Source organism: Ideonella sp. FW305-24 (genome assembly GCF_058788035.1).
The window spans coordinates 1-223,917 of sequence record NZ_JBYTAI010000010.1 but is presented as its reverse complement, the minus strand read 5'-3'; the positions used below and the strand labels follow the sequence as shown (position 1 = coordinate 223,917).

Genomic DNA, 223,917 nt, shown 5'->3' with positions numbered 1-223,917 from the left:
TACCCCAGCGCCACCAGCGCATACATGCTCCCCAACACCAGGCCGTTGATGAGCTGTTGTACGAATATGTCCATCGAGGGCTCCAGTTTTTCTCTGTGTGCTGCCGAACAGCCGGCCGGGCGGACAACAAGTTGCAAGAATCCCGCCATCCAGCGTGCAACAGCGAACCGGCGCTCGGGCCTGAAATGCAGGCAGATGCACCGGTTTGGCGCGCAATTGTAGGGAGCGGCATCCGGCCGACGAGCGGGGACTTCCCCCTCGCCAACTCGCTGAAAAGCGCGCTGGAAACCGCAGCCGGCCGCGGTTCGGGCCGGGTTCAGTCTTCGTTTTCTGCGGGCGGCTGGCCGCCTTCGGCCCGGCGCGCTTCTTCATTGAGCTGGCGCAGCTCGGCCAGCTTGTCGCCAATGCGCAGTTCCAGCCCACGCGGCACCGGCTGGTAGAAGACCGGCGCGTCCAGCCCGTCGGGCCAGTATGAGACGCCGGCGGCAAACGCACCCGGCTCGTCGTGCGCATAGCGGTAGTCGCGGCCATGGCCCAGGCTTTTCATCAGCTGGGTGGGCGCGTTGCGCAGGTGAGGCGGCACCGGTCGCGTGCCGTCCTGCTTGACGAAGGCCTGCACGGCCTTCCAGGCGGTGTAGACCGCGTTGGACTTGGGCGCCACTGCCAGGTAGACGACTGCCTGCGCCAGCGCCAGCTCGCCTTCGGGGGTGCCCAGGCGCTCGTAGGTTTCGGCGGCGTCCAGCGTGATGCGCAAGGCCCGCGGGTCGGCATTGCCAATGTCTTCGCTGGCCATGCGCACCATGCGGCGGATGGCGTATTTCGGGTCCACGCCGCCGTCCAGCATGCGGGCCAGCCAGTACATCGCGGCATCCGGGTCGGAGCCGCGCACGGACTTGTGCAGCGCGGAAATCGTGTCAAAAAACTGGTCGCCGCTCTTGTCGTAGCGGCGCAGTTGCTCGCCCAGCGAGCGCTCCAGGATTGACTCGTCCAACTCGGACACGGGCCCCGCTTGCTGGACAAGGTTTTCGTAGGCGTTCAGCAGGCGGCGCGCATCGCCATCCGCATAACCGATCAGGCGCTGGGCAGCGGCCGCGCTGAGCGGCGGCGCCTGCAACTCGGCCTGGGCGCGTGCGATCAGCGCCTGCATGTCCTCGCCATCCAGCGCCTTCAGCACATGCACCGTGGCGCGCGACAGCAGGGCCGAGTTGACCTCGAAGGACGGGTTCTCGGTGGTCGCGCCTATGAAGGTGAACAGCCCCGATTCGACGTGCGGCAGGAAGGCGTCCTGCTGGCCCTTGTTGAAGCGGTGCACTTCGTCCACGAAGACGATGGTGCGCTGACCGGCGCCGCGTGCGGCCTCGGCCTGGACCACGGCTTCGCGGATGTCCTTCACGCCCGCCAGCACGGCCGACAGCACGATGAAGCGCGCCCGCACCGCACCAGCCACCAGCCGCGCCAGCGTGGTCTTGCCAACGCCTGGCGGGCCCCACAGGATCATCGAATGCAGGCGGCCCTGCTCGAAGGCCACGCGCAGCGGCTTGCCCGGACCCAGCAGGTGGCGCTGGCCAATGACTTCATCCAGGTGGCGCGGGCGCAGGCGCTCGGCCAGCGGGGCGTCGCTGGCAACCGTCGGGGCGCCATCCATCCCTGCGGGTTCAGCGGGATCGGAATCAAACAAGTCTTGCCGGCTCATGAAGGCATTGTCGACCGATGGCCTGGAATTAAGGCCTTGACGGGGCATTTTTCAAGCTTTGGCCGGGACGCATGGGCGCCAATACTGATGCCCATTACGAAGCACTGATTCGCCCCATCCCGTCCATCCGCAGGAGCCACGTCCGCATGAGCAGCGCCAACACTTCCACTGAAAACCGCGTCCAGAACGCGATGGGCAGCAACACGCCGAGCGGCGTGACACGTGAATACCTGTCGTTCAAGCTGGGTGACGAGGAATACGGCATCGACATCCTGAAGGTGCAGGAAATCCGTGGCTACGAGCCGCCGACCCGCATTGCCAACGTGCCGCACTTCATCAAGGGTGTCGTGAACCTGCGTGGCGTGATCGTGCCCATCGTCGACATGCGGCTGCGCTTCGAGCTGCCGGACGTGCAGTACAACAGCTTCACCGTGGTGATCATCCTGAACATCGGCAACCGCACCGTGGGCATGGTGGTGGATTCGGTGAGCGACGTGCTGGAACTGCCTGCGGGCCAGATCAAGCCGGCACCCGACTTCAATGGCGCGATCGACGCGACCTACATCACCGGCCTGGGCACGCTGAGGAACGGCGATGTCGAGCGCATGCTGATCCTGATGGACATCGAACAGATGATGACCGCGCCCGACATGGGCCTGATGGACAGCGTCATGCATTGACGCCACGGGCCCAAGGCAACGCCGGGCCGCCCCAAGTTGCCTTGTTCCCCTCGGGGGGCGGGCTGGGCTCAGCCCAGCCCTTGGGGCGTACAAAAGACAAGAAGAACAAAAAGGCCACGGTGTCATGCCGTGGCCTTTTTGTCTTTCAAAACCGCGCGCGATGCCTCACTGCTCCGCGACGTCGGCGCCAGCCGGCACAGTGAAGCGGAAGGTCTCGGGCGGCAGCGAGGGCTCGATCTGCAGGTCGCTGAACTGCAGCATCGAGCGTTGGCCGAAGCTGTCGGCAATCTCCAGCGCGGCCAGTTGCTTGCCCTTGAAGCCGATGCGCAGCGACTGGATCGCACCGTCCTTCTGGCGCGGCGTGGCCAGCACCCAGGCCAGGCCGTCGGCATCGGGCTGGTTCTTCAGCTCGAAGTCCTTGTCCATGGTCTGGCCGGCCAGCAGTGCGGCCGGCGTGCTGCCCAGTGCGTCGCCCAGCTTGCGCACCGTCACCTGGTTCAGGTCCGGGTCATGGAACCAGACCTTCTGGCCGTCGCTGACGATGGTCTGCGCATACGGCTTTTCGTAAACGAAGCGGAAGCGGTTCGGCCGCGAGAACTCGAACTTGCCGCTGGAGTTCTTGGTCTTCTTGCCGTCGGGCGACTTGACGGTTTGCGTGAAGCTGGCGCGGCCGGCCTTGGCATCGCGCACGAAGGCGCGCAGGGCCTCGGTGGCGTCGGTCGCCTGCGCGTGGGCAGCGCCGGCCACGCCGGCAGCCGCGGCGGCCAGCAGGCTGGAGAGGAACTGGCGACGAGGCCAGGCGAGAGACGGTGGGTGGAGCTTCATTCTTCCCGCTTGGGCAACAGCAGTTCGCGGTTGCCATTGGTGGACATGGACGATACGAGCCCGGATTGCTCCATTTGTTCCAGCAATCGGGCTGCCCGGTTGTAGCCGATGCGCAAATGGCGCTGCACCAGCGAGATCGAGGCTTTGCGGTGCTGCAGCACGATGGCCACGGCCTGGTCGTACATCGGGTCGGACTCGGCGTCTCCCCCGCTGCCGCCCGCGCCGCCTTCACCGCCCTCGCCTTCCAGCACGCCGCCTTCGAGGATGCCCTCGATGTAGTTCGGCTCGCCCTGGGCCTTCAGCGCGTCCACCACACGGTGCACTTCCTCGTCGGACACGAACGCGCCGTGCACCCGCACCGGCAGTCCCGTGCCTGAGGCCATGTACAGCATGTCGCCCATGCCCAGCAGGGCTTCAGCGCCCTGCTGGTCGAGGATGGTGCGGCTGTCGATCTTGCTGGAGACCTGGAAGCTGATGCGCGTGGGGATGTTGGCCTTGATCAGGCCGGTGATGACGTCCACCGACGGCCGCTGCGTCGCCAGGATCAGGTGGATGCCGGCCGCGCGCGCCTTCTGCGCCAGGCGGGCGATCAGCTCTTCGATTTTCTTGCCGACGACCATCATCAGGTCGGCGAGTTCGTCGATCACGATGACGATGTGCGGCAGGCGCTCCAGCGGCTCGGGCTGTTCGGGCGTGAGGCTGAACGGGTTGGGCACCAGTTCGCCGCGCGCGCTCGCATCGTCGATCTTCTTGTTGTAGCCGGCCAGGTTGCGCACGCCCATCTTGCTGAGCAGCTTGTAGCGGCGCTCCATCTCGCCCACACACCAGTTCAGCGCATTGCCAGCCTGCTTCATGTCGGTGACGACCGGGCACAGCAGGTGCGGAATGCCTTCGTAGATGCTCATTTCGAGCATCTTCGGGTCGATCATGATCAGGCGCACGTCGCGCGCTTCGGCCTTGTAGAGCAGGCTGAGGATCATGCCGTTGATGCCGACCGACTTGCCCGAGCCCGTGGTGCCGGCGACCAGGCAGTGGGGCATCTTCGCCAGGTCTGCCACCACGGGCAGGCCGATGATGTCCTTGCCCAGCGCCATCGTGAGCAGCGAAGGTGCGTCGTTGTAGACCTGCGAGCCGAGGATCTCGGCCAGGCGAATGGTCTGGCGCTTGGCGTTGGGCAGCTCCAGCGCCATCAGGTTCTTGCCGGGAATCGTCTCGACCACGCGGATGGACACCAGCGACAGCGAGCGCGCCAGGTCCTTGGCCAAGCCGAGGATCTGCGAGCCCTTCACGCCAGTGGCCGGCTCGATCTCGTAGCGGGTGATGACAGGGCCAGGCTGGGCCGCGACCACGCGAACCTCGACGCCGAAGTCAGCCAGCTTCTTCTCGATCATCCGGCTGGTCATTTCCAGCGACTCGGGCGTGACCGACTCGACGCGCGCCGGCGGCTTGTCCAGCAGGTCGACCTGCGGCAGCTTGTTGTTGGCCAGCTCCTTGAACAGCGGCTTCTGGCGCTCGCGCTGCACACGCTCGGACTTGGGCACTTCCAGCACCGCCGGTTCGATCACGATGGGCATGTGCACCTGCTGCTCCTCGCGGTCTTCCTCCAGCTCGATCTCGCGCGCGCGCTGGGCCTGCTCGCCCAGGCGGATGTCTTCGGCCACCTCGCGCTGCTGGGTGCGGCGCTCACGCAGGCCGTCCACCCAACCGCCCAGGCCATCGGCCACGCGCACCCAGGAAAACTCCAGCGCCAAAGGCAGCGCAATGACCAGCAAGGCGATCCACAACACGCCCGAACCGACAAAGCCCAGCAGGTGCATGGACAAGGGGCCCAGCGTGAAACCGAGGATGCCGCCAGCATGGCCGGGCAGCCGCAACTCCCACCCGTAGACGCGTGTCCATTCGAGCGCGGTGCTGGCAAGCAGCAACAGCAACAGGCCCAGCCAGCGCACGCCGGGATGGCGACGCGGCGGCCATTCGCTTGGGTCGCTGCGCAGCGAGTCGGCCAGCGCCGCCAGCCAGGCCCGCGCACCGGCCACCACCAGCCACCAGGCCGAGAAGCCGAACAGCAGCAGCAGCACGTCGGCCAGCCAGGCGCCGGGCGCGCCCAGCCAGTTCAGCGGCGGCAGGCCTTCGCCGGAGGTAGAGAACCCGGCATCCCGCGGGTTGCGGCTGGACAGCGCCAGCGTGAAGGCCAGCCAGCCCAGGCCCCACAGGCCCAGGCGCAAGCGATTCAATGGCGAAGCCGGCGCGACGCCGGCCGGTTCGGACGCGGGCACGTTGCCCAGGGCGGTGGCGCGGCGCATCAGGCCTCCCCCCAGCAAATCGACGAGCGGATCATCCGGCTACGGTACACCAAGCCACGGCCGGGCAGCCCGTCAGGCCGCCCGCCGTTTCATTCGGGTACGCGGTTCTTCAGCACCACCGAGCCGGACTCCAGCGTCTCGATCACGCCGCGCTCTTCCAGGTCCTTCATGACCCGGCTGACCATCTCGCGCGACGCGCCGACGATCTTGGCCATGTCCTGGCGCGAGACCTTGCTGCGCACGATCTTCTCGCCGTCCACGTCTTCGGCCATGTCCAGCAGCGTGCGCGCGACGCGGCCATACACGTCCAGCAGCGCCAGCGACTCGATCTGCCGGTCCGCGCTGCGCAGCCGGGTGACCAGGCCGCGCATGATGGCGTAGGAGAGGCTGGAGTTTTCCGGCAGGCAGCGGGCGAACTCGGGCCGGCCGAGGATCAGCATGTCGCACTGGATCTCGCAGCGCACGGTGGCCGAATGCGGCTGGTTGTCGATCAGGCTCATCTCGCCGACATAGTCGCCGGCCTCAAGCACCGCAAGAATGACTTCGCGGCCTCGTGTATCGGCCGTCAGCACGCGGGCCCGGCCATTGAGCAGGATGAACAAGGCATTGCTCTTCTTGCCTTGCTCGACCACCAGTTCGCCGCGGCGATAGCGCCGCTTGACCACCCCGTCTGCGACCGCACGGGCCTGATCGTTGGTCAGCAACGAAAACAGCGGCACCCGGCGAATCAGGTCCAGGTTGGACAACATCGACATTCAATGACCCCCTCGAATGAACGCGTTTGGCAGCCCGCCGCCGGCGCACCGGCAGGGGGTTCTCTAAAATACGTCCTTACCATTCTTGCGCAATATGGCGCGTTGCGAACCCGTGACGCACCCCAGTGTTGCACGGCGGCGCATGCCGCCAGGGCAAACACCCGCTTGCGCAGCGCTTCAGAAGATCACTCATGAGCACCATCACCACCCACGCCCAGGTCCTGATTCTTGGCTCCGGCCCAGCCGGCTACTCGGCTGCGATCTACGCTGCGCGCGCCAACCTCAAGCCGCTGCTGGTCACCGGCATGGCCCAGGGCGGTCAGCTGATGACCACCACCGAGGTCGACAACTGGCCGGCCGACGTGATGGGCGTGCAAGGCCCCGAGCTGATGCAGCGCTTCCTCGAACACGCCGAGCGCTTCCAGACGCAGATCGTGTTCGACCACATCCACACCGTCGACTTCAGCGAACGGCCTTTCAAGCTCAAGGGCGACTCCGGCAACTACACCTGCGACGCGCTGGTGATCGCCACCGGCGCCTCGGCCAAGTACCTGGGCCTGGATTCGGAGAAGGCCTTCATGGGCCGCGGCGTGAGCGGCTGCGCCACTTGCGACGGCTTCTTCTACCGCAATGACGAAGTGGCCGTGGTCGGCGGCGGCAACACCGCGGTCGAGGAGGCGCTGTACCTGAGCAACATCGCCAGCACGGTGCACCTGGTGCACCGGCGCGACAAGTTCCGCGCCGAGGCCATCATGATCGACAAGCTGCACGAGAAGGTCGCGCAGGGCAAGATCAAGCTGCACCTGCACCAGACGCTGGACGAAGTGCTGGGCGACCAGAGCGGCGTGACCGGCGTGCGGCTGAAGAAGGTGGACGGCAGCGCGACGCAGGACATCGCGCTCAAGGGCTGCTTCATCGCCATCGGCCACCACCCGAACACCGACATCTTCCAGGGCCAGCTGGAGATGAAGGACGGCTACATCGTCACCAAGAGCGGCCAGAACGGCTTTGCGACCATGACCAGCGTGCCGGGCGTGTTCGCCGCCGGCGACGTGCAGGACCACGTCTACCGCCAGGCCATCACCTCGGCGGGCACCGGCTGCATGGCTGCGCTGGATGCGCAGCGTTTCCTGGAGCAGCACGACCTCTGATGTGCACAGTGCGCAGGCAAGCCTGTGCACGCACTCGAAAACAGGCTATACTCGAGGGCTTTCCTGCGCCGTGAGGCGCTGCATGAGCGTGCTTCAGCTGATGGCTGGGCGACGGGCATGCACGGGTTACCGCCACCCTTTTGGCGAGGTGAGGCCACTGCCTCCAGCCTGCAGTTCAGACTGCTGCGGGCCAGAGGCGGTCGCTGTATGACAAGTATCGGAGTGTCCTCATGGCACGCGTCTGCGAAGTCACGGGCAAGAAGCCCATGGTCGGGAACAATGTTTCCCACGCCAACAACAAAACCAAGCGCCGGTTCCTGCCGAACCTGCAATACCGTCGTTTCTGGGTCGAGAGCGAGAACCGCTGGGTTCGCCTGCGCATCAGCAATGCTGGTCTGCGCCTCATCGACAAGAAGGGCATCGACACCGTGCTGGCCGATCTGCGTGCCCGCGGTCAAGCCTAAACACTGAAGGAGCGACACCATGGCATCCAAAGGCGGACGCGAGAAGATCAAGCTGGAATCCACTGCCGGCACTGGTCACTTCTACACCACGAACAAGAACAAGAAGACCACGCCCCAAAAGCTGGAATTCATGAAGTTCGACCCCAAGGCACGCAAGCACGTGCTGTACAAGGAAATCAAGCTGAAGTAATTCAGCCTGGCACCTTGCTCGAAAAACCCGCCACTGGCGGGTTTTTTGTTGCCCGTGAAAAAGCCCGCACATGGCGGGCCTCGTGGTCGCGCAGCGCCCGAAGGCGCTCAGCAGATGGGCATCAGGCGCGGGCGGCGCGCAGTTGCATCGAGAAGTCGCGCAGCGCGGCAATGCCGCTGCTCTCGGCGCGGCGACACCAGTCCTGCAGGTCCGCCACCAGTTGCTCGGCCGAGACATTGGTGCGGGTCCAGAGCTGGCGCAGTTCTTCGCGCATCGCCACCAGCTGCTGCAGCACCGGGGCGCTGTGCAGCGCGCTGTCGACGTGCACACGCAGGTCGGTCGGGATCTTCTCGGCGTCGCGGTGCAGCCAGCGCTCCGCGATGCGCAGGTTGGTCCAGGCGGAGCCGCTGGCGCTGCCTTCGGCCTTCAGGCGGGCGACTTCGGTCGAGCAGGCGCGACGCAGTTGCTTGGCATAGTTGGCCATGACCTCGTAACGGTTGGCAATGATGGCTTCCAGCGTGTGGGCGTCGGCCGCCGGCTTGATCTCGCCCAGCTGCAGCTGCGGCGCAGTCTTGCGGACCTTGGCCAGGCCCAGCATTTCCATCGCCCGGATGTAGCCCCAGCCAATGTCGAACTCGAAAGGCTTGACCGAGAACTTGGCCGAGGTCGGGTAGGTGTGGTGGTTGTTGTGCAGCTCTTCGCCGCCAATCACGATGCCCCAGGGCGAGATGTTGGTCGACGCATCGACCGCCTCGAAGTTGCGGTAGCCCCAGTAGTGGCCCACGCCATTGACCACGCCCGCGGCCCAGATCGGGATCCAGGCCATCTGCACCGCCCAGACAGTGGCGCCCAGCGCGCCGAACAGCAGCACGTCGATGACCAGCATCAACGACACGCCCAAGGCGCTGTAGCGGGTGTAAAGGTTGCGCTCGATCCAGTCGTTCGGCGTGTTGTGGCCGAACTTGTCCATGGTTTCCTTGACCTTGGATTCGGCGCGGTAGAGCTCGGCACCGCGCTTCATCACCGTCTCGATGCCTTTGACCTGCGGGCTGTGCGGGTCTTCCTCGGTCTCGCACTTGGCGTGGTGCTTGCGGTGGATGGCCACCCATTGCTTGGTGACCATGCCGGTCGTCATCCACAGCCAGAAGCGGAAGAAATGCGACGGGATGGCATGCAGTTCCAGTGCGCGGTGCGCCTGCGCCCGGTGCAGGAAGATCGTGACCGAGGCGATGGTGATGTGCGTGAGCACCAGCGTGACCAGCACCACCTGCCAGGCGCTGAGGTCCAGCAAGCCGTTGGCAGCCCAGTCGATCAGCGCGGAAAACACGGTTTGGAAGTCAGCCATCGAAGTCTTGTCGCCCAACGAAGAATCGCGAAGAGTCGCGTGGACGCCAGACCGCATCCAGAGGATGCTGCCCGGCGAGGGTTGTGAATTGTAGGGGTCGCCCCCCTGCCGATGAAGGCAAAAACTGGGCCGGTAAACAGTCGCTTACCCCAAGATGGAGGCCTGTTGTCCGGGATCAAGCGCGCTGTGCAGAGCCCGGGCAGGCGCCCAGGTTCCCGCGGTCGATTCAGCTCTTGCGCTGCCAGGCGGCGGCAAAGAAGCCATCGGTGGCGTGGCGTTGCGGCCAGAGGCGCAGCATGCCGTCGCGATCCAGTTCCTCGCTGCGTTCGACCTGCGCAGAGGCCAGAGCGGCAGCGGCTGGCAGGGGCTCGAAGTCCGGGTGCGCGGCCGCAAAGGCCAGCGCAATGTCCTCGTTCTCGCGCTTGAGCAGGCTGCAGGTCGCATACACCAGCCGGCCACCCGGCTTGACCAGGCGCGCAGCGCTGTCCAAGATGGCCGTCTGCTTGACCGTGAGTTCCTCGATCGCCTTGGGCGACTGGCGCCACTTCAGGTCCGGGTTGCGCCGCAAGGTGCCCAGGCCCGAGCAAGGAGCATCGACCAGCACGCGGTCGATCTTGCCGGTCAGGCGCTTGATGCGGTCGTCGCGTTCATGGGCGATCTGCGCCGGATAGACGTTGGACAGGCCGCTGCGCGCCAGCCGCGGCTTCAGGCCTTCCAGCCGGTAGCCGGACACATCGAACGCATACAGCCGGCCGGTGTTGCGCATCAGCGCGCCCAGCGCCAGCGTCTTGCCGCCAGCACCCGCACAGAAGTCCACCACCATCTCGCCGCGCTTGGGCGCCACCAGGGCGGCCAGCAGCTGGCTGCCCTCGTCCTGCACCTCCACGTCGCCGCGGATGAACAGCGGCAGCTTCTGCAACGCCGGCTTGCCCTGGATGCGCAGGCCCCAAGGTGAATACGGCGTGGCCACGGCCTCGATGCCGGCTTCCTTCAACTCGGCGATCACGTCCTCGCGCTTGGCCTTTTGCGTGTTCACGCGCAGGTCCAGCGGCGCCTGTCCGCTGATGGCGGCCACCAGGGGCCAGAAGTCTTCGCCGAGTTCTGCCTTCAGCGGGTTGGCCAGCCAGTCCGGCAGGTTGTGGCGCAGCTTCTCGGGCAATGTCGCCTGGTCGATCTCGCGCACCTCGGCCAGCCATTTCTGCTCGTGCGGGCCCATGCCACCGCGCAGTTGGCCGTCGGTGCCTTGCCACGCGAGGATGGCCAGGCGGCGCTCCAGCGCGCCGCTGCCACTCTGCGCCAGATGGGCCCACAACAGGCGCTGACGCAGCACCGCGTAGGCGGTCTCGGCCAACGCATGGCGCTCGCGCTGACCCAGCTCACGGTGGTGCTTGAAGAAGTTGGAAACGACCATGTCGGCCGGCTGGTCGAGTTTCAGTGCCTGGCGCAGCAATTCGGTGGCCAGATCCAGCAGGGCATTAGGATGCATCCATGGATTATCCCAGCAGGCACACCCGCCACCGCAATACAGCCTTGTTCGCTGCCAATTGCTGCTGCTTTGCCCTTGCCTGATGCAGACCCTGAGGCACCTGAAGCACCTGAAGCACCACCTGCAGTACCGGCCGCGGTTGGCGATGGCGGCCATGCTCGGGCTGGCCGTGGCGCTGCTGACGCCCGGCGACTGGCACGTGGTGACGCGCGCACTGACCGGCTGGAACACCAGTGTCTGGTTCTACCTGAGCGCCATGACATGGCTGATGGCCAGAGCCGACCATGGCCACCTGCTGCGTTTCGCACGCGCCCAAGCCGACAGCGCGCTGGTGGTGCTCAGCGTGGTGATTGCCGCGACCTTGGCCAGCCTGGTGGCCATTGGGATGGAGCTGAGCTGGATTAAGCAGAACGGCATGGAGTTGGCCGCGCCACATGTGCTGCTGGCGGCGGGCACGGTGCTGGGCGCCTGGCTGCTGGTGCCCATGGAGTTCACGCTGAGCTACGCCGCCTGCTACCACGCCGAGAAGCCGCCCGCCGGGCTGCGGTTCCCGGAAACCGACGCCAGCTTCAGCCCCAACTACAGCGACCTGCTGTACTTCGCCTTCACCATCGCAGTGGCCGCGCAGACGGCCGACGTGACCATCACCACCCGGGCGATGCGCCGGCTGGTGCTGCTGCAGTCTGTGCTGTCGTTTGCGTTCAATACCGCCGTGCTGGCGCTCACCGTCAACATCGCCGCCAGCCTGCTCTGAGGCCGGCAGAGGTTCAGCTCAGCAACTGCGACGCGCCGTCGAGCTGCCGCACCACGCCATCCTGCACCTGCAGCTTGCCTTCGACGAACCAGCGCGCCGCCAGCGGGTAGAGCCGGTGCTCCTGCTGCAGCACACGTTCGGACAGCGTCTGCTCGTCGTCACCCGGCAGCACCGGCACCACGGCCTGCGCCACGATGGGGCCGTGGTCCAGCTCGGGCGTCACGAAATGCACCGTGGCCCCCGCCAGCTTGCAGCCCTGGGCAATCGCCCTGCGGTGCGTGTGCAGGCCGGCAAACGCCGGCAGCAGCGATGGATGCACGTTCAGCATGCGGCCGGCATAGTGGCCGACAAAGCCGCTGCTGAGGATGCGCATGAAGCCGGCCAGCAGCAAGAGGTCCGGCTGGAAACCGTCGATGACGCGCGCCAGCTCGGCGTCGAAGGCTTCGCGACCGTCGAAGCCGCGGTGGTCGACCACCGCGGTGGCAATGCCGCGCTCGGCGGCCCAGGCGATGCCACCGGCATCGGGCCGGTTGCTGACAACGGCTGCCACCTGGGCCGGCCAACCTTCAGCAGCGCAGCACTCGACAACAGCCTGCATATTGCTGCCTCGCCCGGACAGCAGGATGACGATTCGCTTCATGAGGCGCCGGAGTGTAAGCGCCCGCCCCGCTCTGCCAGAATCGAAGGCTTCCCGTCGCGCCTGAAAGCCCCCCATGCGAGCCCGCGTTGTTTCCGGCATGCGCCCCACCGGCGCACTGCACCTCGGCCACTACCATGGCGCACTGAAGAACTGGGTGCAGTTGCAGGACGCGCACGACTGCTTTTTCCTGGTCGCCGACTGGCATGCCTTGACCACCTCCAGCCAGCATGAAGATGCGCTGGAGCGCCGGGTCTACGACATGGTGATCGACTGGCTGGCCGCCGGCATCGACCCGGACCGCGCCACGCTGTTCATTCAGAGCCGGCTGCCCGAGCATGCCGAGCTGTTCACGCTGCTGGCGATGCACACGCCCATGTCCTGGCTGGAACGCACGCCTGCCTACAAGGACTGGCAGGCCCGCTGCGCCGAGCCCGGCAGCCAGCGCGAACCGGCCAGCTACGGCTTCCTCGGCTACCCGCTGCTGCAGGCGGCCGACATCCTGCTCTACCGCGGCACGCTGGTGCCGGTGGGCGAGGACCAGGCGCCTCACGTCGAGATCACCCGCGAAGTAGCGCGCCGCTTCAACCACCGCCACGGCCGCGAAGTGCTGCCCGAGCCAGCCACGCTGCTGACCGACACGCCACGCCTGCCCGGGCTGGACGGCGACAAGATGAGCAAAAGCTCGAACCACGGCGGCCACAACGCGATCGCGATGCGCGACGCCCCAGCCCAGGTCACCGACAAGCTGCGCCGCATGCCGACCGACCCTCAGCGCGTGCGCCGCGATGACCCGGGCGAGCCGGCGCGCTGCCCCGTCTGGCCGCTGCACCAGGTCTACAGCGACGACAGCACGCGCCAGGCGCTGGCCCAGGGCTGCCGCAGCGCCGGCATTGGCTGCCTGGACTGCAAGCAGCCACTGATCGACGCCATCATCCGCGAGCAGCAGCCCTGGCACGAACGCGCCGAGGCCTGGTTGTCGCAGCCCAAGCAGCTGCAATGGGTGGTGGAGCTGGGCACCGAGCGCGCCCGCACCGTTGCCCGCCAGACCTTGAAAGACGTGCGCGAAGCCATGGGCTTGGCCTACCGGTGAACCCATCCTTCTGATGAACTTCCGCCTCTCCGCACCATGGCTGATGGTGCTGTCGTCCTTCCTGTTTGCCACCATGGGCGTCTGCGTGAAGCTGGCTTCGCAGCAGTACAGCGCAGGCGAAATCGTCTTCTACCGCGGCTGCATTGGTGCGCTGTTCATCGCCGGCATCGCCCGCTGGCGCGGCGGCACGCTGCGCACCAGCGTGCCGATGATGCACACCTGGCGCAGCCTGGTCGGCGTCTCGGCGCTGGTGCTGTGGTTCTACGCCATCGGCAAGCTGCCGCTGGCCACCGCCATCACGCTGAACTACATGTCCTCGGTCTGGATGGCGCTGTTCCTGATCGGCGGCGCAGTGCTGCTGGGTGCGTCCAGGGTCGACGGCCGGCTGATCGCCACGGTGCTGGTCGGCTTCGCCGGCGTGGCGCTGGTGCTCAAGCCTTCGGTGGGCAGCGACCAGTTGATCGGCGCACTCTGCGGGCTGGTCTCCGGCATGCTGTCTGCCCTCGCCTACCTGCAGGTCACCGCGCTCGGCCGCGTCGGCGAGCCGGAATACCGGGTGGTGTTCTATTTCTCGCTCGGCGGCCTGCTGGCCGGCGGCTTGCTCGCCTTGAGCGACAGCGGCTTTCATGGCCACACGCTGACTGGCGCGCTGCTGCTGGTCGCCACCGGGCTGCTGGCCACCAGCGCGCAGATCCTGATGACACGCGCCTATGCCATCGGCCGGGTGCTGACCAATGCCAGCCTGCAGTACCTGGGCATCGCCTGGTCCTTCCTGTTTGGCGTGCTGGTGTTCCATGACCCCATCACCGGCTCGGCCCTGATGGGCATGGGCCTGATCATTGCCGCCGGCCTGGCCGCCACGCTGCTGCGCCACAAGGCCGCACCGGACGCACCCGAGCCAACCGACACCTGACCAAGGAGCACCGCACCATGAGCACCGCCGCCAAAGCCTGGGCCCCGCTGATCACCGCCGAGCAGTTGCAAGCGCTGCTGCAGCAAACGCCGCCACCGCTGCTGCTGGACTGCAGCTTCGACCTGGCGGACAGCGGTGCTGGCGAGCGCGCCTTCCTGGACCGGCACATCGCCGGCGCGCGCTACGCGCACCTGGAACGCGAACTCAGCGCACCCAAGAGCCCGGAAGGCTCGATCCGCGGCGGCCGCCACCCGCTGCCCACGCGCGAGGCCTTCGCCGAAACTGTCGCAAGCTGGGGCCTGACGCCCGAGCGCGGCGTCGTCTGCTACGACCAGCAAGGCGGCCCGTATGCCGCGCGCGCCTGGTGGATGCTGCGCTGGCTGGGCCAAGGCGCGGTGGCCGTGCTGGACGGTGGCCTGGCCGCGTGGCAGGCCGCAGGCGGCCGTGTCGAAAGTGGCGAAGCAGCGCCAGCCCCACCCGCGTCAAGCTACCCGCTGGGCGACACGACGATGCCGACCGTGCAGGCCGACACGCTGCTGCGCCAGCTCGGCCAAGTCACGGTGCTGGACGCGCGGGCCGGCGAACGCTTCCGCGGCGAGACCGAACCGCTGGACGCCGTGGCGGGCCACATCCCTGGTGCACTGAACCGCTTCTTCAAGGACAACCTGGGCCCGGATGGCCGCTTCCTGCCGGCGGCGGCGCTGCGCGCCACCTTCGAAGCCATGGGCCTGAAACCCGGGCAGGTGGTGAACCAGTGCGGCTCCGGCGTCACCGCCTGCCACAACCTGCTGGCGCTGGAACATGCCGGCCTGAACGGCTCGGCCCTCTACCCTGGCTCGTGGAGCGAGTGGTCGGCCGACCCGGCGCGGCCTGTCGCCAGGAGTTGAAACAGGCGGCACTCCGTTTGCCCCTGTTGGGCTTGAGGCAGATCAAGCCCTTGCCGCGAGGCAGGGCCACACTGTCGGCACCCGACCCACGGGTCGCCAGCTCGCCAGAAGGAGTGCAGCATGTACCAACATATCCTGGTCCCCACAGACGGTTCCGACATCACCGCCCAGGCCGTCCTGGCCGCCACCACGCTGGCCCGCACGCTGGGCGCCAAGCTGACCACCATCAGCGTCAAGGAGCCCTTCCCCTACAGCGCCATCAGCGAAATGCAGCCGGTGCCGCCGCAGGAGTTCTATGACGCGCAGGAGCGCATTGCTGCCGCCCGCGTCAAGGTCGTGACCGACGCCGCAGCCGCCGCTGGCGTGCCCTGCACCGCCTTCACCGTCGAAGCCGTGCACGCCTGGGAAGCCATCGTCGACCTGGCCAAGGACAAGGGCTGCGACCTGATCGTGATGGCCTCCCACGGCCGCCGCGGCGTCAGCGCGCTGCTGCTGGGCAGCGAGACGCAGAAGGTCTTGACGCACTGCAAGATCCCGGTGCTCGTCGTCAAATGAATTGCACCAAGGCCGCCGTTCGCGGGTAGCAGCGTCAGCCACGTGGCTCGTTGCGCCAACAGCGCAGCGGCGCCGGGCCGCCCCAAGCGGCTGCGCCAACCCGCCCGGCGGGTGGTCTTGCGTACTCGCGAGACCGGGTGCCCCATTCAATCGTGCATGAAGCTGATGGCGAATGAGACCAAGAGCAGGCCGGCGCCGATCCAGACGATCTGCGACACCAGGTCGCGCCAGGGCAGGCGCTTTTGCATCTGCGGCAGCAGGTCGGCCACGGCCACGTAGATGAAGCTGCTGGACGCTGCCACCATCAGGTACGGCATCACGCCGATCCACGCCCCCACCACGTAGTAGCCCAGCACGCCGCCCACCACGGCCGCGAGGCCGGACAGCGCGTTGTAGAACAGCGCGCGCTTGCGGCTCAGGCCGGCGTTGATCAGCACGATGGTGTCGCCGACTTCCTGCGGGATCTCGTGCAGGATGATGGCGATCGAGGTGGTCAGCCCCAGGTGCGGGTCGGCCAGGAAAGCGGCGGCAATGATCACGCCATCGCAGAAGTTGTGGATGCTGTCGCCCAGCAGCACGCTGAAGCCACCGCGGCCGGCCCGTTCGGCATCGAAGTGATGGTGGTGGTGGTGCCCGTCACCTTCGTGGTGATGGTCGTGCCGGTACAGCTCGGCCTTCTCCAGCAGGAAGAAGAACAGCAGCCCGCCCAGCAGCACCGCGAACAGCGTGTGCGGCTCGGCCTTGCCGCCCTCGAAGGCCTCCGGCATGACGTGCAGCAGCGCGGTGCCCAGCAGCACACCGGCCGACAGGCTGACCAGGTGCTTGACCAGCTTGCTCAGCACGGCAAAGGTCAGCGAAGCAGCCACGACCACCGACAGCACGCCGCCGATCAGCGTGGACATCACAATGTAGAACAGCGTCATGGGTCAGACAAAAACAAAGCCGCGCCCGGGGGGACGCGGCTGGAAGCCGGCAAGGATGCGAAGACTGCTGCGAAAGGACTCAGGCCACGCCGTGGCTGCGGAACCAGGCGCTGCAGCGCTGCCAGCCATCGTCGGCGGCAGACTTCAGGTAGCTGGCCCGGTAGTCCGCATTGAAGGCATGGCCGGCTTCGGGGTAGACCACGAACTCGGACTGTTTCGCCGCAGGGCTGCCACTGGCCAGCGCTTTTTTCATCGTATCAACCGTGTCAAGCGTGATGCCGGTGTCCTTGCCGCCGTACAGGCCCAGCACCGGCGCCTTCAGCTCGCCCACCAGGTCCACCGGGTTCTTGGGCGAGAGCGCGTTCGGCTCACCCACCAGACGGCCATACCAGGCCACGCCCGCCTTCACCGCCGGGTTGTGCGCGGCGTACAGCCAGGTGATGCGGCCGCCCCAGCAAAAGCCGGTGATGCCCAGCTTGCCAGTGTCCATGCCCTGCGTCCTGGCCCAGGCGACGGTGGCGTCCAGATCGCCCATGACCTGCGCATCCGGCACCTTGGCGACGACCTCGCTGATCAGCTTGGCGATCTCGCCGTAGCTGCCCGGGTCACCCTGGCGCACGAACAGCTCGGGCGCAATCGCGCAGTAGCCCAGCTTCGCAAAGCGCCGCGCGATGTCGGCAATGTGCTCATGCACGCCGAAGATCTCGCTGATCACCAGGATCACCGGGGCGTTGGTCTTGCCCTGCGGCACCGCGCGGTAGGCCGGCATCTTGAAGTCGCCGACCGGGATCGTCACCTCACCGACCAGCAGGCCGTCGCTCGAGGTCTTGATCACCGTCTGCGCCATGATGGGCATGGCTGCGGCGGCAAAGCCTGCTCCCAGCGCGGCGCGCACGAACTCGCGGCGCGAAGGCGGCGCGGCCGGCGGCAGCAAGGCCTGGGCATCGTCCGCCAATTGATTCACCATGGCATCCGGCGCGGTGTCCGGCAATGACGTGTGCTTCATAAGCGGCCTCCTCTCGCTGTGATCAGGATATGAGATTCTAAAAGCCAGGCCCATCTCCCGCGTCCCGCCCGGTCATCGTCCAGACGCAGTGCCGGCTTCACCAAGCCGCCAGCCACCACGGGGCACAATGCCGCCCCATGCCTCTCGCCGCGTCTTTTGCCCAACCGCCCGCCTCGGGCCCGCTCGCGTCCATCGACATGGGCTCCAACAGCTTCCGCCTGGAGATCGGGCAATTGCGCGATGGCCGTTACCGCCGGCTGCAGTATCTGAAGGAAACCGTGCGCCTGGGCGCCGGCCTGGATGCGCAGGGCCTGCTGACCGAAGAAGCCAGCGAACGTGGCCTGGCCTGCCTGCGCCGCTTCGCCGGCACCCTCTCCGGCATGCGGCCAGGCCAGGTGCGCGCAGTCGCCACGCAGACGCTGCGCGAAGCCCGCAACCGTGATGCCTTCCTGCGCCGCGCCCAGGAGGCGCTGGGCTTTCCGATCGAAGTCATCTCCGGCCGCGAAGAAGCGCGGCTGATCTATGCCGGCGTTGCCAAGCTGCAGCCTTCGCATGCCGAGCGGCTGGTGATCGACATTGGCGGGCGCTCGACCGAGATGATCCTCGGCTGCGGCCGCACGCCCAGCCGCGCCGAGTCGTTCCAGGTGGGCAGCGTCAGCCTGTCGATGCGCTATTTCGCCGACGGCCGCTTCAGCGCCGAGGCCTTCCGTGCCGCGCAGATCGCCGCTGGCGCCGAGTTCGAAGAGGCACTGCAGCCGTTTGCCCGTTCGCTGTGGAAAGAGGCGCTGGGCTCTTCGGGCACCGCGGGCGCGGTTTCGGAAGTGCTGCGGGACTGCGGCGTGACCGATGGCCGGATCACACCCGACGGCCTGCGCTGGCTGATGCAGCGCTGCATCGAAGCCGGCAGCGCCGACAAGCTGAACCTGCCAGGCATGAAGGCGGACCGCAAGCCGGTGATCGGCGGTGGGCTGGCCATCCTCTACACACTGGCCATGCATTTCCAGATTGACGCGCTGCTGCCCGCCAAGGGCGCGCTGCGCCAGGGCGTGATCGTCGACCTGCACGACAGGCTGCTGGCGCATGAACGCGCGCCCGGCGGCGATGCCCACGCGGACAGCGTGCGCGTGCTGCAAAAGCGTTTTGAAGTCGACACCGCTCAGGCCGCCCGCGTCACCGATGTGGCCACCGAGCTGTACACACAACTGGCGGCGCAGCCCGACGAACAGGCCCTGACCGCCTTGCGCCGTGCGGCCCAACTGCACGAGCTGGGCCGCATGGTCTCGCACCATGACCACCACCGCCACAGCGCCTACCTGCTGGCGCATGTGGACGCGCCAGGCTGGTCGCAAAGCGAGCAACGCCAGCTGGCCGAGCTGGTGCTGGGCCAGCGCGGCGGGCTGAAGAAGGTGGACGAGCTGATCCGCCGCGGCGATGCAGTGCTGCAACTGCTGAGCCTGCGGCTGGCGGTGATCCTGTGCCACGCCCGCGGCGGCGACGAACCGACGCCGCAATCGCTGCAGTTGCAACGCAAGGCCGACAAGGTCACGCTGCAGACCGGTGCCGAGTGGGCCAACCTGCATCCGCGCACGCTGCACCTGCTGCGTGAAGAGGCGCAGGCCTGGTCAGACCCGACGCTGCCGATCAGCCTGGTGATCGGCGCGGCCAAGCGATAACGCAGCGCCAGGGCTGCAGCGCTTCAGCCGAGGGCGGCTGAAGCCAGCGGTGCCCAGTCGGCCGGCACAAAACCGACCGTGATGCGGCCATTCGGCCACTCGACCACCGGGCGCTTCACGACGCTGGGCTCGGCCAGCATCAGCGCCTGCGCGCTGGCCGCATCCACCACCGCGGCCTGCACTTCGGGAGCCAGCTTGCGCCAGGTCGTGCCCTGGCGGTTCACCAGCGGCTGCCAGCCAACAGCAGCCTGCCAGGCCGGCACACGTTCGGCCGGCACGCCCTGCTTCTTGAAGTCGTGGAACTCGACCGCCACGCCCTGCTCGGCCAGCCAGGCGCGGGCGCGCTTGACCGTGTCGCAGTTCGGAATGCCATAGAGCTTGGTCATCGGGTTCAACCCGCCAATGTGGCCAGCAGGCCGATCACGCCCAGGCCCAGCGCGGCGAGTGCGTCACCGGCAATGAGGCCGCCGCCGAACAGCGACGAAGAGCTCATGTCCTCCGGCAGCTCGGTTTCGCCCGGCTTGGGCTTTGGCTTGGGCAGCGAATTCAGGAAGCTGGAGATCACGCCGCCAATGGCGAACCAGGCGGAGGTGTTCAGGTTCACGAAGCCACCGAAGGACCACGCATAGGGGGAAGGCAGCACCACCGCGTCCAACACGAAGTCAGTGCAGAAGCCTGGCTTGCCGGAAGCAACGAAGCGCTGGTAGCCAGCGTTGCGCTTGATCAGCTTGCGCGCGAGTTCGACCGCAAAGCCGATGCCCACGCCAACCCAGATCGCCGTGCGCTGGTAAGGCTTGTCATCCGTCAGGCTGCGCAGCACGCCGACGAACTTGTAGGTCATCGCCGCGCTCCATTCGGCCGGCTGCTCGCCGGCCTTCATCACCGTCTGGTCCAGCAGCAGCACCGGGTAGGCGGCCATGAACAGCTTGGCAAAACCCACCGCGACGACCGCACCGACGAAGATGCCCGCGACCTGGTAGCGGAACTGCAGCGTGCGGCTGGTGCCCAGGCGCGCGCCGGTCGAGCGGTCCTGCTGCATGTCGCCGGCCACGCTGACCGAGACCAGCAGCACGGTGCCGGCCATCAGGCCAATGGCCGGGTCCTTCAGGCCGATGGCGGCCATCATGACGATGGAGACGACGAAGGCCGACGAGATCGGGTTCGAGTCGCTGATGCCTTGCGAGATGCCGTTGACCATCGCGAACAGGAACACCAGCAGCACCGCGAACACGAGGTAGAAGACCGGCTGGTTCAGCACATAGTGGCCGACACCCACGGTGGCAACGGCCCAGAAGCCAACCCACATGAACATGCGCTTGCTGTCCACGCGCTTCCAGGATTCGACGGTCGCCGTCGGCGCCGCGGTCCTGCCGGTCAGGCGCTGCCAGGCCTGCCAGAAGATCAGGCTCAGGTCGATGATGGCCGCGCCCATGATGGTGCCCAGCGCGATCAGGAACATGATCTTGCGGAACGGGTCACCTTCATGCAGCCAGCCGATGGAGATGAAGTACGGCACCAGCGCCCAGCCGATGCCACCGGCGATGATGGCCGGGATGCCGATGCGCGCACCGACCAGCATGCCGGCGCCCAGCGTGGAGGTGGACAGCTCGATGGTGCCCATGAAGGCCACCTTGGCCGCGGCCACGCCGCCAGCCAGGCCGAAGCCGATGCCGCTGCCCAGCTTGGCCACCGAGCGGCGCAGCAGCACCGGGTCGGTCAGCGCGCGCAGGATGTTGGCCACCGCGAAACCCGAGGGGTAAGGCAGCTGCAGCTTGTCGACCAGGATGGGCGTGTACAGCATGCCCACGCCTGCGCCCAGCATGCCGATGCACAGCATGTACAGCATCAACTGCCAGACCGGTGGCTGCGGCATGCCCATCCACACCATGGCCTGGATCAGCACGCCCATCGCGCTCATGCCGGCGACCGAGGCGGCCGCCGTCTGGATGAAGTTGGCGCCGTGCTTGCCGTCAGAGCCGTAGCCCAGCGTGACCACCGAGCCCAGCAGGCCGGCCAGCACCTGGCCGCCGACGAAAAAGCCGAGCGAGAAATTCATGTAGGAGGCCGTGACGCCACCCAGCGGGCCCAGCACCAGGATGCCCAGTGTCAGCAGCAGTGCGTGATAGCCCCAGCTGCCTTGGCGCGGCAGCCAGTTCCAGCGCTGGCCGGAGGGCACGTCGGCCGGCCCGGCCATGGGAACAGAAGTAGAAGTGGTCATGTCAAGCTAGAAAAGATGGCGGTTCGCATCGATGCCGGTCGACGCCTGAAACCCGCAGGGATACGCGGGGCGGCAGCAACATGGCAAACAGCGGATTCTCCCCGGAAAGCACCAACAGGCACCACTGGGAGCAACGCCATGACCACGCCAGAACCGTGCCAGCGGCAGAGGCAAACGGCCAAGAAAAAAGCACCCAGGCTTTTGACCTGGGTGCTTGTTTTCAATCTTAATTTTGGTGGGCCCTGAGTGACTCGAACACTCGACCTACGGATTAAGAGTCCGCTGCTCTACCAACTGAGCTAAGAGCCCTGGGGGTCTGCGATGACAGAAGAAAAACTTGGTGGGCCCTGAGTGACTCGAACACTCGACCTACGGATTAAGAGTCCGCTGCTCTACCAACTGAGCTAAGAGCCCCAAGCGACGCCTGGCTCCCAACAAGTTGGAAAACCAGGCACCTTCTGAAATCATCTGGTGGGTTGTGCGGGATTCGAACCCACGACCAACGGATTAAAAGTCCGCTGCTCTACCGACTGAGCTAACAACCCCCGGCAGAGCCATCTATTATGGCATGCTTTTGACGGCTTGCAACGGTTTTGCACCATCAATCGCATTTTGCGCCGGCGCAGCCAGGCACAGGGCCACCAGCTCCGCCGCCGCCGCCATGCCCACGCTGGCCGTCACCATCACCGACGAGCCATACCCGGCACAGTTCAGGCTGCCATCCACCTCGCAGGCTTCGGCCGCCTCCGGCATCAGCACCGGTTCACGCGAAAACACGCAGCGCAAGCCGATGCGGCCTTGCCGCGGCGCGCCATGCTCGCGCCGCAGCCGGTTGCGCAGCGAGGCCAGCAGCGGGTCATGCGTGACGGCGGACAAGTCCTCCACTTCCAGCCGGTGCGGCTGCCGCTTGCCACCGGCCGCGCCGCTGCAGACCATGGGCACGCGTTGCGCCAGCGCCCAGACCGCCAGCATCGCCTTGGCCTTGACCTGGTCGCAGGCGTCGATCAGCCCGTCGATGGGGCCTGGCAACAGCGCCGGCCAGTTGCCAGGCTCGGCAAATTCCTCGACCTGGCGCACCCGGCAGCCGGGATGAATGTCCGCAATGCGCTCGGCCAGCGCCAGCACCTTGGCCTGGCCCACGGTGGCACCGACGGCCTGCACCTGGCGGTTGATGTTGGACTCGGCGACCTGGTCCAGGTCGATCAGCACCAACTCGGCCACGCCGCAGCGCGCCAGCGCCTCGGCGGCCCAGGAGCCGACGCCGCCCACGCCCACGATGGCCAGCCGCAGCCCGCGCAGCCGTCGGTAGCCAGCGTCGCCATACAGCCGCCTCAGGCCGCCAAAGCGCCGCTCCAGGTCGGCTTCCAGGGGATCAGTGAGCCCGCTCATCCCATGCGCTCCACGCGCCAGCTCTGGTAGTGCAAGGCAGCCCAGGCGCCAGCCACGATGGCGGCTGTCGCCAGCACGCTGCCAACCGACAAGGTGGACAGGCCGCTCAGGCCCTGCCCCACGGTGCAGCCCAGCGCCAGGATGCCGCCGGTGCCCATCAGCAGCGCGCCGACGAGGTGGTTGGCCATGTCTTCCACGCCACCGAAACTTTCCCAGCGGAAAGTGCGCGTGGCGAGCGCGACTGCAGCCGATCCCAGCACCACGCCGACCGGCATCACCACGGCCATCGTCAACACCTTGCTCGCGTCGCTGTACATCGTCAGCCAGTCCACCACCGCGGCCATCGGGTTGACAAAACTGAAGGACTCCATGCCACGGGTCGACGACGCGAGGTAGGTCGGCTCCAGCGTATCGGGGTGTTCGGCAATGAAGCCAAGGTGGCCTGAGACCCACCACATCGCAGCCACCAGCAGCCCGATGCCAAGACCCGAGACCACGGCTTCCGGCGCGCGCCCTTCCGGCTTCGACAGCACCCACAGCCACAGCAGCGCGCCAGCCGCCAGGCCCAGCACCAGACCCAGCGTCTGGCGGGTGGCGCCGAAGCTGGTGCTCAGCAGCGCCGGTAGGTCCTGGCCAACCGGCAACGTGACGGCCAGCTTGTCCAGCGTGTTGACGCGCAGCACGCCGGTGATGCCACGCAGCGCGGCGAGCGCCGCAAAAGCCATCACGAAGAACACCACCAGCGACTTCAGGTTGCCGCCGCCAATGCGGACCAGCGTCTTATTGCCGCAGCCCGAGGCCAGCACCATGCCGAAGCCGAACAGCGCGCCGCCGACCAGCGTGGACAGCCACAGCAGCCGCGGCGCGGTGTAGAGCGCACGCGCAGGGTCGATCAGGCCCAAGCCGGCCAGCAGGCCGAAGCCCATCATCGCGGTGGCAATCGCCATCACCCACATGCGGGCGCGGGTCCAGTCGCCCATGTGGAACACATCGGCCACTGCGCCCATGGTGCAGAAATGGCTGCGCTGAGCCAGCGCACCAAAGGCCACCGACAGGATGAACGTGGCCCACAGCACCTGGTGGGTCAGGGCCGGGATGTCGATTTGCTGCATGGCCGCGATTTTAGGATCCGTGCCAAACCACAACCGAAACCCAGCGACCGCCGCGGATCCGGCTCTGCCGGTCCGCCAGCGGCGCCCCCTCGAGGGGGCGCGCGTCAGCGCGTAGGGGGTGGGCTATTTCAGGGAGACGAGACGCTCCTTGGCAGCCTGAGCTGCTTCGGATTTCGGGAACTGCTTGATCAGGTCTTCCAGCGTGCGCTTGGCGGACTTGTTGTCCTTCATCTCGGCCTGGCAGTTGGCCACGGCCAGCCAGCCTTCTGGCGCGCGCACATGCTCTGGCGCACCAGCCAGGAAGGCCTTGAAGGTGACGATCGCGTCCTTGTACTGGCGCAGGCCGTATTGCGCATTGCCCAGCCAGTAGCGCGCCGAGTCGGTGTAGCCGCTGGACGGGTAGCGCTTCATCAGGCTCTGCAGACCCACAGCCGCCTTGTCGAAGTCGCCGTTGCGCAGGCTGGCCATCGCGTCGTCGTAAAGCTTCTTCTCTTCCGGATCGGCGCTGAAGTCCTTGCCATCGACCGAGACCGGCTGCGGCTCGAACTTCTTCATGCGCTCGTCCACGCCGACCTGGATGTCCTTCTGCTTACGCTGGACTTCGGACAGGTCGCGCAGCATCTGCTCTTCCTGGCCACGCATGCGCGCCATCTCGGCGCGCAGCTGCTCGTTCTGGCTGTTCAGGTCCAGCAGGCCACGCTGCAGTTGCTGGACCTGGTCGGCCAGCTCCTGCAGCCGGGTGCGGAGCATTGTTTCGGTCTGGGCCTGCTTGCTGCGCAGGTCCAGGATGGCCTTGCGGGCCTCGTCGTCATCAAACACGCCCGCATGGGCCGGCACTGCCGACAGCCACAGGCCGGACAGCGCCAGGGCGGCAGGCAGGAATTTCAGCCAGCGGGTCATGGTCTCAGCGGTCCTTCAGCTCGGCGCGGCGGTTTTTGGCCCAGGCAGCTTCGTCGCTGCCCTGCACGGCCGGACGCTCCTCACCATAACTGACCGATTCCATCTGCCCGTCGGCCACGCCCAGCAGCGCCAGCGACTTCTGCACCGCCTCGGCGCGCTTCTGGCCCAGCGCCAGGTTGTATTCGCGGCCACCGCGCTCATCGGTATGGCCTTCGATGGTCAGCTTGCGTTGCTTGCTGGCATTCAGCATCTTGGCATTGCCTTCCAGCACCGAGCGGAACTCTTCCTTGACGACAAAGCTGTCGAAGTCGAAGTACACAACCTTGCCGACGGCCGAAGCGCCCAGGTCATTCTTGTTCAGGTCCACGGTGTTGACGCCGCTCTGCGAAGTTTGCGCGGGCGGCTGGCTGTCGACCGCTTTCGGGGTGCGGGTCTCGACCGGCGTGTCGTCCAGCTTCACGCTGGAGGCGCAACCAGCGGCCAGCAGCGTGGCTGCCAGCATGGCGCCCAGGCCGGCGCGTTGAATGGGCGAAAAGGACAGGGACTGGGACATGGAAGACTCCTTGTTGTAAGTGATGCAGCTTGTGGTGCAGCGTTGGCTCGCGAAGACTGGGCTTTGTGCTCAGCGGCCGAAGGGGCCCCAGACCGGTTCGCGAATGTCTTGCCCGCTGGTGAGCAGGCGGGTCCTGATCTTGCCATCCAATGTGGAAGTCATCAGCACTTCCTGGCCACGCGTGCGGGTGGCGTAGATCAGGAAGCGGCCGTTGGGCGAGAAGCTCGGGCTTTCGTCGTCGCTGGTGTCGCTGACGGTTGTCAGGTTGCCGCTGGCCAGGTCCATGGTCATGACCTTGAAGGTGCTGCCGCCCTGGCGCTGCACAAAGGCCAGCGTCTTGCCATCAGGGCTGATGGCCGGGCTGATGTTGTAGCTGCCGTTGAAGGTCACGCGCTCGGCATTGCCGCCATTGACCGGCTGGCGGTAGATCTGCGGCGAGCCGCCGCGGTCGCTGACAAAATACAGCGCGCTGCCGTCCGGCGTGAAGGCAGGCTCGGTGTCGATGGCGCTGCTCTGCGTCACGCGGCGCGGCGTGCCGCCTTCGCGCGGCATCAGGAAGATCTGCGAGCCGCCTTCGCGCGACAGCGTCACTGCCAGCGTCTGGCCGTCCGGCGACCAGGCCGGTGCGCTGTTCGAGCCGCGGAAGTTGGCCACCTGGCGGCGCGCCCCGGTCGAGGTGTCCTGCACATACACCACCGGCTTGTGCGACTCGAACGAGACGTAGGCCAGTTCCTTGCCATTGGGCGACCAGGCTGGCGAGATGATGGGCTCGCCGCTGGTGACCGCGACCTGGCCGCCTTCGCCGTCGGCATCGGCCACGCGCAGCGCGTAGCGGCCACCGCCCTTGGTCACGTAGGCGATGCGGGTCGCGAACACGCCTTTCTCGCCGGTGAGCTTCTCGTAGATCGCATCGGCAATGCGGTGAGCCGCCAGCCGCAGGTCGGGGGCCGGCACGGCCAGGCTCTGGCCACCCAGGTCGCTGCCCTTGACCACGTCCCACAGCTTGTAGCGCACGTCGAAGCGGCCGTCGGCCAGCCGGGCGACCGAGCCGGCGACCAGTGCATCCGCGCCGCGGCCACGCAGGTCGTTGAAGGACGGGCTGCCGGTTTCGTCGTGCTGGGCCGCACCGTCAACGAAGCGGAACAGGCCGCTGCGCTCCAGGTCGGCCCGGATCACCGGCGAGATGGGCTGCGAACTGTTCTCCTCGTCGCGGAAGCGCAGCAGCGCAATCGGCAGCTGGGTCGCCCCGATGCCGGCGATCTCGACTCGAAATTGGGCCAGGGCCGGCAAAGCGGCCGTGGTTCCGAGGGCGCCTAGCGCGCCCAAAGCATTACGTCTGTTCCACATGCGTAGAGGGCTCGATTCCAAAAACGCGCAACAAGTTCCATGCCGGCGTCAATTGTGGGCTGCGGCGCATTGTAGGCAGAGCAACACCGATAATCGCCGCCGGGCTCGCTCCGGCCTCTCTCCAAAGAACATGACCCAGTCCTTCTTCCAGCGCCTGCGCCGGCTCGCACCCCATTTCAAAGGCGGCCGCGGCGCCTGGGCCATTTCCGCCTTCGCTTCGGTGCTCGTGGCATCCACCGAGCCGATGACTGCGGCCTTGATGAAGCCACTGATCGACCGCGGCTTCAAGGAAGGCTCGCTGCCGCTGTGGCAGGTGCCGGCCGTGGTGATCGGCCTGTTCGTGCTGCGCGGCGTGTCCGCCTTCGTCTCTCAGTATTCGCTCGCCTGGGCGGCCAACCGCGGCGTGCAGTCGCTGCGCACCGCCATGTTCGATCATTTGATGAAGGCCGCGCCCATCCTGTTTGGCAGCCGCAGCGCCAGCAGCCTGACCAACACCCTCGTTCATGAAGTGCAGGCTGGTGCGCAGCAGATGATGAACGGCATGAACACGATGGTGAGGGACTCGCTGACGTTGATCGGCCTGTTCGGCTACCTGATGTATCTGAACTGGCAATTGACGCTCCTGGTCTCGGTGCTGCTGCCAGCCGTGGGCTGGGTCATGCGCACCGTGGGCGGGCGGCTGCGCAAGCTCAGCAAGGCCAGCGCAGTGGCCACCGACGAGCTCGCCTACGTGGTCGAGGAAAACGTGCTGGCCTGGCGCATCGTGCGCATGCACGGCGCCGCCAAGATCGAAGCCGCGCGCTTCGAGAAGGGCAGCGCGCGCCTGCGCAGCCTGCTGCTGAAGTCGGTCGCCTCCAGCGCCAGCATCACGCCGCTGACGCAGGTGCTGGCTTCTGTGGCGATGTCGGGCGTCATCGTGGTGGCGCTCTGGCATGCGCGCTCCAGCGGCGCCTCGGTCGGCAGCTTCGTCTCGTTTGTCACCGCGATGCTGATGCTGATCACGCCGATCAAGCACCTGTCGGACGTGATGGCCCCCATCACCCGTGGCCTGACCGCCCTGGAGCGCGGGCTGGACATGATCGAGCACAGCCCGGCCGAGACCGGCGGCAGCTATCAGGTCGAGCGCAGCAGCGGCCACCTGCAACTGGACAACGTGAACCTGCGTTACCGCCCGGACCAGCCGCAGGCGCTGGACGCCGTGACGCTGGACATCCGCGCCGGCGAAACGCTGGCACTGGTCGGCCCCTCGGGCGCCGGCAAGTCCACGCTGGTGCACCTGATGCCGCGCTTCGTCGAGCCCGACAGCGGCCGCGTGATGCTGGACGGCGTGCCGCTGGTCGACTGGGACGTGGGTGCGCTGCGCCGCCAGTTCGCGCTGGTCAGCCAGGACGTGGTGCTGTTCAACGACACGGTGGCCAACAACGTGGCGCTGGGCGAAGAGACCGACGTAGAGCGCGTGCGCGAGGCGCTGCGCAGCGCCAACCTGCTGGACTTCGTGATGAGCCTGCCTCAGGGGCTGGACAGCCCCATCGGCCACAACGGCAGCCAGCTCTCCGGCGGCCAGCGCCAGCGCATGGCGATTGCCCGCGCGATCTACAAGGACGCGCCCATCCTGATCCTGGACGAAGCCACGTCGGCACTGGATGCCGAAAGCGAGCATCTGGTGCAGCAAGCGCTGGACCGGCTGATGCAGGGCCGCACCACGCTGGTCATCGCTCACCGGCTGGCCACAATCGAGCGCGCCGACCGCATCGTCGTGATGGACGGCGGCCGCGTGGTCGAACAAGGCAGCCACCAGCAGTTGCTCGCGCAAGGCGGCCTGTACGCGCGGCTGCACGGCATGCAATTCCGCAGCTGAAAGAACGACCCCCTTCACCGCATTCCATGAACGACCTGAAGCTCTCCCCCATCGTCGCCGGCGCCTGGCGCCTGTCCGAATGGCAACTCGACGTGCCGCAGCGCCTGGCCTGGATCGAGGGCTGCATCGCGCGCGGCCTGACGAGCTTCGACCATGCCGACATCTATGGCGGCTACGAGGTCGAGGCATTGTTCGGCGAGGCGCTGGCCGCAGCGCCTGGCTTGCGCGAGCGCATGCAGCTGGTCAGCAAGTGCGGCATCAAGCTGAGCACGCCGAACCGGCCCAGCCACGCGATCAAGTCCTATGACAGCTCGGCCGCGCACGTGCGCGCTTCCGTCGAAGCCTCGCTGAAGGCCTTGCAGACGGACAGGCTGGACCTGCTGCTGATCCACCGCCCTGACCTGTTGCTGAACGCCGATGAGCTCGCGCGCTGCTTCGAGCAGTTGCGCAGCGAAGGCAAGGTGCTGAACTTCGGGGTGTCCAATTTCACCGCCTCGCAGTTCGCGCTGCTGAACAGCCGCTTCCCACTGCTGACCAACCAGCTCGAATGCTCGCCGCTGCACCTGGACCCGCTGGACGACGGCAGCTTCGACCAGATGCAACAGCTGCGCCTGCGCCCGATGATCTGGTCCCCGCTGGCCGGCGGCCGCCTGTTCACAGGCACCGACGAACGCTCGCTGGCCGTGCGCGCCGTGCTGGCCGAAATGGGGGAACGCCTGGGCGGTGCCAGCGCCACCACGCTGGCCCTGGCCTGGCTGCTGCGCCTGCCCTGCCAACCCATCCCGGTGATCGGCTCACGCCGCCTGGAAGCCGCCCACGAAGCCATGGCCGCGACCAAGCTCGAACTCAGCGCCGAGGACTGGTACCGGATCTGGATGGCCGGCGCGGGACGCGAAGTGGCCTGACATCCGACGAGGGCCGCGAGCGCGGCCCTCGTGGGCAGCAAGCTACATCAGCACGATGTCGTACTGCTCCGGGTTCATCGTCGGCTCGGCGGACAGCGAAATCGGTTTCTTGATGAAGGCGGAGAGGTCGGCCAGGTGCTGGCTTTCTTCGTCCAGCAGCATCTCGACCACCGAGGCGCTGGCGAGCACGCGGAATTCCTTGGGGTCGAACTGGCGGGCTTCGCGCAGGATCTCGCGCAGGATGTCGTAGCAGACGCTGCGCGCTGTCTTGACCTGGCCGCGGCCGGTGCAGGTGGGGCATGGCTGGCACAGCATGTGGGCCAGCGATTCGCGGGTGCGCTTGCGCGTCATCTCGACCAGGCCCAGCTGCGTGAAGCCGCTGACCGTGGTCTTGGTGCGGTCGCGCCCCAGCTGCTTCCTGAATTCGCTCAGCACCGCGTTCTGGTGCTCCTCGCGCACCATGTCGATGAAGTCGACGATGATGATGCCGCCCAGGTTGCGCAGGCGCAGCTGGCGGGCAATGGCTAGTGCCGCTTCCAGGTTGGTCTTGAAGATGGTGTCGTCGAAATTGCGCGCGCCGACAAAACCGCCGGTGTTGACGTCGACGGTGGTCAGCGCCTCGGTCTGGTCGATGATCAGGTAGCCGCCGGACTTCAGGTCCACACGCCGCGCCAGCGCCTTGGCAATCTCTTCCTCGATGCCGAACAGGTCGAAGATCGGCCGCTCGCCGCGGTAGTGCTCCAGCTTGGCGGAAGAGGCCGGCGTGTAGGCCGTGCCAAAGGCTTTCAGCAGATCGAACTGCTGCTGCGAATCGATGCGGATGGCCTGCGTCTGCTCGGTTGCCAGGTCGCGCAGCACGCGTTCGGCCAGGCCCAGGTCCTGGTGCAGCAGCGAGCCGGCCGGCTGGGACACCGCGCGCTGGCGAATCAGGCCCCAGGTCTTGCGCAGGTAGGCAATGTCGTCGCCCAGCTCGCTGTCGCTGGCTTCCTCGGCATTGGTGCGGAGGATGAAGCCACCGCCACCGCCCTCTTCGGGCTTGCCAACCAGCGCCTGCATGCGCGTGCGCAACTGCTCACGCGCTTCGGGCGAGCCGATCTTCTGAGAGATGCCGATGTGGTTGTCCTGCGGCAGGAAGACCAGCATGCGACCGGCCACGCTGATCTGCGTGGACAGCCGCGCGCCCTTGGTGCCGATGGGATCCTTGATGACCTGCACCGTGAGCGTCTGGCCTTCGAAGACCTGCTTCTCGATCGGCAGCGGCGGCGCGTTGGTCCCGTCGCCGCGACCGTTGTCGCCCTTGCCGTGGTGCGGGCCGCTGCTGTGCAGGTCGGCCACGTGCAGGAAAGCGGCGCGCTCCAGGCCGATGTCGATGAAGGCGCTCTGCATGCCGGGCAGCACGCGGGCGACCTTGCCGAGGTAGACGTTGCCGACCAGGCCCCGTTCCAGCGAGCGCTCCAGGTGCAGTTCCTGCACCGCGCCGTTTTCGATGATGGCGACCCGGGTCTCTTGTGGGGACCAGTTGATCAGGATGTCGTGCATGCGTGGCGGCCGGTGGCCTGTTGGCCTGACCCTGCGGCTGCCGGCACGGCGTCGTCAGAATCGCACGCGGGCCTGGCGCAGCAGCTGGGTTGTCTCGTAAAGGGGCAAACCCATGATACCGGAGTAGCTCCCGGCGATGCGCGCGATCCAGCCGGCCAGCGAGCTCTGGATGGCATAGGCGCCGGCCTTGCCAAACGGCTCGCCACTGGCCACGTAATGGCTGAGCACTTCGAGGGGGATCTCTGCAAAGCGCACGCTGGACAGGCTGAGCGCAAAGCGGCTGCGCCGGCCGTCGTGCACACCCACGGCCGTCAACACCCGGTGGCTGCGGCCGGACAGGGCCTGCAGCGTGGCCAGCGCATGCGCCGCGTCCACCGGCTTGCCGAGGATGCGCCGGCCCAGCGCGACCGTGGTGTCAGAGCACAGCACCGGCGCCGCCGGCAGCCCACGGGCCTTCAAGCGCTCGCGCGCAGCGACCAGCTTGTTGCGTGTCACGCGCTGCACATAGTCGGCCGGTAGTTCGCCGCGCACCTCGGCCTCCAGCGCCTCGGCGTCTTCGTCCGGCGCAGGCAGCAGCAGCTCATGGCGCACGCCGAGCTGGTCCAGCAACTGGCGGCGGCGCGGGCTTTGGGAGGCGAGGTAGACAAAGGCGTGCATGGCCGGCATTCTCAGGCGACGGCGCCACTCTGCCGAGAACGCGCTGCAGCACGCACTGTCCAGCGTGCGCGCAGGAACCTCAGTGCAGGTTCGCCCACCCAGCGCGACACGCCAGAGGCCACCAACACGCTCAGCAGCAGGAAGACCGCCAGCAAGGGCAGGCGCTGGACCGGTTGCAAGGTGTCGCGCTGAAAGAACTGCAGCAGCCCGGCCAGCACCAGCACATGGAACAGGTACAGCTCGTAGCTGTGGCGGCCCAGCCAGCGCAGCGGCGTGAGCAAGCTGTCCAGCCGCCCGCGCCAACCCACGACCACCGGCTGCGGGCCTCGCGAAGCCCACAACCAGATGGCGGTGCAGCCCAGCAGCGCACTGAAGGTCCAGCCCGGATGGGCCATGAAGGACTGGCTCCACACCGCGACCATGCCTGCCACCGCCAGCCAGCGCACAGGCGCAGCCCAGCGCGCCGGCAGCCGCCAGCGCTGGCTGGCCAGCGCACACAACACGCCCGCCGCGATGGCGTCAAAGCAGGCCGGATAGGCGTAGAGGAAATCGATGTCGTTGCCTGGGTGCAGCGTGCGGTAGACCGGCCCCAGCACCAGCAAGGCAACAGCCGCCAGCGCGATCCACAGAGGCCGCTTCAGCAAGCGGCACAGCAGCGGAAACAGCAGGTAGAACGCCTCTTCGACCGACAGTGACCAGTAGACGTTCAGGCAATAGTGGAAGTAGCCCCAGCCTTCCTGCTGCATCAGCAGGTTGTGCCAGAAGCCCAGCACCGAGGCCAGCGCAATCAACCAGCGCTGCGCGGGCAGCGGCGGCCCGTGCTGGTCACTGCCGAAATACGGCAGCCCGCCGACCCAGCCCAGCAGCACGATGACTGCCAGCGCCAGCAGCAGCGGCGGCAGGATGCGGCTGGCACGCTCGACGTAGAAGCGGCGCAGGTCGATGTTCGCCAGCCCGCCATCGCGCTGCAGGACCTGGCGCGTGATCAGGAAGCCCGAGATCACGAAAAACAGCGTCACACCGTAGTTGCCGCGCAGTGTCAGCACCCCCAGCAGCGGCTTGCCGAGCAGGTCGCCCAGCGGGCTTTTCAGCAGCCCGAAGGCCAGCGTGAAGTGCAGCACCAGCACGCTGAGGATGGCCACGCCGCGCAGCGTGTCGACGCGCAGCGAACGGGAGGCATGGAACGGCAATGGCGCGGCGGCAGTGTTCAAGGCGAAGGGCAACAGCAAACGCGTCGAACACCGCGGCTCAGGCCACGCGGCTCACTCGCGGTGGTAAGGATGGCCGTTGCGCAGTGACCAGGCGCGGTAAAGCGCCTCGGCCAGGAACACGCGCACAAAGGCATGCGGCAGGGTCAGGTCGGACAGGCGCAGCGTCTCGTCGGCCGTGGCCTTCAGGGCCGGGTCCAGGCCATCGGGACCGCCAACGAAAAACACCACGTCGCGCCCATCACCCAACCAGAACTCGAAACGACGCGCGAGCTCCGCGGTGGTCAGGCGGGTGCCGCGCTCATCGAGGATGACGCGGCGGGCCCCTTTGGGGCAGGCCGCTTCCAGGCGCGAGGCCTCGGCGGCCATCAGCTGCTCGGTGCTCTTGCCACCGCGCGGCTCGGCCTTGACGGCCCTCAGCTCCAGCTTCGCATCGGCCGGGAAACGCTTGGCGAAGTCCTCGTAGGCCGCGTCAGCCCAGGCCGGCTGGCGCTGGCCGACGGCGGCAAGCACGAGGCGCATCAGGCGCTGCGGCTCAGCGCGCGGTCTTGCGCGGTGCGGCCTTCTTGGCCGGCGCCGCCTTCTTTGCGGCAGCCTTCACAGGTGCGGCCTTGGCAGGCGCAGCCTTGGCTGGCGCCCGCGTGGCACTCTTGGCAGGCAACTTGCCGGCAGTCTTGATGACGCCCTTCTTGGCGGCCACCGGCTTGACGACCAGGGTCTTGACCGGCGTGGCCTTGGCAATGGCCTTCTTGGCCGCGTCCTTGGCGGCCGTCTTCCTGGCTTCTGCCTTGGCGGCTGCAGCCTTGGCCACGGCCTTGGCGCTGGGCATGGGCTCCGGCCGTGCTTCCGGCTTGGCCAGCTTGCCGCCGCTGGTCTTGCGGGCCGGGCGGGACGTGGGCGTCGCCAGCGCTTCGGCCTTGGCCGAGGCCTTCTTCGGCTTGGCGGTCTTCACCGGCTTCGCAACCGGTTCATCGTCCTCTTCTTCCTCTTCGGAAGCCTTGACCAGCGAGACCTGGCTGCTGCCGAGCTTGATCTTGACCGGCTTGCCGCCCCAGATCTCTTCGAGGCGGTAGTAGTCGCGAATGGCGGGCTGCATGATGTGCGCCACGGCAGCACCGCAGTCCACGATGATCCATTCGCCGTTGTCTTCACCCTCGGTGCGCAGCACCTGCAGGCCTTGGCGCTTGACCGATTCGCGCACGCTGGAAGCGAGCGCCTTGGTCTGGCGGTTGCTGGTGCCCGAGGCCACGATGACACGCTCGAACAGCGGCGACAGGTGCTCGGTGTTGAAGACCACGATGTCCTGGGCCTTCACATCTTCGAGGCCATCGACGATGGCGCGTTGCAGTTTGCGGATGTCCATTCAGCGGCCGGGGGGCGCCCGGTAGAGGAGGTGTTGATCAATATAGCGCGCCACCGCCTCACCGACCAGCGGTGAAACCGGCTGCCCGGCAGCGATGCGTTCGCGGATGCCGGTGGCGCTGATGTCGGTACGGGGCAGCGGCAGCACGTTCATGGCGTGTGCCAGGCCCGACCAGGCGGCCGGCGGACTGGGGGTTCGGCCCTCGCGAGCAGCGACGGCAAATGAGACCAGGGAGCGCAATTGTGCCGCATCCCGCCAGGTGTCGAGTCTGGCGTACTGATCCTGGCCGATCACCAGCACCAGCTCGGCCTCTGGAAACTCGGCTTTCAGTTCGCGCGCCGTGTCCACCGTGTAGCTCGGCCCTTGACGCTGCAGCTCGCGCAAATCCAGTGTTTGCCGCGGCTCGTCAGCCATCAACAGCCGCACCATCGCCGCCCGGTCTTCCGCTGGCGCCAGCGCGCCAGCGGGCTTCTGCCAGGGCGCACCGGCCGGCAGCCAGCGCAACTCATCCAATTGCAGCGACTGCACCGCGACACGGGCCAGCGCCAGATGCGCAAGGTGCGGCGGGTTGAAGCTGCCGCCGAATATTCCGATCCGTGGAGCCCCTCGCCGAACGGGTACGTTCGTCGATCCCCCGAGGGGATGCGGGCCGGCTTGGGGCGGCCCGGCGCTCGGCCCGCTGCGCGTCACAGACCTTCACCTGCCCAGTCCCTCGGCCGCAGGAAGTCGCTGTAGAGCCGCGCTTCCGGCGTTCCGGCTTCAGGCGCCCAGTCGTAACGCCAATTCGCCATCGGCGGCATGGACATCAGGATGGCCTCGGTGCGGCCGCCAGACTGCAGGCCGAACAGGGTGCCGCGGTCCCACACCAGGTTGAACTCGACGTAGCGCCCGCGCCGGTAGGCCTGGAAATCGCGCTCTCGCTCGCCGTACGGCATGTCACGGCGGCGCTGCAGGATGGGCTCGTAGGCGGCGAGGAAGGCGTCGCCGACGGCGCGTGTCATCGCGAAGCTCTGCTCGAAGCCGAGCTCGTGGAAGTCGTCGAAAAAGATGCCGCCAATGCCGCGAGGCTCCTGGCGGTGTTTCAGGAAGAAGTATTCGTCGCACCACTGCTTGAAGCGCGGGTACAGCGCCTGGCCAAACGGCGCCAGTGCGTCGCGGCACGTGCGGTGGAAGTGCGCCGCGTCCTCTTCGAAGCCGTAGTACGGCGTCAGGTCCATGCCACCACCGAACCACACCACCGCCTCGCGGCCCTCGGGCTTGGCGACGAAGCAGCGCACGTTCATGTGCACCGTCGGCACATAGGGGTTGCGCGGGTGGAAGACCAGCGACACGCCCATGGCCTCGAACGGCGCACCCGCCAGTTCGGGCCGGTGCGCGCTGGCCGAAGGCGGCAGCTGCTGGCCCTGCACGTGGCTGAAGTTGCAGCCGCCACGCTCCATCAGCCGGCCACCTTCGATCAGGCGCGAAATGCCGTCGCCGGTCAAGCGGGCACCAGGCTCGCGCTGCCAAGCATCCGTCAGGAAAACCTGGCCTTCGAGCTCACCGAACCGGCCCACGATGCGGGCCTGGAGGTCCAGGAAGTAGCGGCGCAATGCCTGCGTGTCGACCAAACGATGGCTCCCGGTTCAACGCTTGATTGCGCGGTGGCCGATGTCGGTGCGCCACTGCGCGCCGTCGAAGGCGATGCCCTGCATCAGCTCGTAGGCGCGCTGCTGCGCGGTGCGGGCCGAGTCGCCCAGCGCGGTCACGCACAGCACGCGGCCGCCGGAGGTCAGGGTCTGGCCGTCCTTGGCCACCGTGCCGGCATGGAAGACCATGCCGTCTTCGGTGCCGGCGGCGTTGGCCGGCAGGCCGGTGATGGCGTCGCCCTTGCGCGGCTCGGCCGGGTAGTTGGCGGCAGCCATCACCACGCCCAGCGCGAAGCGGCGGTCCCATTGCAGCGTGACCTGGTCCAGCGTGCCATCCGTGGCATGCAGCATCACGTCGACCAGGTCGCTCTTGAGCCGCATCATGATGGGCTGGGTTTCCGGGTCGCCCATGCGGGTGTTGAACTCCAGCGTCTTGACCTGGCCGTCGGGCGAGATCATCAGCCCGGCGTAGAGGAAACCGGTGAACGGAATGCCGTCTTTCGCCATGCCGGCTATCGTCGGCAGGATGACCTCGTGCATCGCGCGGGCGTGCACATTGGGCGTCACGACCGGGGCCGGCGAATAGGCGCCCATGCCGCCGGTATTCGGGCCGGTGTCGCCATCGCCAATGCGCTTGTGGTCCTGGCTGGTGGCCAGCGGCAGCACGTGCTTGCCGTCGCACAGCACGATGAAGCTGGCCTCTTCACCCTGCAGGAATTCCTCGATCACGACCCGCGCGCCGCCGGCGTTGTGCACCACGCCCAGCGCATTGCCTTCGAGCATGAAGTCGATCGCCTCGTGGGCCTCGGCCAGCGACATGGCAACGACCACGCCCTTGCCTGCCGCCAGGCCATCGGCCTTGACGACGATGGGCGCGCCGATCTTGTCAACATAGGCATGCGCCTGGGCGGCATCGGTGAAGGTGCCGTAGGCTGCGGTGGGAATCGCATGCCGCTGCATGAAGTCCTTGGCGAAGGCCTTGGAGCTTTCGAGCTGGGCGGCGGCCTTGGTCGGGCCGAAGATGCGCAGGCCGCGGGCGCGGAAGATGTCGACCACGCCCTGGGACAGCGGCGCTTCGGGGCCTACCACCGTCAGCCCGACCTTTTCCTTCTGCGCGAAGTCGGCCAGCGCCGTGGGGTCGGTGATGGGCACGTTGGTCAGGCGCTTGTCCAGCGCGGTGCCGCCGTTGCCGGGTGCCACGAAGACATGCTGCACCTTCTGGCTTTGCGCCAGCTTCCAGGCCAAAGCGTGTTCACGGCCGCCGGAGCCGATGACGAGGATGTTCATGATGGGTGGGCCGTCTTTTCTGATTGTTTTTCTGGAATTTACTGCTCGAGTTCGGCGTTGTGATAGACCTCCTGGACATCGTCCAGGTCCTCGATCACGTCCAGCAGCTTCTGCATGCGCTCGGCATCGTCGCCGCTCAATGCGATGGTGTTTTCGGCCCGCATCGTGACCTCGGCGATCTCGGGCTTCAGGCCGGCGGCCTCCAGCGCGTTCTTGACCGCCTCGAATTCGGTCGGCGGCGTCAGCACCTCGATGGCGCCGTCGTCGTCGGTGATGACGTCATCGGCGCCGGCTTCCAGCGCCACTTCCATGACCTTGTCTTCCGACACGCCCGGCGCGAACACCAGCTGGCCGCAGTGCTTGAACTGGAAGGCCACCGAGCCTTCGGTGCCCATGTTGCCGCCGTACTTGCTGAACGCGTGGCGCACATCGGCCACGGTGCGCACGCGGTTGTCGGTCATGCAGTCGACGATGATGGCCGCGCCACCAATGCCGTAGCCCTCGTAGCGGATTTCCTCGTAGTTCACGCCTTCGAGGTTGCCCGTGGCCTTGTCGATGTTGCGCTTGACGGTGTCGACCGGCAGGTTCACCGCCTTGGCCTTTTCGACCGCCAACCGCAGACGCGGGTTGGCCGAGACATCGCCGCCGCCCAGCCGGGCCGCGACCATGATTTCACGGATGACCCGCGTCCAGGCCTTGCCCCGCTTTTCGTCCTGACGACCTTTGCGGTGTTGGATATTGGCCCATTTCGAGTGCCCAGCCATGACAGAGTTCTCCTGCGCCCGGGCACGCCAAAGCCGACCCGGGGCATTTCAAGTTTCTTGGATAGACTGAGATTTTACTTGGTGGCCTGTCGGCCGCCACGAGGAGACTTCGATGGCCGACCCTCTGCTCGTCGCGCAACACGGCGACACCCGCTGCGAACTGCTGCCCGAGCTGGCCAACCGCCACGGCCTGATCACCGGCGCCACCGGCACCGGCAAGACCATCACGCTGCAAACCCTGGCCGAGGGTTTCTCCCGCATCGGCGTGCCGGTCTTCATGGCTGACGTGAAGGGCGACCTGACCGGCATCAGCCAGGCCGGCAGCCTGAGCCCCAAGCTTGCCGCCGTGCTGAAGGAACGTGGCCTGGACGCACCGGCATCCGTCGCCTGCCCCACCACGCTGTGGGACGTGTTCGGCGAGCAGGGCCACCCGGCGCGCGCCACCATCAGCGACATGGGGCCGCTGCTGCTGGCCCGCATGCTGGCACTCAACGAGACCCAAGCCGGCGTGCTGAACCTGGTCTTCAAGATCGCCGACGACCAAGGCCTGTTGCTGCTGGACCTGAAGGACCTGCGCGCGATGCTGCAGCACGTGGGCGACAACGCCTCGCAGTTCACGACCGAATACGGCAACGTCAGCGCCGCGTCCATCGGCGCGATCCAGCGCGGCCTCCTGCAGATCGAACAGCAAGGCGGCGACCAGTTCTTCGGCGAGCCGATGCTGAACATCGCGGACTTCATGCAGACATCCGATGGCCTTGGCGTCATCAACATCCTGTCGGCCGACAAGCTGATGAACGCGCCGCGGCTGTACGCCAGCTTCCTGCTGTGGATGCTGTCCGAGTTGTTCGAGACGCTGCCCGAGGTCGGCGACCTCGAAAAACCCAAGCTGGTCTTCTTCTTCGACGAGGCCCACCTGCTGTTCAAGGACGCACCGGCGGCGCTGGTCGAGCGCATCGAGCTGGTGGTCCGCCTGGTGCGCTCCAAGGGCGTGGGCGTCTATTTCGTGACCCAGAACCCGCTGGACGTGCCCGACAGCGTGCTGGGCCAGCTCGGTAACCGGGTGCAGCACGCGCTGCGCGCCTTCACGCCGCGCGACCAGAAGGCCGTCAAGAGCGCCGCCGAAACCATGCGCGCCAACCCCGGGCTGGACATTGCAACAGCCATCACCGAACTCGGCGTGGGCGAGGCGCTGATCAGCTTCCTGGACGCCAAGGGCCGGCCCTGCGTGACCGAACGCGTGTTCGTGCTGCCACCCGGCGGCCAGATCGGCCCGATCACGCCGGCCCAGCGCCAAACGCTGCGCGAGGGCTCGCTGGTGGCGGGTGTCTACGAAACGGCGTTGGACCGGGAGTCGGCCTACGAGAAGCTGCGCGGCGGTGCCGCGGCCTCGCCAGCGCCGGGCGCCAGGCCCACAGCCACCGGCATGCCCACGCCGACTGCCGGCCAGCCCGCGCCTGGGCAAGCGCCCGCCGAGGCCCAGGGCCCTGGCTGGATGGACGGCATGAAGGAAGGCCTCAGCGACCTGCTGTTCGGCTCGACCGGCCCACGCGGCGGCCGGCACGACGGGCTGGCGCAGACCGTTGCCAAGTCCGCCGTGCGCACCATCGGCTCCAGCGTCGGCCGGGAGATCGTGCGCGGCGTGCTGGGCTCCATCCTGGGCGGCGCCACGGCCAGCCGGCGGCGTCGCTGAACCGCGTCAGAAATACAGCGCCACGACCTCGCTGATCGGGTCGCCGCTGGCACCCGCCTGCACCAGCGGGATGGCGACCACGGTGCGCAGCCCGGCCGCGTCCAGCTCGCCGGCCAGCGCCTGGCCTGCCGGCTCCGGGCTGGTGCAGACCTGGACCACGCCGGTGGACCGCGCCCGGCCAATGGCGCCCAGCGCCTGCAACGGCAGGCTTTCGGTGGGCAGACTGCCGCGTGCCTCACAAAAGCCGAAGCCGCGCTGCAGCATCAGCCCGTCGGCATCCGGCAGCCAGCCTTCGATGCGCCGCGCAATCGGCGTGGCCGGCGAAGACAACAGGCTCAACACCCAGGTGTGCGCCGGGTCCCGGCCAGCGCAAGGCAACGCCAGGCCGCTCACCAGCCCGGCATCGGCTGCGGCCTGCGCGCGCAGGAAGTGCGCAGCATCGAGCTGCTCCATGAAAACCGCCTGCTCGCGCTGCCAGGCCAGGCCGGGCAGGCCGCTGCCTCGCGGCAGGAAGGCGTCGCGAGCCAGCGCCTCCATCGCTGTGCCCGCGGTGTCGCCGCCGAAGATGCCGTCATCCAGCCTCAGGTCGGACGTGATGCGCGGATCGTTGTGCCAGAGCTCGATCGCACCGGCCTGGGCCTGGACCTCGCCGCACAACAGCACCAGCACCGAGCTGAGCGCCCCGTTCAGGAACACCGGCAGCGCCAGCGCGCAACTCAAGCCGCCGGCCCGCGCCGCGTCGATGCGGCGGAAATAGCTGCCCTCGAACTGCCGCAGCAGCAAGGGCCGGCCTTCCTCCCAGGCCCGGCCGGGCAGGCCTTCGTCCCGGCCGAAACACATCTCCCGGCTGATCCGGCCAAACGCCGGTGCGTTGTCGAACCACCCATCGGCCAACTCAAGTACACCGCCATCGACCGAGGGCACCCAGACTTCTGCGACGCGAATGAAGGTGCTCATGCAGCTGACCCAAGCAAGCTGCGCACCCGAACAGCCGCAATCGGCACTGCCAGCGCTCCGCAGCCGCATTTCGCGCCTCGCCCGGCCGCCTTCGCGCGCCATGGCGGCCAGCCGTCGCACCGCAGTTGCCGGCCTGCGCCCCCGCTGCAGAATCGCCCCATGCCCTTGCCCGATGCTTCCCCCGCAGCCCCCTCGCCCATCCCGCGCAGCTGGTTCGCCGAGTTGCTGCAAGCCTGCCGCCACGTGCACCTGAGCACACAGCTCTTCTGCGTGCTGATTGCCGGTTTCCTGACCCTGACCGGCTCGTCCTTCTGGGTGGCATTGGTGTATTCGCTGCTGATCGGCAATCTCTGCTCGATCCTGATCAACCTTGGCCGCTACGGCCTGGCACGCTGGCGGCTCTCGCTGCCCGGGCCGCATCCGCCTGCCTTGCGCGAGGGCTGGCCAGGCTGGGGCTGGATGGTGCCGCTGGTGCTGGCGGGTGGTGCAGGCGGCTACATCCTGGGCTCCCAGATCGCCGACCTGCTGACCGGCCAGCAAAGCGTGATGCCCTGGCGCGGCTCGTGGCGGGCCTGGTCGGCCGTGCTGGCGCTGTCCATGATCGCGGCCTTGGTGGGAACCTGGTTCTTCTACACCCGAGGACGGCTGGCCGCGGCCGAGGCCCAGGCGGCGCAGGTCGGCCGGCTGGCGGCCGAGACCCAGCTGCGGCTGCTGCAGAGCCAGCTGGAGCCGCACATGCTGTTCAACACGCTGGCCAACCTGCGCGCACTGATCTCGCTCGACCCGGCGCAGGCCCAGGCCATGCTGGACCGGCTGATCGACTTCCTGCGCGCCACGCTGAACGCCAGCCGCACCGATGCCCATCCGCTGTCAGCCGAGTTCGACCGCCTGGCCGACTACCTCTCGCTGATGCAGATGCGCATGGGCAGCCGGCTGCGCACCGAGCTCTCGCTGCCGCCCGAGCTGGCCACCTTGCCAGTGCCGCCGCTGCTGCTGCAGCCGCTGGTGGAAAACAGCATCAAGCACGGCCTGGAACCCCAGCGCCGCGGCGGCCTGCTTTCGGTGCAGGCGCGGAGCGAGGGCGCCACGCTGGTCCTGACCGTGCGCGACGATGGCCGTGGCCTGGCAGCTGCCCGCGCCGCCGCCGAGACCGACCCCACCGCCACGCGCGGCACCGGCTTCGGCACGGCCCAGGTGCGCGAGCGCATGGCCACGCTGTACGGCGAGCGCGGCCAGTTCGAACTCACCGAGCATCCCGATGGCGGCACGCTGGCCACGCTGCACCTCCCGCTCCCCAGTGGCAACTGAACCCTCTCCTTTTGACAAAGCTGACCATGCCCCTCACCGCCCTGATCGCCGAAGACGAACCACTGCTGGCCCAGGCCCTGGCCGCCGAGCTGGCCCGCGCCTGGCCCGCACTTCAGTTGCTGCCACCCGCCATCGATGGCGACGACGCCGTGGAGCGTGCGCTGGCCGACACACCGACGCTGCTGTTCCTGGACATCCGCATGCCAGGCCGCACCGGGCTGGAAGCGGCGCAGGCCATCGTCGAGGACTGGCCGGCCAACAAGCCGTTGCCGCTGATCGTCTTTGTCACCGCCTATGACCAGTACGCACTGCAGGCCTTCGAAGCCAGCGCGGTGGACTATGTGCTCAAGCCCGTGCAGCCGGCGCGCCTGCTCGCCACCTGCGAGCGGCTGCAGGCCCTGCTGGCGCAGCGTGAGCCGGCCGCGGCCGATGCCGCAGCCACCTCGTCCGACGAAGCGCTGCTGGCCCGGCTGCGCGGCCTGCTGGGCGGCACCGAAACGCCAGCCGCAGCGCCACTGCAGCTGATCCAGGTGGGGGTGGGCAGCAGCATCCACATGGTGCCCATCGACGAGGTCGTCTACTTCGAGGCGGCCGACAAGTACGTGCGCGTGCTGACCGCCACGCACGAGCACCTGATCCGCATGTCGCTGCGTGAACTGCTGCCGCAGCTGGACACCCAGCGCTTCTGGCAGGTGCACCGCGGCACCGTGGTGCGCGCCAGCGCGATCAGCCAGGCGCAGCGCGACGAAGCCGGCCGGCTGCATCTGCTGCTGCGCGGCCGGCCGGAGCAATTGATCGTCAGCCGCCTGTACGCGCCGCGCTTCAAGAGCATGTGAGGCCAGTCCGGCGGCAATTCACGCCCGCTGGCGACCGGCCGTCGCATGCCGCTGGACGCAGGCCTGCGGCAGCCTGAAGATCAGCCCATCGACACCCCGCCTCACCGGAGACACTCATGCGAGACCGTGACCGCGACACCACTTCCGACAACCCCGAAGACGCACTGATGCGCCAGGCCAGGCGCCGGGTGCGGCTCAAGACCGGCTTCCTGACCCACCTGCTGGTCTACGTGCTGGTCAACCTCGGGCTGTTCCTGCTGAATGCCAGCACGGGCGGCGCGCACTGGCACCAGTTCCCGTTGTTCGGCTGGGGCATCGGGCTGGCGATCCACGGCATCGTGACCTTCTTCTCACTGACCGGCGACGACTGGCGCCAGCGCATGCTGGACAACGAAGTGCGGCGGCTACGAGAACGTCAGCGCTGAAGACCGGGCGGCGCGCAGGGCGAGCGCCGCCTACAATGGCTCGCTTCTGTGGCCGCCCTGTTGCGGCTACGCGAACCCCTTGATAACAAAGCGCTTTTCATGAGCGATGCCAAGCACGCCCCGTCCGCCGAGCCCGTCAAGCCGGCGAATTTTTTGCGCGCCATCATTGAGCGTGATCTCGAGGCCGGCACCTATGCCCAGCGCCCCTTCGGCGGCCAGCCTGGCGATGCCGCCCTGCACGCTGCAGGCCAGCCCGACCCGGCCCGCGTGCGGCTGCGCTTCCCGCCCGAGCCCAACGGCTACCTGCACGTCGGCCATGCCAAGAGCATCTGCCTGAACTTCGGCCTGGCGCGGGACTACGGCGGCGTCTGCCACCTGCGATTCGACGACACCAATCCGGAGAAGGAAGAGCAGGAATACGTCGACGCCATCGAGGAGATGGTCAAGTGGCTGGGCTGGGACTGGGACGCCTTCGGCACCGCCCACCTTTACTACGCCAGCAACTACTTCGACTTCATGTACCGCGCCGCCGAGTACCTGATCTCGCAAGGCCTGGCCTACGTGGACGAGCAGAGCGCCGACCAGATGCGCGCGAACCGCGGCGACTTCACGACGCCCGGCACCAACAGCCCGTTCCGCGACCTGCCTGTCGAACACCACCTGGGCCGCTTCCGCGAGATGCGTGCCGGCCAGCACCCGGACGGCGCGATGGTGCTGCGGGCCAAGATCGACATGGCCTCGCCCAACATCAACCTGCGCGACCCGGCCCTCTACCGCATCCGCCGCGCCACGCACCACAACACCGGCGACCAGTGGTGCATCTACCCGATGTATGCCTATGCGCATCCGATCGAGGACGCACTGGAGCGCATCACGCACAGCATCTGCACGCTGGAGTTCGAGGACCAGCGCCCGTGGTACGACTGGCTGCTGGAGCGTTTGGCAGAAGGCGGCCTGCTGTCGCACCCGCTGCCCAAGCAGTACGAGTTCGGCCGGCTGAACCTCAGCTACGTCATCACCAGCAAGCGCAAGCTCAAGCAGCTGGTCGATGAAAAGCACGTCGAAGGCTGGGACGACCCGCGCATGCCCACGCTGGCCGGCATGCGCCGCCGTGGCTACACGCCGGCGTCCATCCGCAAGATGGCCGACGATTCCGGCGCCAGCAAGAGCAACATCTGGCTGGACTACTCGGTGTTGGACATTGCGCTTCGCGCCGATCTGGAAGAGCAGGCCCCGCGCGCGATGGCCGTGATCGACCCCGTGGCGCTGAAGCTGACAAACTACGCCGAAGTCTTCGGCAGCGACAGCTTCCACGAGCCCTGCCATGCCCCTGCCCACCCGCACAAGCCCGAGCTCGGCCAGCGCCAGTTCAGCCTGGGCCCGCAGCTGTGGATCGAGCGTGACGACTTCGCCGAAGTGCCGGCCAAGGGCTTCTTCCGCTTGTTCCCTGGCAACAAGGTGCGGCTGAAGTACGGCGTGATCATCGAGTGCACCGGCTGCGAGAAGGATGCCGACGGCAAGGTCACGGCCGTGACCGCCACCGTGGTCCCCGACACCAAGAGCGGCACGCCGGGCGCCGACAGCGTCAAGGTCAAGGGCACGATCACCTGGATTGGCGCGCACGAGGCCGTGGCCTGCGAGATGCGCCTGTTCGACCGCCTCTTCACCGAGGCCCAGCCGGACGCCGGCGGCCGGGATTTCCTCACCGTGCTGAACCCGAACAGCAAGCATGTGCTGCGCAGCTACCTGGAGCCTGGCCTGGCCGGCGCCAAGCCGGACGACAAGTTCCAGTTCGAGCGCCATGGCTACTTCGTCGCCGACCGCAAGGACCACCGCGCCGACGCGCCGGTGTTCAACCGCATTGCCGGCCTGAAGGACAGCTGGGCCCGCTGAAAGCGCGCCTGACGGCCTTGCGTGACCGGCCGATGCCGGTCGCGGCCATCTCCCTTTGATCCCAAGCCTTGCCGCGCCATCACCGGCGCGACCGGGCTTTGCATTGCGCCACGGCCCACGAGGTCGACGCGCCGTGCGCGCCTGCTTCCATTGCCGCCCATGTCCCGAGTTACCGCACTGCCGGCATGCACTGCTGCCGGCCAAGGCCTGCCGCTGATCACGCTGGGCAAGGCCATCGCCTCGCAGCTGATCGTCTGGCATCACCTGGCCATCTACAGCCCGATGCGCGCCGTGGTCGACCCGTTGGCGCCCGAGCTGTTCGCCTGGCTGGCCAACCCCGCGCGCATGGCCGTGCAGGTCTTCCTGGTGATGGCCGGCTTCCTCGCCGCGCGCTCGCTGCTGCCCTCGCCTGGCGCGCCTGCCAGCCTGGGCCTGCCCGAGCTGCCAGGCAAGCTGCTGCAGCGCTATCGCCGGCTGGTGCCGCCCTGCCTGGTCGCAATGCTGCTGGCCATCCTCAGCGCCGCGCTGGCCCGCAGCTTCAGCGACGACCCGCAACTGCCCGGCGCGCCCACCGCCATGCAACTGCTGGCCAATGTGCTGCTGCTGCAGGACATCCTCGGCGAGGAGGCGCTCAGCGCCGGGCTCTGGTATGTCGCCATCGACCTGCAGCTGTTTGCCATGCTGCTGGCCGTGCTGGGCCTGCGCTGCTGCATGCCAGCACGCTGGCGCGCAGCGCTGACGCTGCTGAGCGTCGCCGGGCTGGCCGCGCTGTCCTGGCTGCTGCTGAACCGCGACCCGCACTGGGACGCCTGGGCGCCCTACTTCTTTGGCGCCTACGGCGCGGGCCTGCTGGCTGCCTGGGTGCGCCAGGCACAGGCAGGCTGGGCACGCCGCTGCGCCTGGCTGGCACTGGCCGCGCTGGTCGCCATCAGCCTGTCACTGGCCTGGCGCGACCGGGTGCTGCTGGCAGGGCTTTGTGCGCTGGCGCTGGCCCTGCCGCCGGAAGGCCGCGGAGCCGGTTCCTGGCTGCGCGCGCTGCCGCAACGGCTCGCGCAACTGCCGGCGATCAGCTGGCTCGCCAGGGTGTCGTACAGCGTGTTCCTGGCGCACTACCCGGTCTGCCTGCTGGTCGGTGCGCTGGTCGCCTGGGCCTGGCCCGAGGCTTTGCTGCTGAACAGCCTGGGGCTGCTGGCCGCCTGGTCGCTGAGCCTGCTGATCGGCTGGCTGCTGCACCTGAAGGTGGAACTGCCGGCGTTGCGCAGCGGTGGCTCACGGACTGCGCCAGCCCACACGCAGGCCGAGCCCGCATGGGCCGGCGCCAGGGTCACGCGCTGAGCCGATGCGGCCCGCCGAGTCGCCCAGGCGACAACGCGTGACACAAAAAGTGACCGCACCAAAGCGTCACACAGGCGACACTCTAGGGGGTTGACACCACCCTAAGGTCTTTCCCGAGGTGGGAAACCTCGCGTGAGAGGCTTGCAACAAGCCTCTGTGCTGCGTTGCGCGCAACTTACACAATGAAGTCTGATCAACAGGAGACAGACCTCATGAAAAGAACCGTACTGTGCGCAGCAGCCCTTTGCGCCCTCGGCACCGGCGCCTGGGCCCAATCGACCGTGACCATCTACGGCATCGTGGACTCCGGCGTTCGTGTGCAAACCAATGACGGCCCGAAGGGCGCCAACAGCGGCGACGACAGCAAGTCCGTCACGCCAGGCGGCATGTCGCAAAGCCGGCTCGGCTTCAACATCGTCGAAGACCTGGGCGGCGGCATGCAAGGCCTGGTCAACATGGAGCACCGTTTCCTGGTCGACACCGGCGCCGTGGCCGCCACCGACTTCTGGCGCCAGGCCTGGGTCGGTCTGAAGACACCTTACGGCCGCATCACGCTGGGCCGCCAGTACAACGTGTTGTTCGACGTCTTCACGTCGACCTACGCCTCGTTCAAGTACTCGCCGTACATCGAAGCGTTCAAGCCCGAGATCGGCATGTCGCTGGGCGCACGCCACAACAACACGGTCAAGTACCTGGCCGAGTTCAGCGGCCTGCGCATCGGCCTGGCAGCCAGCGCGGCCGAGGGCAACACCAATGGCTCGAACTCGACCCGCCAAGGCTACCTGCGCTACGAGATGGGCCCCTTCGCAGTCGGTGGCGCCTATGAGCAATTGAAGGACACGGCCAACAACAAGGTCACGGCCGCGACCGTCGGTGGCGCCTATTCCTCTGGCCCGTGGTACGTCACCTTGGCCTGGGCACGCACCGACCCGGACGACAAGTTCAGCCGTGCAACGCTGAACGCGCTGCTGGGCAACGCCGGCACCAACGGCAATTTCGGCGTGTCCACCAACATGGACAAGCGCGACATGTGGTCGGCCGGCGTGACCTACCAGTTCACGCCGCAGTGGAACATCGGCGGCCACTACTGGAACGCCAAGCAACACTCCCGCGAAGGCACCACCGATGGCGCCGGCAAGGCCATCTTCGCCGCTGGCGTGCTGGACTACGCATTCTCCAAGCGCACCGATGCCTACCTCGAGGTGGACCACACCGAGCTGAGCGACAACCCGACCTTCACCTTTGCCAACGGCGAAACCAAGCGCCTGGGCTACATGGTCGGCCTGCGCCACCGCTTCTGATCGGGCCCGGGCCGGGTGTCGTCGCACCCGGCCTCCGATCACCTTCACAGGCTCCTTTTCAGGGGCCTTTTTTACGCCCGAACCGGACCAGCACTAAGCCTGGTCCAGTGCCTGACGCAGCGCGATCTTCAGCTCGCGCAGCGCCTTCAGCTCCGCTTCCGGCGCCGCCAGCGCGGACCACAGCATGCCCACCAGCGCCGCTGCGGTCGCGTCAATGTCGATGGCCCGTTCCTGCTGGCCCACGGCCTCCCACAGGATGTGCTCCATCGGCCCCAGCACCAGTGAGCGCATCAGCCGCAACGGCAGGTCGCTGCGCACCTCGCCGCTGGCCTGGCCGCGCGCCAGCAGTTCCATCAGCGGCGCGGTGTAGCGGCGCTGCAGCGGCAGCAGGCTGTCGGCCAGCACCTGGCCCTTGCTGCGGCCTTCGGACAGCACCAGCGCGCACAGCCCCGTGCCCTGGATCAGGAACAGCCGCAAGTGCGTGGCGACAAAGGTTTCCAGCTGCGCGCGCACCGGCCGGTCTTTCGGCAGGCCCGCCTCCATCGCGCCAATGATCTCGTCGTACCAGTCCTCGATCACCCGCAGGCACAGCTCGCGCTTGCCGCGGAAATAGGTGAAGACCGTCGCCTCGGACACGCCCAGGCGCTGCGCGATGTCGGCCGTGGTCGCGTGTTCATAGCCCTTCTCGGCGAAGACTTCGCGGCCCACGCGCAGGATGTCCCGGATGCGTTGTTCGCTTTTTGCGCTGGCCGCGTTGCGGCGCGCCAAGGGGGCTGGATTGACCATTTGTTGAGTATCACTCAAATCCTCCTTGTGCCGCAATCCAGATGCTGCTAGATTCGAACCCGATCAAACCAAATACAGGCTGCGCCACAGGACACGATTGAGCTTAGCTCAACATGGCCCGCAAAACCGCCAGCCCGCACTGCCCGCACAGGAGACAAGCCGATGTTCGAATCCACCTTCACCTTCCCGCTGGGCGATGACATTGCCGCGCTGCGCGACGCCGTGCGCCATTTCGCACAAAGCGAGATCGCGCCGCGCGCCGCGAAGATCGACCAGGACAACCTGTTCCCGGCCGATCTGTGGCGCAAGCTCGGCGAGTTGGGCGTGCACGGCCTGACAGTCTCCGAAGACTTCGGTGGCACCGGCCTGGGTTACGTGGCTCACATGGTGGCGATGGAAGAGATCAGCCGCGCCAGCGCCTCGGTCGGCCTGTCCTACGGTGCGCATTCCAATCTCTGCGTGAACCAGATCAACCGCAACGGCACGGACGCGCAGAAGCGCAAGTACCTGCCCAAGCTGATCAGCGGCGAACACACCGGTGCGCTGGCGATGAGCGAACCAGGCGCTGGCTCGGACGTGGTCAGCATGAAGCTGCGCGCCGAGAAGAAGGGCGACCGCTACCTGCTCAACGGCAGCAAGATGTGGATCACCAACGGCGGCGATGCCGACACCTTGGTCGTCTACGCAAAAACAGAGCCTGAGCTCGGCGCGCGTGGCATGACCGCCTTCCTGATCGAGAAGGGCTTCAAGGGCTTCAGCCACGGCCATCACCTGGACAAGCTGGGCATGCGAGGCTCCAACACCTTCCCGCTGTTCTTCGACAACTGCGAAGTGCCGGAAGAAAACGTGCTGGGCGGTGAAGGCAACGGCACCAAGGTGCTGATGAGCGGGCTGGACTACGAACGCGTGGTGCTTTCCGGCGGCCCGCTGGGCATCATGGCCGCCTGCCTGGACGCGGTCGTGCCCTTTGTGCACGAGCGCAAGCAGTTCGGCCAGAGCATCGGCGAATTCCAGCTGATGCAGGGCAAGCTGGCCGACATGTACTCGACCTTCCAGGCCTGCCGCGCCTATGCGTACGCCGTTGCGCAAGCGTGTGACCGTGGCGACCACAGCCGCACGCTGCGCAAGGACGCGGCCGGCGTGATCCTCTACACCGCCGAAAAGGCCACCTGGATGGCCGGCGAGGCCATCCAGGCACTGGGCGGCGTGGGCTACACCAACGAGTTCCCGGTCGGCAGGCTGTGGCGCGATGCCAAGCTGTACGAAATCGGTGCCGGCACCAGCGAAATCCGCCGCATGCTGATCGGCCGCGAACTGTTCTCGGAGACCTGCTGACAAGCCGCCAAGGAGCACCCTCATGCGACGTGATCCCTTGACCCTCAGCCAGGATGCCGGCCCGTGCACGGTGCCGCTGATCGAACAGACCCTGGGCGATTTCTTCGACGACATGGTCCGCCGGCAGCCGGCGCGGGAAGCCCTGGTCAGCCGCCACCAGGACCGCCGATTCAGTTACGTCGAACTGCAGCGCGAGGTGAACCGGCTGGCCAGTGCGCTGCTCAAGCTGGGCCTGCAGCCGGGCGACCGCGTGGGCATCTGGTCGCACAACAACGCGGAGTGGCTGCTGATGCAGCTGTCCACCGCCAAGGTGGGCCTGGTGCTGGTCAACATCAACCCAGCCTACCGCACGACCGAGCTGGCCTATGCGCTGAACAAGGTCGGCTGCCGGGCGCTGGTGACCATGGCCCGCTTCAAGACCAGCGACTACCTCGGCATGCTGCGTGAGCTGGCGCCCGAGCTGGCCGACTGCGCACCCGGCCACCTGCAGGCTGCCCGCCTGCCGGCGCTGCGCACCATCGCCTGGATCGACTCGGCCGGCGAAGGCGCGGAAGAACCCGGCCTGATGCGCTTCTCGGACCTGCTCGCGCAAGGCGATGCAGCCGACGCGCGCGTGACCGAAGTGGCCGCCACGCTCAAGTCCTCCGACCCGATCAACATCCAGTTCACCAGCGGCACCACCGGCTTTCCCAAGGGCGCCACACTGACGCACCGGAACATCCTGAACAACGGATTTTTCATCGGCGAATGCATGAAGCTGGGCCCGGACGACCGGCTGTGCATTCCCGTGCCGCTGTACCACTGCTTCGGCATGGTGCTGGGCAACCTGGCCTGCCTCACGCACGGCGCCACCATCGTCTACCCCAACGACGGCTTCGACCCCCTGGCCGTGCTGGAAACCGTGCAGGCCGAGCGCTGCACCGGGCTGCACGGCGTGCCCACCATGTTCATCGCCGAGCTGGACCACCCGCGCTTTGCCGAGTTCGACCTCTCCACGCTGCGCACCGGCATCATGGCCGGCTCACCCTGCCCCATCGAGGTGATGAAGCGCGTGGTCAGCCAGATGCACCTGGAAGAGATCACCATCGCCTACGGCATGACCGAAACCAGCCCGGTGAGCTGCCAGAGCGCCACCGACACGCCGCTGGACCGTCGAGTCAGCACCGTCGGCACGGTGCAGCCGCACCTGGAGGTGAAGATGGTGGACCCGGAGTCGGGCGCCGTGGTGGCGCCGGGGCAGACGGGCGAGCTCTGCACCCGCGGCTACTCGGTGATGCATGGCTACTGGGGCGACCCGGAGAAGACCGCCGAGGCCATCGACGCCGATGGCTGGATGCACACCGGCGACCTGGCCACCATGGATGACCAGGGCTACGTGAACATCGTCGGCCGCATCAAGGACATGGTGATCCGCGGTGGCGAAAACCTCTACCCGCGCGAAATCGAGGAGTTCCTCTACCGCCATCCGCAGGTGCTGGACGTTCAGGTGGTGGGCGTGCCGGACCTGAAGTACGGCGAGGAGTTGTGCGCCTGGGTCATTGCCAAGCCGGGCCCGCCCGGCCAGCCGCTCACCGAGCAGGCGCTGCGCGATTTCTGCAAGGGCCAGATCGCGCACCACAAGGTGCCGCGCTACATCCGCTTCGTCGACGCGTTTCCCATGACCGTGACCGGCAAGATCCAGAAGTTCAAGATCCGCGACGCGATGAAGCAGGAACTTGGGCTCAACGAAGAGAAGACCGCATGACCGTGCTGAGCACCCAACTGAACCCGCGCAGCGAAGCCTCCCGGGCCAACGCGGAGGCCATGCGCGCACTGGTGGACGACCTTCACGCCCGGCTCGCGAAGATCGCCGAAGGCGGCGGCGAGGCGGCGCGCGCCAAGCACCTCGCACGCGGCAAGCTGCTGCCGCGCGACCGCGTCGAGATGCTGCTGGACCCGGACACCGCCTTCCTCGAAATCGCGCCGATGGCGGCGTTCGAGGTCTACAAGGAAAGGGACGGCAGCGACGCTGCCCCCTGCGCCGGCGTCATCGCCGGCATCGGCCGGGTGTCAGGCATCGAATGCGTGATCGTCTGCAATGACGCCACCGTCAAAGGCGGCACCTACTATCCGCTGACGGTGAAGAAGCATTTGCGCGCGCAGGAAATTGCCGAGCAGAACCACCTGCCCTGCATCTACCTGGTGGACTCCGGCGGCGCCAACTTGCCGAACCAGGACGAGGTCTTCCCCGACCGCGACCACTTCGGCCGCATCTTCTACAACCAGGCCAACATGAGCGCACGCGGCATTCCGCAGATCGCCGTGGTCATGGGCTCATGCACCGCAGGCGGCGCCTACGTGCCGGCGATGAGCGACGAGACCGTCATCGTCAAGGAACAGGGCACCATCTTCCTCGGCGGGCCGCCGCTGGTGAAAGCGGCCACCGGCGAGGTCGTGACTGCCGAGGACCTGGGCGGCGGCGACGTGCACACCCGCCTCTCCGGCGTGGCCGACCACCTGGCGCAGGACGACACCCATGCCCTCGCCCTGGCCCGGCAGATCGTCTCGCACCTGAACCGGCCCAAGCAGGCCCATCTGGCGCACATGGCGCTGCGCGAACCGCGGCCGCCGGCCTTCCCGGCCGAGGAACTGCTGGCCGTCATCCCCACCGACACCCGCAAGCCTTTCGACGTGCGCGAGATCATCGCCCGCATCGTCGACGGCTCCGAGTTCGACGAATTCAAGGCCCGCTACGGCGCCACGCTGGTCTGCGGCTTTGCGCACATCGAAGGCATGCCGGTGGGCATCGTCGCCAACAACGGCATCCTGTTCGCCGAGAGCGCCAACAAGGGCGCGCACTTCATCGAGCTGTGCTGCCAGCGCAAGATCCCGCTGGTCTTCCTGCAGAACATCACCGGCTTCATGGTCGGCCGCAAGTACGAAAACGATGGCATTGCCCGCGCCGGCGCGAAGATGGTCACCGCCGTGGCCTGCGCCAACGTGCCGAAGTTCACCGTCATCATCGGTGGCAGTTTCGGCGCTGGCAACTACGGCATGTGCGGCCGCGCGTATTCGCCGCGCTTCCTGTGGATGTGGCCGAACGCGCGCATCTCGGTGATGGGCGGCGAGCAGGCGGCCAGCGTGCTGGCCACCGTCAAGCGGGACGGCATTGAGCTCAAGGGCGGCCAGTGGAGCGCCGACGAAGAAGCTGCGTTCAAGGACCCGATCCGCCGCCAGTACGAGGTGCAGGGCCACCCTTACTACGCCAGCGCCCGGCTGTGGGACGACGGTGTGATCGATCCGGTGGACACCCGCCGCGTGCTCGCGCTGGGCCTGTCAGCCAGCCTGAACGCGCCGATCCCGGACGCGAAGTTCGGCGTCTTCCGGATGTAAAGCCATGAGCACCCCGATCGAACTCAAGCGCCCCAGCCCTCATGTCGCCGAGGTCTGGCTGAACCGGCCGGATGTGCGCAATGCTTTCAACGACGAAGTCATCGCCGCCTTGACTGCCACCTTCCGAGGGTTGGCCCAGGACGGCGCCCTGCGCGTCGTCGTGCTGGCCGGCCACGGCAAGGCCTTTTGTGCCGGTGCGGACCTGAACTGGATGCGCGCGATGGCCGACTACAGCTGGACCCAGAACCGCGATGATGCGCAGGCGCTGGCCGACATGCTGTGGACGCTGAACCAGTGCCCCGTGCCCGTCGTCGGCCGCGTGCACGGCGACTGCTACGCCGGTGGCGTCGGCCTGGCGGCGCTGTGCGACGTGTTGGTGGCCGTGGACAGCGTGAACTTCTGCCTCAGCGAAGCCAGGCTGGGCCTGATGCCGGCAACCATCGCGCCCTACGTGATCGCCGCGATGGGCCAGCGCGCCGCACAGCGCTACTTCACCACCGCCGAGCGTTTCAGCGCCGCCGAAGCGCAGCGCATCGGCCTGGTCCATGAACTCTGCAGCGCCGAACAGCTGGACGAGCGCGTGGCCGCCATCGTGCAGGCCCTGGTCGCCAACAGCCCTGCCGCCGTGCGCAGCTGCAAGCGCCTGGTGCAGGACCTGGCCGGCCAGCCCAACACGCCGGCATTGCGCGAAGACACCGCGCGCCGCATTGCCGACATCCGCGGAAGCGACGAAGGCAAGGAAGGCGTGTCCGCCTTCCTGCAAAAACGCTCGCCGCGCTGGCTCGAAGCCTGAGCCCGCGCGCCAAGGAGACAAAAAGATGTTCAAGAAGATCCTGATCGCCAACCGAGGCGAAATTGCGTGTCGCGTGGCCAAGACGGCAAAACGCATGGGCATCCGCACGGTGGCGGTCTACTCGGACGCCGACGCGCAGGCCGCCCACGTGCTGGCCTGCGACGAAGCCGTGCACATTGGCGGCGCTGCGGCCAAGGACAGCTACCTGCAATGGCAGCGCATCCTCGAAGCCGCCAAGGCCACCGGCGCGCAGGCGGTGCACCCGGGCTACGGTTTCCTGAGCGAAAACGAAGCCTTCGCGCGCGCTTGCGCCGAGGCCGGTCTGGTCTTCATCGGCCCGCCGCCAGACGCCATTGCCGCGATGGGCAGCAAGTCTGCCGCCAAGTCGCTGATGGACAAGGCCGGCGTGCCGCTGGTGCCTGGCTACCACGGTGACAACAACGAGCCCACGTTCCTGCTGCAGCAGGCCGAGCGCATCGGCTTTCCGGTGCTGATCAAGGCCAGCGCCGGCGGCGGCGGCCGCGGCATGCGGCGGGTCGACAAAGCCGAAGACTTCATTGCCGCCCTCGCCTCCTGCCAGCGCGAAGCGCGCAGCAGCTTCGGCAACGACCATGTCTTGGTGGAGCGCTACGTCACCCGCCCTCGGCACATCGAGATCCAGGTCTTCGGCGACACGCAGGGGAATTGCGTCTACCTGTTCGAGCGCGACTGTTCGGTGCAGCGCCGCCACCAGAAGGTGCTGGAAGAAGCGCCTGCGCCGGGCATGAGTGCCGAGCGCAGAGCCCAGATGGGCGCAGCAGCGGTGGCCGCTGCGAAGGCGGTGGGCTACGTTGGCGCCGGCACCGTGGAATTCATCGCGGAAGAAGTCGACGACGGTGACTTGCGCTTCTATTTCATGGAGATGAACACCCGGCTGCAGGTCGAGCATCCGGTGACCGAAGCCATCACCGGCCATGACCTGGTGGAGTGGCAGCTGCGCGTGGCCAATGGCCAGCCGCTGCCGGCGCAGCAGAACGAACTGCGCATGCACGGCCATGCGATCGAGGCCCGCATCTGCGCCGAGAACCCGGACGCCGGCTTCCTGCCCGCGACCGGCAGTCTGGACGTGCTGCGCTGGCCGGCCCACGTGGCCTTCGAGCGCACCGCGGGCACCGATGCCACTGCGCCTGTGCGTGTGGACGCCGGCGTGCGCGAAGGCGATGCGATCAGCCCGTTCTACGACTCGATGATCGCCAAGCTCATCGTCTGGGGCGAGGACCGGCAGCAGGCGCTGGCCCGGCTGGACGCCGCGCTGCGCGACACCCACATCGTCGGCCTGGCCACCAACGTGGCCTTCCTGCGCCGTGTGGTGCAAAGCCGCGCTTTTGCCACCGCCGACCTGGACACCGCGCTGATCGAGCGTGAACGCCCCGCGCTGTTCGACCAGTCCGGCCTGCCGCTGCCGGTCGCCGCCGCCGGCGTGGCCGCACACCTTCTGGCCGAAGAAGCGGTGGCGCCGGACGCCGACCCCTGGAGCCGCCGCGACGGCTTTCGCCTGCACGGCAGCGCCCGCCGCAGGCTGGACCTGGCGACCGGAAAAACCCACCACGCCGCCACGCTGGAACGCAGCCACGACGGCGCGCTGTGGCTGGCACTGAACGGCCAGCGCCACGCGCTGCAGACCCGCGCGCTGGGCGCGGACCGCTTCGAAGTGCGGGTCGACGGCCAGCGCCATGTGCTGAGCGTCTATGCCCGCGGCGAACAGCGCGCACTGTTCGGCGAACATGCATCGCTGGAACTGCAGGAGTTCGACCCCGTTGCCCATGCCGGCCAGGAATCCGGCGGCCACGGTGGCCGGCTCAGCGCACCGATGCCGGGCAAGGTGATTTCGTTCCTGGTCAAGGCTGGCGACAGCGTGAGCGCCGGCCAGCCGCTGGCCGTGATGGAAGCGATGAAGATGGAGCACACGCTGAACGCGCCGCGCGACGGCGTCGTCGGCGAGCTGATGTTCGCGGTGGGCGACCAGGTCGGCGAAGGTGCCGAGCTGCTGACGCTGGCGGAGGCCTGAGATGAGCGCCGCCAAGCTGCCCTCTCGCGTCACGCTGGTCGAGGTCGGCCCGCGCGACGGGCTGCAGAACGAAGCCCAGCCGGTGGACACGGCCACCAAGGTCGAACTCGTCCACAGGCTCCAGGCTGCGGGCCTGAAGGAGATCGAGGTCACCAGCTTCGTCAGCCCGAAATGGGTGCCTCAAATGGCGGACGGCGCGGCGGTGATGGCCGCGGTGCAGCGCCAGCCCGGCGTGCGTTATTCGGTGCTCACGCCGAACCTGAAGGGCTGGGAAGCTGCGGCGGCCACGCAGCCGGACGAGATCGTCGTCTTCGGTGCGGCCAGCGAGGCTTTCAGCCAGAAGAACATCAACTGCAGCATTGCCGAGTCGATTGAGCGCTTTGCGCCGGTTGTCGCGGCGGCGCGCGCTGCTGGCGTGAAGGTGCGCGGGGCGATCTCGTGTGCAGTCGGCTGCCCGTATGAAGGTGATGTCGCGCCGGAGCGGGTGGAGCTGGTCGCGCGGCTGATGGCCGGCATTGGCGTGCAGCATGTGGGCGTGGCCGACACGATTGGCGTGGGCACGCCGCGCAAGGTGCAGGCGGCACTGGAGGCCGCGCTGCGGCACTTCCCGCTGGCGGAGGTGAGCGGGCATTTCCACGACACCTACGGCATGGCGCTGGCCAATGTCTACGCCAGCCTGGAACTCGGCATCACGACTTTCGATGCCAGCGTCTCCGGCTTGGGCGGCTGCCCTTATGCCAAGGGCGCAACCGGCAATGTCGCGACCGAAGACGTGGTCTACCTGCTGCACGGCCTGGGCATCGCGACGGGCATCGACCTGGACGCGCTGATCGACGCGGGCGCCTTCATCCGCGCCAGACTGGGCCAGCCGAACGGCTCGCGCGTGGCCCGCGCGCTGCTGGCCAAACGGGTGGCTGGCTGACAAGCGAGCCCATGGCTTCCGTGGCATGCTCGCTGGATGCCACCTGCCATCGTGCCTGACCTTGCCCTGCCTGCGGTGGCCCGCCCGCCGGTCCCCTCACCGCTCCCGGACACGCTGTCGCCGGCGGACCGTTACCAGGAGCTGTTCGTCGCGGTGCAGAGCAGCGCGGTGTTTGCCGACAGCAAGACCTTCGTCGACTGCGTGCCTCTGATGGAGCCGCAGGCCATCATGGCCGCCTACCGCGCGCAGCACCTGCGTGCCGGCTTCGACCTGAAGGCTTTTGTGGCCGAACATTTCGACTGCGTCGAGCCGCCTGCGCATGAGTACCAATCGCAGCCCGGCCGGGCCATAGCGGCCCACATCGAAGCCTTGTGGCCGGTGCTGACGCGTCATCCGTCCGGCCACGCTTCGCGCTCCTCGCTGCTGCAACTGCCACGGCCCTACCTCGTGCCCGGCGGCCGCTTCCGGGAGCTGTACTACTGGGACTCGTATTTCACGATGCTGGGGCTGGACGGCCCGGCCGAGGCCACGCTGCTGGGCGACATGGTGGACAACTTCGCCTACCTGATCGACACCTACGGCCACGTGCCCAACGGCACCCGCAGCTACTACCTGAGCCGCTCGCAGCCGCCGGTCTTCGCGCTGATGGTGGAACTGGCGCAGGCTCGGCTGGGCCAGCGTGTGCTGGACTACCTGCCGCGCCTGCAGCAGGAACACGCCTGGTGGATGGCCGACGCGCACGACGCGCCGGCCGGTGGCGCCCGCCGCCGCGTCGTGCGCCTGCCGGACGGCCGGCTGCTGAACCGCCACTGGGACGACCGTGACACGCCGCGCGAAGAGTCCTGGCTGGAGGACGTGACGACCGCACGTGCCAGCTCGCGCGAGCCGGCGGAGGTCTACCGCGACCTGCGCGCCGCCTGCGAATCGGGCTGGGACTTCAGCACCCGCTGGCTCAGCGAGCAGGCCCCGCCCGCCTCGCCTTCCGAGGGCTCATCGCGGCCGGCTTCCGGCGCCTGCCTGTCCACCATCTGCACGACGGACATCGTGCCGGTCGACCTGAACGCCTTCCTCTACAAGCTGGAAACCCGCATTGCCGAACTGGCCACGCTGGCCGGCGCCCGCACCACCGCGCGGGACTACCAGGAGCAGGCCAGGCTGCGCAAGGCCGCGATGAACGAGCTGATGTGGAACGACGCCCAAGGTGCGTTTTTCGATCACGACTGGCGCCGCGGCGAACAGCGCCGCAGCCTCACCGCCGCAACGGTCGTGCCGCTGTTCGTTGGCCTGGCCAGCGCCGCGCAGGCCAAGGCCATCGCCGGCACGGTTTCACAGCGCCTGTTGGCCCACGGCGGGCTGGCCACCACCGAGCACACCAGCGCCCAGCAATGGGACCAGCCCAACGGCTGGGCGCCGCTGCAATGGATGGCGGTGCGCGGCCTGGACGATCACGGCGAACACGCGCTGGCCGACACCATCGCACAGCGCTGGCTGGCCACGGTGCAGGCGGTCTATGAACGCGAGGGCCGGCTGGTCGAGAAATATGCGCTGGACCAGGACGCGCAGCACAACCCGCACGGCGGCGGCGGCGGCGAATACCCGCTGCAGGACGGTTTTGGCTGGACCAATGGCGTCACCGCCGCACTGCTGGCGCGGCAGCGGATACCGCCTGCTTAGGCGTGCCAGTTCGCCATGGCTTCGCCCAGCCTCACGGCGCCGCCGGGCTGCCAGTCCGGGTTGAACAGGAGCGGGCCAGCGGGGTACAGCAGCACCACCGTCGAGCCCAGCAGGAAGCGGCCCATCTCGGCGCCTTGCGCAAGTTCGATGGGCGGCTGGTCGGCGCCGTAGCGCCATTCGCGCAGCTCGCCGGTGCGCGGCGGGTTGACCACGCCGTGCCACACGGTGGCCATGCTGCCAACGATGGTGGCGCCGACCAGCACCAGCACGAACGGGCCATGCGCCGTGTCGAACTCGCAGACCACGCGCTCGTTGCGGGCGAACAGCCCGGGCACGCCGCGCGCGGTCGTCGGGTTGACCGAAAACAGGTCGCCCGGCACGTAGACCATGCGCACCAGCTTGCCGGCGCAGGGCATGTGGATGCGGTGGTAGTCGCGCGGGCTGAGGTAGATGGTGGCGAAGTGGCCGTTGTCGAACTTGGCGGCCAGCGCGGCATCCCCGCCAACCAAGGCGCGGGTGCTGTAGTGGTGGCCCTTGGCCTGGAAGATCTGGTCGCCCTGGATGGGGCCGAACTGGCTGATCGCACCGTCCACCGGGCAGACCTGGCCGGCCTTGGCCAGCGGGCGTGCACCCTCGCGCAGCGCGCGGGTGAAGAACTCGTTGAAGCTCTTGAAGGCGGCAGGATCGGGCTGCGCGGCCTCGGCCATGTTCACGCCGTAGCGGCGGATGAAGTCGCGGATGATGGCCGTCGTGATCGAGCCGCGCTCATGGCCGGCGACCCAGCCGGCGAACGAGGTCAGGGCCTGTTTCGGGAACAGGTACTGGGGCAGCACGCGCAGGCGGTCGGACATGGGGGAAGAGCGGGAACAGTGAAAGGCGGCGGATTGTAGGAGGGCCCGAGCACGTGGCGTGCCCGGCGTTCGGGCCGGGGTTCAGCGCGGCGGGAACAGCGCCTGCCAGCCGGCAGGGCCCAGCTTCTCCAGCGTCTCGATGTTGCGCTCATAGATGGCTTCTGCCTCGGGGAAGGCTTCCACCGCGCGGTCGATGCTGTCCTCGCGCAGCAGATGCAGCGTGGGGTACGGCGAGCGGTTGCTGAAGTTGCCCATGTCGTCGGGCGCGGTGCCTTCGAACTGGAACTGCGGGTGGAAGCTGGCCACCTGCAGTTCGCCCTCCAGGTCCTCGTCGACAAGCACGCCATCGGCCACGCCGAGGAAGTCGTTGAAGTCCAGGAAGTCCTGCAGCACCAGCGGGTGCACGATCAGCGTGGTGTCGGTGGTTTCCGCGTCGGTCGCGGCCAGGTGGCGCAGCTCGGCGCGCAGCACCTCGACCAGCGCCTCCGGCGAGTCCACCTCGCTGACGACGATGCGCACCTGCTGCTTGGCCCACACGGCCTTGGCGAACGGGCAAAGGTTCAGGCCGATGACGGCGTTCTCCAGCCAGCGCTGGGTGGCCAGCAGGACAGCGGCCGACTCGTCGGCGGAAAGCGGCAAAGAGGTGTCGGCAGCAGGCATCGGCCGATTGTCGCGCCGAGCAGGCACGGCCGCATGCTGCGATGCACAATCGAGGCTCCGCGGCGGTCCTTCGACCGTTGCCGAAACCGGGAGGGAGCGGCAGATGCGTTACGTGGTGTTCAACCAGAAGGGCGGCGTCGGCAAGTCGACCATCACCTGCAACCTGGCGGCCATCAGCGCCGCGCAAGGCCAGCGCACGCTGGTGGTGGACCTGGACCCGCAGGGCAACTCCACCCGCTACCTGCTGGGCGACGGGGCCGACGAAGCGCCACCCGGCGTGGCCGACTTCTTCGAGCAGCAGCTCAAGTTCAGCGTGCGCACCCCGGCGCTGCAGGACTTCATCAGCGCCACGCCGTTCGACAACCTGGACGTGATGGCCTCCAGCCCGGCGCTGGACGAGATGCACGGCAAGCTGGAGTCGCGCTACAAGATCTACAAGCTGCGCGACGCGCTGGCCGAACTGGGCCAGGACTATGCGCAGATCTGGATCGACACACCGCCGGCGCTGAACTTCTACACCCGCTCGGCGCTGATCGCTGCGCAGGCCTGCCTGATCCCGTTCGACTGCGACGATTTCTCGCGCCGCGCGCTCTACGCGCTGTTGGAGAACGTGCAGGAGATCCAGGCCGACCACAACAAGGAACTGGTCGTGGCCGGCATCATCGTCAACCAGTTCCAGGCCCGTGCCCGGCTGCCGCAGCAGCTGGTGCAGGAGCTGATCGACGAAGGCCTGCCGGTGCTGCAGCCCTACCTGGGCGCCAGCGTGAAGGTCAAGGAGTCGCACCAGCTGGCCCGGCCACTGATCCAGCTGGCACCTTCGCATGCGCTGACGCTGGACTTCGTCGCGCTGCATGCGGCCATCACCAAGCCTCCCGCCCCCACGCCCACCCGTAAAAGCGCCAAGGCTGCAGCGGGCTGATCGTTGTGACACGGTAACCGCGGCTGGCTAGCATGCAGGCATGAACATCGCGCTGATTGCCCACGACGGCCGCAAGGAACAGATCGTCGGCCTGGCCACCCGCCACGCCGCCTGGCTCGCCACCTGCACGCTGATGGCCACCGGCACCACCGGCAGCCGCCTGAAAAGCGAGGCCGGACTCTCCGTCGAATGCCTGCTCAGCGGCCCGCTGGGCGGCGACCTGCAGATTGGCGCCCGCCTGGCCACCGGCGGCGTGGACGGCGTGATCTTCCTGCGCGACCCGATGACCCCGCAGCCGCACGAGCCGGACATCAACGCACTGGTGCGGGCTTGCGACGTGCACAACATTCCGTGCGCGACGAATTTGGCCAGTGCTGAACTGCTGCTCCAGGCTTGGCAGTCGGGCAAAACGGCCTCGCCGCTCGCCGCCGGCTGAATCAGCTTTCGACCGCAGGCTTCGGCTTGCCCGCCAAGGCCCGCTGCAGCAGCCACAGCCGCGTGTCGAACTCCAGTTGGTGGTAGTCCGGTGCGAGGTGCTCGCAGAGGCTGTAGAAGGCCTTGTCGTGATCGGCTTCGCGCAGGTGGGCCAGTTCGTGCACGACGATCATGCGCAGGAAGTCGGCCGGGGCGTCCTTGAACAGGCTGGCGATGCGGATCTCGCGCTTGGCCTTGAGCTTGCCGCCCTGCACGCGCGAGATGCGGGTGTGCGTGCCCAGCGCCTGGCTCAGCACCTTGAGCTTGGTGTCGTAGACCACCATCGAGACGGGGCTGCTCTGGCGCATGCCGCGGGCCTTGATGTCCTGCACATAGGCGTACAGCGCGGCATCGGTGCGCACCGTGTGGGCCTCGGGGTAGCGGCTTTCGAGCACCGTGCCGAGCCGGCCCTGCTCGGCCAGCTTCAGGGCTTGGGCCTGCAGCGAGGCCGGGTAGCCGCCGAGGTATTGCGGGATCAGCGAGACGGGCGTGGACATGGCCGGATTGTCGCCGCGGGATACTTGCGGCTGTCACCCTCCACCCTCCACCCTCATTCCGCCAGCTCAGGCGAAGGAACCCGCCACCATGATCACCAAGCATGTCCTGCAACACGAAGACGTCGTCACCATCCTGAACGCCGCCCGCGCCGAGGCGCAGGCCAACAAGTGGGCCGTGACCATCGCCGTGGTCGACGACGGCGGCCACCTGCTGGGCCACTACCGCCTGGACGGTGCGCCGGCCATGTCGGCGCACATGGCCCCGGCCAAGGCCCGCACCTCGGCGCTGGGCCGCAAGGAAAGCGCAGTCTATGAAGACGTGATCAACAAGGGCCGTTTCGCCTTCCTCAGCGCGCCTGGCCTCGAAGGCATGCTCGAAGGCGGCGTGCCGGTCATCGTGCAGGGCCAGGTCATTGGCGCGGTGGGCGTCAGCGGCGTGAAGTCCAGCGAAGACGCGCAGATCGCCAAGGCCGGCATTGCCGCGCTGACGCTGCCCTGATCACCTTGATCACGCGGGGCGGCAGTCGCCGCCGAACGCGGGCCTGTCCTGCGGCGATGTAGGACTGTGCTGACAAGTGGGGCCAAGGACGACCACTACACTCGTCGGCAGATGCGCCCTGCATGCCCGCCCCTCGTCAAAACCCGCTCCCGTATGCCGCCTGCCGCCCTTGCCGACACGGTCGGCGCCACCGTGCCAAGTGGGGTGCGAACTGAAGATGTGCTGCAGGCACTGCGCCTGCGCACGGCGATCCTGCACCGCGCGCTGGACGAACGGGTGCCGATCGCAGGCAATGCGCCAAGCCTTGGCGACTACCTGCAACACCTGCTCGCGCTGCAGCCCTGGCTGAGCGCGATGCTGGCCTGGCGCGCACGGCAAGCGGTGGGGCCGGATGCCCACGCCGAACTGCAGCCTCAGCCGCAGCTCGACTGGATCGCCGAAGACCTGCGCGTCGCCGGCCCCGCGGCCTGTGCCGCCGCGGCGGCGCGTGTGCCATCGGCTCCGACCGCGCCCTGGCCGGACGAAGCCGGCGCTGCCTACCGCTGGGGCGCGGCCTACGTGCTGGAAGGCTCGTCACTGGGCGCCAGCGTGCTGTACAGGCGGCTGGCCAGCCCGCTGGCGCCGCAGCCCCTGCGTTTCCTGCAAGCCGGTGGCGGCATGCCCGGGCCGCGCTGGGCACGCTTCTGCCAGCTGATGCGCCAGGAAGTGCAAGGCCCGGCCGACATCGCCCAGGCCTGCGCTGGCGCCGCCGACGCCTTCGGCCGGCTGCTGGCGGTCTACCCCGGACCCCTCGCCACCGCAGCGGCCCTGGAGCCCGCTGCGTGAGCGAAGCGACCGCCATGCCACCCGCTCAGGCCCAGCCCGGACCGGCGCCGGTCACGCTGGACAACTGCGACCAGGAGCCGATCCACATTCCCGGTGCGGTGCAGCCGCATGGCGTGCTGTTCGCGTTCGACGCCACGGGCCGCCTGTGCTGGCGCAGCGCCAACGCCGCCGCGCTGGCCGCCAGCTTGCCGGAACTGGGCGACACGCTGCACGCCGGCCATTTCCAGGAGGCGCCGGCGGTGCACGAACTGGTCGCCGAGACGATGTCCGCCCCGCCCGGCGGACCGGCCGATCCCCCCTTCACCGCCTCGGGTGACCTGACGCTGGCCGGCCAGGTCTGGGACCTGGTGGTGCACCGCGACCCGCAAGGCGTGATCGTCGAATTCGAGCAGCGCGAACAGAGCGACGACGAGATCGCACGTTTTGCGCTGCATGCCCACCGCGGACTGGACAAGTTTCGCCGCCAGACCAGCGTGCAGGCGCTGATGGAACTGGCGGTCAAGGAGGTGCGGCAGCTGACCGGCTTCGACCGGGTGATGGCCTACCGCTTCCGCCACGACGACAGCGGCGACATCGTCGCCGAGGCCCATGCCGATGGCCTGGACAGCCTGCTGGGCCGGCGCTACCCGGCCAGCGACATCCCGGCCCAGGCGCGCCGGCTCTACCTGCTGAACACGCTGCGGCTGATCGCCGATGTGCAGAGCGAGCAGGTGCCGCTGGTCGGCCTGCCGGGCCAGGCCCCGCTGGACCTGAGCCACGCGGTGCTGCGCAGCGTCTCGCCCATCCACATCGAATACCTGCGCAACATGGGCATTGGCGCGTCGATGAGCATTTCCATCGTCGTCGAAGGCCGGCTCTGGGGCATGCTGGCCTGCCACCACATGCGCCGCCGCGTGGTGCCGTATTCGCTGCGCATGGCCTGCGACGTGCTGGCGCAGATGGTCGCCGTCGCGGTGCAGAACCTGCGCACCAGCGCCCATGCCCGCAGGGCCGACGAAGCCGCGGCGCTGCGCAGCCGCTGCACCGAGGCCGTGCTGCATGCCGACGACGTGCTGGGCGCGCTGGCCCAGGAAGCCGGCGCGCTGCGGCAGACCATGAAGGCGCATGCCGCCATCCTCGTGGCCGGTGGCAAGCTGGCGCTCAGCGGCCTGACCGACCGCGAACACGCCGCCGCGGTGATCGGCTCGCTGCCCGAGCCGGCCGAAGGCCTGCTGGTGGTGCGCCATGCGCTGGCCGACTGGCCCGAGGCGACCCAGGCCGCTGTGCAGGGCTGGTGCGGCCTGCTGGCGCTGTGCTTCGATGCGGCCAACGGCGCCTGGCTGATCCTGCTGCGCCGCGAGCAGGTCGAGACCGTGCGCTGGGGCGGCAAACCCGAGAAGAACTACGTGCCCGGCCCGTCCGGACCGCGGCTGACGCCCCGTGGCTCGTTCGCCGAATGGCGCGAAACCGTGCGCGACAGCGCTGTGCCCTGGAGCGACAGCGACTTGGCGATTGCCCGCCAGTGGCTGGACGAACTGGGCCATGCCAGCCGCACCCGCAATGCCGAGATCGAGCGCGCCAGGGCCCACCTGCTGGCCGTGCTGGGCCATGACTTGCGCGATCCACTGAACTCGATCTCGCTGGCGGCCCAGGTGCTGGAACGGGGCGAGGCGCAAGGCCATGCCAGGCTGGGCCAGCGCATCAAGGCTTCCAGCGGCCGCATGCAGCGCCTGGTCGAGCAGGTGCTGGACATGACCCGGCTGCGCGGCGGCCTGGGCCTGCAGATGACGCCGCAGCAGGTGGACCTGGTGGCGCTGCTGGACGAACTGGTCGAGGAAAAACTGGGCGCCTACCCGGACCTGCAGTTCCAGCGCCTCTACGGGCCGCCGCACTGGGTGCACGCCGACCCCGACCGCCTGGCCCAGGTGCTGGCCAACCTGCTCGGCAACGCCCGCCACCATGGCGAACCGGGCCGGCCCATCGTGCTGGAGGTCAGCGGGCCGGATGACAAGGTGCGGCTGGAAGTGCGCAATGTCGCGCCGCCCATTCCGCAAGACATCAGCGATTCGCTGTTCGACCCCTTCAAGGTTTCTTCGATGCGCAACCCCCGCAACCGCCAAGGCCTGGGCCTGGGCCTGTACATCGCGCACGAGGTGGTGCGCAGCCACGGTGGCCTGCTGCACTACGTCCATCGCGCCCCGGAGGTGGTGTTCACGATGGAGCTGCCGCGCTGGCAGGCCGCAGCCGCTTCACCACCGAACCCGGCAGGCGGTGCCGCATGAGCACCATGAGCCAGGCTCCCCAGGGCCCCGACACCCCCGAGGCGCAGCCGGCCACCGGCGGGCCGCATGTCCTCATCGTCGACGACGGGCTGGATGCCGCCGAGCTGCTCGGCGAGCTGCTGGCCTTCGAGGGCTACCAGCCTCACCTGGCCCACCTGGCAGCCGACGGCATGGCGCTGGCCCAGGCCATGCCGATGGCCGTGGCGCTGATCGACCTCAGCCTGCCGGACCAGCCCGGCAGCGAGCTGGCGCGCGAGCTGCGCGCACGGGCCACCGCTGCCCAACCGGCCCCGCTGCTGATCGCCGTCAGCGGTCATGACCGGCTGGGCCCGTATGCTGCGCAGATCGAGGCCTGCTTCGATCACTTCCTGCAAAAGCCGGTGGACATCGATGCCTTGCTGGCGCTGTTGCCGCCGCCGGGCCGGGCAGGCGAATGAGCTCGCCTGCCGGGACTTCGCAGTCCCACTGGATCGCCCAGGGCGTGCGCCACGAGCTGCTGCTGCGCCTGCTGCCTTCCATCCGGCATGACATGCTGGGGCCGGTATCGGTCGCGCGCATGGGCGTGGCGGTGCTGATCAAGCGCCTGGGCAACGACCCGCCCAACCTGGCCGGCGCGCTGGAGCGGGCCCAGGAACTGAACCAGCACATGGCACAGGTCACGCAGCAGCTGCGCGAGTTTCGCCACTGGGACCCCAGCCAGGCCGGCCGCATCGGCCTGCCTGCCGCCTTGAGCCAATGCGTCGGCTGGCTGCAGCCCGTGCTGACCCTGCAGGGCTTCGAGCTGGACCTGGCACCTGCTTCTCAAGAAGACGCCGGAGCGCCCTCGGGCGAACCGGCAGACGAATGGCAGCGGGACGAACTGATGTTCCTGATCGCCGGGCTGATCTGCCATGTGCTGGACTGCTGGGCGCCTTGCCAGCTGCAGATCGAAGCCGGTCCGGCCAGCCTGCAGCTGCGCGCTGGCGCCAGCCGGCCGGCCCCCGCAGCCGAGCACCGACACCCGCTGCCCACCTCACGTCAGATCCTGCTGCCGGCGCTGGCCGCGCTGGCCGACGCCAGCCAGGCCGTGCTGACGAGCGGCCCGGGCCGGCTCGAATTGCAGCTGGCACGCCCCGACCCGGCTTGATTCGGCCGCGCGCTGGCCGATAAGACTGGCAGTTGTCACCCGCCAGACGTGTCGCCCATGCCTTTGATAGCGTCCCCGCTTTCTGCCCGATCCCAAGCCGTTGCACTGGAGCTGGACAAGGCCCGCGCCAGCGGCCCGCTGAAAACCATCCAGATCCCGCCCTGTCCGGCCCTGCTCGGCGAGCTGCGCCTGGCGCTGTCACAGCCCGAGCCCGACCTGCAGGCCGTGGCCCGCATCGCCAGCAGCGATGTGGCCATGGCCGCGGTGTTGCTGAAAGCCGCCAACAGCCCCGCCTTCTCGACCGGCCAGCCGGTGCACACGGTCGGCCAGGCACTCTACCGGCTGGGGCTGGACCAGTCGGCCGCGCAGCTGACGGCCTTCCTGCTGCGCAGCGCGCTGCCCGTGAGGGCGCCGCAGCTGCAGCGCTTCTGGGAACGCTCCGGAAAACGCGCCAGCGCGATGGCCTTCATCGCCCGGCAGTTGCCCGGCATGTCGGAGGACCTGGCGCAAACCTATGGCCTGTTCTGCCACGTCGGCCTGCCGGTGATGCTGCAAAGCCTGCGCGGCTACGCCGGCACGATGACCGAGGCGGCAGCCCGCATCGACCGCTCCTGCATCGCCACCGAAAACGCCAACCACCGGACGGACCATGCCGTCGTCGGTGCGCTGGTGGCCCGCATCTGGCGCCTGGCGCCGGAAGTGATGGTGGCCCTGCGCCGCCACCACGACCTGGACATGCTGGGTGACCGCGAGACCGACCCCGAAGTCCACACCCTGGTCGCCGCCGGCCTGGTCGCCGAACACCTGATGCGCCGCCACGAAGCCCTGCCGCCGGACGCCGACTGGCAAGACCATCGAGGCCGGGCGATGAACTGGCTGCAGATCGACGAAGGCGACGTCGAGCACTGGGAAGACCTGCTCACAGGCGAGCTGGAAACGGCCTGAGCTTCAGCGCCGGGCGCTGCGTCGAGACGGCTGCGCCCGGCCGGCAACGGGCCGCCCCGGGGCGGCCATGCCAACCCGTTCGGCGGGTGGTGGTGACACCCCAACCCGCAACCGTATGGGTCCATCCAGGGCCGCGGCAAGTTCTTCGGCCCCTAGGCTGACCTCGCCGCAAGGCCCGCAAAGGCATGGCTCTTGCGTAGGCCGCGCCGCCGGTGAAAACCACCGGTCAAGGGAGAAGACCAATGACGAACGGACTCGACGCCGCCGCGCTGCGGCGCGGCTTGCTGCTGGCCGCCACCTGGCCCGCGTTCACCTGCTCATCGGCCAACGCGGCCGCGCCGCCGCCGGATACCCCCGCGAAGGCCGCCTACGGGGTGCCCAGCACCCTCAGCCTGGCGGCGGCCATTGCGACCGCAGCGAACAACCCGCTGTGCAGCAACGGCCGGCTTGGCCCCTACTACTGGGAGATCGGCAATGCCGAGGGCGCGCTGGTGAGCGGCTCCACCGGGCCCGGCGCCGGCACGGTGATGAGCGTCGCCTCCGGCTCCAAGTGGCTGTACGTGGCCTACGTGTTCGAGAAGCTGAGCTCCACACACCCGCTGGACCCAGAAGCCGACCTGCCCTACCTGCACTTCACCAGCGGCTACACGCGGCTGGGCAACATGGTGTCTGCCGCCTTTTGTGGCCTGGGTGAGGTGATCACCGTGGATGACTGCCTGAACGCCACGCCCGTCACCGGCCAGCAGGACCCGGCCACCGTGGGCAAGTTCGACTACGACAGCGGCCACATGCAGAAGCACGCCAGCCTGCACGGTCTGGGTGCGGTGGACGGCCCCATGCTGAGCCAGACCGTGGGCCAGGCACTGGGCGTGAGCCTGAACTACGCCCAGCCGCTGGTGGCGGCCGGCGTGCACATCAGCGCCGCGCAGTACGCCGTGTTCCTGCGCAAGCTGCTCAAGGGCGAGCTGAACCTGGCGGCCAGCCTGGGCACCCATGCCGTGTGCACCAACCCAACCGACACCACGCACGGCTGCTCGCCGGATGCCTCGCTGCCCGCGCCCATTCCTGAAAGCGAGAGCTGGCACTACGCGCTGGGCCACTGGGTGGAGGACGACCCGGTGATGGGCGACGGCGCGTTCAGCAGCCCCGGCGCGCTGGGTTTCTACCCCTGGATCGACAGCGAGAAGCGCTTCTACGGCGTCATCTCCCGCCAACGCGATGGCGACGAGCAGGGCTTTGCCTCCGGCTATGAATCGGCCCAGTGCGGACGACTGATCCGCCATGCCTTCGTCACGGGCCGCGAGCAGACCGGCACGCAGCCGGACTGAAGTGCCGCGGCGGGCGGCTGCAGGCCCAGGGCAAGGTCGTCTCGTCGAACGCACTGCCGCCGAACGGCCGACGAGCAAGCCCACCTACTTGCGGTCAGGCAGCTCGATCTTGACTTCCAGCACTTCCAGGTTGTCCTGCCGTTCCAGCAGCACCTTGATGTCTTCCGGATTGATGGAAACGTACTTGGAAATCACCGCGACCAATTCACGCTGCAACGCTGGCAGGTAGTCGGGGGTGGCGGCGCTGCGGCCGCTGCGCTCGTGCGCGAGGATGATCTGCAGGCGCTCCTTGGCCACGCTGGCCGTGGCCTTCTTCTCGCCGAGCAGGAAAGACAGAAACGACATGCCGCTCACCTCCCGCCAAACATGCGCTTGAAGAAGCCGGGCTTGGCCGCGTCGACGAAGCGCATCGGCTTGTCTTCGCCCAGGAAGCGAGCGACCACGTCCTGGTAGGCCTCGGCCACATCGGTGCCCTTCAGGTGCACGGCAGGCAGGCCCTGGTTGGACGCGTCCAGCACGCTTTCCGACTCGGGGATCACGCCGATCAGCTCGATGCGCAGGATCTCCTGGATGTCTTCCAGCGACAGCATCTGCCCGCCGACCACGCGGCTGGGGTTGTAGCGGGTGATCAGCAGGTGTTCCTTGATGGGCTCCTTGCCTTCGATCGCCCGCTTGGTCTTGCTGGCCAGCATGCCCAGGATGCGGTCCGAGTCGCGCACCGAGGAGACTTCGGGGTTGGTCACCACCAGCGCCTCGTCGGCGAAGTGCATGGCCATCAGCGCGCCGGTCTCGATGCCGGCCGGCGAGTCGCAGACGATGTACTCGAAGTCCATGTCGGACAGTTCCTTTAGCACCCGCTCGACGCCGTCCTGCGTCAGCGCGTCCTTGTCGCGCGTCTGCGAAGCAGCCAGCACGAACAGGTTGTCGCACTGCTTGTCCTTGATCAGCGCCTGGCTGAGCTTGGCCTCGTTGTGGATCACGTTGATCAGGTCGTAGACCACGCGGCGTTCGCAGCCCATGATCAGGTCCAGGTTGCGCAGGCCGACGTCGAAGTCGATCACTGCCGTCTTGTGGCCGCGCAAGGCCAGGCCAGACGCAAAGCTGGCGCTGGTGGTGGTCTTGCCCACGCCGCCCTTGCCTGAAGTCACCACCACGATCTTGCTCATCTCAAACACATCCTTTGCAGTCAACCGGCGAGCCGCCAAGGCCGGCCGGATAAACGACAGAAATCGAAAAACTCAAGGAAACGCCGGGCCGCCCCAAGTTTCCTTGACCCCCTCGGGGGGGCCTGACGCGAAGCGGCAGGTCTGGGGGCATTCATCACTCAGAACTTCAGCGGCTCGAACAACAGCTTGTCGCCGTCCAGCCGCACTTGGGAAGGCTTGCCCACCACGTCGGCCGGCAGCCCGTTTTCCAGCGTGCGCCAGGTGCCGGCAATCGACACCAGCTGCGGCTCCATCACCGCCGCGAAGATGCGCGCCGAGGTGTCGCCCTGGGCACCGGCCAGCGCACGGCCGCGCAACGGGGCGTAGACGTGGATGCTGCCGTCTGCAATCACTTCGGCACCGAAACTCACCACCGCCAGCACGATCAGGTCGCCTCCACGGGCATACACCTGCTGGCCGGACCGCAGCGGCTTGTCGATGATCAGCGTGCGGGCCGCTGCAGCAGGTGCGGCAGGCGCCGGTGCAGCAACGGTCTCGGCCGGCGTTTCAACCGCCACCTCGGCCACCGGTTCGACAACCTGCGGCAAATCTTGCGCGGGCTCGGCGCGCGCCGCCGCCTCGTCAGGCGCCTCGCTCAAGCCCGCGGCCCGGGCCGCGGCCATCTGTTCTTCGCTGCCCCCACGCGCCGCAACCGGGTTGAAGCCATGGCCACGCAACAGCGTCAGCAGCGCACCGAAGTCCAGCGGCTGGGCGGCTTCGCGCAGCGCGGAGAGGTCAATGCACAAGGGTTCCTGCTCAAACAGGCCGGGTGTCGCGCCGTAGCGCTCGGCCAGCGCCTCGCGCAAGGCTTCCAGTTCAGGCGTCTTGAGCAGCAGCGCCAGCACGCTCAGCTGCGCGCTCTTCAGGTCGAACACCGCGGTGGCGTTCGCTTTGCTCGCTTTGGATGCCTTGGAGGAAACGGCCATTGCTTGGATGGGTCGCGGGAAGGGGCGGCGGTGCCGCAGCGAAGCCCGCAGTGTACCGGCCAGCCCCCGTCGGGCCCACGAAACGCCCATCAAACGGCACGCTGGCGTGCTCGCCCAGCAGCGTGGTGGCCAGGCGTTCGGCGTTCTGCTCGGTGCGCAACGCCTGGTAGGCCAGTTCCGCCTCCGGGTAGCGCCGACGCAGGTGCTGCAGCCACTGCTTGAGCCGGCCGGCCTGGTAGCGCGGCACGATGTGGGCGCGCACGATGCCCCAGTAGGCCGCGAACAGCTGCAGCACCTCGGGCCAGCTGAGCGCGGGCGCCCGGGCGTCCTTGGCGTGATTCACGGCCTGGTCATGCAGGATGGCCAGCGCCAGCCCGGGGTCGGCCACCTGGCCACGGCCCAGCATCAGGTCGCGGCAGCCGGATTCGGCCAGGCAGCGCCTGGCATCGGCCACGCTCCAGATCTCGCCGTTGGCAATCACCGGTATGTTCACCGCTTCGCGCACCTCGCCAATGCGGGCCCAGTAGGCTGGCGGCTTGTAGCCCTGCAGTTTGGTGCGGCCATGCACCACGATCTCCATCGCCCCACCGTCGGCCAGCGCGCGGGCGCAGTCCAGCGCCCGGCTGTCGTCCTGCGTGCCCAGCCGCATCTTGGCCGAGACCACGGTGCCGGCCGGCACGGTGCGTCGCACCTCAGCAAGGATGCGGTGCAGCAGTTCGGGGTCGTCCAGCAGCGAGGCACCGCCGCCGTGGCGGTTGACGATCTTGGCCGGGCAGCCGAAGTTGAGGTCCACGCCATGCGGGCTCATGGCGACCATGCGGGCGGCGTTATCCGCCAGGCAGGCCGGGTCCGAACCGAGCAGCTGGCCGCGGACCGCAATGCCAGCCGGCGTGAAGCCACCGTTGGCGAGTTCCGGCATCACGCGCTGGTAAACCCGTTCGGGCAGCAGCATGTCGGTGATGCGGATGAACTCGCTCACGCAGCGCTGAATGCCACCGGCGCGCGTCAACACGTCGCGCAAGGTGAAGTCGAGCAAGCCCTCCATCGGGGCCAGCAGCAGGTTCATCGTCTCGTCCATCGCCTGGGCCGGCGGCGAGTGCCACCGGCAAGAGGCGAACGATACCTGCTTAAGCAGCGGTGGCCCGCGGCGGGGCCACTCGCCCGGCGTCAGTGGTACAGCGGCACGATGGCCGGCACGGCGTATTCGCGGCCGATCACCGCACGGGCGTAGAAGTAGTTCTCGCGCGCAACCTCGCTGAGTGCGTCCAGGTCCACATGCCCGGCCGCATCACAGGGAAAGGCCATCGCGCGCCCCTGGTTGAACAGCGACTGGAAGCGCAATTGGTAGATGGCGGCGGCGGGCAGGGTTGAAGCTGAGGTCTGCACTGCCGGGGTCAAGGTGATGTCCATGGGGATCTCCTTTTTGATCCCTTTCAACGCTGCGCCTCGACACTGGGAGCACAGGCAAACGGGATCGGCTTGGATTGAACTCTAGGCTTCCTGCAAACACTGCCCCATCAGCGCAATGCCGCACCGGCTGTCGGTGCGCGGCGCCGGCAGATGTAAGTGCTTGTCCGACAGGCGCGTACGACAGGCCGATGAGGCCTGTCGTGGCACGCCCCTTGCCGTCTTGCGCGCCGATGCGCCGGCAATCGTGCACGGCGCGCTTTCGTTGGGAACCACCATGTGCAAGTTTCAAGTCCGTTCCGGGGCGGGCGCAGCTGCGCTCGTCCTGTCGTTTGTGTCCCATGTCACGGCCGGCGCGGCCGCGCCGCCGCCCGGCTTTGCCGGCCCGACGGCCAACAGCCTGCTGGCCGCCAAGGCCACGGCCCAGGACAACGCGCTGTGCAGCCAGGCCTTTCTGGGACCGTTCTACTGGGAGATCGGCGATGCCTCGCAAATCCTGGCCAGCGGCCAGGTGGGCAGCGACGACAGCGTGCTGATGCGCGTGGCCTCGGCGTCGAAGTGGGTGTATGGCGCCTACGTGGTTGAAGTGCGCGGCGGCCAGGCCAGGCTGGACCCTGAAAACGACCTGCCCTTCCTGAACTTCACCAGCGGCTACAGCAACATGGGCAACATGTCTGCGGCCCAGGCCTGCGCGGCCGACCGGGTCAACACGGTGGACGACTGCATGAAGGCCGTGCCCGGCGGCAGCCAGCAGAACAGCGCCACCACGGGCAAGTTCGACTACGACAGCGGCCACCTGCAAAAACACGCCAGCCTGAACAGCATGGGCGACCTGGCCAACCCGGACCTGTCGGCAGGCGCGCTCAACACGCTGGGCGTGCCCTTCATCTACGGCGAGCCGCTGCTGGCCGGCGGCCTCTACACCAATGCCAGCACCTACCGCCAGTACCTGCAGCGGCTGCTGGCCGGCGCGCTGAAGATGAGCAATGCGCTGGGCACCCACGCGGTCTGCACCAACCCCAGCGACCTGCAGCACGGCTGCTCGCCCGCGCTGGCATTGCCCGGCCCCATCCCGTCCAACGAGAGCTGGCATTACTCGCTGGGACACTGGGTGGAAGACGACCCCGCGGTGGGCGACGGCGCCTTCAGCAGCCCCGGCTCGTTCGGCTTCTACCCCTGGATCGAAGCCGGCAAGCGCTACTACGGCATCCTCGCGCGTGACAGCGATGGCGACCAGCAAGGCTATGTCTCGGCGCAGTGCGGCCGGCTGATCCGCCATGCCTGGCTGACCGGCCGGGAGCAGAAGAGCAGCGCGCCGGACTGAGACAGACGGTCACAGGAACGGGCTCGGCGGAAGGCTGGCCTGGGGGTGGCAGCGGGTAAGCTGCACGCTCGCCGTACAGATCACCCGGAGTTTGCCTTGCCGCCTCGTTTTGCCATGGCCTGGATGGCCTTGTGTTCCGCCCTTGCCATGACTGCCTGCGGGGGTGGAGGGGGTGGCGACGTCAGCGCGCCCACGCCAGCCCCCGCCCCGGGGCCGACACCCCCTCCGCCCCCTCCCTCGCCGCCACCACCGCCACCGCCAGCACCCGCCGCGCCCACGTCCACCAGCGCCGCAGCCGCCAGCGCCACGGCGCAACACAACGCGCTGTGCAGCACCGACAGGCTGGGCCCGTATTTCTGGCAGATCGGCAATGCCGACGGCGCGATGGTCTCCGGCGAGCTGGGCGCCACCTCGAGCACGCTGATGAGCATTGCCTCGGCCTCGAAGTGGATCTACGGCGCCTACGTGGTGCAGCGCCGTGGCAGCGCCAGCGCACTGAGCGCCACGGCCGACCTGCCCTACCTGCACTTCACCAGCGGCTACACCAACCTGGGCAACCTCTCGTCTGCCTTGGCCTGCGGTGCGGACAGCATCAAGACCGTGGACGAATGCCTCAACAGCACGGCCACCAGCGGCCTGCAGGACGCCAGCACCACCGGCAAGTTCGACTACGACAGCGGCCACATGGAAAAACATGCCAGCCTGGTGGGCTTGGGCAGTTACACCGCGCAGGCGCTGGGCACCGAGGTCTCGTCGGCGCTGGGCGTCACCTTCGGCTACGGCCAGCCGCTGCTGGCCGGCGGGGTCTACACCACGGCCGACGGCTACGCCACCTTCCTGCGCGCCATCCTGAGCGGCCGGCTGAAGATGAACGGCGCGTTGGGCTACGCCTCGGTCTGCACCAACCCGCTGGACACGGCCCACGGCTGCAGCACGGCCAATGCCATCGTCGGCCCGGTGCCCACCAGCGAGAGCTGGCACTACGCCGTTGGCCACTGGGTCGAGGACGACAGCCTGGTCGGTGACGGCGCCTTCAGCAGTGCCGGCGCCTTCGGCTTCTACCCCTGGATCGACCAGAGCAAGACCTGGTACGGCGTGCTGGCACGCCAGCAGGAAGGCGAGAAGCAGGGCTACGCATCGGCGCAGTGCGGGCGCCTGATCCGCCACGCCTGGATGACCGGCGTCGAGCAGACCGGCAGCACGCCGCAATGAACCTTCCCGCCGTTCGCCACAGCCCAGCCGCCGAGCGCAATCGCGGCCCCATCGGCGAGGCCTTGCTCGGCCTGCTGCCGGCCCAGGGCCACGCGCTGGAGATCGCCTGCGGCAGCGGCCAGCACGCGGCCTGGTTCGCCGGCCTCCTGCCGGGCTGGCACTGGCAGCCCACCGATGCCGACGAAGGCAACTTCGCCTCGGTGCGCCAGTGGTGCGCAGCGCTGCCGAACGTCGCCGCGCCATTCCAGCTGGACCTGCTGACGCTGCCAGCCGACCTCGAGGATGCACCGGTGGCCGCCGCCAGCCAGGACCTGCTCTTCTGCGCCAACATGCTGCACATCTCGCCCTGGCCGGCCTGCGACGCGCTGATGCGGCTGGCCACCGCTGTGCTGCTGCCCGAAGGCCAGCTGATCGTCTATGGCCCGTTCGTCATCGAAGGCGAGCCGCTGGCACCCAGCAACGCCGCCTTCGACGAAGACCTGCGCCAGCGCGACCCGGCCTGGGGCCTGCGCCACCTGGCAGCCGTGCAACAGGTCGCGGCCAGGCATGGCCTGCAGCTGGCCCAGCGGCGCGCCATGCCGGCCAACAACCAGTTGCTGGTGTGGCAACCAGCGCCTCGGGAGCGCTGATCCGGCAGGCCGGCACGCAAGCTGCGTGGCCCAGCGGGCCTGCCGTACCCCCATCCCGCCGATGCGCCGCCCGCCCTCCCTGTTCCGACCCGCTGCCCATGGACCGCGCTGACGAAGCCCCGTCCGCAGCCGCCGAACTGCTGCCGCTGCTGTGGCGCGTCGGCGCCATCGAATTCGACGAGAGCAGCTTCGAGCTGCGCGTGCATGGCGCGCCGGTGCGCGCCGAACGCGTGCCGCTGAAGGTGCTGCAGCGCCTCTTGCGGGCCGAGGGCCAGGTCGTCAGCGCCGACGAGTTGCTGGCCAGCATCTGGCACCGCAGCCGCGACACCATCTCGCGCAACGCCGTCTCCAACGCCGTGGCCAAGCTGCGCCGCGCACTGGGCAATGAAGCCGCACAGTTGATCGGCGTGCTGCCGCAAACCGGCTACCGCCTGCTGCAGCCGGCCAGCGCCAGCCCGGTGGCCCCGCCGCCCACGCTGGCCGATGGCCTGCTGCCCGGCCGGCCGGTGCCGCACGCGCCTGGCTGGCTGCTACAGGCGGCCTTGCGGGCCGGGCAGGCCTCGGCCGTGTGGACCGCCCTGCATGCCGACGGAAGGCAGGCCGTCTTCAAGTTCGCGCTGCATGCCGACCTGCACCTGCAAGGCCTGCGCCGCGAGCTGCACATCGCCCGCGTGCTGGCCACGGCACTGGGCGAGCGCCCAGCCTTCCTGCAGCCGCTGGACGCCAACCTGACGCGCGCGCCCTACTTTGTGTGCACCGCCTACGCCGGGCCAGACCTGCTGCGCTGGGCCGCGCGCGCAGGCGGCCTGGCCAAGCTGCCACTGGCGCAGCGGCTGGCCGCGCTGGCCGCTGCAGCCGAAGCCATGGCCGCTGCCCATTCGGTCGGCGTACTGCACAAGGACCTGAAGCCAGACAACCTGCTGCTGGACGAAACACCCGGCGCCGCGCCACAGGTGCACATCATAGACTTCGGCAGCGGGCAGTTGCCCGAGCTGCCCCCGGCGCCCGGCGAGCGCGCCTCCACGCTGGCCGTGCTGCCCGAAGGCTCGGAGCGGCGCACGCTGATGTACCTCGCACCCGAGCGCCTGGTCGGCCGAGCCGCCACGGTCGCCTCAGACGTCTATGCCTTCGGCGTGATGCTCTACCAGCTGGTCGTGGCCGACTTCGACCGGCCGATCTCGCCCAGCTGGGAGGCCGACGTGACCGACCCGCTGCTGCGCGAGGACATCGGCCTGGCCACCCAGGGCGACCCGGCGCAGCGCATGGCCTCGCTGCAGGAACTGGCGCGGCGCCTGCAGTCGCTCCCGCAGCGGCAGGCGCAGCTGGCCGACCAACAACGGCGCGAGCAGGATGCACAGCGCAGCGAGCGGCTGCTGGCGGCCTCGCGCGCCCGGCGGCCGTGGGTCATCGCGGCGTCGGCGTTGTTCGTGGCCGGCACCGCAGCCAGCCTGTTCTTTGCGAGGGAAGCCGGGTTGCAGCGCGATGAAGCCGTCGCCCAGCACCTGAAGGCCCAGTCCGTCACCGACTTCATCGCAGTGGGCTTCCTGCAGGCCGCCAACCCCGCGCTGGGCGGCGACCACGACATCACGCTGCGCGATGCAATGCGCCGCGCTGGCCAGCGGCTGGACGTGGAACTCAAGGGCGCCCCGGCCACCGCAGCCGCGATGCACCAGGCCATTGGCAACAACTTCCTCGCGCTGCTGGAACTCGACGACGCCGTGCCGCATTTCCAGCGCGCGCTGGAGATCGGCCAGCAAACCCATGGCGATGGCTCCGACGCGGTGCTCAATGCCCGCTGCGACCTGGGCGGCGCGCTGCTGATGCGGGGCGACTTGGCGGCTGCGCAACCGCTGGCCGAGCAGGCCCGCGCCGCGCTGGCCTCGCCAGCCAGTGCGCTCAGCCTGGCCACGCGCTGCAAATGCCACCAGCTGCTGGGCAATGTCGCGAATTCGCAAAACCAACCCACCGCAGCCGCCGCGCAATTCAGGCAAATGGCCGAGCTGGCCGAGAAGAATCCTTCGGCCACCCCGCGGCAAAGGGGTTTGGCCAGGGCCGTCTACGGACAGTCATTGGTCACGCTGGGCCAATTGGTCGAGGGCAAAGCCATATTGCACGAAGTGGCCCAGGATTTCGAGCGGCAGTTTGGCGCGGACCAGTTCGATACCCTCAGCGCGCGCTACATGCTGGCCCAGGCCGAGGCGCGCATGGGCGAATTGGCATCGGCCCGCGCCGCGTATGTGCAAATCATCGCCATCTACCAGCGCCGCTTCGGATCGCAAAGCCCGCTGGTGCAGCACATCTCGAAAGAGCTGGCCGCACTGCCTCCCCCCAAAGACTAGGGAGACCGAGCGCCGGCAACGGCACCGCAGGCCAGCTCGTGCGCCATTGGTTGACCCGCCGTGGGCAGTTCGTGGGCACCGCTTTGGTGCCCGGACACCAACAATTCATCACACCGAGACCTCACGACGACCGCCTGGTCCGGCCCGTTGGTCATCTCCCCAAATTGAAACAGGAAACCCCATGTCCGCAGTTCGATTTTCCGCCATCGCCAATCTCGCCGCGCTCTCGGCGCTGAGCTTTTCGCTGGCCACGCCGCATGCCGCGCTGGCCGCCAAACCCAGCGAGCCGCTGATTTTCTCGGCCCACGACAACTCTGCCTTCGACACCCATGCCTTCGATGTCAACAAGGCCGGCATGGTGGTAGGTTTCTATTTCGACGCCAGCTACAAGGCCTATGGCTTCGTGCGCTCCGCCGACGGCAGCTACACCGACCTGAAGGACCCCGACGCGCCGACGGCCACCTTCCCGCGCAGCATCAACGACAAGGGCGTGGTGGTCGGCCAATCCACCATCGATGGCTGGGCCCAGGGCTGGTACTACAACATCGCCAAGGACAAGTTCAAGCCGGTGCGCGTGCCGGCCGCACGGGCGACCTTTGCCGAAAGCATCAACAACCACGGCGTGATCGCCGGCTATACCTATTTCTACCCCGACCCCACCAAGCCGACCTACTTCACCGTCTCTGGCTTCACGCTGAAGAACGGCACGTACACCCTCTACTCCGCCCCTGGCGCCATCTACACCTACATCCGCAGCATCAACGACAAGGGTGACTTTGCCGGCATGTACACCGAGGCCGGCACCTACGCCAACCACAGCTTCGTGCAGAAGGCCGACGGCAGCTTCACCATCGTCGACGCGAAGAACTCGATCAACCACGCCGCCACCATCTACGGCCTGAGCAAGAAGGGCGACAGCGTGGGCACCTGCTCCGATGCGAGCTTCAACAACTGGGGTTGCTACTACACGGCCGCCACGGGCGCAGTGAGCGAGTTCAGCGCCGGCACGCTGGGCAGCACCTCGCCCTGGTCCATCAAGTACAGCCAGGTCGTGGGCTTCGGCTATGACGCCAGCACCGGCAAGAACCGCGGCTTCGTGATCCGCAAGGCAGACGCAACGGGCCAGGACTGAGGTACTTCGACGCTTGGCCAGCGGTGGGCCACCCTGCCGGCAGCCTCGCGCTGCGGCGGCAGCGCGGCGGTCAACGGTAAAGTAGCCCATCGCTTGTCATTCGCGGCCGGCGTGCGATCTGCACGCCGGCCTTTTGTCCTAGTCGCCACCCGCCTCAACGCCCGCCTCACCCATGCGCCTCCTGACCTCCTGCAGCTTGCTGGCCACCGCAGCCCTGGTGGCCGCCTGCGCAACGCCAACCGGCCCTGCCGGCAACACCGGCGTGCTCGCGCCCAATGCCAACCTGGTCGTGCAAGGCATCCCGCCGGTGCCGATGGCGCTGGTCAACAGCGTGCAGCGCTACACCGAGTTCCGTGGCACCAGCTTCGTGGACTGGCACCCGAACCAGCGCGAGATGCTGGTGGCGCACCGGCTGGCCGGTGCCAGCGTGCCGCAGCTGTTCCGCCTCAGCGGGCCGATGGCCGACCTGGAGCCGCTGACCGAAGGCAACGAGCCGGTCACGCGCGGCAGCTACGACCCGCGCGACGGCCACTACATCGTCTTCCAGCGCAGCAGCGGCGGCAGCGAGGCCGACCAGCTCTACCGCCTGGACCTGGACACCCGCCTGGTCACGCCGATTGGCGAGCCCAACGAGCGACACGCGATCAACGTCTGGCTGCACGGCGAGGAACGCGCGCCGGGTGCCGCCTCCAAGCCGCCGGCACGGCTGGTCTCCAGCTCGGTGCCGCTGGACCGCACCGCCGAAGGCGGCAAGCGCGCCAGCGTGGACACCACGATCTGGCTGACCGACCCGCTCAAGCCCGAGGAGCGCCGCAAGCTGGCCGAGCTGCCCGGTGGCGGCTGGGAGGCGACCGCCGTCTCGCCGGACGACAGGCAGCTCGCACTGACCCGCTACATCTCCGCCAATGAGTCGGAGATCTGGCTGCTGGACATGGCCTCCGGCCAGCGCCGCCAGTTGCTGCCTGCGCCCGGCACCACCGCCGCCAAGGCCAGCTACACGCCGGCCGCCTTCCAGCCCGACGGCAAGGGCCTGATCTTCACCAGTGACCGCGACGGCGAGTTCCAGGAGCTGATGCGGCTGGACCTGGCCAGTGGCGCCGTGACGCGTGCCAGCCGCCACATCCACTGGGACGTGAGCGTCAGCAGCCAGACCGAAGACGGCACGCTGCTGGCCGTGCTGGCCAATGAAGACGGCATGGGCACGCTGCACCTGTTCGACGGCCGCACCGTGAGCGAAGTGCCGCAGCCCAAGCTGCCCGAAGGCACGGTCGCCCAGCTGCATTTCCATCCGGCCACGCGCGAGCTGGCCTTTGCAGTCAACAACTCGGCCGGCCCGGGCCAGCTCTACAGCCTGAACCCGGCCAGCGGCCAGGTGCAGCAGTGGACCCAGGCCTTTGCGCCAGAGGGCCTGGATGCCAGCAAGTTCGCGCGCCAGCAGATCGTGCGCTGGAAGAGCTTCGACGGGCTGGGAATTTCCGGCCTGATCACGCGCGCGCCCGCCGCCCGTTTCCCCGGCAAGCGGCCGGTGCTGATCGACATCCACGGCGGCCCCGAAGGCCAGTCCGAGTTCGGCTTCAACGGCCGGGCCAATTACTTCATCGATGAGCTGGGCGTGACGCTGATCCGCCCCAACGTGCGCGGCTCCAGCGGCTACGGCAAGACCTTCCTGGCGCTGGACAATGGCTTCAAGCGCGAGGACTCGGTCAAGGACATCGGCGCGCTGCTGGACTGGATCGCCACCCAGCCCGACCTGGACGCCAGCCGCGTGCTGGTCACCGGCGGCAGCTATGGCGGCTACATGAGCCTGGCGGTGGCGACGAACTACTCCGACCGCATTGCCGGCAACATCGACGTGGTCGGCATCTCGCACTTCGTGACCTTCCTGAACAACACCGAGAGCTACCGCCGCGACCTGCGCCGGGTGGAATACGGCGACGAGCGCGACCCCGCGATGAAGGCCCACCTGGAACAGATCTCGCCGTTGACGAACGCGGCGAAGATCCACAAGCCGATCTTTGTCATCCAGGGCAAGAACGACCCGCGCGTGCCCTACACCGAGGCCGAGCAGATCGTCGCCAAGGTGCGCGCCAACGGCACGCCCGTCTGGTACCTGCGCGCCGAGAACGAAGGCCACGGCTTCCGCCGCAAGGAAAACGCCGACTACCAGTTCTACGCGATGGTGCTGTTCATGCAGCAGACGCTGCTCAAGCCGCAGCCCTGAAGCGACGGCCGGCAAAGCCCACCACACGGCCACTCGGGGCCGTTTTTCCCCACCGCACGGCCCTTCGGGGCCGTTTTTCACGGCCAGCCTGCGGGTTGTCCCTCATCGCCCCGCCACGTCACGGCCGTGTCGCAAGCCCCGTCCATGCTGCCGAATGCCGCGCAGGGCTGGGGGAAAGTCCGAGCGCGGCGGGGCGCCGGCCGCGGCGATAGTGCGCTCCGATTCTTCCGCCTTCCCACCACACCGAGGAGCTCGAAGCATGGCCGGACATGGACGCACGAAACGCTGGGCGCTGGGCGCCGCCGCCTTGTTGGCGGTGATGGGCGTGGCCCATCTGGCGGGAGCCACCAACTACGCGCTGTGGGTCAACGGCCGCACCGGCGGCGGCCAGCTCGGCAACTATGCCGACTTCACCTACTGGGGCCCGGCCAGCACCGCTGCCGGCGTCAACAAGAAGTCGGTCAACTGGGATGGCTACAACCACATCTCGGACCAAAACTACCTGGTGCGCAACGCGCTGGACTGCTATTGCACCGGCAGCAACTGGTGCTACGTGGCGGCGCACAGCGCGGGCGACCTGATGATGGGCTACACGCTGGCGATGTACGGCGGTTCGACCCGCAGCGTGAAGAACGCCACGCCCGCGGCCGACGGCACCTGCAGCAACGCGGGCAGCAGCACCCAGACCGGCTGGAACATCAAATGGATCGACATTGCCGGCGGCGCGGCCGGTGGCTCCGAGCTGGCCAATGCCGGTGACTGGGCGCTCAGCGAGCCGCTGGTGTCGGACCTGAAGACTGCCACCGCGCGGGCCATGTACGACCACAACAGCACCCGCAGCAAGTGGTTCTACATGTACGCCGGCGCCAGCGGCACACTGTATTCCGCGGTGCTGCCGGGGCAGGACGACGAGGCCATTGCCTACCACTCCAGCGGCGGCGTCTCGGGGACAGGCGGGCAGTCACTGTGCAACCCCTCGGACTGGTTCTGCAACGACCTGAACCTCGGCACCACGGCCAACGAAGGCGGCAGCACCAAGTGGAGCTACCACTCGGTGAGCTTCCGCGACAACAACGAGGCCTACAACCACTACACCAACGGCAACTGGGCCGGCATCACCTCGCTGATGCGCCAGGACATGGTGACCAACGCCCAGTAAGGCCGAGCCGAGATGAATCGACGGCGCATGATCGCGGCGCTGGCGGCCACCGGGTTGCTGGGCACGGGCTGGTGGCTGGCCGCCGGCAGCGCCACGCCTGAGCCAGCGCCCACCACCGTCGCCATGGCTGCGCCCGCCGTCGCGCCGCCAGGCTCAGCGCCTGCCGCCGGCCTGGGCCCGCGCCGCGTGCGCGACCCGGCCGAGCTCGCGGCCCAGCGCGCGCTGTGGCAGCAGCGCCTGCAGCGCGCCCGCGAGGTGCGGGACGCGTATGCCGCGGCCACGCGCTATCCGCCCGAATCCCGCCCCGCCGCCGAACATGGCGACCAGTTGCACCCCGGCCGGCCGGTGCAGGAAACCATGCCCTTGCGCATGCCAGGCGCGCCGGCCAGGGACGGTTTCCAGCTGCGCACCTCGCAGGACCGCATCTACCTGCAGGGCGACGAAGCCGTGCGGCTCAGCGTGGCCGCGGTGGACGACGCCGGCCAGCCGCTGCCATTGGCCGTGACCCGCGCCATCGCCCACGAAGCAGCGCAAGGCCAGCAGCGCGCCAGCCGCTACGGGCAGGTCGACGTGAGCTTCCGTGACGACGGCCAGAACGGCGACACGCAGGCCGGCGACGGCGAGCTGACGCTGCGCTGGCAGCCCGCGACGCAAGGCTTTGCCGAGCTGGACGGGCTGATCCGCATCGAGCTGTCGCTGCAGTCCGGCGAGCAGGCGGGTTATGCGTATTTCGACGTGATCTACACGCCCGCCGCACCCGCCACCTGGCTGCCCGGCGCGCGCGAGGCGGTGCAGGACGGCTCGCTGAATTTGCTGCTCAAGCTGCAGGTGCAGCAGGCCGGCCGCTACGTGATCAGCGGCCGGGTCGACGACGCCAACGGCAAGCCGTTTGCGCTGGTGGGCTTCAACGACACGCTGGCCGCGGGCACGCGCGAACTGGCGCTGCCGGTCTTCGGCAAGCTGCTGCGCGACGGCCAGCCGGCCTTCCCGTTGACGCTGCGCGACGTGACCGGCTTCCTGCTGCACGAAGACCGTTTCCCCGACCGCGCGCTGCTGGCCGCGCGCGAAGGCAAGGTCTACACCACGCGCGCCCACGTGCTGGCCGAGTTCTCCAGTGCCGAATGGCAGAGCGAGGAACGCAGCCGTTACCTGACCGAATACGACAAGGACGTGGCCCAGGCCGAGGCTCAGCTGCGCCAGCTGAGCGAGCCGGCGACAGTGGCTGGCCCCTGAGCCAGCGACAGCGGCTCGGCCAGCACGCCATCGTCCAAACGCTGCGGGCATTCGCGCACGATCTCCACGATCAGCTCGCGCGCGACCGCCGGCGCGAAGTGCTGGCCCAGGCGCGCGGTGCGGCTGCCGCGCTGCGGGATCCACGCGGTCAGCATGTCGGCCTGCACGGCATAGAAGCCGACGTGGCTGCGGCCGTCCACGTCGGCACTGGTGGAAAACACGCGCCGCTGGGCAATCGATTCGAGGGGCAGATCAGGCTTCATCGGAGGGGCCCACAGTGGCTTTGGATGCCTGCACAACTGCAATCTCCAGACCACATCGCGCAACACCCGCTGCCAGGGCCTGACGCAGGCCGAACCGGTCTGAAACTGCGAGCTGTGCGCAATGCAGTGCGCAAGAACTTGCGCACGGTGTGAAGAAACTTGCGCGCTTGGACGGGGTGCTCAATGCGGCGTGCAGGCCGCCGCCGGCTCGCTCGCCGGCAGCACGGCCACCACGTCCACCCGCTTGTCCACCGCGCACAGCGACACATAGCCCACCGCCCCCGGCGTGGCGGCCACGAAGCGCAGCACCGCCTCTTCCGAGGCCAGCACCGGCGGCGGCAACACGCCGTGGAAGTATTGGTCGTTCCAGTAGGACTGCAGGTCCTGCGGCGTGCGCCTGAACAGCCACAGCGAGAAGTCGCGCCGCAGCGGATGCGAGGCCGGCAGGTTGATCGCGACGATGGGCGTGCGGTCGTCCCACAGCTCGCGCTTGCGGCCGTAGATGCCCAGCAGCTCGGCACGGCCCAACGCCGTGGGCGCACCCGGCAGCTTGCCGACCACGACCGCAATGCCGCCTTCGGCCGCGCGCGCCGGTGCACCGGCGAACGACAGCCAGAGCAACAGCAGCAAGGCGAGGGCAAGGCGCATGGGCACTGCGATCAAAAAGCCAGTGTCAGCGAGGACAGCAGGCCCGCAGGCTGGCCCACCACCCGCGCCGAGAGCTGCACCCACTCGATCTTGAAGGTCCAGTGGTCGACGCCCTTGTAGACCGCACCGATCAGCGTCGAGCGGCTGGACCAGCCATCCACGTCGCGCCGGTAGTACTCCTGCCGGCCGGTCAGCCACCAGCGCCCCGCCACCGGCAACGCGCCCTGCAGGAACCAGCCGCGTTCGCCGCCTTGCCCGCCCGGGCTGCGCCGATGCATGGCCTCCATGCTCAGCTCGGCACGGCCCAGCGTCCATGCGGCATCCACGCCCGCCAGCAGGAATTCGTTGCCCGGCGTCTCGCGCTCGAAGAAGCGGCTGAGCGAAACGCCCATCTTGAAGTCCGGGTTCAGCGAGGTGGACAGCCGGCCGCCAAACGCGGAGTCGAACGGATGCGTCCACGGGCTGGGCCGCCATTCGCCGCCGTTGGAGGCATAGAGCTGGTAGTCCAGCCATTGATCGGCCATGGGCAAGCTGCCAAAGGCCATCAGGCCGGTCACGCTGGTGGGGAACGCGGCCTGCGAGATCAGCGGGCGCAGCACGGTCCAGGTCTGCGGGTCGGAATGGTCCTGGTTCCAGTGGCCGATGGGCGTGAGGAACTTGCCGGCGCGCAGTGTCAGCGCGTCGGTCGCGCGGTAGTCGGCATAGACGCGCTCCAGCGCCACGTAGGCCGAGGCCGCGGCACCGTACTGCGCGCCGCTGCCGGACGGCAGCTGGGCAATGTTCTGCAGGTCGATCTCGCCGAGCAACTTCCAGTCCGCCGCAGGCTCCCACCAGGCGATGGCGCTGAGGTGGCTGAGGTTGAAGCGCGCGCGCCGGCTGAACTGGGTGTTGTTCACGTCGCCCGGGTTGTCGGGCAAATCGGTGTCGCCCAACGGCGCGAGGAACTGGCCGGTGGCGTAGCCGGACACGGTGAGGCCTGGCGCCAGCTGCCAGCCCACCGGCGGCGCATCGGGCAGCGTCTCGGGCTGCGGCTGCTCCTGCAGCAGGGCTTGCGCCAGCACGGGTGCAGGCGCTGCCAAGCCCAGCATCACCGCGAACAAAGGCGAAAAGAGGCCGATGCACAATCGCCGGCACCGCGCAGACAGACCACGTTGCGGTGCTTCAGGCGGCCTTGCCAGCGGTGGCGTGAAACTTGCGCCTGCAGCCCGTTCGTCTTGCGTGATCATGTGCTTGTCCATTGTCCGTGAGGCGCATGCCGCAACCTTCATGCCGCCTGATTTTTCTCTCCGCCCAGCCGCTGAGCTCCCGCTGTCTTGACGCTACGCCGAACTTTGCTGCTGGCCTTCCTGCTGCTGGCCTGGGTGCCCAGCGCCGCGCTGTCCTGGCTGAGCTTCAGCCGCACGCGCAGCGCGATGACGGCGCAGATCGAGCGCAGCCTCGCGGCCCAGGCCGGCACGCTGCAGACCGACATCGACACCATGCTGTTCGAGCGCTTCCAGAACGCGCTGGTGTGGAGCCGCTCGGAGCTGATGCAGGACCTGGCGCTGGGTGATGTGGACAAGCGCGTGAGCAACTACCTGGTGGGCCTGCAGCGCGGCTACGGCGAGGTCTACACCAGCCTGGACTGCCAGCGCGACGACGGCCAGGTGCTGGCCAGCGCAAGCGCCCAGCGCATCGGCCGGCAGGCTGCGCCCTTGTCACCCGAGCAGCTCTCGGTGCAGGCCCGCCTGCCAGGCGGCTTTGCACAGCTTTACCTGGCCGCACCGACAAACGATGGCCGCGCCGAACTCGTCATCGACACGCCCGTGACCCAGGCCTATGCGCAGCCCGGCGCAGCGGCCATGCAGATGCGCCTGAACTTCGATCCGCGCCAGATCGACCGCTTGCTGGACACGGCCGCTGCGGGCCGTCGCGAGATCGTCGTGGTCGACGCGCAAGGCCGCTGGGTGGCCGCCTCGGCAGGCCTGCGTGGCAGCAACTGGCCCAGCGCCGCCGGCCGCCAATGGGCGCGCCAAGCGGCCGCATCCAGCGAGGCCCAGCTGCAGTTGCCGCAAGGCGCGATGCTGGCCGGCCGCAGCCATTCGCAGGCCAGGCCCGGCTTCGCCGGCACCGGCTGGACCACATTGGTGCTGGAGCCACTGGACGCCGCGCTGCAGCCTGTCGTGGAGATGGCCTGGATCTTCGTCGGCCTGCTGCTGGCGGTGCTGCTGGCGGCCCTGCTGGCCTCAACCTGGATCGCCTCGGCCATCGCCCGGCCGATTGCGCTGCTGACCGCCCGGACACAGCGCCGCACCGCAACGCCCGATGAAGCGCCGGTGCGCTCGCGCATTGCCGAGCTGGACACGCTGGGCCGCGCCTATGCGGACATGACGCGCCAGCTAGCCAGCTCGCGCCAGGAGCTGGTGCGCACCTCGAAGATGGCGATGCTGGGCGAACTGGCCGCCGTGCTGGGCCACGAGGTGCGCACGCCGCTGGGCATCCTGCGCTCGTCGGCCCAGGTGCTCAAGCGCGACCCGCAGCTGGGCGACGAGGCACGCGAGCTGATGGGCTTCATCGACTCCGAAACCCAGCGCCTGAACACCCTGGTGACGACCCTGCTGGACACCGCCCGCCCGCGCCTGCCGCACTTCGCGCACTGCAACCTGCACGCGCTGCTGCAGCGCTGCGTGCAGATGCACGCACTGAAGCAGGCGGGCAGCGCCCAGGCCAAGGTCACACTGTCGCTGCTGGCCACGCAGGCAGAGATCGAGGCCGACGAGGAACAACTGATGCAAGCCGTGTTCAACCTGCTGAGCAACGCCGCGCAAGCCGCGGGCGCGGACGGCCAGGTGCTGCTGTCCACCGCGGACGATGGCGACGGCGTGACGCTGAGCTGCGGCGACGACGGACCCGGCATTCCCCCCGCGCTGGCCGAGCGCATCTTCGATCCCTTCGTGTCCGGCCGCGAAGGCGGCATCGGGCTGGGACTGGCCGTGGTGCGACAGGTCGTGCACGCGCATCGCGGCAGCATGGTCGTGGGCACCAGCACGCTGGGCGGCGCGGCCTTCACGCTGCGGCTGCCGCGGGTGCAGGCAGCCTTGCCGGGAGACCTCGCATGAAACACCTTCGCTCGAACACCGCGCCGCGGGCCGAGCGCCGGGCCGCTCCCAAGCCGGCCCGCATCCCCTCGGGGGATCGGATGCGGTATGCCGCGGACGAGGGGCAGACATGACACCTTCCACCGTGTTGATCGTCGACGACGAGGCGCACATGCGCCGCGTGCTGGAGATCATGCTGCGCCAGCTGGGCCACCGCGCGCTGGTCGCGGTGGATGGCAGGCAGGCACTGGAGCTGCTGGAACACGAGCATGTGGACCTGATCCTGACCGACCTGCGCATGCCGGTGCTGGACGGCATCGGCCTGCTGGAGGAAATGGCCGCGCGCCAGCTCAGCGTGCCGACCATCGTGATGACCGCGCAAGGCTCGATCGAGACGGCGGTCAAGGCGCTGAAGCTGGGCGCGCACGACTACCTGCTGCGGCCGGTGGACCTGGACGTGCTGGAGCTGGCGATGCAGCGCGTGCTGTCGCGCGAGAAGCTGCGCGTGCAGCACGACTTCCTGCGCGAACAGGCCGGCAGGCCGGTGAGTGGCTTCTTCGGCCGCAGCGCGGCCATGGCCAGCGTGTTCGAGCAGATCCGCCAGGTCGGGCCGACCCGCGCCTCGGTGCTGATCACCGGCGAAACCGGCACCGGCAAGGAAGTCGCCGCGCACGCGATCCACCAGGCCTCGGACCGGGCCGGCGAACTCTTCGTCGCGGTCAATTGCGCAGCGCTGCCAGCCGACATGGTCGAGGCCGAGCTGTTTGGCTACGAGAAGGGTTCGTTCACCGGCGCGGCCAAGGACAGGGTCGGCAAGTTCGAGCTGTCCTCGCGCGGCACGATCTTCCTCGACGAGATCACCGAGATGCCGATCGCGCTGCAGTCCAAGCTGCTGCGTGTGCTGCAGGAGGGCAGCGTGGAGCGGCTGGGCAGCAACCACAGCATGGCGCTGGACCTGCGCGTGATCGCAGCCTGCAACCGCGACCCGCGCGAGGCCATCCGCGCAGGCCGGCTGCGCGAGGATCTGTACTACCGGCTCAATGTGTTTTCGCTGGCGCTGCCTCCGCTGCGCGAACGGACCGAGGACATCGAAGGCCTGGTCGGCCACCTCGCGGCGCGCCAGGGCCGGCGCATCCGCGTGTCGCCCGAGGCGCTGGCCTGCCTGCAGGGCTACGCCTGGCCGGGCAATGTGCGTGAGCTGGACAACGTGGTCCAGCGCGCGCTGGTGCTGGGCCGCGGCGAACAGCTCGAAGTCCAACACCTGCCGGCGGACCTGACGCGACCCATTGCGGCGCTGAGCGCGCCCACGGCCGACGAGCCACTCGGCGACACGCTGGACCTGCGCAGCGCGGTCGAAGCGCTGGAGCAGCGGCTGATTGCGCGTGCGCTGCTGCAGACGCACGACAACAAGCGCCAGGCCGCTGCGAAGCTGGGCATCAGCGAACGGGCGCTCTGGTACAAGCTCGGCCGCGGCAAGTCGGTGCAAGCGGATCCAACAGACTGAGTGGACTAGGGATGGGCAGCCGGCGCGGCGTGGACATACTCGCGGCGCCTGTTGTCGCACAAAGGTCACAAAACCCTGCGGCACGACCAAGTCCACGGTGCCAGCGCATCGCCCACCCGGCGCGCGCGAGCATCGATTCCAACTCACGAGGTTCGCCATGCTCCGTTTCGTCTCCCCCGCCCTGCGCCTGACCCACCTGGCCGCCGCCCTGATGCTGGCCACGCCGCTGCTGGCCACCACCGCCCAGGCCGCGCCCGCCGCCGCCACGGCCCAATCCCAGACCTGGATCACGCTGGGCGAACAGGCCTTCGGCCTGCTGCGCAGAATTGACCCGGACGTGCGCAGCGAAGCGCAGCGCGAATGGATCATGCAGACGCCCAAGCCCGGCAGCCACAGCGCCGCACTGCAGGAAAGCCGCGAGCTGGTGCATGTGGTGCACATCGACAACGCGCTGCTGCCCGCACTGAGCGAAGCCATCCACACCGACACGCACCGCTGCGCCGGCTTCGTGGCCCATGCCTCGCGCGCCGAGGCCTTCAGCGCGCTGAACGCGCAGCAGGAAGCGCAAAGCCTGGCCCGCAAGGTCGTGGTGCCGAGCTACACCATCGACAACCAGGATCAGGTCGCGCCGATGATCACGCAGGTGCAGGACAGCCAGATCCTGTCGACCATCCAGACCCTGTCGGACTTCCAGAACCGCTACTACACCAGCACCTACGGCGTGGCGGCCTCGGACAAGATCATGGCCATGTGGAAGGCCCTGGCCGGCACCCGCAGCGACATCACGGTGGAGCAGTTCACTCACGCCAGCTTTCCGCAGAAGTCGGTCATCCTGACCATCAAGGGCACGGCCAAGCCCAAGGAAATCGTCGTGATGGGCGCCCACCTGGACTCCATCGTTTCCGGCAAGGTGACCAACGAGACCCGCGCACCCGGCGCCGATGACGACGCTTCCGGCATCGCCACGCTGACCGAAGTGCTGCGCGTGATGGTGGCCAACAACTACAAGCCGCGCCGCACGATCCAGTTCATGGGCTATGCCGCCGAAGAGGAAGGCCTGCTGGGTTCGGCTGAAATTGCCAAGGCCTACAAGCGCCAGCTGAAGAAGGTGGTGGGCGTGCTGCAACTGGACATGACCAACTACCAGGGCAGCGCCAAGGACATCTACATCTACACCGACTACACCAACGGCGCGCAGAACACCTTCCTGGCCAACCTGGCTTCGACCTACCTGCCGACGCTGACCGTGGGCTACGACAAGTGCGGCTATGGCTGCTCCGACCATGCCTCGTGGTACGGCAAGGGCTACGCCGCTTCGCTGCCGTTCGAGGCCGCGTTCACCGACGACAACCCTTACATCCACTCGGCGAACGACACGCTGGCCAACATGGGCAACCAGGCCAGCGATGCGGCAAAATTCGCCAAGCTGACGCTGGCCTTCGGGGTCGAGCTCGGCACCGATGGTCCGACCGTGAAGCCCTGATGGGTTGAGCGGGCGGTACCGTGCAGAGGCCCCCGCCGGGGGCCGCACGGCGGGCCATCGCATCACCTGGAGTGAGCCAATGTGGGTTCGTCGTGCATGCCTGGGCATGCTGGGCTGTGTGCTGGTGGCCTCGCTGGCCGTGGTCGGTCAGGCCAAGGCCGCACTGGCTCCGGGCGACAAGGCCCCGGACTTCAACGCCGACGCCGCGCTGGGCGGCCAGCCCTTCAAGTTCTCGCTTTCCGGGGCACTGAAGAAGGGCCCGGTGGTGCTGTACTTCTTTCCGAAGGCCTTCACCAGCGGCTGCACGCTGGAAGCCCATCTGTTCGCCGAGGCCACGCCGAAGTTCTCCGCGCTGGGCGCCACGGTGATCGGCATGTCACGCGATTCGCTCGAAACCCTGCAGCGCTTCTCGGTCGAAGAATGCCGCAACAGCTTTGCTGTGGCAGCCGACCCGGAGTCGCGCACCATCAAGGCCTACGGCGTGGGCCTGACGCTGCTGCCCGACGTGGCCGACCGCATCTCGTTTGCCATCAGCCCGCGCGGCCAGATCCTGGACACACTGGTCTCCGGCGACCCGGAAGAACACGTCACCGCGATGATGAAAGCCGTGCAGGCCTGGCGCGCGGCCAATCCGAACCCCTGAACCGGCTCAGGCTCTTAGACCTCGGCCGCCCGCAAGGTGATGCGGCCATCGCCCAGCTGCACCTGCTGACCGATGCGGATCTTGCAGGTCTTGCGCAATTCGGTCGCGCCGTCGACCAGCACCTGGCCGTCGGCGATCAGCTGCTTGGCATGGCCGCCACTGGTCGCCAGGCCAGTGGCCTTGAGCAAGGCGTCCAGCGTGATGTATTCGCCGCGCAGTTCGAAGTCGATGTGGGTGTTGTCCATGGGCCGCATTGTCCCTGCTTGACATCGCGGCCGACTGGCGCGACAGTCGCGCCTCACTGTTTTCCGATCCACCGACCTGCAGGAGGCTGAGCATGACGAATACCCACCGCACCCCCGCCCTGACGGCTGCCTGCTGAGCGCCGCGTCGGAATCCGGACCTCGCCTTCTTCGTCGGCCGCGCCTTGCGGCCCGCCTGATCCGCAGCCAAGCCTGCTGATCGTTTCCCTCCCCGTCTGATCCGTCGCGGCGCTCGCCGCACAGCCCGTTCACCGCCACACGCTGGCGGTGTTTCGCCGCGCCACGCCTGCTGCGCGCGGCTGTCGAGCCCCAACGGATTTCAGACACACCCATGATCGAGACCATCGATTTCGAGGCCCTGCGTCGCATCGGCCTGCAACAAGCGCTGCTGGCGCAAAGCCTTTCCCTTCCCCACGAAGCCGGTGACCGGCTGATGCGCATCACCGAGGTCCAGCGCGACCGCTTCACGCTGCACGACGGCCACCAGCCGCAACGCGCGCAACTCTGGCCCACGCTGCGCCTGGCCCTGCAGATGCAGGACGAGCAACTGGTGGTAGGCGACTGGGTCACCGTGCGCGACACGGCGCCCGGCGAAAGCTGGGTCGCCGCCCGCGTGCCGCCGCTGAACCGGCTGCTGCGCCGCGACAGCAGCGGCCGGCGCCAGGCCCTGGTCAGCAATGTGGACAGCGCGCTGCTGGTGATGACCTGCGGCCATGACTTCAACCTGCGGCGGCTGGACCGCTACCTGGCGCTGGTGCGGCTGGCCGGCGTGCAGCCGGTCGTCGTGCTGACGCAGGCCGATCTGCACCCGGACCCTGCCAGCCGGCTGCGCGCCGTGCGCCAGCACCTGGGCAGCCTCGGTGCAACCGTGCCGGTGGTCGCCGTCAATGGCCTGACCCCGGAAGCCGCCGAGCCGCTCAGGCCCTGGCTGTCGGTCGGCCAGACCCTGGTGCTGCTGGGCTCCAGCGGCGCAGGCAAGAGCACGCTGACCAATACCTTGACCGGCGACAAGGGCCAGTCCACCGGCCCCGCACGCGAAGGCGACGGCCGTGGCAGGCACACGACGACCGCACGCTCGATGCACTGGTGCACCGAAGGCGCCTGCATCATCGACACGCCGGGCCTGCGCGGCCTTCAGTTGGACGCTGGCGGCGACGAACTGGACAGCGCCTTCGACGACGTGGCCCGCCTCGCACCGAACTGCCGCTTCCGCGACTGCGAGCACCGCGACGAACCCGGCTGCGCGGTGCGCCCGATGATCGCGCCCGAGCGACTGCTCAGCTACCAGAAGCTGCAACGCGAGGCCCAGCGCCACGAGCTGACGCTGCAGGACAGGCGCGAACAGCTGGCTGTGTGGAAGGCACGAGGACGCGAGGCGAAAGTCGCGATTCGTGCCAAGCGCGGCTGATCCGAAGAAGAAGTTGCCGCCGGGCCGTCCCAAGGCAACTTGCTCCCCTCGGGGGGCGGCCCGGGCCCGGCCCGGGCCTTGGGGCAGACTTCAGAGCTTCAGTTCCAGACCCAGGCGCCAATTGAGGTAGCTCTGGGACTGGGTGGCCACGGTCTGGTCGCCGACGATGCTCTCGGTGTCATTCTCGCGCGGTGCCAGGTTGCTGGCGGTCAGCCGCAGCCGGGCGGTGGCGCTGAGCTGGTACATCGCGTAGAGATCCACCACCCGCTTGGCGTTCTGCTTGGCATATTGGTCGTCCGCCAGTCGGGTGGTGTAGCCGGGCTGCCAGTTGAAGTTGCCGCCAAGGGTCAGCGGGGTGCCAGGCAGCTTGTAGTCGCCGCCGAGGTTGAACGAGCCAGCAGCCTGCTGGTCCAGCCGGTTGTTCGGGCCAGGCACGCCTTTGACCTTGGAGTTGTACAGCGCAGCATTGGCGCGCAGGTCCACCGCGGGCGCGTCGGGCCACAGCTCGGTGAGGCGCAGCTTGCCGTCGATCTCCACGCCTTGCGTCATCGCGTCGCCGATGTTCTGCGGTTGCGAGTAGTACTGTTTGCTGCCGTCCGGGTTGAGCCGCGAGAAGTAGACTGTGCGCATCAGGTCCTGGATGTCACGCCGGAACGCGCTGAAGCTGACCATGCCGCCACCGGGCAGGTAGTACTCGTAGGCCAGGTCGATGCCGGTGGCCAGCTCGGGCTTCAGGTCCGGGTTGCCGATGCGGTCCGGGCTGGTCGGGTCGTTGTGCTTCGAATACGAGGTGCTGGCAATCAGGTTGGCCAGCGGTGGCGAGCGGTAGCTGCGCGTCAGGCTCATGCGGACCTGGTCCGGGCCCTTGGGCTCGGGCTTCCACACCGCATGCAGCAGCGGCGTCCAGACGCTGGAGCTGTTGTCGCCCACGACCGTGCCCAGCTTGTCGTCCGGCGCCTCGCTGTGCGTGCGGATGCCCTCCCAGCGCAGGCCGGCGTAGGCGGACCAATGCGGGTCGATGGTCCACTCGTCCTGGCTGTAGACGGCCGTGCGCATGCTGCGCGCCTGCAGGTTGTCGCCGGGGTCGCTGACCGGCTGGCCATCGGCGTCCAGCAGCGGGCCGCCATCTTGCAGCTGCGTGCGGTCTTGGCTCAGGTGCGCGCGGTCCAGCTCCAGGCCCGAGACGATGTTGTGGCCGTTTTCCAGCAGCAGCGAATACTTGGTGTTCAGGCTGGCACTGCGCTCGCGCGACAAGTTGCGGTCGTCGAAAGTGGCCACGCCACCGTTGCCTGCCGTGGCGTCCTCGCTGTCCTGCTCGACCCGATGGGTGTTGCTGAGGCTACGCGACATGCCCAGGCCGACGCGGGCTTCCAGCCGCCCATCGCCGATCTGCGCCTTGTACATGCTGTTCAGCCGGCCCAGCGTCAGGCTGCTGTCCGAATGGCTCCGGCTGGTCGAAAACGGCAGCTCCGGCACCGCCGTGCCGATCACCTGGCCCGTCTTGTCGCTGTCGCCCTCGGAGTGCACGATGAACGGCATCACCTGCAGCGAGTCGCCGCCATCGAGCTTCCATTGCAGCTTGCCGCCGAGGCTCACCCCGGTGCGCTGGCTGCGCGAGGTGTCGGTCTCGGTGTAGTCCTTGGTCGGGCTGGTGGTGGTGACCACCGACTTGTCGTCGGTGTCGCGCCGGTTGACGCCGACGTTGAGGTTGTAGTCCAGCCCCAGCGCTTCGAACTTGTCCTCGCGGGACCAGTTCAGCTGCGGCTGCACGCGGCCGTTCTCATAGGCCACCGAAGCCTTCAGGTCGTTCAGCTTCCGGGTGAAACCTTCGCGGGTGATGATGTTGATGGTGCCGCCAATCGCGCGGCCGCCGGTCTCGGCCGTGGGCGCGCGGATGATCTCGATGCGCTCGATCTGGTCCGGATCCAGCGAGTCCAGCGACAGGCCGCCCTGCACGCGCTCACCGTCCAGCAGGATCTGGGTGTAGCCGTTGCCCAGGCCGCGCATGCGGATCTGGCCGCCGCGGCCCGGCGTGCCGCCAATGGTCACACCCGGCAGGCGCTTGAGCAGGTCGCCCACGGTGCTGTCGCCGAACTTCTCGATCTCCTCGCGGCCGACGATGATCTTCGACGCGGTGGACCGGCGACGCTGCTCTGTGTCGCTGGTGCGCGCGCCGTTGATCTCGACTTTTTGCGTGGCACCGGCGGCGGCAGGCAGGGTCGCTTCGGCTGCAGGCGGCGTCGGCTCGGTGGGCGCGGTCTGGGCATGCAGGCCTGCAGCGGCCAGCCAGAGGCCGCAGCTCAGCGCCAGCGGCAGGCGTTTGAGGGCGAAAGGAGCACGGCTTTGATGAAGCATGGAGGGGCAACGCTGGCAAGGCCGCCCGCGCGGACGGTCGACCGGCCGCAACAACTGCGGCCACGGCCGGGTGCCAAGGCGAACGGCGAAAAGAGGAGGCTGGCGCGGGCGGCGAAGCTGGCGGCTGCGGGCAGGCCGACGCGCTGACACGGCGCAGCAGCGGCCGAACCCGACCGGCCTGCGCCCATGGCAAGGAATGGTACCTGCGGGCCGTGAAGCTTTGTAAACGCTGCGGCGGCGCAACCTGCTGTTCAGCTGGAGGCCGGTTGCGCCAGCGCAATCTGGCACCGGCCGGCGCGCTTGGCGGCATACAGCGCCGCGTCGGCCTGGCGGTAGAGGTGATCGGCATTGCAGCGGCTGTCGCTGCCAGCCACCACCAGCCCGGCCGAAAACGCGACCTCGATCGGCTGGCCGTCGGCCCCGTGCAGGCCGATCAGCCGCGTGGCCCGCAGGACGTCCTCGGCCAGGCGGCGCGCACCGGCCTCGTCAGTCGCCGGCAGGATCAGGCCGAACTCCTCGCCGCCCAGGCGGCAGAACACGTCGGACGCGCGCAGCCGCGAGCGCACGGTCTCGGCGAACAGGCGCAGCGCCTCGTCGCCGGCGCGGTGGCCGTGGTTGTCGTTGATGTGCTTGAAGTGGTCCAGGTCCATCAGCACGAAGGCGACCGGCAATTCGTCGCGCTGGCCGCGCTGCAGTTCGTGCTGCAGCAGGGCATCGGCGGTGCTTCGGTTGAAGCAGCCGGTCAGGCCGTCGTGCGTGGCCAGCACTTCCAGGCGCTGCGCGGTGCGCTCCATGCCGGCCAGCAGAAAGCCCCAGCCGGTGGTCATCAGCGTCAGGAAAGCGGCCAGGAAGGTCAGGCCCTGGCCCAGGCTGGGCTGGGTCAGGGCCTGGTAGTCGGCAGGGTGGAACCAGGCGTGCCAGGCCCGGCAGACCAGGGCCAGCACCGTCAGCGCAAAACCGGTGCCGACCATCAACAGCGAGCGCTCGGCCGCAGCCCTGTGCCGGAAGACCAGCCAGACCGCCGGCAACAGGCAGGCGGCATAGACCAGCGAGAGCACCGAAGTGCGCTGGCTGAGCGGCCAGTCCAGCATGGCCAGGATGGGCAGCGCGGCAGCCAGCCAGCCCCAGCGCAAGGCCAGCGGCAGGGGCTGCTCTGTCACGAAGACCCAGACGGCCTGGCTGAACAGCCCGGCCCCCAGGCACAGCAGCAGGTTGCCGATCAGCACGGACAGCGGCAGCGGCACCCAGGCGCGCGCGATCAGCGCAAGGAATCCACCCACCATTGCCCAGTTGCCTGCGACCCAGCAAGCCATTGCCGGTTGGTCGCGCCAGCTCGGCCTGGACAGCCCCATCTGCAGCGCGAGCAGAAGGAAGCCCAGTGTCAAGGCTGCGATCAGGGTCGGGATGTGCAGCGTCATGGCGGCTGGTGCGGACTCCGCCCCGGGGTTGCAAAAGGATGGGAACAGCCCACGGCAGGCCACAAGCGCAACACGTTGCCAGCCTGCCTCGGCACCGTGAGATTAATCACGCATTGGAGCGCAGGAAAAGGGGTGCAAAGATTCAGGGTTTACGCTAGAATCCACAGCTTCGACGACTGCAGCCGTCTGTACAAGCTCAAAAGCGCCTCAACAGCGTGGTGTGCTTGGCAGCGTGAACGCAACAAGGCAAGACCCGGCAGGCCGCCAACCACTTCACGGTGATGGGCAGCAAACGGCCGGGGCCAGGTTCGCAAGAACCGGGTATTTTCCAGCCCACCCGTTGTGTCGCGCAAAGCGATGCGCCCGTCGGATTTCGTCCATCCCCTTCGACCTCCCGGTTTTGGTGCCGCCCTTTTGGGGTGAGCGTTGTAGCAGGTCTTGCCTTTGGCCTTTGCACTTTGCGGTGCATCGGATCGTTGGCAGACGCGGTCGGTGGCGATGTTTTTATGCCCCACCGCGTGCCCAAGCTGGTTGCCAACTGTGCAACGGACGGCCGCTGAGGATCGAATCCATGACTTTTGAAACCTTGGGCCTCGACGAGGCCCTGGTGCGCGCCTTGACCGCCGCCGGCTATGAAAACCCCACCGACGTGCAATCGCGAGCCATTCCGGCCGCGCTTGCAGGCCGTGACCTGCGCGTGTGCTCCAACACCGGCAGCGGCAAGACCGCGGCCTTCGTGCTGCCGGCCCTGATGAAGGTGCTGGCCGCTCGCCAGGACCCGGCCCAGAAGCCCAAGAAGGGCGAAGTGCGCGGCCCGCGCATCCTCGTGCTGGTGCCCACCCGTGAACTGTCGATGCAGGTGGCCAAGGCCGCTTCCAGCTACGGCCGTTTCGTCAATTACCTGAGCGTGACCAGCGTGGTCGGCGGCGTGCCCTACCCGGCGCAGCTGAAGGCCCTGCGCAGCCCGCTGGACATCCTGATCGCGACCCCGGGCCGCCTGATCGACCACATCGGCAGCGGCAAGGCCGTGCTGGAAAACGTCGAGATGCTGGTGCTGGACGAAGCCGACCGCATGCTGGACATGGGCTTCATCGAAGACATCGAGCACATCGCCGAGCAGCTGCCCGCCGGCCGCCAGACCCTGATGGCCAGCGCCACCTTCGCCGGTGAAGTCGGCCGCCTGGCCCAGCGCCTGCAGAAGGATGATGTCGAGCGCATCGAGATCACCAACCACACCGAGAAGCACGAGAACATCTCGCAGGAAATCATGTGGGCCGATGACCTCGACCACAAGCATGCCCTGCTGGACCACATCCTGACCGACCGCGACGTCGACCAGGCCGTTGTCTTCACCAGCACCCAGATCGACGCCGACCGCCTGGCCGACCGCCTGAACGAAATGGGCCACTCGGTCGCCGCGCTGCACGGCGGCATGCCGCAAGGCCGCCGCAACCGCGTGCTGCAAGGCCTGCGTTCGCGCCATGTGCGCATCCTGGTCGCCACCGACGTGGCCGCCCGCGGCATCGACGTGCCGACCATCACGCACGTCATCAACTACGGCCTGCCGCTGAAGGCCGAGGACTATGTGCACCGCATCGGCCGTACGGGCCGTGCCGGCCGCTCTGGCCGTGCGATCACGCTGGCCGAGCGCCGTGACGTGTCGATGATCCGCCGCATCCAGCACTACACCACGCTGCCGATCCCGGTCGCCGTCGTGGCCGGCCTGGAACCCAGCCGCCCGGCGCCTGACATGTTCGGCCAGCGGCCGGACCGCGGCGGCATGGGCCCGCGCGGCAAGGGTGGCTTTGGCAACCGTGGCGGTGGCGGCTACCAGGGCAACAAGCCTTTCGGCGGCTTTGCCGGCCCGCGTGGCAACGACTTCGCACCGCGCGGTCCGCGCCCGGAGCGTGGCCCGTTCGACCGTCCGCAAGCTGACCGCCCGCAAGGCGAGCGCAGCTTCGGCGGCGACCGCCCGGCCTTCGCCGACCGCGGCGAGCAGCGTGGCGGTGGCTACTTCGAGCGCAAGGCAGCAAATGCCGGCGGCGACCGTGGTGGCTTCGCGCCGCGCGGTGACCGCGGTGGTTTCGGTGGCGATCGCCCGGCGTTCAGCAATGACCGTCCGAGCTTCAACAGCGAACGCCCGGCCTTCAATGGCGAGCGTCCGTCGTTCAAAAGCGAGCGCCCGGCCTTCAACAACGACCGCCCGGCCTTTGCCGACCGCGGCGAACGCGCGCCCTACGCCGGCAAGCCCGGCGCCAGCAAGCCGCGTTTTGCCAACAGCGGTGACAGCTTCGGCAAGCGTCCCCGGAAGGACGTGTAAGCCGTGCGGGGGTCCACCGTGTCCCCCGCTGCGTAGATGTGGCGGCGCAGCCGTGCCGCCACCTCCGCGTCAAATGGATTGCCGGCCTCGACAAACGCGTTGAACGCGTCGGCATCCAGCACCTCGGCCCACAGGTACACGTAGTAACCGGCGGCATACGCTGAACCGGAGAACAGATGCTGGAAGTGGGCCAGCCGGTGCCGCATGCCAATCGCCTCCGGCATGCCCAGGCGCTGCAGCGCCTCGCGCTCAAAGGCGCTCACATCCGCCGGTCCGTCCGGATCGGTCAGCGCATGGACCTCCAGGTCCACCCACGCGCTGCCCAAATAGCTCACCGTCTCCGCCCCCTGGCCCCAGTGCCGGGCTTTCTGCAGCCGCTCGACCAGCGAATGCGGGATCGGCTCGCCTGTCTGCCAGTGCCGCGCATGGCGCTGCAGCACCTCGGGCTCGCCCAGCCAGTGCTCGAACAGCTGCGAAGGCAGCTCGACAAAGTCGCGCAGCACCTGCGTGCCCGAGAGCCGGTGGTAGGTCACGTCCGACAGCAGCCCGTGCAGCCCGTGGCCGAACTCGTGGAACAGCGTGCGCGCGTCGTCGAACGACAGCAGCGTGGGCTGGCCCGGCGGCGCCTTGACGAAGTTGTTGTTGTTGACGATCAGCGGCCGGCTCACGCCGCGGTTGCGCGACTGGTAATTGAAGCCGCTCATCCACGCGCCAGAGCGCTTGGACTGGCGCGCGAAGTTGTCCTGCAGGAACAGCCCGGCGCTGCGGCCGGTGGCATCGAACATCTCGTAGACCTTGACGTCGGGGTGGTAGCCCAACACGTCAGGCCGCGGCTCGAAGCTGACGCCGAACAACCGCTGCGCGCAGTCGAACAAGGCCTCGACCATGCGCTCCAGCGAGAAGTAGGGCTTGACCTCGGCGTCGTCGATGTCGAAGCGGGCCTGACGCACCTTCTCCGACCAGTAACGCCAGTCCCAACCCATGGGCTCGTGCATCACCCCATGGCTGCGCATCATCGCGACCAGCGCCCCCCGCTCGCGCTCGGCCGCCGGCAAGGCACGTTGCCAGACCTCGTCCAGCAGACCGCGCACTGCAGACTGCTCGCCCGCCATGCTGTCCACCAGCGCGTAGTCCGCATAACTCGCGTGGCCGTGCAGCTGCGCCTGCGCGTGGCGCAGCTGCAGGATCTCGCGCACCAGCTGTCGGTTGTCGGTCTCGCCCGGCACTTCGCCGCGGCCGACCCACGCGCGCCACGCGGTTTCGCGCAGGTCGCGCCGTTCCGAGAAGGTGAGGAACGGCTCGATCAGCGAGCGGCTCAGCGTGATGACCCAGGTCTCGCCTTCCAGCCCGCGCTCGCTGGCCGCCTGGCGTGCAGCTGCGCGCACAAACGGCGGCAGGCCGGCCAATTCGGCCTCGCTGTTCAGCACCAGCTGGTAGCCGGCCTCGTCGGCCAGCACGTTCTGCGCAAAGCGGGTGCAGCGCTCGGCGAGCGACTGCATGATGGCCGCGTAGCGCGGCTGCGCCACGGCAGACAGCCGCGCGCCGGCATGCACGCAATCGGCGTGCAGGCGCTCCAGCAGGCGGCGCTGCTCGGGCAGCAGCGCCAGCGACTCGCGCTGCGCGTGCAGCTTGTCCAGCTTGGCGAACACGCCGGCATGCATCTTCACCGCGCTGTCGTGCGCAGCCAGCGGCGCGGCCATCGTGCGCTGCACCTCGCGCAGCTCGGCTGAAGTCGCCGAAGCGCTGAGGTTGGCCAGCAGCGAGCAAAGCCGGTAGAGCCAGGCGCCCGCACGGTCCAGCGCGGCAACGGTGTTGTCGAAATCTGCCGGCGCCGTGTTCGCGGCAATCGCCTCCAGCTCGGCCAGGTTTTCGCGCATCGCCTGCCGCATCGCCGGCTCGAAGTGCGCGGGCTGCACCTGCTCGAAAGGCGGCAGGCCAAACGGCCCGGTCCAGTCGGTCAACAAGGGATTGGGCGAAGCATTCATGGCGAACAGTCACTCCTTGGCAGCAAACGATGATGCCACCGGCCCAACTGGCTTCTCCGGCCATGGGCTTGTGCCGGCAGGCTTTGGCACCGAGACTCGGCGCTCTGGCCAGGAGGAACCCATGCAACAGAAACCCGCGCAGCCACCGAAGGCTCGCAAGCCATGACGGCAACCCAGACCTTGCAGGTCGGCCTGATCGGCTTCGGCTACGCCGGCCGCACGTTCCACGCGCCCTTGCTGCAGGCGACACCTGGCCTGCAACTGGCCGCGGTGGCCAGCTCTCAAGCCGAGGCGGTCAACACCGTGCTCGGGGCAGATGTGAGCGTGGTGCCGGACGCTGCTGCGCTGCTCGCGCTGCCGCTGGACCTGATCGTCATCGCGTCACCAAACGACACGCACCATCCGCTGGCGCGCGACGCGCTGATGGCCGGCAAGGCGGTGGTGATCGACAAGCCGATGGCGCTGGACCTTACCGAAGCCACCGAACTCGTGGCACTCGCAGCCCGGCAACAACGCTTGCTCAGCGTGTTCCACAACCGCCGCTGGGACGGCGACTTCCTCAGTGCCGCCGCACTGCTGCAGGACGGCCGGCTGGGCCGCGTGGTGCAGGCGGCCTTGTATTTCGACCGCTTCCGGCCCGAGGTCCGCCAGCGCTGGCGCGAATCGGCCGCGCCCGGTGGGGGACTGTGGGCCGACCTCGGGCCGCATCTGCTGGACCAGGCGCTGCAACTGTTCGGCCCGCCAGCCACATTGCAATGCGAGCTGGCCACGCTGCGCGACGGCGCCGTGGCAGACGACTGGTTCCAGGCCCGCCTGGGCTACGTAAGCGGACTGCGCGTGCTGCTTCAAGCCAGCACACTGGCGGCCCTGCCCGGCCCGCGCTTCGAGCTGCACGGCACCTTGGGCAGCCTGCGCATCTGGGGGCTGGACGGCCAGGAAGACGCGCTGAAAGCCGGCCAGCGACCGGACCCGGCTCGCCTGGCCCAATGGGGCCGCCACCCCGGCCATGCAGAGCTCGCGCTGCCGCAGGCCGGCACGCCGGCCGAACTGCAGCCGCCGCAGTCGCTGGCGCTGCAGCAGGGCGACTACACACGCTACTACGCAGGGCTGCGGGACGCCCTGCTGGGCCTGGCCGCCAACCCGGTGCCGCCGGCCGAAGCGCTGGCCGTGATGCAGCTGCTGGACCTGGGCCGCGCCAGTGCCAAGGCTGGCCACGCGCTGCCGGTCACGGGCCTGGCAATCCCGGAGTCGGCAATGCCTGCTGCCACCTAAACTGCGCCGATGCCGAACACCCCACTGGCCACCCCGGCCGAACTCGCCACCTGTTTCTACGACGCCTTTGCCCGGCGCGACGGCATTGCCATGCAGGCCTGCTACCACCCGCAGGCGCATTTCACAGACCCGGTCTTCGACCTGCACGGCGCCGAGATCGGCATGATGTGGCGCATGCTGTGCGCCAATGCACGCGACTTCCGGCTCGAATACAAGCTGCTGAGCAGCACCGAAACCGAGGCCACGGTGCAATGGGAAGCCTGGTACACCTTCAGCAGCACAGGCCGCCCGGTGCACAACATCATCACCGCGAAGATGCAGCTGCAGGAAGGCCTGCTGCTGCGCCATGTGGATGTGTTCGACTTCTGGCGCTGGAGCCGCCAGGCGCTGGGCCCCATTGGCATGCTGATGGGCTGGAGCGGCTGGCTGCAGGCCAAGGTGCGCGCCAAGGCCGCGGCCGGCCTGGCGCAGTGGGAACTCAAGCAGGCCGACGAAGCAAAGAAGGGTTGAAGTTCAGGCCGCCACGCGGAAGCGAGCGGTCACATCCGCCAGTCGCTGCGCCTGGTCCTTCAGGCTTTGCGCCGCGGCGGCGGACTCTTCGACCAGCGCTGCGTTCTGCTGGGTCATCTGGTCGAGCTGGTTGACCGAGCGGCCGATCTCGCCGATGCCGGTGCTCTGCTCGCTGGCCGCATGCGAAATCTCGCGAATGATGTGATCCACGCGCTGCACGCTGCTGACGATCTCGCCCATCGTCTCGCCCGCGTTCTGCACCAGGCGCGCGCCGGATTCGACGCTTTCGACCGACGCGCCGATCAGCGACTTGATCTCGCGCGCCGCACCCGCCGAGCGCTGCGCCAGCGAACGCACCTCGCTGGCCACCACGGCAAAGCCGCGGCCCTGCTCACCGGCCCGCGCCGCCTCCACGGCGGCATTCAGCGCCAGGATGTTGGTCTGGAAGGCGATGCCGTCGATCACGCCGATGATGTCGGCGATCTTGCGCGAACTGGCGCTGATGCTGTTCATCGTCGTCACCACCTGGCCGACCACTTCGCCACCCCGCGCGGCCACCGAAGTCGCGCTGCCCGCCAGCGCATTCGCCTGCCGGGCCGACTCGGCGCTCTGCTGCACCGTGCCGGTCAGCTGCTCCATCGCGCTGGCGGTCTGCTGCAGGTTGCTGGCGGTCTGCTCGGTGCGCTGGCTCAGGTCCAGGTTGCCGGTGGCCACCTCGCGGCTGGCGGTGCCAATCTGTTCGCTGGCCTGCTGCACTTCGCCGACCAGGCGCGCCAGCATGGCCTGCATGCCCTGCAGCTCGGTCACCAGAGCGGTGACTTCGTCCGGGCTGCGGCTGTCCCAGCGCTGCGGCGTCAGGTCGCCGTCGGCCACGCGGCGCGCCAGGGCTTGCGCCTGCTGCAGCGGCCGCAGGATGGACACGGTCAGCGCCCAGCCCAGCAGGGCTGATGCCAGCAGGCCAGCGACCACGCCCGCAAGCAGCAGCGCTTCGCCGGTGCGGGCTGAAGCCACGGCATCGGCCCGCTTCTCTTCGACCAGCGAAGCTTCGTGTTTGGCCAACTCGTCGACCGCCTTCGCATAGGCTGCCGCTGCGGGCCGCAGCTTCTGCTCAATTTCCTCGGTCGACACATGCGAGCCTTCTGCATCGCGCTTGACCAATGCGGTGCGCACGTCGCGGAACTGGTTGCCTGCGGCGTCGATCTGCTTCATCAGCGCCAGCGACTGCGCGTCATCCAGCAGCGATTCGAGGCGCTTGCGCAGCTCGGCAGAGCGCTCCGAGGTGCGCTTGCGGTCGGCGCCCACGCGGGCGGCCAGCGCCTTGTCATCGCTCACCAGCAAGGCTTCGGCGCGGAAGGAACTGATCTCGACGATGGCGTGCAGCTCGCGCGCCAGCAGTGCGCGCTCGGCCGCCACGCCGCCGAGCTCGGCGGCCACGTCCGACAGCACGCGCAGGCGCCAGGCCCCCACCGCAGAGGCCAGCGCCATCAGCAAGGTCACGCCCGCCAGGCACAGCGACAAACGGGCACGCAGCCGGAACTTCAGCAGCAAGGAAATCATGATGCGGTCGCCTGCTCGATGCCTGGGCATCGCCTCCGGCGTCAATATTGGTAGATACCCTGGCTATCGGCTCAGGCTTTCGCAACTTGAGGCTTCGGGCGGCTTGCGCAGCCCAGCGCCTACACTTCGGACCCCGCTCACGTTGGGCGGGCTGTTCCGCTGTCGCACCCCATGGCCATCAAATCCACCGTCTTCAAGGCCCAGCTGCAGATCGCTGACATGGACCGCGCGCTTTACGCCGACCATGCGATCACGCTGGCCCGCCACCCGTCCGAAAACGACGAACGCATGATGATGCGGCTGCTGGCGTTCGCCCTTTCCGTGCCGGCCGACGACTTGCGCGGCAACCTGGAATTCACCGCCGGCCTGTCCGATCCGGACGCGCCGGACCTGTGGCAGAAGGACCTGACCGGCCAGCTGGTGCAGTGGATCGAGGTCGGCCAGCCCGACGACCGGCGCCTGGCCAAGGCCTGCGGCCGCTCGGAAGTGGTCAAGCTGTGGGCCTTCGCCAGCGCCGTGCCCATCTGGTGGCAGGCGCTGGAAGGCAAGGTCGTTCGACTGCCCAACCTGGAGGTCTGGCAGGTGCCGGCCGACCAGAGCAAGGAGCTGGCCACGCTGGCCCAGCGCACCATGCAGCTGCAGGTCACGGTGCAGGAAGGCCAGATCTGGGTCGGTGACGCGAGCCGTTCCATCACGGTCGAGCCCAAGCTGCTCAAGGGCCTGCACGCCAAGCGCTGAACAGGAACCAGGAACCCCAGGCCGACGACAAGCCTCGTCCGCCCCCCCGCCGAACCAGGAAGCGGCATCGTCCTATCATGACGGTTCCGTGCCAGCGCCGATCCGGCGGCTGGTGTTGTACCGCCACAAGCGTCCCGACGATGTCCCACTTCAACCGCCGCCAGGCCCTCGCCCTGTTGGGTGCGGCCGGCACCCCACTGGCCATGGCACAAAATCCCATCTCCGCGGCCGCAGCCGCCGTCGCTCCCACCGCTGTCGCCACCGAGGACCCCTACCTCTGGCTGGAAGACGTGCTGGGCGACAAGGCGCTGAACTGGGTCCGCGAACACAACGCCGCATCGCGCAGCGTGCTCGAAGCCCAGCCTGACTTCGAGGCCACGCGCACCCGGCTGAAGGACATCCTCGACTCGCGCGACCGCATTCCGCTGGTCAGCCGCGAGGGCGAGTACCTCTACAACCTGTGGAAGGACCAGGCCCACCCGCGTGGCCTGTGGCGCCGCACCACGCTGGACAGCTACCGCCAGGCCGAGCCGCAGTGGGACGTGATCCTGGACCTGGACGCGCTGGCCAAGGCCGAGAACGAGAACTGGGTCTGGAGCCGGGCCACGCGGCTGGGCGGCAAGTCCACGCGGGCGCTGGTCGCGCTGTCGCGCGGCGGGGCGGACGCCACCGTGCTCCGCGAATTCGACCTGGCCACGCGGCGCTTCGTCGAAGGCGGCTTCACGCTGCCCGAGGCCAAGTCCGACGTCGAATGGCTGGACGAGAACACCCTTTTCGTCGGCACCGATTTCGGCCCCGGCTCCTTGACCGACTCCGGCTACCCGCGCGTGGTCAAGCTTTGGAAGCGCGGCGAGCCGCTGTCGGCCGCGCGCACGGTCTACGAGGCGCAGAAGACCGACGTCGCGGCCTCGATCTCGGTCGACCACACGCCTGGCTTCGAGCGCGTGGTCTTCGGCCGCGCGCCCGACTTCTTCACCGACGAACTGGTGCTCTGGCACGACGGCAAGAGCACGCCGATCGCCAAGCCGGCCGATGCCCAGATCTCGTTCTGGCGCGATGCGCTGCTGATCAAGCTGCGCAGCGATTGGGCCGTGGGTGGCAGCACCTGGGCCAGCGGCTCGCTGCTGATGGCCCCGGCCGAGGCCTACCTGCGCGGCGAGCGCCAGTTCACCGCACTGTTCACGCCCACCGCCACCCGCTCGCTGGAAGGCTGGTCGACCACCCGCAGCCAGGTGCTGCTGGACGTGCTGGACAACGTGGCCAACCGTGTCGTCGCCTGGCGCAAGGTGGCGAATGAAAAAGGTGGGGAATGGCAGCAGCGCGAGCTGAAGACGCCCTTCCCCGGCGCACTGCAGGTCCAGCCGCTGCACGACCCGCAGGTGGCAGACGACCCGCTGGCCGAGCACTTCTTCGTCTCGTACGTCGACTTCCTGACGCCCGACTCGCTTTACCTCGGCCGCGCCGACCAGGACCAGCTGGAGCGCATCAAGGCGCGCCCTGCGTTTTTCGACACCGCCGGCATGCGCGTCGAGCAGCGTTTTGCCAAGTCCAAGGACGGCACCAGGGTGCCCTACTTCGTGGTCTGGCCGCAGGGCGCGATTGCCAACGGCAAGAACCCCACGCTGCTCTACGGCTACGGTGGCTTCGAGGTCTCGATGCAGCCCTGGTACTCGGCCAGCTGGGGCCATGGCTGGCTGCGCAAGGGCGGCGTGCTGGTGGTGGCCAACATCCGCGGCGGCGGCGAGTTCGGCCCGGCCTGGCACCAGGCGGCCATCAAGTCGCACAAGCAGAAGAGCTACGACGACTTCATCGCCGTTGCCGAAGACCTGCTGGCCAACAACATCACGACCCGCCAGCAACTGGGCATCCAGGGCGGCAGCAACGGCGGCCTGCTGGTCGGCGCGGTGATGATGCAGCGGCCGGACCTGTTCAACGCCATGGTCTGCCAGGTGCCGCTGCTGGACATGAAGCGCTTCAACAAGCTGCTGGCCGGCGCCAGCTGGATGGGCGAATACGGCAACCCCGACGACCCGGCCGAATGGAGTTTCATCTCCAAGTACAGCCCGTACCAGAACGTGCACCAGAAGACCCACTACCCGCGGGTCTTCTTCGTCACCTCCACGCGCGACGACCGCGTCCACCCCGGGCATGCGCGCAAGATGGCGGCCCGCATGATGGCGCAGGGCCACCCGGTGCTGTACTACGAGAACATCGAAGGCGGCCACGGCGGTGCGGCCGACAACGCCCAGCTGGCCGACCGCCAGGCGCTGGAATTTGCGTATTTGTGGGCCCAGCTGGGCAGCCCGGCCAAGGCAGGCACGGGAAGCTGAACTGCCGGTGACAACCGGCGTCGGCGCCCGAACCAGGCGCCGACCCCTGGCTCAAGTCAGGCAGCTGCGGGGCCGATAGACGGACAACATGTCCGTGCCCGCCTGCCTGTCCACGCTGTTCGCCTCGCTGAAGTTCCGCCTCACGGCCATCGCCGTGCTGGTGCTGGCGCTGGGCATTGGCTTGATCACGGTGCAGCTGACCCAGCACGCCGAGCGCGACCTGCTGCAGATGCAACGCCAGCGCGAGCTGGACGGCGTGGTGCGCAGCGCCGCGGTGCTGTCGCGCCGTTGCGTGGAATTGCAGCGTGCACTGCGCGCCAGCGCCAGCCTGCTGGACGAGGCCACGCTGGCCGATCCGCAGCGGCTGGCCAGCGCCCTCCATGCCACGCCCGCACTGCGCGAGCTGTTCAGCTATGTGTTCGTGGCCGATGCCAATGGCAAGGTGCTGCTGGTTGCCGACAGCCAGGGCCTGCGCCATCCGCAGGTGTGGATCGGCGACCGCGACTATTTCCAGACCGCCATCACCCAGGCCAGGCCCGCCATCTCCGAGCCGCTGCCCGACCGCGTGCTGGGCCAGCCCGTCGTGGCGCTGGTGCATCCGTTGACCGACATCGGCAGCGGCCGGGTGCATGGCGTGATCGGCGGCGCGATGAAGCTGGCCAGCCGCGAGCTGCTGTCGGACCTGGTCGAAAGCACCAACGGCAACGCAGGCGACACCGGTGCCACCGTGATCGTCACCGATGCCAACGGCCGCATCCTCGCCCACCCCGAGCCGCGCCGCCTGCTCGGCCAGCTGCGCGAGGAGCCCGGGCTGCGCGAGGCGACGGAAGCCTGGTGGGCCAGCGGCGCACCGGTCGAGCCCAGCGGGCTCAGCCTGCCGCAAGCCGGCCAGATGGTCAGCAATGCCGGCGTGCCCGGGCCGGACTGGGTGGTCTGGCGCCTGTTGCCGGAAGAAGCCTTGCTCGCGCCGCTGCACCAGGCGCGCAGGGAAGCGCTGCAATGGGCTGGCGCCTTGGTGCTGCTGCTGGGCGCCTGCCTGCTGCTGGTGGTGGCCTGGCTGCTGCAGCCGCTGACGCTGCTGCGCCGCCGCGCGCTGCGCTTGTTCGAGCCCGGCGACCATGCGGCCGGCGACTGGCCGGCGCTGAACGGCGAGATCGGCCAGCTGAGCCAGGTGCTGCGCCAGGTCAGCACGGCGCGCGAGCAGGTCGAGCACCTGAACCGCGAGGTGCTGGTCAAGCTGCGCTCGGTGATGAACGCCTCGCCGCTGGGGATCGCGGTGAGCCGGGACGGCAAGGCCGAGATGGTGAGCGACGAGTTCTGCCGGCTGTTCGGCCGCCCGCGCGAGGCGCTGCTGGGCAGCACGCCGGAAATCGTCTTCGGCGCCGAACCGGACTGGCAGCGCGCCAGAGCCGAGTCCGAGGCGGCCTTCCGCAACGGCCAGCGCTACCAGGGCGACTGGCAGCTGCGCCGGGCCGATGGCAGCCTGTTCTGGGCCCGGCTGCACGGCCGGTTGGTCGACGAGCACCAGCTGCGCGCCGGCACCGTCTGGACGGTGTCCGACATTTCCAGCGAAGTGGCCGAGCGTGAGCAACTCGCCTGGTCCGCCAGCCACGATCTGCTGACTGGCCTGGCCAACCGCCGCGCCTTCCTGCAGCGCGCCAACCGGCTGCTGGCCGAGCGCCCGGCCAGCCTGGCCGCGGCGCTGCTGGTGATCGACCTGGACCGCTTCAAGCCGATCAACGACACGGCCGGACATGCCGCTGGCGATGCAATGCTGAAGGCGGTGGCCGCGGCCATCGGCCAGCAGGTGCGCGGCAGCGACCTGGTGGTGCGCCTGGGCGGCGACGAATTCGGCGTGCTGCTGCCCAGCTGCCCGCCCGAAGCCGCGCAACGCGTGGCCGGCCACATCCGCGAAGCGGTCGACGGCATCGTGCTGCCCTGGGGCGTGCAACAGCTGCGCGTGGGCGCCAGCCTCGGCCTGGCGATGCTGGACAGCGACACGCTGGACACCGCCGACTGGCTGCACCAGGCCGACATCGCCTGCTACGCCGACAAGGCCGAGCGCAAGCGTGAGGACCGCCAGGACCGCGAAGTCGCCGAGTTGCCGGCACCGCCGACGCTGCGCATCGTCGGCAAGGGCTGAAGCCGCTCAGCGCTTGGTCGCCTCGCCCTCGCGCTCCTGCAACAGCCGCCACATCACCTTGCCCGAACCGCTCTTGGGCAGCGTGTCGACAAACTCGACCACGCGCGGCGCCTTGTAGGCCGCCATGTGCTCGTGCGCCCAGTCGATGATGGCCTGCTCGCTGGTCGCGCCCCTGGCCTCGGCCCGCAGCACGATGATGGCCTTGACCGTCTCGCCACGGTAGGCGTCCCTGGCCGAGATCACGCAGGCCTCGGCCACCGCCGGGTGGCGGTACAGCAGCAGCTCCACCTCAGAGGGCCAGACCTTGAAGCCGCTGGCATTGATCATGCGCTTGAGCCGGTCGGTGATGAAGAAGTAGCCGTCCTCGTCGACCCGTCCCAGATCGCCGGTGCGGAAGAAGCGCTTGCCGCCCAGCTCGATGAAGGCCGCGCGTGTCGCCTCCGGGTGTTTCCAGTAGCCCTTGAAGACCATGGGCCCGTGCGTCACGATCTCGCCGACCTCGCCTTGCGGCAGCAGCGCCAGCGTGTCCGGGTCGATGACCCGCGAATCCACGCCGAAGATCGGCATGCCCAGGCATTGCAGCTTGGAGCGCTCGGGCGGGTTGCCGTGCGAAGGCGCGGCGGTTTCGGTCAGGCCGTAGCCTTCGGAGAACGTCAGGCCGTATTCCTTCAGCAGCCGCTCGGCCACCGCCTGCGGCATGGCCGCGCCGCCGCCGGAGAGATACACGAGGCTGGACAGGTCGAACTGGTGATGGTTCGGGCTGTTGAACAGGTCGATGATCATCGTCGGGATGCAGGTCCAGTGCGTGATCCTGTATTGCGAGATCAGCCTGCCGGCCAGCTCGCGGTCCCAGCGCGGCAGCAGGACCACCGTGGTGCCGCCATACACCGGTGCCAGCACGTTGTAGAGCATGCCGGTGATGTGGAACATCGGCACCACGCCCAGGCTGACCGACTCGGCACCGGCGTAGCCCCAGATGCCGCCGCCGCAGGTGTTGGACATCAGCGTGCGGTGCGTGTGCATGCAGCCCTTGGGCAGGCCGGTGGTGCCCGAGGTGTAGGGCAGCAGCGCCAGGTCGTCTGGCAAGGCGGTGGCCGGCCCGGTCGGGTGCAGGCCGGCGCCCAGCGCCTCTTCCCAGCGGTAGGCGCCGGCCGGCAGCGGCGGGTCGGCGCGCAGCCAGGCTTCGATGGCCGGCTGCGGTGCCAGCGCAGCCGGGATCTGCGCAGGCAGCATGTCCGAATAACGCGTCACCAGCAGGGTCTGCAATTGCTGCTGCGGCGGCAGCGCGGCGTTGGCCTCGGCGACGATGGCCGCGCCGTCGGCACCGCAGATCACCGCCTTGGTGTCCGGGTCGCTGATGTAGTGGCCGAACTCCTCCACCCGGTTCATCGGGTTGACCGGCACCACCACCGCGTCGCAGCGCATCACCGCGTAGAAGGCGATCACGAACTGCGGGCAGTTCTGCAGGAACAGCGCCACGCGGTCGCCCTTGCCAATGCCCTGGGCCTGCAGCCAGCCGGCCAGCGCCTCGGCCTGCTGCTTGAGCTGGCCATAGCTCAGCGCCTGGCCGAAGAACAGGTTGGCCGCCCGGTTCGGGAAGCGCGCGGCGGTCACTTCCAGGTTGAACCACAGGTTGACCTCGGGCACCACCAGCGACTTGGGCAGGCGCCGCGGCCAGTGCTTCAGGTGCGGCAACTCGGGCAGGGCCGTGGCCTGCGCCTCGGGGATGGCGATGGAATCGGCAGTCTTCATGGCGTGTCCATGCGGGAAGTCGAAGAAGCGGAAGATGCGGAAGAAGCGGTGGCGCGGTGCTGAGACCGCGCGCAGCACACGGGCTGCCGCGATCGGCCCAGCGTAGCGGCGCTGCCGCGGTGCCGCCACCGGGGTCGGCCCGTAGGACTTGTCTCAAGGGCGACAAAGCCCCGCAGCGGGTACGCTTGTTGCACACTGGATTTGGCGCACGCACCGTTGGTCCCGTCGCCACCTGGCTTGCCAGGCGTCCTGTGTTGTTGGAGACAAGCATGCCCAGAGCCGGCCCCATCCTCGCCCCGGCGGCCACCGCCGGCCCGGCCGTGAACGCCGTGCCGCTGCCTTGCGTGATCGACGTCGAGGCCTCCGGATTCGGCCGCGGCAGTTACCCGATCGAGGTCGGTTTCGTGCTGCCGGATGGCGAGTCCGTCTGCACCCTGGTGCAGCCTGCCCCGCACTGGCAACACTGGGACGGCGCAGCCGAGCACCTGCACGGCATCACCCGCGACGTGCTGGCGCGGCACGGCAAGCCGCCGCGCGAGGTCGCCGAGCTGCTCAACAGTCGGCTGCGTGGCGCCACCATCTACTGCGACAGCTGGGCCCACGACTACGCCTGGCTGGCCATCCTGTTCGACGAAGCCGGCCTCACGCCCAGCTTCAAGCTGCGCCACCTGCACGAGCTGCTGGACGACCAGGCCGCCGCGCACTGGGACGGCGCATGCGCCGAGGTGCGCAACAGCCTGCAGCTGCAGCGCCACCGAGCCTCCACCGACGCCCGCGTGCTGCAGCTGGCGCTGGCCCGGGTGCGGGAGGGGCAGGCCGCGCCCATCGTGCCACCCTCGCCAGAGGCCGCCTGACCCCAACGCTGAACCATGGCTGAGCGCCTGCCCGCTTCGGTGCGCCGCCATGCGCTGATGCTGATCGGCGTCGGCTTGATCGCCGTGCTGGCCGCGGTGGCCTGGGTGCAGTCGCGCCAGTTCGTGCTGTTCAGCGCCAGCATGCAGCGCAACGAGGACAACCGCGTCTGGCACCTGGTCGAGCTGGAAACCGAAACCCTGCTGCTGCGCGACGCACTGGAGGCCGCGGCCGCCCACCCGGACGCCGCCAGCCAGGTCTCCCTGCGCCTGCGGCACGAGCGCTTTGCCAACCAGGTGCAGTTGCTGCTCAAGCCGGCCCGCAACGGCAACGAGCCCAACGACGGTGCGCTGCCCGAGCTGCTGGGCGCCAAGCCCCAGGCCTTGCAGCGCCTGCTGAACTCGCTGGTGCGCCAGGTGGACCTGGTGCTGCAGCGCAGCGGCCCGGCCGAACCGGCGCTGCTGCACAGCCTGGCCAACGAGATGGCGCTGCTGCAAACCCCTGTGCATGCGCTGGCCGACGAGGCCAATGCCCGCAGCCATGCCCAGACGCTGTGGCGCAACAGCAGCATCCGCAGCCAGATCCACCTCGGCGTGGGCCTGACCGCGCTGCTCAGCCTGATGACGCTGGCCTTCGCCGCGGTGCTGCTGCGCCAGTGGCACGCCAGCCAGCAGCGCGGCGCCGAGCTGGAGCATCTGGCCGACAGGCTGAAAAGCGCCCGCGAGGCGGCCGACAGCGCCAACCAGGCCAAGAGCGTGTTCCTGGCCAACATGAGCCACGAGCTGCGCACGCCATTCAACGGCCTGCTGGGCATGCTCAGCCTGCTCGAAGACACCCGGCTGGACGTGGAGCAGACCCACTTCGTGCACACCGCGCGCGACTCGGCCGAGCACCTGCTGGCCATCCTGAACGACATCCTGGACCTCTCGCGCCTGGAGTCCGGCCGCATGACGCTGGACCTGCGGCCGCTGCGCCTGGGCGCGCTGCTGCGCGAGGTCGAATCCACCATGGGCCCGGCCGCACACGCCAAGGGCCTGGCGCTGGAATGCCTGGTCGACCCGCAGCTGCCGGAATGGCTGCTGGGCGACGGCACGCGCATCCGCCAGGTGCTGTTCAACCTGCTGTCGAACGCGGTCAAGTTCACCGAGCACGGTCGCATCCGGCTGATCGCCCAGCCCGCCGGCGCGCTGGACGCGCAGCAGCGCTTGCCCGTGCAACTGCAGGTGATCGACACCGGGGTGGGCATTGCGCCGGTCGTGCAGGGCCGGCTGTTCCAGCGCTTCAGCCAGGGCGACGACCGCATCTCGCGCCAGTACGGCGGCGCCGGCCTGGGGCTGGAGATCACCCGCAACCTGGCGCGGCTGATGGACGGCGAAATCCGCATGCGCAGCCAGCCCGGCCAGGGCAGCGAGTTCAGCGTGGTGCTGCCGCTGCGGCCTTGCAAGCCGCCACAGGCCGAAGGCATTGCAAGCGGCGCGCCGCCGGCCCGCGCGCTGGATGTGCTGGTCGCCGAGGACCATGCGACCAACCGCATGGTGGTCGGCACGCTGCTGTCGCGCCTGGGCCACCAGGTGCGTTTTGCGCGCAATGGCGAAGAAGCGCTGCGCGAGGCCGAGCGCCATTGCCCGGACCTGATCCTGATGGACCTGCACATGCCCGGCATGGACGGCCTGGAAGCCACCCGCCAGCTGCGCCGCCGCGCGCCGCCGCTGGGCCGGGTGCGGGTCATCGCCGTCAGTGCGGACGCCTTCGAGAACACCCGTGCCCAGGCCCTGGCCGCCGGCATGAACGGCTTCCTGAGCAAGCCCTTCCACTGGGACGCGCTGGAGCAGCTGCTGGGCCGCGTGCCCGCCTCGCGCGACGCAGCCATGGCCGAGGCTGCGCTGGCCCGCGGCGCGGCGCATGCAGACACAAGAGCCACCGACACCGCGCCTGTGACACTCCCGGACGCCGCCACTGAAGCAGCTACCGACGCAGCATCACACACGCCGCTTGCCGCAACGAAGGAAGCCCCAGTGCAGCGCCCCGCGGCCAAGGTCCGCCCCCGTCCTGGCGACATGGCCCGCCACCTGAACCTGTCCACGCTGGGCGAGCTGTGCGTGCTGCTGACGGCCGACGGCCTGCGCCCGCTGCTGCGCGACTTCTTCGCCGACAGCGGCGGCACCCTGCCCGCGCTGTGCGACGCACTGGGCGAGCAAGCGCCGGCCCGCATCCGCCAGCATGCCCACGCGATCAAGGGTGCTGCCGAACTGGTCGGCCAGGCCGGCGTTGCCGAACTGGCCCGTGAGATCGAACACCAGGCCGACGCGCTGGCCGAGCAGCCGGACCAGGCCGAGCGCATGGCCGAACGCTTGAGCGAGCGCTGGGCGCGCTGCCAGGCGCTGTGCGAGTGCCTGGGCTTTCTGTGAGTTAGACCACCACCGGCTCAATCTCCAGCCGGATGCCGAAGCGGCCGTAGACGCTCTCTTGAATGGCCCGCGCCAGCGTCTGCACCTCGGAGCCGATGGCGCCGCCGCGGTTCACCAACACCAGGGCCTGCTTCTCGTAGACCCCCGCATGGCCCACCGTCTTGCCCTTCCAGCCGCAGGCGTCGATCAGCCAGCCTGCCGCCAGCTTGAAGCCGCCGCCGTCCATCGGGTAGTGCACCACGTGCGGGTCGCGGGCGATGATGTCGCGGCACTGCTCGGCCGTGACCAGCGGGTTCTTGAAGAAGCTGCCCACGTTGCCGATCACCGCCGGGTCCGGCAGCTTGGCGCGGCGGATCGCGCAGACCCAGTCGAAGAGGGTGCGGGCATCGGGCGCGTGGTTGCCGGTCTCGGCCATCTTGCGCTCCAGGTCCAGGTAGCCCAGCACCGGCTGCCAGTGCCTGGGCAGGCGAAAGCGCACCCGGGTGATCAGGCTCTTGCCGGCCAGGGCCTGCTTGAAGATGCTGTCGCGGTAGCCGAACTTGCACTGCGAAGCGTCCAGCCGCACGCTGCGGCCGGTCACCAGGTCCACTGCGTCCAGCGAGTCGAAGCGGTCCTGCAGCTCCAGCCCGTAGGCGCCAATGTTCTGCACCGGTGCCGCGCCCACGGTGCCGGGGATCAGCGCCATGTTCTCCAGGCCCGGCAGGCCGTGGTCCAGAGTCCAGGCGACCAGGTCGTGCCAGGACTCGCCGCCGCCGGCTTCGACGATGAAGGCGTCCGCCGTTTCGCTCGCCACGCGCATGCCCTTGACCTCGACCTTCAGCACCAGCTCGGGCATGTCCCGGGTCAGGATCACGTTGCTGCCGCCGCCCAGCACGAACTTGGGCGCGCCGCCCAGGCCGGGCAGCTCCAGCAGCCGCCGCACGTCGGCGTCTGCGGTGATGCGCACCAGCCGGCCGGCCACCGCAGGCAGGCCAAAGGTGTTATAGGACTTCAGGCTCACGCCCGCTTCGATTTGCATGGCAGAATTTTCTGCTATTCCCCGTTCTCCTTTGCCCTTGCAGGCCAAACAGCGCCTGCTATTTCCGAAAGTTTCCTGCCATGCCCAGCTTTGACGTCGCCCTCGAACCCGACATGGTCAAGATCAACAACGGCGTCAGCACCGCCATCAAGGAAATCGGCACCCGCTTCGATTTCAAGGGCACCAGTGCCAGCGTCGAGCTCAAGGAGAAGGAAAAGGAGATCCACCTGGTCGGCAACAGCGACTTCCAGATCGACCAGATCAACGAGGTGCTCGTCAGCAAGCTGACCAAGCAAGGCGTGACGATCAACTTCATCGACAAGGGCGAGAAGCTGGAAAAGCTGGGCGGTGACAAGCTGCGCCGCGTCGACAAGATCAAGGACGGCATCGAGTCCGAGCTGGCCAAGAAGATCACCGGCGCGATCAAGAACAGCAAGCTCAAGGTCCAGGCCAGCATCCAGGGCAACGAAGTGCGCATCACCGGCAAGAACCGCGACGACCTGCAACAGGCCATCGCACTGCTCAAGAAAGAGTTTCCCGAGCAGCCGCTGACGCACAAGAACTTCCGGGATTGACGCTCGCAGGCCGGCCGCAGAATCCCAACGTCGTACAAATCAGAACGCACGCACGACCGGATCCTGTCGATGAAGCCGCCTTGCTGCCATTTCTGCCACAAGCCGCTGAGCGCCCAACCTGCGACCGATGGCCCCAAGGACGGCCTCGTGCAATTTGCCGACCGCGTCCCGCTGCCTCCCGGCATGGCAGGCCATCCACACGGACTTGAATGGTTCTGCGCCGCACATTTCGCCAAGGCACAGCGCCTGTCGGATCGCACCACCGAACAGGCGATGAAGGAAATGAGAAGGTAGACCGGGGCAGCAAGCAGCCACTGGCAGCAACCGGTGCCGGAGGGCAATCAGTGGACACTTCGCAGCACGGGATCGTTCATGTGCGCGAACTCGGCCTTCCGGTGCCGAACCGGGGCCTCGCCAACACGTGAAAACCCCATGGCCCGCTTGTCGCTGGGGGGACAGGATAAAGGCGAACGGTCGTGCTAAAAATCGGAGAGATCGGAGACAAGCCTCATGGACCTCAATTTCACGCCGGACGAACTGGCTTTCCGCCAGCAGATCCACGACTGGGTGGCCGAGCACCTGCCCAAGGAGATCAGCAGCAAGGTGCACCAGGCCCAGCGCCTGAGCCGCGATGACCTGCAGCGCTGGGCAAAGATCCTGGGCGCGCAGGGCTGGCTGGGCTACGGCTGGCCTAAGCAATTTGGGGGACCAGGCTGGAACGCGGTGCAGAAGCACCTGTTCGAAGAAGAGTGCGCGCTGGCCGGCGCGCCGCGCATCATCCCGTTTGGCCCGGTGATGGTGGCTCCGGTCATCATGGCCTTCGGCAGTGCCGAGCAGCAGAAGCGCTTCCTGCCAGGCATTGCCTCGGGCGAGGTCTGGTGGAGCCAGGGCTACAGCGAGCCTGGCTCGGGTTCGGACCTGGCTTCGCTGAAGACCCGCGCCGAACGGCAAGGCGACAAGTACATCGTCAACGGCCAGAAGACCTGGACCACGCTGGGCCAGTTCGGCGACTGGATCTTCTGCCTCGTGCGCACCAGTACCGAAGGCAAGCCGCAGACCGGCATCAGCTTCCTGCTGGTGGACATGAAAAGCCCCGGGGTGACCGTGCGGCCCATCATCATGCTGGACGGCGAGCACGAGGTGAACGAGGTCTTCTTCGACAACGTCGAGGTGCCGGCCGAGAACCTGATCGGCGAGGAGAACAAGGGCTGGACCTATGCCAAGCACCTGCTCGCCCACGAGCGCACCAACATCGCCGATGTGAACCGCGCCAAGCGCGAGCTGGAGCGGCTCAAGCGCATTGCCAGGTCGCAGGGCGTCTATGACGACACCCGCTTCCGCGACCAGATCGCGCTGCTGGAAATCGACATCGTGGCACTGGAGATGATGGTGCTGCGCGTGCTGTCGGCCGAAAAGAGCGGCAAGCAAAGCCTGGACGTGGCCGGCCTGCTGAAGATCCGCGGCAGCGAGATTCAGCAACGTTATGCCGAGCTGATGATGCTGGCAGGCGGCCCGCTGAGCGTGCCGTTCATCCATGAGGCCATGGAAGCCGGCTGGCAGGGCGACCAGGCGCTGGGCGGGCTGTGGCCGGGCAACGCCGGCGAATGCGCGCCGCTTTCAAGTACCTATTTCAACCTGCGCAAGACGACCATCTACGGCGGCAGCAACGAAGTGCAGCGCAACATCGTCAGCCAGACCGTGCTGGGCGCCTGAGGAAACAACATGGACTTCGATTTCTCCGACGACCAGGTCTCGCTGCGCGACGCAGTGGCCCGCTGGGTCGACAAGGGTTTTGCCTTCGAGCGCCGGCACCAGTTGGCCAAGGCTGGTGGCGCCACGCGCGCCGTCTATGCCGAGCTGGCCGAACTGGGCCTGGCCGGCCTCACCATTCCCGAGGCCCATGGCGGCCTGGGCTTCGGCCAGGTCGAGGCGATGGTGGTGATGGAAGAACTGGGCCGCGGCCTGGTCAACGCACCCATTGCCCAGGGCGCGCTGATCGCCCCGGCCCTGCTGGCCGACGCGCCCGAGGCGCTGCAGGCTGAGTGGCTGCCGAAGATGGCCAGCGCCGAAGCGTTGGTCGTGTTGGCACACCAGGAGGCCGGCGCACGCTACAAGCTGCGCCATGTCACGACCCGAGCGCAGCAGACGGCGAAGGGCTGGACGCTGGATGGCGTGAAAAGCGTGGTGCCGGCCGGCGACGAGGCCGATGCCTTCATCGTGCCAGCCCGCATTTCCGGCGACGTGGACAGCGAGGCCGGCATCGCGCTATTCCTGGTCGTGCGCGGCGCCACGGGCGTCACCGTCGAGGGCTACCCGACGCAGGACGGCGCGCGCGCCGCCGAGCTGACGCTGGCGCAAGCCCCGGCCGCGCTGGTGGTCGAGAAAGGCTACGGCGCGCTCGAACAGTCGGTGGACATCGGCATTGCCGCGCTGTGCGCCGAAGGCGTCGGCCTGATGGACAAGCTGACCGCCATCACCGTCGACTACATGAACACGCGCAAGCAGTTCGGCGTGACGCTGGCGCACTTCCAGGCGCTGCGCCACCGCATTGCCGACGTCAAGATGCAGCTCGAACTGGCCCGCTCGATGAGCTACTACGCCACGCTGAAGCTGGGCGAAGCGGCCCCGGCCCGCCGCCGCGCGCTCAGCCAGGCCAAGGTACAGCTGAACCAGTCGGCCCGCTTTGTCGGCCAGCAGTGCATCCAGCTGCACGGCGGCATTGGCGTGACCGACGAATACCTGGCCAGCCACTACTTCAAGCGGCTGACGATGATGGAGATGCAGTTTGGCGACACGCTGCATCACCTGGGCGAAGTCTCGGATCGCATGCAGGACACCGCTGGCGTCTTCGCCTGACCTGCGCACTGACCTCCGCCACAAGCCGCGTTGCCCGACGCGGCTTTTTTCATGGCTGCAGCCCTCAGGCCAGGCCAGGCCAGGCCAGGCCAGACAGTCATTGAAACATGGGATGTTCGCCAGGGTAACAACCACTACCATCGAACGCGCCCCAGGCACAGCCATGCAAGATCTCGGCATTCCGCAAGCCTTCACAGGCCGGGCGCTGGATATCAACGACGCAGGTTGGGTCGTGGGCCAGTTCACCGGCGCAGGCAAGACCGGCGGCTTCATGATCATGAGCGACGGCACCCAATTCAAGGACCTGGACGATGTGGTCACGCTGCCCAATGGCCTGCACGTCTACAGCGCCAACAAGATCACCAGCAGCGGCAAGATCCTGGTGCAGGGCTCCGACCTCAAGTACTACCTGCTGACCCCGGTCAACTGAGCTTGACCGCTTCGCTTTCGCCCGTGCCCGCGGCATCTGCCGCATCAACCCGGTGGCGGGCCTGCCCGGCCGGCAGCGCGTCACCCGCGCGCACGCGCCGCACCGGGTGCAGCGCCAGCGCGCCGATGAACAAGTCCTCGTGCGCCAGCAACTCCGGCACCGTCATCGCCGGCGGCGTGTTGCAGCACTTGCCGCAGGCGCTGCAGTGGAACGCGACGCGGGTCATCGTGGGCTCAACCGCGGATCACCAGGGGCGACGCACCGAGCCTTGGTAGCGGCTCAGCAAGAAGGCCTTGACCGGTTCGGCGTGATAGGCCGCGACCAGTTGCGCCACCCACGGTGAATCCTTGTCCTGCCGGCGCACCGCGAGCACGCCGGCATAGGGGCTGCGGGCGTCTTCCAGGCCCAGGCTGTCGCGGGCCGGCTGCAGCCCGGCGGTCATCGCGTCTTCGGCGCCGATGACCACCAGCGCCGCCCGATCCAGCGCCGCAAACAGCTTCGCGGCAGGCTGTGTCTGCAGCCGCAATGCCAGCCGGTTGACGACCACGTCAGCCAGCTTGGCGTGCAGCCCGCTGTCATCGCACAGCGTGATCACGCCGTGGTTGTGCAGCAGCAGCAAGCCTCGGCTGAGGCCGGCCTGATCGCGTGGCAGCACCAGCGTGTCGCCCTGGGCCAGCTGGCGCAGGCTGCGCAAGCGGCGCGAGTAGAGGGCCATCGGCAGCGTCAGCGTGGCGGACACGCTGGCCAGCTGAGCGCGCAGCGGGTCGGCGGCAAAGGCCACGCCGTCTTCGAAGCTGACGGCGTCCAGCGCGCCGCGTGCCAGGTCGGCATTCAGCGCGCGGCCGTGTTCGCGCACGTCCAGCTGCAGCTGCAGGCCTTGCGGGGCGAGGTCGCGCACGAGGCCCAGCACTTCGGCCTGAGGACCGGGCACGGTGCCGATGCGCAGCGGCGAGGAGGACCAGCCCGCGCCGGCCACAGCAGCCAGGCCTGCACCCAGCATCCAACGTCGCTCGAAGTTCATGGCGTGCGCAGCACAGTGCGAAAGCCGATGTGCGCTGTTGCCAGATCCGCCTCTTGCGACTCACGCGCCGAAGCCCGGTAGCGCACGCAGTAATCCGGCGCGCAGAGAAAGGAGCCACCCTTGATCACCATCGAGATCGTTGGCCCCGAGGGCCGGCCATTGGCCGACCCGCCCCCCGAGGGGGTCAAGTTGGCTTGGGACGGCCCGGCGGCAACTTGGGAAGGCGCGTGCTGAGCGCCTGCCACCGCCGCGGTGTCACCGTTCATGTGCGGCTGGTGCGGCCCGCTGTAGGCATCGCGTGTCCATTCCCAGACGTTGCCGATGGTGTCGTGCAGGCCCCAGGCGTTGGCCGGGTAGCAGCCGACCGGGGCCAGGCCTTCGTGGCCGTCCTCGTGCAGGTTCAGGATGGGGAAGCTGCCTTGCCAGTAGTTGGCGGTCGGCTTGCCCGTCACGTCGCGCGGCGCGTCGTCCAGCGTGTCGCCTTGCTGGCCGGCCTTGGCGGCGTATTCCCACTCGGCCTCGGTCGGCAGGTCACGGCCCAGCCAGCGGGCATAGGCCAAAGCGTCGGCCTGGGTCACGAAGCTGACCGGCAACGCGTCGCGGCCGGCCTGGTCGCTGCCAGGGCCGCCGGGATGGCGCCAGTCCGCACCGGCGACGAATTGCCACCAGGCCAGCGGCCGTTGCTGCAACTGCTCGGGCGTGGGCACCGAAAACACCACGCCGCCGCCCTGGCGTTCGGCCTCGGTGACATAGCCGGTCGCCGCGACAAACGTGGCGAACTGGGCCACGGTCACCTCGGTCTGATCGATCCAGAAACCGGCCATGCGCACCGGCGCAGCCGAAGCCGGCCGCTCGTCGGGGTAGCCCTTGGTGCTGCCGAACTGGAAGCGGCCCGCGGGCAGGGCCACCATGCCGGCGTGCGCGTCCTGGCGCCAGGCAGGCGGCAGGCCGGCGTAGGCCTCGCAAGCCTGTTCGCTGCCCAACAGCGGCAGCGGCACGGTGCGCGCGCTGTCCAGCGGCGCCTTGTGCGCCGCCGCCGTGTACCAGGCCAGCAGGCCCGCCATCACCAGCACCAAGCCGGCGCCAGCGCGCCTGGCGCCGGCCTGTCGCCACAACATCTGGCTGCCCTGCTCAGTAATAGCCGGCGGGGCGCAGCGGTTCCACGCCGCCAACGTTGCCCATGTAGCTGCTCCATTGCTGGATCAGCTGGTCCAGCTGCGCCGGGTTGGTGACCGAAAGGTCCTTGTTCTCGCCGCGGTCGGCGCTCAGGTCGTACAGCTCCCAGTGGCCGTCCAGCGGGCCGAACGGTGGCTCGGTCCACAAGGCCTTCCACTTGCCGTCGGCGCTGGTCAGGTAGGCGCGGCCGTAGGACTCGTCGCCGAAAGCATCGGTGCGCACCGAGGCCGTGCTCTTGCCCAGCAGCACGTCAACCAGCGACTTGCCGCTCACCGGGTAGACATAGCGGTTGTCGTAGACGACCTTGCCCTTGTTGGCGTCCACACCGGTCAGCACGTTGATCGCGGCCGGCGCGGGCGTGCTGGGCGGCGTGACACCGGCGGCGGCCAGGATGGTCGCGGTGATGTCGGTCACGTGGGTGAAGACAGTGCTGTTGGCCGCGGCCTTCTTCTGGCCAGGCAGGTGCACGATCAGCGGCGTGCCGACACCGCCTTCGCCCATGTAGCCCTTGGTCTGGCGGAACGGCGTGGCGCTGACCTCGGCCCAGCGCTGGCCGTATTGCAGGCGCTTGGCAGCGGCCAGGCCGTTGTCGGTGCCCAGCGTCGAATAGACAGGCTCGACCGCGTTGGCCTCGTCGACCGGTTTGGGGTCCAGGCTGGCCGCGTTGGCCGGGAAGCCGCCGCCGGCGTTGGTGCCGATGGGCCAGCCTTCGGCGCCGTTGTCCGACTGGAAGATGATGACGGTGTTGTCGTACTGGCCGATGTCCTTCAGGTGCTGGACCAGCAGGCCGATGTTGTGGTCGAGGTTGTCGACCATGCCGGCGTAGATTTCCATGTAGCGCGCCTGGGCCTTCTTCTCCAGGTCGCTCAGGCTGCTCCACTTCTTGTTGTAGTGGCCCTGGCCGTAGTCGGTGTAGCCGTCGGCCACGCTGTGCACCGCGCTGATGTACCTGGCGCTGGCCGTGCCGTTGTTGGCGGTGGGCGCGGAGACCGTGAGCGTCTCCGGCTCGCCGGCAAACGGCGTGAAGTCCTTGGGGATCAGGCCCAGGTCCTTCTGGCGCTGGATGCGGGCGGCACGCACTGCTTCGTAACCGGCGTCGTACTTGCCTTTGTACTTGCTGAGGTAGGGCTCGGGCACCTGCAGCGGCCAGTGCGGCGCGGTGTAGGCCGCGTAGGCGAAGAAGGGCTTGCCGTCGTCCTTGTGGGCGTCGATGTAGCCGATCAGGCGCTGGGTGTAGAAGTCCGTCGAGTAGAAGACCTCGGGCGAGCCGCCGGTGCCGCCCGGCTGCCCAGGTTGCCCGGGCTGCACATAGGCGCCGTTCTCGGTGTAGTTCTTCGAGCCGGCCGCTTCATGGCCGAAGTGGTTGTTGGCCGCGCCGCCCAGCAAGGCGTAGCTGCTCTCGAAGCCCCATTGGTCCGGCGTCTGGCCGATGGTGCCCAGGGCGACCGGCGCGTCCACATTGGCCACGTTGGAGCCCAGGTGCCACTTGCCGGCCATGTAGGTGTGATAACCCGCATCCTTCAGCAACTGCGCGACCGACAGCGCGCGGTCGTTCAGGTAGCCCTCGTAGCCGGGCAGGCCCTTGCGCTCGTCGCTGGGCGCGCCCATCGTGCCTTCGCCAACGAGGTGGTGGTCGGTGCCGGAGATCAGCATCGAGCGGGTGATCGCGCAGACGGTGCCGGTGTGGTGGTTGGTCAGCAGGCGGCCGCTGGCGGCCAGTGCGTCGAGGTTGGGCGTCTCGATCTCGCCGCCGAAGGCGTGCACGTCGGAGTAACCCAGGTCGTCGGCCATGATGAAGACGACGTTGGGCTGCTTGGGCAGGCTCAGCGTCTCGCTGTTGTCGTCATCGTCGTTGCAGCCTGGCAGGATGGCCAGTGCGCCCAGAACCCCGACCATGGCCAAGCCGATCATCGACCGGCGATGGGCTCCCCGGACTGCTTTTGACTTCCGCACTGCACTGACCCTTGGATTGTTTGTGGGAAGGCGAGTCTCGCGAGCGACATGCAGATGCGGAACGAATGAATCTGCGCAAGCAAATGCGAAGTGCGTTGATTGAATTTGGCGGCACCGGCTTGGCGATAATCGCGCCCATGTCCTTGCCCGATGCCGACTTCGACCGCTTCTTCACCGAGCACATCGTCGGCCTGCCCGTGCTGGTGGACATGGGGCGCAGCGCGTCGGTGCGCCAGGTCTCGGACCGTGGTGTGCGCATTGGCGCCCTGGGCGAAAAGGCGCGCTTGATCGGCCTGGCCGGGCGCACGCTGCTGAGCCGCGACCCGACACGCGCAGTGGCTGGCCAGCCGTTGGCGCTGCCTGGCTTGATCGCGCTGCGGCGCAAGGTCCTGGTCGCCGGGCTGGTGGCCTGGAGCTTGCTCGTTGGCGGCACGGTCGCCGGAGCCTGCATCTGGTGGATGAAAAGCTGAACAGCATGACAAGCGTCTTCCAGGAAAGCAGTTTCCCCAGCGGCCACGACAGCCTGGTCATTGACCCGGTGGCCATGAACATCATCAACCGCGTGGCCGAAGGCACGATGCTCAACGGCGAGCTGCTGTTCAAGGGCGGGCTGCTGCTGCAAGGCACGCTGCGCGGCAGCGGCGAGATCGCCGGCAAGCTGGTGATCTGGCACACCGGGCAACTGCAGGGCAAGTTCCGCGTGCTCGGCGACCTGTACGTGCTGGGCCACCTGGGCGGCGTGGCCGACGAGGCGGACGCAACCACCCAGGTCGAATGCCAGGGCACGGTGCACGTGGCCAGCACCGGCATCTGCACCGGCTCGCTCAGCGCCTCGCGGCTGCGACTCTACGACGGCGGCGTGCTGCAAGGCCCGTTCCGCACCCTCAAGCACGAACGCTCGCTGCCGGTGCTCGACACCACGGCCTGAGCGCTGCTCTTCAATTTCACCAGTACTTCCAGCATGAGCGACTCTGACTCCCTGCCGCGCATCCCGCTTGGGCCTGCGCTGCCCGACATGCGCGCGCTGCCCACGCTGAGCGCGGCCCAGGTGCTGCACCCGGCACCCGACAGCCGACCAACCGGCCAGCACTCGCTGCTGGGCGCCGACTGGGAGTTCGAGGGCCAGGCCCGCATCGCCGGCTCGTTGACGGTGGCGGGCGTCTGGCGCGGCCGGCTGGACGCCACGCCGGCGCAGGGCGAAGGCCACGTCATCATCACCGAGAGCGGCCGGCTGCAGGGCGAGTTGCAGGCGCGCAGCCTGTCGGTGCTGGGCCATGCAGACGGCCTGCTGCAGGCCAGTGGACGCGTCACGCTGCACGCCAGCGCGGTCGTCAGCGGCCAGGTGCGCTACGGTCAGCTGCAGGTCAATGGCGCGGAGCTGAATGCACGTGTCGAACGCCTGGTCGACCTGCCGTGAGCCGCTGAGCACCATCGCCCATCATGTCCAACCCGACGCCCAGCGGCGAGTCCGGCCCGCCGGCCGCGCTGCGCTCGCCCGAAGCGCTGCGCCGCGCCGCGCTGGCCCGCGCCTCGCAGCGCGCCGCGCCCATCGCACGCCGTCGCATTGCCTGGCGCTGGGCCGCATTCGTGCTGCGCCGCGCGCTGCTGTGGGGCTTCGTGCCGGCTGCGGTGCTGCTGACGCTGTGGTGGAAGAACGGGGTGCACTGGCCTTGATCGAGCAGGCCTTCCCACCTCTGGCGTGCGTTGCACGCCCCGCAGGTTTCGTTTGGACGCAGCCTCTACCAGCCCCGCGGGCACAATGCCCTTGGCCAGAATCCCCGACCTTTGCAGAAGTGAGTGAGCCATGAACGGCGCAGACCAGAATCCGAACACCGCCAGCTTCACGCCCCGCCTGGTGCCGGTGGAACCGCTGAACGCGATCTCCAGCCTGATCGCCGAAGGCGCAGTCTTCGAAGGCACCTTCAGCACCACGAAGGACCTGGGCCTGCGCATCGACGGCACGCTCAAGGGCCCCATCCAGCTGCAGCAAGGCGGCACCGTGCACATCGGCCCCACGGGCGTCGTCGAAGCCACCCAGATCGAAGCCGACCACGTGCTGATCGAGGGCATCGTGCGCGGCACTGTGATCGCCCGCAAGACCCTGGAAATCACCGGCTCCGCCACCCTGCTGGGCGACGCGATCTATGACGCCCTGCTGGACGTGCATCCCCGCGCCAAGCTGCGCGGCAAGGTCGAATACCGCGGCGAGATGGACCCGCCGGCAACGCCTTCGTATTGAGATACCTCCGGTGCGCCAGCACCGCCTTCAGCAACCTCGCCCTTCGCGGGTTGCCCGGCCACCCAACCTGAATCAGGGCTGGGGCTCGGCCAGCGCCGGGCCGCTCCCAAGCGGCCGAGCCACCCTCTCGGAGGGTGGCGCCATGTACGCATGGCGCCGGGTGCTCAACTTCTATAGTCGGCGTTGATGCTGACGTAGTCGTGCGACAGGTCGCAGGTCCAGACGGTGGTCGTCGCTGGGCCGCGCTTGAGGTCCACGCGCACCGTGATCTCACTCTGCTTCATCACACGCTGGCCGTCTTCCTCGCGGTAGGCGGTGTGGCGGCCACCCTGGGTGACGACATGAACGTCGTCGAGGAACATCTCGATCAGGCTCTGGTCCAGGTCGCCGATGCCGGCGTAGCCGACGGCCGCCAGGATGCGGCCGAGGTTGGGGTCGCTGGCGAAGAAGGCGGTCTTGACCAGCGGTGAATGGGCGATGGCGTAGGCAGCGAGCTTGCACTCGGCCTCATCGCGGCCACCATCGACCTGCACCGCGATGAACTTGGTGGCGCCTTCGCCGTCGCGCACGATGGCCTGGGCCAGCAGGCGCGAGACTTCGAACACCGCCGCCTGCAGCGCCTGCCCTTCTTCGCTGCTCAGCGAGGTGATGGCGGCGTGGCCGGCGCGCTGGGTGGCGATCAGCAGGAAGGAGTCGTTGGTCGAGGTGTCGCCGTCGATGGTCACGCGGTTGAAGGACTGGTCGGCCGCGGCCTTGACCAGCGGCTGCAGCAGCTCGGGCGCGATCACCGCGTCGGTGGCGACAAAGCCTAGCATGGTCGCCATGTTCGGGCGAATCATGCCGGCGCCCTTGGAGATGCCGGTCACGTTGACGGTCTTGCCGCCAATCGTGAGCTGGCGCGACGCGGCCTTGGGCAGCGTGTCGGTGGTCATGATGCCTTCGGCGGCGCGGCCCCAGTGGCTGGGCTGCAGGTCGGCCAGCGCAGCCGGCAGGCCGGCTTCGATGCGCTCGACCGGCAGCGTCTCCATGATCACGCCGGTGGAGAACGGCAGCACCTGTTCGGGCGCGACACCCATCAGCGTGGCCAGGCTGGCGCAGGTGCGGCGGGCGCGGGCCAGGCCGTCGGCGCCGGTGCCGGCGTTGGCATTGCCGGTGTTCACCACGATGGCGCGGATCGCACTGCCTTCCGCCAAGTCTGCCAGGTGCTCGCGGCAGACCTGCACCGGCGCGGCGCAGAAGCGGTTCTGCGTGAACACGCCGGCCACTGCCGCGCCCTCTTCCAGCCGCACGACGACCAGGTCCTTGCGATTGGCCTTGCGCACGCCGGCTTCGGCAATGCCCAGCGTGACGCCGGCCACCGGCGCCAGGTCGAGAGGGTTCGGGGCTTGCAGGTTGACTGGCATGGCAGCGCTCACGGTCGAAGAAGAAGGTCCGAAGACGACAAGGGCGCCATTGGGATGTTCCAAATGGCGCCCTGGCGGGATGCGCGAATTGTACGAACGTCGGTGTGACGTTTCGTGGCAGCGGCCCAGGGTGGCGGGGCTTGCAGCTGCCGGGTTCGGTCAGCTCTTCCTGCGGCCCTTGGGCGGGGGCGCAGGCGGTGCCGGCGGCGCGCTGGGCGCGGCGGAGAACAGGCGCGCGGCGCGGCCTTTCAGCTCCAGCAGTTCAGACGGCGTGACCGAGTATTTGCGACCGACCACGTCGACCTCGACGCGGAATTCGACTTCCTTCTTGCCGTTGGTCAGCATGCCGGAGGTGAACTCATAGTCCTCGTCCTCGCCCGGGAATCCCTCATACGGCGGATCGTTGTCCTCGCTGAGTTTCACGTCGCGGATCTCGCCGCTGGCCAGGTCGAGGACGCCGGTTGATTCGATCACCGACTCGGCCAACTCGTCGATGATCTTGATGGGAAGCTTGAGGTCCACGTGGCGCTCGAACAGAAATGAAACAGGGCCGGGATTGTATGGCGCGGGACAGGCCCGGCCACGATCCCGGCCCTCCTGGCGTCAGCTCTTCTTGGCTTGCGCCTTGAGCGCCTTGCTCACCAGCCCCTGGCCGGTCGGGTCGATCCAGGCCGCGCGCATCTTGCGGCCGCACTGCACCGAGGTGTAGTAAGGCTGCTTCTGCGGATCGGTGTTGTAGACGTTGGCCATGTCGTAGCGGGCGATCACGCCGTACCACTGCTTGCCCGCGTCCACCCAGGGATAAAAGCCGAACTTGCCGGGGCTGCTGAAGGCGCCGTCGCCAACCGTCGGGTCGTCCTCGACCCAGTGGCCCAGCGAGTAGTGCCAATGCTCGTCGCTGATGTTGTTGACGCCACCCGGACGACCGTTGTTGATCGGGCTGTAGTAGGCCGTCGGGCAATCGTCGCCGTTGGTGTGGGTGCACACCGCGTGCGAGCCCAGCGCCGGGTTCATGTAGGTGTACGAACCGTTGATCAGGTTGCGCAGGAACTGGGTGTAGCCGTTGACCGACACGCCCAGGCCGCCCGCCAGCTGCGGATTGACCCAGGTCAGGCCGCGCTTGGTGTTGGGCAGCAGCTTGGTTGCAGCGGTCAGGTCGGCGGTGGTGTCAGGGCCGTAGCCCATTGCGTCACCCAGCACCTGCATGTGGCCACCACCGTAGTAGAAATAGCCGTCATAGTTGGACGTGTAGTCGCCGTTGGTGCCACCGGCAGCACCCGGTTCGGACAGGCAGCTGTCCACCGTGGAGGCGGTCGAGCAGGCGTTGAAGTTGACGTAGCCGGCGCTCATCGTGAGGGCCTTGGCCATCACGTCGCTCACCTGGCCCTGCACCTGCTCCACCGCCATGCTGGCGAAGACCCATTTCGAGGCCGAGGCCACCGGAATGGTGGTGGTCGCATTGATGGTCTTCAGGCTGCCACCACTGCCGCCCTGGCCGCTGGCCTTGAGGCCGACGCCATCGCCAATTTCCCAATAGAAAGCCGTGAGGCTGGTGCAGGCCGGATCGGTGCTGGCCACGATCCCGGCTGCAGCAGCCCGCTCGTCCACGGTGGCCGAGTGAGCCGCTGCAACTGCGAACAGCGACAGCGTCGCAAATGCCACCAGATTCCAGCCAAAACGGCTGGCCATCAGTTTGGCCGTCAAGCCGCCATGATTGGCGGTCATCGTCGCCTGCTGCACCGCGTCGGTTTGACGCATTTCACGCGCAGGCGCGCCCATCAGACGGGCATGCCCCGCCTGGTGTCCCAACTTCGTCATTGATCAATCTCTTTCTATGCGGCCCGGTGCGAGTTTTTCGCTACCGACCCGGCATCGCCTGGGCGCTCTCGAACTTGTCCTGGCGCCCTGTCCAACGACACCCCCTGATGGCTTGGCTGCTCTACAGCTGTCCAAGACAAACATGCAGCAACCATGCCACCAGAAATGTGACAAATTGCGGCGTTCGGCCTGCCGCAAACCCTTGCGGGCGCCGCCATCGGGCGCCCATATTTGTCAGGCCAGACCGTGGCCCGGATCAGCTCCTCAGCTGCCCTTGACCCAGGCTGCGCGGATCTTGCGACCGCACTGCATGGAGGTGTTGTACGGCGCCTTTTTCGGGTCCGTGCTGTTGACATTCACGCTGTCCGTGCGTGCAAGCACACCGTACCAGGCCTTGCTTTTGTCAATCCACGGATAAAAGCCGAAACGGCCCGGGCTGCTGAAGGCACCATCGCCGACCGTGGGGTCGTCTTCCACCCAGTGGCCCAGCGAGTAGTGCCAGCGCTCGTCGCTGATGTCGTTCGGGCCACCGGGGCGGGACTGGTTGATCGGGCTGAAGATGGCCGTCGTGCAATCGCTGCCGTTGGTGTGGGTGCAGGTGGCCTGCGTGCCCAGCGACTTCGCGGTGCTGGCGTAGCTGCCGTCCAGGATCTGGCGCAGGAAGCTGGCGTAGCCGGTGGCCGTGGTGGCCAGGCCGCCCGCCAGCTGCGGGTTGATGTAGCTCATGCTGTTGGACATGCCGCGCTGCGAGCGCAAGGCGCTGGCCAGCAGGCTGTTGTTGTCCGGGCCCAGGCCGCGGGCATTGCCCAGCACCTGCATGTGGCCGCCGCCGTAGGAGAACTTGCCGTCCTGCGCGGCGATGTGGTCGCCGTTGGTGCCGCCGAAGCGGCCCGGCTCCTTCAGGCAGGACGCCACGGTGCCGGTGTTGCTGCAGCTGTCGAAATTGTTGTAGCCGCCACGCATGCTGAGCAGGGCCACGTCATTGGCCGACAGGCTGCCGGCGATCTGCTCGATCACCGTGCTGGCGAACACCCATTTCGAAGCCGAAGCCACCGGCATCAGGGTGGTCGCCGTCGGCGCCTTGTTGGTGCTGGTGACGGCGCCGCCAGTGCCGCTGGCCTGCTTGCCGGTCGCGTTGCCGATCTCCCAGTAGAACGGGGTCAGCGAGGTGCAGCTGGCATCCTTGCCGGCCACCTTGGTCGCCGCGGCCTTGCGCTGTGCCAGCGTGGGGGCAGCGGCGGTCGCCGCAGCAATCTCGCTGACACCCTCGGCCGCGGCAACCGCACCGCCGGCACTGCTGTCGACATTGCTGCCCGAGGTGCTTCCGGACGTTGCCGCCGCGGTTTCGCTGCCAGTCGAACTGTCTCCGCCTCCGCCACAGGCGGCAAGCATCAGCATCAGGGTCCACAGCGGCGTGGCGCGTAACACGGCATTCATCGGTCGATTCCTCAGGAATTGCCCCGTGTTCACAGGGCTTATCCAGCTATCGACCAATGCCGCCGCTCACTTGAGAGGCGGTCGCAAAAAACTGTGTCGTGCGGTGTCAGTCCCGATTCGGGATCGAACTGATTTCTTCTGCCGCCCCAGCCATTGGTGAACCGCGGTGATGACTACTCGCCCACGAATCCGAGTTCTCGCGCACGCTCGCGGATCAAGCGGATCACGTCACCAAAGTCCAGCGGTGCCAACTTGTTTTTCTTCAGGAACGCCTGCCATTGCACCTGCTTCGAGGCGTCGTTGGCGAACACATCGCTCAGACCGAGCGGCTGAGCACGGGGCATGGCGGTTTGCCTGCGAGCGAAGGTGGCTTCAACGGCGCGCTGCAGTTCCGCATCGTTCAAGGAGGCGTCTTGCAGCAACACCCACAGGTCGAAGAAGTCCTTCATCCGGGTGTTGATCATGCCCAGCACCGTCACGGCATGCAGCTTTTCGGACACCACCGTGGCCTTGGGGTAGGCACGCAAGGTCGGCGCAGGCACGTCGACCAGCAGGGTCGTGTAGACGACTGACTGGGCCTCGGGTGTGACCGCATCGCCAAAGCCGATGTCGATCTGCAAGGCGAGGCGCGAGCCGTCGAGCGTGGCACGGAGGTCAATGCGCACGCCCCCGTAGCCAGCTTCCTTGCGAATCTCGGTGCCGGCCACAGATGCGGGGTCGAACACGATGCCATCGTCCACCGCGATGCGGCAGATGGATCGGAAAACGCCAACGAGCGTGGGCACGTCGTCCTGGCCGAACCCCAGCAGATCAGCGTCGCGGGTCGGACGGTGCGTTTGGCCGTACCAGAGCTGGAACAGCAGCGCTCCCTTGAGCAGAAAATTGTGCGCGTGCTCGGAGATGGACAGCCGGTACAGCAGGCGTTCCAGTCCATAGCGGGTCAGGGTCAGGTTGAAGTCCTGCTTGGCTGTGAACGGGTGCTGCTTGAGCCGTGCACGGATCGACGCCGCGCGGTTGCTTGTCATGCCGTGATCGCCTCGATGTACGGTCGCATCACGTTGGCCACGCGACCACGAGCGGCATGGCGCCAAAGCTCATCCATGCTGAATCTGCGGCCACTCCACCCTTCGCGCAAGGCTTCAAGCGCCACGTCCAGACCGATCTTGTTGCGGAACCGGAAGCAGTCGACGATGGTACGGGCCACGTTGAAGACCGGCACCTCGACGCCATCGATGACCCGCCGTTCCACGCCCTCGGCCAGCGCTTCGTCGGACATGCGCACGACGCGGATGGCGGGCTGGTCCAGCCGCGGGCTCACCATGTGCAGCGGAATGGCGATCCAGACTTCAAACGGAGCCTGCGTGCCAATCTCGTGGACCCGCAACGCGGACAGCAGGCACACCACCCCCTTGGGCACGCGTGCCGCAACTTCCGCCAGCGAACGGTGCTCGCTGATTTCCTCGTCGGGGAGACCGTACAAGCCTCGGGACACGCGCTCCAGCTTGCCGGCCTTCACCAAGCGCGTCAGGGTGATCGTTGGCAGCCCCTGCTCGGTCAGATCACGCGCTCGCAGCAGGGTTCGGGCGCGCGCAAGGCGCATCACCTGCTGTTCGTGGGTGTCAGCGATGGCTGCGGAGGGCGGCTTCATCCGCGAATTCTGTTGCTTAAAAACGGTGAGAATAAATTATTACAGTATAAACGCAACACCCCAGCGCCCTGCACGCCCAATGTCTTCGAATGGACAGGGCAGGGGTTCACGCGGCCCGGCCTCATGAGGAAACGCAGCGACGCTCCAAGTTTCCTCACAAGTGCTACCGCTGCTGCGGCACCAAGTGGCCGACCGGCAGGCTGGCGGAGGCCTGCAGCGGTTGTGGCAGCTGCACGGGGGTGCTGTGCCAGATGTCGTGGGCATATTCGGCGATGGTGCGGTCGGACGAGAAATGGCCCATGCCGGCGACGTTCAGCACCGCGTGGCGGGTCCATTCGTCGGTGTTGCGGTAGAGCGCATCGACCTTGTCCTGCATGTCGACGTAGCTGCGGTAGTCCGCCAGCAGCAGGTAGTGGTCGCCCCAGTTCACGAGCGTGTCGATGATGGCTTGGTAGCGCGCGGGTTCGCCGGGGCTGAAGACGCCGCTGCGCAGCAGCTCCAGCACCGCGGCCAGCTCCGGGTCCTTCTCCACCCACTCGCGCGGCTGGTAGCCGCGGGCACGCAGGGCCGCGACCTCGGGCGTGGTGTGGCCGAAGATGAAGATGTGCTCGGGGCCGACGTGCTCGCGCATCTCGACGTTGGCGCCGTCCAGCGTGCCGATGGTCAGTGCACCGTTCAGCGCAAACTTCATGTTGCCAGTGCCCGAAGCCTCGGTGCCAGCGGTGGAGATCTGCTCGGACAGGTCGGCCGCCGGGATGATGATCTCGGCCAGGCTGACGCTGTAGTTCGGCACGAACACCACCTGCAGCTTGCCCTGGGTGCGTGGGTCGTTGTTGACCACCTCGGCCACGTCGTTGATCAGGCGGATCACCAGCTTGGCCATGTGGTACGCCGAGGCTGCCTTGCCGGCGAAGACGACCACGCGGGGCACCCACTGCGCGTCCGGCTGGGCCAGGATGCGGCGGTAGCGGGAGATGACGTGCAGCACGTTGAGCAGCTGGCGCTTGTATTCGTGGATGCGCTTGACCTGCACGTCGAACAGCGCGTCCACGTTCAGCGCCAGCCCCATCTGCTGCTGCACCAGCGCGGCCAGGCGCTGCTTGTTCTGGCGCTTCACGCGGCGGAAGGCGCCGAGGAAACCGGGCAGTTCCAGCGCGCCCTTCAGGCCTTCGAGCTGGTCCAGGTGGCGGCGCCAGCCGCGGCCGATGCGGGCGTCCAGCAGGGCCGACAGGCCGGGGTTGGCATGCGCCAGCCAGCGGCGCGGCGTGATGCCATTGGTCTTGTTGTTGAAGCGTTCCGGCCAGAGCTTGGCGAAGTCGGCAAAGATCGACTGGATCATCAGCTCCGAGTGCAGCGCCGAGACACCGTTGACCGAGTGGCTGGTGACCACCGCCAGGTAGGCCATGCGCACGCGCCGCTCGCCGCCTTCGTCGATCAGCGACAGCCGGCGCATCAGCGCGGCGTCGGCGCCGTGCTGCTCGGTGAGTTCCTGCAGGAAGCGGGCGTTGATGTCGAAGATGATGCGCAGGTGGCGCGGCAGCACGCGGCCGAACAGCTCGATCGGCCAGGTCTCCAGCGCCTCGTGCATCAGCGTGTGGTTGGTGTAGCTGAAGATGCGCCGGCACAGCGCCCAGGCCGTGTCCCAGGGCTGCAGCTGCTCGTCGATCAGCACCCGCATCAGCTCGGGGATGGCCAGCACCGGGTGGGTGTCGTTCAGGTGGATGCTGACCTTGTCGGGCAGCTTCTCGAAGCCGCTGTGGGTGCGCAGGTAGCGGTGCACCAGGTCCTGCACGCTGGCCGAGACGAAGAAGTACTCCTGGCGCAGGCGCAGCTCGCGGCCGTCGGCGGTGGAGTCGTCCGGGTACAGCACGCGCGAGACGTTTTCGCTGTGGTTCTTGGTCTCCACCGCGCCGAAGTAGTTGCCCTGGTTGAAGGCCTTCAGGTCCATCTCTTCGGTGGCCTTGGCGCTCCACAGCCGCAGCGTGTTGGTGGCGGGCGTACCGTAGCCGGGGATGATGGTGTCGTAGGCCATGGCCAGCACGTCGTCGGTGCCCACCCAGCGCACGGCCGCAGGGCCGCCGCCGGGCGCGGGGCTTTCTTCGATGCGGCCACCAAAACGCACGCGGTAGACCACCTCGGGCCGCGGGAACTCCCACGGGTTGCCATGGGTGAGCCAATAGTCCGGCGCCTCGACCTGGCGGCCACCCTGGATGGTCTGGCGGAACATGCCGTAGTCGTAGCGGATGCCGTAGCCAAAGCCCGGCACGCCCAGCGTGGCCATCGAGTCGAGGAAACAGGCGGCCAGCCGGCCCAGGCCGCCGTTGCCCAGCGCCGCGTCGGGCTCCAGCTCGAACAGCGCGTCCACGTCGCAGTCGAACTCCTTGAGCGCCTGGCGCAGCGTGGGCATCAAGTCGAGTGCCAGCACCGCGTTGCCGAAGGTGCGGCCGATCAGGAACTCCATCGAGAAGTAGTAGACGCGCTTGACGTCCTGCGCGTACTGGGCGCGCGTGGTCTGCATCCAGCGGCCGACCAAGTGGTCGCGCACCGCGTAGGCCGCGGCATGCATCCAGTCCTCGGGCCGGGCCGAGATCGGGTCCTTGCCGACCTGGTAGATCAGCTTGTTGGCAATCAGCCGCTTGAAGGCGGCCACGTCGGTGGCCAGGTGGTCGTACTGGTGCTCGAACTGGGTCAGGTCCATGGCATCCGTCGCTTTCTGTATGGGTCGGGTCGTGTTGGTTCTTGGAAGGTGGTTCAGTGGCCGAGTGCTGCGCGGTACATCGCCAGATACGCCTCTGCCGCCACGCCCCAGTCATGGCGCTGGGCCATGGCGTTGCGCTGCACCGCGCGCCAGTCGCGCGGCCGGCGGTACAGCGCCAGCGCCCTGCGCAGCGCCGTCGCCAGGCCGGCTTCGTCGAAGCTGTCGAACACCATGCCGGTCGCACTGCCGTCGTCCAGCGCCTCCAGCGAGCAATCGGTCACCGTGTCGGCCAGCCCACCGACGCGGCGCACCAAGGGCAAGGTGCCGTAGCGCAGGCCGTACAGCTGCGTCAGCCCGCAGGGTTCGAATCGGGAAGGCACCATGATCACGTCGCCGCCGGCCACCAGTTGATGGGCAAACAGCTCGTCATAGCCGATGCGCACCGCCACCGAGGCCGGCGTTTCCTCCGCGAGCCTGCGGAATGCAGCTTCCATGCCGGGGTCGCCACTGCCCAGCAGCGCAAACTGCGCGCCGCATGCCACCAGCCCGGGCACGGCCGCCTGCACCAGGTGCAGGCCCTTCTGCTCGGTGAGCCGGCTGACGACGATGAACAGCGGCGAGTCCGGCACCAGGGCCAGCCCCATCGCAGCCTGCAGCGCGGCCTTGTTCAGCGCCTTGCGGCCCAGGCGGCGCGGCTCGTAGGTGGCAGTGATGGCCGGGTCATGCGCCGGGTCCCAGACGGCCGGGTCCACGCCGTTCAGGATGCCGTGCAGCACCGCGCTGCGGGTGCGCAGCAAGCCGTCCAGCCCCATGCCCTGCTCGGGCTGCTGGATCTCGCGGGCGTAGGTCGGGCTGACGGTGCTGAGGTGGTCGGCGAAAAACAGCCCGGCCTTCATGAAGTTCAGGCCGCCGTGGAACTCCACGCCATCCACACCGAAGAACTCGGGTGGCAGGCCCAGCTCGGCGAAGTGCCGGGCGTCGAAGCTGCCCTGATAGGCCAGGTTGTGGATGGTGAAGACCGAGGCCGCGGGCGAGCCCAGCGCGCGCAGGCAGGCCGGCGCCAGGCCGGCATGCCAGTCGTGGGCATGCACCAGCTCGGGCCGCCAGTACGCGTCAGCCCCCTGCGCCAGCTCGGCCGCGGCCCAGCCCAGGCGGGCGAAACGCAGGTGGTTGTCGGCATAGGGCTGTTGGTTGCCGTCGGCATACGGGCCGCCGGCGCGCTGGTACAGCGCGGGCGATTCGATCACGTAGCCGGAGGTGTTGGCCGCCGGCAGCTGGCCATAGAGCAGGCGGGCTGCCGGCACCTGGCCGCGCGCCGGCAGCTCGGCCACCAGGGCCGGCTCGGTCAGGCCGGCCAGCACCGAGTCGAAGCCGGGCAGCAGCACCCGGGCATCGGCACCGGCGGCCTGCAGTGCCGCCGGCAGCGCGCCCGCCACATCGGCCAGCCCGCCCGTCTTGAGCAAGGGAAAAATTTCAGCGCAGACCTGCAGCACCCGCATCGATTGGATTCCTTAGAGTTTTCTGAGCATGTCGCGGGTGACCAGCACCACGCCGTTGGGGCTGCGGTAGAAGCGCTTGGCGTCCAGCTCGGCGTCTTCGCCGACCACCAGGCCCTCGGGCAGCTTGCAGCGCCGGTCGATCACCGCGTTGCGCACGCGGCAGTGGCGGTTGATCTGAACATCCGGCAGCACCACGCTGCGCGTGACCTGGCTGTAGGAGCGCAGCAGCACGTTGGAGAACAGCACCGAGTCGACCACCGTGGCGCCGGAGACGATGCAACCGCCCGAGACCAGGCTGTCCACCGCCTGGCCACGCCGGCCGTCTTCCTGGTTGTGCACGAACTTGGCTGGCGGCAGCTGCTCCTGGTAGGTCCAGATCGGCCAGTCACGGTCGTACATGTTCAGCTCGGGCGTGGTCGAAGCCAGGTCCAGGTTGGCGGCCCAGTAGGCGTCCACGGTGCCCACATCGCGCCAGTACGGACGCGAATACGGCGGGTTGGCAATGGCCGACATCGAGAATGGATGCGCCAGCGCCTGGCCCTCCGCGACCGCGCGCGGAATGAGCTCCTTGCCGAAGTCATGGCTGGAGTTCGGATCCAGCGCGTCTTCCTCCAGCAGGCGGAACAGGTAGTCGGCGCTGAAGATGTAGATGCCCATGCTGGCGAGCGATCGGCCGGGCTGGCCGGGCAGCGTGGGTGGCACGGCCGGCTTCTCGACAAAGGCGGTGACGTGGCGCTGCTCGTTGACCGCCATCACGCCAAAGCCGGTGGCCTCTTCGCAGGAGACCTCGATGCAGCCCACCGTCACGCCGCGGCCATTGGCCACGTGGTCGGCCAGCATGATGGAGTAGTCCATCTTGTAGACATGGTCCCCGGCCAGCACCACCACGTACTCGGGCGGCGTGGAGTTGCGGATGATGTCCAGGTTCTGCCAGATCGCATCGGCCGTGCCGCGGTACCAGTGCTCTTCGTTGGTCCGCTGCTGCGCCGGCAGCAGGTCGATGAATTCACCCATCTCGTTGCGCATGAAGCTCCAGCCGCGCTGCAGGTGGCGCAGCAGCGAGTGGGATTTGTACTGCGTGATCACGCCGATGCGGCGCAGCCCGGAGTTCAGGCAGTTCGACAGCGCGAAGTCGATGATGCGGAACTTGCCGCCGAAGTGCACCGCGGGCTTGGCGCGGTTGTCGGTCAGGTTCATCAGGCGGGAGCCACGCCCGCCGGCCAGCACCAGCGCAAGCGTGCGCCGGGCCAGCCAACGGCTGTTCGCACTGCGGTTCAAGTCCATCACATCAGTCTCCGTTCGTTCCATCGAAGGCCACCTGCGCGGCCGGGTTCACGAGCGGCGTCAGCGCCAACGCGGCGCTGCACCAGACCTGCACGCTTCGAGGCGGCAGCTCGCATCCTGAAAGCCCATCGGGCGCACCCGCAGCCGCTTCGGGCTTGGCCGGCTCGCCACTGGCCGTGGCGCTGTCCAGCAAGGGTCGCCAGGCGCCACCACGCGGCGGCGCCGGCAAGGCAAAGCGGCGCGGCTGGTCCATGGGGTTGAACAGCAGCAGCGTGCAGTGGCCCACGCCCGGCGGCGCCAGCAGCACGCTCAAGGCCCGTTCGCCACGGTCGTGCCAGCCGGCTTCGTCCAGCGCTGTGCCGGATGGTGTGGCCCAGGTCACGTCAGCCACGCCATCGGCGCCAGGCTGGCCACTGAGCCACTGGTCGGCATGCAGCGCAGCGTCAGCGCGGCGCAGCGCGGTGAGCCGGGCGATGAAGGCTGGCAAGGCTTGAGTCTCCGCCGGCTTGCCGGCGTCGCCCCAGTCCAGCCAGGACACGGGGTTGTCCTGGCAGTAGGCGTTGTTGTTGCCGTGCTGGGTGTGGCCGAGTTCGTCGCCCATCAGCAGCATCGGCGTGCCGCGCGAAAGCAGCAGCGTGGCCAGCAGGGCGCGCTGCAGCCGGGCACGGGTGTGCTGCACGGCGGGGTCGTCGCTGTCGCCTTCGATGCCGGCGTTCCAGCTCAGGTTGTCGCCGTGGCCGTCGCGGTTGTGTTCGCCGTTGGCTTCGTTGTGGCGCTGGTTGTAGCTCACCAGGTCGCGCAGCGTGAAGCCGTCGTGCGAGGTCACGAAGTTGACGCTGGCAGACGGCGGGCGCGGGCGGCGCGGATCGGCGGCGAAACGGTCGCTGGAGCCAGCCAGGCGGGTGGCCAGCGCGGCGCGCGTGCTGCGCTCGTGGCCGGGCTGCAGCCAGTAGGCGCGCAGGCTGTCGCGGGCCTGGTCGTTCCATTCCAGCCAGCCGGGCGGGAAGCCGCCGAGCTGGTAGCTGTGCGGCGCCAGGTCCCAGGGCTCGGCAATGTGCAGGCAGCGGCGCAGCAGCGGGTCGGCCTGCAGCGCGGCGAACAGGGCCGCGCCGCCGGCGAACCGGCCGGTGTCGTCGCGCGCCAGGATGGGCGCCAGATCGTAGCGAAAGCCGTCCACCCCGTAAGCCTGCACCCAGTGGCGCAGCGCGTCCACCACCCAGCGCAGCACCATGGGCTCGGCAAGCTTCAGCGTGTTGCCGCAGCCGGTCCAGTTCTGGTACTGGCCCGGCGCATCCGGCTCGGCGCGATACCAGTGGCGGTTGGCCAGGCCCTTGAAGCCCAGGCAAGGCCCCTGCAGGTCGGTTTCGGCGCTGTGGTTGAACACGACGTCCAGCAGCACCTCGAAGCCTTCGCTGCGCAGCTTGGCAATGGCTTCGCGCAAGGCCGGCCCGGCGGTGTGGCCGCTATCTCCTGTTTCCAGCTCGGGCGGCCCGGCATAACGCGCCTCGGGTGCCAGCAGCCCAATCGGCGTGTAGCCCCAGTGGTTGCGCAGGCCCAGCAGTTGCAGCCGGGCTTCGTCGGCACGGGCCTGCACCGGCATCAGCTGCACTGTCGTGACACCCAGGCCGCGCCAGTGGGCGATCAGCGTCGGATGGGCCAGGCCGGCGTAGCTCCCACGCTGGCCGGCCTGCAGCCCGGGGTGTAGCGCGCTGGCACCGCGCACATGGACCTCGGCAATCACGCGCTGGCCTGCGGGCGGCGGCTTCAGCGCCACCGGCTGCGCGGCCAGCTCGGGCAGCACGCGCGCCTTCAGCGCGACAGCGGCGTTGTCGTCCGGGTGCGGCCGCGAAGGGTCGGCCGGGTCGAAGTCCAGGTAGGCGGCCAGCTCGGCTTGCGTGCGGCCGCGGTAGCTGCCAACCATTTCACGCGCATACGGGTCCAGCAACAGGCGCTGCGGGTTGAATCGCAGGCCCTCTTCAGGCGCCCAGCGGCCAGCCGCGCGGTAGCCGTAGACCTGCCCGGCCCGGCCACCCGGCAGCGTGCCATGCCAGACGCCCAGCGGGCTGGGCAGCAGCGGCAGTCGCTGGGTTTCCTGCTGGCCGTTGTCGTCGAACAGGCAAAGCCAGACCTGCTCGGCCTCGGGCGCCCAGACGCCAAAGCGCAGCCCGCCGGGCACGACGCAGCCGCCCAGCGACAGCGGGTCGCCAGGCGGTAACTCAGGGACGGGCATTCGTGCCTTCGGTGGCAGCTTCCGAGGCGATGAGCGCAGAGAAGTCGACCGGCAGCGGGCCACCGACCGGGCGCAGCATCAACGTGGCCAGTGGCGGCAGCGTCAGCACCAGCGACTGTGGCTGGCCGTCCCAGGGCACGGCTTCGGCCTGCAGCGGCCCGGGCGACACGCCGCTGCCGCCGTAGGCCGCGTCATCGGTGTTCAGCAGCGATTCCCACTGGCCGCCTCGCGGCAGGCCAATGCGGTAGCCGTGGCGCACCTCGGGCGTGAAGTGGCTGACGACAACCACCGGCGGTGCATCACCGCCGGCCTTGCGCACAAAGGCCAGCACCGAGCTGGCGGCATCGTCATGGCGCAGCCACTCGAAGCCGTCGCCGGACACATCGCGCTGGTACAGCGCCGGGTGGTGGCGCAACACCAGGTTCAGGTCACGCACCAGGCGCTGCAGGCCGGCATGCGGCTCGCGCTCCAGCAGCGGCCAGTCCAGCTGGGCTTCGGCGTTCCACTCGCCCCACTGGCCGATCTCGTTGCCCATGAAGAGCAGCTTCTTGCCGGGGTGGCCCCACATGTAGCCGTAGGCCGCGCGCAGGTTGGCAAAGCGGCGCCAATCGTTGCCCGGCATCTTGCGCAGCAGCGAGCCTTTGCCGTGCACCACTTCGTCGTGCGAGAGCGGCAGCATGAAGTTTTCGCTGAAGGCATAGACCAGCGAGAAGCGCAGCTCGTCCTGGTGGAAGCTGCGGTGCACCGGGTCGCGCGCCAGGTAGCGCAGCGTGTCATTCATCCAGCCCATGTTCCACTTGTAGTGGAAGCCCAGGCCGCCGGATTCGCAGTCGTCCGACGGCGGGCGGCTGACGCCGGCAAACGAGGTGGACTCCTCGGCGATCATGATGGCCTCGGGCCGCTCGATGCCGATGGCCCGGTTCATGCGCCGCAGGAAGGAGATGGCTTCCAGGTTCTCGCGGCCGCCGTGCTGGTTCGGAATCCACTCGCCTTCCTTGCGGCTGTAGTCGCGGTAAAGCATCGAGGCCACCGCGTCCACCCGCAACCCGTCTATGCCGAAGCGCTCGATCCAGTACAGCGCGTTGCCGATCAGGAAGTTGCGCACCTCGCGGCGGCCGTAGTTGTAGATCAGCGTCTGCCAGTCGGGGTGGAAACCCTCGCGCGGGTCGGCGTGTTCGTAGAGATGGGTGCCGTCGAACTGGGCCAGGCCGTGTTCATCGGTCGGGAAATGAGCCGGCACCCAGTCGAGGATCACGCCCAGGCCGGCGGCGTGCGCGGTGTCGACAAAGTGCTTGAAGTCTTCCGGCGACCCAAAGCGCGAGGTGGGCGCAAACAGGCCGGTGGGCTGGTAGCCCCACGAGCCATCGAACGGGTGCTCCTGCACCGGCAGCAGCTCGATGTGGGTGAAGCCCATGTCGCGCACGTAGGGCACCAGCTGCGCGGCCAGTTCGCGGTAGCTCAGCCAGCGGTTGTCCGGCCCGCGGCGCCACGAGCCCAGGTGCGCTTCATAGATGCTGATGGGCGCGTCCAGCGCGTTGGCACGGCGGCGCAGCGGGCTGCTGGCCACGCCGGCAGGCAGCCGCTGCACGATGGAGGCGGTGCTGGGCCGCAGCTCGGCGCGGTTGGCGTATGGGTCGGACTTCAGGCGCAGCCGACCGTCGGCCCCCACCAGTTCGAAGCGGTACAGGTCGCCCTCGGCCACGTGCGGGATGAAGATCTCCCACACGCCGCTGGCAGGGTGCAGCCGCATCGCGTGGCGCCGACCATCCCAGCTGTTGAAGCTGCCGACCACCGAGACCCGCCGCGCCGACGGTGCCCAGACGGCGAAGCGCACCCCCCCCACACCGCCGACGTCCAGCGGATGCGCGCCCAGCGCCTCGTAAGGCCGCAGGTGCGTGCCTTCTGACAGCAGCCAGAGGTCCGTCTCGCGCAGCTGCGAGCCAAAGCGGTAGGCGTCGTCGAGCCGCGACTGGTGCGTGCCCCAGTCGATCTGCAGGCGGTAGTCGGGCGCGGTTTCGGACGCGGGCAGCACGCCGCACCACAGGTCGCTGCCGGTCACGCAGCGCAAGGGCGCAAGCAATGCGCCCTTGGGTGTCACGGCGCTGACCTGGACGGCGCCGGGCAACAGCACCCGCAGCGCCCAGCCAGGCGATGCATCGGCCAGGCGATGCGGGCCGAGCACGGCAAACGGGTCGGCCGATTCGGCGCGCTGCAGCGCGGCGACGAGGTCAGCCGAAGGGGCGCCGGGGAAAGCGCCGAGTGAGGGGCCGGGCTGGGCGCCGGGCTGGGCATCTGGCACGGGTAAAGCGGTCATGCGCGGCGGCAACAGTCCTGTGCAGAAGTGAGGGCCAATCTACCGCAATACGCGGCAACCGGGCAGGGATGTTTGGAGGGCCTCAAGCGGCAGTGACAGCAATCGCCGCGCCATGCGCCGGCAACAGCCAGCAGCGGCCGCCGGCGCAGTGCGCATCGCCTGAAGCTTCCAACAGTTCCGCAGGGGCAATGGGTGTGCCGTTGACGGGCAGCAGCATGCCAAGCTTGGCCGGCAACGGCAGGCTGACTGGCGTGTCGCCCAGATTGAAGGCCAGCACCAGCGCCGGGCCGGCACCCCGCGCGCGCTCGAACAGCAGCACCGGCTCGGCCGCGTCATGGAAGCGGATGCTGCCGTGGCGCAACCTGGCTTCGCCGCGGCGCCAGGCCAGCAGTGCGCGGGCATGGTGCAGCGGGCTGGCCGGGTCGGCCCGCTGCAGGTCCACCGAGCGCTCGCCGTGGCCCTGGCCCAGCGGCAACCAGGGCGCGGCGCCGGCATTGAAACCCGCCTGCAGCGCGTCGTGCTGCCAGGGCATGGGCGTGCGGCAGCCGTCGCGGCCCTTGAACTCGGGCCAGAAGGTCTTGCCGTAAGGGTCCTGCAGCAACTCGAACGGAATGTCCGCCTCGGGCAGGCCCAGCTCCTCGCCCTGGTAGGTGCAGACGCTGCCGCGCAGCGTGAACAGCAGGGCCTGCAGCGTGCGGGTGAGCACCGGGTCGGGTTGATTGGCGGGCGCCCAGCGCGAGGCCACGCGCGGCACGTCGTGATTGGACAGCGCCCAGCAGCCCCAGCCACCGGTGCGCGCCAGCGCCAGTTCCAGGCTTTCGACCTGCTCTCGGATCTGCTTGGCCGAGACATACGGCGTCAGCAGCGCGAAGCTGTAGGCCATGTGCAGGCGTTTGCCGGCCTCGGTGTAGTCGGCCATGATGGGCTGCGGATGGTCGTCGCCCACCTCGCCGATGCTGACCGCACCGGTGCCGTCCAGCACCTGGCGCACGCGCTGCAGGAAGGCCAGGTTCTCGGGCTGGGTCTTGTCGTGCAGATGGCGCTGCATGGCATACGGGTTGTCCGGCCGCACCGTCGTCACGCTCTGCTGTTCCTTGGCATCGGCTGGCGGGTTGTCGCGCAGCGAGCGGTCGTAGAACTGGTGGTTGCAGGCGTCGAAGCGGAAACCGTCCACGCCGCGCTCGCACCAGAAGCGCACGTCGCCCAGCAAGGCGTCCTGCACCTCGGGGTTGTGGTGGTTCAGGTCGGGCTGTGCAGTCAGGAAGCTGTGCAGGTAGTACTGGCGGCGCCGGCTGTCCCACTGCCAGGCCGGGCCGCCAAAGACGCTGAGCCAGTTGTTCGGCGGGCTGCCATCGGGCTTGGCTTCGGCCCACACGTACCAGTCGGCCTTGGGGTTGTCGCGGCTGCTGCGGCTTTCCTTGAACCAGGCGTGCTGCTCGGAGGTGTGCGAGAGCACCTGGTCGATGATGATGCGCAGGCCCAGCGCGTGGGCCTTGGCCAGCAGCGCATCGAAGTCGGCCAGCGTGCCGAAGATGGGGTCCACCTCGCGGTAGTCGGCCACGTCGTAGCCGAAGTCGGCCATGGGCGACTTGAAGAAGGGCGAGATCCAGATCGCGTCGGCCCCGAGCTCCGCCACATGTTCCAGCCGGGCGGTGATGCCGGGCAAATCGCCAATGCCGTCGTTGTTGGCATCGGCGAAACTGCGCGGGTAGATCTGGTAGATGACGGCACCGCGCCACCAGTCCGGGTCCGGCCGGCGGCCGTCTGCAGTCCGAGGGGAAAGGTCTGGGCTGATCACGGTCATGCAGTCGTTTCCTCGCATCGATTTCTCGTTTTCCCTATCTTGCCCTGAAATCGGCCCGTACCCAACCGGGCTTGCAAGCCGCTTTGCAAGACACTGGCACCGGCCTTGCAGACAACCCTCACCCGGCCGGCCTTCGCCGCCGCAGGAACACCGCATGGAACTGACGCCCCGCGAAAAAGACAAGCTGCTGATCTTCACCGCCTCGCTGCTGGCCGAACGCCGGCTGGCGCGCGGCCTGAAGCTCAACTATCCGGAAGCCGTGGCCCTGATCAGCGCCGCCATCATGGAAGGCGCCCGCGATGGCAAGACCGTCGCGCAGCTGATGAGCGAGGGCAAGACCGTGCTGACCCGCGCCCAGGTCATGGAAGGCGTGGCGGAGATGATCCCCGAGATCCAGGTCGAAGCCACTTTCCCCGACGGCACCAAGCTGGTGACCGTGCACCAACCGATTGCCTGACAGGAGCCACCATGCTGTTGCCCTCCCCGTTTTGCCGCGCCCTGAACCTGGGCGCTTCGCTGGCCCTGGCCGCCCTGCCGCTGGCCGCCGCCGCGCACCCGGGCCACACCGGTGGCCACCACGGCATCGAAGCCGCCTTCGTCGCAGCCACGCTGGTCCTGTACGGCGCCAGCGTGCTGCTGCGCCGCAAGCTGCGCCAGCGCCAGGCCTCGGCGCCAAGGTCCGCCCGATGATCCCCGGCGAACTCTTCACCGACGACGGTGACCTGCCGCTGAACCCCGGCCGCCGCACGCTGACGCTGGTCGTCGAAAACGCCAGCGACCGGCCGGTGCAGGTTGGCTCGCACTACCACTTTGCCGAAACCAACGCTGGACTGAGCTTCGACCGCGAGGCCGCGCGTGGCATGCGGCTGAACATTGCCAGCGGCACCGCGGTGCGCTTCGAGCCGGGCCAGCAGCGCACGGTCGAGCTGGTCGACCTGAGCGGCAGCCGCACCGTCTACGGCTTCCGCGGCCTGGTGCAAGGAAAACTTTGATGGCCACGATTGGAAAACGCGCCTACGCCGAAATGTTCGGCCCCACGACGGGCGACCGGCTGCGGCTGGCGGACACCGGGCTGATCCTCGAAGTTGAACAAGACTTCACGCTGAAGGCCGGTGGCTACGGCGAAGAGGTGAAGTTCGGCGGCGGCAAGACCATCCGCGACGGCATGGGCCAGAGCCAGGTGCCCAACGGCCCCGGCGCACACGAGGCGGTGGACCTGGTCATCACCAACGCGGTCATCCTGGACCACTGGGGCATCGTCAAGGCCGACATCGGCATCCGCGGCCAGCGCATTGCCGCCATCGGCAAGGCCGGCAACCCGGATGTGCAGCCGGGCGTGGACATCGTCATCGGACCGGGTACCGAGGTGATTGCCGGTGAGGGCATGATCGTCACGGCCGGCGGCATCGACAGCCACATCCACTTCATCTGCCCGCAGCAGATCGAGGAGGCCCTCTCCAGCGGCGTGACCACCATGCTGGGCGGCGGCACCGGCCCGGCCACCGGCACCTTCGCCACCACCTGCACGCCGGGACCGGAGAACCTGCGACGCATGCTGCAGGCGGCAGACGCCTTCCCGATGAACCTCGGCTTCCTCGGCAAGGGCAATGCCTCGCAGCCGGCCGCGCTGCGCCAGCAGATCGAGGCCGGTGCCATCGGCCTGAAGCTGCACGAGGACTGGGGCACCACGCCCGCGGCCATCGACTGCTGCCTGTCGGTCGCCGAAGAAACCGACACCCAGGTCTCGATCCACAGCGACACGCTGAACGAATCCGGCTTCGTCGAAGACACGATTGCCGCAACCAAGGGCCGCAGCCTCTGCGCCTTCCACACCGAAGGCGCCGGCGGCGGCCATGCGCCGGACATCCTGCGCGTGGTCGGCGAGGCCAACTTCCTGCCCAGTTCCACCAACCCGACCATGCCCTACACCGTCAACACGGTGGACGAACACGTCGACATGCTGATGGTCTGCCACCACCTGGACGCGTCCATCGCCGAGGACCTGGCCTTCGCCGAAAGCCGCATCCGCCGCGAGACGATTGCCGCCGAGGACATGCTGCACGACCTGGGCGCGATCAGCATGATGAGCTCGGACAGCCAAGCCATGGGCCGGGTCGGCGAGGTCATCATCCGCACCTGGCAGACGGCGCACAAGATGAAGGCCCAGCTCGGCAAGCTGGCCGGCGACCCGGAGCGCCACGACAACGGCCGCCTGAAGCGCTACGTGGCCAAGTACACCATCAACCCGGCATTGGCCAACGGCATTGCGCACGAAGTCGGCTCGATCGAGGTCGGCAAGTGGGCCGACCTGGTGTTCTGGCGCCCAGCGTTCTTCGGCGTCAAGCCCAGCCTGATCCTCAAGGGCGGCTTCATCGCGATGGCCGCGATGGGCGACCCCAGCGCCAGCATCCCCACGCCACAGCCGGTGCACTACCGCCCGATGTTCGGCGCCTTCGGCGGCGCGCTGGCCCGCGGCTCGCTCACCTTCGTTAGCCAGGCGGGCCTGGCCAACAGCATCGGCGACGCCTTCGGCCTGAAGAAGCAGCTCGCCGCGGTGCGCGGCTGCCGCACCGTGAGAAAGACCGACATGGTGCACAACAGCTACCTGCCGACCATGGAGATCGACGCGCAGACCTACCACGTGCGCGCCGACGGCCAGCTGCTAACCTGCGAACCGGCGACAGTGCTGCCGATGGCGCAGAGGTACTTCTTATTCTGACACTACGCATCCAGGCGTAAGTTCAGCAAGTTCCGGCAACGGCGCGGGAGCGCCGTTGCACGGATCCACGGCAGCCGGCTCACCGGCTTCGCGAGGCGCAAGAGTCGCGCCCTTCCTCAGCACGCAATGCCTCGTCACCTGTGAAGGGGACAGGCGATCGTTGTTTCCAGGGTGTGTCCCATCAGGACGATCCCTTAGCGCCGTGGGCGGCCAGCGCCTGGGACAGCGCCATCTCCTCGTAAGACCTGCCTTGAGGCACCTCAGGTCACTGACGACTTAGGGGTTTGACACATCCTTGTCGCACTCCGAGCATCCGTCCGCTCGCCAATCCGGGCGGGCATGGACGACATGGCAGCACGCGTTACCGCGCGTGAACCCATACCTGTTGGGAGCAATGATGAGTTCGATGAGTTTCAGATGGGCCCATGGTCCGTTGATGACCGCCCTGGCCGCCTCAGGCCTTTTGCTGGCCACCAGCGCAATGGCCGCGATCCCCGGCAACACGCCAACGGACGTCGCACGTGCGCTCGGCACGCTGCCATCGGTCGATGTGATCCAGGCCAGCTCTGACGGACTGCCGCTGTTCCTGCGAGGCGACCTCGGTCACGCCCCGCGGCTGGACGCGACGGACCTTGCCGCCACCCAGCAGGCCATGCGCCCCGCGCTGGTCCCGGCGCTGGCCGCCCTGCGCCTGCGCCCGGCCGAGCTGCAGCTGCGCAAGGTCAACGTGGACCCCAACGGCAACCAGCACTTGCGCTACAACCAGACCCACCGCGGCCTGGACGTGATCGGCGGTGACCTGGTCGTGCACATTGACGGCAAGGGCAAGATCTTCGCGATCAACGGCACGGCCCGCGGCGACATCGCGGCCACGCTGGGAGCCAAGAACGTCGGCGAAAGTGCAGTGCATCCCGCAATCGCGGCCGATGCGCGCTTCGCCGGCATGGCCACCACGCCACCGCACAAGGTGTTCCTGCTGACGCCCGAAGGCCGCTTCCACATGGCCTACGAGACGGTGGTGACCGGCACGCGCGGGCAGGACCCGGTGCGCGACAAGGTCTACGTCGACGTGGACAGCGGCGCCATCGTCGCGGTGCATCCGCAGATCCACTTCGCCGAGAACCGCAAGATCTACAGCGCCAACAACGGCACCAGCATCCCCGGCACGCTGAAGCGTTCCGAAGGCCAGGCGGCCACCAGCGACACCGACGTGAACGCCGCCTACGACGGCACCGGCGCCACCTACGAAGCCTACAAGGCCTTCTGGAACCGCGACTCCTACAACAATGCCGGTGCCGCGCTGATCAGCTCGGTGCACTACAGCACCAACTACTGCAATGCCTACTGGGACGGCACGCAGATGGTTTACGGCGACGGCAACTCCAGCCAAGGTTGCCTGCCGCTGGCGCGCGCCGTGGACGTGACCGGCCACGAACTGACCCACGCCGTGACCGAAAACGAGTCCGGGCTGGTTTATTCGGGTGAATCGGGCGGCCTGAACGAGGCCATGTCCGACATCTTCGGTGCCTTCACCGAGGCCTATGTCGACGGCGGCAAGACCGGCACGCTGACCGTCTCGGCCGACACCTGGAAGGTCGGCGAAGACATCCTGCCGCCTGCGTTGCGCTACATGAGCGACCCGGCGGCCGATGGCTCGTCCAAGGACTTCTGGGTCAGCGGCGTGGGCAATGTGGACGTGCATTACAGCTCGGGCATTGCCAACCTGGCGTTCTACCTGCTCTCGCAGGGTGGCACCCATCCCCGCGGCAAGTCCACGATCAACGTGACCGGCATCGGCATGGCCAAGGCCATCCGGGTCTTCTACGAAGCCAACGTCAACATCCTGACCTCCAACGCCAACTTCCTGGCAGCCGGCAACGCGACCAAACAAGCCGCGATCAACCTCGGCTTGACCGCGGCTGAGCAGGTCTCGGTGGCCGATGCCTGGAATGCCGTAGGCGTGGCGGTGACCGGTGGCACCGGCGGTGGCGGTGGTGGCGGCGGTGGCACGGACATCGTGCTGACCAACGGCACCGCGGTGACCGGCATCAGCGGAGCGGCCAGCTCGCAGGCGTTCTACAAGATCGTCGTGCCGAGTGGGCAAACCTCGCTGACCATCGCCATCTCGGGTGGCACCGGTGACGTGGACCTCTACACCAAGCTGGGCGCCCGCCCGACCCTGTCGACCTACGACTGCCGTCCGTACAAGACCGGCAACGCCGAAACCTGCACCGTGACCAACCCTGCGGCCGGCACCTACTACGTGCTGCTCAACGGGTATTCGGCCTACAGCGGCGTCTCGCTGACGGCCACTTACTCCACGACGGGTGGCGGCGGCGGTGGTGATCCGTTGCTGACCAATGGCCAGGCCATCACGATCTCCGGGGCCACCAGCAGCGCGCAATACTGGCGCATCACAGTCCCGGCCGGCAAGACGCTGACGATCACCACCTCGGGTGGCACGGGCGACGCAGACCTCTACACCCGCTTCGGGTCACGGCCGACCACCACCACGTACTCGTGCCGGCCTTACCTGAGCGGCAACAACGAGACCTGCACCACCACCAGCACCTCGGCAGGTGACTACTACATCATGGTGCGCGGCTACTCAGCCTTCTCGGGCGTCAGCCTGAAGGCCACTTACTGACGCGAGGAAAGGCAGCCGAAAGCTCGCTGCCTTCAGCCTCCGGCATCACACGGCCGCCCCCAACGGGCGGCCGTTTTCATTGGCAGCGGCCCGCGCAGGCCTCGCTTGTGCCAGCATCGGTCCTGACCTCATGCCGCCCACCGCACCCGGAGCCTCGCCATGCCCGCTGCCACCACCGCCCGCCCGCTGCACGAATCCTGGCTGTTCCGGATGGCGGCGCCTGAGCTCTCGATGCTGGAGAACCTGGCGGCCGAGGCGGACTGGCGGCCGGCGACGGTGCCGGGCACGGTGTACCAGGACCTGATTGCGCAGGGGGCGATACCGGACCCTTACTTCGGCACGCAGGAGGCCGAAGTGCAATGGGTGGCCGAGCAGGACTGGTGCTACCGCTGCGACTTCGATGTCGACGCCGCAGCGCTGGGCGCGCAGGTGGACCTGGTGCTGGAGGGGCTGGACACGTTTGCCACCGTCTACCTGAACGGACAGCGAGTGCTGATCAGCGACAACATGTTCGTGCCGGCACGCATCGACGTTCGAGGCCTGTTGACGCCCGGCTCGAACCGGCTGGGCATCTGTTTCGAATCGGCCCAGCGGCGGGGGCGCGAGCGGGAGGCAGTTCTGGGGCGGCGCAACCTGTGGAATGGTGAATCCAGCCGGCTGCATGTGCGCAAGGCCCAGTACCACTACGGCTGGGACTGGGGCCCTGTGCTGTTGACCGCCGGGCCGTGGCAGCCGGTCAAGCTCGAAACCTACGAGGCCCGGCTGCAAGAGGTGGACAGCACCGTGCACCTGACGACGGACCTCGGCCATGCGCGGGTAGACCTGCGCTGCGAATTGGCGGGAACGCAGGACGCGGCGTTGGCGTTGCACCACCGTCTCCTCGACCCGCAAGGCAAGCTCGTGGCCGAAGCTTCGGTGCCCGCCGGCACCGAGGCCAGCCTGCATGTGGACGCGCCGGAACTCTGGTGGCCCAACGGCCAGGGCGCGCAGCCGCTGTACACGCTGGTGACCACGCTGCAGGCCGGCGAGCAGGTGCTGGACACGCACAGCCGCCGGATCGGCCTGCGCAGGCTGCGGCTGTTGCAGGAACCGGTGGCCGGTGAAAAAGGCAGCTCTTTCTGCTTCGAGGTCAATGGCCGCGAGCTGTTCATGGGCGGCGCCAACTGGATACCGGACGACAACCTGCTCAACCGCATCACGCCTGAACGCTACCGGCTGCGCGTGCAGCAGGCGGCCGAGGCGAACATGAACATGCTGCGCGTGTGGGGCGGCGGCATCTACGAGGACGACGCGTTCTACGCCGCCTGCGACGAACTCGGCCTGCTGGTCTGGCAGGACTTCCTGTTCGCCTGCGGCATCTACCCGGCCAACCCCGAGTTCCTGCGCAGCGTGGAGGCCGAGGCCGCTGCCGCAGTCAAGCGCCTGCGCCACCACGCCTGCCTGGCGCTCTGGTGCGGCAACAACGAGGACTACGCGATTGCCGAGTCCATGGGGCTGTACGGCAAGGGCAAGGACATGGCCCGCTTCGAAGCCCGCGCCATCTACGAACAATTGCTGCCCGAGCTCTGCGCCCGGCTGGACCCGCAGCGCCCCTACTGGCCCGGCAGCCCCTACAGCCCCAGCGCCACCGACACGCTGACCTCCGACAACCCCACCGTGGGCGACCGCCACAGCTGGGAAATCTGGCACGGCGCGATGCTGCCGTACCAGCGCTATCACACGGTGCAGGCGCGCTTCGTCAGCGAGTTCGGCATGCAGTCGCATCCGTCGCTGGACCTGCTGCAGCAAGCCATCCCCGAAGCCGAGCAATTCCCGCTCAGCCGCACCATGGCCGCGCACAACAAAGCCGGCCTGCCGCTGCAGGATGGCCACCGGCGGCTGGCGGTGTATGTGGCCGACACGCTGAATGCCGGACCCACGCTGGCCGATGCGGTCTATGCCACCCAGTTCGTGCAGGCCGAGGCCATGCGCTACGCCTTCCAGGACTTCCGCCACCGCTGGCTGGGCGCTGGCCGGCGGGCGGTGGGCGGCGCGCTGGTCTGGCAGCTCAACGACTGCTGGCCGGTGACCAGCTGGGCCATCATCGATTCGCTTGGCACGCTGAAACCTGCATGGCATGCGATCCGCCGCGCACTGGCGCCGCTGGCCATCGCGGTCCGGCAGGTCGACGGCGAAGCTCGTTGCTGGATCTCGTCAGCGCTTGCGGCGACCCGCTGCGAAGTCCGCCTGCAATGCCATGCGCTGGCCGGGGTCAGCAGTGAAGTGCAGACGGCTGAACTCATGGCGCCATCCAACGGCAGCACCGACCTGAATTTCCCGCTGGACCTGGCCGCGCCGGCCGTCGTCGAAGCCAGCCTGTGGGTGGACGGCGAGTGCATCGCCCGCGACTGCGCCTGGCCCGAACCGTTCCGCTTCCACCCGCTGGGCGACTGCGGCTTGCAGGTGGCGCGTCACGCGGGCGGCCTGACGCTGCGCACCGAGCGCCCGACCAAAGGCATCTGGCTGACGGCGCCCGGCGTTGCTTTCTCCGACAACTTCATCGACCTGATGCCGGGCGACGTGCGCAGCATCGCCGTCACCGGCCCCGACCTGCCCATCCAGGTCACGGCACTGGACCAGACACCTTTCGAGGCCTGAGGGTTCCTGAGGCGCTCAGCCCGCGGTGGTTTTCCGGTTTCTCGACCATGGCCACCACGACCGTGATCCGGGCAGGTAGGCCTTCGAAGCACGCAGGCTCAGCTGCACCCGGGTGCCCAGGCCGACGGCGCTTTCGATGTCGAGTTGGCCGCCCAGGTGGCGGGCGCGTTCGTACAAGCCCACCAGTCCGAAGTGGCCACGGTCCCGGGCTTGCTTGGCCCAGGCGGGCAGGCCATCCGGGCTCGGGGTGAGGTCAGAAGGGGACACGTCCATGCCAATGCCATCGTCGACCACGAACAAGGCCAGCGCCTGCGGACCGTAGCGCACGGTCAATCGTATTTCGCCGGCCTGGGCGTGGCGCAAGGCGTTCTGCGCGGCCTCCAGGCCAAGCCGGAAGGCCTCCTGCCAGACAGCCGGCGCCAGCGCGCGCGCATTGCCGATGCACTCTCCGCGCACAGCGGGGCGATGGCCGGCACCGCGCATCGCAATGACGGCCGCCTGCAAGGCCTGCGACAGCTCCTCGGGCTGCTGGTGGCGGCGCAGGTCCTGCACGCGGGCACGCGTTTCGGCGACCGCCGCGTCCGCCATGTCCAGCGCCGAGACCAGCCCGCGGCGCAGCGGGTCGCTCTCGGGCAGCTGGATGCTGGCGGCCTCGATCTGCACCGTCAGCGCCATCGTGCTCTGCAGCAAGGTGTCGTGCAGCTCGCGGGCAATGCGCTCGCGCTCGGCCAGGCGCGCCTCGATGCGCTCCTGCGCGCGCCGGCTGTTCCAGGCCATGCGCCAGCGGTACAGCAGCCAGCCCAGCACCACTGCCATGGCCGTCAGCAGGGCGCGGAACCAGCCCGTCTGCGTCAGCGTGGGCTGGACCGCGAAACCCATGCCGGCCACCGCAGACTGCCAGCGCCCGCCTTCGTCCATGGCCTGCACCTCGAACCGGTATTCGCCCGGCGGCAGGTGGGTGAACACCGCCTCGCGGCGCTCGGTGGGCGCCTGCCAGCCCGGATCCAGCCCGACCAGCCGGTGGCGAAAGCGCACCCGCTCCGGCGCGCCGGGCAAAGGCGCGGTGTAGCCGATGCGAACCACCTGGCTGCCAGCTGGCAGCTGCAGGTCGGTCGAGGTCGGCCATGGCTGGTCATCCACGGAGACGCGGGTGACCCGCGCGACCGGTGCCGCAGTGGCGGCTGCGGGCCGTGCAGGGTCCACCCAATAGATGCCGGTGTTGCGGCTGAACCAGAGCCGGCCGTCCCGGCCTTCGGTGGCAGACGGCAGGCCGCGCACCGAGGGCGACGGACCGATCACGCCATCGCGCCAGTCCAGCCGCTCGACCGGCAGGCGCCACTGCGGCTCGCGCTGCCAGCGCTTCAGGTCGGACCGCCGGATGCGCAGGATGCCGGACTCGTCGTTCAGCCAGAGGTCGCCGCCTGCCGACTGCACGATGCCCGAGACCGAACGCAGCCCCTGCTCGCCCTCGACCTGCAGGCCACGGAAGCGCCCGTCCAGCAGTTGCGATGCACCGAGCTCGCCGCCCACCCACAGCTCGCCGTCCCGCGCGTGCAGGCTCAGCACGCGGCCCAGCGCCAGGCCCTGCGTGCGGTCGAAGCGCTGCTCGCCAGCCGCGTCGCGGCGAATCACCTCGCCGCTGGCCAGGCCACGCCAGAAGCCGCCACGGTCATCCAGCATTGCGGTCATCACTTCTTCGCCGCGCTCGGCCGGTCGCACCGCATCCCAGCCGGTCCCGTTCCAGCGGCGCAGCGGCGTGGCCCACCAGGCGGCCCAGATCGCGCCTTGCGCGTCTGCCGCCAGGATCTGAACCGGGTTCTTCGGCGCGATGTCGGCCGGCGCGGCCACACGCTGCATGCGGCCGTCCACCAGGTGCCAGAGATCGGGAATGCCGCCGACCCAGGCTGTACCGTCAGGTGCCCGCACCGCTGCGCCGAACATGGTCTCGCCGGGCCGGTAGTCGCCCGGCAAGGCCTCGAAAGCACCCGTGGGCCACAGCCGTGCCGGCGGCTGGCCGATCGAGCCGGTCACCACCGAACCGTCGTCCAGTGGCGCCATCACACCCACCTCCAAGCCGTGAGCCAGAGGTGCCGGCACCGCGCGCGCCGGGCGGAAGCGGTCCAGTCCCTTGGCGGTGCCCACCCACAGGTTGCCGTCACGGTCCACGAAAGAGGCCGTGACGCGGTCGCCGGACAGGCCGTCCTGCGCATCGAAATGCTCGAAGCCGGAGGCAGGATCCTCGGGCCTGGCCAGGCGCAGCATGCCGCCATCGAACAGGAACAGCCAAATGCCGCCATCACGGTCGGCGCGCAGGCCGCCACCGTGGTGGCCGATGGACCGTACCGGCAGCTGTGGCGCCGCGGCGCCATCGGCCAGCCGCAGCCGGTCGTCGCGGTCCCAGAGCCAGCGGCGGCCCTCGCGGTCGATCGACATGTCATTCACCTGATCCATGCCGACGGCACGTTCGAAACGCGACGCGCCCGGTCGGCGCAGGTCCCAGCGGCCGTTGGGCCCGTTCAGCCACAGGGTGCCGCCAGCGTCCTGCATCAGGTACTGATAAAAGTGACCGTCCAGCCCTTGCGCAGGGCCCACCTCGGACCAGCGGCCATCGGCCTGCAGTGCAAAAAGGCCCAGCGCCGTGGCCGCCCACACCTGGCCGTCGCGGTCCTGCAGCAGGTGGAAGACCGTGCCGTTTGGCAAGCCGGCTTCGGTGCCGTACCAGTGTGCGCTGGCGGACGAAGCCGCAGGTGCAGCGTCCCAGCGCAGCACGCCGCCCAGCCGGAAGCCAATCCACAGGCTGCCGTCCGGCGCCAGCATCAACGTGCTGATGTTCTGGGCATGGCCCAGGCTGCTCCCGGCGGGGAACAGGTCGATGCGCTCGAACTTCAGCCCGTCGAAACGGAACAGGCCACTGGTCGTGCCCAGCCAGAGGAAACCGTCAGGCGTCTGCGTGATGCCGACGATCTCGGTCGGCGCGCCATCGCGCGCAAACCAGGCGCTGTGCTGCAACTGGCCGAGCCGGCGGTCAGGCTCCAGCGCTGCACAGGGCGCAATCAGGCCAATGGCGAGGCAGCATGCCAGCAGGTGAGCGGCGATGCGGCTCGCGAAGCAGGTGTCGGCACCGGTACGGCAGGTTGGCAAATGGGACACGGCGGCCATTGTGGCGGCCCATCCCGCGCGCTGCCTGACACGGCCCGCAATTCAGGCACCCGCTTGGGTCAGTGCCGCACGCGGCCGTCCTCGGTCAGGATCGTCATGTCGACGAACTTCGAGCCATTGTGGCGCTGGGCCGAGAAGTTGACGAAGAAGCCGCCCAGGTCGAAGTCGTGCAGCGATTCGAGGCCGGCCACCAGGCTCTCGGCATGGATGGTGTTGCCCGCGCGGCGCAGGCCCTCGACCATTGTTCGCGCAGCGACATACCCTTCCATGCCGCTGTAGCTCGGGTCCTTGCCCGGCAGGTGGGAGGCCTTGAGCCGGTCGAGGTATTCGCCCGCCACCGGCGTGCGGGTCGAGAACGGGAAGGGCATGACCTGCGAGACGATCACGCCCTTCGCGGCCGAGCCCAACTCGTCGGCCAGTGCCTGCGTGCCGACAAACGAGAGGTTGTAGAAATTGCCGCCAAAGCCGGCCAGCCTGGCCGCGCGGATGAAGGCCGCGCAGGACTTGTAGGCGCTGATCTGGATCACGCACTCGGGCGAGCCGGCCACCACGCTCTTCACCGCGGCGGCCACGTCGGTGGAGTTGCGCTCCACCGTGCCCAGCGACACTGGCGCCAGGCCCAGCGGCTTGAGCGCCGCCTGCACGCCCTGCAGGCCGGACTGGCCGTAGCTGTCGTCCTGGTAGAACACGGCCACCCGCTTGATGCCCACTGCGGTGATCTGCTTGACGATCTCGGCGGCCTCGTCGAAGTAGGACGCCCGCACGTTGAACACGTAGCGGTTGAACGGCGTGCGCAGCGCCTCGGCGCCGGTGTAGGGCGCCACAAACGGCACTTTGGCCGCCGTGAACAAGGGCAGCGCGGCGAGCGAGGTGGGCGTGCCGACATAGCCGAACAGCGCAGTGACGCCTGCGCCGATCAGCGACCGGGTGTTGGCCGCACAGCGCTCGGGCTCGTAACCGTCGTCCATGCTGCGCAATTCGATCTTGCGCCCACCAATGCCGCCGCGCGCGTTCACCTGGTCGAACACCAGCATCGCCCCCTGCCGGAACGCCAGGCCGAGCTCGCTGGCAGGCCCGCTGAATGGGGCGGACTGTCCCAGCAGGATGGGCGCGCCATCCGCCAGCGCGGGCAGGCTGGCGGCACCGGACAGGGCGGCGAGATGGCAGAGAACGTGACGGCGATTCATGGCGTAAGGCAAGCAGGACCGGGAAAGGACGGACATCTTGACGAGGAACAGCGTGCGGCGTTCACGCGGCTTCGTCAGGCGTCATGCATCGTTAAAAATGGCCGCGAGTATTTCACGCGCCTGGTGACTGCGAAGCGACACCCCTGGCTGGGCTACCCTGCCGATCCCAGCCGAAAACCAGAAGACCTGCATGAGCGAATCCGAAGCCCTGCCCGCCCTGCCCCAGCTTCAACTGGGCCGCTACCGCCACTACAAGGGCGGCGAATACGAGGTGGTCGGCGTGGCCCGCCACAGCGAGAGCCTGGAGGCGTTCGTGGTCTACCGGCCGCTCTACAACCAGACCGGCTGGTGGGTGCGCCCGTTCGACATGTTCACCGGGGAGATCACAAGCGAGGGCCGCAGCCAGGCGCGCTTTGCGCCGGTGGACGCTGGCGCATCGGCATCCCCTCACGCCGCGCTGCGCGCCACCCTGCAGGCCCTGGAAGCCGAGCTGCATCACCCAGGCGCACGCTGCTCACCCTCGCGTCTGGAAGAACTGCTGCATGCCGACTTCCACGAAGTGGGCCGCTCCGGCCGCCCATACACCCGCGAGACGGTGCTGCAGTTCCTCGCCGGCCAGGCCCACTGGCCAGACGTGCTGGCCTGGGGCCACGCGGTCACGCCCCTGGGCCCGGACACGGCCTTGCTCACCTACCAGTCGGCCCACCGCGCAACTGGCGACACGCTGGTCAACGCCACACATCGCTCGTCCGTCTGGCGGCGCACGCAGCAGGGCTGGCAACTGCTGTATCACCAGGGAACGCCTGCAGCCGAAGGGGCTTGATACCGACTCAGGCTATAAAGCCTGCCGTTCTGCCATCACCTGCTTGTCCCACATGAGCCGTTTTGTCGTCATTGGTCACAGCCACCTGATCGCACTGGACTACGCCGCGCGCGAGCGCACCTGGCCCCAGTCCGATGAGTTCCACTTCGTCCAGCTGCGCGAACGCCAGTACCGCCACCCTTCGCTGAAGCAGCTGCCTGAACCGGAGCAGCACCGGCTGGCCGAACGCGTGACCGGCGTGGCGCTGGACCAGGTGCGCGCCGCGCTGGATCGCTGGCCGGCGGACGTGGGCGTGTTGTGCCTCTCCGGCAACGAGCCCTTTGCGCTGGGGCTCAAGGGCCATGCCAACGGCACGGCCACGCACGAAGCCAAGCTGCGCAGCCTGACCAACAACGTGCCAGCGCGCTTGCGCGAGTGGGTGGAATGCCTGCGGCCGCAATTGCCGGCCACGCTGCTGGTCTACCCGCCCATGCCACCGGTCGCCTGCGACGACCTGCAGGCTCACTTCCCGCCTGAGCGCACCGCCCGCTTTCGCGCGCTGTCGCTCGAAAGCCGGGCCTTTCGCCTGCAAGCCTGGCAACACTTCTGCAGCCTTGTGCAGGCCGAATGCGAGAAGCTGGGGCTGCATTTCGTGGCGCCGCCGGCCGACGTGTTCGAGCCCGATGGCCTGCTCGGCCCCAGCTGGTGGAGCGACGACCCCGGCCATGCCAACGAGGCCTATGGCGAGCGCATGCTGCAGCAACTCACGCAGGCCGCGCACGCACTGCCCACCGCGCCACGCCCTCACCCCTACGCCGCGCTGGAAGACCGCGCATTCTGGCGCCAGGCGGTGAGCGAGCTGCCGCCCGAAGCGGTGGACCCGGTCGACGAACCCACCTTCCGGATTGCCACGGTTGACCGCATCGCCACCGCCGGCAGCTGCTTTGCACAGCACATCGCCGCCCGCCTGCGGCGCCACGGCTTCCACTTCCTGCAGACCGAGCCACACGACCCGGCGGACGCCGCCGAGTTCTCGGCCCGCTACGGCAACGTCTACACCGCGCGCCAGCTGCTGCAGCTGTTCGAGCGCGCTCATGGCACGTTCCATCCTCAGGACAGCGCCTGGCAGCGCGCCGATGGCCGCTGGTGCGACCCCTTCCGGCCGCGCATCGAGCCCGCGGGCTACGAATCGCCCGAGGCCGTGGCGCAGGCCCGCGAGCCACACCTGCGCGCCGTGCGCGAGCTGTTCGCCACCGCGGACTTTCTGGTCTTCACGCTGGGACTCACCGAGTGCTGGCTCTCGCGCCGGGACGGCGCCGCCTACCCCGTCGCCCCCGGCACGGCAGCCGGCGTTTACGACCCCACCCTGCACCGCTTCGAGCGCTTCTCGGTGACTGAGGTACAGGCCGACATGGAACGCTTCCTCGCGCTGCTGGCCGAGGTCAACCCCCGCGTGCGGGTCATCCTCACCGTCTCGCCGGTGCCGCTGGTCGCCACCGCTTCCGGCGAGCACGTGCTGAGCGCCACGTTGCACGCCAAGGCCGTGCTGCGCGTGGCCGCGGGCGAGCTGGCCCGCCGCCATGCCCAGGTCTTCTACTTCCCGGCCTACGAGGTGGTGACCGGCCCGCATGCCCCGGCCCACTACTTCGAAGCCGACCGCCGCACCGTCTCGCCCCGCGCCGTGGACCACGTGATGCGCCTGTTCCTCAGCCGCCTCACCGACGTGGACCCAGACACCTTGGCCGAGGAAGACGCCACCGAGGCCCCGGACACTGACGCATCCCCCGCACCCACCGACGAAATCGCACGCATCCAGCGCCTGGCGGACGAAGCCTGCGACGAGCTGGTGCTGGCCCGAAAACGCTGAACCGACATTTGCCGGGAACTCGCATGCCGCCTCTTCAAGCGCAGCCGCTGAAAGTCCTCGCCTTCGACGTCTTCGGCACCGTGGTCGACTGGCACGGCGGCATCGTGCGCGAAGTCGAAGCGCTGGGCCTGGCGGTGGATGCCAATGCCTTTGCGCTGGCCTGGCGCGAGGGCTACCGGCCGGCGATGCAACGCGTGATGCGCGGTGAGCAAGGCTGGACGCGCATCGACGACCTGCACCGGCAGATCCTCGACGAAATCCTGCCCCGCTTCGGTCTCCAGGCCATGCCTGAAGAACAGCGCCATGCACTGAACTTTGCGTGGCACAGGCTGGATCCGTGGCCCGACGTGGTGGCCGGCCTGCAGCGCCTGAAGCGGCGCTTCATCCTCACCACGCTGTCGAACGGCAACCTCAGCCTGCTGGTGGACCTGGCCCGCCACGGCGGCCTGCCCTGGGACTGCGTGCTCTCCGCCGAAACCTTCCAGCGCTACAAGCCAGATCCGGCGACCTACCTGGGCGTGGCCAGACTGCTGGACGTTCAGCCCGCGCAGGTCATGCTGGTGGCGGCCCATCATGACGACCTCGCCGCCGCCCGCGCCTGCGGCCTGGGCACGGCCTACATCGAACGCCCCCTCGAATTCGGTGCGTCGCAGATCAAGGACGTGTCACCGCAGGACGGCAACGACCTTCATGCGCGCAGCTTTTTGCATCTGGCCGAGCTGCTGGGCGCCTGATGCGCGGCGACGCCGTGCTCCGCCAGGCTCTCATCGTGCGGCGGCAACAAGGCAGCGCCGACCCCAGCGGAGGCCACGTCAGCGCATGTCCTCAGTCCAGCACCACCCCCGTCTGCCGCACCAACTGGCCCCAGTCCTTCAGGTCTTGGCGGATGGTGGCGGCGAAGTCTTCCGGGGTGTTGGATTGCATCTCGTTGGTGTTCAGCTCGTTCATGCGCCGGCGGATGGCGGGATCCTGGATCAGCTGGTTCACGACCCGGTTGAGCTTGTGCACGATGGCGTCCGGCGTGCCGGCGGGAGCGAAAAGGCCGTACCAGGCATAGGTGGTGAACGGGTGGCCGGCTTCGTTCATCGTGGGCACATCCGGCATCAGCGGCAGCCGGGCCGGGCCGCTGTTGACCAGCGGGCGCAGCTTGCCCGCCTTGACGAGTTCCACCGTGGAGGTGGTGTCGGCAAATGCCGCGTTGACCTGGCCGCCCAGCAGGTCCTGCACGCAAGGTGCGGTGCCTTTGTAGGGCACATGCGTCATCTGCAGCCCGGCCTGCCTGCTGAGGCTTTCCATCGCGAGATGGCCGCCGGAGCCTGCGCCCCAGGAGCAGTAGCTGAGCTGGCCAGGCCGGGCCTTGGCATAGGCAACAAAGTCCTGCAGCGTCTTGACCGGCATGTCGCTGCGCACCAGCAGCAGGTTGCCTCCCCTGCCGATCTGCACGACGGGCACGAAGTCGCGCAAGGTGTCGTATGGCAGCTTGCGGTAGAGGCTGGGGTTGACCACCATGGCCGCAGCGTAGGCGAACAGCAGCTTGTGACCATCGGGGGGCGCATGGGCCACCGCGTCAGCGCCGAGGATGCCATTGGCGCCGGGCTTGTTCTCGACCAGCACCGGCTGCTTGAGCAGCTGCGCCAGCGCGGGTGCGAAGAGCCGGGCCACGGTGTCGGTGCCGCCTGCCGCCGCGGTGGGCACGATCAAGGTGATCTGCCGCGTGGGGTAGCTCGTGGCGGCGTCATCGGCCGGTGCGGCGTGACTGGCGGGTGCGAGCAGGCAAGGCCAGACCTGCAAAGCCAGGCGCCAGGGGGAAAAGCGGAACTTCAGGTGCATCGGGTGGGAGGGCATGGGACGCATCGCGTGCCCGCACCCTATCACCCCGCGACGATGCCCTCCTCGCGCTGCAGTGGCGGCAGCGGCGTGCGCGACTCCAGCACCGCGTCGCTGGGCAGGTAAAACCTCAGGCAGAGGTAGAAGCCATCGGCGGGCGCGGGCAGCCAGTTGGCGCGCGCGGAGGGCATGTCGAACTGGTCTTGCGGCGGCTGGTGCGAGAGTGTCAGTGTCAGGCCGCCATCGGCGTCGTACTGCAGGCCGGGCGTGCGGTCGCCAATCGCATGGCGGTGCAGCACGTTGGGCACCAGCATGCCGTCGGCGTTGCTGTAAAGCGTGAGCGACCAGAAGGCATAGACGCGTGGCAAGGTGCCTGGCTTGAAGCGCATGCGGTAGCGGTGGCTGCCGGTGAGGGGCCGGCCCTGCGAATCGTTCAGTGCCAGCGAGTAGGTGGCCTCGCGGCTCTCGAGCATGCCGATGTATTTCAAGGCGACCAGCGCGCGGAACTCATAGTCCTGCGCAAAGGTGTTGCCGATCAGCGGCATCTGCAGCCAGCCGGTCATGGTGCGACGGCCGTTCTCCAGCGTGCGCAGCCGCGTCAGCGCCTGGTCCAGCCCCTTCTGCAGCAACGCGAGCTGTTCGCCTTCCGGCACCGGCCAGCCTGGGCCCAGGCCCGCACTGGCCAATGCGGCCTTGAGCCACGCATCGTCCTCGGGCGGCGGGTCGTCACGCAGCGCGCGGTTGACCTGGGTCGCAAACAGCGTGGCGTCCAGCGCAGCGTTCGGGTCGCATTCGGGGTCGAAGGCCGTGGCCTCGCTGGGCCGGCCGGCCTCCCAGTCCGGCAGGCTGGAGAGACGGATCGCGTTCTGCAGCGCATGGGCCGCCGGCAGGTCGCGCTCGTCTTCCTCGACCAGCATCCGGCCCAGCAGCCAGACCCAGCGTGTCGGAGAGATCACATGCTCGTGGCGACCACGAAAGGCAGCCGGCACCTCGCCACGCCAGCCAGGCCCGGTGATCAGGAAGCTGCGCGCCTGGTTGCCGGTGAGGCGCTGGCCGAGGTGCGCAAACGGGTTGGTGAACATGTCCAGCAAGCCCATCACGTGGTAGCGGCCCGCCATGTCGGGCATGTCCAGCACCCAGGCGCCGTCCGCCAGGTCCAGCCAGGCGGTGGAATAGAGCGTGTCGTGATTGGGGGTGGGCACGCGGCTCTGGCCTGGCCGCATCAGCCGGCGGGCGTGCATGAAGCGATTGCACCAGCGCCGCGGTGGTGCCAGGGCTTCGCCGCCGGGCAGTCGCTGCGGCGAGGTCAGCGCGCGCATGCGGCACATCTCGTACACCGGATAGGCATAGAGCACGGCCTCTTCGGCCTGGTGCAGCAAGGCGTCGTCTGGCGTGATTTGACTTTCTTTCATGGACTGCTCTGGTTCGGACGGTGCCTAGAAGCTGTGCCGCATGCCCAAGGCCACCACCTTGGTGTCTTCGTCGCTGCCGGGTGTGATGGCCACCTGCGCCATGCTGACCGACGAGCCACCGCGGTTGTTCAGCCCCAGTGCGCGGCCGTACAGCACGGTGCGCTTGCTGAGGTAGTAGTCCGCACCCAAGGTCATCACGACCTGGCCGCGCGGGCTGTCGTGCAGTTCCCGCCGGGCGACCTCGGCCAACAAGGTGGTGGTGGTCGCAATCGTCCAGCTGGTGCCGAGCGAGGTGATGCGGGCAGCCGGCACGCCGTCCAGGTTCGAGGTGTTGCGAACGAAGTTGGCCGTCAGCTGGAACTGCTCGTTGAACTTGTACGAGGCGCTGAAGGCCTGGTACTTGGACGTGGCAGGCGTGGGCACGGGCCTGGCGGCGGAGCCTTCGCGTGCGCGCTGAAGGCCATAGCCGAGGTAGAAGGTGTCGGTGGCCCAGCCGATGCGGCCCCCGACCAAGTCCCCGCTGTGGCGGCTCTCGACCAGCGACTCGCCCGGTGCCCACGCAAGGTCCACGATCAGCGGCGACTCGGCCGGGGTGCGGTAGCGCAGCATGTTGCTGCCGCGACCCGCAAACGGGTTCAGCCGCGTCTGGCCGTCAATGGCCGAAACCAGGTTCAGCGGCGAGAACACCACGTTCAGGCCAAACGGATCGGCCCGGTAGATGCCGTAGAAGACGGGGGTGTACATGCGGCCCAGGTCGACCGAGCCCCAGCGGCCGGCGAGGCCCACATAGACCTGCCGCGTCCAGCCGAAATCAGGCCCGGGCACGGTACCCGTGCCGGTGTCGGCGTTGAAGCCACTCTCCATCAGAAAATTGGCACGCAGCCCATCCCCAAGATCTTCGGTGCCCTTGAAGTTGATGCGCGAGGCGATGTTGCCGCCATCGTCCACCCGGTACTGGGTGCGCGAGCCGGCCTTGGCCCAGGCCAGGTACTGGTCCAGCGCGCCAGACACGGTGACGCTGCCAGCCCACGCCGGTGAGGCCCAAGCAGCGCCCAGCAAGACCGCGCTGCCGAGCGACATGCGGGTCTTGAATAAGAAAGCATCGTGAGCGAGGATGCTGGCCTGATATTTCATGTTTTGGACTCCCTGCGGTGGGCAGGCCCGGGTGCCAGCTGCACCGTGCCTGTCCTTGACAACGATAGGCCGCGGCCCTCGGCCAAATCTGTCAACCGATTGACAGAATGGGGAAGATCCGCGGCAATAGAACTTCTTCACACTGCCATCGCGCCGCGCCCTTGCCTACCCCTGATGACACCCCGAGCCCGTCCACCGAAGCCGATCAAGCCGATGGCGAGACGCTGCGCGACAACAGCCTGCTGATCCAGCGCGTGCTGCGCTGGACCGAGCTGTTTTCCGAATGGCCCTATCCTCGCATTGCCAACCTGATGCAGTCGGCACGGCTGGTGCGCCATGCGCGCGGCGCGCTGGTGCTGGGGCACGACATTGCGCGGCGCGAGTTGCTGGTGCTGGTCTCGGGCATGGTGGAGATCAGCCGCACCAATGCCGACGGCCGCAAGTACCTGCACAGCTTCATGTCACCCGGCCATGTGGCCCCGCTGGTGCGGCTGCTGGACGAAACCCCCCTGGGTTTCTACAACTACACGGCGCATGAGGAGTCGCAGGTCATCCACCTGCCGGCAGACGCGGTGATCGCCGAGCTGGACGCAGAACCCAGGCTCTGGAAGGACGTCTCGCGGCTGGCGCTGCGGCGCCAGCGCGAAAGCCTGCAGAGCCTGCACCAGCAGGTGCTGGGTTCGCTGCGGGTGCGCCTGGCCGCCACGCTGGCCAGCCTGGCCGGCCAGACCGGCACACCGCTGCGCAGCGGCCAGAGTCTCAGCATCGGCCTGTCGCAAGGCGATCTGGCGACGATGCTGGGCGTCTCGCGCCAGACCATGAACAAGGAACTGCGCCAACTCGCCGACGAAGCCGTGGTCGCCGCCGTCTACAAGCGCATCATGATCCTCGATGCAGACAAACTCCGCGACATCGCCAGCAACGGCTGATCCAACAATGCCACCCGGTACCATGTCGGTTCGATCCTGTTGTGCCCCGCCCAGGGAACCGCTGCCATGCTGACCATTCGCAAACTCATTTCCCGCGGCCAGGGCCTGGCCCCTGTGTTGCTCAAGCGCGCCGCCACGGTGGAGCTGGACTGGGATGTGCGACAGAAGAGCCGCTTCGAGGCGCAGGATTCCACCGGCCGGCGGCTGGGCGTGTTCCTGGCGCGGGGCAGCGTGGTGCGCGGTGGCGACGTGCTGGTGGCCGAGGACGGCTCGCTGATTGCCGTCAAGGCCGCGCCACAGCCGGTGCTGGAAGTGCGCGCCTGCGCCGAGCACGGCAGCCCGTTCGATCTGATGCGGGCCGCCTACCACCTGGGCAACCGCCACGTGCAGCTGGCGCTGCAGACCGATCACCTGCTGCTGGAGCCTGACCACGTGCTGGCCGACATGCTGCGGCAAATGCACTTGATCGTGCGGGAAACGCAGACCGCCTTCGAGCCGGAGGCCGGCGCCTACGCGGCGGGTGGACACGCCCACGGTCATGCGCATGACGACCACGGCCCAGGCCATGATCACGGGCATGGGCATGGGCACGATCACGCGCCTGCCGCGGCCCCTGCACCCGTGCGCGGCAAGCCGATTGGCATCGCCGTCGCGGTGGCGGCGACGCCGCACGTACATGGCCCCGGTTGCGGCCACGACCACGGGCATGACCACGGCCACGATCACTGAGTCCGTGGCCGCTGCCGAAGCCCTGAGCCCGAGCGCGCTGCTGCAGCTGATGTGGCTGGCCTCGCCAGCGCTGCCGGTCGGTGGCTTCAGCTATTCGGAAGGGCTGGAAGCGGCGATTGAAAGCGGGCTGGTGCGGGACGAGGTCTCGGCTGGCGACTGGTTGCTGGACCAGCTGAAGCTGGCGCTGTCGCGTGCCGACCTGGCCGTTGCCGCCGCAGCGCACGAGGCCTGGCAGCAGCACGACCTGGTGCACGTCACCGCGCTGAACGACTGGGTGCGCCAGACCCGCGAAAGCAGCGAGATGCGGCTGCAGACCGAGCAAATGGGCCGTTCACTGCAGCTCTGGCTGCTGCAGCGCCAGCCGCAGGACCCACGCGTGGTGGCGCTCGGCAGCCTAGCCCCTGCGCCGACCTGGCCGGTGGCCTTTGCACTGGCCGTGCTGCACACGGGCGCACCGCGCCGCGAGGCGCTGCTGGCGCATGCCTTTGGCTGGGCCGAGAACATGGTGCAGGCCGCGATCAAGTCCGTGCCGCTGGGCCAGAGCGCCGGCCAGCGCATGCTGGCGCGGCTGGTGGAAGCCTTGCCGGCAGTGATAGATGCCACGCTGCAGCTGCCTGCCGAGCAGCGCCAGGCCTGCACGCCGATGCTGGCCATCCTCAGTGCACAGCACGAGGCGCAATACTCGCGGTTGTTCCGCTCCTGAGGCGCTCGCCAGGCCGCGCTGGGTAGCGCAGCGCACGCGCGAGTTCCGGCTTACGCAACAGCAACAGAGCGGCAACCTGCGGCCGCGAGCATCCGGCTCAGCACATCGCCAAGGCACCCACTGCCCGCTGTGCCCACAAGCCGGTCCACCGGCGGAGAGCCCACATGCCATCCACTGCCCCGAACATTGCCGGCGCGCACGCAGCGCATGCCGACGAAGGCCTGCAACACGACCTGCGCCTGCTGGCCGCTGCGCAGTCCCTGCCGGCGACCCTGCCACGCGAGCTGCAACGCCGCCGCGCATTGCGCTGGCTGGCCGCAGGCAGCCTGGCACCGCTGGGCTCGCTGGCCATGGTGGCCTGCGGCGGCGGTGGCGACAGCAGCAGCACGACCACCGACACCAACACGGACTCCGGCAGCAGTGGCAGCGGCACGACGACCACCACGACCGGCAGCTGCTCGGTGATCCCCGAAGAGACCGCCGGTCCCTACCCTGGCGATGGCTCGAACAGCGTCAACGGCAGCGTCGCCAACGCACTGCTGCTCAGCGGCATCGTGCGCAGCGACATCACGCCCAGCCTGGGCAGCAGCAGCGCCGTGGCCAGTGGCGTGCCGTTGACGCTGACACTGACGCTGGTCAACACCAGCAGCAGTTGCGCCTCGCTGGCAGGCTACGCCGTCTACCTCTGGCACTGCGACCAGGGCGGTGACTACTCGCTCTACGCCAGCTCGCTGACCAGTGTGAGCTACCTGCGCGGGGTGCAGGAAGCAAATGCCAGTGGCGAGGTAACCTTCACCACCATCTTCCCCGGCTGCTATTCGGGCCGCATGCCGCACATCCATTTCGAGGTCTATCCCAGCCTAGACGTGGCCACCTCGGCCACGCACAAGGTCAAGACCTCGCAGCTCAGCTTCCCGCTGGCCACGCTGAACACGGTCTACAGCGCCAGTGGCTATCAGGAAAGCGTCAGCAACCTGGCCAGCATCAGCTTTGCGACCGACAACGTCTTCAGCGACGGCACCACACTGCAGATCGCCGAGATCAGCGGCAGCAACAGCGCCGGCTACGTCGCATCGTTGACGGTGGGCATCGCGGCCTGAGGCCGGCCCGGCAGTTTCGCGCAGGCGGCGGTGCGGGCCGGCAGGTCCTCCCCCTCGCCTTTCGGCCGGCCGCCGCCTGCGCACCTCCTCGTTCTCGGGCCGCTTCGGCAGGCGCCGCGCATGTCATGATGAAGCCCTTGTTGTCTTCACCTGCATCGCCGGACCCGCACCATGACCCAGCTGCCCGCCCAACGCACCAAGACCTTGCCACCACTGCGCGTCGGCGTTGGCGGCCCGGTGGGCTCGGGCAAGACGACGCTGGTCGAAATGCTGTGCAAGACGATGCGCGACAAGTGGGACCTGGTCGTCGTCACCAACGACATCTACACCAAGGAAGACCAGCGCCTGCTCACCGTGGCCGGCGCGCTGGCACCCGAGCGCATCATGGGCGTGGAGACCGGCGGCTGCCCGCACACGGCCATCCGTGAAGACGCCTCGATCAACCTCGAAGCGGTGGACCGCATGCTGGCGCAGTTCCCGGACGCCGACATCGTCTTCATCGAGTCCGGCGGCGACAACCTGGCCGCCACCTTCAGCCCCGAGCTGAGCGACCTGACGATCTACGTGATCGACGTCGCCGCGGGCGAGAAGATCCCGCGCAAGGGCGGCCCCGGCATCACCAAGAGCGACCTGTTTGTCATCAACAAGACCGACCTCGCGCCGCATGTGGGCGCGGACCTGTCGGTGATGGAGGCCGACACCCGGCGCATGCGGCCGAACCGACCCTTCGTGATGACCAACCTGAAGACCCGCGAGGGGCTGGCAGAAGTGGTGCGCTTCATCGAAACCAAGGGCTTGCTGAGCGACTGACAACCGCTTTGCCGCCGCCGCATCACCTCTTCGCTCACGCCAGCCTTCGCGCGCCTTGGGCAAGTTCGCCATCCTCCGCACGCTGAAGTTCCGCATCACCGCGATGGTGGTGACGATTGGCGTGCTCGCTGCGCTGGGCACGGCGCAACTGGTGCTTCAGGTCACACAGGCCGACCTGCGCCAGATGCTGCTCAATGCGGAGCGCGACAACCGCGAGCGCACCGCCGCGCTGCTGGGCAGCAAGCTGAACACCTTGCGCCATGTGCTGACCCGCGTGGCCCAGCACAGCAGCAGCGTCGACTGGCGAGACAGCGGCGCGCTGGCGCAACTGCTGATGGGCGAAACCGCACTGGCCAGCCTGTTCGACGGGGCCTTTGCGGTGGCGCCAAGCGGCAGGATGCTGGCCCGCGTCGACCAGAAGGCAGGCAGCACCCAGGACCTGCCCAACGTGGGCGACCGCGACTACTTCCATGCCGCGATGCACAGCGACCAGCCGGTGGTTTCCGCACCGCTGCGCAGCCGCACGCTGAATGCGCCCCTGCTGGTCATTGCCGCCCCGGTGCTGGACGCACAGGGCCAGCACCGGGGCCTGCTGGCCGGCGGCCTGCTGCTCGAATCGAGCAGCCTGTTTGCGCAGCTCAACATCAAGGCCAGCACCGATGGCGTGATCGACCTGGTGATGGACAAGCAAGGCCGCATCCTGGCCCACCCGGACAGTGGTCGCCTGCTCGGCCTGGCGGCAGACGAGCCCGGCCTGCGCGAAGTCGTCGCCCGCTGGCAGGCGGAAGGCAGCCCGGCCGAGCCCGAGGGACGGGCCGAGTGGTCCGAGGGCTACCTGGTGGCCATGGCCGGCATTCCGCTGTCGGACTGGGTGCATGTGCGCCTGACCCCGGAGGCCTCTGCCCTGCTGCCGGTGCACGATGCACGGCGCAGCGCCTGGATTGCTGCGGCGCTGGCGGCCTTGCTGGCCGGCGGCCTGGCGGGCGCCGGCTCCTGGCGCATGGTGCGGCCCATCTCGCGGCTGCAGCGCCGTGCCGAGGCCATGCTGGTCAATGGCGACGACAGCGCCGAGCGCTGGCCGGTTGGCCATGGCGAGGTGGGCGCGATGGCCAGGGCCTTCCAGCAACTGTTGCAACAACGCGCCCAGCGCCAGCAGGAGGTCAACGAGCTGCTGCAGCAGCTCGAAGCCGTGGTCGACCATGCGGAGGTGGGCATTGCGCTGACCCGCCACGGCCGGCTGGAAGTCGTCAGCCGGCGCTTTTGCCAGATCTTCCGGGCCGAGCGCGAGCAGCTGGTGGGCCAGCGCACGCGGGTGCTGTATGCCGACGACGCAGCGCATGCCGAGCAGCGTGCGCGCATCGGCCCAGCGTTTGCGTCACACGGCAGCTTCGAAGGCGAAGTCCGGCTGCAGCGCATGGACGGCGAAGGCTTCTGGGCCCGCATGCGCGGCCGCGTGGTGCAGCCAGGCAACCGCGGTGCCGGCACGATCTGGGTCGTCGACGACGTGACCCAGGCCAGGCACCACCGCGAACAGCTGACCTGGGCTGCCAGCCACGACGCCTTGACGGGCCTCGCCAACCGCGGCGCCTTCGAAGCGGCGTTGGAGACGCTGACGCAGGAAGCCGGACACGCGCCGTTCTGCGCGCTGTTCATAGACCTGGACCGCTTCAAGCAGGTCAACGACAGCGGCGGCCATGCAGCCGGCGATGCCTTGCTGCGCGGCATTGCCCAGGTGCTGGCCGCGCCGCTGCGCCGCTCCGACCTGGCCGCCCGCCTGGGAGGCGACGAATTTGCGGTGCTGCTGCCGCATTGCCCGGTGGAACGGGCGCAGGCGATTGCCGAAACGCTGCGCGCCGACGTTGGCCGCTACGCGCTGAGCTGGGAAGGTGCAAGCCACTCGGTTGGCTGCAGCATGGGACTGGTGCTGGTCAACGGCCGGCATGTGAGTGCTGCCGAAGTCCTGCGGGACGCCGATTCAGCCTGTTACCGCGCCAAGCGAGAAGGCCGGAACAAGGTGGTGTTGGCAGGCGACTGAACGCCAGGCCAGGTCTTCAGGTCGTCTGCGCGCTTTCGTGCGGCTGGGTGGCGCAGGCAGCGTCGAAGACTTCGCGTGCGCAGTCGTGGCAGCAGCCGCAGCAGGATGCGGCGCGGGTCATGTCTTTCAGGACTTCAAAGTCGCGCACACCGTGCACCTGGACGACTTGGCGGATGTCTCGGTCGCTGACGCGGTTGCAAAGGCAGACAATCATGGGAACCTGCGAGGGACGTGAACTCGGGAATCGAAAACGCAGGCGAAGCATAACCTGAATGCAAATGCTTCTCAAATACCTGTGGTCCGGTGGGGCCAAGTCCCGTGACGCGCTGCACGCTGGCGGCTCGTTCCGGTGATGCCAATGTCGCACCCGTTGCCGCCCTTGCACCCATGAAAAAAGCCGGCGCAAGGCCGGCTTTTCCTTCGCGTGTGCGAGGCGCTCAGGATTCGTCTTCGTTCATCTGGCTTTGCAGCCAGTTCTGCTCGCCGACCTGGGCCACCAGCGCGATCTGGGTTTCCAGGTGCTCGATGTGCTCTTCGGTGTCGTCCAGGATCTCCAGCAGCACGTCGCGGGAAACATAGTCGCGCACGCTTTCGCAGTGGGCGATCGCGTCCTTCAGCAGCGGATGGGAGCCCATTTCGATCTTCAGGTCGCAGTGCAGCGTCTCGACGGCGTTTTCACCGATGAACAGCTTGCCCAGGTCCTGCAGGTTGGGCAGGCCGTCGATCATCAGGATGCGGTCGATCAGCTTGTCCGCATGCTTCATTTCCTCGATCGATTCCTTGTACTCGTGCGCCGCGATCTTCAACAAGCCCCAATGCTTGAGCATGCGGGCATGCAGGAAGTACTGGTTGATGGCGGTCAGCTCGTTCTTCAGCTGCGCATTCAGGAATTCAATGACTTTGGCGTCGCCCTTCATGGCCCGCTCCTTTGAGGTTGTTGTGTGTGAGGGGCAGCGCTCGAACCGCTGCGAATCGTGGCATTCTGCGCCGCATCACCCCATGGGCCAAATGGTTATCCATGCCCGGCCGGATGGATCGCGAATCGCTCGTATTCGGGATTTGCTACAGCCGGCTGCAGCGAACCCCGGCACAAAGACCTCGATCCCAGATCCTGCATTGATGCAAATCGATCTCATTTGCAATAATCGGCCATTGCCCGTTCGTCATCACGATCCGCGTTTGCCGCCACCATGCACAAAACCCCCCAGATCCAGGCCGAAGAACTGAAGACCAGCGGCCTGAAGGCAACCCTGCCGCGGCTGCGCATCCTGGCCGTGTTCGACCGCTCGGAGCGCCGCCACCTGAGCGCGGAAGACGTGTATCGACAGTTGCTGAACGACGGCTCGGACATTGGCCTGGCCACCGTCTACCGGGTGCTCACGCAGTTCGAGCAGGCCGGCCTGCTGCTGCGCAGCCAGTTCGACAATGACCGCGCCGTGTTCGAGCTGAACCACGGCGAGCACCATGACCACCTGGTCTGCCTGCGCTGCGGCAAGGTGGAGGAATTTTGCGATCCGGCAATCGAACAGCTGCAGCAGCGCATTGCCGCCGAGCGCGGTTTCGAGCTGCGCGAACACGCGCTGTCGCTCTATGGGCTGTGCAGCGACCCGGCCTGCCAGGCCGGTGCCTGAAGCAAGCCGCTCAGGCAGCGGCGCGCATTGACTTCGCCACCGCCAGCTTCTGCACCACGCTGCGCGCGCGTCGCTTGCGCGCCCAGATCAGCACGCCAGTGACGCTGAAAGAGGCGATCACCACACCCATCAGCGAGATCAGCACCCGCCCGGTCAGGCCGATGATGCGGCCCGAGTGCAGCGGGAACATGCTCTGCATGAAGATGTCGCCAGCGCTGCCGGTGCCGGGCACGCTGTCGCCGGCCAGCTCGCCGGTCCCGGCGTCGAAATAAAGCCAGGCGTTGCCCAGGCCGCCGTCACCGTGGTCATGGCCGGGGCGGAAAAAGCCCACGCCCCAGAGGCCGAACTCGGGCGACAGGAACACCGCGCCAGCCGGCTCGCTGAAGCCACGCCGCAGCCCTTCGGCCTGCGCCAGCGCAACGACCTGGGCGGCGCTGACCTTCGGCTCCGCTGCCGCGGTGGGCGTCGTTGGCGTGCGGCTGGCAAAGGGTGATGGCGACAGCGTCGAGAAGGCCGACACCACCGGCCGCATCACCTGCGTGTTGAGATTCATGGCCACCGAAGTGATGGCCAGCAACAGCACCAGCAGGAACAGCCACACGCCGCCGGAGCGGTGCAGGTCGAACACCAGCTTGTGCCCGCTGGCGCCCCAGCGGAACGCAAACGAGCGCTTCCACTGCGCGGCATTCGGGAACGAGATCCACAGCGCGACCAGCGAGTCCAGCACCCAGGCGATGGCGATCAGGCCCATCAGCCAGATGCCCAGCTCGATGCTGCCGGCATCGGGCAAGTGCATCGAGTAGTGCAGCTTGTAGAGAAAGGGCAGCAGGTTCTCGCGGCTCAACGACACTGCGCCCCATTCGCGCCTGCCCTGGACCTCGGCCGTCACCGGGTCCAGCGCCACCTGGTTGTAGCCAGGCTCGAAGAGCTGGCCGGTGGCCGGATCGACCCGCGGCACCACCGACACACTGAAGGTCTCTCCCGGCTCGACCGCCAGCTGGTAGTAGCTGACGCGCACCTTAGGATCCGCCGCTTCCACCGCAGCAACCAGTTCGGCCACCGGCCGGGCCTGGCCCAGCCCGCCACTGCGCGCCTCGTACAGCGCCGGGTTCAGCCAGGCGTCCAGCTCGTGGTCCCATGAAATGACGGCGCCGGTGGCCCCGGCGATGAACAGGAACAGCGCGGCTGCTAGGCCAAACCAGCGGTGCAGCCGCACCATCCAAGCTCTGATCATCGAAACGTCTCTCTGGGAAGCATCAGCAGATCCCGCACAGCACCACGCTGCCAGGACAGGCTTTAACGGACGGCGCTCGGCCCAAGTCCAGCGCCGCTGTTATGCGTCTACTTGAATGGCGTAGATTTTAATGCACCTCATTCGCATTTACAAAATGGCAGGTGATCCGATCCCAAATTCCCGCCGTTCTGACGGGCATCGTGATGCAGAAACCATGTGCCCAGCACGACTTTATGGATGCAAATAAGAATCGCTCGTATTACGATGCATTCATGCGAGCCCTTCAAACTTCCTTCACCGCCCCGGTCTCGGTGTCCGCACCGAACACGCCGGCCATCAGCGCCACACCGGCGCGCGCACCCGATGGGGCCGCCTGCCCGCGCTGGCGCAGCCAGGACTTGCTGGCCCAGGCGCAGCAGGCCGAAATCGCGCACGGCGACCAGGTCTATCGCTTGCGCCTGACGGCGCTGGGCAAGCTCATCCTCACCAAGTGAAGCGGCCGCGGGGATGCCGCCCACTGGTTCTTGTACCGCCATGACCCTTTCCGTGCTGCCGCGCAGCGAGCCCACCGGCCGCGGCCGTCCCTCCGTCCCACCAACGCCTTCGATCCGCGCCGCCGCATGGCCCGGCTTTGCGACCGACCCTCCGGCGCGGCGCTCGCGAACCGCCGCTGCCGACGCCCGGCGACAAGCAGTGCCGCTGCAGCCTTGCTGGCCGGCGCTGATGGCCGGCATCGGCGCGCTGGGCGAGGTGCAGGCGCGCACCGGCCAGGCGGCCTGCACGCTGGCCGCCAGCAGCCCTTATGGCCGGGCGCTGCTGTGCGGCGACCAGGGCCATGTTTCGGGTGGACGACTGGAGCTGCGGCTGTTCTACGCGGCATGGGCGCGCGGCTTCGCGGTGCAGGAGCACACGGCCAATGGCTTGCAGCGCAGCCTGCAGTTTTTCGACGCCCAAGGCCTGCCGCTGCACGAGGTGACGCTGGGCCCGCGCAGCCGGGTGCCCGCATTCGACGCGCTGGTGGCGCGTTTTGCCGCGCCAGCCGCTGCGCAGTTTCCGCAGCACGCAGCGAACAGCCATGCGCCGGCTGCGTGCCCCGCCACTCGCGTTGACCCACGCGCTTTTCGCGCCGGCTGGGCCTCGATGCGCGTGCCGCAGGACTTCTACGCGCTGCTGCGCCGCCATGGCCTGACCCGGCTGGCAGCGCTGCAGCTCGCATCACCCGAATTTGCCCAGCCGGTCGATGGCGGTGCCGCACATGAAGTGCTGGCCCGCGCCGCACAGACCGGCCTGCCGCTGAGCCTGTGCTGCGGCAACCCGGGTGCGGTGCAGACCTGCAGCGGCCCACTGCACCACGTGGAAGTGCAAGGCCCGTGGCTGCAGGTGAACGACGCAGGCCTGCAGTTGCAGCTGCGCGAGGACTGCATTGCCAGCGCCTGGCGGGTCCGGCTGCCGGCCAGTGAAGGGCTGGTGAGTTCACTGGAACTGTTCGATGCCGATGGCCGCACGCTGGCCATCATCGGCGGCCAGCGGGCGCCGGGCCAGGCCGAGCGCTGCGAGTGGCGCGAGTTGCTGGCCAGCGTTGCCCTCGAAGACTCGCCCTGCTGACCCGGGAGCCGCGATGCCACCCTTCCAAGCTGCCGCCACCCTGACCGGCACCAACCCCCACCCGGCCCAGGCGATGCCACCCAGCGGCTCGCGCCGCCGCCGCATCTGGGAACTGTCCGGCCATGCGCAGTGCCCGGTCATCGGCGTGTGCCTGCCGATTGCGATGGTGCGCAAGCTGGTGGACAAGCAGCTGGGCGGCAAGACCGTGGCCAGCGACTACGAGCTGCACTGCGGCGTGAATGCCGAATGCAAGCTGCGCAATGCGATGTCCGAAGCGGTGCAGAAGGAGCTGGACCGGCGCTACGCGATCTCGCTGCGCCACAGCCAGCCGCTGAAGACCACCGAGGCGCTGGCCGAGTTCTGGGCCCGGCGCTCGGCCGCTGGCGACAGCGTGGCTGGCGCGCTGTGGGCCACGCTCACGCACCCGCGCTGCGATGCGATGCTGGAAGAGCAGGTGCTGCAGGACATCCACATGCTGCAGCACCAGAACGGCGCCGCCGACCGGGCCGACCTCGCGCGGCTGCAGGCCCTGCTGGACGAAAACCAGGTGCTCTCGCGCGAGCTGGGCCAGGCCCAGCAGCGCTGCACCCGCCAGGCCGAGCAACATGCCCGCAAGCTCGACGAGCTGCAGGCGCATTTGATGCAGACCCGCGCCGAGCTGATTGGCCGCGACACAGTGATCGCCGACCTGTGGCAGGAACAGCGCCGCTTCGAGGCCGAGGTGCCGGCCCTGCGCGAACGCAGCGAGCTGGCCCGGCAGGTGGCCGAGCAGGTCGAGCGCATCCAGGACCTGGAGCGCGCGCTGCTGCGCAGCCGCCACGAAGCCGAGCGCGAGCGCCTGCGCGCCCATGAAGCGCTGCAGGAGCTGCACCGGCTGCAGGCCCAGCGCGACAGCGACCGCGCCAACGTCAGCGCCGAGCTATCCGACAGCCCCGAAACGCTGGCCGCGGCGCTGCTGGACCGCGCAGTGCTGTGTGTCGGCGGGCGCACCGGCAGCGTGCCGGTCTACCGCCAGATGATCGAGCAAGGCGGTGGCCGCTTCCTGCACCATGACGGCGGCGAGGAAGACAGCACCACGCGCCTGGACAGCACACTGGCTGCAGCCGACCTGGTGATCTGCCAGACCGGCTGCATCAGCCACGACGCCTACTGGCGCGTGAAGGACCATTGCAAGCGTACCGGCAAGCGCTGCGTGTTCGTCGACAACCCCAGCAGCGCCGGCCTTCGGCGTGCCTTGTTCAGCCTGAAGGCCGCCGAAAGCGGACAGGACGCGATCTCCCCAATGGCGCCTGCGGCCGGCGCCCGCATACTGCCAACATGATTCCGCATCCCAAACCGCTGCCGCCCGCCGGCGACGCGCTGGCCACGCTGCAGGCCTGGTGGTCGCACCGGCGCGAGCACCAGCGCCAGCTGCAGGCCCACAGGCGCGCTCGCAACGTGGCATTGGGCCCGCACTGGCAACTTCAGTTCGAGGACGAACTCACCGTGCGCAGCCGGCTGCTCGAAACCTTGCACGGCGAAACCCCAGCACCGGCTGGCAGCGACTGGACCGCCCACGTGCCCGACGGCACCGAATGGACCGCCACGCTGACCCAGACCGTGCTGCCCGAGCAGGCCGGTGGCCAGCCGCCGGGCTTGCTGCATGTGCTGCTGGACCAGGCTGCCACCCGGCTGTACGTGGAAGTTGACCGCCAGCCGCGGGTCTGGGTGCAGGCCGTCTACCTGGGCGGCGGAGACGCCAGCGCGCCGCGCCATGCCTTGCGCTTTGCCCTGACCGAAAGCTTCCGCGCCGCGGTGCTGGCCGGCCGCCCAGCGATGCTGGGCTGCGCCCATCCGCATGCCGACTGGCGCCGACCGATTCCCGCCTACGCGATGCAGCGCCTGCGCCGCGAGCTGGCATTGCCAGGCCGCAGCGTCGCTTCGCCCTCGTGGCCGGGCCGCGGCTTTGCCAGCGCGGGCTGAAGTCTTGAAACGCCTTCGCCAACGGCTGGCGCTCTGCAGCGCCAGCCTCGCCTTGCTGGCCGGATGCCAGACCACGCCGCCAGCTGGTGGGCCGACGCCCGAAGCCGCCCGCGCTTCCTTCCTGCTGCTGGGCGAACAGCATGACAACCCGCTGCATCACGCGCAGCGCGCCGCCTGGCTGCGGCAACTGGCGGCCGCCAACCACGCCGCCGGGCGCGAAACCTGGGTTGTCTTCGAGCAGATGGACCGGGCCAATGACGCAGCGCTGCAGCAGAGCGTCCGGCAGCAACACGCGAATGCGACCATGGTCGCCGAAGCCGGCGGCCTGGAACTGAAGGCCTGGGCCTGGCCCCTGCACCAGCCGCTGTTCGACGCGGCGCTGGCAGGCGACGTCCACCTCGCAGGCGGCAACCTGAGCCGCGACGCAGTGCGCCGCGTCGTGCGCGAAGGCCGTGCCGCCGTGCCGGCGGACCTGCTGCCGCTGCTGGACGCGCCCGGCTGGCTGCCGGCCGATCAACAGGCGGTGGAGGCGGACATCGAAGCCAGCCACTGCGGCGCGCTGCCGCCCAGCTTGTTTGGCCCGATGGCCCTGGCCCAGCGGGTGCGCGACGCAGCGATGGCGCAGGCGATGCTCACGGCCGCCGCCGCCAGCGAGCCGGCCGGCCAGGCGCCGCAGGTGGTGCTGATCGCCGGCAACGGCCATGTGCGCAGCGACCTGGGCGTGCCGTTCTACCTGCGCGCCGCGGGTGTACAGGCGGCGCAGATCGTCTCGGTCGCCTGGCTGGAGCCTGACGGCAGCGGAGACGCCGGGCGCTACCAGCAGGTGCAGCGCACCGCGACAGCCCCGCGGCCAGACCCTTGCGAGGACATGAAAAAGCCCGGCTGAACCGGGCGCTGCCATGGGTGCCGCTGGCCTATTTCGGCAGCGTCGGGTCGCGTGCCAGGGCCTGGGTGCCGGTCATGATGATGCGCACCATCACGATCACTTGCTCGGTGAGCGCCGGCAGGCGTTCTGGCGGCAGGTCCATTGCGGTGGCGCCCATTGCAAACACCAGCCGGGTGATGGCCTTGGCGGTCAATGCGGGCTCATAAAGCCCGGTGCGGCCATCCTTGGCCATGCGCATCAGGTCCAGCCGCAGCTCTTCCTCGAAGAAGCTCAACTGCCGGTCGACCGCCTGCATGAAGGCGTCGGAACCCACCGCGCCTTCGCGCAGCAGGATGTGCAGCAGCTTGTCGTCCGCATGCAGCTGTTCCATGAAGGCCTTGACCGAGCTGCGCACCACGCTGCGTTCGGTGCCGGCGCGGCCCCGTGCCTTGCCGATGATCTGCCGCAGCGACGCGCCAGCCTGCTCGATCAGGGCCACGGCCAGTTCGTCCACGTCCCGGAACTGGCGATAGAAGCTGTTGGGCGCAATGCCAGCCTCGCGGGCGATCTCGCGCAGGCTCAGCGTGGAGACACTGCGGTGCGGGCCCAGCAGCTTCAGCGCGGCCCGCATGATGTCTTCACGCGAAATGTGCGCTTTGCGACCCGGCCCCTGGGGCAGCACAGGTGCCGGCTCGGCAGCCGCCAGCGCCGGATCGGCTGCGGGCGCCGGCGGGGTCGGAGGCAAGGTGGAAGCCAGGGCGCTGTTCATGGGCATCAGGGTGACCAGCGATGATACCGGCCTGCCGCGTGCAGTGCGCAAGGCTGCGCTGCGTCAATTAACCCTCAATTAATATACGGCTGTATAGACGCGCGTATTGACGGCCGTATACTGCAGGCATCACCTTGACCGGAGTGCCTGTGTCCACGACCTTGACGCGCCCGGCCCAACGCACGGGCTACGCGCATTCGCTGATCGATCCTGCCCTGTTCGACTTCTGGGCCGGCCAGTTCAACCCGCTTTGGACCTGGGCCCGCCCACTGGCACGCATCGTCGAGCGCCGCGCCGCGTCGGAAGGCGCCGTGACCCTGGTGTTGAAGCCCAACCGCCATGTCGGCCCGGTGCAGCCTGGCCAGCATTTGCAGGTCGGCGCCGAAATCGACGGCCACCGAGTCAACCGCAGCTACAGCCTGAGCCGCCTGCCGGGCGCCGATGGCCTGCTGTCCATCACCGTCCAGGCCGTCGACCAGGGCCGCCTCTCTACCCACTTGTGCCAGCATGCCCGCGTGGGCGACCTGCTGAGCGTTGGCGCCGCCTTTGGCGACATGACGGTGCCGGCCCAGCCGAATGGCCGCTGGCTGCTGCTGGCCGCCGGTAGCGGCGTGACGCCCTTCCTGAGCCTGGTGCCCGCGCTGCTGCAGCACCCGCAGGCCGAGGTCCAGCTGGTGGTCTGGGCGCGCCAGCGCGACCGCCTGATCGAAGCCGATGCACTGCGCACGCTGGCCCGCCAGCACCCTCGCTTCAAGCTGCGTTTTGTGCTGACCCGCGAGGCCGCGCTGGCCGAGGGTGAATCCGCCGGCCGGCTGTCGGCCGAAACCCTGCCTGCGCTGCTGGGTGATGCCGGCAGCGCCGAAGCGCTGGCCGAAACCCGCGTGATGGCCTGCGGCCCAGGCGACTTCGTGGCCAACGCCCGCGCGCTGCTGGACGGCCGCGTGGCCGGCCTGCAAAGCGAAGCCTTCTCGCTGCCCGCCAGCGCGATGACAGACGCGACTGACGCGCTGCCCGTGCAGCTGACGCTGCGCCGCAGCGGCCAGACGCTGACGGTGCCGGGCGGCCAGTCGCTGCTCACTGCGCTGGAAGCCCAGGGCTTCAAGCCGCCTTCGGGTTGCCGCATGGGCATTTGCCACACCTGCGTCTGCACCCGCGTGGAAGGCATGACGCAAGACCTGGTGAACGGCCAGCGCGACGCCGAGCCGCAAGCCGCGCTGCGGCTGTGCGTCAGCCGCCCCTGCACCGATTTGACGATCGACCTTTGATTCCATTGAATTCATGAGTGTTGCTGCCCTGACCCCCGACCAGCTCGAACGCTTCGGCGCCGAGATCGACGCGCTGCGTGCCCGCACCGAGGCCACCATTGGCGAGCGCGATTCACGCTACATCCGCAACGTGGTGAAGGCCGTGCGCTACACCGGCGTGGCCGGCCGCGTGCTGCTGATGGCCGGCGCCTTCCTGCCCGCGCCGTGGTGGCTGGCCGCCTGGGTGCTGGGCGCGCTGTCGCTCGGCCTGTCGAAGATCATCGACAACATGGAGCTGGGCCACAACGTGATGCACGGCCAGTACGACTGGATGGGCGACCCTCACCTGCAGGGCAAGACCTTCGAGTGGGACATCGTCGCCACCGCCGACAGCTGGCGCAAGACGCACAATTTCCGCCACCACACGTACACCAACGTGCACGGCATGGACGACGACATCGGCTACGGCGTGCTGCGCCTGTTCCCCGAGCAGAAGTGGCACCCTGCCCGCCTGCTGCAGCCGCTGTACGCGCTGATCTTCGCACTGCTGTTCCAGTGGGGCGTGGCCATCCAGGATCTGCGCCTGGGCAACATCGGCAAGGGCCCGAAGCACCGCAAGCTGATCCTGCACCTGGCGCTGCCGGTGCTGCGCAAGGTGCGCTACCAATTGCTGAAGGACTATGTGTTCTTCCCGCTGCTGGCCGGCCCCGGCTTCCTGACCGTGTTCACCGGCAACCTGGTGGCCAATGGCCTGCGCAACCTGTGGACCTACACCATCATCTTCTGCGGCCACTTCACGACCGAGGTGCATACCTTCCCGAAGAGCGTGGTGCGCAAGGAGACCCGGCCGCAGTGGTACTTCCGCCAGATCCTGGGCTCGTCCAACCTCTCGGGTGGCTTCCTGCTGAACTTCATGTCCGGCAACCTGAGCCACCAGATCGAACACCACCTGTTCCCGGACGTGCCGGCCAACCGCTACGTCGAAATGGCGCCGGTGGTGAAGGACATCTGCCGCCGCTACGGCGTGCCCTACAACACCGGCTCGCTGACACGCCAGTTCGGCCAGGTGATCTGGCGCATCGTGCGCCACAGCTTCCCCAGCCAGCCACTGCGCACGCAGCTGGCCGGCAACGCCGCTGGCGGTTGAGGCCCACTGCCACAGGGCTGCGAAGCCTCTGCGCAATAAGCAATCGCTGAGGCCGCTCAGCCTGGCAGGCTGGCGGCGGCGAGGCGCCGCAGCGTGTCGACCAGCAAGGCCACATCGGCCTCGGTGTGCGCCGCAGACAGCGCGATGCGCAGCCGCGCAGTGCCGGCCGGCACGGTGGGTGGGCGGATGGCCGGCACCCACAGGCCGGCTTCGCGCAAGGCGTCCATCAGCTGCAGCGACGCAGCGTTGTCGCCAATGATCAGCGGCTGGATGGCCGTGTCGGACTTCAGCAGCTGCCAGCCGACCGCGGCAATCTCCGGATGCCGCGTCGGGTCCAGCCCGTCGCGCAGCTGGGCAATGCGGGCCTGCAGCGCGGCGCGGCGTGCGTCGCCCTGCGGCTGCGCCACTTCGCGCAGGCCGGCACGCGCCGCTTCGGCCAGCAGCGCGGGCGCGGCGGTGGCAAAGGTGTAGCTGCGGGTCTTTTGCAGCAGCCATTCGATGACGACTGCATCTCCCGCCACAAAGGCGCCTGCCACGCCCAGCGCCTTGCTCAGCGTGGCCATGTAGATCACGCGGCGCGAAGCGTTGGCACCGGTCAGCCCCGCAGCAGCGAGCACACCGCGGCCTTGCGGGCCGAGCACGCCGAAGCCGTGGGCGTCGTCGATCAGCAGCAGCGCGTCGTATTTTTCGCACAGCGCAAGCAGACCGGGCACATCGGCCACGTCGCCGTCCATGCTGAAGACAGCATCCGTCAGCACCAGCTTGCGCGGTGCGGTGCTGGCCGCGAGCTGCGCTTCCAGCCGGCCCAGGTCTGCATGTTCGTAGCGCTGGATGCGGGCCTTGGACAGCCGCATGCCGTCGATCAGGCTGGCGTGGTTCAGCTCGTCGGAGAACATCGCGTCGCCAGGGCCCACGAGGGCCGGCACGATGCTGGCGTTGGTCGCAAAGCCGGCGTAGAAATACAGCGCCTTGGGCAACTGCACAAAGGCCGCGAGTTCGTCTTCCAGCGCGGCATTCGCGGCGCTGTGGCCGCTGACCATGGGCGAGGCGCCGGAGCCGATGCCGTAGGCGTCGATGGCCGCATGTGCGGCGGCGCGCAGTGCAGGGTCGCCGGCCAGGCCGAGGTAGTCGTTGCTGCAGAAGGCCAGCATGGACTGGCCGTCCACAGTCAGCCGCGCGCCGGTTTCGGGCACGACGACACGCCGGCGGCGCAGCAGGCTGGCCTCGCCCAGCTCGGCCAGCCTGCCACCGAATTCATCGATCCAGCTGGCGGTCACGGCGCCGATCCTTGCGCGGTCACCACGGCACGCCAGGCCCGGGGCAGCACCAGCTCGGCCGCACAGGCCTCGGCGTCCGGCCGAGCCTGCCAGGGCAGCAAGCCCAGCAGCGGCGCGTCCATGTGCGCTTTGAGGTAGCTCAGGTTCTCGGCCGGGCAGGCCATTTCGAGATCGATGTGGTTGGCGATCCAGCCGGCCAGCCGCAGACCGCTGGCGCGGATGGCCTGCGCGCTGAGCAACGCATGGTTCAAGCAGCCTAGCCGAAGGCCAACCACCAACACCACAGGCAGGCCCATGGCCTTGGCCAGGTCGGCCATGGTGTCGCTTTCGTTCAGCGGCACCAGCCAGCCGCCGGCGCCTTCGACCACCACAGCGTCCGCCTGGGCCTGCAGGGCATGCAGACGCTCGACCAGCGGCGCGATCTCGATGCGCTGGCCGGCCCGCTCGGCCGACAGGTGCGGCGAAAGCGGCTCGGGCAGCGCGACCGGGTTGTCCAGCTCGGGTGGCACAACGATGCTGGAGGCGGCACGCAGCGCCAGCACGTCTTCGCTGACCATCTGGCCGGCATGTTCCGGGTGCGGGATCAGTCCGGAAGCGATGGGCTTCATGCCGACCACGCGCACATGATGGCGGCGCAGCGCATGCAGCAGCGCGCTGCTGGCCAGGGTCTTGCCGACGCCGGTGTCGGTGCCGGTGACGAAACAGCCCACCACCGCTTTTTGTTCAGACGCCATCGAGCACCCCGGCCTGGGCCGGCAGGCCGGCGGTCTCTTCGGCCAGCGTGGCATTCAGCGCCTTCAGTGCGCCGTCTGCCAGCCACTGGCCTTCGTCTTCGGAAATCACATACGGCGGCATCGCGTACAGCGTGTGGCCGATGGGGCGCAGCACCAGGCCTTGCGCGAGTGCATGGCGCGCATAGCGGCGCGAAAAGTCAGGCAGGCTGCTGGCCACGTCCCACGCGAAGATCATGCCCTGGCGGCGTGCATGGCTGACGCGTGGGTGCTGCGTCACGCCTTCGAACTGCGCCCACAGGCGTGCGCCGGTGGCCTGGTTGGCGTTGACGATGTCGGTCGACGCGATCAGGTCCAGCGTGGCCAGCGCGGCGCGGCAGGCCAGCGGGTTGCCGGTGTAGCTGTGCGAATGCAGGAAGCCACGCGCGACCTCGTCGTCGTAGAAGGCGGCGTAGACGGCATCGGTCGTCAGCACGGCCGACAGCGGCAGCGTGCCGCCGGTCAGGCCCTTGGACAGGCAGAGGAAGTCGGGCAGGATGCCAGCCTGCTGGTGCGCAAACAGGCTGCCGGTGCGGCCGAAGCCGACCGCAATCTCGTCCAGCACCAGGTGCACCTGGTAGCGGTCGCAGAGTTCACGCAGGCGCTGCAGGTAGACCGGGTGGTGCATGGCCATGCCGGTGGCGCATTGCACCAGCGGCTCGGCGATGACGGCGGCGGTTTCCTCGTGGTGCGCTGCCAGCCAGTCGCCCAGCGCGGCGGCGGCCCGTTCGGCCACGGCAGCGGCGTCTTCGCCAGGCAGTGCGCCGCGCGCGTCCGGGCTGGGCGCGGTGGCACCCAGGCGCACGAGTGGCGCGTAGGCTTCGCGGAACAGCGCGATGTCGGTCACGGCCAGCGCACCGACGGTTTCGCCGTGGTAGCCACCGGCAATGCCGACAAAGCAGTTCTTGCCGGGCCGGCCGGCGTTGCGCCAGTGGTGCGCGCTCATCTTCAGCGCGATCTCGGTCGCCGAAGCGCCGTCGCTGCCGTAGAACGCATGGCCAAGGCCGGTCAGTGTGGACAGCCGTTCGGACAGCTCGACCACCGGCGCATGCGTGAAACCGGCCAGCATCACGTGGTCCAGCGACTGCAGTTGCTGCCCCAGCGCCTCGCGGATCGCCGGGTGGTTGTGGCCAAACAGGTTGACCCACCAGGAGCTGATGCCGTCCAGGTAGCGCCTGCCATCGAAGTCATGCAGCCACACGCCTTCGGCGCGGGCCACAGGGATCAGCGGCTGGGGTTCGATGTCCCGTGCATGCAGCTTCATCTGCGTGCACGGATGCCAGACCGCCTTCAGGCTGCGGCCGCGCCAATCCTCGTTTGTCACGCCAGGCTCAGATCGGATCGCCACTCATGTCGGCGCCCATCTCATCGCCCGCCTGCGGGCCGGCGACTTCGCTGCGCACTTCGACGATGCGGTTCATCGCATCGGGGAACACCAGCTTGGGCGAAACCTCGTCCAGCCGGTCCTCGTGCACCATGCCGAAGGCGGCAATGATGACCAAGTCACCCACGCTGGCGCGGCGCGCGGCCGAGCCGTTCAGCGAAATGATGCCGGAGCCGCGCGGCGCCTTGATCGCATAGGTGACGAAGCGCTCGCCGTTGTTGACGTTCCAGATGTGGATCTGCTCGTTGGGGCGCAGGTTGCTCGCTTCCAGCAGGTCCTCGTCAATGCCGCAGGAGCCTTCGTAGTGCAGCTCGCAGTGCGTGACGGTGGCGCGATGGATCTTGGATTTCAGCAGGGTGCGGAACATGGCAATGTCTCTTCAGCCCTTCAGCCCATCACGTGGCGCGAGTGCAGGCCCAGGCGCTCCAGCAGTTCGCGGTCGCGGTCCACTTCGGGGTTGCCGGTGGTCAGCAGCTTGTCGCCGTAGAAGATGGAGTTGGCGCCGGCCAGGAAGCACAGGGCCTGGATGCCCTCGCCCATCTGCTGGCGGCCGGCCGACAGGCGCACACGCGCCTTGGGCATGGTGATGCGGGCCACGGCGATGGTGCGCACGAACTCGAACGGGTCCAGCTTGTCGGTGCCGTGCAGCGGCGTGCCTTCGACCTGCACCAGTTCGTTGATAGGCACCGATTCCGGGTAGGGCTCCAGGTTGGCGATCTGCGCGACCAGGCCGGCGCGCTCGGTGCGGCTTTCACCCATGCCGACGATGCCGCCACAGCAGACCGACATGCCAGCGTTGCGCACATGCTCCAGCGTGTCCAGGCGGTCCTGGTAGTCGCGGGTGGAGATGATCTTGCCGTAGGTCTCGGGGGCGGTATCGAGGTTGTGGTTGTAGTAGTCCAGGCCGGCTTCCTTCAGCGTCACGGCCTGGTCTTCATTCAACATGCCCAGCGTGCAGCAGGCTTCCAGGCCCAGCGACTTGACCTCGCGGATCAGGTCGGCAACCTTCTCGACATCGCGGTCCTTGGGCGCGCGCCAGGCTGCGCCCATGCAGAAACGGGTGGCACCGGCGCCCTTGGCGGCGATGGCAGCTTCGCGCACGGCGTCCACTTCCATCATCTTGGTCGCGTCCACGCCGGTGTCGTAGTGAACCGATTGCGGGCAGTAGCCGCAGTCTTCCGGACAACCGCCGGTCTTGATGGACAGCAGCGTGGCCAGCTCCACCTCGGTCGGGTCGAAATGCTCGCGGTGCACCAGTTGCGCACGGTGCAGCAGTTCGGGGAACGGCAGCGCGAACAGGGCTTCGATTTCCGCCACCGACCAGCGCTGCACCGGCACCGGCTTGGCCGCCTTGGGGCGCACGATCTGGATGGGCTGGGCCGAAGCAGCGGCGGTGCCGGCAGAGGAAGAGGTCACGATGGCCATGCGGGTCGACTCCAGTAAAAAACGGCGAAAGAGATGGCGGAAATCAAAAGCTCTCTCAGAGCTCGAGATTGTCGATGAGGCGGGTCTGGCCCAGCTTCGCAGCGGCCAGCGCCACCAACGGTTCACTGCCCAGTCGTTGCTCGTCGCTCGGCGGCAGCAGGTCGCTGCGGCGGCGAAGGGTCACGTAATCGGGCAGCCAGCCACGCTCACGCAGGCTTTGTGCCGCCTTGGCTTCCAACTCGGCGAGCGACGGGCCGGGCACGCGTGCGCTGGTGGCCAGCTGATGCAGCACCTGCGACAGCGCCACCGCCTCGGTGCGCTCGGCCGGCCCAAGGTAGCCGTTGCGCGAGGACAGCGCCAGGCCGTCATCGGCCCGAACCGTGGGCGCGCCCAGCACCCGCGTGGGCAACATGAACTGCTCGGCCATGCCAGCCAGCACCTTGAGCTGCTGGTAGTCCTTCTGGCCGAACACTGCGACGGCAGGCTGCACGACCTGGAACAGCTTCATCACCACGGTGCACACGCCTGTGAAGAAGCCGGGGCGGAACTCGCCTTCGAGCAGGTCGGCCAGTGCTGGTGGCGGCTGCACCTTGTAGGTTTGCGGCTGCGGATAGAGCTCGTCTTCGGCCGGGGCAAAGACAATGTCGCATCCGGCAGTGGCCAGCAGTTCTGCGTCCTTGGCCAGCGTGCGCGGGTACTGGTCGAAGTCCTCGTGCGGCAGGAACTGCAGCCGGTTGACGAAAACGCTGACGACCACCGGCGAGCCATGGCGCGCGGCTTCGCGCACCAGCGACAGATGGCCTTCGTGCAGGTTGCCCATGGTGGGCACAAACGCGGTGCGCGGCTGGCCGGCCAGCACTTCGCGCAATTCGGACACCGTGTGGATCACACGCATGCAAGATTCTCCTCGCGGCCCGCAGCCGGGCCGGCTGGGCCTTGCGGCCCGGTCAGTTGCCAGGGCTGCAACACCCCGGCGACTGCGCTTTCAATAACCGTGCAGCGTCTCGTCGGGGAACAGCCCGGCCTTGACGTCCACCACGTAGCGCCGCAGCGCCTGGGCGACCGACAGCCCGGGTACATCGGCTGCGCTGCCGGGCTCGCGGGTGAAGTCGCGCACGAAACGCGGGCGCCTGCCACGCGTCAGGCCCAGCAGGTCATGCAGCACCAGCACCTGGCCGGCGGTGCCGGCACCGGCACCAATGCCGATGGTCATCATCTGCGGATGGGCTTCGGTGATCTGCCGCGCCAGCACCGAGGGCACGAGTTCCAGCACCAACATCGCAGCGCCGGCATCGGCCAGCGCGGCAGCATCGGCCCGCAACAGCGCAGCAGCGGCCTCTTCACGGCCCTGGATGCGGAAGCCGCCCAGCGCGTGCACACGCTGCGGCGTCAGTCCCAAATGGCCGCAAACCGGAATGCCGCGCTCGGTCAGGAAACGCACCGTCTCGGCCGTGACGCCACCGCCTTCGAGCTTGACCATTTGCGCACCGGCCTGCATCAGCGTCACGGCCGAGGCCATCGCCAGTTGCGGGCTGGCTTCGTAGCTGCCAAACGGCATGTCGGTGATCAGCCAGGCGTTGCGCTTGGCGCGCGCCACCGCGGCGGTGTGATACGCCATGTGCGCCAGCGTCACCGGCAACGTGCTGCTTTCGCCTTGCACCACGTTGCCCAGCGAATCGCCGACCAGCAAGGTGTCGACGCTGGCCTCTTCCAGCAACTGCGCGAAGGTCGCGTCGTAGCAGGTGACCATGGTCAGCTTCTCGCCGCGCGCCGCCATTTCGCGCAGGCGCGGCAGGCTGGTCACAGGGCGGGCCGCGGCAGGCGCGGCGTTTTCGGCAGGGTGAACGCTCATCTCTAAGTCACAGCCCTGTCATAAGGACCCGGGCTCAAGTGCTGCATCGCAGCAAGGCCGTCATTCTGCCTGGGCAAGCGGCTCAGTACCCTAAAAAATCTAGGGTCATCGCTGGCCACGACGACTTCTCAACGCAGCGTGCCGATCTGGGTCAGCGCCTTGGCAGCACCGGCGCCAATCGACGCACCAAACCGCTTGGCCAGCCGCTCGGCCACATTTTCCTGCGGCGTGTAGTCGATCACTTCCTCGGCCTGAATCACTTCACGGGCAACATAGTCGAGGTTGCCGAAATGGTCGGCCAGGCCCAGTTGCACGGCCTGCTCGCCATTCCAGAACAGGCCGGAGAAAGTGTCAGGTGTTTCCTTCAGGCGATCGCCGCGGCCTTGCTTGACCACCGCGATGAACTGCTGGTGGATCTGGTCGATCATGGCCTTGGCGTAGGCGGTCTGCTTCTCGTTCTGCGGCGAGAACGGGTCCAGCATGCCCTTGTTGGCACCGGCGGTCAGCAGGCGGCGCTCGACGCCCAGCTTGTCCATCAGGCCGGTGAAGCCAAAGCCGTCCATCAGCACGCCGATGGAGCCGACGATGCTGGCCTTGTCGACGTAGATCTCGTCGGCCGCGACCGCGATGTAATACGCACCGGAGGCACACATTTCCTCGACCACGGCATAGACCTTCTTGTGGTGCAAGGCCTTCAGGCGACGGATCTCGTCGTTGATGATGCCAGCCTGCACCGGGCTGCCGCCCGGCGAGTTGATGCGCAGCACCACGGCCTGCGCTGTCTGGTCCTCGAAGGCGCTCTTGATGGAGGCCACCAGGTTTTCGGCGCTGGCTGCGCTGTCGACCGCGATCTCGCCGCGCACTTCGACCAGCGCCGTGTGCGGGCCGGATGGCGAATTGACATGCCCGCGCTGCGACATCACGCCCCAGATGATGGCCAGCACCAGGCCGAACCAGCCCAGGCGCAGCACCAGCTTCCAGCGGCGCTCGCTGCGGCGTTCGCGCAGCACTTCGCCGCCGAGCTGGCGGATCAGCGATTCCAGGTTTTGCAAACGGTCGGGCTCGGCAGAGGCCACTGCGGCCGGCGCCGGGCTGGGCGGGACCGGTGGCGGCGGCAGTTCGGGCGAATCCTGGAACGTCGGTTCAGTGGGCGGGTTCATCAAGAGGGAAGCGGGTAAGCCTGTGAAGGGAAATCAAGAAAGGGCTGATTGGCCGAAGGGCGCCAGATCGGCCGCGTCAGTCACATGTCAGTCGAAGCTCAGGGGCTGGATGTCCGGCGTCGGGTACCAGCTGACCTGGCCATCGCGTTCGACCAGGTCCAGCGCCATCAGCCGCTCGCCGCGGCAGGGACCGGCGATGCAGTGGCCATCGGAAGGCTCGTAGGTGGCGCCGTGCAGCGAACAGACGATCCAGCGCTTGTCGTGGTCCAGGAACTCGCCGGGCTGCCAGTCCAACTCGGTCGGCACGTGGGCGCAGCGGTTCATGTAGGCGACGGCGCGGCCGTCGAAGCGCATCGCAAAGGCGCGCGCAGGCTGGCCCCACAGCGTCACGTCAAACACCAGGGCGGTGCCGCGCTCGACCAATGCGTCACTGGCGCAGAGCGGCTGTTGGACAAAAGGAGCGGCGTTCACGTCACGCATTGTGAAGCAGCCACTGGGCCAGCTCTGCAGTGGAGTGGGCCACGAACAGGGGGTTCAAGGGCGCAAAAGACGCATGATCGTGCGCGCCGAAGCTGACGCCAACGGACGACGTGCCGGCATTGACGGCCATTTGCAGGTCATGCGTGGTGTCGCCGATCATCAGCGTGCGCTCGGGCGCCACGCCGAATTCGCGCATCAGCTCCTCCAGCATGCGCGGGTGCGGCTTAGAGAAGGTTTCGTCTGCCGTGCGGCTGCCGTCGAACAGGCCGCGCAGCTCGGTGTGGGCCAGCGCTTCGTCCAGCCCGCTGCGGTTCTTGCCGGTGGCAACCGTCAGGAAATGCTGGCGCTCGCGCAAGGCGTGAAGCATCTCCAGCGTGCCGGTGAACAGGCTGATGTCATGCTGCGATGCCATGTAGTGCTGGCGGTAGCGCCGGCCCAGCTCCGGATAGCGCTCGGCAGGCAGGCCAGGCACGGCGTGCTGCAGGGCATCGTGCAGGCCCAGGCCGATGACATAGGAGGCCTGCTCCAGCGTCGGCACAGCCACACCCAGGTCGCGGCAGGCTTGCTGGATGCAACGCGCGATCAGCGCCGTCGAATCGAACAGCGTGCCGTCCCAGTCGAAGGCGATCAGGTCAAAGCGGCGGGGTCGGGTCATGCGGTGAATTCTCGGCCAACGGGGCCAATGGGGGCCAACAGCAGGCTCAGCCGGTTGGCAACTGGGTCAGCAGTGTCTCGCATTCAGGAGGCAGCGGTGCCGCCAACTCGATGCGCTCCCCGCTGGCGGGATGGTCGAAGGCCAGCCGGCGGGCATGCAGGAACATGCGCTCGAACTTGGCACCCGCCACCATCCGGCCGGCCGCAAGCGCCTTGTTCAGCCCGAAATCGCCATATTTGTCGTCGCCGACGATGGCATGGCCTTCGTGCATCAAATGCACGCGGATCTGGTGCGTGCGGCCGGTCTTGATGGTCACGTCCAGCAGGCTGAACGCGGCATAGCGGGTGACGACCCGCACCAGCGAGATCGAGCGCCGGCCTTCGCCATGGTCCTCGGGCACCGCCCGCACCCGCCGCTCGCCTTCGGGCGTCAGGTACTTGTGCAGCGCGACGTCGATGACCTTCTTGCTTTCGGGCCAGTGGCCGATCACCAGCGCGGCGTAGGTCTTGCCGGTTTCGCGCTGGCGGAACTGGTCCTGCAAGGCCGTCAGCGCGCTGCGCTTCTTGGCCAGCAGCAAAAGGCCGGAGGTTTCCTTGTCCAGCCGGTGCACCAGTTCCAGGAACCTGGCCTGCGGCCGGGCGCGGCGCAACTGCTCGATGACGCCAAAGCTGACGCCGCTGCCCCCATGCACCGCGACGCCCGCAGGCTTGTCGATCACCAGCAGGTGCTCGTCCTCGAACAGCACCGGGAATTCGCGTGGCGGCACCGCTGCGGCTGCAGCTTCGTCGGTGCTGGCGGCAGAGACGCGCACCGGCGGCACCCGCACGATGTCACCCAGTTCCAACCGGGTGTCGGCCGAGGCGCGTCCCTTGTTTACCCGCACCTCGCCGGCGCGGATGATGCGGTAGACATGCGTCTTGGGCACGCCCTTGAGCACGCGCAGCAGGAAGTTGTCCAGGCGCTGACCGGCGCTGCCGTCGTCAATCGTCAGCTGCTGGACCTGGACCGGCGGCGGGGCTGCCGGCGCCGGTGCGGGCTTGACCGCAAGCGGTGCGCGAGGGATCGCCGCAGGGGCGGTGCTCGGCCTGGCAAGCGTTTTGGCTGCAGGCTTGGCCGGCCGTTTCGGCGTGGCGCTGCCAGGCTGGACGCCGCCACGCACCGTCGTCGTGGCCTTGCGTGACGGGCCCGTGGCAGGCCTGTTTTTGGCCTTTATAATGGTCTGAGCCACGATTGAGCCCTAAGTGCTTGATTATTCAGAGTTTACCCGGGTGCTCCGGGCGATATGGTGGCGGCACACGCAGAAGTAGCGCGTGTCCAAGGTGATGCAACGCCTTTTCAAGGCCGGAATGGCGGGTCCCGACGTGACCCGCGGCCGGCACGAGAGAGGCGGCAGAGAATTCATGGAATGTGCCGTCCTGCCTTTGTGCAGGACATCCAAACAAGGTTTTCATCGGGCCCTGCCTGTGCCGCGCGACCCGCGGCGCGAGCGAGGTCCGGCGGTCGAATCAACTCCAACGCCACCGCTGTGCGCACGTTGTCTTCCCATTCCCCTGCCCTGCTGACGAAAGGCCCCGGCACGTTGCCGGTGCGGCCTGAGCGCCGCCGGGTGCAGCCGCGTGCGCTCAGCGCCGGGCGGCTCGGGAAGCGGCGAGCAGGCGCCTGGGCCGGAGCCGATTCGCCGCACGCGCCAACGCTGACGCGCTGAGCCGCCAACGCGGTTCTTTGTCAGTCCAGGGCGATTCCTTCTTCCGGCTTCATTTCTTGTTTCTCGTGCATCGGTTGAGGTGTTGCCCGTCCTGTTTTTCAGGCGGCTGACACCTTCATGCGCGTGCCGCGCACCCCGAAACCGGGGCAGCGGCACGCTGAAGGAGTGCACATGAAACGCATGCTGATCAATGCGACGCAGCCGGAAGAGCGGCGTCTGGCCATCGTGGACGGGCAGAAACTGCTCGACTTCGAGACCGAGATCGAAGGGCGCGAACAGCGCAAGGGCAACATCTACAAGGCCGTCGTGACGCGCGTCGAGCCTTCCCTCGAAGCCTGCTTCGTCGACTACGGCGAAGACCGCCACGGCTTCCTGCCGTTCAAGGAAATCGCCAAGACCTACTTCCGCGAAGGCGTCAGCGTTCGCGACGCGAAGATCCAGGACTGCATCTCGAACGGCCAGGAACTGCTGGTCCAGGTCGAGAAGGAAGAACGCGGCAACAAGGGCGCGGCGCTGACGACTTTCGTCTCGCTGGCCGGCCGCTACCTGGTGCTGATGCCCAACAACCCGCGCGGCGGTGGCGTTTCGCGCCGCATCGAGGGTGAGCAGCGCGAAGAGCTGAAGGAAAACCTCGACCAGCTCGAATACCCCAAGGGCATGAGCCTGATCGCCCGCACCGCCGGCATCGGCCGCTCGGCGCCCGAGCTGCAGTGGGACCTGAACTACATGCTCAAGCTCTGGGAGGCCATTGATGGCGCTTCCAAGGCTGGCAAGGGTGCATTCCTGATCTACCAGGAATCGTCGCTGGTGATCCGCGCGATCCGCGATTACTTCACGTCGGACATCGGCGAGATCCTGATCGACACCGACGACATCTACGATCAGGCTCAGCAGTTCATGAACCACGTGATGCCGGAATCGGCCTCACGGGTGAAGCGCTACCGCGACGACGCGCCGCTGTTCTCGCGCTTCCAGATCGAGCACCAGATCGAAACGGCCTTCAGCCGCACGGTGAACCTGCCGTCCGGTGGCGCCATCGTGATCGACCACACCGAGGCGCTGGTCGCCGTCGACGTGAACTCGGCCCGCGCCACCCGTGGCAGCGACATCGAGGAGACCGCCACCCGCACCAACCTGGAAGCCGCCGACGAGATCGCCCGCCAGTGCCGGCTGCGCGACCTGGGCGGCCTGATCGTGGTCGACTTCATCGACATGGAGGACAGCAAGAACCGCCGCGAGGTGGAACAGCGCCTCAAGGACGCGCTGCGCTTCGACCGCGCCCGTGTGCAGTTCTCGTCGATCAGCAAGTTCGGCTTGCTGGAGCTGAGTCGCCAGCGCCTGCGCCCGGCCCTGTCAGAGGGCAGCCACATCACCTGCCCGCGCTGCAACGGCACCGGCCACATCCGCGACACCGAGTCTTCCGCGCTGCAGATCCTGCGCATCATCCAGGAGGAGTCGATGAAGGAAAACACCGCCGCCGTGCACGTGCAGGTGCCGGTGGAAGTGACCTCCTTCCTGCTGAACGAAAAGCGCACCGAGATCACCAAGATCGAGCTGAAGCAGCGCACCACCGTGCTGCTGGTGCCCAACAAGCACCTGGAGACGCCGAACTACAAGCTCGAACGCCTGCGCCACGACGACCCGCGCCTGGAAAACCTGCAGGCCAGCTACACGATGATCGAGGAGCCGGACGACGAGGTCTCGATCTCGCGCCGCGAAAAGGCCAAGCCCAAGCAGGAGCCGGTGATCAAGGGCGTGCTGCCCGACCAGCCGGCTCCTATCGCCGCGCCGGTGGCTGCACCCGTGCCGGCAGCCGCCGCACCGGTGGCCGCTCCGGCTCGTGCGCCAGCCCCGGCGCCGGCACCCGCACCTGCTGCAGGTGGCGGCTTCTTCGGCTGGTTGAAGAACCTGTTCGGCGGCGCCCCGGCGCCGGCCCCGGTCAAGCGGGCCGACGCCGACACGGCCAACAAGCCTGGCACCACCGGCCGTGACGGCCAGCGCGACGGCAACAAGCCACGCGGCGCCGGCCAAGGCGGTGGCAACGGCAACGGCCGCCGCAACGAACGCGGTGAACGTGGCGAGCGCAATGAGCGCGGCCCACGTGACGGCGCCGGCAAGCCGGAGCAAGCCCGCGAAGGCCAGGCCGCCCGCCAGGGTGGCCGCGGCGAAGGCGCAGCGCGCACTGACGGCAACAACAAGCGCCGCGAAGGCGGTCGTGAAGGTGGCCGCGAGGCACGCGAAGGTCGTGAAGGCCGCGAGGGCCGTGAAAGCCGCGACGGCAATCGCCGCGGCGAGCGCACCGACGTGATGGCACTGGACGCAGGCGGCACGCCGCCAGTGGCCGAGCGCGGCGAACGCAAGCCGCGCGGCGAGCGTCCGGAACGTGGCGAGCGCGGTGCCGAACGCGGCGAGCGCTCCGAGCGCCCGGCCCGCGAACCGCAGGCCCCGGTGAGCGACGAGACCTTGCTGCAGGCGCAGACTGCCGAAGCCGCGCTGGCCGCAGGTGGGGCCGATGCCGAACTGCCGGCCGGCGAAGCAGGCAGCGACGCGGACCGCGAAGGCCGCCGCCGTCGCCGCCGTCGTGGTGGCCGTGGTCGTGATGGCGAGCGAAGCGAAGGTGGTGCAGCGTCCGAAGACGGCGTGAGCGACGAAGGCGAAGCCGGTGGCAATGCCGACGAAGCCGTCGAGGCGAATGCCGAAACAGGCGAAGCCGCCGGCACCGAAGACGGTACCCGCCGCCGTGGCGGTCGCAACCGCCCGCGCCGCGAGCGCAACGAGGCCGGTGAAACCGTGGCCCAGGGCGAGGCCGATGGCGAGCTGCCGCAGGCCCGCTTCGAGCAGGCCGCAGCGCCTGTGGAAACCGCGCTGACCGCAGCACCCGAAGCCGTGCCCGTGGTACCCGAAGTGGTGGCGCCGGTGGCACTGGCAGCCATCGCTGCGCCGGTGGCTGCACCGGCCGTGGCGCCGGCACCGGTTCGCTTCGAGCTGCCGATGGACGAGCTGCAGCGCATCGCCGAAGGCGCCGGCCTGACCTGGGTCAACTCGGACGTGGACAAGATCCAGGCCGCACAAGCTGCCATCGCCGCCGAACCGAAGCCGGTGCACGTGCCGCGTGAGCGGCCGCCGCTGGTGGTGGCCGACGAAGGCCCGCTGGTGCTGGTCGAGACCCGCAAGGACCTGAACCAGGTGCACCTGCCGTTCGACGCCTCGGCTTCCAACTGAAGCCGGTCCACCGCGCAGCCTGAGGCTGCGCGGACATGAAAAAGCCGCCTAGCCTCACGGCCCGGCGGCTTTTTTTCGTCCGGCCAAGCGTTGGCTTCAGCCGTGCAGGCGCTCCAGCGCCAGCTGGTAAGGCGCGTGGCGCATCAGCTCGTCCCAGGGCAGCGGCGAGGTGGCCGGGAACAAGGCCGCGCGGCGACTTTCGGCCAGCGGGTCGGCCTGCCAGCGCCCCTTGGCCAGCGCCTCGCTGAGGCCGTCCAGCAGTGCGTCCAGCGGCGCACCACCGTCCACCCGCGACTGGTTGCACAGCAGGACCAGGTCGCAGCCGGCATTCAGCGCGGCGACTGCGGCCTCGGTCGGGCTGACCAGTTGGCCACGCAGCCAGCGGCCACCTTCCATGCTGAGGTCGTCACTGATGATGGCGCCGGCATAGCCCAGCTGGTCGCGCAGGATGTCCTGCAGCCAGGTGGCCGAGTAGCCGGCCGGCAGCTCATCCACCTTGGGGTAGATGATGTGGGCCGGCATCACGGCAGTCAGCGTGCCGGAGAGCCAGTCGTAGGGCTTGGCGTCTTCGGCCAGGATGGCTTTCTTCGAGCGCTTGTCGACCGGCTGAGCCACATGACTGTCCGCCATGGCGTAGCCGTGGCCGGGGAAGTGCTTGCCGCAGCTTTGCATGCCGGCCTGCAACAGGCCCAGCATCAGGCTCTGGGCCAGCAGCGTGGCCACCCGCGCGTCACGGTGGAAGGCCCGGTCGCCGACGACTTCGCTGCGGCCGTGGTCAAGGTCCAGCACCGGCGTGAAGCTGAAGTCCACGCCGCAGGCACGCAGCTCGCTGGCCAGCACGTGGCCGGCCGCGCTGGCCGCCGCGGTGGCGCGCATCGCGTCCTGCATCCACAGCTCGCCGTAGTGGCGCATGGCCGGCAGGTGGGTGAAACCATCGGTGCGGATACGCTGCACGCGGCCGCCTTCGTGGTCGATGGTGACCAGCAAGTCTTCGCGGATGGCCTTGACCTCGGCCACCAGTTCGGTGAGCTGGCGCCGGTCCTGCCAGTTGCGGGTGAACAGGATCAGGCCGCCGGTGAGCGGATGCGCCAGGCGGCGGCGGTCGTTGGCGTCCAGCGTGGTGCCGGCGATGTCGAGGATGACGGGGCGTTGGTCGCTCATCAGGATGGCTTGGTGGGAAGAGAGGAAGGCATGTAGGGCGGCGGCGCAGCGTCGGTCCGGCCAGGGTCGGTCTCGACAACGACGAAGCTGGAGACGTAGTCGGTCTCGTCGCTCAGCGTGACGTGGGCGCGCCAACCGCGGGCGGCAAACCACTCGGCCAGCTCACCATGGAGGCGGATGAAAGGCTGGCCGCTGGCATGGTTCAGGATCTCGCAGGCGCGCCAGGTCATGGGCATGTGCAGGCCCAGCCCGATGGCCTTGGAGAAGGACTCCTTGGCCGAGAAGCGGGTCGCCAGGTAGGCCAAACCCCGCGACTCGACCCGGCCGCGACGGTGCAGGAAGACCTGCCATTCGGCCGGCCCGAGCACCTTCTGGGCAAAGCGGTCGCCACGGCGCTGCAGCGTGGCGACGATGCGGCGGATGTCGCAGACATCGGTGCCGATGCCGACGATCATGTCGATTGCGAGGCTTGGTGAATGCAAGCCAGGTAGGCGCGAACCGTCTCGGCATAGCCCAGTTCCAGCGCGTCGGCGATCAGCGCATGGCCGATCGACACCTCTGCGGTACCAGGTGCCAGGCGCAGGAACTCGGCGAGGTTGTCGCGGTTCAGGTCATGGCCAGCATTGACGCCCAGGCCCGCGGCCAGCGCGGCCTTGGCAGTCGCCTCGAAGGCCGCGCCTACCTCGGCCTGCCGCGGCGTGCCAAACGAACGCGCCCAGGTCTCGGTGTAGAGCTCGACGCGGTCGGCCCCAAGCGCGCGGGCATGCGCCATCGCTTCGGGCAGCGGGTCCATGAACAGGCTGACGCGCACGCCCAGCGCGTGGCATTCGGCAATCAAGGGCCGCAGCGTGTCGGCATCGGCCGGCAGGTTCCAGCCGTGGTCGGAGGTGAACTGGCTTTCGCTGTCCGGCACGAAGGTGGCCTGGTGCGGGCGCACGGCGCGCACGAAGTCCATCAGGTTCTGCAGCGGATTGCCTTCGATGTTGTATTCGACCTGCGGCCACTGCTCGCGCAGCATCGCAGCCAGCTCGTGCACGTCGCTGCCGCGGATGTGGCGCTCGTCGGGCCGCGGATGCACGGTGATGCCTTGTGCACCGGCCTCCAGCACCAGCTGGGCCGCACGCAGCACGCTGGGAATGCCCAGGTGGCGGGTGTTGCGCAGCAGCGCGACCTTGTTCAGGTTGACCGACAGCGCAGTCAGGCCGGCCAAGGGATGGGCGGCGGCTTCGGGGGCGACAAGTGGGTTCATCGGTGCGGTTCCATCAACTGCTGCGCGTCGATCATCACGTCACGGGTGCGCAGCCGGGGTGAACCCAGATGATAGTGAAGCAGGCCGCGCAAGGTCGTCTTGAGGGCCGGCAGGTTGTCGGCACACAGGCGCTGCAGCTGGCCCATCTCGCCGGCATCCAGCGCTTGCTGCAAGGCCATCAATTGGCTGCCGGCGAGCGGCGCCTCGCCTTGCGCGTGGGCAACCAGGCCCAACTCGGGTCGCAGCTGGTAGGCCGCGTCGCCAGTCAGCCTGGTGCCGTTGCTCGTCAACTGGTCCAGCTGCGGCAGCAGGCCAATTTCGCGCAGCAGCACGATCTCGAAGGCGCGCAATGCCGCCTGGGTCAGCGTGTCGTCGGCCGCGGCAAGCGCGGGCATGGACGCGGCATAGGCGTCGAACAGCACCGGGTGCGGGTCGTGCCGGGCGAGCAGCTTCATCAGCAGCTCGTTGAGGTAGAAGCCGGAGAACAGCGCGGCGCCGGACAGCATCGGGCCGCCGCCGGCCCATTCGGCGCTGCGCAGCGTCAGCACGTCGGCGGTCTCGTCACGCGAGGGCCGGCTGGCGGCAACCAGCAGGCGCTGGAACGGCAGCAGCACTGGCCGCAGCTGCGAATAGGGCCGCTTGGCGCCCTTGGCGGCGACGGTGATGCGGCCCTGCTCGCGGCTGAAGATGTCCAGGATCAGGCTGGTCTCGCTCCAGTCGTAGCGGTGCAGCACGTAGGCCGGCGCGGGTGCGCCACGGCTGCGCGGCAATGCGGCGGTCCTGGCACGGCTGCGCGCGCTGGCGGAAGCCCGCGGCTTGGCCTTGACCGGGCCGCCAGCATCCGCCGGCGCGGTCATTCGTAGCCGTAGCTGCGCAGGTGTTCCTCGGTCGCAGCCCAGCCCGAGCGCACCTTGACGAACAGCTCCAGGAAAACCTTCGCCTCCATCAGGCGCTCCAGCTCCTGGCGCGCCTCGCTGCCAATGCGCTTCAGGCGCTCGCCACCTTCGCCAATGATCATGCCCTTGTGCGCATCGCGCTCGACGACGATGGTTGCCGCGATGCGGCGCAGGTTGCCCTCTTCCTTCCACTGGTCGATCACCACGGTGGAGGTGTAGGGCAACTCGTCGCCAGTCAGGCGGAACAGTTTTTCGCGGATGATCTCGCTGGCGAGGAATTTCTCGCTGCGGTCGGTCAGCGCGTCTTCGTCGTAAAACCAGCCCTGCTCGGGCAGGTAAGGCTTCAGGATCGCAAACAGCCGGTCCACGTCGCTCTGCTTCTGCGCCGACATCGGCACGAACTCGGCGAAGGCATGCCGGTCCTGCATGCTCTTGAGCCAGGGCAGCATGTCGTTGCGGCGCTGGACTGCATCGAGCTTGTTGGCGATCAGCACCGTCGGCTTGCCCTCGGGGACCAGCGCCAGCACCTTGGCGTCTGCCATGCCGAAGCGGCCGGCCTCGACCAGGAACAGCACCAGGTCCACGTCGCCCAGCGTTGATTGCACCGTGCGGTTCAGCGTGCGGTTCAGCGCATTGGCATGCTGCATCTGGAAGCCGGGCGTGTCGACGAAGACAAACTGCGCCTCGTCCACCGTGCGCACGCCGGTGATGCGGTGCCGCGTGGTCTGCGCCTTCTTCGACGTGATGCTGATCTTCTGGCCGACCAGCGCGTTCATCAGCGTGGATTTGCCGACGTTCGGCCGGCCGACGATCGCGATCAGGCCGCAGCGCTGGCCGTCCGGGTTTGCGCCAAGCTCGGCGCTTTGTGCGGTGGCTGCGGGTGCGCCGTCGTCAGCGGCGGCTTCATCCAGCGCGGGCGACTGGGGAATGGGGGGCATGTCTGGGTCCACGGCGGGATTCTGAGGGCAAAGGGCCGGCGACGCAAAAGACGCGCAAGCAGGAACGAGAAAAGGAAAGCGCCGTTTTCAGGCGCAGGTGGGCTTCAGCCGCGCGGTGGCCGCTGCTGTGCGGCGTCATCGGCCTGCAAACGAGCCAGCACCTTGTGCGCAGCGTCTTGCTCGGCGGCACGGCGCGAACGCCCTTCGCCGGTTTCCAGCACCTGCAGGCTGGGCACTGCGCACTCGACCTCGAAGGTCTGCGCATGCGCCTGGCCACGGGTGCCGGAGATGCGGTAGCTGGGCACCGGCACGCGCCGGCCCTGCAGCCATTCCTGCAATTCGGTCTTGGCGTCCTTGCGCCAGCTGTCTGCCGTGGTCGAGACGATGATCTCGCCGAACAATTGCTCGACCAGGCCATGCGCAGCCTCGTAGCCGCCGTCCAGATAGACCGCGCCAATCACCGCTTCGGCCGCATCGGCCAGGATGGATGCACGCTGCGCGCCACCGCCGCGGGCTTCACCGTCGGACATGCGCAACTCTTCGGGCAGGCGCAGCTGCAGCGCCACCTTGTGCAGGCTTTCCTCACGTACCAGGTGGGCTCGCACACGGGTCAGGTCGCCTTCGTCGGACTCGCCGAAGCGGTCGAACAGCAGGCGCGAGACGGCCAGGTTCAGCATTGCGTCACCGAGGAACTCCAGCCGCTCGTTGTGTTCGGCACCGAAGCTGCGATGGGTCAGCGCGCGATGCAGCAGCTCGGGCCGGTTGAACCGGTGACCGAGTCGCTTTTGCAGGGCGTCGTGGCGGGAATCCATCGTGTCTGGGTGCTTGCGCTGGCTCAGCGGTTGCCGCCCCGGTATTTGATCAGCAGGAAGACAGGATCCATGATCTCCACTTCCTTGTCATAGGCGAAACGGATCTTCACCTTGTCACCCGTGGTGTCGATCTCCAGGTCACCGCCGCCAATGTCGCTGATCGAATATTCGATCTGCTTCTGCGTCTCGAAGGCCCGGCGGATTTCCGGCACGCTCGATGCCCCGCTGTCGGCGATCTTCTGAACCGCGCGGCGGATCGTGAAGTACTCGTTCAGCGTGGGCAGGACCTTGATGGCCACCACGCCGACAAAGGCAATGATGATCGCCAGGAACACCATGCCCACGAAGGAGATGCCGCGCTGGCGGGCAGCGCCAGCGGCGCGGGGGGCTCGGATCATGCTAGCTGTGGCCATGTCACCCTTGGTCAAACGCCGTCAATCAATGGAAACTGCCGATGCGGCCAAGGTTCCCGAAATTCATCCAGATGAAGAACGCCTTGCCAACGACGTTCTCGTCCGGCACGAAACCCCAGTAACGCGAGTCCAGCGAGTTGTCGCGGTTGTCGCCCATCATGAAGTAGTGGCCGGGCGGCACCTTGCAGACAAAACCTTCGATGCTGTAGCGGCACAGTTCGCGCTGCGGAAAGCGGCTGACCTGCATCTCGTTGAACGGCGCGATCTGCGGCCGACGCTGGATGCGATGCTCCACAGGCCCCAGCTGCTCGCTGAACTGGGCCATGTAGTGGATGCTTTCGTCATCGTAGGCTTCGCCCAGCGACGTCAGAGGGGCAGGCTGGCCGTTGATCTTCAGCTGTGCGTTCAGGTACGAGACCTCGTCGCCCGGCAGGCCGACCACACGCTTGATGTAGTCCATGCGCGGGTCCACCGGATAGCGGAACACCACCACGTCGCCGCGCTGCAGCTCATGGTTGTCGATGATCTTCTTGTTGATCACCGGCAGGCGGATGCCGTAGTGGAATTTGTTCACCAGGATCAGGTCACCGATCTGCAAGGTGGGGATCATCGAGCCTGACGGGATCTTGAAAGGCTCGAAGAGGAAAGAGCGCATCACGAACACGACGATGATCACCGGGAACAGGCCCGCCGTCCAGTCCAGCCACCAGGGCTGTTGCAGCACCTTGTCGCGGGCTTCGGCCACGTCGCCGTCGACCTTGTCGATGCCCAGCCGGGCCAGCTCGGCGCGGCGGGCCGCGTCGCCGGCTTCCAACTGGCGGGCCGCCTTCTCGCGCGCCGGCCGGAAGCGGAAACGCTCGGCCAGCCAGAAGGCGCAGGTCACTGCGGAAAGGATGAACAGCAGCAGCGAGAAATTGCCGTACCAGTAATCCAGGTACCAACCGCCAAGGTAGACGATCAGGGCGCCATACAAGGCGGCGGTGAGAGCACTCATCGGTTTGTTGTTGTCAGTCATCCACTTGAAGAATGGCCAAGAAGGCTTCCTGCGGCACCTCGACGGAGCCGATCTGTTTCATGCGCTTCTTGCCGGCTTTCTGCTTTTCGAGCAGCTTGCGCTTGCGGGAGATGTCGCCGCCATAGCATTTTGCCAGCACGTTCTTGCGCAGCGCCTTGATGTTCTCGCGCGAGATGATGTTGGCACCGATCGCCGCCTGGATGGCCACGTCGTACATCTGGCGCGGGATGTGTTCGCGCATCTTCGCCGCCACGCCGCGGCCGCGGAACTGGCTCTGCGCGCGGTGCACGATGATGGACAGCGCGTCGACCCGGTCGCCGTTGATCAGGATGTCGACCTTCACGACGTCGGAGGCGCGGTATTCCTTGAACTCGTAGTCCATCGACGCATAGCCGCGTGACACGCTCTTGAGCTTGTCGAAGAAGTCCAGCACGATCTCCGCCAGCGGCATCTCGTAGGTCAGCATGACCTGCCGGCCGTGATAGGCCATGTTCAGCTGCACGCCGCGCTTCTGGTTGGCCAGCGTCATCACCACGCCAACATGGTCCTGCGGCATGTAAAGGTGCATCGTCACGATGGGCTCGCGGATCTCGCGGATGCGGCCCAGGTCCGGCATCTTCGACGGGTTCTCGACGTCGATCACTGTGCCGTCGTTGAGCTCGACCTGGTAAACCACGCTGGGCGCAGTCGTGATCAGGTCCTGGTCGAACTCGCGCTCCAGCCGCTCCTGCACGATCTCCATGTGCAGCAACCCCAGGAAGCCGCAGCGGAAGCCGAAACCCAGCGCCTGGCTGACTTCGGGCTCGTAGCGCAGCGAACTGTCATTGAGCTTGAGCTTCTCCAGCGCGTCGCGCAACTGGTCGTACTCGCTCGCCTCGGTCGGATACAAACCGGCAAAGACCTGCGGCTGGATTTCCTTGAAGCCGGGCAGCGCTTCTTCCGCAGGCCCGAGATTGTTGGGCAGCTTTTTCTCGAGCGTGACGGTGTCGCCGACCTTGGCCGCCTGAAGCTCCTTGATACCGGCAATGATGAACCCGACCTCGCCCGCATTGAGCTGCTCGCGCGGCGTCGACTTCGGTGCGAACACGCCCAGATGGTCGGCGGGGTAGACCGCGTTCGACGCCATCATGCGGATGCGCTCGCCCTTCTTGAGCGTGCCGTCGACCACACGCACCAGCATCACGACGCCGACGTAGTTGTCGAACCAGCTGTCGATGATCATCGCGCGCAGCGGCGCCTCGACCACGCCCTTGGGCGGCGGCATGCGGGCGATCACCGCCTCGATGATCTCGTCGATGCCCATGCCCGTCTTGGCCGAGCAGGGGATCGCGTCGGTCGCGTCAATGCCGATCACGTCCTCGATCTCGGCCTTGGCGTTGTCGGGATCCGCCGAAGGCAGGTCCATCTTGTTCAACACCGGCACCACTTCAACACCGAGCTCCAGCGCCGTGTAGCAGTTCGCCACCGTCTGCGCCTCCACGCCCTGGCTGGCATCGACCACCAGCAGCGCGCCTTCGCAGGCCGACAGCGAGCGGCTGACTTCGTACGAGAAGTCCACGTGCCCGGGCGTGTCGATCAGGTTCAGGTTGTAGGTCCTGCCGTCCTTGGCCGTGTACTGCAACGCGGCCGTCTGCGCCTTGATCGTGATCCCGCGCTCCCGCTCGAGGTCCATCGAGTCCAGCACCTGCGCCTCCATCTCGCGATCACTCAGCCCGCCGCAGCGCTGGATGATGCGGTCGGCCAACGTGCTCTTGCCGTGGTCGATGTGGGCAATGATCGAGAAATTTCTGATGTGGTCCATGGGTCGGCAAAGGCCGGCGCAGCGCCGGAGAAAAACAGCGTGGCCAGTGACGGCTCACGCCTGCCGCGTCAGATGCACACGCAGCAAAAACAGCTGAAAAGCTGCTGAACAAGCGCCAAAAGCTCGCCCTGGCGACGCACTGGAATGCGACGGCGAGGGGCGAGCCGCATCAAGGCGGGGAAGCGGGCAAAGAGTCAAAAAAAAGGCACGTCCAATTGAAGACGCGCCTTCCAACAAAACGTATGGCAACTGCTTGTTGGGCCTTCATTGTAGCCAAAAGGGCCCGAGTCCAAAGGCCGTCTTGGATGGAACCGGGGTCGTTGCAGACCGCCAACAAGGGCCGCAGCCGATAATTATTCACACCTTATTCACAGGCCTTGAGCGCCCGCCCAGCCGTGGCGGCAGCGCCACGGAGAGATTGCGGCAACGCGTCGAATGACCCGCAACAAGCCTGGATTGTATCGCCCGGTCATCACAATCGTCGCGACCCAGCGCCATGTCAGCACTCACTCACAGACCGGACAGAATAACCATCAAGCTATTAAAACATGGTTAGCAATTACAAACATCGCGGCGACTTCTCATCCAATGAAAAGACCCGCCATCCCAGTAGGTTGGCGGGTCTTTGAACATGGAGACCGGCTGCGGGAAGCCGGCTGTCCACCCCCGGCTCAGCGCGCGGGCTGGATCACCACATAGTTGACCCACTCGCCGCGGCGCACCAGCACCGTGACCCGCTTGGTCTTGTCAAGCTTGGCGACAACGCCGCCGAACTGCTTGGCATCGCTGATCTGCACGTTGTCGACCGACAGGATCACATCGCCCTCGCGCAGGCCGGCACGGGCCGCAGCGCCTTCCACACTGTCGACCTTCACACCGCCCTTGACGCGCAAGTCGCGCTTCTCCGCCTCGGTCAAGTCCACCACGTTCAGGCCCAGCGAAGCTTTCACTGGCGCTGCAGGCACGGCCGGCTTTTCAGCTTCGAACTCGCCCACGGTCACCGCGACATCCTTGTAGCTGCCACGGCGGAACAGTTGCAGCATGACCTTGCTGCCCGGTTTCACGGCGCTGATCATGCGCGGCAGATCGGTGGCGCGCTCCACGGCCTTGCCATCGACCTTGACGATGATGTCGCCCGCTTCCAGCCCGGCCTTCTCGGCAGGTTGGCCGGCTTCGACCGACTGCACCATCGCGCCGCTGGCCTTGCCCAAGCCGATCGATTCCGCGACCTCCTTGGTCACCGGTGCGATTGCCACGCCAATGCGGCCACGGATCACCCGGCCGGTAGCACGCAATTGATCGGCCACGCGGATCGCTTCGTCGATGGGGATGGAGAACGAGATGCCGGCATAACCGCCAGACGGGCTGTAGATCTGCGAGTTGATGCCGACGACTTCGCCGCGCATGTTGATCAGCGGCCCCCCAGAGTTGCCGGGGTTGATCGCCACGTCGGTCTGGATGAAGGGCAGCAGTTCGCCGGTGTCGCGCTGCTTGGCACTGACGATGCCAGCGGTCACCGAGTTGTCCAGGCCGAACGGCGAGCCGATCGCCATGACCCATTCGCCGACCTTCAGCTTGCCGACATCGCCGACCTTCACGAACGGCAGGCCAGCCGCTTCGATCTTCACGATGGCCACGTCGCTGCGCTTGTCTGCGCCAATGACCTTGCCCTTGAACTCGCGCTTGTCGGTCAGCGTCACCAGCAGTTCGTCGGCACCGTCGACCACGTGCGCATTGGTCATCACGAGGCCATCGGCGCTGAGGATGAAGCCTGAGCCGATGCCGCGCCGCGTCGGCTCGTCGTCATCGTCGCCATTGCCACCGCCGCGCGGCGTGTTGCGCGGCATCGGAATGCCGAAGCGCTTGAAGAACTCTTCCAGGCCCGGGTCCATCTGCGGGCCAGCACCCGCGCCACCGCGGCCCAGATGCACCTTCTCGCTGGTACGGATGTTCACCACTGCCGGGCCGACCTGTTCGACCAGGTCGGTGAAATCGGGCAGCACCCGGCTCTGCGCCAATGCGGGCGCCGGCAGCAAACCCGCCGCGGAAACGCTCAGCAGCGCAACGGCCACACCAACGCGCGCACGCTCGCGCACGGACGAAACAACACCCCCAAACATGCCTTCTCCTTCTTGGGAACCACCGCCTCTGGTGGGCGGACTGCAAAACCTCAGGGTCTCAACGCTTGTGGTCCAGCGCGGCCGCGATCTTCTTCAGCGTGTCCATGGGCACGTCGCCCATCACGGTCACCCACTGATCATCGCGCCTGGCCATCAAGGTGTGAGTTGCCCCGATGGCCGCGTGGACTTCGCGTTGGTGCCGCTCGGGCTGGAAAGGTTCAATGAACACCGACACGTGGGTCAGCCCATCGGAATAGATGGCTTGCAGCACGATGGGGGCATCCGCGGCGCCCGTCGGGTCCAGCGAGCGCTTGGCGCAATGCACTTCGCGAAAACCGGCAGGCAACGCAGCCAGCGTCCAGCCTTCGGCGTCCAGCGATGTCGGCAGCACGGCGGGCCGCAGCACGCGATACCCGTCGCGCTTTTTCATGCCGGCCAGCACCTGGTCGGGCTGAGGCTTCACGCCAATGACCAACTCGGAGAACGCGGCCGACTCCAAGGTCTGGCCGCTGCTGCCAATCACCTCAGCGCGCAGCAGCAAACCGGTCTGATGCTCGGCCCACAGGCGCTGGCTGAAGCGGGCGTTGTCCTTGGCCTTCAGCAAGACCACGTCGGCGTCCAGGCCAGCCACGCGGTCACGGCCGAGCGAACGCAGCTCATACCACTCCAGCACGCGGCGCTCCGAGCCTGACAGCAGCGACGGGAACGTGGCGCGGGGGTCGCGCCGCTCAATCAGCGCAACGCGGGCGCGCGGCCACAGCGTCTGCACCTCGTCGTTGTGGCGCCAGATGCTGCGCGGCTCGCCGTCCAGTGCTTCGACACGCTCGTATTGCTGGGTGCCATCGAAATAGTGCGCGACGCGCGAACTGCTGACCGAGCCGCCACCACTGACCACCAGCGTGCCCTGGTAGTTCCGCGAAGCTGCGGCTTCGCTGCTTCGCATCAGCCATGCACGCGCATCCAGCGTGCCGGCTGCATCACTCGCCGCCTGCGCAAGCGCAGCCGCCGACCCGCTGGCAAGCAGACAAGACATCAATACACCGGGCCAGACGCGCCATGGCGCCAGCGAGGCGCCGATCCAAGCCGCACCCGCCATCCGCCTTGCGACCCAAGGCCTGCTCTCCGCTGTCATCTTGCGGTCAGCGGCCTTCCGGCGTGAGCGCGACCTGGCGCACACCACCGGGCGCGGCCAGCGAAGGCCCTTGCGCGAACTGGCGGTGTGCCGCAAGGTAGCGGTCCAGGTCCTGGCTGCGTTCCATCGCGTTGCCCGATTCGGTCAACGAAGCCGGCGTCGAGGCACTTTCATCCGCCTGCGCCAGCTCTGCAGCGACCGGCGCCTCCGAAGATGGACCAGCGCGCCAGACCAGCGACACACCGGCCACGACCATGAAGCTGGCAGCAACCGCCGCCGTCGTCGTCCAGCCCCGCCGCGCCCGCCCGATGGCAGCCACCCGGCCGCTCCCGCCCGCCGCGGCTACTACCGCCGGCTTCGCCGGCTGCACCACCAGCGCCGCCGGCGCAAGCACCACCGGCTCCTGGGCCAGCTTGCTACGCAAGGCAGTCAGGAAACTGGCGTCCTGCTTCGGTGCCGACGCGAGGTCGTCCGAGCGCAGCACGTCCCCGATCAGCGCATAGCAGTGCCAGCTCGCGCGCAGCTCGGGGTCTTGGCGCCAGGCATCCACCGACAGGCGCAGTTCGCGCCCATCGGCCTCGCCATCGCTCAGTGCCGAAAGGCCCTGCAGCATGCGCTCATGATCGTTCGACGGCTCCAACATCATCTCAGCTCCAGACAGCGGTCAGGCTCGACAAAATCCAGGTCACCAACGTTCACCGTTTTGGGTATCCAACAGCGGTTTCAAGCGCAGTGCGATCGCTTCACGGGCGCGAAAAATCCGCGATCGAACGGTACCGATCGGGCAATTCATCACGTCAGCAATCTCTTCGTAACTCAGTCCTTCGATCTCGCGCAGCGTAATGGCCTGCCGCAAGTCCTCGGACAAGGCCTCGATCGCCGCGTTCACCGTGGATGCAATTTCCTTGCTCGCCAACAGGGCCTCAGGCGTGGCCATGTCGATTTGTTCCATTTGCGGCCGGGAAGTTTCGTCATCGTCATCCCCTGTTGCCATTGCGGCTTCGGTGATCACGGGATCCCGCTTCAAATCGACCAGCGCCTTCTTCGCGGTGTTGACCGCGATCCGGTAAAGCCAGGTGTAAAACGCACTCTCGCCACGGAACTGCGGCAACGCACGATAAGCGCGGATGAAGGTCTCCTGGGCAATGTCGAACACCAGGTCGCTGTCGCGCACCATGCGGCCGATCAGCCGCTCGATGCGACGCTGGTACTTGACCACCAGCATTTCGAAAGCCTTGACGTCGCCCTGCTTGACGCGCTCGACCAGCGCGGCGTCGACATCGGGTTGCAGGCTGCTCATGCGACGGGCGCTCCCGCACCCGAAACGGGCTCCTGCATGCGAACCTGCACGTTCACCGGCGGCGTGCGCACCGCGATGCGCAGCGCATGCCAAGCCACCGCTCCCGCGGCGCCGCGGGACATTGGCAAGTGGCGAACTGGCTGGCCGGCGATGCCGTGCCAACGCAGCAGCATCCAATCGCCCCAGTCCAGCACCAGCGTCGGCGTGCCAGCAGTGTCCAGCGTGCGACCGTCAGCGGCGAGCAGGCCCCAGCCCGCGCCATCCCAACGCAGGCGCATGACCGGCCGTGTTGCCAGGTATCGATAAAACCCAGCGGCCAGCAAGGCTCCGGCCGCCAGCAGTTCGAACATGCCACCCGCACCTGGCAGCGCGCCAGCGACGGGCCAACCGGCCCGCTGGCGCAAGTGCATCCACAACCAGCCCACGAAGGCGCTCACCGCCAGACCACCGATGGCCGCAACCAGCGCGGACCAGAGGCCACGCCTTGCAAGCGCACAGTCAGAGGGCGGCGGCGTGCGGCGCATCAGGCCCGCCTCGACAGCATGGGGCGACGCAACAACTTGGCTCGCGTGGCGGCGCTCAAATGCGCCTGAACACCAGCGTGCCGTTGGTGCCGCCGAAGCCGAAGTTGTTTTTCACCGCGATGTCGATCTTCATCTCGCGCGCCGTGTTGGCGCAATAGTCCAGGTCGCACTCGGGATCCTGGTTGAAGATGTTGATGGTCGGCGGTGAAATCTGGTGATGCAGCGCCAGCACGGTAAACACCGATTCGATGCCGCCCGCGCCACCCAACAGGTGGCCGGTCATCGACTTGGTAGAGTTCACGACCAGGCGCCTGGCGTGGTCGCCAAAAGCCAGCTTGATCGCGTTGGTCTCGTTCAGGTCACCCAGCGGCGTCGAGGTGCCGTGGGCATTCAGATACTGCACCGCGTCTGCATTGAGGCCGGCGTCGCGCAGTGCTGCCTTCATCGAGCGCTTGGGGCCATCCACGCTGGGCGCAGTCATGTGATAGGCGTCGGCACCCATGCCGAAGCCGATCACCTCCGCATAAATCCTGGCGCCACGCTTCTTCGCGTATTCGTATTCTTCCAGGACCACCACGCCACCGCCCTCGCCCAGCACGAAGCCGTCTCGGTCACGGTCCCATGGCCGCGAAGCGGTCGCCGGGTCATCATTGCGGGTGGACAGCGCGCGCGCAGCCGCAAAGCCGCCAACTCCCAGCATCGACACCGTGGCCTCGGCACCGCCGGCGACCATGACGTCCGCATCGCCGTAGCCGATCATGCGTGCCGACTGGCCGATGCAATGCAAGCCAGTGGTACAAGCGGTGACCACGGCCAGGTTCGGGCCGGTGAAACCGAAGCGGATCGAGACATGGCCGGAGATCATGTTGATGATCGAGGCCGGGACGAAAAATGGGGAGATGCGGCGCGGGCCACGATCAACGACCATGCGCGCGGTCTGCTCGATCTCCGGCAGACCGCCGATGCCCGAGCCGATCATGCAGCCGATGCGCTCGGCCGTCTCCTCGGTCAGCGCGTCGCCAGTGGGCAGCCCGGCATCCTGCACGGCCTGGATGGCAGCGGCCACGCCAAAGTGGATGAAGCTGTCCATGTGCTTGGCTTCCTTGCCGGGAACGTACTCCTCGACATTGAAGCCCTTGACCTCGCCTGCAAACTGGCAGGCGATGCCGGAGGCATCGAACTTGGTGATGGGCGCGATGCCGGAACGACCTGCAAGCAGGTTGCTCCAGCCCTCGGAAACCGTGTTGCCGACCGGGCTGATCAGCCCCAGGCCGGTGATGACGACACGTCGACGGGTCATGCGTTCAGATCAGATCGTTGCGGGGGCGGAACTGCAAGGCCTTGTCAGGCCTTGGCGTTGCCCTTGGCATAGTCGATCGCCAACTGGACAGTGGTGATCTTCTCGGCTTCCTCATCAGGAATCTCAATGCCGAATTCATCTTCCAGGGCCATCACCAGTTCGACGGTGTCGAGCGAGTCGGCACCCAGGTCGGCCACGAAGGCTTTTTCGTTGGTGACGTCGGCCTCGGGAACACCCAGTTGCTCGGCGATGATTTTCTTGACGCGTGCTTCGATGTCGCTCATGACTCCTCCAGGAGGGATTGCGTAAAACGGGCCGGATTCTACGCTGGCAAGCGCAGAGCCCGGCGGGGGGATCAGTTCATGAACATGCCGCCATTGACGTGCAGCTCTGTTCCAGTGATGTAACCCGCTTCCGGGCTGGCGAGGAAGGCAACCGCATGCGCGATCTCCTCCGGCTGGCCCAGGCGCTGCAACGGGATCTGCTGCAGCAGCGCAGCCTTCTGCGCCTCGGGTAGAGTGTCGGTCATGTCGGTGGCAATGAAGCCGGGCGCGACGCAATTGACCGTGATGTTTCGGCTGCCGAGCTCGCGCGCCAGCGCGCGCGTCATGCCGGCCACACCGGCCTTGGCGGCTGCGTAGTTGGCCTGGCCCGGATTGCCGGAAGCGCCAACCACCGAGGTGATGCTGATGATGCGGCCGAAGCGCTGCTTCATCATCGGGCGGATCGCCGCCCGCGCAAGCCGGAAGACGGCGCGCAGGTTGGTGTCCAGCACGGCATCCCAGTCGTCGTCCTTCATGCGCATGGCCAACTGGTCGCGCGTGATGCCGGCATTGTTGACCAGCACATGCAGGCCACCCTGATCCTTGACCAGTTGGTCCATGCAGGCGTCCACCGCAGCGGCGTCGGTCACATCCAGCTTCAGGCCGTCGCAGCCAGGGAATTCGGCCAGCGCGTCGCGAATCGCCTGCGCTCCGGCATCGGTGGTGGCGGTGCCCAGCACGCGAAAGCCGCGTGCGGCCAAGGTCAGCGCAATTGCCCGGCCGATGCCGCGCGTCGCGCCAGTCACCAGCGCAACCTGGGCCGGCGCCGCTAAGGTGTTTGCAACCGTGCTCATGCCAATGCCTCCTTGGCCAGGGCCAGGCTGGCCGGGTCGAACACGCAGACCGCATTCAGTTCAGGCTCGATGCGCTTGACCATGCCGGTCAGCGCACGGCCAGGGCCGCACTCGATCACGTCCGTCAGGCCTTGCGCACGCAAGGCATGCACGACCTCAACCCAGCGCACCGGGCCAAAGGCCTGGCGGTACAGCGCGTCGCGGATCGCTTCATCGCTGGTTTCAACCTTCACGTCGATGTTGTTGACCACCGGCACACCGGGTGCTGCAAAGGTGGTTTCCGCCAGCTTCACCTTCAGCGCTTCGGCGGCAGGCTTCATCAGCGTGGAATGGAATGGCGCCGAGACCGACAGCAGCAAGGCACGCTTGGCGCCCATGCCCTTCAGCGTGGCGCAGGCTGTGTCCACGCCCAGCTTGGTGCCGGCGATCACGGTCTGCTTCGGGTCGTTGAAATTGACTGCCTCCACCATCTCGCCGCAAGACTGCATGGCCTCGGCGCAACCGGCCCGGACCATCTGCGCGTCCAGCCCGAGGATGGCCGCCATGCCGCCCTGGCCAACCGGCACCGCATCCTGCATGGCCTGCGAGCGCAGCCGCACCAGCACCAGCGCATCGGCCAGCGTCAGGCTGCCGGAGGCCACCAGCGCGGTGTATTCGCCCAGCGAATGGCCAGCCATGGCCGCCGGCACGAAACCCGTCTCGGCAGACCATGCGCGGTAGCAGGCCAAACCCGCCACCAGCATCACCAACTGGGTGTTGACGGTCAGGTCCAGCTGCTCTTTCGGGCCTTGCTGGATCAGCGTACGCAGGTCGCGGTCGAGCACGCCGCTGGACTCATCCAGCGTCTGCTGCACGGCGGGGTGCCGGCCCCATGCGTCGAGCATGCCGACGGATTGGGAACCCTGTCCGGGAAAGACAACAGCGAATCGTTTCATGGGATCACACCAGCTTGGGTCGAATCTTCAGAAATCCAGCAGCACCGCGCCCCAGGTGAAGCCACCACCCACCCCTTCGAGCAGGACGGTCTGGCCACGTTGCACGCGGCCGGAGCGCACGGCATGGTCCAGGGCCAGCGGAATGGACGCAGCAGAAGTGTTGCCATGTTCGTCCACCGTGACGATCAGCTTGTCGGCGCCAAGCTTCAGCTTGCGCGCCGTGCCCTGCATGATGCGGATGTTGGCCTGATGCGGAATCAGCCAGTCGATGTCGGCCTCGGTGCGCCCAGCTGCGGCCAGGGTTTCCCGCGCCACGCTCTCCAGCACCGACACCGCCAGCTTGAACACCGCCTGACCATCCATCTTCAGCAATGGATCGCCCAGCACCTGGCCGCCCGCGACTGTACCCGGCACGCACAGGATCTCGCGGTAGCGGCCGTCCGCATGCATGCGACTGGCCAGGATGCCAGGCTCGTCCGAGGCTTCCAGCACCACGGCGCCAGCGCCATCACCAAACAGCACGCAAGTCGTGCGGTCGTTGAAGTCCAGGATGCGCGAGAACACTTCAGCACCGATCACCAGCGCGCAACGCGCAGCGCCGGTGCGGACCATCGAATCCGCCACGGAGAGCGCGTAGACGAAGCCGGAGCACACCGCTTGCAGGTCGAAGACCGGGCAACCGTGCACGCCAAGCTTGCGCTGGATGATGCTGGCGGTCGACGGGAAGACCATGTCCGGCGTGGACGTGGCGACGATGATCAGGTCGACCTCGTCGGCGCGCCGGCCGGCGGCTTCCAGCGCATTCAGCGCCGCGCCCAGGCCCAGGTCGCTGGCACATTGTTCGGCGGCGGCAAAGTGACGCGCCCGGATGCCGGTGCGCTCGACGATCCAGGTGTCCGAAGTCTCCAGGCCACGCTCGGCCAGTTCAGCGGCCAGCTCTTCGTTGCTCACGCGGCGCGTCGGCAACATGCTGCCGGTGCCGGTGATGCGGGCGTGACGAGCAGGTGGCATCACCGCGGGAAACTGGGGGCTGGGCAGCGATGCGCTGGCGGCAGCACCCGAAGAGGCAGAAGAAAGCGTCATGCAGCGGGTCGGACCGGCTGATCACCGGGAAGCGCAGGCATGGCCTGCAGGGTCTCGACGATGCGGTCATGGACCTGGTCGAGCAAGCGGTTGTGCGCCGCATCATAAGCCCGCGACAAGGCACGGCCAAAGGCGTACGCATCGGCAGAACCATGGCTCTTGAACACCAGGCCCTGCAAACCCAGCAACGCAGCGCCGTTGTAGCTGCGCGGGTCGACCCGCGCCCGGAAGCGCTTGAGCACCGGCATCGCCACCAGCGCAGCCAGCTTGGTCAGCCAGTTGCGGGTGAATTCTTCGCGGATGAACTGACTCAGCGCGTGCGCCAGGCCTTCGGTGGTCTTCAGCGCGACATTGCCGACAAAGCCGTCGCAAACAACGATGTCCGCCGTGCCTTCGAAGATGTCGTTGCCTTCGACATTGCCGTGGTAATTCAGGTGCCCGCTGGCAGCTGCAGCGCGCAGCAGGTCGCCGGCACGCTTGATGGTTTCGCTGCCCTTGATCACCTCGGAGCCGATGTTCAGCAGGCCCACGGTTGGATTGGGCTTGCCCTCGACCGCCGCAACCAGCGCGCTGCCCATGATGGCGAACTGCAGCAGGTGCTCCGCCGAGCAGTCCACATTGGCGCCCAGGTCCAGCATGGTGGTGAACTCGCCGCGCACGTTCGGGATGACCGAGGCGATGGCCGGACGGTCAATGCCCTCCAGCGTCTTCAGCAGGTAACGCGCCAATGCCATCAAGGCACCGGTGTTGCCAGCCGAAATGCAGGCATCGGCCTTGGCCACGCCGTCACGCAGCTTGAGCTGCGAGATGGCGATGCGCATCGAAGAATCCTTCTTGCGGCGCAAGGCCACCTCGACCGGATCGTCCATGGCCACCACCTCAGTAGCGGTGACCAGCGTGCAGCGTGGCCAGTGCGCGGCAGGCATCAGCGCATCGGCCGTGCCCACCAGCAGCAATTCCACGTCTGGATGCGAGTCCAGGAAAGCCCGGCAGGCCGGCAGCGTGACCGAGGGTCCATGGTCGCCACCCATGCAGTCCACCGCCAGGCGGACGCGGCTCAGCGGCGTCAAGGAAACAGATTCGGACACGGCAATCTCAGGCCAGGACGGCCCGACTCACAACGAAGCAGCCACGACAAAACCCGCGCGAACTGGCTTCAGAACAGCGAGGCGGCGCGGGATTTGAATTGGGGTGCGGAACTGCCACCCTGAACACGGGCGGCATGCACTCGGGGCAGGCAAAGCGCCAACCCATGAGCCCAACGGGCAGGTCAGGCGTCTGCCTTGGTCTTCAGGACCTTGCGGCCACGGTAGAAGCCGGTCGGGCTGATGTGGTGGCGCAGATGGATTTCGCCGGTGGTCGACTCGACCGCCGTGCCCGGCTGGGTCAGCGCGTTGTGCGAACGGTGCATGCCACGCTTGGAGGGCGACTTCTTGTTTTGCTGAACGGCCATGGAATTCTCCTGGGACGCCGGGGCCCCGGCGAATAACGACGCTGCTGCAGCGAGCCAGCCCTACAGAGCAGCCGCGCAAAGCGCCAAAGTCAATGAAATCGGTGAGACCTGAGGCCACCGAACCGCATGAGCCAAGGCCAATGACCGCCCATCAGGGCATGCCAAAACGCTCGGGACCTTGACCAGAACCTCGGCCAGAAACTGGCTGTGGCGCCTGGCCCATCCGGCCCGCTCGACCCCCGCTCGATCGCCAGTCAGCTGGTAGCTGAAGGGCAATGCGGAAAAGCCGCGGATCATAGCACGGATCAATTGACCAGAACAGCCGTGGGGCACGGCCTGACCCACCGTGCCCCCGGCATGACCCAACCCATCAATCCGGCTTTTTCTTCAGCTGCGCCAGCACCGCAAACGGATTGGGCTGAGCCTCGTCAGCCTCGATTTCATCGTCCGGCAAAGGCAGCGGCTCGGGGCACACCTCATGGCGCGGCACCAGCGGCAAGGCCAGCAACAGTTCGTCCTCCACCAGCTCGCGCAAATCGGTCCAGCGCTGCAAGGCCAGCACATCGTCCTCGCTGTCGGCGTCCATCTCTGCGGCAGACGCCTCGTCCGACACGAAACGCAGCGAGCAATCCACGGCCACATCACTGGCCACCGGCCCTAGGCAGCGCTGGCAGCAAAGACTCAACTTAACCTCGGCCTGCAAGTGCAACCAGACCTCGGGCGAACCACCCCTCACTGGGCGCTGCTCGCCTTCAGCCTGCCAGCGCACCACGGCAGGGTCAGCATCGCCCGTCAACAGCTGGGCCTCGTCCAGCCGAGACATTTCGCTGACCGGCCACTGCCCGGAAATCAAACGCCCCTGCTCAGCCAGGGCAGCCACATCCAGACGCAGCGGGTCAGGTGCGGAAGAAGACGCGGAAACACTCATGGCGCCAGTGTACGGCGGTGGCCGATGGGAGAATCCTACGATGACCGAGTTGTCCGCCACCCTGCCCCCTTCACACACAGCGCCTCGCCTGATCCTGGCGTCCACTTCGCGCTATCGGCGCGAGCTGCTGGAACGCCTGCGCCTGCCGTTCGACACGGTTTCGCCAGAGGTCGACGAAACGCCGCAACCCGGCGAAGCGCCAGCAGCGCTGGCCCGGCGCCTGGCGCTGGCCAAGGCGCAAGCGGTGGCCACTCGGCACCCGGATGCGATCATCATCGGCTCGGACCAGGTGGCGGACGTAGACGGTCAGCCAATCGGCAAACCCGGCACGCACGAGCGCGCGGCGCAGCAGTTGCGCCAGATGAGCGGGCGCCGCATCGTGTTCCAGACCGCACTTGCCGTGGTGCGCGCCAGCACTGGTTTCGCAGAGGTCCGGCTGGCACCGGTGCACGTGCAGTTCCGCAGCCTGAGCGAGGCCGAGATCGAGTTCTACCTTCGGCTCGAACAACCCTATGACTGCGCCGGCAGCGCCAAGTGCGAAACGCTTGGCATTGCGCTGCTGTCAGCCATCGAGTCCGACGATCCGACCGCGCTGATCGGCCTGCCGTTGATGCGCGCCTGCGAGCTGCTGCGCAGCGCCGGGCTGGACCCGTTGAAAGCAAACCCATGAGCATCACCCACACCACAGGCCGCCTGCTGCTGGTCCCGAACACGCTGGACCTGGGCACCGAGCCGGAGGCCATCGAGACCGTGCTCAGCCCGGCCATCCTGGCCATTGCCGCCCGGCTGGACCATTGGGTGGTGGAAAACGCAAAGAGCGCACGCGCATTCCTCAAGCGCGTCGATGTTTGCGTGCCATTGCACGCGCCGCTGCAAAGTCTGCACATCGTCGAGCTGCCGCGGCCGCGCAAGGGCGACCCGAATGCACAGATCGACGCGCAGGCCTGGCGTGCACTGCTCGCGCCCGCGCTGGCGGGCCATGACCTGGGCCTGCTGTCAGAAGCGGGCCTGCCTGCAGTGGCCGACCCCGGCGCAGCGCTGGTGCAAGCGGCGCACGCCGCAGGCGTGACAGTGCAACCCCTTCCCGGCGCCAGTTCGCTGACGCTGGCCCTGGCCGCCAGCGGACTCAACGGCCAGCGCTTTGCATTTGAAGGATATTTGCCGCAGGAAGCCAGCAGCCGCGCGCAGCGGGTGCGTGAGCTGGAACAGCGCTCACGCCGCGAAGGCCAGACCCAGCTGGTCATTGAAACGCCTTACCGCAACCAGGCCTTGATGACGGCGCTGCTGCAACTGCTGCAAGCCGAAACCATGCTCAGCGTGGCGTGTGGCCTGACGTCACCCGCGGGCTGGTGCAAGACCCAGTCGGTGGCGAATTGGCGTGCAGCCAAACCGGAACTGCCAGACAAGCTGCCCGCTGTCTTCATGTGGCAGGGCTGAAGGCCTCAAACCAAGTTGCGACCCACCAGCAAAACGGCGCCCCGCAGGGCGCCGTTCACGGTGGCAGCAAGCGTCAGCTCTTTGCGCCACCCAGCAAGGCTGCAAGCTTGCGCTTGGGTCGAATGTTGGGCGAGAGGCGTGCCGCCGAAGGCACGGCCGGTGCCGACTTCTCCCAGGCCGCCGGGCCATCCAGGCTGGCCGTCGGCTCGTAGGGACGATCGAAGAACGGATCACGGGGCGCGGAGCGCGACTCGCTGCGGCGCGGCGGGAAAGGCCGACGGGACTCGGCACCCTCGCCAACTGAGGCACCAGTGCGTGATTCAGTCCGCGACTCCCCGCGGTACTCAGCACGCGGCTCGGCTGCACGACCCTCGTCGCGCTGCCAACTGCTGCGGCGCGGGCGCTCCTCGTCCAGCTCCACCGCGTCCAGCTCGATCTTCTTTTTGATCAACTTTTCGATGTCACCGATCAAGCGCGTGTCATCACGCGTCACCAGCGTGATCGCCACGCCCGAAGCGCCCGCGCGACCCGTGCGGCCGATGCGGTGCACATAGTCTTCCGCATTGAACGGCACGTCGAAATTGAAGACCGCCGGCAGGTCGGCAATGTCCAGCCCGCGCGCCGCGACGTCAGTCGCAACCAGGATGTCCACCTCACCTGCCTTGAACGCAGCAAGGGACTTCAGTCGCTCATCCTGCGACTTATCCCCGTGCAAGGCCGCCGTGCGCAGGCCGTCCCGCTCGAACGAGCGCGCCAGCCGAGCTGCGCCGAGCTTGGAGTTCACGAAGATGATGGCTTGCTTGATGCCGCGCTCGCGCAGCACCTTCAGCACGGTGGCACGCTTGTCGTCATCGGTCACGCTGATGAAGCGCTGCTCCACATTGGTCGCCGTGGCATTGGCGCGCGCCACTTCCACCAGGATGGGATCCTGCAGGTAGCTGTTGGCCAGGCGCTTGATCTCGGGCGAGAAAGTCGCCGAGAACAGCAGTGTCTGGCGCTGCTTGGGCAGGTAGCTCAGGATGCGCTGCAAGTCTGGCAGGAAGCCGATGTCCAGCATGCGGTCAGCCTCGTCCAGCACCACGTACTCAACCTGGTTCAGCACGCAGTTCTTGGCCTCGATGTGATCCAGCAAGCGGCCCGGCGTGGCGATCAACACCTCGACGCCGCCCTTGAGCTCAAGCGTCTGCGGCTTCATGTCCACACCGCCAAACACCACCGCTGCACGCAGGTTGCTGTGCTTGGCATAGGCCTTCACACTGTTCGCAACCTGGTCCGCCAACTCACGGGTAGGCGCCAGCACCAGCGCCCGCACCGGATGCCGGGCAGGCGACACACTGCTGGTCTCATGCCGCATCATCTTCTGCAGCAGCGGAATCGAGAAGGCAGCCGTCTTGCCGGTGCCGGTCTGTGCCGCCCCCATCACATCCTTGCCTTCCAGCACGAGGGGAATGGCCTTCGCCTGGATGGGCGTCATGAACGCATAGCCCTGATCCGCCACGGCCCGCAGCAGCTTGGGGTCCAGCGGCAGGGTGTCAAAACGAGCGGGAGGGGTCGGCGCCTCGATGGCGTCCGGCGGCACGAGGGCGGCGGTTTCGTTGGTCATTGCCCTCCATTATCGCCCGGAAAGGCTTGACACGCACGAAGGAAGGCGGCATGAGGCATCGTGACGAAGGGACTTCGGGGAATTTTAGCCTCTGGCGACCTCAGGTTTCACCGGACGGGATGCCCGCTAGAATCGCTGGCTGTGCAGCCACTCATCAGAGCGCGCTGCGAAATCAAAACGACCTCGCTGTCATCAATGCATTCCTCGCACACCTCCGGCACCTCGCCGGTGAAGCATCTGGCTCGTTGCGGCTTGATGCTGCTGGCCTTTCAAGGCCTGCTCTCTTCGGCAGTCGCGCAGCAGCAGCAAAACAGTGACCGCGACTCGTCCAACAACAGCACAACCTCGTCCGCCGACCAGCAGGACCAAAGCTCGACACAACTCCGGCCTTCGACAGCGGAGCAGACCGCCGGCCGACAGAACGCCGACCGGAATCGGCGCGACGCACAGATCGTGGTGCAACGCGTGCCCTACGTGCCGAACGAGTTCGAGCGCTATGTGCAGGCGCAGGCATTGCGGCTGAATGTGCTGTCGCCCAACAGTACGCCAAGCCCTGGCAACAACGTCAAGCTCGACGAAGTACGTCGGCTGGGTGCGGAGTTGATGACAGACCTGCCGGATGGCATCGGCAGCCAAGATCCCCTGCCTCAGGTACCAGATGATTACGTTGTCAAGCCCGGTGACGAAATTGCGTTGACGATATGGGGATCCGCCGACGCCAATCTGCGCTTGGCGGTGGACCGCGCCGGCCAGATCGCGGTACCGCGTGTTGGAGCGATCACGGTAGGTGGCCTGCGCCAGTCGGACCTCAGCACCGCGATCAGCCGCCGGGTGGCTCAGGTTTTTCGCAACTTCCAGTTGTCGGCCAGTGTGAGCCAGCTCCGTTCGGTGCGCGTATTCGTCACCGGCTTCGCCCAACGCCCAGGGAGCGTCAGCATCAGTGCGCTTTCCTCGGTTCTCCATGCAGTGATGCGTGCTGGCGGACCGTCGGCCGCAGGCAGCTTCCGCAACATCACCCTTCGTCGAGGCGGCAAGGTCGTGGCCCAGTTGGACCTGTACGACCTGATCGTTCGTGGTGATCGCAACGGCGATCAATGGATCCAATCCGATGACGTCATTCACATCGGTGCCGTCGGTCCCCAGGTCGGTGTCATAGGCAGTGTGAACCAACCGGCCGTCGTCGAACTGAAGCCGGGCGAAACACTCGAGGATGCCATTGCCATGGTGGGTGGATTCAATGCAGTGGCAGACCGCTCAAGGGTTGCGGTAGAACGTCTCAGCGATCGAGCCGCCGGCCGCGTGAGCGAGGTATCGCTGCTCAAGCCAGAAGGCATCAAGAGCCCGCTGGGATCTGGCGACTTGGTGCGCGTTTTCAGTGCCATCAGCGCAGCACTGCCACACGAGAAGCAAAACAAGCGGGTGCGCGTGGAGGGCGAAGTAGCCCGCCCCGGGGACTACGTGCTGCCGCCAGGCAGCAGCTTGGCAGATGCCGTATTGGCAGCCGGCGGATTCACGACAGACGCTTATCTCTACGGCACTGAATTCACCCGCGAAAGCGTCCGGCAGGTTCAGCAATCCAATTTTGACCGTGCACTTCGTGATCTTGAAACGGATTTGGCCAAGGCAGCGTCCAGTCGCAGAGTCTCGACAACAGAAGAAGTGGCCAGTCTTGCAGCAGCCGACACCGCCAACGCTCGCTTGGTCGACCGTCTGCGTCAGGTGCGGCCAACAGGCCGTGTCGTGCTCCAATTGCCGCCCAACGCAACGTCCCTGCCGGCTCTTGCACTGGAGGATGGTGACCGCATCAGCATTCCAGCGCGTGGCACCTCCGTCGGCGTGTTTGGCAGCGTCTTCAACTCCGGCAGCTTTGTCTACAGCGATGACAAGAAAGTCGCGTACTACCTCTCGCAAGCTGGCGGTGCAACGCGAGGCGCGGACACTGCCAGCACATTTGTCGTTCGTGCCAACGGAACCGTTGTGAGTGCTCGCCAGGACGGCGATCTCATCTCGCAGCCGGTCCTGCCCGGCGACACCGTGTTCGTTCCGGAAGAGACCAACAAGACAACGTTCATCCAGGATGCCAAGGACTGGACTCAGATCCTTTACCAATTCGGCCTGGGCGTGGCAGGAATCAAGTCGTTGGGGTTGTAAGACATGCAGACGGAAAATTGGACCGCTGCCCCAGAAGCCGGCGAACAAGAGGGACCGGACTTTGGAAAGCTGGCCCGCACCCTACTGCCTCGCTGGCGGACCATCTCCATGGTTGCGCTGCTAGCTGGGGCTGCCGGCTATGGGGCCAGCTACTTGGTCACACCGACCTACCTGTCCCGCACCCTGTTCATGCCCCCGCAACAGCAGCAATCATCCGCCACGGCCGCCCTGTCATCGCTCGGCGCCCTGGCGGGGCTGGCTGGGGGTGCTCTGCGGACCTCGGGTGACCAGTACGTGGCCATGATGCAGAGCGTCACCGTCAGTGATCGCATCATCGACAAGTTTGATCTCAAGAAGGTCTACGAGGTCGAATACATGCAAGACGCCCGCAAGTCGCTGACAAAACGCAGCCAAATCAGCCTGGGCAAGAAGGACGGACTGATCACCGTCGAAGTAGAAGACAGTTCCCAGGAGCGAGCCGCAGCCATCGCCAACCAGTATGTCGACGAACTGCGCTGGCTCACGTCGCGACTGGCAGTCACGGAAGCTCAACAGCGTCGGCTGTTCTTTGAACGTCGACTGGAAGAGGCGAAGAACAACTTGACGGCTGCGCAACAGGCGTTGGAAGACAGCGGCTTCTCCGGTGGCGCGCTCAAGACCGAGCCGCGAACCGCGGCAGACAGCTATGCCAAGCTCAAAGCCGAGTTAACCCTTGCAGAGGTCAAAGTGCAGACGCTGCGAGGAAGCCTCGCGGATGCCTCGCCTCAGGTCGTTCAGCAACTCGCCACGGTTTCGGCACTGCGAGAACAAGTGGCGCGCCTGGAAAAAGCTAGCGCCCCAGTCGGAGAGGCATCCGCTGGCTATGTCAGTAAATACAGGGATTTCAAATACCAAGAAACGCTTTTTGATCTTTTTGCCAAGCAATATGAGCTTGCGCGCGTCGACGAGAGTCGCGAAGGCAGCCTGATTCAAGTTGTCGACGCGGCCAAGCCAGCAGAACGCAAACATGCGCCTCGCCGCAGTGTCTTTGCGGCAATCGCATTCTTTGTCGGCCTTTTTATCTCGGCGTCCTGGATTCAGATGCGACGTGTCCCGTCCGCATAAATTGCCTTTTGTGCCATTTGTAAATTGAATTTCATCATGCAAGCGAATTCCTCGGCCTTGATCGCACTCAAGGCGGGCATTGAAGCCTCCATTCAGGCCAAACAACGCCTTTTGCAAGACTCGACCCTGCTAAACAAAATCGTTGCTGTTGGCGACTTGATGTCCGAGACAGTCCGACGGGGCAATCGTGTCATTTTTGCCGGCAATGGTGGCAGCGCGGCTGACGCCCAGCACTTGGCAGCGGAATTTGTGAGCCGCTTTGAATTTGACCGTCCGGGTTTGCCTTCGCTCTCTCTGGCCACCGACACGTCCATGATCACAGCCATCGGCAACGACTACGGCTACGACAAGTTGTTCCGGCGGCAATTGGAGGCTCAAGCCCGGTCCGGGGACGTGTTCGTGGGCATCACCACATCCGGGCGCTCCAAGAACATCCTGGCGGCTTTCGAGGTTTGCGGGGCACTGGAAGTCTCGTCCGTTGCACTTTGTGGCGAAGGCGGCGACTTGGCCGGCGTGGACCACGTGCTACGGGCGCCGTCCAATCACACACCGCGAATCCAGGAGTGCCACATCCTGATCGGCCACATGCTGTGCGCACAGGTCGAAATGGCGATGTTTGCCCACCTTGCGCCGAAATGAACAAGGCACCCGCGAAATCCACTTGCGTGATCCTTGCGGGGGGCCTGGGTACCAGGCTGCGCAGTGTTGTGGCCGATGTGCCAAAGTGCTTGGCACCCATCGGCAGCCGCCCCTTCATCGACATTCAAATTCGTGCGCTGGCGAACGCCGGCGTTGACTGTGTCGTACTGTCGCTTGGCCATCTTGCCGAGTTGGTTGTCGCGGCAATCCCCCCGGACCATGCCGGCGTCCATGTGCGCCACGTGATCGAACGCGAGTTGCTCGGAACTGGTGGGGCAATTGCCTACGCCCTGGACACGTTGAATCTCGACGAGGTACTGGTTGCCAACGGCGACACCTATCTTGAAGGCAATCTCTCTGCGATGCTGTTGCCACTGGATCGCGCCAAGGGTGAGTTGTTTCGCATGGCGGTAGTCCAAGTGCCTGACCGCGCCCGCTTTGGCGGCGTCGCGACAGACGCCACGCACCACGTCACACGCTTCATCGAGAAAGGTCAGGCAGGTCCTGGAATGATCAACGCCGGTCTGTATCGCCTGTGTCGCGAAGCCTTGCCTACCGCGCGAAAAGGCGCCTATTCTCTGGAGGCGGACGTTCTGCCGAGCCTCGCAACAGAGGGCCACGTGCGCACGGCGCTGATCAATGGCGAATTCATTGACATCGGTGTTCCCGATGACTATCGCCGATTCTGCGACAGGCATGGATGAAGCTCGGCGTGCGGCTTTCATCGACCGCGACGGCGTTATCAATGCCGAACTGAACTATGTCCATCGGATCGAGGACTTTCATGTCCTTCCTGGTGTGTACGACGGCCTGCGCAAACTCGTACGCGCGGGTTTTGCGCTGGTTGTCGTCACGAATCAAGCAGGAATCGCAAAGGGTTTTTACGACGCGAGGGCCTTCGAGCAACTCACCGAACACATGCGGGCAACGTTGGCGGCCGAGGGAATCACCTTGGAAGCTGTCTACCACTGCCCACACCACCTTGCGGGCAGCGTTGCAGCCTATGCGGTCGATTGCGATTGCCGCAAACCTGCGCCCGGCATGTTGCTGCGCGCCGCACGAGAACACAAGCTCGACCTCGCGCGATCCGTGATGATCGGCGACAAGGTATCTGACACCCAGGCTGGCCGCTCGGCTGGCGTCGCATTGACGGTGCTTGTGGCGTCCGGGCATGACTTACCGGCAGATGCGCTGGCCCATGCCGACCACACTTGTACCGACTTGGCCGCGGCCGCGGATTGGGTCACCCACCAACCTATTTTCCGGGATTCCACAACATGAGCGCCAAGATCATCCGCGCCCGCGCGCCGCTGCGACTGGGCCTAGCAGGCGGCGGCACCGACGTCAGCCCTTTCAGCGACGAACACGGCGGCTGCGTGCTCAACGCCAGCATCGATCTGTACGCGCAAGCCATTCTGGAACCGCGCAGCGATGGGCGTGTTGTCTTCTGTGCCGAGGACCGAGATGAGATCGTCGACCTTCCTGCTGAGGCCGAACTGCCTGACGCAGAACCCTTGCGGCTGCATCGCGGCATATATCGTCGCATCGTGCGCCAGTTCAACGGCGGCAAGCCCCTGTCTCTCAAACTGACCACGTTTGCCGATGCACCTGCCGGTTCCGGCTTGGGCACCTCATCGACCATGGTGGTGTGCATGCTTCAAGCCTATTCGGAATGGCTGCAACTTGGCCTAGGTGAGTATGAGATCGCGCACTTGGCTTTCGAAATTGAGCGCCTCGAACTGGGTTTGGCCGGTGGCAAGCAAGACCAGTACGCAGCAGCCTTCGGTGGATTCAACTTCATCGAATTTGGCGCAAATGATCGTGTGCTCGTGAATCCATTGCGAGTAAAGGACTGGGTGATCAACGAGCTTGAGGCGTCCACGGTGCTGTACTACACCGGCCAATCACGCGAGTCCGCGCACATCATCCAGCAGCAGATCGACAACACAAAGGCCAAGAAGAGCAGTTCTATCGAAGCCATGTTCGCGCTCAAGCAGGACGCGTTTGCCATGAAAGAGGCCATCTTGCGTGGTGACCTGAGCCGATACGCTGCCATTCTCGGGCGCTCCTGGATCGCAAAGAAGCAGATGGCTCAGGGCATCACCAATCCAGAAATTGACGCGGTCTTCGACAGCGCAATTGCTGCAGGCGCTGTCGCAGGCAAGATCTCTGGTGCGGGTGGTGGTGGCTTCATGATGTTTTTCGTGCCGCCCGAGCGCCGCATGCGCATCTTGCGCGAACTGCAGCGCTTTCCGGGGACCGTGATGAACTTCCACTTCACCGGCGAAGGCGCACAGAGCTGGACGCGCCAGGACTGAACCTAAATCCGGGAGTTGCCCGGTCGCCGGCAGCGCTGTGGCTGGCCTGGGTGGCCCGATGACGGCGCGATGCGATCGCTGACGTAGTCGGCCCTGAAAATCTCCCAAGTCGTTGTCCTGAAACGACTTTCGGGTGATATCCGATGGTCAGATCTCCCGAGA

At 67.8% G+C, this 223,917-nt stretch carries 202 protein-coding genes and 3 tRNA genes; 98 read left to right on the top strand and 107 right to left on the bottom strand.

Going from position 1 to position 223,917, the window contains the following annotated elements; translation table 11 throughout:
• Nucleotides 1-316: 316 nt before the first annotated feature.
• Nucleotides 317-1,645 carry a replication-associated recombination protein A gene (locus AC3WR5_RS24260; protein ID WP_492487752.1) on the bottom strand — a complete coding sequence of 443 codons (1,329 nt, stop codon included), beginning with the start codon at nucleotides 1,643-1,645 and terminating at the stop codon, nucleotides 317-319.
• A gap of 239 nt (nucleotides 1,646-1,884) precedes the next feature.
• On the opposite strand from AC3WR5_RS24260, the gene AC3WR5_RS24255 reads away from it, so the two are divergent.
• Nucleotides 1,885-2,373, top strand: a complete 489-nt coding sequence (locus AC3WR5_RS24255; RefSeq protein WP_141286820.1) for a chemotaxis protein CheW — start codon at nucleotides 1,885-1,887, stop codon at nucleotides 2,371-2,373.
• Nucleotides 2,374-2,538: 165 nt separating this feature from the next.
• Here the strand turns inward: AC3WR5_RS24255 and lolA are convergent, their stop codons facing one another.
• The 3 genes from lolA to AC3WR5_RS24240 all read right to left on the bottom strand — a co-directional run bounded on the left by lolA (nucleotide 2,539) and on the right by AC3WR5_RS24240 (nucleotide 6,256).
• The gene (lolA, locus tag AC3WR5_RS24250; RefSeq protein ID WP_492487750.1) at nucleotides 2,539-3,198 is read right to left on the bottom strand and encodes an outer membrane lipoprotein periplasmic chaperone LolA; all 660 of its coding nucleotides are present in this window, start codon (nucleotides 3,196-3,198) and stop codon (nucleotides 2,539-2,541) included.
• Nucleotides 3,195-5,501: a DNA translocase FtsK gene (locus AC3WR5_RS24245; protein WP_492487749.1), complete on the bottom strand. Its 2,307-nt coding sequence runs from the start codon at nucleotides 5,499-5,501 to the stop codon at nucleotides 3,195-3,197. Before AC3WR5_RS24245 ends, lolA begins: the two co-directional genes overlap by 4 nt.
• Before the next feature lie 89 nt (nucleotides 5,502-5,590).
• Complete coding sequence (locus AC3WR5_RS24240) at nucleotides 5,591-6,256, bottom strand: Crp/Fnr family transcriptional regulator (RefSeq protein WP_141286816.1); 666 nt, start codon at nucleotides 6,254-6,256, stop codon at nucleotides 5,591-5,593.
• 191 nt (nucleotides 6,257-6,447) lie between these two features.
• On the opposite strand from AC3WR5_RS24240, the gene trxB reads away from it, so the two are divergent.
• The 3 genes from trxB (at nucleotide 6,448) to rpmG (ending at nucleotide 8,061) form a co-directional block, all read left to right on the top strand.
• Nucleotides 6,448-7,407 (top strand): thioredoxin-disulfide reductase, encoded by a 960-nt coding sequence (gene trxB, locus AC3WR5_RS24235; protein ID WP_492487746.1) that lies wholly within the window; start codon nucleotides 6,448-6,450, stop codon nucleotides 7,405-7,407.
• Nucleotides 7,408-7,637: 230 nt separating this feature from the next.
• Entirely contained in the window at nucleotides 7,638-7,871 is a 234-nt protein-coding gene (rpmB, locus tag AC3WR5_RS24230) for a 50S ribosomal protein L28 (protein ID WP_141286814.1), read from the top strand.
• Nucleotides 7,872-7,890: 19 nt separating this feature from the next.
• Entirely contained in the window at nucleotides 7,891-8,061 is a 171-nt protein-coding gene (gene rpmG, locus AC3WR5_RS24225; protein ID WP_141286813.1) for a 50S ribosomal protein L33, read from the top strand.
• Nucleotides 8,062-8,182: 121 nt separating this feature from the next.
• Here rpmG and AC3WR5_RS24220 read toward each other — a convergent pair whose 3' ends face one another.
• Nucleotides 8,183-9,406, bottom strand: a complete 1,224-nt coding sequence (locus AC3WR5_RS24220) for a DesA family fatty acid desaturase (RefSeq protein ID WP_492487745.1) — start codon at nucleotides 9,404-9,406, stop codon at nucleotides 8,183-8,185.
• A gap of 226 nt (nucleotides 9,407-9,632) precedes the next feature.
• Nucleotides 9,633-10,892, bottom strand: coding sequence for an RsmB/NOP family class I SAM-dependent RNA methyltransferase (locus AC3WR5_RS24215; RefSeq protein WP_492487744.1), 1,260 nt, complete (start codon nucleotides 10,890-10,892; stop codon nucleotides 9,633-9,635).
• 82 nt (nucleotides 10,893-10,974) lie between these two features.
• On the opposite strand from AC3WR5_RS24215, the gene AC3WR5_RS24210 reads away from it, so the two are divergent.
• Entirely contained in the window at nucleotides 10,975-11,646 is a 672-nt protein-coding gene (locus AC3WR5_RS24210; protein WP_492487742.1) for a DUF1345 domain-containing protein, read from the top strand.
• 13 nt (nucleotides 11,647-11,659) lie between these two features.
• Here AC3WR5_RS24210 and purN read toward each other — a convergent pair whose 3' ends face one another.
• Nucleotides 11,660-12,286 (bottom strand): phosphoribosylglycinamide formyltransferase, encoded by a 627-nt coding sequence (gene purN, locus AC3WR5_RS24205; RefSeq protein ID WP_492487741.1) that lies wholly within the window; start codon nucleotides 12,284-12,286, stop codon nucleotides 11,660-11,662.
• A gap of 73 nt (nucleotides 12,287-12,359) precedes the next feature.
• Between purN and trpS the strand changes: the two genes are divergently transcribed.
• The 4 genes from trpS (at nucleotide 12,360) to AC3WR5_RS24185 (ending at nucleotide 15,731) form a co-directional block, all read left to right on the top strand.
• On the top strand, nucleotides 12,360-13,376 hold the full coding sequence (gene trpS / locus AC3WR5_RS24200; protein ID WP_492487740.1) for a tryptophan--tRNA ligase: 1,017 nt from the start codon (nucleotides 12,360-12,362) through the stop codon (nucleotides 13,374-13,376).
• A 13-nt stretch (nucleotides 13,377-13,389) separates the two neighbouring features.
• On the top strand, nucleotides 13,390-14,289 hold the full coding sequence (locus AC3WR5_RS24195) for a DMT family transporter (RefSeq protein WP_231012777.1): 900 nt from the start codon (nucleotides 13,390-13,392) through the stop codon (nucleotides 14,287-14,289).
• A gap of 17 nt (nucleotides 14,290-14,306) precedes the next feature.
• Complete coding sequence (locus AC3WR5_RS24190) at nucleotides 14,307-15,176, top strand: sulfurtransferase (RefSeq protein WP_492487738.1); 870 nt, start codon at nucleotides 14,307-14,309, stop codon at nucleotides 15,174-15,176.
• Between the two features lie 120 nt (nucleotides 15,177-15,296).
• Complete coding sequence (locus tag AC3WR5_RS24185; RefSeq protein WP_141285971.1) at nucleotides 15,297-15,731, top strand: universal stress protein; 435 nt, start codon at nucleotides 15,297-15,299, stop codon at nucleotides 15,729-15,731.
• Nucleotides 15,732-15,877: 146 nt separating this feature from the next.
• On the opposite strand, the gene AC3WR5_RS24180 is transcribed toward AC3WR5_RS24185, so the two are convergent.
• Together AC3WR5_RS24180 and AC3WR5_RS24175 are read right to left on the bottom strand one after the other, a co-directional pair.
• On the bottom strand, nucleotides 15,878-16,654 hold the full coding sequence (locus tag AC3WR5_RS24180; protein ID WP_141285973.1) for a ZIP family metal transporter: 777 nt from the start codon (nucleotides 16,652-16,654) through the stop codon (nucleotides 15,878-15,880).
• Between the two features lie 79 nt (nucleotides 16,655-16,733).
• Nucleotides 16,734-17,621, bottom strand: a complete 888-nt coding sequence (locus AC3WR5_RS24175) for a dienelactone hydrolase family protein (RefSeq protein ID WP_492487761.1) — start codon at nucleotides 17,619-17,621, stop codon at nucleotides 16,734-16,736.
• 176 nt (nucleotides 17,622-17,797) lie between these two features.
• Here AC3WR5_RS24175 and AC3WR5_RS24170 point away from each other — a divergent pair, with 176 nt between their 5' ends.
• A complete protein-coding gene (locus AC3WR5_RS24170; RefSeq protein ID WP_492487736.1) occupies nucleotides 17,798-19,333 on the top strand; it encodes a Ppx/GppA phosphatase family protein in 1,536 nt (511 codons plus the stop codon).
• A 23-nt stretch (nucleotides 19,334-19,356) separates the two neighbouring features.
• Here the strand turns inward: AC3WR5_RS24170 and AC3WR5_RS24165 are convergent, their stop codons facing one another.
• The 10 genes from AC3WR5_RS24165 to tolB form a co-directional block, all read right to left on the bottom strand.
• Nucleotides 19,357-19,719, bottom strand: a complete 363-nt coding sequence (locus AC3WR5_RS24165; protein ID WP_492487735.1) for an arsenate reductase — start codon at nucleotides 19,717-19,719, stop codon at nucleotides 19,357-19,359.
• A 5-nt stretch (nucleotides 19,720-19,724) separates the two neighbouring features.
• Entirely contained in the window at nucleotides 19,725-21,551 is a 1,827-nt protein-coding gene (locus AC3WR5_RS24160) for an OPT/YSL family transporter (protein WP_492487734.1), read from the bottom strand.
• A gap of 233 nt (nucleotides 21,552-21,784) precedes the next feature.
• A tRNA-Lys gene (locus AC3WR5_RS24155) sits at nucleotides 21,785-21,860 on the bottom strand.
• Between the two features lie 29 nt (nucleotides 21,861-21,889).
• Nucleotides 21,890-21,965: transfer RNA gene (locus AC3WR5_RS24150), tRNA-Lys, on the bottom strand.
• A 55-nt stretch (nucleotides 21,966-22,020) separates the two neighbouring features.
• Nucleotides 22,021-22,096 (bottom strand) — tRNA-Lys (locus AC3WR5_RS24145).
• A 16-nt stretch (nucleotides 22,097-22,112) separates the two neighbouring features.
• Nucleotides 22,113-22,940, bottom strand: coding sequence for a tRNA threonylcarbamoyladenosine dehydratase (locus AC3WR5_RS24140; RefSeq protein ID WP_492487732.1), 828 nt, complete (start codon nucleotides 22,938-22,940; stop codon nucleotides 22,113-22,115).
• Nucleotides 22,937-24,052 carry a YeeE/YedE family protein gene (locus AC3WR5_RS24135; RefSeq protein ID WP_492487731.1) on the bottom strand — a complete coding sequence of 372 codons (1,116 nt, stop codon included), beginning with the start codon at nucleotides 24,050-24,052 and terminating at the stop codon, nucleotides 22,937-22,939. The genes AC3WR5_RS24140 and AC3WR5_RS24135 overlap by 4 nt, the downstream gene beginning before the upstream one ends.
• A 123-nt stretch (nucleotides 24,053-24,175) precedes the next feature.
• A complete protein-coding gene (ybgF, locus tag AC3WR5_RS24130; protein ID WP_492487729.1) occupies nucleotides 24,176-24,952 on the bottom strand; it encodes a tol-pal system protein YbgF in 777 nt (258 codons plus the stop codon).
• Between the two features lie 4 nt (nucleotides 24,953-24,956).
• Nucleotides 24,957-25,505, bottom strand: a complete 549-nt coding sequence (gene pal, locus AC3WR5_RS24125) for a peptidoglycan-associated lipoprotein Pal (protein ID WP_492487727.1) — start codon at nucleotides 25,503-25,505, stop codon at nucleotides 24,957-24,959.
• A gap of 69 nt (nucleotides 25,506-25,574) precedes the next feature.
• On the bottom strand, nucleotides 25,575-26,852 hold the full coding sequence (gene tolB, locus AC3WR5_RS24120; protein WP_141285985.1) for a Tol-Pal system beta propeller repeat protein TolB: 1,278 nt from the start codon (nucleotides 26,850-26,852) through the stop codon (nucleotides 25,575-25,577).
• Between the two features lie 130 nt (nucleotides 26,853-26,982).
• On the opposite strand from tolB, the gene msbA reads away from it, so the two are divergent.
• Both msbA and AC3WR5_RS24110 read left to right on the top strand, forming a co-directional pair.
• Nucleotides 26,983-28,710 (top strand): lipid A export permease/ATP-binding protein MsbA, encoded by a 1,728-nt coding sequence (gene msbA, locus AC3WR5_RS24115; RefSeq protein WP_492487725.1) that lies wholly within the window; start codon nucleotides 26,983-26,985, stop codon nucleotides 28,708-28,710.
• Nucleotides 28,711-28,736: 26 nt separating this feature from the next.
• On the top strand, nucleotides 28,737-29,615 hold the full coding sequence (locus AC3WR5_RS24110; protein ID WP_492487723.1) for an aldo/keto reductase: 879 nt from the start codon (nucleotides 28,737-28,739) through the stop codon (nucleotides 29,613-29,615).
• A gap of 42 nt (nucleotides 29,616-29,657) precedes the next feature.
• Here the strand turns inward: AC3WR5_RS24110 and rng are convergent, their stop codons facing one another.
• From rng to AC3WR5_RS24065, 9 genes are read right to left on the bottom strand one after another with little or no spacing between them, the layout of a single operon-like run.
• Entirely contained in the window at nucleotides 29,658-31,154 is a 1,497-nt protein-coding gene (gene rng / locus AC3WR5_RS24105; RefSeq protein ID WP_492487721.1) for a ribonuclease G, read from the bottom strand.
• A gap of 54 nt (nucleotides 31,155-31,208) precedes the next feature.
• Nucleotides 31,209-31,820: a Maf family protein gene (locus AC3WR5_RS24100; RefSeq protein ID WP_492487719.1), complete on the bottom strand. Its 612-nt coding sequence runs from the start codon at nucleotides 31,818-31,820 to the stop codon at nucleotides 31,209-31,211.
• 2 nt (nucleotides 31,821-31,822) lie between these two features.
• Nucleotides 31,823-33,022, bottom strand: a complete 1,200-nt coding sequence (locus AC3WR5_RS24095) for an acyltransferase family protein (protein WP_492487717.1) — start codon at nucleotides 33,020-33,022, stop codon at nucleotides 31,823-31,825.
• 51 nt (nucleotides 33,023-33,073) lie between these two features.
• A complete protein-coding gene (rlmH, locus tag AC3WR5_RS24090) occupies nucleotides 33,074-33,541 on the bottom strand; it encodes a 23S rRNA (pseudouridine(1915)-N(3))-methyltransferase RlmH (RefSeq protein ID WP_492487715.1) in 468 nt (155 codons plus the stop codon).
• Nucleotides 33,542-33,554: 13 nt separating this feature from the next.
• Nucleotides 33,555-34,382, bottom strand: a complete 828-nt coding sequence (rsfS, locus tag AC3WR5_RS24085) for a ribosome silencing factor (protein WP_492487714.1) — start codon at nucleotides 34,380-34,382, stop codon at nucleotides 33,555-33,557.
• On the bottom strand, nucleotides 34,383-35,072 hold the full coding sequence (gene nadD / locus AC3WR5_RS24080) for a nicotinate-nucleotide adenylyltransferase (protein WP_492487712.1): 690 nt from the start codon (nucleotides 35,070-35,072) through the stop codon (nucleotides 34,383-34,385).
• Complete coding sequence (gene hemF / locus AC3WR5_RS24075) at nucleotides 35,069-35,992, bottom strand: oxygen-dependent coproporphyrinogen oxidase (RefSeq protein WP_492487710.1); 924 nt, start codon at nucleotides 35,990-35,992, stop codon at nucleotides 35,069-35,071. The genes nadD and hemF overlap by 4 nt, the downstream gene beginning before the upstream one ends.
• A 15-nt stretch (nucleotides 35,993-36,007) precedes the next feature.
• Nucleotides 36,008-37,297, bottom strand: a complete 1,290-nt coding sequence (purD, locus tag AC3WR5_RS24070; RefSeq protein ID WP_492487708.1) for a phosphoribosylamine--glycine ligase — start codon at nucleotides 37,295-37,297, stop codon at nucleotides 36,008-36,010.
• Nucleotides 37,298-37,335: 38 nt separating this feature from the next.
• The gene (locus AC3WR5_RS24065; protein WP_141288297.1) at nucleotides 37,336-38,061 is read right to left on the bottom strand and encodes a YebC/PmpR family DNA-binding transcriptional regulator; all 726 of its coding nucleotides are present in this window, start codon (nucleotides 38,059-38,061) and stop codon (nucleotides 37,336-37,338) included.
• 112 nt (nucleotides 38,062-38,173) lie between these two features.
• On the opposite strand from AC3WR5_RS24065, the gene AC3WR5_RS24060 reads away from it, so the two are divergent.
• The gene (locus tag AC3WR5_RS24060; RefSeq protein ID WP_492487706.1) at nucleotides 38,174-39,754 is read left to right on the top strand and encodes a helicase HerA-like domain-containing protein; all 1,581 of its coding nucleotides are present in this window, start codon (nucleotides 38,174-38,176) and stop codon (nucleotides 39,752-39,754) included.
• A gap of 6 nt (nucleotides 39,755-39,760) precedes the next feature.
• On the opposite strand, the gene AC3WR5_RS24055 is transcribed toward AC3WR5_RS24060, so the two are convergent.
• Complete coding sequence (locus AC3WR5_RS24055) at nucleotides 39,761-40,711, bottom strand: hypothetical protein (RefSeq protein WP_492487705.1); 951 nt, start codon at nucleotides 40,709-40,711, stop codon at nucleotides 39,761-39,763.
• Between the two features lie 159 nt (nucleotides 40,712-40,870).
• Between AC3WR5_RS24055 and AC3WR5_RS24050 the strand changes: the two genes are divergently transcribed.
• The 6 genes from AC3WR5_RS24050 to AC3WR5_RS24025 all read left to right on the top strand — a co-directional run bounded on the left by AC3WR5_RS24050 (nucleotide 40,871) and on the right by AC3WR5_RS24025 (nucleotide 47,809).
• Nucleotides 40,871-42,019 (top strand): sensor histidine kinase, encoded by a 1,149-nt coding sequence (locus AC3WR5_RS24050; protein WP_492487703.1) that lies wholly within the window; start codon nucleotides 40,871-40,873, stop codon nucleotides 42,017-42,019.
• 26 nt (nucleotides 42,020-42,045) lie between these two features.
• Complete coding sequence (locus AC3WR5_RS24045) at nucleotides 42,046-42,855, top strand: LytR/AlgR family response regulator transcription factor (RefSeq protein WP_231012770.1); 810 nt, start codon at nucleotides 42,046-42,048, stop codon at nucleotides 42,853-42,855.
• 116 nt (nucleotides 42,856-42,971) lie between these two features.
• Nucleotides 42,972-43,280: a 2TM domain-containing protein gene (locus tag AC3WR5_RS24040; RefSeq protein WP_141290341.1), complete on the top strand. Its 309-nt coding sequence runs from the start codon at nucleotides 42,972-42,974 to the stop codon at nucleotides 43,278-43,280.
• 99 nt (nucleotides 43,281-43,379) lie between these two features.
• Nucleotides 43,380-45,173: a glutamine--tRNA ligase/YqeY domain fusion protein gene (locus tag AC3WR5_RS24035; protein WP_141290340.1), complete on the top strand. Its 1,794-nt coding sequence runs from the start codon at nucleotides 43,380-43,382 to the stop codon at nucleotides 45,171-45,173.
• A 159-nt stretch (nucleotides 45,174-45,332) separates the two neighbouring features.
• A complete protein-coding gene (locus AC3WR5_RS24030; RefSeq protein ID WP_231012769.1) occupies nucleotides 45,333-46,508 on the top strand; it encodes an acyltransferase family protein in 1,176 nt (391 codons plus the stop codon).
• A gap of 212 nt (nucleotides 46,509-46,720) precedes the next feature.
• Nucleotides 46,721-47,809 (top strand): porin, encoded by a 1,089-nt coding sequence (locus AC3WR5_RS24025; protein WP_492487700.1) that lies wholly within the window; start codon nucleotides 46,721-46,723, stop codon nucleotides 47,807-47,809.
• Between the two features lie 93 nt (nucleotides 47,810-47,902).
• On the opposite strand, the gene AC3WR5_RS24020 is transcribed toward AC3WR5_RS24025, so the two are convergent.
• Nucleotides 47,903-48,595, bottom strand: a complete 693-nt coding sequence (locus AC3WR5_RS24020) for a TetR/AcrR family transcriptional regulator (RefSeq protein ID WP_492487698.1) — start codon at nucleotides 48,593-48,595, stop codon at nucleotides 47,903-47,905.
• 162 nt (nucleotides 48,596-48,757) lie between these two features.
• On the opposite strand from AC3WR5_RS24020, the gene AC3WR5_RS24015 reads away from it, so the two are divergent.
• Genes AC3WR5_RS24015 through treF form a run of 7 tightly spaced genes read left to right on the top strand, consistent with a single transcriptional unit; the run spans nucleotide 48,758 to nucleotide 58,738 of the window.
• Nucleotides 48,758-49,930, top strand: coding sequence for an isovaleryl-CoA dehydrogenase (locus AC3WR5_RS24015; RefSeq protein WP_492487697.1), 1,173 nt, complete (start codon nucleotides 48,758-48,760; stop codon nucleotides 49,928-49,930).
• A gap of 22 nt (nucleotides 49,931-49,952) precedes the next feature.
• Nucleotides 49,953-51,674 carry an AMP-binding protein gene (locus tag AC3WR5_RS24010; RefSeq protein ID WP_492487696.1) on the top strand — a complete coding sequence of 574 codons (1,722 nt, stop codon included), beginning with the start codon at nucleotides 49,953-49,955 and terminating at the stop codon, nucleotides 51,672-51,674.
• Nucleotides 51,671-53,302, top strand: coding sequence for a carboxyl transferase domain-containing protein (locus AC3WR5_RS24005; protein WP_492487694.1), 1,632 nt, complete (start codon nucleotides 51,671-51,673; stop codon nucleotides 53,300-53,302). The genes AC3WR5_RS24010 and AC3WR5_RS24005 overlap by 4 nt, the downstream gene beginning before the upstream one ends.
• Nucleotides 53,303-53,306: 4 nt before the next feature.
• Nucleotides 53,307-54,095 carry an enoyl-CoA hydratase/isomerase family protein gene (locus AC3WR5_RS24000; RefSeq protein WP_492487693.1) on the top strand — a complete coding sequence of 263 codons (789 nt, stop codon included), beginning with the start codon at nucleotides 53,307-53,309 and terminating at the stop codon, nucleotides 54,093-54,095.
• 25 nt (nucleotides 54,096-54,120) lie between these two features.
• Nucleotides 54,121-56,142 carry an acetyl/propionyl/methylcrotonyl-CoA carboxylase subunit alpha gene (locus AC3WR5_RS23995; protein WP_492487691.1) on the top strand — a complete coding sequence of 674 codons (2,022 nt, stop codon included), beginning with the start codon at nucleotides 54,121-54,123 and terminating at the stop codon, nucleotides 56,140-56,142.
• Nucleotide 56,143: 1 nt separating this feature from the next.
• Nucleotides 56,144-57,064, top strand: a complete 921-nt coding sequence (locus AC3WR5_RS23990) for a hydroxymethylglutaryl-CoA lyase (RefSeq protein ID WP_492487689.1) — start codon at nucleotides 56,144-56,146, stop codon at nucleotides 57,062-57,064.
• Nucleotides 57,065-57,115: 51 nt separating this feature from the next.
• A complete protein-coding gene (gene treF / locus AC3WR5_RS23985; RefSeq protein ID WP_492487687.1) occupies nucleotides 57,116-58,738 on the top strand; it encodes an alpha,alpha-trehalase TreF in 1,623 nt (540 codons plus the stop codon).
• Here the strand turns inward: treF and asd are convergent.
• Together asd and AC3WR5_RS23975 are read right to left on the bottom strand one after the other, a co-directional pair.
• Nucleotides 58,735-59,589: an archaetidylserine decarboxylase gene (gene asd / locus AC3WR5_RS23980; protein ID WP_492487685.1), complete on the bottom strand. Its 855-nt coding sequence runs from the start codon at nucleotides 59,587-59,589 to the stop codon at nucleotides 58,735-58,737. The genes treF and asd overlap by 4 nt on opposite strands.
• Nucleotides 59,590-59,670: 81 nt before the next feature.
• The gene (locus AC3WR5_RS23975) at nucleotides 59,671-60,249 is read right to left on the bottom strand and encodes a DUF1415 domain-containing protein (RefSeq protein ID WP_492487683.1); all 579 of its coding nucleotides are present in this window, start codon (nucleotides 60,247-60,249) and stop codon (nucleotides 59,671-59,673) included.
• Nucleotides 60,250-60,352: 103 nt separating this feature from the next.
• Between AC3WR5_RS23975 and AC3WR5_RS23970 the strand changes: the two genes are divergently transcribed.
• On the top strand, nucleotides 60,353-61,168 hold the full coding sequence (locus AC3WR5_RS23970) for a ParA family protein (protein WP_492487681.1): 816 nt from the start codon (nucleotides 60,353-60,355) through the stop codon (nucleotides 61,166-61,168).
• A 40-nt stretch (nucleotides 61,169-61,208) separates the two neighbouring features.
• The gene (locus tag AC3WR5_RS23965; RefSeq protein ID WP_492487679.1) at nucleotides 61,209-61,604 is read left to right on the top strand and encodes a methylglyoxal synthase; all 396 of its coding nucleotides are present in this window, start codon (nucleotides 61,209-61,211) and stop codon (nucleotides 61,602-61,604) included.
• A 1-nt stretch (nucleotide 61,605) separates the two neighbouring features.
• Here the strand turns inward: AC3WR5_RS23965 and AC3WR5_RS23960 are convergent, their stop codons facing one another.
• Nucleotides 61,606-62,139, bottom strand: coding sequence for a YgjP-like metallopeptidase domain-containing protein (locus AC3WR5_RS23960; protein ID WP_492487677.1), 534 nt, complete (start codon nucleotides 62,137-62,139; stop codon nucleotides 61,606-61,608).
• Nucleotides 62,140-62,227: 88 nt separating this feature from the next.
• Between AC3WR5_RS23960 and AC3WR5_RS23955 the strand changes: the two genes are divergently transcribed.
• From AC3WR5_RS23955 to AC3WR5_RS23925, 7 genes are all read left to right on the top strand, one after another.
• Nucleotides 62,228-62,638: a GlcG/HbpS family heme-binding protein gene (locus tag AC3WR5_RS23955; protein ID WP_141289595.1), complete on the top strand. Its 411-nt coding sequence runs from the start codon at nucleotides 62,228-62,230 to the stop codon at nucleotides 62,636-62,638.
• A 204-nt stretch (nucleotides 62,639-62,842) separates the two neighbouring features.
• Nucleotides 62,843-63,463, top strand: a complete 621-nt coding sequence (locus AC3WR5_RS23950) for a biliverdin-producing heme oxygenase (protein ID WP_492487675.1) — start codon at nucleotides 62,843-62,845, stop codon at nucleotides 63,461-63,463.
• On the top strand, nucleotides 63,460-65,724 hold the full coding sequence (locus AC3WR5_RS23945) for a sensor histidine kinase (protein WP_492487672.1): 2,265 nt from the start codon (nucleotides 63,460-63,462) through the stop codon (nucleotides 65,722-65,724). Before AC3WR5_RS23950 ends, AC3WR5_RS23945 begins: the two co-directional genes overlap by 4 nt.
• Complete coding sequence (locus AC3WR5_RS23940; RefSeq protein WP_492487670.1) at nucleotides 65,721-66,161, top strand: response regulator; 441 nt, start codon at nucleotides 65,721-65,723, stop codon at nucleotides 66,159-66,161. The genes AC3WR5_RS23945 and AC3WR5_RS23940 overlap by 4 nt, the downstream gene beginning before the upstream one ends.
• The gene (locus tag AC3WR5_RS23935) at nucleotides 66,158-66,850 is read left to right on the top strand and encodes a hypothetical protein (protein ID WP_492487668.1); all 693 of its coding nucleotides are present in this window, start codon (nucleotides 66,158-66,160) and stop codon (nucleotides 66,848-66,850) included. The genes AC3WR5_RS23940 and AC3WR5_RS23935 overlap by 4 nt, the downstream gene beginning before the upstream one ends.
• Nucleotides 66,851-66,907: 57 nt before the next feature.
• Complete coding sequence (locus tag AC3WR5_RS23930) at nucleotides 66,908-67,795, top strand: HDOD domain-containing protein (RefSeq protein WP_492487667.1); 888 nt, start codon at nucleotides 66,908-66,910, stop codon at nucleotides 67,793-67,795.
• Between the two features lie 242 nt (nucleotides 67,796-68,037).
• Entirely contained in the window at nucleotides 68,038-69,123 is a 1,086-nt protein-coding gene (locus AC3WR5_RS23925) for a hypothetical protein (protein ID WP_141290050.1), read from the top strand.
• 84 nt (nucleotides 69,124-69,207) lie between these two features.
• On the opposite strand, the gene minE is transcribed toward AC3WR5_RS23925, so the two are convergent.
• From minE to AC3WR5_RS23900, 5 genes are all read right to left on the bottom strand, one after another.
• The gene (gene minE / locus AC3WR5_RS23920) at nucleotides 69,208-69,468 is read right to left on the bottom strand and encodes a cell division topological specificity factor MinE (protein WP_141290049.1); all 261 of its coding nucleotides are present in this window, start codon (nucleotides 69,466-69,468) and stop codon (nucleotides 69,208-69,210) included.
• A 5-nt stretch (nucleotides 69,469-69,473) separates the two neighbouring features.
• Nucleotides 69,474-70,289 carry a septum site-determining protein MinD gene (gene minD, locus AC3WR5_RS23915; RefSeq protein WP_141290048.1) on the bottom strand — a complete coding sequence of 272 codons (816 nt, stop codon included), beginning with the start codon at nucleotides 70,287-70,289 and terminating at the stop codon, nucleotides 69,474-69,476.
• A gap of 158 nt (nucleotides 70,290-70,447) precedes the next feature.
• Nucleotides 70,448-71,254 (bottom strand): septum site-determining protein MinC, encoded by an 807-nt coding sequence (gene minC / locus AC3WR5_RS23910; protein WP_492487664.1) that lies wholly within the window; start codon nucleotides 71,252-71,254, stop codon nucleotides 70,448-70,450.
• A complete protein-coding gene (locus AC3WR5_RS23905) occupies nucleotides 71,145-72,320 on the bottom strand; it encodes a tRNA-dihydrouridine synthase (RefSeq protein ID WP_492487662.1) in 1,176 nt (391 codons plus the stop codon). The genes minC and AC3WR5_RS23905 overlap by 110 nt, the downstream gene beginning before the upstream one ends.
• 101 nt (nucleotides 72,321-72,421) lie before the next feature.
• Nucleotides 72,422-72,664, bottom strand: a complete 243-nt coding sequence (locus AC3WR5_RS23900; RefSeq protein ID WP_492487660.1) for a hypothetical protein — start codon at nucleotides 72,662-72,664, stop codon at nucleotides 72,422-72,424.
• Between the two features lie 274 nt (nucleotides 72,665-72,938).
• Here AC3WR5_RS23900 and AC3WR5_RS23895 point away from each other — a divergent pair, with 274 nt between their 5' ends.
• The 8 genes from AC3WR5_RS23895 (at nucleotide 72,939) to AC3WR5_RS23860 (ending at nucleotide 83,910) form a co-directional block, all read left to right on the top strand.
• Nucleotides 72,939-73,985 carry a hypothetical protein gene (locus AC3WR5_RS23895; RefSeq protein ID WP_492487658.1) on the top strand — a complete coding sequence of 349 codons (1,047 nt, stop codon included), beginning with the start codon at nucleotides 72,939-72,941 and terminating at the stop codon, nucleotides 73,983-73,985.
• 147 nt (nucleotides 73,986-74,132) lie between these two features.
• Complete coding sequence (locus AC3WR5_RS23890) at nucleotides 74,133-75,197, top strand: hypothetical protein (RefSeq protein ID WP_492487656.1); 1,065 nt, start codon at nucleotides 74,133-74,135, stop codon at nucleotides 75,195-75,197.
• On the top strand, nucleotides 75,194-75,826 hold the full coding sequence (locus tag AC3WR5_RS23885) for a DUF938 domain-containing protein (protein WP_492487655.1): 633 nt from the start codon (nucleotides 75,194-75,196) through the stop codon (nucleotides 75,824-75,826). The genes AC3WR5_RS23890 and AC3WR5_RS23885 overlap by 4 nt, the downstream gene beginning before the upstream one ends.
• Nucleotides 75,827-75,924: 98 nt before the next feature.
• Nucleotides 75,925-78,165, top strand: a complete 2,241-nt coding sequence (locus AC3WR5_RS23880) for a protein kinase domain-containing protein (RefSeq protein WP_492487653.1) — start codon at nucleotides 75,925-75,927, stop codon at nucleotides 78,163-78,165.
• Nucleotides 78,166-78,346: 181 nt separating this feature from the next.
• Nucleotides 78,347-79,297: a hypothetical protein gene (locus tag AC3WR5_RS23875; protein ID WP_141289408.1), complete on the top strand. Its 951-nt coding sequence runs from the start codon at nucleotides 78,347-78,349 to the stop codon at nucleotides 79,295-79,297.
• 172 nt (nucleotides 79,298-79,469) lie between these two features.
• Complete coding sequence (locus AC3WR5_RS23870) at nucleotides 79,470-81,518, top strand: S9 family peptidase (RefSeq protein WP_492487651.1); 2,049 nt, start codon at nucleotides 79,470-79,472, stop codon at nucleotides 81,516-81,518.
• Between the two features lie 259 nt (nucleotides 81,519-81,777).
• The gene (locus tag AC3WR5_RS23865) at nucleotides 81,778-82,677 is read left to right on the top strand and encodes a hypothetical protein (protein WP_231012760.1); all 900 of its coding nucleotides are present in this window, start codon (nucleotides 81,778-81,780) and stop codon (nucleotides 82,675-82,677) included.
• Between the two features lie 12 nt (nucleotides 82,678-82,689).
• A complete protein-coding gene (locus AC3WR5_RS23860; RefSeq protein ID WP_492487650.1) occupies nucleotides 82,690-83,910 on the top strand; it encodes a choice-of-anchor X domain-containing protein in 1,221 nt (406 codons plus the stop codon).
• Here AC3WR5_RS23860 and AC3WR5_RS23855 read toward each other — a convergent pair.
• The 3 genes from AC3WR5_RS23855 to AC3WR5_RS23845 all read right to left on the bottom strand — a co-directional run bounded on the left by AC3WR5_RS23855 (nucleotide 83,865) and on the right by AC3WR5_RS23845 (nucleotide 85,945).
• Nucleotides 83,865-84,173 carry a hypothetical protein gene (locus AC3WR5_RS23855; RefSeq protein ID WP_141290242.1) on the bottom strand — a complete coding sequence of 103 codons (309 nt, stop codon included), beginning with the start codon at nucleotides 84,171-84,173 and terminating at the stop codon, nucleotides 83,865-83,867. The genes AC3WR5_RS23860 and AC3WR5_RS23855 overlap by 46 nt on opposite strands.
• Before the next feature lie 180 nt (nucleotides 84,174-84,353).
• Nucleotides 84,354-84,821, bottom strand: coding sequence for a type 2 periplasmic-binding domain-containing protein (locus tag AC3WR5_RS23850; protein WP_492487648.1), 468 nt, complete (start codon nucleotides 84,819-84,821; stop codon nucleotides 84,354-84,356).
• A gap of 11 nt (nucleotides 84,822-84,832) precedes the next feature.
• The gene (locus tag AC3WR5_RS23845; RefSeq protein WP_492487646.1) at nucleotides 84,833-85,945 is read right to left on the bottom strand and encodes a porin family protein; all 1,113 of its coding nucleotides are present in this window, start codon (nucleotides 85,943-85,945) and stop codon (nucleotides 84,833-84,835) included.
• 189 nt (nucleotides 85,946-86,134) lie between these two features.
• On the opposite strand from AC3WR5_RS23845, the gene AC3WR5_RS23840 reads away from it, so the two are divergent.
• From AC3WR5_RS23840 to AC3WR5_RS23825, 4 genes are all read left to right on the top strand, one after another.
• Nucleotides 86,135-87,919 (top strand): sensor histidine kinase, encoded by a 1,785-nt coding sequence (locus tag AC3WR5_RS23840; protein ID WP_492487644.1) that lies wholly within the window; start codon nucleotides 86,135-86,137, stop codon nucleotides 87,917-87,919.
• 109 nt (nucleotides 87,920-88,028) lie between these two features.
• On the top strand, nucleotides 88,029-89,402 hold the full coding sequence (locus AC3WR5_RS23835; protein ID WP_492487643.1) for a sigma-54-dependent transcriptional regulator: 1,374 nt from the start codon (nucleotides 88,029-88,031) through the stop codon (nucleotides 89,400-89,402).
• A gap of 157 nt (nucleotides 89,403-89,559) precedes the next feature.
• Complete coding sequence (locus AC3WR5_RS23830) at nucleotides 89,560-90,885, top strand: M20/M25/M40 family metallo-hydrolase (RefSeq protein WP_492487642.1); 1,326 nt, start codon at nucleotides 89,560-89,562, stop codon at nucleotides 90,883-90,885.
• 79 nt (nucleotides 90,886-90,964) lie between these two features.
• A complete protein-coding gene (locus AC3WR5_RS23825) occupies nucleotides 90,965-91,528 on the top strand; it encodes a peroxiredoxin (RefSeq protein WP_492487640.1) in 564 nt (187 codons plus the stop codon).
• Between the two features lie 14 nt (nucleotides 91,529-91,542).
• Here the strand turns inward: AC3WR5_RS23825 and AC3WR5_RS23820 are convergent, their stop codons facing one another.
• A complete protein-coding gene (locus AC3WR5_RS23820) occupies nucleotides 91,543-91,773 on the bottom strand; it encodes an RNA-binding S4 domain-containing protein (protein WP_141289488.1) in 231 nt (76 codons plus the stop codon).
• Between the two features lie 349 nt (nucleotides 91,774-92,122).
• Between AC3WR5_RS23820 and rsgA the strand changes: the two genes are divergently transcribed.
• Nucleotides 92,123-93,199, top strand: coding sequence for a ribosome small subunit-dependent GTPase A (rsgA, locus tag AC3WR5_RS23815; RefSeq protein ID WP_492487638.1), 1,077 nt, complete (start codon nucleotides 92,123-92,125; stop codon nucleotides 93,197-93,199).
• Nucleotides 93,200-93,289: 90 nt separating this feature from the next.
• On the opposite strand, the gene AC3WR5_RS23810 is transcribed toward rsgA, so the two are convergent.
• Nucleotides 93,290-95,554 (bottom strand): TonB-dependent receptor plug domain-containing protein, encoded by a 2,265-nt coding sequence (locus AC3WR5_RS23810; protein WP_492487636.1) that lies wholly within the window; start codon nucleotides 95,552-95,554, stop codon nucleotides 93,290-93,292.
• 251 nt (nucleotides 95,555-95,805) lie between these two features.
• Complete coding sequence (locus AC3WR5_RS23805) at nucleotides 95,806-96,972, bottom strand: GGDEF domain-containing protein (RefSeq protein WP_492487634.1); 1,167 nt, start codon at nucleotides 96,970-96,972, stop codon at nucleotides 95,806-95,808.
• A 571-nt stretch (nucleotides 96,973-97,543) separates the two neighbouring features.
• Here AC3WR5_RS23805 and AC3WR5_RS23800 point away from each other — a divergent pair.
• Nucleotides 97,544-99,292: a DEAD/DEAH box helicase gene (locus AC3WR5_RS23800; protein ID WP_231012752.1), complete on the top strand. Its 1,749-nt coding sequence runs from the start codon at nucleotides 97,544-97,546 to the stop codon at nucleotides 99,290-99,292.
• Here the strand turns inward: AC3WR5_RS23800 and AC3WR5_RS23795 are convergent.
• Nucleotides 99,208-101,277 carry a M3 family metallopeptidase gene (locus AC3WR5_RS23795; protein WP_492487631.1) on the bottom strand — a complete coding sequence of 690 codons (2,070 nt, stop codon included), beginning with the start codon at nucleotides 101,275-101,277 and terminating at the stop codon, nucleotides 99,208-99,210. The genes AC3WR5_RS23800 and AC3WR5_RS23795 overlap by 85 nt on opposite strands.
• 162 nt (nucleotides 101,278-101,439) lie before the next feature.
• Here AC3WR5_RS23795 and AC3WR5_RS23790 point away from each other — a divergent pair, with 162 nt between their 5' ends.
• Together AC3WR5_RS23790 and AC3WR5_RS23785 are read left to right on the top strand one after the other, a co-directional pair.
• Nucleotides 101,440-102,549 carry an oxidoreductase gene (locus tag AC3WR5_RS23790; RefSeq protein WP_492487629.1) on the top strand — a complete coding sequence of 370 codons (1,110 nt, stop codon included), beginning with the start codon at nucleotides 101,440-101,442 and terminating at the stop codon, nucleotides 102,547-102,549.
• 9 nt (nucleotides 102,550-102,558) lie between these two features.
• Entirely contained in the window at nucleotides 102,559-103,059 is a 501-nt protein-coding gene (locus AC3WR5_RS23785) for a nuclear transport factor 2 family protein (RefSeq protein ID WP_492487628.1), read from the top strand.
• Between the two features lie 3 nt (nucleotides 103,060-103,062).
• On the opposite strand, the gene AC3WR5_RS23780 is transcribed toward AC3WR5_RS23785, so the two are convergent.
• Nucleotides 103,063-104,616, bottom strand: coding sequence for a methyl-accepting chemotaxis protein (locus tag AC3WR5_RS23780; protein ID WP_492487626.1), 1,554 nt, complete (start codon nucleotides 104,614-104,616; stop codon nucleotides 103,063-103,065).
• 171 nt (nucleotides 104,617-104,787) lie between these two features.
• Here AC3WR5_RS23780 and AC3WR5_RS23775 point away from each other — a divergent pair, with 171 nt between their 5' ends.
• From AC3WR5_RS23775 to AC3WR5_RS23765, 3 genes are all read left to right on the top strand, one after another.
• Nucleotides 104,788-105,354: a YaeQ family protein gene (locus AC3WR5_RS23775; protein WP_141289077.1), complete on the top strand. Its 567-nt coding sequence runs from the start codon at nucleotides 104,788-104,790 to the stop codon at nucleotides 105,352-105,354.
• Between the two features lie 140 nt (nucleotides 105,355-105,494).
• Nucleotides 105,495-107,684: a prolyl oligopeptidase family serine peptidase gene (locus AC3WR5_RS23770; RefSeq protein ID WP_492487624.1), complete on the top strand. Its 2,190-nt coding sequence runs from the start codon at nucleotides 105,495-105,497 to the stop codon at nucleotides 107,682-107,684.
• A gap of 88 nt (nucleotides 107,685-107,772) precedes the next feature.
• The gene (locus AC3WR5_RS23765; protein WP_492487621.1) at nucleotides 107,773-109,827 is read left to right on the top strand and encodes a sensor domain-containing diguanylate cyclase; all 2,055 of its coding nucleotides are present in this window, start codon (nucleotides 107,773-107,775) and stop codon (nucleotides 109,825-109,827) included.
• A gap of 6 nt (nucleotides 109,828-109,833) precedes the next feature.
• On the opposite strand, the gene AC3WR5_RS23760 is transcribed toward AC3WR5_RS23765, so the two are convergent.
• Entirely contained in the window at nucleotides 109,834-111,579 is a 1,746-nt protein-coding gene (locus AC3WR5_RS23760) for a long-chain fatty acid--CoA ligase (protein ID WP_492487620.1), read from the bottom strand.
• A gap of 269 nt (nucleotides 111,580-111,848) precedes the next feature.
• Between AC3WR5_RS23760 and AC3WR5_RS23755 the strand changes: the two genes are divergently transcribed.
• Nucleotides 111,849-112,433, top strand: coding sequence for a 3'-5' exonuclease (locus AC3WR5_RS23755; RefSeq protein ID WP_231012747.1), 585 nt, complete (start codon nucleotides 111,849-111,851; stop codon nucleotides 112,431-112,433).
• 15 nt (nucleotides 112,434-112,448) lie between these two features.
• The gene (locus AC3WR5_RS23750) at nucleotides 112,449-114,839 is read left to right on the top strand and encodes a response regulator (protein ID WP_492487618.1); all 2,391 of its coding nucleotides are present in this window, start codon (nucleotides 112,449-112,451) and stop codon (nucleotides 114,837-114,839) included.
• A 1-nt stretch (nucleotide 114,840) separates the two neighbouring features.
• Here the strand turns inward: AC3WR5_RS23750 and murB are convergent, their stop codons facing one another.
• Nucleotides 114,841-115,857: a UDP-N-acetylmuramate dehydrogenase gene (murB, locus tag AC3WR5_RS23745; protein WP_141286743.1), complete on the bottom strand. Its 1,017-nt coding sequence runs from the start codon at nucleotides 115,855-115,857 to the stop codon at nucleotides 114,841-114,843.
• A gap of 80 nt (nucleotides 115,858-115,937) precedes the next feature.
• On the opposite strand from murB, the gene AC3WR5_RS23740 reads away from it, so the two are divergent.
• From AC3WR5_RS23740 to AC3WR5_RS23720, 5 genes are all read left to right on the top strand, one after another.
• The gene (locus AC3WR5_RS23740; protein ID WP_492487616.1) at nucleotides 115,938-116,432 is read left to right on the top strand and encodes a YajQ family cyclic di-GMP-binding protein; all 495 of its coding nucleotides are present in this window, start codon (nucleotides 115,938-115,940) and stop codon (nucleotides 116,430-116,432) included.
• A gap of 69 nt (nucleotides 116,433-116,501) precedes the next feature.
• Complete coding sequence (locus tag AC3WR5_RS23735; RefSeq protein ID WP_492487614.1) at nucleotides 116,502-116,726, top strand: hypothetical protein; 225 nt, start codon at nucleotides 116,502-116,504, stop codon at nucleotides 116,724-116,726.
• 216 nt (nucleotides 116,727-116,942) lie between these two features.
• Complete coding sequence (locus AC3WR5_RS23730) at nucleotides 116,943-118,145, top strand: acyl-CoA dehydrogenase family protein (protein ID WP_492487612.1); 1,203 nt, start codon at nucleotides 116,943-116,945, stop codon at nucleotides 118,143-118,145.
• Between the two features lie 9 nt (nucleotides 118,146-118,154).
• Nucleotides 118,155-119,288: an acyl-CoA dehydrogenase family protein gene (locus AC3WR5_RS23725; protein ID WP_492487610.1), complete on the top strand. Its 1,134-nt coding sequence runs from the start codon at nucleotides 118,155-118,157 to the stop codon at nucleotides 119,286-119,288.
• Between the two features lie 163 nt (nucleotides 119,289-119,451).
• Nucleotides 119,452-119,718, top strand: coding sequence for a hypothetical protein (locus tag AC3WR5_RS23720; RefSeq protein WP_492487608.1), 267 nt, complete (start codon nucleotides 119,452-119,454; stop codon nucleotides 119,716-119,718).
• On the opposite strand, the gene AC3WR5_RS23715 is transcribed toward AC3WR5_RS23720, so the two are convergent.
• The 4 genes from AC3WR5_RS23715 to AC3WR5_RS23700 form a co-directional block, all read right to left on the bottom strand.
• A complete protein-coding gene (locus AC3WR5_RS23715) occupies nucleotides 119,711-119,944 on the bottom strand; it encodes a hypothetical protein (protein ID WP_492487607.1) in 234 nt (77 codons plus the stop codon). The two genes, AC3WR5_RS23720 and AC3WR5_RS23715, sit on opposite strands and share 8 nt — an antisense overlap.
• 18 nt (nucleotides 119,945-119,962) lie before the next feature.
• Entirely contained in the window at nucleotides 119,963-120,739 is a 777-nt protein-coding gene (locus tag AC3WR5_RS23710) for a MetQ/NlpA family ABC transporter substrate-binding protein (protein ID WP_492487605.1), read from the bottom strand.
• Entirely contained in the window at nucleotides 120,736-121,803 is a 1,068-nt protein-coding gene (locus AC3WR5_RS23705; protein WP_492487759.1) for a formylglycine-generating enzyme family protein, read from the bottom strand. Before AC3WR5_RS23705 ends, AC3WR5_RS23710 begins: the two co-directional genes overlap by 4 nt.
• Nucleotides 121,804-121,870: 67 nt before the next feature.
• Nucleotides 121,871-123,868 (bottom strand): arylsulfatase, encoded by a 1,998-nt coding sequence (locus tag AC3WR5_RS23700; protein WP_492487603.1) that lies wholly within the window; start codon nucleotides 123,866-123,868, stop codon nucleotides 121,871-121,873.
• A 137-nt stretch (nucleotides 123,869-124,005) separates the two neighbouring features.
• Between AC3WR5_RS23700 and AC3WR5_RS23695 the strand changes: the two genes are divergently transcribed.
• The 5 genes from AC3WR5_RS23695 (at nucleotide 124,006) to AC3WR5_RS23675 (ending at nucleotide 126,107) form a co-directional block, all read left to right on the top strand.
• Nucleotides 124,006-124,338: a hypothetical protein gene (locus AC3WR5_RS23695; RefSeq protein WP_492487601.1), complete on the top strand. Its 333-nt coding sequence runs from the start codon at nucleotides 124,006-124,008 to the stop codon at nucleotides 124,336-124,338.
• A 5-nt stretch (nucleotides 124,339-124,343) separates the two neighbouring features.
• The gene (locus AC3WR5_RS23690) at nucleotides 124,344-124,796 is read left to right on the top strand and encodes a bactofilin family protein (protein WP_141290592.1); all 453 of its coding nucleotides are present in this window, start codon (nucleotides 124,344-124,346) and stop codon (nucleotides 124,794-124,796) included.
• A gap of 33 nt (nucleotides 124,797-124,829) precedes the next feature.
• Nucleotides 124,830-125,285 carry a bactofilin family protein gene (locus AC3WR5_RS23685; RefSeq protein ID WP_492487599.1) on the top strand — a complete coding sequence of 152 codons (456 nt, stop codon included), beginning with the start codon at nucleotides 124,830-124,832 and terminating at the stop codon, nucleotides 125,283-125,285.
• Between the two features lie 23 nt (nucleotides 125,286-125,308).
• A complete protein-coding gene (locus AC3WR5_RS23680; RefSeq protein WP_231011501.1) occupies nucleotides 125,309-125,542 on the top strand; it encodes a hypothetical protein in 234 nt (77 codons plus the stop codon).
• A 130-nt stretch (nucleotides 125,543-125,672) separates the two neighbouring features.
• Nucleotides 125,673-126,107: a bactofilin family protein gene (locus AC3WR5_RS23675; RefSeq protein WP_492487597.1), complete on the top strand. Its 435-nt coding sequence runs from the start codon at nucleotides 125,673-125,675 to the stop codon at nucleotides 126,105-126,107.
• Between the two features lie 164 nt (nucleotides 126,108-126,271).
• Here AC3WR5_RS23675 and argJ read toward each other — a convergent pair whose 3' ends face one another.
• From argJ to AC3WR5_RS23615, 12 genes are all read right to left on the bottom strand, one after another.
• The gene (argJ, locus tag AC3WR5_RS23670) at nucleotides 126,272-127,510 is read right to left on the bottom strand and encodes a bifunctional glutamate N-acetyltransferase/amino-acid acetyltransferase ArgJ (RefSeq protein WP_492487595.1); all 1,239 of its coding nucleotides are present in this window, start codon (nucleotides 127,508-127,510) and stop codon (nucleotides 126,272-126,274) included.
• Nucleotides 127,511-127,669: 159 nt separating this feature from the next.
• Nucleotides 127,670-128,032 (bottom strand): hypothetical protein, encoded by a 363-nt coding sequence (locus AC3WR5_RS23665; protein ID WP_141288219.1) that lies wholly within the window; start codon nucleotides 128,030-128,032, stop codon nucleotides 127,670-127,672.
• 81 nt (nucleotides 128,033-128,113) lie between these two features.
• Nucleotides 128,114-129,328, bottom strand: coding sequence for a hypothetical protein (locus AC3WR5_RS23660; protein ID WP_141288220.1), 1,215 nt, complete (start codon nucleotides 129,326-129,328; stop codon nucleotides 128,114-128,116).
• Between the two features lie 264 nt (nucleotides 129,329-129,592).
• Nucleotides 129,593-130,765, bottom strand: coding sequence for a hypothetical protein (locus AC3WR5_RS23655; RefSeq protein WP_492487593.1), 1,173 nt, complete (start codon nucleotides 130,763-130,765; stop codon nucleotides 129,593-129,595).
• A gap of 173 nt (nucleotides 130,766-130,938) precedes the next feature.
• Complete coding sequence (locus AC3WR5_RS23650; RefSeq protein WP_492487591.1) at nucleotides 130,939-131,790, bottom strand: nucleotidyl transferase AbiEii/AbiGii toxin family protein; 852 nt, start codon at nucleotides 131,788-131,790, stop codon at nucleotides 130,939-130,941.
• Nucleotides 131,787-132,413 carry a type IV toxin-antitoxin system AbiEi family antitoxin domain-containing protein gene (locus tag AC3WR5_RS23645; RefSeq protein WP_492487589.1) on the bottom strand — a complete coding sequence of 209 codons (627 nt, stop codon included), beginning with the start codon at nucleotides 132,411-132,413 and terminating at the stop codon, nucleotides 131,787-131,789. The genes AC3WR5_RS23650 and AC3WR5_RS23645 overlap by 4 nt, the downstream gene beginning before the upstream one ends.
• A gap of 163 nt (nucleotides 132,414-132,576) precedes the next feature.
• Nucleotides 132,577-135,111 (bottom strand): glycogen/starch/alpha-glucan phosphorylase, encoded by a 2,535-nt coding sequence (locus AC3WR5_RS23640; RefSeq protein ID WP_492487587.1) that lies wholly within the window; start codon nucleotides 135,109-135,111, stop codon nucleotides 132,577-132,579.
• 53 nt (nucleotides 135,112-135,164) lie between these two features.
• Nucleotides 135,165-136,610, bottom strand: coding sequence for a glycogen synthase GlgA (gene glgA, locus AC3WR5_RS23635; RefSeq protein ID WP_492487585.1), 1,446 nt, complete (start codon nucleotides 136,608-136,610; stop codon nucleotides 135,165-135,167).
• 12 nt (nucleotides 136,611-136,622) lie between these two features.
• On the bottom strand, nucleotides 136,623-137,894 hold the full coding sequence (gene glgC / locus AC3WR5_RS23630) for a glucose-1-phosphate adenylyltransferase (protein ID WP_141291891.1): 1,272 nt from the start codon (nucleotides 137,892-137,894) through the stop codon (nucleotides 136,623-136,625).
• Between the two features lie 4 nt (nucleotides 137,895-137,898).
• Nucleotides 137,899-140,124 (bottom strand): glycogen debranching protein GlgX, encoded by a 2,226-nt coding sequence (gene glgX, locus AC3WR5_RS23625; protein WP_492487583.1) that lies wholly within the window; start codon nucleotides 140,122-140,124, stop codon nucleotides 137,899-137,901.
• Nucleotides 140,111-142,438 carry a 1,4-alpha-glucan branching protein GlgB gene (gene glgB / locus AC3WR5_RS23620; protein ID WP_492487582.1) on the bottom strand — a complete coding sequence of 776 codons (2,328 nt, stop codon included), beginning with the start codon at nucleotides 142,436-142,438 and terminating at the stop codon, nucleotides 140,111-140,113. Before glgB ends, glgX begins: the two co-directional genes overlap by 14 nt.
• An 82-nt stretch (nucleotides 142,439-142,520) precedes the next feature.
• Nucleotides 142,521-144,242, bottom strand: a complete 1,722-nt coding sequence (locus tag AC3WR5_RS23615) for an alpha-amylase family glycosyl hydrolase (protein ID WP_492487580.1) — start codon at nucleotides 144,240-144,242, stop codon at nucleotides 142,521-142,523.
• A 154-nt stretch (nucleotides 144,243-144,396) separates the two neighbouring features.
• Between AC3WR5_RS23615 and ureA the strand changes: the two genes are divergently transcribed.
• The 6 genes from ureA (at nucleotide 144,397) to AC3WR5_RS23585 (ending at nucleotide 152,245) form a co-directional block, all read left to right on the top strand.
• Nucleotides 144,397-144,699: an urease subunit gamma gene (ureA, locus tag AC3WR5_RS23610; protein ID WP_141287450.1), complete on the top strand. Its 303-nt coding sequence runs from the start codon at nucleotides 144,397-144,399 to the stop codon at nucleotides 144,697-144,699.
• Between the two features lie 11 nt (nucleotides 144,700-144,710).
• Nucleotides 144,711-144,932, top strand: a complete 222-nt coding sequence (locus tag AC3WR5_RS23605) for a hypothetical protein (RefSeq protein ID WP_492487579.1) — start codon at nucleotides 144,711-144,713, stop codon at nucleotides 144,930-144,932.
• Nucleotides 144,929-145,234, top strand: a complete 306-nt coding sequence (locus tag AC3WR5_RS23600) for an urease subunit beta (protein ID WP_492487577.1) — start codon at nucleotides 144,929-144,931, stop codon at nucleotides 145,232-145,234. The genes AC3WR5_RS23605 and AC3WR5_RS23600 overlap by 4 nt, the downstream gene beginning before the upstream one ends.
• Nucleotides 145,234-146,961: an urease subunit alpha gene (gene ureC / locus AC3WR5_RS23595; protein WP_492487576.1), complete on the top strand. Its 1,728-nt coding sequence runs from the start codon at nucleotides 145,234-145,236 to the stop codon at nucleotides 146,959-146,961. Before AC3WR5_RS23600 ends, ureC begins: the two co-directional genes overlap by 1 nt.
• 406 nt (nucleotides 146,962-147,367) lie before the next feature.
• A complete protein-coding gene (locus tag AC3WR5_RS23590; RefSeq protein ID WP_492487575.1) occupies nucleotides 147,368-149,608 on the top strand; it encodes a M4 family metallopeptidase in 2,241 nt (746 codons plus the stop codon).
• A gap of 159 nt (nucleotides 149,609-149,767) precedes the next feature.
• A complete protein-coding gene (locus tag AC3WR5_RS23585) occupies nucleotides 149,768-152,245 on the top strand; it encodes a glycoside hydrolase family 2 protein (RefSeq protein ID WP_492487573.1) in 2,478 nt (825 codons plus the stop codon).
• Nucleotides 152,246-152,260: 15 nt separating this feature from the next.
• Here the strand turns inward: AC3WR5_RS23585 and AC3WR5_RS23580 are convergent, their stop codons facing one another.
• Together AC3WR5_RS23580 and AC3WR5_RS23575 are read right to left on the bottom strand one after the other, a co-directional pair.
• Nucleotides 152,261-155,395: a sensor histidine kinase gene (locus tag AC3WR5_RS23580; RefSeq protein ID WP_492487571.1), complete on the bottom strand. Its 3,135-nt coding sequence runs from the start codon at nucleotides 155,393-155,395 to the stop codon at nucleotides 152,261-152,263.
• A gap of 68 nt (nucleotides 155,396-155,463) precedes the next feature.
• Nucleotides 155,464-156,591, bottom strand: a complete 1,128-nt coding sequence (locus AC3WR5_RS23575) for an ABC transporter substrate-binding protein (protein ID WP_141286589.1) — start codon at nucleotides 156,589-156,591, stop codon at nucleotides 155,464-155,466.
• Nucleotides 156,592-156,781: 190 nt separating this feature from the next.
• Between AC3WR5_RS23575 and AC3WR5_RS23570 the strand changes: the two genes are divergently transcribed.
• From AC3WR5_RS23570 to AC3WR5_RS23560, 3 genes are read left to right on the top strand one after another with little or no spacing between them, the layout of a single operon-like run.
• Nucleotides 156,782-157,414 (top strand): DUF1653 domain-containing protein, encoded by a 633-nt coding sequence (locus AC3WR5_RS23570; protein WP_492487569.1) that lies wholly within the window; start codon nucleotides 156,782-156,784, stop codon nucleotides 157,412-157,414.
• Between the two features lie 52 nt (nucleotides 157,415-157,466).
• Nucleotides 157,467-159,260: a GSCFA domain-containing protein gene (locus AC3WR5_RS23565; protein WP_492487567.1), complete on the top strand. Its 1,794-nt coding sequence runs from the start codon at nucleotides 157,467-157,469 to the stop codon at nucleotides 159,258-159,260.
• Between the two features lie 23 nt (nucleotides 159,261-159,283).
• Nucleotides 159,284-159,994: a haloacid dehalogenase type II gene (locus AC3WR5_RS23560; RefSeq protein WP_492487566.1), complete on the top strand. Its 711-nt coding sequence runs from the start codon at nucleotides 159,284-159,286 to the stop codon at nucleotides 159,992-159,994.
• 91 nt (nucleotides 159,995-160,085) lie between these two features.
• On the opposite strand, the gene AC3WR5_RS23555 is transcribed toward AC3WR5_RS23560, so the two are convergent.
• Genes AC3WR5_RS23555 through AC3WR5_RS23545 form a run of 3 tightly spaced genes read right to left on the bottom strand, consistent with a single transcriptional unit; the run spans nucleotide 160,086 to nucleotide 163,633 of the window.
• Complete coding sequence (locus tag AC3WR5_RS23555; RefSeq protein ID WP_231011491.1) at nucleotides 160,086-161,105, bottom strand: Bug family tripartite tricarboxylate transporter substrate binding protein; 1,020 nt, start codon at nucleotides 161,103-161,105, stop codon at nucleotides 160,086-160,088.
• Between the two features lie 26 nt (nucleotides 161,106-161,131).
• On the bottom strand, nucleotides 161,132-162,499 hold the full coding sequence (locus AC3WR5_RS23550; protein WP_492487565.1) for a DUF1254 domain-containing protein: 1,368 nt from the start codon (nucleotides 162,497-162,499) through the stop codon (nucleotides 161,132-161,134).
• A 24-nt stretch (nucleotides 162,500-162,523) separates the two neighbouring features.
• Nucleotides 162,524-163,633 (bottom strand): porin, encoded by a 1,110-nt coding sequence (locus AC3WR5_RS23545; protein WP_492487563.1) that lies wholly within the window; start codon nucleotides 163,631-163,633, stop codon nucleotides 162,524-162,526.
• A 161-nt stretch (nucleotides 163,634-163,794) separates the two neighbouring features.
• Here AC3WR5_RS23545 and AC3WR5_RS23540 point away from each other — a divergent pair, with 161 nt between their 5' ends.
• The 6 genes from AC3WR5_RS23540 to AC3WR5_RS23515 all read left to right on the top strand — a co-directional run bounded on the left by AC3WR5_RS23540 (nucleotide 163,795) and on the right by AC3WR5_RS23515 (nucleotide 169,939).
• The gene (locus tag AC3WR5_RS23540; RefSeq protein WP_231011489.1) at nucleotides 163,795-164,562 is read left to right on the top strand and encodes a Crp/Fnr family transcriptional regulator; all 768 of its coding nucleotides are present in this window, start codon (nucleotides 163,795-163,797) and stop codon (nucleotides 164,560-164,562) included.
• Between the two features lie 66 nt (nucleotides 164,563-164,628).
• Nucleotides 164,629-165,291: an urease accessory protein UreE gene (gene ureE, locus AC3WR5_RS23535; protein ID WP_492487561.1), complete on the top strand. Its 663-nt coding sequence runs from the start codon at nucleotides 164,629-164,631 to the stop codon at nucleotides 165,289-165,291.
• The gene (locus AC3WR5_RS23530; RefSeq protein WP_492487560.1) at nucleotides 165,269-165,994 is read left to right on the top strand and encodes an urease accessory protein UreF; all 726 of its coding nucleotides are present in this window, start codon (nucleotides 165,269-165,271) and stop codon (nucleotides 165,992-165,994) included. Before ureE ends, AC3WR5_RS23530 begins: the two co-directional genes overlap by 23 nt.
• A 164-nt stretch (nucleotides 165,995-166,158) precedes the next feature.
• Entirely contained in the window at nucleotides 166,159-167,094 is a 936-nt protein-coding gene (locus tag AC3WR5_RS23525; RefSeq protein WP_492487558.1) for a peptidase associated/transthyretin-like domain-containing protein, read from the top strand.
• Between the two features lie 171 nt (nucleotides 167,095-167,265).
• Nucleotides 167,266-167,904, top strand: coding sequence for an urease accessory protein UreG (ureG, locus tag AC3WR5_RS23520; protein ID WP_141286605.1), 639 nt, complete (start codon nucleotides 167,266-167,268; stop codon nucleotides 167,902-167,904).
• 55 nt (nucleotides 167,905-167,959) lie between these two features.
• Nucleotides 167,960-169,939, top strand: coding sequence for a sensor domain-containing diguanylate cyclase (locus AC3WR5_RS23515; RefSeq protein ID WP_492487557.1), 1,980 nt, complete (start codon nucleotides 167,960-167,962; stop codon nucleotides 169,937-169,939).
• A 16-nt stretch (nucleotides 169,940-169,955) separates the two neighbouring features.
• Here AC3WR5_RS23515 and AC3WR5_RS23510 read toward each other — a convergent pair whose 3' ends face one another.
• Complete coding sequence (locus tag AC3WR5_RS23510) at nucleotides 169,956-170,153, bottom strand: (2Fe-2S)-binding protein (protein WP_141289845.1); 198 nt, start codon at nucleotides 170,151-170,153, stop codon at nucleotides 169,956-169,958.
• A gap of 223 nt (nucleotides 170,154-170,376) precedes the next feature.
• Entirely contained in the window at nucleotides 170,377-170,856 is a 480-nt protein-coding gene (gene bfr, locus AC3WR5_RS23505; protein ID WP_141289844.1) for a bacterioferritin, read from the bottom strand.
• Between the two features lie 273 nt (nucleotides 170,857-171,129).
• Here bfr and fur point away from each other — a divergent pair, with 273 nt between their 5' ends.
• Entirely contained in the window at nucleotides 171,130-171,570 is a 441-nt protein-coding gene (gene fur, locus AC3WR5_RS23500; protein ID WP_492487555.1) for a ferric iron uptake transcriptional regulator, read from the top strand.
• A 10-nt stretch (nucleotides 171,571-171,580) separates the two neighbouring features.
• Here fur and AC3WR5_RS23495 read toward each other — a convergent pair whose 3' ends face one another.
• Nucleotides 171,581-172,801 (bottom strand): PepSY-associated TM helix domain-containing protein, encoded by a 1,221-nt coding sequence (locus AC3WR5_RS23495; RefSeq protein WP_492487757.1) that lies wholly within the window; start codon nucleotides 172,799-172,801, stop codon nucleotides 171,581-171,583.
• 275 nt (nucleotides 172,802-173,076) lie between these two features.
• Here AC3WR5_RS23495 and hemP point away from each other — a divergent pair, with 275 nt between their 5' ends.
• From hemP to AC3WR5_RS23470, 5 genes are read left to right on the top strand one after another with little or no spacing between them, the layout of a single operon-like run.
• Complete coding sequence (hemP, locus tag AC3WR5_RS23490) at nucleotides 173,077-173,298, top strand: hemin uptake protein HemP (protein WP_492487553.1); 222 nt, start codon at nucleotides 173,077-173,079, stop codon at nucleotides 173,296-173,298.
• Nucleotides 173,299-173,338: 40 nt separating this feature from the next.
• Nucleotides 173,339-174,409, top strand: a complete 1,071-nt coding sequence (locus AC3WR5_RS23485; protein WP_231011487.1) for a ChuX/HutX family heme-like substrate-binding protein — start codon at nucleotides 173,339-173,341, stop codon at nucleotides 174,407-174,409.
• Between the two features lie 13 nt (nucleotides 174,410-174,422).
• A complete protein-coding gene (locus tag AC3WR5_RS23480) occupies nucleotides 174,423-175,730 on the top strand; it encodes a DUF2325 domain-containing protein (protein ID WP_492487551.1) in 1,308 nt (435 codons plus the stop codon).
• Nucleotides 175,727-176,371, top strand: a complete 645-nt coding sequence (locus tag AC3WR5_RS23475; RefSeq protein WP_231011485.1) for a DUF3501 family protein — start codon at nucleotides 175,727-175,729, stop codon at nucleotides 176,369-176,371. Before AC3WR5_RS23480 ends, AC3WR5_RS23475 begins: the two co-directional genes overlap by 4 nt.
• A gap of 4 nt (nucleotides 176,372-176,375) precedes the next feature.
• The gene (locus AC3WR5_RS23470; protein WP_231011484.1) at nucleotides 176,376-177,257 is read left to right on the top strand and encodes a ChaN family lipoprotein; all 882 of its coding nucleotides are present in this window, start codon (nucleotides 176,376-176,378) and stop codon (nucleotides 177,255-177,257) included.
• Nucleotides 177,258-177,285: 28 nt separating this feature from the next.
• Here the strand turns inward: AC3WR5_RS23470 and fabR are convergent, their stop codons facing one another.
• Entirely contained in the window at nucleotides 177,286-178,005 is a 720-nt protein-coding gene (fabR, locus tag AC3WR5_RS23465; RefSeq protein WP_211361656.1) for an HTH-type transcriptional repressor FabR, read from the bottom strand.
• Nucleotides 178,006-178,154: 149 nt separating this feature from the next.
• Here fabR and AC3WR5_RS23460 point away from each other — a divergent pair, with 149 nt between their 5' ends.
• On the top strand, nucleotides 178,155-179,270 hold the full coding sequence (locus tag AC3WR5_RS23460) for a ferredoxin reductase (RefSeq protein ID WP_492487548.1): 1,116 nt from the start codon (nucleotides 178,155-178,157) through the stop codon (nucleotides 179,268-179,270).
• 13 nt (nucleotides 179,271-179,283) lie between these two features.
• On the top strand, nucleotides 179,284-180,396 hold the full coding sequence (locus AC3WR5_RS23455; RefSeq protein ID WP_141291869.1) for a fatty acid desaturase family protein: 1,113 nt from the start codon (nucleotides 179,284-179,286) through the stop codon (nucleotides 180,394-180,396).
• A gap of 56 nt (nucleotides 180,397-180,452) precedes the next feature.
• On the opposite strand, the gene AC3WR5_RS23450 is transcribed toward AC3WR5_RS23455, so the two are convergent.
• The 11 genes from AC3WR5_RS23450 to AC3WR5_RS23400 form a co-directional block, all read right to left on the bottom strand.
• Nucleotides 180,453-181,673, bottom strand: a complete 1,221-nt coding sequence (locus tag AC3WR5_RS23450; protein ID WP_492487547.1) for an aminotransferase class I/II-fold pyridoxal phosphate-dependent enzyme — start codon at nucleotides 181,671-181,673, stop codon at nucleotides 180,453-180,455.
• On the bottom strand, nucleotides 181,670-182,407 hold the full coding sequence (gene bioD, locus AC3WR5_RS23445) for a dethiobiotin synthase (protein WP_492487545.1): 738 nt from the start codon (nucleotides 182,405-182,407) through the stop codon (nucleotides 181,670-181,672). Before bioD ends, AC3WR5_RS23450 begins: the two co-directional genes overlap by 4 nt.
• Entirely contained in the window at nucleotides 182,397-183,707 is a 1,311-nt protein-coding gene (gene bioA, locus AC3WR5_RS23440; RefSeq protein ID WP_492487755.1) for an adenosylmethionine--8-amino-7-oxononanoate transaminase, read from the bottom strand. The genes bioD and bioA overlap by 11 nt, the downstream gene beginning before the upstream one ends.
• Before the next feature lie 67 nt (nucleotides 183,708-183,774).
• Nucleotides 183,775-184,194: an aspartate 1-decarboxylase gene (gene panD, locus AC3WR5_RS23435; RefSeq protein ID WP_141289374.1), complete on the bottom strand. Its 420-nt coding sequence runs from the start codon at nucleotides 184,192-184,194 to the stop codon at nucleotides 183,775-183,777.
• Nucleotides 184,195-184,214: 20 nt separating this feature from the next.
• On the bottom strand, nucleotides 184,215-185,252 hold the full coding sequence (bioB, locus tag AC3WR5_RS23430) for a biotin synthase BioB (RefSeq protein WP_141289373.1): 1,038 nt from the start codon (nucleotides 185,250-185,252) through the stop codon (nucleotides 184,215-184,217).
• 55 nt (nucleotides 185,253-185,307) lie between these two features.
• The gene (gene panC, locus AC3WR5_RS23425; protein ID WP_492487543.1) at nucleotides 185,308-186,147 is read right to left on the bottom strand and encodes a pantoate--beta-alanine ligase; all 840 of its coding nucleotides are present in this window, start codon (nucleotides 186,145-186,147) and stop codon (nucleotides 185,308-185,310) included.
• A 90-nt stretch (nucleotides 186,148-186,237) separates the two neighbouring features.
• Complete coding sequence (panB, locus tag AC3WR5_RS23420) at nucleotides 186,238-187,104, bottom strand: 3-methyl-2-oxobutanoate hydroxymethyltransferase (RefSeq protein ID WP_492487541.1); 867 nt, start codon at nucleotides 187,102-187,104, stop codon at nucleotides 186,238-186,240.
• A 128-nt stretch (nucleotides 187,105-187,232) separates the two neighbouring features.
• Nucleotides 187,233-188,264 carry a S49 family peptidase gene (locus AC3WR5_RS23415; RefSeq protein WP_492487539.1) on the bottom strand — a complete coding sequence of 344 codons (1,032 nt, stop codon included), beginning with the start codon at nucleotides 188,262-188,264 and terminating at the stop codon, nucleotides 187,233-187,235.
• An 87-nt stretch (nucleotides 188,265-188,351) separates the two neighbouring features.
• A complete protein-coding gene (locus AC3WR5_RS23410) occupies nucleotides 188,352-188,735 on the bottom strand; it encodes a Rieske (2Fe-2S) protein (RefSeq protein ID WP_492487537.1) in 384 nt (127 codons plus the stop codon).
• A 1-nt stretch (nucleotide 188,736) separates the two neighbouring features.
• Nucleotides 188,737-189,399, bottom strand: coding sequence for an HAD family hydrolase (locus AC3WR5_RS23405; protein WP_141289850.1), 663 nt, complete (start codon nucleotides 189,397-189,399; stop codon nucleotides 188,737-188,739).
• 46 nt (nucleotides 189,400-189,445) lie between these two features.
• Entirely contained in the window at nucleotides 189,446-190,390 is a 945-nt protein-coding gene (locus AC3WR5_RS23400; RefSeq protein ID WP_141289854.1) for an RluA family pseudouridine synthase, read from the bottom strand.
• Between the two features lie 885 nt (nucleotides 190,391-191,275).
• On the opposite strand from AC3WR5_RS23400, the gene AC3WR5_RS23395 reads away from it, so the two are divergent.
• Nucleotides 191,276-194,326 carry an Rne/Rng family ribonuclease gene (locus AC3WR5_RS23395; protein ID WP_492487535.1) on the top strand — a complete coding sequence of 1,017 codons (3,051 nt, stop codon included), beginning with the start codon at nucleotides 191,276-191,278 and terminating at the stop codon, nucleotides 194,324-194,326.
• Nucleotides 194,327-194,422: 96 nt separating this feature from the next.
• On the opposite strand, the gene nagZ is transcribed toward AC3WR5_RS23395, so the two are convergent.
• From nagZ to AC3WR5_RS23285, 22 genes are all read right to left on the bottom strand, one after another.
• Complete coding sequence (gene nagZ, locus AC3WR5_RS23390) at nucleotides 194,423-195,487, bottom strand: beta-N-acetylhexosaminidase (protein ID WP_492487533.1); 1,065 nt, start codon at nucleotides 195,485-195,487, stop codon at nucleotides 194,423-194,425.
• On the bottom strand, nucleotides 195,487-195,942 hold the full coding sequence (acpS, locus tag AC3WR5_RS23385; RefSeq protein ID WP_492487531.1) for a holo-ACP synthase: 456 nt from the start codon (nucleotides 195,940-195,942) through the stop codon (nucleotides 195,487-195,489). Before acpS ends, nagZ begins: the two co-directional genes overlap by 1 nt.
• A complete protein-coding gene (locus AC3WR5_RS23380) occupies nucleotides 195,939-196,736 on the bottom strand; it encodes a pyridoxine 5'-phosphate synthase (RefSeq protein ID WP_492487530.1) in 798 nt (265 codons plus the stop codon). The genes acpS and AC3WR5_RS23380 overlap by 4 nt, the downstream gene beginning before the upstream one ends.
• Entirely contained in the window at nucleotides 196,733-197,506 is a 774-nt protein-coding gene (gene recO / locus AC3WR5_RS23375) for a DNA repair protein RecO (protein ID WP_492487754.1), read from the bottom strand. The genes AC3WR5_RS23380 and recO overlap by 4 nt, the downstream gene beginning before the upstream one ends.
• Before the next feature lie 83 nt (nucleotides 197,507-197,589).
• Nucleotides 197,590-198,570 (bottom strand): GTPase Era, encoded by a 981-nt coding sequence (era, locus tag AC3WR5_RS23370; RefSeq protein ID WP_141290710.1) that lies wholly within the window; start codon nucleotides 198,568-198,570, stop codon nucleotides 197,590-197,592.
• 104 nt (nucleotides 198,571-198,674) lie between these two features.
• Nucleotides 198,675-199,382 (bottom strand): ribonuclease III, encoded by a 708-nt coding sequence (gene rnc / locus AC3WR5_RS23365; protein ID WP_141290708.1) that lies wholly within the window; start codon nucleotides 199,380-199,382, stop codon nucleotides 198,675-198,677.
• 23 nt (nucleotides 199,383-199,405) lie between these two features.
• Nucleotides 199,406-199,780 (bottom strand): DUF4845 domain-containing protein, encoded by a 375-nt coding sequence (locus AC3WR5_RS23360; RefSeq protein WP_492487528.1) that lies wholly within the window; start codon nucleotides 199,778-199,780, stop codon nucleotides 199,406-199,408.
• A 40-nt stretch (nucleotides 199,781-199,820) separates the two neighbouring features.
• Entirely contained in the window at nucleotides 199,821-200,789 is a 969-nt protein-coding gene (gene lepB, locus AC3WR5_RS23355; protein WP_231011471.1) for a signal peptidase I, read from the bottom strand.
• 13 nt (nucleotides 200,790-200,802) lie between these two features.
• Nucleotides 200,803-202,611: a translation elongation factor 4 gene (lepA, locus tag AC3WR5_RS23350; protein WP_141289420.1), complete on the bottom strand. Its 1,809-nt coding sequence runs from the start codon at nucleotides 202,609-202,611 to the stop codon at nucleotides 200,803-200,805.
• A gap of 671 nt (nucleotides 202,612-203,282) precedes the next feature.
• Nucleotides 203,283-204,731, bottom strand: a complete 1,449-nt coding sequence (locus AC3WR5_RS23345; RefSeq protein WP_492487527.1) for a Do family serine endopeptidase — start codon at nucleotides 204,729-204,731, stop codon at nucleotides 203,283-203,285.
• Between the two features lie 58 nt (nucleotides 204,732-204,789).
• Nucleotides 204,790-205,764, bottom strand: coding sequence for a MucB/RseB C-terminal domain-containing protein (locus AC3WR5_RS23340; protein WP_492487526.1), 975 nt, complete (start codon nucleotides 205,762-205,764; stop codon nucleotides 204,790-204,792).
• Nucleotides 205,765-205,870: 106 nt separating this feature from the next.
• Nucleotides 205,871-206,506 carry a sigma-E factor negative regulatory protein gene (locus AC3WR5_RS23335; RefSeq protein ID WP_492487524.1) on the bottom strand — a complete coding sequence of 212 codons (636 nt, stop codon included), beginning with the start codon at nucleotides 206,504-206,506 and terminating at the stop codon, nucleotides 205,871-205,873.
• 42 nt (nucleotides 206,507-206,548) lie between these two features.
• On the bottom strand, nucleotides 206,549-207,163 hold the full coding sequence (rpoE, locus tag AC3WR5_RS23330; RefSeq protein ID WP_141284201.1) for an RNA polymerase sigma factor RpoE: 615 nt from the start codon (nucleotides 207,161-207,163) through the stop codon (nucleotides 206,549-206,551).
• The gene (locus tag AC3WR5_RS23325) at nucleotides 207,160-207,600 is read right to left on the bottom strand and encodes a hypothetical protein (protein ID WP_492487522.1); all 441 of its coding nucleotides are present in this window, start codon (nucleotides 207,598-207,600) and stop codon (nucleotides 207,160-207,162) included. The genes rpoE and AC3WR5_RS23325 overlap by 4 nt, the downstream gene beginning before the upstream one ends.
• 142 nt (nucleotides 207,601-207,742) lie before the next feature.
• The gene (fabF, locus tag AC3WR5_RS23320; protein ID WP_492487520.1) at nucleotides 207,743-208,987 is read right to left on the bottom strand and encodes a beta-ketoacyl-ACP synthase II; all 1,245 of its coding nucleotides are present in this window, start codon (nucleotides 208,985-208,987) and stop codon (nucleotides 207,743-207,745) included.
• A gap of 44 nt (nucleotides 208,988-209,031) precedes the next feature.
• Nucleotides 209,032-209,271: an acyl carrier protein gene (acpP, locus tag AC3WR5_RS23315; protein ID WP_141284195.1), complete on the bottom strand. Its 240-nt coding sequence runs from the start codon at nucleotides 209,269-209,271 to the stop codon at nucleotides 209,032-209,034.
• Nucleotides 209,272-209,342: 71 nt separating this feature from the next.
• Nucleotides 209,343-210,104, bottom strand: a complete 762-nt coding sequence (fabG, locus tag AC3WR5_RS23310; protein WP_492487518.1) for a 3-oxoacyl-ACP reductase FabG — start codon at nucleotides 210,102-210,104, stop codon at nucleotides 209,343-209,345.
• Nucleotides 210,101-211,039 (bottom strand): ACP S-malonyltransferase, encoded by a 939-nt coding sequence (gene fabD, locus AC3WR5_RS23305; protein ID WP_492487516.1) that lies wholly within the window; start codon nucleotides 211,037-211,039, stop codon nucleotides 210,101-210,103. Before fabD ends, fabG begins: the two co-directional genes overlap by 4 nt.
• 27 nt (nucleotides 211,040-211,066) lie before the next feature.
• The gene (locus tag AC3WR5_RS23300) at nucleotides 211,067-212,050 is read right to left on the bottom strand and encodes a beta-ketoacyl-ACP synthase III (RefSeq protein ID WP_492487753.1); all 984 of its coding nucleotides are present in this window, start codon (nucleotides 212,048-212,050) and stop codon (nucleotides 211,067-211,069) included.
• A 68-nt stretch (nucleotides 212,051-212,118) separates the two neighbouring features.
• Nucleotides 212,119-213,210: a phosphate acyltransferase PlsX gene (gene plsX / locus AC3WR5_RS23295; protein WP_492487515.1), complete on the bottom strand. Its 1,092-nt coding sequence runs from the start codon at nucleotides 213,208-213,210 to the stop codon at nucleotides 212,119-212,121.
• Between the two features lie 182 nt (nucleotides 213,211-213,392).
• Complete coding sequence (gene rpmF / locus AC3WR5_RS23290) at nucleotides 213,393-213,575, bottom strand: 50S ribosomal protein L32 (protein ID WP_141284187.1); 183 nt, start codon at nucleotides 213,573-213,575, stop codon at nucleotides 213,393-213,395.
• Between the two features lie 370 nt (nucleotides 213,576-213,945).
• Nucleotides 213,946-214,563 (bottom strand): YceD family protein, encoded by a 618-nt coding sequence (locus AC3WR5_RS23285; protein ID WP_492487512.1) that lies wholly within the window; start codon nucleotides 214,561-214,563, stop codon nucleotides 213,946-213,948.
• Here AC3WR5_RS23285 and AC3WR5_RS23280 point away from each other — a divergent pair.
• A complete protein-coding gene (locus tag AC3WR5_RS23280; RefSeq protein ID WP_492487511.1) occupies nucleotides 214,544-215,173 on the top strand; it encodes a Maf family nucleotide pyrophosphatase in 630 nt (209 codons plus the stop codon). The two genes, AC3WR5_RS23285 and AC3WR5_RS23280, sit on opposite strands and share 20 nt — an antisense overlap.
• Entirely contained in the window at nucleotides 215,170-215,940 is a 771-nt protein-coding gene (locus AC3WR5_RS23275; RefSeq protein ID WP_492487509.1) for an SAM-dependent methyltransferase, read from the top strand. The genes AC3WR5_RS23280 and AC3WR5_RS23275 overlap by 4 nt, the downstream gene beginning before the upstream one ends.
• Nucleotides 215,941-216,013: 73 nt before the next feature.
• Here the strand turns inward: AC3WR5_RS23275 and AC3WR5_RS23270 are convergent, their stop codons facing one another.
• The gene (locus tag AC3WR5_RS23270; RefSeq protein WP_492487507.1) at nucleotides 216,014-217,543 is read right to left on the bottom strand and encodes a DEAD/DEAH box helicase; all 1,530 of its coding nucleotides are present in this window, start codon (nucleotides 217,541-217,543) and stop codon (nucleotides 216,014-216,016) included.
• Between the two features lie 141 nt (nucleotides 217,544-217,684).
• Between AC3WR5_RS23270 and AC3WR5_RS23265 the strand changes: the two genes are divergently transcribed.
• From AC3WR5_RS23265 to AC3WR5_RS23240, 6 genes are read left to right on the top strand one after another with little or no spacing between them, the layout of a single operon-like run.
• On the top strand, nucleotides 217,685-219,694 hold the full coding sequence (locus tag AC3WR5_RS23265; protein ID WP_492487506.1) for an SLBB domain-containing protein: 2,010 nt from the start codon (nucleotides 217,685-217,687) through the stop codon (nucleotides 219,692-219,694).
• A 3-nt stretch (nucleotides 219,695-219,697) separates the two neighbouring features.
• On the top strand, nucleotides 219,698-220,798 hold the full coding sequence (locus AC3WR5_RS23260; RefSeq protein ID WP_492487504.1) for a Wzz/FepE/Etk N-terminal domain-containing protein: 1,101 nt from the start codon (nucleotides 219,698-219,700) through the stop codon (nucleotides 220,796-220,798).
• A 36-nt stretch (nucleotides 220,799-220,834) separates the two neighbouring features.
• Entirely contained in the window at nucleotides 220,835-221,437 is a 603-nt protein-coding gene (locus tag AC3WR5_RS23255; protein WP_492487502.1) for a D-sedoheptulose-7-phosphate isomerase, read from the top strand.
• Nucleotides 221,434-222,141, top strand: a complete 708-nt coding sequence (locus tag AC3WR5_RS23250; protein WP_492487501.1) for a nucleotidyltransferase family protein — start codon at nucleotides 221,434-221,436, stop codon at nucleotides 222,139-222,141. Before AC3WR5_RS23255 ends, AC3WR5_RS23250 begins: the two co-directional genes overlap by 4 nt.
• Nucleotides 222,107-222,718, top strand: a complete 612-nt coding sequence (gene gmhB / locus AC3WR5_RS23245; RefSeq protein ID WP_492487499.1) for a D-glycero-beta-D-manno-heptose 1,7-bisphosphate 7-phosphatase — start codon at nucleotides 222,107-222,109, stop codon at nucleotides 222,716-222,718. The genes AC3WR5_RS23250 and gmhB overlap by 35 nt, the downstream gene beginning before the upstream one ends.
• Nucleotides 222,715-223,755 (top strand): GHMP family kinase ATP-binding protein, encoded by a 1,041-nt coding sequence (locus tag AC3WR5_RS23240; protein ID WP_492487497.1) that lies wholly within the window; start codon nucleotides 222,715-222,717, stop codon nucleotides 223,753-223,755. Before gmhB ends, AC3WR5_RS23240 begins: the two co-directional genes overlap by 4 nt.
• Nucleotides 223,756-223,917: the final 162 nt, after the last annotated feature.

What these genes read in the sequence shown, in the direction of transcription:
- AC3WR5_RS24260 (WP_492487752.1), bottom strand. Translation starts at nt 1,645, where the DNA reads ATGGATGGCGCCCCGACGGTTGCCAGCGACGCCCCGCTGGCCGAGCGC.
- AC3WR5_RS24255 (WP_141286820.1), top strand. Translation starts at nt 1,885, where the DNA reads ATGGGCAGCAACACGCCGAGCGGCGTGACACGTGAATACCTGTCGTTC.
- lolA (WP_492487750.1), bottom strand. Translation starts at nt 3,198, where the DNA reads ATGAAGCTCCACCCACCGTCTCTCGCCTGGCCTCGTCGCCAGTTCCTC.
- AC3WR5_RS24245 (WP_492487749.1), bottom strand. Translation starts at nt 5,501, where the DNA reads ATGCGCCGCGCCACCGCCCTGGGCAACGTGCCCGCGTCCGAACCGGCC.
- AC3WR5_RS24240 (WP_141286816.1), bottom strand. Translation starts at nt 6,256, where the DNA reads ATGTCGATGTTGTCCAACCTGGACCTGATTCGCCGGGTGCCGCTGTTT.
- trxB (WP_492487746.1), top strand. Translation starts at nt 6,448, where the DNA reads ATGAGCACCATCACCACCCACGCCCAGGTCCTGATTCTTGGCTCCGGC.
- rpmB (WP_141286814.1), top strand. Translation starts at nt 7,638, where the DNA reads ATGGCACGCGTCTGCGAAGTCACGGGCAAGAAGCCCATGGTCGGGAAC.
- rpmG (WP_141286813.1), top strand. Translation starts at nt 7,891, where the DNA reads ATGGCATCCAAAGGCGGACGCGAGAAGATCAAGCTGGAATCCACTGCC.
- AC3WR5_RS24220 (WP_492487745.1), bottom strand. Translation starts at nt 9,406, where the DNA reads ATGGCTGACTTCCAAACCGTGTTTTCCGCGCTGATCGACTGGGCTGCC.
- AC3WR5_RS24215 (WP_492487744.1), bottom strand. Translation starts at nt 10,892, where the DNA reads ATGCATCCTAATGCCCTGCTGGATCTGGCCACCGAATTGCTGCGCCAG.
- AC3WR5_RS24210 (WP_492487742.1), top strand. Translation starts at nt 10,975, where the DNA reads ATGCAGACCCTGAGGCACCTGAAGCACCTGAAGCACCACCTGCAGTAC.
- purN (WP_492487741.1), bottom strand. Translation starts at nt 12,286, where the DNA reads ATGAAGCGAATCGTCATCCTGCTGTCCGGGCGAGGCAGCAATATGCAG.
- trpS (WP_492487740.1), top strand. Translation starts at nt 12,360, where the DNA reads ATGCGAGCCCGCGTTGTTTCCGGCATGCGCCCCACCGGCGCACTGCAC.
- AC3WR5_RS24195 (WP_231012777.1), top strand. Translation starts at nt 13,390, where the DNA reads ATGAACTTCCGCCTCTCCGCACCATGGCTGATGGTGCTGTCGTCCTTC.
- AC3WR5_RS24190 (WP_492487738.1), top strand. Translation starts at nt 14,307, where the DNA reads ATGAGCACCGCCGCCAAAGCCTGGGCCCCGCTGATCACCGCCGAGCAG.
- AC3WR5_RS24185 (WP_141285971.1), top strand. Translation starts at nt 15,297, where the DNA reads ATGTACCAACATATCCTGGTCCCCACAGACGGTTCCGACATCACCGCC.
- AC3WR5_RS24180 (WP_141285973.1), bottom strand. Translation starts at nt 16,654, where the DNA reads ATGACGCTGTTCTACATTGTGATGTCCACGCTGATCGGCGGCGTGCTG.
- AC3WR5_RS24175 (WP_492487761.1), bottom strand. Translation starts at nt 17,621, where the DNA reads ATGGTGAATCAATTGGCGGACGATGCCCAGGCCTTGCTGCCGCCGGCC.
- AC3WR5_RS24170 (WP_492487736.1), top strand. Translation starts at nt 17,798, where the DNA reads ATGCCTCTCGCCGCGTCTTTTGCCCAACCGCCCGCCTCGGGCCCGCTC.
- AC3WR5_RS24165 (WP_492487735.1), bottom strand. Translation starts at nt 19,719, where the DNA reads ATGACCAAGCTCTATGGCATTCCGAACTGCGACACGGTCAAGCGCGCC.
- AC3WR5_RS24160 (WP_492487734.1), bottom strand. Translation starts at nt 21,551, where the DNA reads ATGACCACTTCTACTTCTGTTCCCATGGCCGGGCCGGCCGACGTGCCC.
- AC3WR5_RS24140 (WP_492487732.1), bottom strand. Translation starts at nt 22,940, where the DNA reads ATGAGCGGGCTCACTGATCCCCTGGAAGCCGACCTGGAGCGGCGCTTT.
- AC3WR5_RS24135 (WP_492487731.1), bottom strand. Translation starts at nt 24,052, where the DNA reads ATGCAGCAAATCGACATCCCGGCCCTGACCCACCAGGTGCTGTGGGCC.
- ybgF (WP_492487729.1), bottom strand. Translation starts at nt 24,952, where the DNA reads ATGACCCGCTGGCTGAAATTCCTGCCTGCCGCCCTGGCGCTGTCCGGC.
- pal (WP_492487727.1), bottom strand. Translation starts at nt 25,505, where the DNA reads ATGTCCCAGTCCCTGTCCTTTTCGCCCATTCAACGCGCCGGCCTGGGC.
- tolB (WP_141285985.1), bottom strand. Translation starts at nt 26,852, where the DNA reads ATGTGGAACAGACGTAATGCTTTGGGCGCGCTAGGCGCCCTCGGAACC.
- msbA (WP_492487725.1), top strand. Translation starts at nt 26,983, where the DNA reads ATGACCCAGTCCTTCTTCCAGCGCCTGCGCCGGCTCGCACCCCATTTC.
- AC3WR5_RS24110 (WP_492487723.1), top strand. Translation starts at nt 28,737, where the DNA reads ATGAACGACCTGAAGCTCTCCCCCATCGTCGCCGGCGCCTGGCGCCTG.
- rng (WP_492487721.1), bottom strand. Translation starts at nt 31,154, where the DNA reads ATGCACGACATCCTGATCAACTGGTCCCCACAAGAGACCCGGGTCGCC.
- AC3WR5_RS24100 (WP_492487719.1), bottom strand. Translation starts at nt 31,820, where the DNA reads ATGCCGGCCATGCACGCCTTTGTCTACCTCGCCTCCCAAAGCCCGCGC.
- rlmH (WP_492487715.1), bottom strand. Translation starts at nt 33,541, where the DNA reads ATGCGCCTCGTGCTTGCCGCCGTCGGCCAGCGCCAGCCGGCCTGGGCT.
- rsfS (WP_492487714.1), bottom strand. Translation starts at nt 34,382, where the DNA reads ATGGACATCCGCAAACTGCAACGCGCCATCGTCGATGGCCTCGAAGAT.
- purD (WP_492487708.1), bottom strand. Translation starts at nt 37,297, where the DNA reads ATGAACATCCTCGTCATCGGCTCCGGCGGCCGTGAACACGCTTTGGCC.
- AC3WR5_RS24065 (WP_141288297.1), bottom strand. Translation starts at nt 38,061, where the DNA reads ATGGCTGGGCACTCGAAATGGGCCAATATCCAACACCGCAAAGGTCGT.
- AC3WR5_RS24060 (WP_492487706.1), top strand. Translation starts at nt 38,174, where the DNA reads ATGGCCGACCCTCTGCTCGTCGCGCAACACGGCGACACCCGCTGCGAA.
- AC3WR5_RS24055 (WP_492487705.1), bottom strand. Translation starts at nt 40,711, where the DNA reads ATGAGCACCTTCATTCGCGTCGCAGAAGTCTGGGTGCCCTCGGTCGAT.
- AC3WR5_RS24050 (WP_492487703.1), top strand. Translation starts at nt 40,871, where the DNA reads ATGCCCTTGCCCGATGCTTCCCCCGCAGCCCCCTCGCCCATCCCGCGC.
- AC3WR5_RS24045 (WP_231012770.1), top strand. Translation starts at nt 42,046, where the DNA reads ATGCCCCTCACCGCCCTGATCGCCGAAGACGAACCACTGCTGGCCCAG.
- AC3WR5_RS24040 (WP_141290341.1), top strand. Translation starts at nt 42,972, where the DNA reads ATGCGAGACCGTGACCGCGACACCACTTCCGACAACCCCGAAGACGCA.
- AC3WR5_RS24035 (WP_141290340.1), top strand. Translation starts at nt 43,380, where the DNA reads ATGAGCGATGCCAAGCACGCCCCGTCCGCCGAGCCCGTCAAGCCGGCG.
- AC3WR5_RS24030 (WP_231012769.1), top strand. Translation starts at nt 45,333, where the DNA reads ATGTCCCGAGTTACCGCACTGCCGGCATGCACTGCTGCCGGCCAAGGC.
- AC3WR5_RS24025 (WP_492487700.1), top strand. Translation starts at nt 46,721, where the DNA reads ATGAAAAGAACCGTACTGTGCGCAGCAGCCCTTTGCGCCCTCGGCACC.
- AC3WR5_RS24020 (WP_492487698.1), bottom strand. Translation starts at nt 48,595, where the DNA reads ATGGTCAATCCAGCCCCCTTGGCGCGCCGCAACGCGGCCAGCGCAAAA.
- AC3WR5_RS24015 (WP_492487697.1), top strand. Translation starts at nt 48,758, where the DNA reads ATGTTCGAATCCACCTTCACCTTCCCGCTGGGCGATGACATTGCCGCG.
- AC3WR5_RS24010 (WP_492487696.1), top strand. Translation starts at nt 49,953, where the DNA reads ATGCGACGTGATCCCTTGACCCTCAGCCAGGATGCCGGCCCGTGCACG.
- AC3WR5_RS24005 (WP_492487694.1), top strand. Translation starts at nt 51,671, where the DNA reads ATGACCGTGCTGAGCACCCAACTGAACCCGCGCAGCGAAGCCTCCCGG.
- AC3WR5_RS24000 (WP_492487693.1), top strand. Translation starts at nt 53,307, where the DNA reads ATGAGCACCCCGATCGAACTCAAGCGCCCCAGCCCTCATGTCGCCGAG.
- AC3WR5_RS23995 (WP_492487691.1), top strand. Translation starts at nt 54,121, where the DNA reads ATGTTCAAGAAGATCCTGATCGCCAACCGAGGCGAAATTGCGTGTCGC.
- AC3WR5_RS23990 (WP_492487689.1), top strand. Translation starts at nt 56,144, where the DNA reads ATGAGCGCCGCCAAGCTGCCCTCTCGCGTCACGCTGGTCGAGGTCGGC.
- asd (WP_492487685.1), bottom strand. Translation starts at nt 59,589, where the DNA reads ATGTCCGACCGCCTGCGCGTGCTGCCCCAGTACCTGTTCCCGAAACAG.
- AC3WR5_RS23975 (WP_492487683.1), bottom strand. Translation starts at nt 60,249, where the DNA reads ATGCCTGCTGCCGACACCTCTTTGCCGCTTTCCGCCGACGAGTCGGCC.
- AC3WR5_RS23970 (WP_492487681.1), top strand. Translation starts at nt 60,353, where the DNA reads ATGCGTTACGTGGTGTTCAACCAGAAGGGCGGCGTCGGCAAGTCGACC.
- AC3WR5_RS23965 (WP_492487679.1), top strand. Translation starts at nt 61,209, where the DNA reads ATGAACATCGCGCTGATTGCCCACGACGGCCGCAAGGAACAGATCGTC.
- AC3WR5_RS23960 (WP_492487677.1), bottom strand. Translation starts at nt 62,139, where the DNA reads ATGTCCACGCCCGTCTCGCTGATCCCGCAATACCTCGGCGGCTACCCG.
- AC3WR5_RS23955 (WP_141289595.1), top strand. Translation starts at nt 62,228, where the DNA reads ATGATCACCAAGCATGTCCTGCAACACGAAGACGTCGTCACCATCCTG.
- AC3WR5_RS23940 (WP_492487670.1), top strand. Translation starts at nt 65,721, where the DNA reads ATGAGCACCATGAGCCAGGCTCCCCAGGGCCCCGACACCCCCGAGGCG.
- AC3WR5_RS23935 (WP_492487668.1), top strand. Translation starts at nt 66,158, where the DNA reads ATGAGCTCGCCTGCCGGGACTTCGCAGTCCCACTGGATCGCCCAGGGC.
- AC3WR5_RS23930 (WP_492487667.1), top strand. Translation starts at nt 66,908, where the DNA reads ATGCCTTTGATAGCGTCCCCGCTTTCTGCCCGATCCCAAGCCGTTGCA.
- AC3WR5_RS23925 (WP_141290050.1), top strand. Translation starts at nt 68,038, where the DNA reads ATGACGAACGGACTCGACGCCGCCGCGCTGCGGCGCGGCTTGCTGCTG.
- minE (WP_141290049.1), bottom strand. Translation starts at nt 69,468, where the DNA reads ATGTCGTTTCTGTCTTTCCTGCTCGGCGAGAAGAAGGCCACGGCCAGC.
- minD (WP_141290048.1), bottom strand. Translation starts at nt 70,289, where the DNA reads ATGAGCAAGATCGTGGTGGTGACTTCAGGCAAGGGCGGCGTGGGCAAG.
- minC (WP_492487664.1), bottom strand. Translation starts at nt 71,254, where the DNA reads ATGGCCGTTTCCTCCAAGGCATCCAAAGCGAGCAAAGCGAACGCCACC.
- AC3WR5_RS23905 (WP_492487662.1), bottom strand. Translation starts at nt 72,320, where the DNA reads ATGAACCTGCTGCTGGCCCCGATGGAGGGCTTGCTCGACTTCACCTTG.
- AC3WR5_RS23900 (WP_492487660.1), bottom strand. Translation starts at nt 72,664, where the DNA reads ATGGACATCACCTTGACCCCGGCAGTGCAGACCTCAGCTTCAACCCTG.
- AC3WR5_RS23895 (WP_492487658.1), top strand. Translation starts at nt 72,939, where the DNA reads ATGTGCAAGTTTCAAGTCCGTTCCGGGGCGGGCGCAGCTGCGCTCGTC.
- AC3WR5_RS23890 (WP_492487656.1), top strand. Translation starts at nt 74,133, where the DNA reads ATGACTGCCTGCGGGGGTGGAGGGGGTGGCGACGTCAGCGCGCCCACG.
- AC3WR5_RS23885 (WP_492487655.1), top strand. Translation starts at nt 75,194, where the DNA reads ATGAACCTTCCCGCCGTTCGCCACAGCCCAGCCGCCGAGCGCAATCGC.
- AC3WR5_RS23880 (WP_492487653.1), top strand. Translation starts at nt 75,925, where the DNA reads ATGGACCGCGCTGACGAAGCCCCGTCCGCAGCCGCCGAACTGCTGCCG.
- AC3WR5_RS23875 (WP_141289408.1), top strand. Translation starts at nt 78,347, where the DNA reads ATGTCCGCAGTTCGATTTTCCGCCATCGCCAATCTCGCCGCGCTCTCG.
- AC3WR5_RS23870 (WP_492487651.1), top strand. Translation starts at nt 79,470, where the DNA reads ATGCGCCTCCTGACCTCCTGCAGCTTGCTGGCCACCGCAGCCCTGGTG.
- AC3WR5_RS23865 (WP_231012760.1), top strand. Translation starts at nt 81,778, where the DNA reads ATGGCCGGACATGGACGCACGAAACGCTGGGCGCTGGGCGCCGCCGCC.
- AC3WR5_RS23860 (WP_492487650.1), top strand. Translation starts at nt 82,690, where the DNA reads ATGAATCGACGGCGCATGATCGCGGCGCTGGCGGCCACCGGGTTGCTG.
- AC3WR5_RS23855 (WP_141290242.1), bottom strand. Translation starts at nt 84,173, where the DNA reads ATGAAGCCTGATCTGCCCCTCGAATCGATTGCCCAGCGGCGCGTGTTT.
- AC3WR5_RS23850 (WP_492487648.1), bottom strand. Translation starts at nt 84,821, where the DNA reads ATGCGCCTTGCCCTCGCCTTGCTGCTGTTGCTCTGGCTGTCGTTCGCC.
- AC3WR5_RS23835 (WP_492487643.1), top strand. Translation starts at nt 88,029, where the DNA reads ATGACACCTTCCACCGTGTTGATCGTCGACGACGAGGCGCACATGCGC.
- AC3WR5_RS23830 (WP_492487642.1), top strand. Translation starts at nt 89,560, where the DNA reads ATGCTCCGTTTCGTCTCCCCCGCCCTGCGCCTGACCCACCTGGCCGCC.
- AC3WR5_RS23825 (WP_492487640.1), top strand. Translation starts at nt 90,965, where the DNA reads ATGTGGGTTCGTCGTGCATGCCTGGGCATGCTGGGCTGTGTGCTGGTG.
- AC3WR5_RS23820 (WP_141289488.1), bottom strand. Translation starts at nt 91,773, where the DNA reads ATGGACAACACCCACATCGACTTCGAACTGCGCGGCGAATACATCACG.
- rsgA (WP_492487638.1), top strand. Translation starts at nt 92,123, where the DNA reads ATGATCGAGACCATCGATTTCGAGGCCCTGCGTCGCATCGGCCTGCAA.
- AC3WR5_RS23810 (WP_492487636.1), bottom strand. Translation starts at nt 95,554, where the DNA reads ATGCTTCATCAAAGCCGTGCTCCTTTCGCCCTCAAACGCCTGCCGCTG.
- AC3WR5_RS23805 (WP_492487634.1), bottom strand. Translation starts at nt 96,972, where the DNA reads ATGACGCTGCACATCCCGACCCTGATCGCAGCCTTGACACTGGGCTTC.
- AC3WR5_RS23800 (WP_231012752.1), top strand. Translation starts at nt 97,544, where the DNA reads ATGACTTTTGAAACCTTGGGCCTCGACGAGGCCCTGGTGCGCGCCTTG.
- AC3WR5_RS23795 (WP_492487631.1), bottom strand. Translation starts at nt 101,277, where the DNA reads ATGAATGCTTCGCCCAATCCCTTGTTGACCGACTGGACCGGGCCGTTT.
- AC3WR5_RS23790 (WP_492487629.1), top strand. Translation starts at nt 101,440, where the DNA reads ATGACGGCAACCCAGACCTTGCAGGTCGGCCTGATCGGCTTCGGCTAC.
- AC3WR5_RS23785 (WP_492487628.1), top strand. Translation starts at nt 102,559, where the DNA reads ATGCCGAACACCCCACTGGCCACCCCGGCCGAACTCGCCACCTGTTTC.
- AC3WR5_RS23780 (WP_492487626.1), bottom strand. Translation starts at nt 104,616, where the DNA reads ATGATTTCCTTGCTGCTGAAGTTCCGGCTGCGTGCCCGTTTGTCGCTG.
- AC3WR5_RS23775 (WP_141289077.1), top strand. Translation starts at nt 104,788, where the DNA reads ATGGCCATCAAATCCACCGTCTTCAAGGCCCAGCTGCAGATCGCTGAC.
- AC3WR5_RS23770 (WP_492487624.1), top strand. Translation starts at nt 105,495, where the DNA reads ATGTCCCACTTCAACCGCCGCCAGGCCCTCGCCCTGTTGGGTGCGGCC.
- AC3WR5_RS23765 (WP_492487621.1), top strand. Translation starts at nt 107,773, where the DNA reads ATGTCCGTGCCCGCCTGCCTGTCCACGCTGTTCGCCTCGCTGAAGTTC.
- AC3WR5_RS23760 (WP_492487620.1), bottom strand. Translation starts at nt 111,579, where the DNA reads ATGAAGACTGCCGATTCCATCGCCATCCCCGAGGCGCAGGCCACGGCC.
- AC3WR5_RS23755 (WP_231012747.1), top strand. Translation starts at nt 111,849, where the DNA reads ATGCCCAGAGCCGGCCCCATCCTCGCCCCGGCGGCCACCGCCGGCCCG.
- AC3WR5_RS23750 (WP_492487618.1), top strand. Translation starts at nt 112,449, where the DNA reads ATGGCTGAGCGCCTGCCCGCTTCGGTGCGCCGCCATGCGCTGATGCTG.
- murB (WP_141286743.1), bottom strand. Translation starts at nt 115,857, where the DNA reads ATGCAAATCGAAGCGGGCGTGAGCCTGAAGTCCTATAACACCTTTGGC.
- AC3WR5_RS23740 (WP_492487616.1), top strand. Translation starts at nt 115,938, where the DNA reads ATGCCCAGCTTTGACGTCGCCCTCGAACCCGACATGGTCAAGATCAAC.
- AC3WR5_RS23735 (WP_492487614.1), top strand. Translation starts at nt 116,502, where the DNA reads ATGAAGCCGCCTTGCTGCCATTTCTGCCACAAGCCGCTGAGCGCCCAA.
- AC3WR5_RS23730 (WP_492487612.1), top strand. Translation starts at nt 116,943, where the DNA reads ATGGACCTCAATTTCACGCCGGACGAACTGGCTTTCCGCCAGCAGATC.
- AC3WR5_RS23725 (WP_492487610.1), top strand. Translation starts at nt 118,155, where the DNA reads ATGGACTTCGATTTCTCCGACGACCAGGTCTCGCTGCGCGACGCAGTG.
- AC3WR5_RS23720 (WP_492487608.1), top strand. Translation starts at nt 119,452, where the DNA reads ATGCAAGATCTCGGCATTCCGCAAGCCTTCACAGGCCGGGCGCTGGAT.
- AC3WR5_RS23715 (WP_492487607.1), bottom strand. Translation starts at nt 119,944, where the DNA reads ATGACCCGCGTCGCGTTCCACTGCAGCGCCTGCGGCAAGTGCTGCAAC.
- AC3WR5_RS23710 (WP_492487605.1), bottom strand. Translation starts at nt 120,739, where the DNA reads ATGAACTTCGAGCGACGTTGGATGCTGGGTGCAGGCCTGGCTGCTGTG.
- AC3WR5_RS23705 (WP_492487759.1), bottom strand. Translation starts at nt 121,803, where the DNA reads ATGGCGGGCCTGCTGGCCTGGTACACGGCGGCGGCGCACAAGGCGCCG.
- AC3WR5_RS23695 (WP_492487601.1), top strand. Translation starts at nt 124,006, where the DNA reads ATGTCCTTGCCCGATGCCGACTTCGACCGCTTCTTCACCGAGCACATC.
- AC3WR5_RS23690 (WP_141290592.1), top strand. Translation starts at nt 124,344, where the DNA reads ATGACAAGCGTCTTCCAGGAAAGCAGTTTCCCCAGCGGCCACGACAGC.
- AC3WR5_RS23685 (WP_492487599.1), top strand. Translation starts at nt 124,830, where the DNA reads ATGAGCGACTCTGACTCCCTGCCGCGCATCCCGCTTGGGCCTGCGCTG.
- AC3WR5_RS23680 (WP_231011501.1), top strand. Translation starts at nt 125,309, where the DNA reads ATGTCCAACCCGACGCCCAGCGGCGAGTCCGGCCCGCCGGCCGCGCTG.
- AC3WR5_RS23675 (WP_492487597.1), top strand. Translation starts at nt 125,673, where the DNA reads ATGAACGGCGCAGACCAGAATCCGAACACCGCCAGCTTCACGCCCCGC.
- argJ (WP_492487595.1), bottom strand. Translation starts at nt 127,510, where the DNA reads ATGCCAGTCAACCTGCAAGCCCCGAACCCTCTCGACCTGGCGCCGGTG.
- AC3WR5_RS23660 (WP_141288220.1), bottom strand. Translation starts at nt 129,328, where the DNA reads ATGACGAAGTTGGGACACCAGGCGGGGCATGCCCGTCTGATGGGCGCG.
- AC3WR5_RS23655 (WP_492487593.1), bottom strand. Translation starts at nt 130,765, where the DNA reads ATGAATGCCGTGTTACGCGCCACGCCGCTGTGGACCCTGATGCTGATG.
- AC3WR5_RS23650 (WP_492487591.1), bottom strand. Translation starts at nt 131,790, where the DNA reads ATGACAAGCAACCGCGCGGCGTCGATCCGTGCACGGCTCAAGCAGCAC.
- AC3WR5_RS23645 (WP_492487589.1), bottom strand. Translation starts at nt 132,413, where the DNA reads ATGAAGCCGCCCTCCGCAGCCATCGCTGACACCCACGAACAGCAGGTG.
- AC3WR5_RS23640 (WP_492487587.1), bottom strand. Translation starts at nt 135,111, where the DNA reads ATGGACCTGACCCAGTTCGAGCACCAGTACGACCACCTGGCCACCGAC.
- glgA (WP_492487585.1), bottom strand. Translation starts at nt 136,610, where the DNA reads ATGCGGGTGCTGCAGGTCTGCGCTGAAATTTTTCCCTTGCTCAAGACG.
- glgC (WP_141291891.1), bottom strand. Translation starts at nt 137,894, where the DNA reads ATGGACTTGAACCGCAGTGCGAACAGCCGTTGGCTGGCCCGGCGCACG.
- glgX (WP_492487583.1), bottom strand. Translation starts at nt 140,124, where the DNA reads ATGCCCGTCCCTGAGTTACCGCCTGGCGACCCGCTGTCGCTGGGCGGC.
- glgB (WP_492487582.1), bottom strand. Translation starts at nt 142,438, where the DNA reads ATGACCGCTTTACCCGTGCCAGATGCCCAGCCCGGCGCCCAGCCCGGC.
- AC3WR5_RS23615 (WP_492487580.1), bottom strand. Translation starts at nt 144,242, where the DNA reads ATGACCGTGATCAGCCCAGACCTTTCCCCTCGGACTGCAGACGGCCGC.
- ureA (WP_141287450.1), top strand. Translation starts at nt 144,397, where the DNA reads ATGGAACTGACGCCCCGCGAAAAAGACAAGCTGCTGATCTTCACCGCC.
- AC3WR5_RS23605 (WP_492487579.1), top strand. Translation starts at nt 144,711, where the DNA reads ATGCTGTTGCCCTCCCCGTTTTGCCGCGCCCTGAACCTGGGCGCTTCG.
- AC3WR5_RS23600 (WP_492487577.1), top strand. Translation starts at nt 144,929, where the DNA reads ATGATCCCCGGCGAACTCTTCACCGACGACGGTGACCTGCCGCTGAAC.
- ureC (WP_492487576.1), top strand. Translation starts at nt 145,234, where the DNA reads ATGGCCACGATTGGAAAACGCGCCTACGCCGAAATGTTCGGCCCCACG.
- AC3WR5_RS23590 (WP_492487575.1), top strand. Translation starts at nt 147,368, where the DNA reads ATGAGTTTCAGATGGGCCCATGGTCCGTTGATGACCGCCCTGGCCGCC.
- AC3WR5_RS23585 (WP_492487573.1), top strand. Translation starts at nt 149,768, where the DNA reads ATGCCCGCTGCCACCACCGCCCGCCCGCTGCACGAATCCTGGCTGTTC.
- AC3WR5_RS23575 (WP_141286589.1), bottom strand. Translation starts at nt 156,591, where the DNA reads ATGAATCGCCGTCACGTTCTCTGCCATCTCGCCGCCCTGTCCGGTGCC.
- AC3WR5_RS23570 (WP_492487569.1), top strand. Translation starts at nt 156,782, where the DNA reads ATGAGCGAATCCGAAGCCCTGCCCGCCCTGCCCCAGCTTCAACTGGGC.
- AC3WR5_RS23565 (WP_492487567.1), top strand. Translation starts at nt 157,467, where the DNA reads ATGAGCCGTTTTGTCGTCATTGGTCACAGCCACCTGATCGCACTGGAC.
- AC3WR5_RS23560 (WP_492487566.1), top strand. Translation starts at nt 159,284, where the DNA reads ATGCCGCCTCTTCAAGCGCAGCCGCTGAAAGTCCTCGCCTTCGACGTC.
- AC3WR5_RS23555 (WP_231011491.1), bottom strand. Translation starts at nt 161,105, where the DNA reads ATGCCCTCCCACCCGATGCACCTGAAGTTCCGCTTTTCCCCCTGGCGC.
- AC3WR5_RS23550 (WP_492487565.1), bottom strand. Translation starts at nt 162,499, where the DNA reads ATGAAAGAAAGTCAAATCACGCCAGACGACGCCTTGCTGCACCAGGCC.
- AC3WR5_RS23545 (WP_492487563.1), bottom strand. Translation starts at nt 163,633, where the DNA reads ATGAAATATCAGGCCAGCATCCTCGCTCACGATGCTTTCTTATTCAAG.
- ureE (WP_492487561.1), top strand. Translation starts at nt 164,629, where the DNA reads ATGCTGACCATTCGCAAACTCATTTCCCGCGGCCAGGGCCTGGCCCCT.
- AC3WR5_RS23530 (WP_492487560.1), top strand. Translation starts at nt 165,269, where the DNA reads ATGACCACGGCCACGATCACTGAGTCCGTGGCCGCTGCCGAAGCCCTG.
- AC3WR5_RS23525 (WP_492487558.1), top strand. Translation starts at nt 166,159, where the DNA reads ATGCCATCCACTGCCCCGAACATTGCCGGCGCGCACGCAGCGCATGCC.
- ureG (WP_141286605.1), top strand. Translation starts at nt 167,266, where the DNA reads ATGACCCAGCTGCCCGCCCAACGCACCAAGACCTTGCCACCACTGCGC.
- AC3WR5_RS23510 (WP_141289845.1), bottom strand. Translation starts at nt 170,153, where the DNA reads ATGATTGTCTGCCTTTGCAACCGCGTCAGCGACCGAGACATCCGCCAA.
- bfr (WP_141289844.1), bottom strand. Translation starts at nt 170,856, where the DNA reads ATGAAGGGCGACGCCAAAGTCATTGAATTCCTGAATGCGCAGCTGAAG.
- fur (WP_492487555.1), top strand. Translation starts at nt 171,130, where the DNA reads ATGCACAAAACCCCCCAGATCCAGGCCGAAGAACTGAAGACCAGCGGC.
- hemP (WP_492487553.1), top strand. Translation starts at nt 173,077, where the DNA reads ATGCGAGCCCTTCAAACTTCCTTCACCGCCCCGGTCTCGGTGTCCGCA.
- AC3WR5_RS23485 (WP_231011487.1), top strand. Translation starts at nt 173,339, where the DNA reads ATGACCCTTTCCGTGCTGCCGCGCAGCGAGCCCACCGGCCGCGGCCGT.
- AC3WR5_RS23480 (WP_492487551.1), top strand. Translation starts at nt 174,423, where the DNA reads ATGCCACCCTTCCAAGCTGCCGCCACCCTGACCGGCACCAACCCCCAC.
- AC3WR5_RS23475 (WP_231011485.1), top strand. Translation starts at nt 175,727, where the DNA reads ATGATTCCGCATCCCAAACCGCTGCCGCCCGCCGGCGACGCGCTGGCC.
- fabR (WP_211361656.1), bottom strand. Translation starts at nt 178,005, where the DNA reads ATGAACAGCGCCCTGGCTTCCACCTTGCCTCCGACCCCGCCGGCGCCC.
- AC3WR5_RS23455 (WP_141291869.1), top strand. Translation starts at nt 179,284, where the DNA reads ATGAGTGTTGCTGCCCTGACCCCCGACCAGCTCGAACGCTTCGGCGCC.
- bioD (WP_492487545.1), bottom strand. Translation starts at nt 182,407, where the DNA reads ATGGCGTCTGAACAAAAAGCGGTGGTGGGCTGTTTCGTCACCGGCACC.
- bioA (WP_492487755.1), bottom strand. Translation starts at nt 183,707, where the DNA reads ATGAAGCTGCATGCACGGGACATCGAACCCCAGCCGCTGATCCCTGTG.
- panD (WP_141289374.1), bottom strand. Translation starts at nt 184,194, where the DNA reads ATGTTCCGCACCCTGCTGAAATCCAAGATCCATCGCGCCACCGTCACG.
- bioB (WP_141289373.1), bottom strand. Translation starts at nt 185,252, where the DNA reads ATGGCCATCGTGACCTCTTCCTCTGCCGGCACCGCCGCTGCTTCGGCC.
- panC (WP_492487543.1), bottom strand. Translation starts at nt 186,147, where the DNA reads ATGCGTGTGATCCACACGGTGTCCGAATTGCGCGAAGTGCTGGCCGGC.
- panB (WP_492487541.1), bottom strand. Translation starts at nt 187,104, where the DNA reads ATGAGCGTTCACCCTGCCGAAAACGCCGCGCCTGCCGCGGCCCGCCCT.
- AC3WR5_RS23415 (WP_492487539.1), bottom strand. Translation starts at nt 188,264, where the DNA reads ATGAACCCGCCCACTGAACCGACGTTCCAGGATTCGCCCGAACTGCCG.
- AC3WR5_RS23405 (WP_141289850.1), bottom strand. Translation starts at nt 189,399, where the DNA reads ATGACCCGACCCCGCCGCTTTGACCTGATCGCCTTCGACTGGGACGGC.
- AC3WR5_RS23395 (WP_492487535.1), top strand. Translation starts at nt 191,276, where the DNA reads ATGAAACGCATGCTGATCAATGCGACGCAGCCGGAAGAGCGGCGTCTG.
- nagZ (WP_492487533.1), bottom strand. Translation starts at nt 195,487, where the DNA reads ATGAGCGACCAACGCCCCGTCATCCTCGACATCGCCGGCACCACGCTG.
- acpS (WP_492487531.1), bottom strand. Translation starts at nt 195,942, where the DNA reads ATGATCGTCGGCATCGGCACCGATGTCTGCGACATCCGCCGCATCGTC.
- AC3WR5_RS23380 (WP_492487530.1), bottom strand. Translation starts at nt 196,736, where the DNA reads ATGAACCCACTTGTCGCCCCCGAAGCCGCCGCCCATCCCTTGGCCGGC.
- era (WP_141290710.1), bottom strand. Translation starts at nt 198,570, where the DNA reads ATGCCCCCCATTCCCCAGTCGCCCGCGCTGGATGAAGCCGCCGCTGAC.
- rnc (WP_141290708.1), bottom strand. Translation starts at nt 199,382, where the DNA reads ATGGATTCCCGCCACGACGCCCTGCAAAAGCGACTCGGTCACCGGTTC.
- AC3WR5_RS23360 (WP_492487528.1), bottom strand. Translation starts at nt 199,780, where the DNA reads ATGATCCGAGCCCCCCGCGCCGCTGGCGCTGCCCGCCAGCGCGGCATC.
- lepB (WP_231011471.1), bottom strand. Translation starts at nt 200,789, where the DNA reads ATGAGTGCTCTCACCGCCGCCTTGTATGGCGCCCTGATCGTCTACCTT.
- lepA (WP_141289420.1), bottom strand. Translation starts at nt 202,611, where the DNA reads ATGGACCACATCAGAAATTTCTCGATCATTGCCCACATCGACCACGGC.
- AC3WR5_RS23345 (WP_492487527.1), bottom strand. Translation starts at nt 204,731, where the DNA reads ATGTTTGGGGGTGTTGTTTCGTCCGTGCGCGAGCGTGCGCGCGTTGGT.
- AC3WR5_RS23340 (WP_492487526.1), bottom strand. Translation starts at nt 205,764, where the DNA reads ATGTCTTGTCTGCTTGCCAGCGGGTCGGCGGCTGCGCTTGCGCAGGCG.
- AC3WR5_RS23335 (WP_492487524.1), bottom strand. Translation starts at nt 206,506, where the DNA reads ATGTTGGAGCCGTCGAACGATCATGAGCGCATGCTGCAGGGCCTTTCG.
- rpoE (WP_141284201.1), bottom strand. Translation starts at nt 207,163, where the DNA reads ATGAGCAGCCTGCAACCCGATGTCGACGCCGCGCTGGTCGAGCGCGTC.
- fabF (WP_492487520.1), bottom strand. Translation starts at nt 208,987, where the DNA reads ATGACCCGTCGACGTGTCGTCATCACCGGCCTGGGGCTGATCAGCCCG.
- acpP (WP_141284195.1), bottom strand. Translation starts at nt 209,271, where the DNA reads ATGAGCGACATCGAAGCACGCGTCAAGAAAATCATCGCCGAGCAACTG.
- fabG (WP_492487518.1), bottom strand. Translation starts at nt 210,104, where the DNA reads ATGAGCACGGTTGCAAACACCTTAGCGGCGCCGGCCCAGGTTGCGCTG.
- fabD (WP_492487516.1), bottom strand. Translation starts at nt 211,039, where the DNA reads ATGAAACGATTCGCTGTTGTCTTTCCCGGACAGGGTTCCCAATCCGTC.
- AC3WR5_RS23300 (WP_492487753.1), bottom strand. Translation starts at nt 212,050, where the DNA reads ATGCCACCTGCTCGTCACGCCCGCATCACCGGCACCGGCAGCATGTTG.
- rpmF (WP_141284187.1), bottom strand. Translation starts at nt 213,575, where the DNA reads ATGGCCGTTCAGCAAAACAAGAAGTCGCCCTCCAAGCGTGGCATGCAC.
- AC3WR5_RS23280 (WP_492487511.1), top strand. Translation starts at nt 214,544, where the DNA reads ATGACCGAGTTGTCCGCCACCCTGCCCCCTTCACACACAGCGCCTCGC.
- AC3WR5_RS23275 (WP_492487509.1), top strand. Translation starts at nt 215,170, where the DNA reads ATGAGCATCACCCACACCACAGGCCGCCTGCTGCTGGTCCCGAACACG.
- AC3WR5_RS23270 (WP_492487507.1), bottom strand. Translation starts at nt 217,543, where the DNA reads ATGACCAACGAAACCGCCGCCCTCGTGCCGCCGGACGCCATCGAGGCG.
- AC3WR5_RS23260 (WP_492487504.1), top strand. Translation starts at nt 219,698, where the DNA reads ATGCAGACGGAAAATTGGACCGCTGCCCCAGAAGCCGGCGAACAAGAG.
- AC3WR5_RS23255 (WP_492487502.1), top strand. Translation starts at nt 220,835, where the DNA reads ATGCAAGCGAATTCCTCGGCCTTGATCGCACTCAAGGCGGGCATTGAA.
- AC3WR5_RS23250 (WP_492487501.1), top strand. Translation starts at nt 221,434, where the DNA reads ATGAACAAGGCACCCGCGAAATCCACTTGCGTGATCCTTGCGGGGGGC.
- gmhB (WP_492487499.1), top strand. Translation starts at nt 222,107, where the DNA reads ATGACTATCGCCGATTCTGCGACAGGCATGGATGAAGCTCGGCGTGCG.
- AC3WR5_RS23240 (WP_492487497.1), top strand. Translation starts at nt 222,715, where the DNA reads ATGAGCGCCAAGATCATCCGCGCCCGCGCGCCGCTGCGACTGGGCCTA.